The sequence below is a fragment of the Halomonas alkaliantarctica genome, assembly GCF_029854215.1.
GTDB classification, from domain to species: Bacteria; Pseudomonadota; Gammaproteobacteria; order Pseudomonadales; family Halomonadaceae; genus Vreelandella; species Vreelandella alkaliantarctica_A.
This window is the reverse complement of record NZ_CP122961.1, coordinates 804,905-1,035,590: the sequence shown is the minus strand read 5'-3', so window position 1 is coordinate 1,035,590 and position 230,686 is coordinate 804,905. Positions and strand designations below refer to the sequence as shown.

The 230,686-nt window shown below is 54.3% G+C and carries 185 protein-coding genes (1 of these 185 only partly in view); 85 read left to right on the top strand and 100 right to left on the bottom strand.

The window, feature by feature from the left end:
- Window positions 1-71: 71 nt before the first annotated feature.
- Window positions 72-1,706 (bottom strand): L,D-transpeptidase family protein, encoded by a 1,635-nt coding sequence (locus tag QEN58_RS04575; protein ID WP_280105979.1) that lies wholly within the window; start codon window positions 1,704-1,706, stop codon window positions 72-74.
- Window positions 1,707-1,812: 106 nt separating this feature from the next.
- Here QEN58_RS04575 and QEN58_RS04570 point away from each other — a divergent pair, with 106 nt between their 5' ends.
- From QEN58_RS04570 to QEN58_RS04530, 9 genes are all read left to right on the top strand, one after another.
- Entirely contained in the window at window positions 1,813-2,535 is a 723-nt protein-coding gene (locus tag QEN58_RS04570) for a murein L,D-transpeptidase catalytic domain family protein (RefSeq protein ID WP_280105978.1), read from the top strand.
- Between the two features lie 168 nt (window positions 2,536-2,703).
- Window positions 2,704-3,828: a CZB domain-containing protein gene (locus QEN58_RS04565; RefSeq protein WP_280105977.1), complete on the top strand. Its 1,125-nt coding sequence runs from the start codon at window positions 2,704-2,706 to the stop codon at window positions 3,826-3,828.
- A gap of 200 nt (window positions 3,829-4,028) precedes the next feature.
- Complete coding sequence (locus tag QEN58_RS04560; protein ID WP_280105976.1) at window positions 4,029-5,048, top strand: patatin-like phospholipase family protein; 1,020 nt, start codon at window positions 4,029-4,031, stop codon at window positions 5,046-5,048.
- A gap of 361 nt (window positions 5,049-5,409) precedes the next feature.
- On the top strand, window positions 5,410-6,762 hold the full coding sequence (locus QEN58_RS04555) for a NarK family nitrate/nitrite MFS transporter (protein ID WP_280105975.1): 1,353 nt from the start codon (window positions 5,410-5,412) through the stop codon (window positions 6,760-6,762).
- A gap of 141 nt (window positions 6,763-6,903) precedes the next feature.
- Window positions 6,904-8,184: a nitrate regulatory protein gene (locus QEN58_RS04550; protein ID WP_280105974.1), complete on the top strand. Its 1,281-nt coding sequence runs from the start codon at window positions 6,904-6,906 to the stop codon at window positions 8,182-8,184.
- Window positions 8,185-8,310: 126 nt separating this feature from the next.
- The gene (locus QEN58_RS04545) at window positions 8,311-8,997 is read left to right on the top strand and encodes an SDR family oxidoreductase (protein WP_280105973.1); all 687 of its coding nucleotides are present in this window, start codon (window positions 8,311-8,313) and stop codon (window positions 8,995-8,997) included.
- A 136-nt stretch (window positions 8,998-9,133) separates the two neighbouring features.
- Window positions 9,134-10,126, top strand: a complete 993-nt coding sequence (locus tag QEN58_RS04540) for an LLM class flavin-dependent oxidoreductase (protein ID WP_280105972.1) — start codon at window positions 9,134-9,136, stop codon at window positions 10,124-10,126.
- Between the two features lie 23 nt (window positions 10,127-10,149).
- Window positions 10,150-10,644 (top strand): GNAT family N-acetyltransferase, encoded by a 495-nt coding sequence (locus QEN58_RS04535; RefSeq protein ID WP_280105971.1) that lies wholly within the window; start codon window positions 10,150-10,152, stop codon window positions 10,642-10,644.
- A gap of 222 nt (window positions 10,645-10,866) precedes the next feature.
- Window positions 10,867-12,522, top strand: coding sequence for a sensor domain-containing diguanylate cyclase (locus QEN58_RS04530; RefSeq protein ID WP_280105970.1), 1,656 nt, complete (start codon window positions 10,867-10,869; stop codon window positions 12,520-12,522).
- A 36-nt stretch (window positions 12,523-12,558) separates the two neighbouring features.
- On the opposite strand, the gene QEN58_RS04525 is transcribed toward QEN58_RS04530, so the two are convergent.
- Both QEN58_RS04525 and QEN58_RS04520 read right to left on the bottom strand, forming a co-directional pair.
- The gene (locus QEN58_RS04525) at window positions 12,559-13,113 is read right to left on the bottom strand and encodes a DUF1415 domain-containing protein (RefSeq protein WP_280105969.1); all 555 of its coding nucleotides are present in this window, start codon (window positions 13,111-13,113) and stop codon (window positions 12,559-12,561) included.
- Between the two features lie 88 nt (window positions 13,114-13,201).
- Window positions 13,202-13,879: a GntR family transcriptional regulator gene (locus QEN58_RS04520; RefSeq protein WP_280105968.1), complete on the bottom strand. Its 678-nt coding sequence runs from the start codon at window positions 13,877-13,879 to the stop codon at window positions 13,202-13,204.
- Between the two features lie 180 nt (window positions 13,880-14,059).
- Here QEN58_RS04520 and QEN58_RS04515 point away from each other — a divergent pair, with 180 nt between their 5' ends.
- From QEN58_RS04515 to QEN58_RS04475, 9 genes are all read left to right on the top strand, one after another.
- Window positions 14,060-14,629 carry a chromate transporter gene (locus QEN58_RS04515; RefSeq protein WP_280105967.1) on the top strand — a complete coding sequence of 190 codons (570 nt, stop codon included), beginning with the start codon at window positions 14,060-14,062 and terminating at the stop codon, window positions 14,627-14,629.
- Window positions 14,626-15,156 (top strand): chromate transporter, encoded by a 531-nt coding sequence (locus QEN58_RS04510; protein WP_280105966.1) that lies wholly within the window; start codon window positions 14,626-14,628, stop codon window positions 15,154-15,156. Before QEN58_RS04515 ends, QEN58_RS04510 begins: the two co-directional genes overlap by 4 nt.
- Window positions 15,157-15,297: 141 nt before the next feature.
- Window positions 15,298-16,278, top strand: a complete 981-nt coding sequence (locus QEN58_RS04505; RefSeq protein WP_280105965.1) for a Bug family tripartite tricarboxylate transporter substrate binding protein — start codon at window positions 15,298-15,300, stop codon at window positions 16,276-16,278.
- A 57-nt stretch (window positions 16,279-16,335) separates the two neighbouring features.
- Window positions 16,336-16,806, top strand: coding sequence for a tripartite tricarboxylate transporter TctB family protein (locus QEN58_RS04500; protein WP_280105964.1), 471 nt, complete (start codon window positions 16,336-16,338; stop codon window positions 16,804-16,806).
- A gap of 13 nt (window positions 16,807-16,819) precedes the next feature.
- Window positions 16,820-18,334 (top strand): tripartite tricarboxylate transporter permease, encoded by a 1,515-nt coding sequence (locus tag QEN58_RS04495; protein ID WP_280105963.1) that lies wholly within the window; start codon window positions 16,820-16,822, stop codon window positions 18,332-18,334.
- 46 nt (window positions 18,335-18,380) lie between these two features.
- The gene (locus QEN58_RS04490; protein ID WP_280105962.1) at window positions 18,381-19,988 is read left to right on the top strand and encodes a gamma-glutamyltransferase family protein; all 1,608 of its coding nucleotides are present in this window, start codon (window positions 18,381-18,383) and stop codon (window positions 19,986-19,988) included.
- A 143-nt stretch (window positions 19,989-20,131) separates the two neighbouring features.
- A complete protein-coding gene (locus QEN58_RS04485; RefSeq protein WP_280105961.1) occupies window positions 20,132-21,985 on the top strand; it encodes an ABC transporter ATP-binding protein in 1,854 nt (617 codons plus the stop codon).
- 166 nt (window positions 21,986-22,151) lie between these two features.
- Window positions 22,152-23,822 carry a methyl-accepting chemotaxis protein gene (locus tag QEN58_RS04480; protein ID WP_280105960.1) on the top strand — a complete coding sequence of 557 codons (1,671 nt, stop codon included), beginning with the start codon at window positions 22,152-22,154 and terminating at the stop codon, window positions 23,820-23,822.
- Window positions 23,823-23,965: 143 nt separating this feature from the next.
- Entirely contained in the window at window positions 23,966-25,174 is a 1,209-nt protein-coding gene (locus tag QEN58_RS04475) for an EAL domain-containing protein (RefSeq protein WP_280105959.1), read from the top strand.
- Here QEN58_RS04475 and QEN58_RS04470 read toward each other — a convergent pair.
- Both QEN58_RS04470 and QEN58_RS04465 read right to left on the bottom strand, forming a co-directional pair.
- Window positions 25,138-27,375, bottom strand: a complete 2,238-nt coding sequence (locus QEN58_RS04470; protein WP_280105958.1) for a response regulator — start codon at window positions 27,373-27,375, stop codon at window positions 25,138-25,140. The two genes, QEN58_RS04475 and QEN58_RS04470, sit on opposite strands and share 37 nt — an antisense overlap.
- Window positions 27,376-27,393: 18 nt before the next feature.
- Entirely contained in the window at window positions 27,394-27,909 is a 516-nt protein-coding gene (locus QEN58_RS04465; RefSeq protein ID WP_280105957.1) for a putative pterin-binding protein, read from the bottom strand.
- A gap of 169 nt (window positions 27,910-28,078) precedes the next feature.
- Between QEN58_RS04465 and QEN58_RS04460 the strand changes: the two genes are divergently transcribed.
- Both QEN58_RS04460 and QEN58_RS04455 read left to right on the top strand, forming a co-directional pair.
- Complete coding sequence (locus QEN58_RS04460; RefSeq protein ID WP_280105956.1) at window positions 28,079-28,792, top strand: response regulator transcription factor; 714 nt, start codon at window positions 28,079-28,081, stop codon at window positions 28,790-28,792.
- Between the two features lie 303 nt (window positions 28,793-29,095).
- Window positions 29,096-29,344 (top strand): hypothetical protein, encoded by a 249-nt coding sequence (locus tag QEN58_RS04455; protein WP_280105955.1) that lies wholly within the window; start codon window positions 29,096-29,098, stop codon window positions 29,342-29,344.
- A 107-nt stretch (window positions 29,345-29,451) separates the two neighbouring features.
- Here the strand turns inward: QEN58_RS04455 and arfA are convergent, their stop codons facing one another.
- The 5 genes from arfA to QEN58_RS04430 all read right to left on the bottom strand — a co-directional run bounded on the left by arfA (window position 29,452) and on the right by QEN58_RS04430 (window position 36,016).
- Window positions 29,452-29,625, bottom strand: coding sequence for an alternative ribosome rescue factor ArfA (arfA, locus tag QEN58_RS04450; RefSeq protein WP_280105954.1), 174 nt, complete (start codon window positions 29,623-29,625; stop codon window positions 29,452-29,454).
- Window positions 29,626-29,751: 126 nt separating this feature from the next.
- A complete protein-coding gene (dkgB, locus tag QEN58_RS04445; RefSeq protein WP_280105953.1) occupies window positions 29,752-30,570 on the bottom strand; it encodes a 2,5-didehydrogluconate reductase DkgB in 819 nt (272 codons plus the stop codon).
- A gap of 93 nt (window positions 30,571-30,663) precedes the next feature.
- A complete protein-coding gene (locus QEN58_RS04440) occupies window positions 30,664-32,379 on the bottom strand; it encodes a bifunctional protein-serine/threonine kinase/phosphatase (protein ID WP_280105952.1) in 1,716 nt (571 codons plus the stop codon).
- A 3-nt stretch (window positions 32,380-32,382) separates the two neighbouring features.
- On the bottom strand, window positions 32,383-33,279 hold the full coding sequence (cobA, locus tag QEN58_RS04435) for a uroporphyrinogen-III C-methyltransferase (RefSeq protein ID WP_280105951.1): 897 nt from the start codon (window positions 33,277-33,279) through the stop codon (window positions 32,383-32,385).
- Window positions 33,239-36,016, bottom strand: a complete 2,778-nt coding sequence (locus QEN58_RS04430; protein ID WP_280105950.1) for a nitrate reductase — start codon at window positions 36,014-36,016, stop codon at window positions 33,239-33,241. The genes cobA and QEN58_RS04430 overlap by 41 nt, the downstream gene beginning before the upstream one ends.
- A gap of 764 nt (window positions 36,017-36,780) precedes the next feature.
- On the opposite strand from QEN58_RS04430, the gene QEN58_RS04425 reads away from it, so the two are divergent.
- Genes QEN58_RS04425 through nirD form a run of 3 tightly spaced genes read left to right on the top strand, consistent with a single transcriptional unit; the run spans window position 36,781 to window position 41,053 of the window.
- A complete protein-coding gene (locus QEN58_RS04425; protein WP_280105949.1) occupies window positions 36,781-38,097 on the top strand; it encodes an NAD(P)/FAD-dependent oxidoreductase in 1,317 nt (438 codons plus the stop codon).
- The gene (gene nirB, locus QEN58_RS04420) at window positions 38,098-40,620 is read left to right on the top strand and encodes a nitrite reductase large subunit NirB (RefSeq protein WP_280105948.1); all 2,523 of its coding nucleotides are present in this window, start codon (window positions 38,098-38,100) and stop codon (window positions 40,618-40,620) included.
- A 31-nt stretch (window positions 40,621-40,651) separates the two neighbouring features.
- On the top strand, window positions 40,652-41,053 hold the full coding sequence (gene nirD, locus QEN58_RS04415; RefSeq protein ID WP_280105947.1) for a nitrite reductase small subunit NirD: 402 nt from the start codon (window positions 40,652-40,654) through the stop codon (window positions 41,051-41,053).
- Window positions 41,054-41,142: 89 nt separating this feature from the next.
- Here the strand turns inward: nirD and QEN58_RS04410 are convergent, their stop codons facing one another.
- Entirely contained in the window at window positions 41,143-41,979 is an 837-nt protein-coding gene (locus QEN58_RS04410) for an alpha/beta fold hydrolase (RefSeq protein ID WP_280105946.1), read from the bottom strand.
- A 168-nt stretch (window positions 41,980-42,147) separates the two neighbouring features.
- On the opposite strand from QEN58_RS04410, the gene QEN58_RS04405 reads away from it, so the two are divergent.
- On the top strand, window positions 42,148-43,080 hold the full coding sequence (locus QEN58_RS04405) for a cation diffusion facilitator family transporter (protein WP_280105945.1): 933 nt from the start codon (window positions 42,148-42,150) through the stop codon (window positions 43,078-43,080).
- 14 nt (window positions 43,081-43,094) lie between these two features.
- Here QEN58_RS04405 and QEN58_RS04400 read toward each other — a convergent pair whose 3' ends face one another.
- On the bottom strand, window positions 43,095-44,264 hold the full coding sequence (locus QEN58_RS04400) for an MFS transporter (RefSeq protein ID WP_280105944.1): 1,170 nt from the start codon (window positions 44,262-44,264) through the stop codon (window positions 43,095-43,097).
- Window positions 44,265-44,401: 137 nt separating this feature from the next.
- Between QEN58_RS04400 and QEN58_RS04395 the strand changes: the two genes are divergently transcribed.
- The gene (locus tag QEN58_RS04395) at window positions 44,402-45,790 is read left to right on the top strand and encodes an aminotransferase-like domain-containing protein (RefSeq protein ID WP_280105943.1); all 1,389 of its coding nucleotides are present in this window, start codon (window positions 44,402-44,404) and stop codon (window positions 45,788-45,790) included.
- A gap of 4 nt (window positions 45,791-45,794) precedes the next feature.
- Here the strand turns inward: QEN58_RS04395 and QEN58_RS04390 are convergent, their stop codons facing one another.
- The 3 genes from QEN58_RS04390 to QEN58_RS04380 all read right to left on the bottom strand — a co-directional run bounded on the left by QEN58_RS04390 (window position 45,795) and on the right by QEN58_RS04380 (window position 49,853).
- Window positions 45,795-47,300 carry an alanine/glycine:cation symporter family protein gene (locus QEN58_RS04390; RefSeq protein ID WP_280105942.1) on the bottom strand — a complete coding sequence of 502 codons (1,506 nt, stop codon included), beginning with the start codon at window positions 47,298-47,300 and terminating at the stop codon, window positions 45,795-45,797.
- 195 nt (window positions 47,301-47,495) lie between these two features.
- A complete protein-coding gene (locus QEN58_RS04385; protein WP_280105941.1) occupies window positions 47,496-49,070 on the bottom strand; it encodes an aldehyde dehydrogenase (NADP(+)) in 1,575 nt (524 codons plus the stop codon).
- A gap of 27 nt (window positions 49,071-49,097) precedes the next feature.
- On the bottom strand, window positions 49,098-49,853 hold the full coding sequence (locus QEN58_RS04380) for a FadR/GntR family transcriptional regulator (RefSeq protein WP_280105940.1): 756 nt from the start codon (window positions 49,851-49,853) through the stop codon (window positions 49,098-49,100).
- Window positions 49,854-50,253: 400 nt separating this feature from the next.
- Between QEN58_RS04380 and QEN58_RS04375 the strand changes: the two genes are divergently transcribed.
- Window positions 50,254-50,571, top strand: coding sequence for an NIPSNAP family protein (locus QEN58_RS04375; protein WP_280105939.1), 318 nt, complete (start codon window positions 50,254-50,256; stop codon window positions 50,569-50,571).
- Between the two features lie 21 nt (window positions 50,572-50,592).
- On the opposite strand, the gene QEN58_RS04370 is transcribed toward QEN58_RS04375, so the two are convergent.
- The 18 genes from QEN58_RS04370 to QEN58_RS04285 all read right to left on the bottom strand — a co-directional run bounded on the left by QEN58_RS04370 (window position 50,593) and on the right by QEN58_RS04285 (window position 72,269).
- Entirely contained in the window at window positions 50,593-52,278 is a 1,686-nt protein-coding gene (locus tag QEN58_RS04370; RefSeq protein ID WP_280105938.1) for a thiamine pyrophosphate-binding protein, read from the bottom strand.
- 93 nt (window positions 52,279-52,371) lie between these two features.
- Window positions 52,372-53,889 carry a tripartite tricarboxylate transporter permease gene (locus tag QEN58_RS04365; RefSeq protein ID WP_280105937.1) on the bottom strand — a complete coding sequence of 506 codons (1,518 nt, stop codon included), beginning with the start codon at window positions 53,887-53,889 and terminating at the stop codon, window positions 52,372-52,374.
- Complete coding sequence (locus QEN58_RS04360; protein ID WP_280105936.1) at window positions 53,889-54,326, bottom strand: tripartite tricarboxylate transporter TctB family protein; 438 nt, start codon at window positions 54,324-54,326, stop codon at window positions 53,889-53,891. The genes QEN58_RS04365 and QEN58_RS04360 overlap by 1 nt, the downstream gene beginning before the upstream one ends.
- 102 nt (window positions 54,327-54,428) lie before the next feature.
- Window positions 54,429-55,412, bottom strand: coding sequence for a Bug family tripartite tricarboxylate transporter substrate binding protein (locus QEN58_RS04355; RefSeq protein ID WP_280105935.1), 984 nt, complete (start codon window positions 55,410-55,412; stop codon window positions 54,429-54,431).
- 207 nt (window positions 55,413-55,619) lie between these two features.
- A complete protein-coding gene (locus tag QEN58_RS04350) occupies window positions 55,620-56,945 on the bottom strand; it encodes an enolase C-terminal domain-like protein (protein WP_341870834.1) in 1,326 nt (441 codons plus the stop codon).
- 52 nt (window positions 56,946-56,997) lie between these two features.
- Complete coding sequence (gene garD, locus QEN58_RS04345) at window positions 56,998-58,560, bottom strand: galactarate dehydratase (RefSeq protein WP_280105933.1); 1,563 nt, start codon at window positions 58,558-58,560, stop codon at window positions 56,998-57,000.
- The gene (locus QEN58_RS04340; protein ID WP_280105932.1) at window positions 58,547-60,103 is read right to left on the bottom strand and encodes a tripartite tricarboxylate transporter permease; all 1,557 of its coding nucleotides are present in this window, start codon (window positions 60,101-60,103) and stop codon (window positions 58,547-58,549) included. Before QEN58_RS04340 ends, garD begins: the two co-directional genes overlap by 14 nt.
- A gap of 17 nt (window positions 60,104-60,120) precedes the next feature.
- Window positions 60,121-60,564 (bottom strand): tripartite tricarboxylate transporter, encoded by a 444-nt coding sequence (locus QEN58_RS04335; protein WP_280105931.1) that lies wholly within the window; start codon window positions 60,562-60,564, stop codon window positions 60,121-60,123.
- Between the two features lie 104 nt (window positions 60,565-60,668).
- Window positions 60,669-61,724 carry an ABC transporter substrate-binding protein gene (locus QEN58_RS04330; RefSeq protein WP_280105930.1) on the bottom strand — a complete coding sequence of 352 codons (1,056 nt, stop codon included), beginning with the start codon at window positions 61,722-61,724 and terminating at the stop codon, window positions 60,669-60,671.
- Window positions 61,725-61,796: 72 nt separating this feature from the next.
- Window positions 61,797-62,714, bottom strand: coding sequence for a 5-dehydro-4-deoxyglucarate dehydratase (gene kdgD, locus QEN58_RS04325; RefSeq protein WP_280105929.1), 918 nt, complete (start codon window positions 62,712-62,714; stop codon window positions 61,797-61,799).
- Window positions 62,715-62,905: 191 nt separating this feature from the next.
- Entirely contained in the window at window positions 62,906-63,916 is a 1,011-nt protein-coding gene (gene yiaK, locus QEN58_RS04320) for a 3-dehydro-L-gulonate 2-dehydrogenase (RefSeq protein ID WP_280105928.1), read from the bottom strand.
- Window positions 63,917-63,997: 81 nt separating this feature from the next.
- Window positions 63,998-65,506, bottom strand: coding sequence for a tripartite tricarboxylate transporter permease (locus QEN58_RS04315; RefSeq protein ID WP_280105927.1), 1,509 nt, complete (start codon window positions 65,504-65,506; stop codon window positions 63,998-64,000).
- 15 nt (window positions 65,507-65,521) lie between these two features.
- Window positions 65,522-66,037 (bottom strand): tripartite tricarboxylate transporter TctB family protein, encoded by a 516-nt coding sequence (locus QEN58_RS04310; protein WP_280105926.1) that lies wholly within the window; start codon window positions 66,035-66,037, stop codon window positions 65,522-65,524.
- A gap of 19 nt (window positions 66,038-66,056) precedes the next feature.
- Complete coding sequence (locus tag QEN58_RS04305; RefSeq protein WP_280105925.1) at window positions 66,057-67,001, bottom strand: Bug family tripartite tricarboxylate transporter substrate binding protein; 945 nt, start codon at window positions 66,999-67,001, stop codon at window positions 66,057-66,059.
- A gap of 36 nt (window positions 67,002-67,037) precedes the next feature.
- Entirely contained in the window at window positions 67,038-68,378 is a 1,341-nt protein-coding gene (locus QEN58_RS04300; protein WP_280105924.1) for an enolase C-terminal domain-like protein, read from the bottom strand.
- 364 nt (window positions 68,379-68,742) lie between these two features.
- The gene (locus QEN58_RS04295; protein ID WP_280105923.1) at window positions 68,743-69,504 is read right to left on the bottom strand and encodes a metallophosphoesterase; all 762 of its coding nucleotides are present in this window, start codon (window positions 69,502-69,504) and stop codon (window positions 68,743-68,745) included.
- A 917-nt stretch (window positions 69,505-70,421) separates the two neighbouring features.
- Window positions 70,422-70,973 carry a spermidine N1-acetyltransferase gene (gene speG / locus QEN58_RS04290; RefSeq protein ID WP_280105922.1) on the bottom strand — a complete coding sequence of 184 codons (552 nt, stop codon included), beginning with the start codon at window positions 70,971-70,973 and terminating at the stop codon, window positions 70,422-70,424.
- Window positions 70,974-71,048: 75 nt separating this feature from the next.
- Window positions 71,049-72,269: an NAD(P)/FAD-dependent oxidoreductase gene (locus QEN58_RS04285; protein WP_280105921.1), complete on the bottom strand. Its 1,221-nt coding sequence runs from the start codon at window positions 72,267-72,269 to the stop codon at window positions 71,049-71,051.
- 128 nt (window positions 72,270-72,397) lie between these two features.
- On the opposite strand from QEN58_RS04285, the gene ltaE reads away from it, so the two are divergent.
- Complete coding sequence (gene ltaE / locus QEN58_RS04280; protein ID WP_280105920.1) at window positions 72,398-73,405, top strand: low-specificity L-threonine aldolase; 1,008 nt, start codon at window positions 72,398-72,400, stop codon at window positions 73,403-73,405.
- A gap of 12 nt (window positions 73,406-73,417) precedes the next feature.
- Here ltaE and QEN58_RS04275 read toward each other — a convergent pair whose 3' ends face one another.
- Window positions 73,418-74,032 carry a LysE/ArgO family amino acid transporter gene (locus QEN58_RS04275; RefSeq protein WP_280105919.1) on the bottom strand — a complete coding sequence of 205 codons (615 nt, stop codon included), beginning with the start codon at window positions 74,030-74,032 and terminating at the stop codon, window positions 73,418-73,420.
- Between the two features lie 676 nt (window positions 74,033-74,708).
- Between QEN58_RS04275 and gad the strand changes: the two genes are divergently transcribed.
- Together gad and QEN58_RS04265 are read left to right on the top strand one after the other, a co-directional pair.
- On the top strand, window positions 74,709-76,091 hold the full coding sequence (gad, locus tag QEN58_RS04270) for a glutamate decarboxylase (RefSeq protein ID WP_280105918.1): 1,383 nt from the start codon (window positions 74,709-74,711) through the stop codon (window positions 76,089-76,091).
- Window positions 76,084-77,982, top strand: coding sequence for an aspartate:alanine exchanger family transporter (locus QEN58_RS04265; RefSeq protein WP_280105917.1), 1,899 nt, complete (start codon window positions 76,084-76,086; stop codon window positions 77,980-77,982). The genes gad and QEN58_RS04265 overlap by 8 nt, the downstream gene beginning before the upstream one ends.
- A 335-nt stretch (window positions 77,983-78,317) precedes the next feature.
- Here the strand turns inward: QEN58_RS04265 and fhuB are convergent, their stop codons facing one another.
- On the bottom strand, window positions 78,318-80,318 hold the full coding sequence (gene fhuB, locus QEN58_RS04260; RefSeq protein ID WP_280105916.1) for a Fe(3+)-hydroxamate ABC transporter permease FhuB: 2,001 nt from the start codon (window positions 80,316-80,318) through the stop codon (window positions 78,318-78,320).
- A 186-nt stretch (window positions 80,319-80,504) separates the two neighbouring features.
- Between fhuB and QEN58_RS04255 the strand changes: the two genes are divergently transcribed.
- On the top strand, window positions 80,505-81,449 hold the full coding sequence (locus QEN58_RS04255) for a siderophore-interacting protein (protein WP_280105915.1): 945 nt from the start codon (window positions 80,505-80,507) through the stop codon (window positions 81,447-81,449).
- On the top strand, window positions 81,442-82,065 hold the full coding sequence (locus QEN58_RS04250; protein ID WP_425270305.1) for a cytochrome b: 624 nt from the start codon (window positions 81,442-81,444) through the stop codon (window positions 82,063-82,065). Before QEN58_RS04255 ends, QEN58_RS04250 begins: the two co-directional genes overlap by 8 nt.
- On the opposite strand, the gene QEN58_RS04245 is transcribed toward QEN58_RS04250, so the two are convergent.
- Window positions 82,051-83,697 (bottom strand): cyclic peptide export ABC transporter, encoded by a 1,647-nt coding sequence (locus QEN58_RS04245; protein WP_280105914.1) that lies wholly within the window; start codon window positions 83,695-83,697, stop codon window positions 82,051-82,053. The genes QEN58_RS04250 and QEN58_RS04245 overlap by 15 nt on opposite strands.
- A 166-nt stretch (window positions 83,698-83,863) precedes the next feature.
- On the opposite strand from QEN58_RS04245, the gene QEN58_RS04240 reads away from it, so the two are divergent.
- The 4 genes from QEN58_RS04240 to QEN58_RS04225 all read left to right on the top strand — a co-directional run bounded on the left by QEN58_RS04240 (window position 83,864) and on the right by QEN58_RS04225 (window position 88,159).
- Complete coding sequence (locus QEN58_RS04240) at window positions 83,864-85,156, top strand: lysine N(6)-hydroxylase/L-ornithine N(5)-oxygenase family protein (RefSeq protein WP_280105913.1); 1,293 nt, start codon at window positions 83,864-83,866, stop codon at window positions 85,154-85,156.
- A 174-nt stretch (window positions 85,157-85,330) separates the two neighbouring features.
- Window positions 85,331-86,176 (top strand): formyltransferase family protein, encoded by an 846-nt coding sequence (locus QEN58_RS04235; protein ID WP_280105912.1) that lies wholly within the window; start codon window positions 85,331-85,333, stop codon window positions 86,174-86,176.
- Between the two features lie 239 nt (window positions 86,177-86,415).
- Entirely contained in the window at window positions 86,416-87,168 is a 753-nt protein-coding gene (locus tag QEN58_RS04230; protein ID WP_280105911.1) for a TonB-dependent siderophore receptor, read from the top strand.
- A gap of 43 nt (window positions 87,169-87,211) precedes the next feature.
- On the top strand, window positions 87,212-88,159 hold the full coding sequence (locus tag QEN58_RS04225) for an ABC transporter substrate-binding protein (RefSeq protein ID WP_280105910.1): 948 nt from the start codon (window positions 87,212-87,214) through the stop codon (window positions 88,157-88,159).
- Between the two features lie 46 nt (window positions 88,160-88,205).
- On the opposite strand, the gene QEN58_RS04220 is transcribed toward QEN58_RS04225, so the two are convergent.
- The 10 genes from QEN58_RS04220 to QEN58_RS04175 all read right to left on the bottom strand — a co-directional run bounded on the left by QEN58_RS04220 (window position 88,206) and on the right by QEN58_RS04175 (window position 118,283).
- On the bottom strand, window positions 88,206-90,380 hold the full coding sequence (locus QEN58_RS04220) for a TonB-dependent siderophore receptor (protein WP_280105909.1): 2,175 nt from the start codon (window positions 90,378-90,380) through the stop codon (window positions 88,206-88,208).
- A 260-nt stretch (window positions 90,381-90,640) separates the two neighbouring features.
- Window positions 90,641-98,008, bottom strand: coding sequence for a non-ribosomal peptide synthetase (locus QEN58_RS04215; protein ID WP_280105908.1), 7,368 nt, complete (start codon window positions 98,006-98,008; stop codon window positions 90,641-90,643).
- Entirely contained in the window at window positions 98,005-104,577 is a 6,573-nt protein-coding gene (locus QEN58_RS04210) for a non-ribosomal peptide synthetase (RefSeq protein WP_280105907.1), read from the bottom strand. Before QEN58_RS04210 ends, QEN58_RS04215 begins: the two co-directional genes overlap by 4 nt.
- A 1-nt stretch (window position 104,578) precedes the next feature.
- A complete protein-coding gene (locus tag QEN58_RS04205) occupies window positions 104,579-114,445 on the bottom strand; it encodes a non-ribosomal peptide synthetase (protein WP_280105906.1) in 9,867 nt (3,288 codons plus the stop codon).
- Window positions 114,446-114,514: 69 nt separating this feature from the next.
- Complete coding sequence (locus tag QEN58_RS04200) at window positions 114,515-115,516, bottom strand: TauD/TfdA family dioxygenase (RefSeq protein WP_280105905.1); 1,002 nt, start codon at window positions 115,514-115,516, stop codon at window positions 114,515-114,517.
- Window positions 115,517-115,547: 31 nt separating this feature from the next.
- Complete coding sequence (locus tag QEN58_RS04195) at window positions 115,548-116,219, bottom strand: 4'-phosphopantetheinyl transferase family protein (protein ID WP_280105904.1); 672 nt, start codon at window positions 116,217-116,219, stop codon at window positions 115,548-115,550.
- Entirely contained in the window at window positions 116,197-116,937 is a 741-nt protein-coding gene (locus QEN58_RS04190; RefSeq protein ID WP_280105903.1) for a thioesterase II family protein, read from the bottom strand. Before QEN58_RS04190 ends, QEN58_RS04195 begins: the two co-directional genes overlap by 23 nt.
- Window positions 116,927-117,172, bottom strand: a complete 246-nt coding sequence (locus tag QEN58_RS04185; RefSeq protein WP_280105902.1) for an MbtH family protein — start codon at window positions 117,170-117,172, stop codon at window positions 116,927-116,929. The genes QEN58_RS04190 and QEN58_RS04185 overlap by 11 nt, the downstream gene beginning before the upstream one ends.
- Before the next feature lie 253 nt (window positions 117,173-117,425).
- A complete protein-coding gene (locus QEN58_RS04180; protein WP_280105901.1) occupies window positions 117,426-117,632 on the bottom strand; it encodes a FecR/PupR family sigma factor regulator in 207 nt (68 codons plus the stop codon).
- Between the two features lie 123 nt (window positions 117,633-117,755).
- On the bottom strand, window positions 117,756-118,283 hold the full coding sequence (locus QEN58_RS04175) for an RNA polymerase factor sigma-70 (protein WP_280105900.1): 528 nt from the start codon (window positions 118,281-118,283) through the stop codon (window positions 117,756-117,758).
- A 321-nt stretch (window positions 118,284-118,604) separates the two neighbouring features.
- Here QEN58_RS04175 and QEN58_RS04170 point away from each other — a divergent pair, with 321 nt between their 5' ends.
- Together QEN58_RS04170 and fhuF are read left to right on the top strand one after the other, a co-directional pair.
- Window positions 118,605-119,372 (top strand): ATP-binding cassette domain-containing protein, encoded by a 768-nt coding sequence (locus tag QEN58_RS04170; protein ID WP_280105899.1) that lies wholly within the window; start codon window positions 118,605-118,607, stop codon window positions 119,370-119,372.
- A gap of 149 nt (window positions 119,373-119,521) precedes the next feature.
- Entirely contained in the window at window positions 119,522-120,310 is a 789-nt protein-coding gene (fhuF, locus tag QEN58_RS04165) for a siderophore-iron reductase FhuF (RefSeq protein WP_280105898.1), read from the top strand.
- A gap of 5 nt (window positions 120,311-120,315) precedes the next feature.
- Here fhuF and QEN58_RS04160 read toward each other — a convergent pair whose 3' ends face one another.
- The 5 genes from QEN58_RS04160 to QEN58_RS04140 form a co-directional block, all read right to left on the bottom strand.
- Window positions 120,316-121,968, bottom strand: a complete 1,653-nt coding sequence (locus QEN58_RS04160; protein ID WP_280105897.1) for a multidrug ABC transporter permease/ATP-binding protein — start codon at window positions 121,966-121,968, stop codon at window positions 120,316-120,318.
- 83 nt (window positions 121,969-122,051) lie between these two features.
- Window positions 122,052-123,140, bottom strand: coding sequence for a DUF1513 domain-containing protein (locus tag QEN58_RS04155; protein WP_280105896.1), 1,089 nt, complete (start codon window positions 123,138-123,140; stop codon window positions 122,052-122,054).
- A gap of 3 nt (window positions 123,141-123,143) precedes the next feature.
- Window positions 123,144-124,169 carry an imelysin family protein gene (locus QEN58_RS04150; RefSeq protein ID WP_280105895.1) on the bottom strand — a complete coding sequence of 342 codons (1,026 nt, stop codon included), beginning with the start codon at window positions 124,167-124,169 and terminating at the stop codon, window positions 123,144-123,146.
- A gap of 23 nt (window positions 124,170-124,192) precedes the next feature.
- Window positions 124,193-125,659 carry a di-heme oxidoreductase family protein gene (locus QEN58_RS04145; RefSeq protein WP_280105894.1) on the bottom strand — a complete coding sequence of 489 codons (1,467 nt, stop codon included), beginning with the start codon at window positions 125,657-125,659 and terminating at the stop codon, window positions 124,193-124,195.
- A 108-nt stretch (window positions 125,660-125,767) separates the two neighbouring features.
- Window positions 125,768-127,063 (bottom strand): imelysin family protein, encoded by a 1,296-nt coding sequence (locus tag QEN58_RS04140; RefSeq protein WP_280105893.1) that lies wholly within the window; start codon window positions 127,061-127,063, stop codon window positions 125,768-125,770.
- Between the two features lie 207 nt (window positions 127,064-127,270).
- Between QEN58_RS04140 and QEN58_RS04135 the strand changes: the two genes are divergently transcribed.
- Both QEN58_RS04135 and QEN58_RS04130 read left to right on the top strand, forming a co-directional pair.
- Window positions 127,271-128,137, top strand: a complete 867-nt coding sequence (locus QEN58_RS04135; RefSeq protein WP_280105892.1) for a LysR family transcriptional regulator ArgP — start codon at window positions 127,271-127,273, stop codon at window positions 128,135-128,137.
- A 205-nt stretch (window positions 128,138-128,342) separates the two neighbouring features.
- Window positions 128,343-130,148 carry a sensor domain-containing diguanylate cyclase gene (locus QEN58_RS04130; protein ID WP_280105891.1) on the top strand — a complete coding sequence of 602 codons (1,806 nt, stop codon included), beginning with the start codon at window positions 128,343-128,345 and terminating at the stop codon, window positions 130,146-130,148.
- A gap of 22 nt (window positions 130,149-130,170) precedes the next feature.
- Here QEN58_RS04130 and QEN58_RS04125 read toward each other — a convergent pair whose 3' ends face one another.
- A complete protein-coding gene (locus QEN58_RS04125) occupies window positions 130,171-130,728 on the bottom strand; it encodes a cytochrome b (protein ID WP_280105890.1) in 558 nt (185 codons plus the stop codon).
- 129 nt (window positions 130,729-130,857) lie between these two features.
- Window positions 130,858-131,730, bottom strand: coding sequence for a LysR substrate-binding domain-containing protein (locus QEN58_RS04120; RefSeq protein ID WP_280105889.1), 873 nt, complete (start codon window positions 131,728-131,730; stop codon window positions 130,858-130,860).
- Between the two features lie 101 nt (window positions 131,731-131,831).
- Between QEN58_RS04120 and QEN58_RS04115 the strand changes: the two genes are divergently transcribed.
- Entirely contained in the window at window positions 131,832-132,710 is an 879-nt protein-coding gene (locus QEN58_RS04115) for a DMT family transporter (protein WP_280105888.1), read from the top strand.
- A 111-nt stretch (window positions 132,711-132,821) separates the two neighbouring features.
- On the opposite strand, the gene QEN58_RS04110 is transcribed toward QEN58_RS04115, so the two are convergent.
- The gene (locus QEN58_RS04110) at window positions 132,822-134,267 is read right to left on the bottom strand and encodes a hypothetical protein (RefSeq protein ID WP_280105887.1); all 1,446 of its coding nucleotides are present in this window, start codon (window positions 134,265-134,267) and stop codon (window positions 132,822-132,824) included.
- Window positions 134,268-134,591: 324 nt separating this feature from the next.
- On the opposite strand from QEN58_RS04110, the gene QEN58_RS04105 reads away from it, so the two are divergent.
- The 3 genes from QEN58_RS04105 (at window position 134,592) to QEN58_RS04095 (ending at window position 139,020) form a co-directional block, all read left to right on the top strand.
- Window positions 134,592-134,972 carry a septal ring lytic transglycosylase RlpA family protein gene (locus QEN58_RS04105; protein ID WP_280105886.1) on the top strand — a complete coding sequence of 127 codons (381 nt, stop codon included), beginning with the start codon at window positions 134,592-134,594 and terminating at the stop codon, window positions 134,970-134,972.
- Between the two features lie 230 nt (window positions 134,973-135,202).
- Window positions 135,203-136,201, top strand: coding sequence for an NADP-dependent oxidoreductase (locus QEN58_RS04100; RefSeq protein ID WP_280105885.1), 999 nt, complete (start codon window positions 135,203-135,205; stop codon window positions 136,199-136,201).
- 272 nt (window positions 136,202-136,473) lie between these two features.
- Window positions 136,474-139,020: a glucose/quinate/shikimate family membrane-bound PQQ-dependent dehydrogenase gene (locus QEN58_RS04095; RefSeq protein ID WP_280105884.1), complete on the top strand. Its 2,547-nt coding sequence runs from the start codon at window positions 136,474-136,476 to the stop codon at window positions 139,018-139,020.
- 87 nt (window positions 139,021-139,107) lie between these two features.
- On the opposite strand, the gene QEN58_RS04090 is transcribed toward QEN58_RS04095, so the two are convergent.
- Window positions 139,108-141,114 (bottom strand): TonB-dependent receptor family protein, encoded by a 2,007-nt coding sequence (locus QEN58_RS04090; protein WP_280106894.1) that lies wholly within the window; start codon window positions 141,112-141,114, stop codon window positions 139,108-139,110.
- 208 nt (window positions 141,115-141,322) lie between these two features.
- On the opposite strand from QEN58_RS04090, the gene QEN58_RS04085 reads away from it, so the two are divergent.
- Window positions 141,323-141,496, top strand: coding sequence for a YqaE/Pmp3 family membrane protein (locus QEN58_RS04085; protein WP_035538925.1), 174 nt, complete (start codon window positions 141,323-141,325; stop codon window positions 141,494-141,496).
- A gap of 115 nt (window positions 141,497-141,611) precedes the next feature.
- Here QEN58_RS04085 and QEN58_RS04080 read toward each other — a convergent pair whose 3' ends face one another.
- The gene (locus QEN58_RS04080) at window positions 141,612-142,103 is read right to left on the bottom strand and encodes a nucleoside deaminase (RefSeq protein ID WP_280105883.1); all 492 of its coding nucleotides are present in this window, start codon (window positions 142,101-142,103) and stop codon (window positions 141,612-141,614) included.
- 35 nt (window positions 142,104-142,138) lie between these two features.
- Complete coding sequence (locus tag QEN58_RS04075) at window positions 142,139-143,398, bottom strand: dicarboxylate/amino acid:cation symporter (protein ID WP_280105882.1); 1,260 nt, start codon at window positions 143,396-143,398, stop codon at window positions 142,139-142,141.
- 541 nt (window positions 143,399-143,939) lie between these two features.
- Between QEN58_RS04075 and QEN58_RS04070 the strand changes: the two genes are divergently transcribed.
- The 4 genes from QEN58_RS04070 to QEN58_RS04055 all read left to right on the top strand — a co-directional run bounded on the left by QEN58_RS04070 (window position 143,940) and on the right by QEN58_RS04055 (window position 145,628).
- Entirely contained in the window at window positions 143,940-144,296 is a 357-nt protein-coding gene (locus QEN58_RS04070) for an Atu4866 domain-containing protein (RefSeq protein ID WP_280105881.1), read from the top strand.
- A 112-nt stretch (window positions 144,297-144,408) separates the two neighbouring features.
- Window positions 144,409-144,897: a DUF6438 domain-containing protein gene (locus QEN58_RS04065; RefSeq protein WP_280105880.1), complete on the top strand. Its 489-nt coding sequence runs from the start codon at window positions 144,409-144,411 to the stop codon at window positions 144,895-144,897.
- Window positions 144,898-144,950: 53 nt separating this feature from the next.
- Window positions 144,951-145,166: a TIGR02450 family Trp-rich protein gene (locus tag QEN58_RS04060; protein ID WP_280105879.1), complete on the top strand. Its 216-nt coding sequence runs from the start codon at window positions 144,951-144,953 to the stop codon at window positions 145,164-145,166.
- 255 nt (window positions 145,167-145,421) lie between these two features.
- Complete coding sequence (locus tag QEN58_RS04055) at window positions 145,422-145,628, top strand: cold-shock protein (protein WP_007111402.1); 207 nt, start codon at window positions 145,422-145,424, stop codon at window positions 145,626-145,628.
- 130 nt (window positions 145,629-145,758) lie between these two features.
- Here the strand turns inward: QEN58_RS04055 and QEN58_RS04050 are convergent, their stop codons facing one another.
- From QEN58_RS04050 to QEN58_RS04040, 3 genes are read right to left on the bottom strand one after another with little or no spacing between them, the layout of a single operon-like run.
- Window positions 145,759-146,625, bottom strand: a complete 867-nt coding sequence (locus tag QEN58_RS04050) for a putative RNA methyltransferase (protein WP_280105878.1) — start codon at window positions 146,623-146,625, stop codon at window positions 145,759-145,761.
- Between the two features lie 36 nt (window positions 146,626-146,661).
- Window positions 146,662-146,799, bottom strand: a complete 138-nt coding sequence (locus QEN58_RS04045) for an EamA family transporter (RefSeq protein WP_280105877.1) — start codon at window positions 146,797-146,799, stop codon at window positions 146,662-146,664.
- An 11-nt stretch (window positions 146,800-146,810) separates the two neighbouring features.
- Complete coding sequence (locus QEN58_RS04040) at window positions 146,811-147,566, bottom strand: helix-turn-helix domain-containing protein (protein ID WP_280105876.1); 756 nt, start codon at window positions 147,564-147,566, stop codon at window positions 146,811-146,813.
- 158 nt (window positions 147,567-147,724) lie between these two features.
- Between QEN58_RS04040 and QEN58_RS04035 the strand changes: the two genes are divergently transcribed.
- Window positions 147,725-151,198: an acyl-[ACP]--phospholipid O-acyltransferase gene (locus QEN58_RS04035; protein WP_280105875.1), complete on the top strand. Its 3,474-nt coding sequence runs from the start codon at window positions 147,725-147,727 to the stop codon at window positions 151,196-151,198.
- A gap of 76 nt (window positions 151,199-151,274) precedes the next feature.
- Here the strand turns inward: QEN58_RS04035 and QEN58_RS04030 are convergent, their stop codons facing one another.
- The 3 genes from QEN58_RS04030 to QEN58_RS04020 all read right to left on the bottom strand — a co-directional run bounded on the left by QEN58_RS04030 (window position 151,275) and on the right by QEN58_RS04020 (window position 155,024).
- Window positions 151,275-152,030 (bottom strand): alpha/beta hydrolase family protein, encoded by a 756-nt coding sequence (locus QEN58_RS04030; protein ID WP_280105874.1) that lies wholly within the window; start codon window positions 152,028-152,030, stop codon window positions 151,275-151,277.
- Window positions 152,031-152,109: 79 nt separating this feature from the next.
- Window positions 152,110-153,837, bottom strand: coding sequence for a mechanosensitive ion channel family protein (locus QEN58_RS04025; RefSeq protein WP_280106893.1), 1,728 nt, complete (start codon window positions 153,835-153,837; stop codon window positions 152,110-152,112).
- A 212-nt stretch (window positions 153,838-154,049) separates the two neighbouring features.
- Window positions 154,050-155,024 carry an AraC family transcriptional regulator gene (locus QEN58_RS04020; protein ID WP_280105873.1) on the bottom strand — a complete coding sequence of 325 codons (975 nt, stop codon included), beginning with the start codon at window positions 155,022-155,024 and terminating at the stop codon, window positions 154,050-154,052.
- 169 nt (window positions 155,025-155,193) lie between these two features.
- On the opposite strand from QEN58_RS04020, the gene QEN58_RS04015 reads away from it, so the two are divergent.
- Window positions 155,194-156,531 carry a tetratricopeptide repeat protein gene (locus QEN58_RS04015; protein ID WP_280105872.1) on the top strand — a complete coding sequence of 446 codons (1,338 nt, stop codon included), beginning with the start codon at window positions 155,194-155,196 and terminating at the stop codon, window positions 156,529-156,531.
- A gap of 71 nt (window positions 156,532-156,602) precedes the next feature.
- On the opposite strand, the gene QEN58_RS04010 is transcribed toward QEN58_RS04015, so the two are convergent.
- From QEN58_RS04010 to QEN58_RS03995, 4 genes are read right to left on the bottom strand one after another with little or no spacing between them, the layout of a single operon-like run.
- Complete coding sequence (locus QEN58_RS04010) at window positions 156,603-157,118, bottom strand: GDYXXLXY domain-containing protein (RefSeq protein ID WP_280105871.1); 516 nt, start codon at window positions 157,116-157,118, stop codon at window positions 156,603-156,605.
- Complete coding sequence (locus QEN58_RS04005) at window positions 157,108-158,190, bottom strand: DUF4401 domain-containing protein (protein ID WP_280105870.1); 1,083 nt, start codon at window positions 158,188-158,190, stop codon at window positions 157,108-157,110. Before QEN58_RS04005 ends, QEN58_RS04010 begins: the two co-directional genes overlap by 11 nt.
- On the bottom strand, window positions 158,187-159,158 hold the full coding sequence (locus tag QEN58_RS04000) for a DUF2157 domain-containing protein (RefSeq protein WP_280105869.1): 972 nt from the start codon (window positions 159,156-159,158) through the stop codon (window positions 158,187-158,189). The genes QEN58_RS04005 and QEN58_RS04000 overlap by 4 nt, the downstream gene beginning before the upstream one ends.
- Before the next feature lie 57 nt (window positions 159,159-159,215).
- Window positions 159,216-160,871 carry an FMN-binding glutamate synthase family protein gene (locus QEN58_RS03995; RefSeq protein ID WP_280105868.1) on the bottom strand — a complete coding sequence of 552 codons (1,656 nt, stop codon included), beginning with the start codon at window positions 160,869-160,871 and terminating at the stop codon, window positions 159,216-159,218.
- Window positions 160,872-161,046: 175 nt separating this feature from the next.
- Between QEN58_RS03995 and msrP the strand changes: the two genes are divergently transcribed.
- From msrP to QEN58_RS03980, 3 genes are all read left to right on the top strand, one after another.
- Entirely contained in the window at window positions 161,047-162,063 is a 1,017-nt protein-coding gene (msrP, locus tag QEN58_RS03990) for a protein-methionine-sulfoxide reductase catalytic subunit MsrP (RefSeq protein ID WP_280105867.1), read from the top strand.
- Window positions 162,063-162,680, top strand: a complete 618-nt coding sequence (gene msrQ, locus QEN58_RS03985; protein WP_280105866.1) for a protein-methionine-sulfoxide reductase heme-binding subunit MsrQ — start codon at window positions 162,063-162,065, stop codon at window positions 162,678-162,680. The genes msrP and msrQ overlap by 1 nt, the downstream gene beginning before the upstream one ends.
- Before the next feature lie 151 nt (window positions 162,681-162,831).
- Entirely contained in the window at window positions 162,832-164,577 is a 1,746-nt protein-coding gene (locus QEN58_RS03980) for a S8/S53 family peptidase (protein WP_280105865.1), read from the top strand.
- Window positions 164,578-164,652: 75 nt separating this feature from the next.
- Here QEN58_RS03980 and QEN58_RS03975 read toward each other — a convergent pair whose 3' ends face one another.
- The gene (locus QEN58_RS03975; protein WP_280105864.1) at window positions 164,653-165,231 is read right to left on the bottom strand and encodes an NAD(P)H-dependent oxidoreductase; all 579 of its coding nucleotides are present in this window, start codon (window positions 165,229-165,231) and stop codon (window positions 164,653-164,655) included.
- A gap of 196 nt (window positions 165,232-165,427) precedes the next feature.
- Between QEN58_RS03975 and QEN58_RS03970 the strand changes: the two genes are divergently transcribed.
- Window positions 165,428-166,330: a LysR substrate-binding domain-containing protein gene (locus tag QEN58_RS03970; RefSeq protein WP_280105863.1), complete on the top strand. Its 903-nt coding sequence runs from the start codon at window positions 165,428-165,430 to the stop codon at window positions 166,328-166,330.
- A 9-nt stretch (window positions 166,331-166,339) separates the two neighbouring features.
- Here the strand turns inward: QEN58_RS03970 and QEN58_RS03965 are convergent, their stop codons facing one another.
- Window positions 166,340-166,963, bottom strand: a complete 624-nt coding sequence (locus QEN58_RS03965; RefSeq protein WP_280105862.1) for a LysE family translocator — start codon at window positions 166,961-166,963, stop codon at window positions 166,340-166,342.
- A 118-nt stretch (window positions 166,964-167,081) separates the two neighbouring features.
- Here QEN58_RS03965 and QEN58_RS03960 point away from each other — a divergent pair, with 118 nt between their 5' ends.
- Complete coding sequence (locus QEN58_RS03960) at window positions 167,082-167,264, top strand: hypothetical protein (RefSeq protein WP_280105861.1); 183 nt, start codon at window positions 167,082-167,084, stop codon at window positions 167,262-167,264.
- 66 nt (window positions 167,265-167,330) lie between these two features.
- Here the strand turns inward: QEN58_RS03960 and QEN58_RS03955 are convergent, their stop codons facing one another.
- Window positions 167,331-167,990 carry an NADPH-dependent F420 reductase gene (locus QEN58_RS03955; protein WP_280105860.1) on the bottom strand — a complete coding sequence of 220 codons (660 nt, stop codon included), beginning with the start codon at window positions 167,988-167,990 and terminating at the stop codon, window positions 167,331-167,333.
- 100 nt (window positions 167,991-168,090) lie between these two features.
- On the opposite strand from QEN58_RS03955, the gene QEN58_RS03950 reads away from it, so the two are divergent.
- Window positions 168,091-168,984: a LysR family transcriptional regulator gene (locus tag QEN58_RS03950; RefSeq protein WP_280105859.1), complete on the top strand. Its 894-nt coding sequence runs from the start codon at window positions 168,091-168,093 to the stop codon at window positions 168,982-168,984.
- A gap of 9 nt (window positions 168,985-168,993) precedes the next feature.
- Here QEN58_RS03950 and QEN58_RS03945 read toward each other — a convergent pair whose 3' ends face one another.
- On the bottom strand, window positions 168,994-169,848 hold the full coding sequence (locus QEN58_RS03945; RefSeq protein ID WP_280105858.1) for a helix-turn-helix transcriptional regulator: 855 nt from the start codon (window positions 169,846-169,848) through the stop codon (window positions 168,994-168,996).
- A gap of 144 nt (window positions 169,849-169,992) precedes the next feature.
- Between QEN58_RS03945 and QEN58_RS03940 the strand changes: the two genes are divergently transcribed.
- On the top strand, window positions 169,993-171,183 hold the full coding sequence (locus QEN58_RS03940; RefSeq protein ID WP_280105857.1) for an MFS transporter: 1,191 nt from the start codon (window positions 169,993-169,995) through the stop codon (window positions 171,181-171,183).
- Between the two features lie 32 nt (window positions 171,184-171,215).
- On the opposite strand, the gene QEN58_RS03935 is transcribed toward QEN58_RS03940, so the two are convergent.
- From QEN58_RS03935 to QEN58_RS03925, 3 genes are all read right to left on the bottom strand, one after another.
- The gene (locus tag QEN58_RS03935; protein WP_280105856.1) at window positions 171,216-171,953 is read right to left on the bottom strand and encodes a YoaK family protein; all 738 of its coding nucleotides are present in this window, start codon (window positions 171,951-171,953) and stop codon (window positions 171,216-171,218) included.
- Window positions 171,954-172,063: 110 nt separating this feature from the next.
- The gene (locus QEN58_RS03930) at window positions 172,064-172,525 is read right to left on the bottom strand and encodes an FAD-dependent oxidoreductase (protein WP_280105855.1); all 462 of its coding nucleotides are present in this window, start codon (window positions 172,523-172,525) and stop codon (window positions 172,064-172,066) included.
- Window positions 172,526-172,723: 198 nt separating this feature from the next.
- Window positions 172,724-173,173 carry an Rrf2 family transcriptional regulator gene (locus QEN58_RS03925; RefSeq protein WP_280105854.1) on the bottom strand — a complete coding sequence of 150 codons (450 nt, stop codon included), beginning with the start codon at window positions 173,171-173,173 and terminating at the stop codon, window positions 172,724-172,726.
- A 280-nt stretch (window positions 173,174-173,453) separates the two neighbouring features.
- On the opposite strand from QEN58_RS03925, the gene QEN58_RS03920 reads away from it, so the two are divergent.
- From QEN58_RS03920 to QEN58_RS03910, 3 genes are read left to right on the top strand one after another with little or no spacing between them, the layout of a single operon-like run.
- On the top strand, window positions 173,454-173,672 hold the full coding sequence (locus QEN58_RS03920; RefSeq protein ID WP_230804691.1) for a DUF1656 domain-containing protein: 219 nt from the start codon (window positions 173,454-173,456) through the stop codon (window positions 173,670-173,672).
- A 24-nt stretch (window positions 173,673-173,696) separates the two neighbouring features.
- Complete coding sequence (locus QEN58_RS03915) at window positions 173,697-174,581, top strand: HlyD family secretion protein (RefSeq protein ID WP_280105853.1); 885 nt, start codon at window positions 173,697-173,699, stop codon at window positions 174,579-174,581.
- Between the two features lie 3 nt (window positions 174,582-174,584).
- Window positions 174,585-176,660 carry an FUSC family protein gene (locus tag QEN58_RS03910; protein ID WP_280105852.1) on the top strand — a complete coding sequence of 692 codons (2,076 nt, stop codon included), beginning with the start codon at window positions 174,585-174,587 and terminating at the stop codon, window positions 176,658-176,660.
- Window positions 176,661-176,738: 78 nt separating this feature from the next.
- Here QEN58_RS03910 and QEN58_RS03905 read toward each other — a convergent pair whose 3' ends face one another.
- The gene (locus QEN58_RS03905) at window positions 176,739-177,671 is read right to left on the bottom strand and encodes an AraC family transcriptional regulator (RefSeq protein WP_280105851.1); all 933 of its coding nucleotides are present in this window, start codon (window positions 177,669-177,671) and stop codon (window positions 176,739-176,741) included.
- A 170-nt stretch (window positions 177,672-177,841) separates the two neighbouring features.
- Here QEN58_RS03905 and QEN58_RS03900 point away from each other — a divergent pair, with 170 nt between their 5' ends.
- Window positions 177,842-178,585 (top strand): SDR family oxidoreductase, encoded by a 744-nt coding sequence (locus tag QEN58_RS03900; protein WP_280105850.1) that lies wholly within the window; start codon window positions 177,842-177,844, stop codon window positions 178,583-178,585.
- Window positions 178,586-178,684: 99 nt separating this feature from the next.
- On the opposite strand, the gene QEN58_RS03895 is transcribed toward QEN58_RS03900, so the two are convergent.
- Both QEN58_RS03895 and QEN58_RS03890 read right to left on the bottom strand, forming a co-directional pair.
- Complete coding sequence (locus QEN58_RS03895; protein ID WP_280105849.1) at window positions 178,685-181,744, bottom strand: efflux RND transporter permease subunit; 3,060 nt, start codon at window positions 181,742-181,744, stop codon at window positions 178,685-178,687.
- Window positions 181,741-182,862, bottom strand: a complete 1,122-nt coding sequence (locus tag QEN58_RS03890) for an efflux RND transporter periplasmic adaptor subunit (protein WP_280105848.1) — start codon at window positions 182,860-182,862, stop codon at window positions 181,741-181,743. The genes QEN58_RS03895 and QEN58_RS03890 overlap by 4 nt, the downstream gene beginning before the upstream one ends.
- 257 nt (window positions 182,863-183,119) lie before the next feature.
- On the opposite strand from QEN58_RS03890, the gene QEN58_RS03885 reads away from it, so the two are divergent.
- The 8 genes from QEN58_RS03885 to QEN58_RS03850 all read left to right on the top strand — a co-directional run bounded on the left by QEN58_RS03885 (window position 183,120) and on the right by QEN58_RS03850 (window position 189,397).
- Window positions 183,120-183,890, top strand: a complete 771-nt coding sequence (locus tag QEN58_RS03885) for a MipA/OmpV family protein (RefSeq protein WP_280105847.1) — start codon at window positions 183,120-183,122, stop codon at window positions 183,888-183,890.
- Window positions 183,890-184,576 (top strand): response regulator, encoded by a 687-nt coding sequence (locus QEN58_RS03880; protein WP_280105846.1) that lies wholly within the window; start codon window positions 183,890-183,892, stop codon window positions 184,574-184,576. Before QEN58_RS03885 ends, QEN58_RS03880 begins: the two co-directional genes overlap by 1 nt.
- Window positions 184,545-185,939 carry an ATP-binding protein gene (locus QEN58_RS03875; protein WP_280105845.1) on the top strand — a complete coding sequence of 465 codons (1,395 nt, stop codon included), beginning with the start codon at window positions 184,545-184,547 and terminating at the stop codon, window positions 185,937-185,939. The genes QEN58_RS03880 and QEN58_RS03875 overlap by 32 nt, the downstream gene beginning before the upstream one ends.
- A gap of 88 nt (window positions 185,940-186,027) precedes the next feature.
- On the top strand, window positions 186,028-186,453 hold the full coding sequence (locus QEN58_RS03870; protein ID WP_280105844.1) for a Rid family hydrolase: 426 nt from the start codon (window positions 186,028-186,030) through the stop codon (window positions 186,451-186,453).
- A 224-nt stretch (window positions 186,454-186,677) separates the two neighbouring features.
- Window positions 186,678-187,106 carry a DUF2231 domain-containing protein gene (locus tag QEN58_RS03865; protein ID WP_280105843.1) on the top strand — a complete coding sequence of 143 codons (429 nt, stop codon included), beginning with the start codon at window positions 186,678-186,680 and terminating at the stop codon, window positions 187,104-187,106.
- Window positions 187,103-188,395, top strand: a complete 1,293-nt coding sequence (locus QEN58_RS03860; protein WP_280105842.1) for a PQQ-dependent sugar dehydrogenase — start codon at window positions 187,103-187,105, stop codon at window positions 188,393-188,395. Before QEN58_RS03865 ends, QEN58_RS03860 begins: the two co-directional genes overlap by 4 nt.
- 80 nt (window positions 188,396-188,475) lie before the next feature.
- The gene (locus QEN58_RS03855) at window positions 188,476-189,021 is read left to right on the top strand and encodes a hypothetical protein (protein ID WP_280105841.1); all 546 of its coding nucleotides are present in this window, start codon (window positions 188,476-188,478) and stop codon (window positions 189,019-189,021) included.
- A gap of 79 nt (window positions 189,022-189,100) precedes the next feature.
- Window positions 189,101-189,397 (top strand): DUF1330 domain-containing protein, encoded by a 297-nt coding sequence (locus QEN58_RS03850; RefSeq protein ID WP_280105840.1) that lies wholly within the window; start codon window positions 189,101-189,103, stop codon window positions 189,395-189,397.
- Between the two features lie 111 nt (window positions 189,398-189,508).
- On the opposite strand, the gene QEN58_RS03845 is transcribed toward QEN58_RS03850, so the two are convergent.
- Window positions 189,509-191,635 carry a TonB-dependent siderophore receptor gene (locus QEN58_RS03845; RefSeq protein WP_280105839.1) on the bottom strand — a complete coding sequence of 709 codons (2,127 nt, stop codon included), beginning with the start codon at window positions 191,633-191,635 and terminating at the stop codon, window positions 189,509-189,511.
- Window positions 191,636-191,898: 263 nt separating this feature from the next.
- Here QEN58_RS03845 and QEN58_RS03840 point away from each other — a divergent pair, with 263 nt between their 5' ends.
- From QEN58_RS03840 to QEN58_RS03825, 4 genes are read left to right on the top strand one after another with little or no spacing between them, the layout of a single operon-like run.
- A complete protein-coding gene (locus QEN58_RS03840; RefSeq protein WP_280105838.1) occupies window positions 191,899-192,894 on the top strand; it encodes an iron-siderophore ABC transporter substrate-binding protein in 996 nt (331 codons plus the stop codon).
- A complete protein-coding gene (locus QEN58_RS03835; protein WP_280105837.1) occupies window positions 192,851-193,942 on the top strand; it encodes a FecCD family ABC transporter permease in 1,092 nt (363 codons plus the stop codon). The genes QEN58_RS03840 and QEN58_RS03835 overlap by 44 nt, the downstream gene beginning before the upstream one ends.
- Complete coding sequence (locus QEN58_RS03830; protein WP_280105836.1) at window positions 193,939-194,982, top strand: FecCD family ABC transporter permease; 1,044 nt, start codon at window positions 193,939-193,941, stop codon at window positions 194,980-194,982. Before QEN58_RS03835 ends, QEN58_RS03830 begins: the two co-directional genes overlap by 4 nt.
- Window positions 194,979-195,785 (top strand): ABC transporter ATP-binding protein, encoded by an 807-nt coding sequence (locus tag QEN58_RS03825; RefSeq protein ID WP_280105835.1) that lies wholly within the window; start codon window positions 194,979-194,981, stop codon window positions 195,783-195,785. Before QEN58_RS03830 ends, QEN58_RS03825 begins: the two co-directional genes overlap by 4 nt.
- Window positions 195,786-195,875: 90 nt before the next feature.
- Here QEN58_RS03825 and QEN58_RS03820 read toward each other — a convergent pair whose 3' ends face one another.
- Genes QEN58_RS03820 through QEN58_RS03810 form a run of 3 tightly spaced genes read right to left on the bottom strand, consistent with a single transcriptional unit; the run spans window position 195,876 to window position 201,681 of the window.
- Entirely contained in the window at window positions 195,876-198,869 is a 2,994-nt protein-coding gene (locus tag QEN58_RS03820; protein WP_280105834.1) for a type III restriction-modification system endonuclease, read from the bottom strand.
- Complete coding sequence (locus QEN58_RS03815; protein WP_280105833.1) at window positions 198,866-199,738, bottom strand: hypothetical protein; 873 nt, start codon at window positions 199,736-199,738, stop codon at window positions 198,866-198,868. Before QEN58_RS03815 ends, QEN58_RS03820 begins: the two co-directional genes overlap by 4 nt.
- Before the next feature lie 56 nt (window positions 199,739-199,794).
- Window positions 199,795-201,681: a site-specific DNA-methyltransferase gene (locus QEN58_RS03810; protein WP_280105832.1), complete on the bottom strand. Its 1,887-nt coding sequence runs from the start codon at window positions 201,679-201,681 to the stop codon at window positions 199,795-199,797.
- Window positions 201,682-202,103: 422 nt separating this feature from the next.
- Between QEN58_RS03810 and QEN58_RS03805 the strand changes: the two genes are divergently transcribed.
- Together QEN58_RS03805 and hxpB are read left to right on the top strand one after the other, a co-directional pair.
- Window positions 202,104-202,613: a cupin gene (locus QEN58_RS03805; protein ID WP_280105831.1), complete on the top strand. Its 510-nt coding sequence runs from the start codon at window positions 202,104-202,106 to the stop codon at window positions 202,611-202,613.
- Window positions 202,614-202,924: 311 nt separating this feature from the next.
- Window positions 202,925-203,581, top strand: coding sequence for a hexitol phosphatase HxpB (hxpB, locus tag QEN58_RS03800; RefSeq protein ID WP_280105830.1), 657 nt, complete (start codon window positions 202,925-202,927; stop codon window positions 203,579-203,581).
- A 531-nt stretch (window positions 203,582-204,112) separates the two neighbouring features.
- On the opposite strand, the gene QEN58_RS03795 is transcribed toward hxpB, so the two are convergent.
- Both QEN58_RS03795 and QEN58_RS03790 read right to left on the bottom strand, forming a co-directional pair.
- Window positions 204,113-205,477 carry a YfcC family protein gene (locus tag QEN58_RS03795; RefSeq protein ID WP_280105829.1) on the bottom strand — a complete coding sequence of 455 codons (1,365 nt, stop codon included), beginning with the start codon at window positions 205,475-205,477 and terminating at the stop codon, window positions 204,113-204,115.
- Between the two features lie 100 nt (window positions 205,478-205,577).
- Window positions 205,578-206,702, bottom strand: a complete 1,125-nt coding sequence (locus QEN58_RS03790) for a M20 family metallopeptidase (RefSeq protein ID WP_280105828.1) — start codon at window positions 206,700-206,702, stop codon at window positions 205,578-205,580.
- Between the two features lie 172 nt (window positions 206,703-206,874).
- On the opposite strand from QEN58_RS03790, the gene QEN58_RS03785 reads away from it, so the two are divergent.
- Window positions 206,875-207,897, top strand: a complete 1,023-nt coding sequence (locus QEN58_RS03785) for a LysR family transcriptional regulator (RefSeq protein ID WP_280105827.1) — start codon at window positions 206,875-206,877, stop codon at window positions 207,895-207,897.
- On the opposite strand, the gene QEN58_RS03780 is transcribed toward QEN58_RS03785, so the two are convergent.
- The 5 genes from QEN58_RS03780 to QEN58_RS03760 all read right to left on the bottom strand — a co-directional run bounded on the left by QEN58_RS03780 (window position 207,824) and on the right by QEN58_RS03760 (window position 213,066).
- On the bottom strand, window positions 207,824-208,156 hold the full coding sequence (locus tag QEN58_RS03780) for a hypothetical protein (RefSeq protein WP_280105826.1): 333 nt from the start codon (window positions 208,154-208,156) through the stop codon (window positions 207,824-207,826). The two genes, QEN58_RS03785 and QEN58_RS03780, sit on opposite strands and share 74 nt — an antisense overlap.
- A 151-nt stretch (window positions 208,157-208,307) precedes the next feature.
- Complete coding sequence (locus tag QEN58_RS03775; RefSeq protein ID WP_280105825.1) at window positions 208,308-208,616, bottom strand: MFS transporter; 309 nt, start codon at window positions 208,614-208,616, stop codon at window positions 208,308-208,310.
- Window positions 208,617-208,763, bottom strand: a complete 147-nt coding sequence (locus QEN58_RS03770; RefSeq protein WP_280105824.1) for a hypothetical protein — start codon at window positions 208,761-208,763, stop codon at window positions 208,617-208,619.
- A gap of 4 nt (window positions 208,764-208,767) precedes the next feature.
- On the bottom strand, window positions 208,768-211,887 hold the full coding sequence (locus tag QEN58_RS03765; protein ID WP_280105823.1) for a multidrug efflux RND transporter permease subunit: 3,120 nt from the start codon (window positions 211,885-211,887) through the stop codon (window positions 208,768-208,770).
- Window positions 211,888-211,905: 18 nt separating this feature from the next.
- On the bottom strand, window positions 211,906-213,066 hold the full coding sequence (locus tag QEN58_RS03760) for an efflux RND transporter periplasmic adaptor subunit (protein ID WP_280105822.1): 1,161 nt from the start codon (window positions 213,064-213,066) through the stop codon (window positions 211,906-211,908).
- Between the two features lie 168 nt (window positions 213,067-213,234).
- Between QEN58_RS03760 and QEN58_RS03755 the strand changes: the two genes are divergently transcribed.
- Both QEN58_RS03755 and QEN58_RS03750 read left to right on the top strand, forming a co-directional pair.
- On the top strand, window positions 213,235-213,969 hold the full coding sequence (locus tag QEN58_RS03755) for a response regulator (RefSeq protein WP_280105821.1): 735 nt from the start codon (window positions 213,235-213,237) through the stop codon (window positions 213,967-213,969).
- Complete coding sequence (locus tag QEN58_RS03750; RefSeq protein ID WP_280105820.1) at window positions 213,966-215,045, top strand: ATP-binding protein; 1,080 nt, start codon at window positions 213,966-213,968, stop codon at window positions 215,043-215,045. The genes QEN58_RS03755 and QEN58_RS03750 overlap by 4 nt, the downstream gene beginning before the upstream one ends.
- A gap of 97 nt (window positions 215,046-215,142) precedes the next feature.
- Here QEN58_RS03750 and QEN58_RS03745 read toward each other — a convergent pair whose 3' ends face one another.
- A complete protein-coding gene (locus QEN58_RS03745) occupies window positions 215,143-216,171 on the bottom strand; it encodes a zinc-dependent alcohol dehydrogenase family protein (protein ID WP_280105819.1) in 1,029 nt (342 codons plus the stop codon).
- A 117-nt stretch (window positions 216,172-216,288) separates the two neighbouring features.
- Here QEN58_RS03745 and QEN58_RS03740 point away from each other — a divergent pair, with 117 nt between their 5' ends.
- From QEN58_RS03740 to QEN58_RS03730, 3 genes are all read left to right on the top strand, one after another.
- Window positions 216,289-217,206 carry a LysR family transcriptional regulator gene (locus QEN58_RS03740; RefSeq protein ID WP_280105818.1) on the top strand — a complete coding sequence of 306 codons (918 nt, stop codon included), beginning with the start codon at window positions 216,289-216,291 and terminating at the stop codon, window positions 217,204-217,206.
- 17 nt (window positions 217,207-217,223) lie between these two features.
- Window positions 217,224-217,388: a hypothetical protein gene (locus QEN58_RS03735; protein ID WP_280106968.1), complete on the top strand. Its 165-nt coding sequence runs from the start codon at window positions 217,224-217,226 to the stop codon at window positions 217,386-217,388.
- Window positions 217,389-217,637: 249 nt separating this feature from the next.
- A complete protein-coding gene (locus QEN58_RS03730; RefSeq protein WP_280105817.1) occupies window positions 217,638-218,180 on the top strand; it encodes an AraC family transcriptional regulator in 543 nt (180 codons plus the stop codon).
- A 276-nt stretch (window positions 218,181-218,456) separates the two neighbouring features.
- Here the strand turns inward: QEN58_RS03730 and QEN58_RS03725 are convergent, their stop codons facing one another.
- The 6 genes from QEN58_RS03725 to QEN58_RS03700 all read right to left on the bottom strand — a co-directional run bounded on the left by QEN58_RS03725 (window position 218,457) and on the right by QEN58_RS03700 (window position 222,909).
- The gene (locus tag QEN58_RS03725; protein WP_280105816.1) at window positions 218,457-220,580 is read right to left on the bottom strand and encodes a membrane-bound PQQ-dependent dehydrogenase, glucose/quinate/shikimate family; all 2,124 of its coding nucleotides are present in this window, start codon (window positions 220,578-220,580) and stop codon (window positions 218,457-218,459) included.
- An 11-nt stretch (window positions 220,581-220,591) separates the two neighbouring features.
- Window positions 220,592-220,969 (bottom strand): glucose dehydrogenase, encoded by a 378-nt coding sequence (locus tag QEN58_RS03720; RefSeq protein WP_280105815.1) that lies wholly within the window; start codon window positions 220,967-220,969, stop codon window positions 220,592-220,594.
- Window positions 220,970-221,136: 167 nt separating this feature from the next.
- Complete coding sequence (locus QEN58_RS03715) at window positions 221,137-221,322, bottom strand: hypothetical protein (protein ID WP_280105814.1); 186 nt, start codon at window positions 221,320-221,322, stop codon at window positions 221,137-221,139.
- A gap of 160 nt (window positions 221,323-221,482) precedes the next feature.
- Window positions 221,483-222,388, bottom strand: coding sequence for a DUF808 domain-containing protein (locus tag QEN58_RS03710; protein WP_280105813.1), 906 nt, complete (start codon window positions 222,386-222,388; stop codon window positions 221,483-221,485).
- Between the two features lie 10 nt (window positions 222,389-222,398).
- Window positions 222,399-222,584, bottom strand: coding sequence for a hypothetical protein (locus tag QEN58_RS03705; RefSeq protein ID WP_280105812.1), 186 nt, complete (start codon window positions 222,582-222,584; stop codon window positions 222,399-222,401).
- Entirely contained in the window at window positions 222,574-222,909 is a 336-nt protein-coding gene (locus tag QEN58_RS03700; protein WP_280105811.1) for a type IV toxin-antitoxin system AbiEi family antitoxin domain-containing protein, read from the bottom strand. The genes QEN58_RS03705 and QEN58_RS03700 overlap by 11 nt, the downstream gene beginning before the upstream one ends.
- A 329-nt stretch (window positions 222,910-223,238) precedes the next feature.
- Here QEN58_RS03700 and QEN58_RS03695 point away from each other — a divergent pair, with 329 nt between their 5' ends.
- Window positions 223,239-223,613, top strand: coding sequence for a GFA family protein (locus tag QEN58_RS03695; RefSeq protein ID WP_280105810.1), 375 nt, complete (start codon window positions 223,239-223,241; stop codon window positions 223,611-223,613).
- A 395-nt stretch (window positions 223,614-224,008) separates the two neighbouring features.
- On the top strand, window positions 224,009-224,317 hold the full coding sequence (locus QEN58_RS03690) for a hypothetical protein (RefSeq protein WP_280105809.1): 309 nt from the start codon (window positions 224,009-224,011) through the stop codon (window positions 224,315-224,317).
- A gap of 172 nt (window positions 224,318-224,489) precedes the next feature.
- Here the strand turns inward: QEN58_RS03690 and QEN58_RS03685 are convergent, their stop codons facing one another.
- Window positions 224,490-225,395 (bottom strand): LysR substrate-binding domain-containing protein, encoded by a 906-nt coding sequence (locus QEN58_RS03685; protein ID WP_280105808.1) that lies wholly within the window; start codon window positions 225,393-225,395, stop codon window positions 224,490-224,492.
- Between the two features lie 93 nt (window positions 225,396-225,488).
- Between QEN58_RS03685 and QEN58_RS03680 the strand changes: the two genes are divergently transcribed.
- Window positions 225,489-226,409 carry a DMT family transporter gene (locus QEN58_RS03680; protein ID WP_280105807.1) on the top strand — a complete coding sequence of 307 codons (921 nt, stop codon included), beginning with the start codon at window positions 225,489-225,491 and terminating at the stop codon, window positions 226,407-226,409.
- 155 nt (window positions 226,410-226,564) lie between these two features.
- Here QEN58_RS03680 and QEN58_RS03675 read toward each other — a convergent pair whose 3' ends face one another.
- Entirely contained in the window at window positions 226,565-227,656 is a 1,092-nt protein-coding gene (locus QEN58_RS03675) for a hypothetical protein (protein WP_280105806.1), read from the bottom strand.
- A gap of 272 nt (window positions 227,657-227,928) precedes the next feature.
- The gene (locus QEN58_RS03670; protein WP_280105805.1) at window positions 227,929-229,140 is read right to left on the bottom strand and encodes an MFS transporter; all 1,212 of its coding nucleotides are present in this window, start codon (window positions 229,138-229,140) and stop codon (window positions 227,929-227,931) included.
- 156 nt (window positions 229,141-229,296) lie between these two features.
- Here QEN58_RS03670 and QEN58_RS03665 point away from each other — a divergent pair, with 156 nt between their 5' ends.
- Window positions 229,297-230,184 (top strand): LysR family transcriptional regulator, encoded by an 888-nt coding sequence (locus QEN58_RS03665; protein ID WP_280105804.1) that lies wholly within the window; start codon window positions 229,297-229,299, stop codon window positions 230,182-230,184.
- Window positions 230,185-230,227: 43 nt separating this feature from the next.
- On the opposite strand, the gene QEN58_RS03660 is transcribed toward QEN58_RS03665, so the two are convergent.
- On the bottom strand, window positions 230,228-230,446 hold the full coding sequence (locus QEN58_RS03660; protein WP_280105803.1) for a hypothetical protein: 219 nt from the start codon (window positions 230,444-230,446) through the stop codon (window positions 230,228-230,230).
- A gap of 192 nt (window positions 230,447-230,638) precedes the next feature.
- Window positions 230,639-230,686, bottom strand: partial view of a DUF6883 domain-containing protein gene (locus tag QEN58_RS03655; RefSeq protein ID WP_280105802.1) — the 3' end only. 1,509 nt of this gene lie beyond the right edge of the window; only the last 48 of its 1,557 coding nucleotides appear in the window; the start codon falls outside the window, past its right edge; its stop codon occupies window positions 230,639-230,641.

Here is a 230,686-nt window from a genome sequence, read left to right as displayed (position 1 = left end):
CAATTCGCTGTTTAATGCAAAACACCGCCATTTTTGGCGGTGTTTTGCGTTGGCTTGCGCTATCTCAATACCTAGACCGAAAGCCGCAATGCAGCCAGTAACGTTGCATCACGACGGTAGATATCAGGCCTAAACTCCACTTCACCATCGGCATTCGGCCATGCAGTTAAATAATGCAGCGCAATGGGAATGCGCTGGGATAAACTCACATTATGATCACTCCCACCCTTTAACAGCGAACTCATTTGATAACGACTGCCAGTATCTTGCAGCAGCATTTGCGCTAGCTCAGCAACACCTTCAACCCGAATACAGCCTGAACTGAGTGCACGCTGATCGCGCTGGAATAAACCCCGTGCGGGAGTGTCATGCAAATAGATCATGTCATCGTTGGGAAACCGTACCACAACGCGACCTAGCGGATTACCCGCCCCCGCCACTTGGCGCAACATAACGCTGCCAGGGCGCTGCCAGTCGATCTCTTCTGCAGCAAGCGGTTCGCCCATGGGGCTAATCACCTGGATATTTTTACGCACCAAGTAGTCGATATCGGCAAGCACCTGGGGCAACACATCCTCACGCATAATCGTTGGCGGGATTGTCCAGGAGGGGTTGATGGTTAAATGGCTGATCGTAGAGTGAATAATCGGCGTCTCACGAGTCGGCCTCCCTACCACCACACGGGCATCCCAGTGCTGGCCGTTCGGGCGTACGTAGTGCATCCGGTAGCCTGCAATGTCGACCCATACCCGTGGCTCAGCAGACTGCATCGGACGGATCCACCGAGCGCGCTCTAAATTGACACGCAACTGATCGATTCTAGACGCCACAGAGGTGTTCAACGCCAGGCGAGTTTGTTCGCCCACCACGCCATCTTCCTGCAGCAAATGGAGGCGCTGAAAACGCCTCACTGCAGCTTCTAGCGATGCATCAAAGGTGCGCCGATTAGACGCCGCCTGCACACCAATCATTGGATAAGCACTGCTATCAGCCACCTGCAAATCAGCCTCTCCCCACAGCGCTAGACGTTGACGCAACACGCTGACATCGTCGGCCTCATCGCCTGGGCGAAGCGACTCATCCCGCGCCGCTAGGTAGGGCACGCTACCTAAATTAGCCAACTGATAATGCTGCTTCAGGGCGTTGCGCAACTGCTGATATTCAACTGATGAGGGTCGGGCCAACGCGATAGCGTTATCAAGCGTACGGTTATCGACAGCATGCACAACGCGTAACAGTGAGTAGCGTCGCTCTGGGCGTTGCGCATCCCACTGGGGTTCGACATCACGCGGATTTACCTTGCCGCGCTCTACATGATCCAGCGCCAGCAGCAGCGACAGAGTCGCTTTAATATCAAACGATGCCTGGGCGACTTGATCGCTTGCCTGGCTGCGCTGAAAATCATCAATCAGCGTGTCAGCGTGGTAATCTTCGGGTGCCAAGCCGTCGGTTTCCAAGCTATTGAGTGCAGCGACCAATGACTCAACAGTGCTCGCCGACTGCCAGGCGGGTTGACCATCGCGCAGTTGATAAAACTCAGCAACGGGTAGCCGCTGCGCTTCCACGCTGCTTAATTGCTGGGCTAGTGCCTGTTGTAACGGCTCTGAGTCCGCATGCGCATAGCTAGTGCTTAAAGGGCTGTGGGTAAGCGTGAGACATAGAGCGACCCCTATCGCCCATTGTCTTAGTGGCTGTATCTCGTTCATCGCCCTCTCCTTGCGTTACTATAGTCTTTCACATCGCCGACCCTGTTTTTTTATATTAGTTGGCTAATCTTCATAATGACTGATATTGCTCGTAGGATCGAATTTTATGGCTCTTCGTTTAAATGTTGCCACGTTATTATTTTCGCTACCTCTTACATTATTTACATTACCGCTACACGCCGCCAGTTTCTTCGCCCAAGTAGATTCAACGCCCCCACGTGGCGTACTGCCGTTACACCATCAGTTGCAGCAGCTCGCCCCCCAGGCCTCACCCGATGCGCTGCGTTTAGCCGCTCAAGCGCTTAACTGCGCCGAACCCAATGCCGAGCGCCTGGCGGTGATCGATTACTCCTTGCCGTCTACCGAGCCACGCCTGTGGGTATTTGATTTGCGCCAGCATAAACTGCTCTTCGAAGAGCTTGTCTCTCACGGACAAGGTTCCGGCGACGCCCAAGCAGAAACGTTTTCCAATACCCCCGATAGCCATCAATCCAGTATTGGCCTGTTTCGCACTCTGAACAGCTACTATGGGCGCAACGGCTATTCACTGCGCCTGGAGGGCCTTGAACCCAACGTCAACGACTTGGCGTTTGAGCGCGCTATTGTTATCCACGGCGCTGACTATGTAAGCGACGCCTTTATCACCCAAACGGGAAGACTCGGACGCAGTCATGGCTGTCCGGCGGTAAGTGAAGACGTGACTTATCCGCTGATCGACAGCCTAAAAGAGGATCAGTATGTCTTCGCTTATTATCCCGATGCCGAGTGGCTTGCCACCTCAGCATTTCTAGGCTGCACAGCGGAGGCCGCACAGCTTGCCCGGCGCTAATGTCGGGACTTTTAGTCACGGTGAGCGTTAACAATCTCAGTCTCGCAGCTAGTCAGCGGCTCAATTTCGTCATTTACGGCAACTAAATCAGGCGCACGGTGGAACCTTCTGCAATACTTTGTGACAAATTGACACAAGGTATTGCTATCTGCCGTAGGTGCCTCTGCCATGTTCACCTTTATGCACCCTTTTCAAAAAATTCGCCGCCTGGAACAGGAAATCGCCGATTTACGCGTTCAGCTTGAATCTGCTACGCCTTCCCTAAGTTGCCGCTTGTTAAACCAGATGAAACCGGCGCAATCTATCGGCATGTTACAGGCGAGGGGGGCAGATATGCTCGCTGCGCTAAATATCGGCATTCAGGAATACGCCGACCAGCTTGCCGGTGAGCGCTCCACATTAACCGAAACGGCTAATTTAATCGCCGCAGCTGAACAAGCCGTCAATACCCTTGATCAGCGTTGCCTCGACACAGAGCATGTCGAAGCGTTGCCCCCGTTAGTGCTAGCCAAAACCTTACATGCCCTAAACCAATTGCAGGTCGCCCTCTCGCGGAATGCGGGCCATGCCCAAGCGTTAGCGGTTAGCACGGCGCTTGAAACAGCCCATAGCCAAGGCCTACTTGGCAGTGCTGAAACCTCTAGCCAGCAGTCTCCAGGGCTGGCAGCCATTGCCGATGATGTGCACCGCTTAGCGCTAAATATGCATCAATTTAGCCACCAGCTCAGCTTGCTGATGGATCAGGTTAATAGCCAAGTAAGAGAGCACTCCCAAGCCGTGGTGAAAAAGCGTTTGGCCGACGATGAGATCGCCCATGCGGCGCAAACAGCTAAGCAGGCATTGCATCAACTTACTGATCAAACCCTGCACATGCACAAAGTGATTCATCACAGCGCTACTGCGGCATTTTTACACTCTGCTAAGCTTGATCATGCGGTGTGGAAATGCCGGCTTTATAAGCAGCTACTATCTGCCAACACAGATACCCCGTTAGAAGACCATCACCAATGTCGTTTAGGCCGCTGGCATCAGCACGGTGAAGGCTACCAGCGCTACGTTTGCACCGAGGCTTATCGAGCGCTGGCAGCACCGCACCGCCGCATGCACGAAAGCGGCGCTGAAGCGCTTAAATTTGCCCGCTTGGGCGACCGCAATGGGCAACTGGCCGCCTTAGGCGTGATGGAAGAAGCCAGCCAGCAGCTTGCCCTTCAACTGGACAACCTCATGGAACACGCCATATTCGAGGCGCCATACTCACCTAGCCAACACTCACCGCTAGCGGGGGCTCCTTAGAAGCCCCCTAGAAAAAGACAACTACCCGCCTCTGTGTTTATGCCAACCTATTTATTGAAGCCAACCTGTGAGTTAGCCAGCACTTTGAGTGCTTATCGTGGGGCCGCCCGCTAAATAGCCTTTCGTCTTCTTTAGCTGCCTATGCCATGCTGTTTTCACTGTAATCACACTCCTTATCAGTGAGCAACGGGAACAAGCATATGACAAAGGTCAAAAAGCTAGACCTCGCGTTACAAGGCGGCGGCGCTCACGGGGCTTATACCTGGGGCGTCATTGACCGCCTTTTGGCAGATGATCGCATTGAAATTGAGGGTATCAGCGGCACCAGCGCCGGGGCGATGAATGGCGTGGTGATGGCCGATGCGCTTACAAGAGGCGATAAAGAGACCGCGCGGCAAGCGCTACACGATTTTTGGCAGGCGGTGAGCCGTGCAGGTATGGCAAGCCCCATCCGCCGCTCCCCTATGGATATATTGACCGGCAACTGGAGCCTGGATCATTCACCCGGTTTTATTGCGTTGGATCTGTTAAGCCGGGTGGCCTCTCCCTATCAACTCAACCCGCTCAACATTAATCCATTACGCGATATAGTCGCCGAACACATTGATTTCGATAGAGTGAGAAATTGCCAGCAGCTCAAGCTGTTTGTGGCGGCCACTAACGTACGCACGGGCAAACAGCGCGTGTTTCATCGTGAAGAGATGAGCGTTGACGCTGTGATGGCCTCTGCCTGCTTACCTTTTATGTTCCAAGCGGTAGAGATCGACGGCGAAGCGTATTGGGATGGCGGCTATATGGGTAATCCGGTGCTGTTCCCGCTTATGGAGGAGTGCAGCGCGCGGGATATTCTACTAATACAAATTAACCCTATCAGCCGCAGTGAGGTTCCCACCACGGCGTCGGCCATTATGAACCGCCTTAACGAGATCACCTTTAACTCAGCACTGATTAAAGAGATACGCATGATCGCGTTGCTTAAGCACGCGCTGGACGAGCAAGACATTGAAAACTGCTACCAACAGGCTTTGTTCCACCGCATCAGCGGTGAACAGGCGCTAGAAGAGCTCTCTGTCTCCAGCAAATCCAATTCCGAGTGGGCTTTTCTATGCCATTTGTTTGAACAGGGCCAAGCGTCCGCTGAACGCTGGTTAAGCGAACACTTTGATGCCATCGGCAATTACTCCACTCTTGATATAGATGCCGTCTACTTACATGAATAGGTCTACTTACATGAATAATTAGCTATATGAACAACCCGGGCATTAAGCCCTGCTAGCACCAAGATGCCGCAAAACTGGCTATGCATGCCCAATCATGCAGCATAGTCCTCTCCTCTCATTGCTCACATGCACAGCAAAAATAAACTAAGAAACTGATTTTTAGTAACAAATAACCAACTGGCAAACTACCTGCATTACTCCTATCAGTGGTGGTAGGCGTGGACCAGGCCCAACTGGGTACGAGTGCGTCGAACCTGACCTTCAACGATGAAGGCATGTTCTCGTCAATTGTTTGCGTAACGCGCTAACTCGCTTGCGTTGCGTAGCAACCAACTCGTTTTATGCCCCGTGAGGCCATCCCATGGACATACGCAACAAAGCCAACCGTATACGGTTATTTAACTTCTCGACCCCACAGATGCGCGCTTTCCACTTTTCATGGTTCGCGTTTCATATCTGCTTTTTCGGCTGGTTCGGCATCGCCCCTCTTATGGCGATTGTTCGTGAAGACCTCTCCCTGACGCAAACACAAATCGGCAACACGATTATCGCATCAGTAGCGATCACGGTGATTGTGCGTCTTGCGATTGGCGTATTGTGCGATCGTATCGGTCCGCGTAAAACCTATACCGGGCTACTGTTGCTGGGCGCTATACCGGTGATGGGCATTGGCTTGGCCGATAGCTTTGAAACCTTTCTATTGGCGCGCTTAGCCATTGGAGCCATTGGCGCCTCCTTCGTTATTACCCAGTACCATACATCTATGATGTTCGCCCCCAATGTGGTCGGCACCGCCAATGCTACTAGCGCAGGCTGGGGCAACTTGGGCGGCGGTACGACGCAAATTCTAATGCCGCTGATCTTCTCGGGCATGCTGATGTTGGGCGTTAACGAGGCCTTCGGCTGGCGCTTAGCGATGATGGTGCCTGGCGTAGTGATGTTCTTTACCGGTATTGGCTACTGGTTCTTCACCCAGGATGCACCCAACGGCAATTTCAGCGATCTGCGCGCACGCGGCGAACTGCCTGAAGCGTCAGGCGAAAATGGTGCGGCACAAAGCTTTCTAGCCGCCGCCAAGGATATTCGTGTTTGGGCGCTATTTGTTGTTTACGGCCTTTGCTTTGGCGTAGAACTAACGATCAACAATATTGCCGCTATCTACTTCTTCGATAAGTTTGATCTTACCCTGGCTATGGCGGGTCTGATTGCGGGTCTCTTTGGCTTGATGAATATTTTTGCGCGTACCCTGGGGGGTGTTTTCTCGGATCTTTTCGCCAAGCAAGGGGGCTTGAAAGGACGCGTTCGCTGGCTGTTTATTGCCTTGGTTTGCGAAGGCATTGCGCTGGTGGCGTTCTCGCAGATGCACGTATTGAGCCTCGCGATTGGCATCATGCTCGTGTTCAGCCTGTTTGTACAAATGGCGGAAGGTGCTACCTACGGTGTTGTCCCGTTTATCAACAAAAAGGCGCTAGGTGCCGTCGCGGGCATTGTCGGCGCTGGCGGTAACGTGGGGGCGGTAGGCGCAGCGTTTTTGTTCCGCAGCGAAAGCCTGACCTATCAGCAAGGCCTGTTCTATTTAGGCCTTACCGTGCTAGTTCTAGCCTCCTGTGTGTTGCTGGTACGCTTTAGCGATGCTACCGAAGCTGAAGAGGCCAAAGCGTATAGCGATGCAGTAGGTGATGACGTAGGCGCAGGCGCTCTGTCGTTACGCTAAGCGCTTTCCAGTACACTTTTACACTCATACGTAAACTCATACTCCCATACGTTCCTATCCACTCCCATATGCCTCCTCTGGGTATGGGAGAAAAGTATGGGAGTGTTTACATTTAGGCGGCGAGTCACCAAGGAAATTTCTATGTCTTCAGCGCAGCAACTGCTCTTAACCGCCATCCGTTGCGATATCGACAACCTTACCCACCTTGCGACCACCGCCGATATTGTTGGCGACATTAGCCGCTTTATTCATATGCTCCAGCGTGAACGAGGCGCCTCGACGATTTACCTGGTTTCCCAGGGACAGCGCTTCAAAACACGCCGCGACACCTACCGGCAGCACAGCCAACAGGCTGAAATATTAATGCGCCATCGGCTGGAAGCACTCAGCGAAGAGGCCCGCCCTCAAGCCGCTGCGCGTTTACTGCGCCGGATCGCCGCCGTTTGGTATGCGCTTGACGAACTTGGCGAACTTCGCGAAGCCATTGATACCTTCGCCATCACGCCCGATGCCGCGACCCAGGCATTTAACCAGTTGACCAGTGGCCTTCTGGCCATTGTGTTTGAGGCCGCCGACACCTCTATTGACCCCGATATTACCCGCACGTTAGTGGCGATTTTTCACTTGATGCAGGGCAAAGAGCTGGCTGGCCAGGAACGCGCCTGTGGCGCCTTTGGTTTTACCCATGGCCACTTCGATGAGCCCCACCGCGCCCTGCTCAACCAGCTAATGACGGATCAACAGCGCTGCTTCGACACCTTTGTAGAGTTTGCGACACCCGAAGCGCAGCAGGCATGGCAAAAGGAGCTTTCACCACGCACGCTGTCGGGTATTTGCCACCTGCGCGATATCGCCTGCCAGCGCTCGTCGGCAACGCAGTCACCGCAAAAAGAGACACCGGATACGCTGGGTGAAACCTGGTACGAACTGACCACCCTGCGTATCGACTCAATGAAAAGGGTTGAAGATGCGCTGATCTCACAGCTGTGCGTGCTTTGCCACCGCAAAATCGCCCAGGCAGAGGACGCTTTAGAAAAAACCAAGGCGGAGCCCTGTCGCCCTGCGCCCGCCCCTTGCGAACAGCTTCTGGCCTTGAACGGTGCGCAACCATTAGGTGACCTGACGGCCAACGCCCTCACCTCGCCATTAGGCCGCTCGCTGATTGAACTCACTCAAGCCCAGGCCAGCCGCTTACAGGGGCTTAGCGATGAACTCGAAAATACCCGCAAAGCGCTACGTGAACGAAAACTGATCGAACGCGCCAAGGGCTTGATCATGGCTCACCAGGAGATGAGTGAAGAAGAGGCCTACCGCTTTCTGCGCAAAACCTCGATGGATCAAAGCAAAAGTATGGCGGATATGGCCCAAGCTATTCTCGATCTCTCCGCGATGTTAAAGCGTAAAGATGATATTAAAACGTAAAGCAGTTGGACTCACCCGTAACGGTAAATTAGCCAAGCCGTAGCGGGCTGGTTAGACAATTATTTGCAGGATGCTGCCTCCTTAGCCATGCTAAAAGCTTACTTGATCAAGCAAGGAGCGCAACACATGCAAACCGGCGTGCTATTAATTACCGGCGCATCTAGCGGCATCGGTGCAGCCACTGCCCGAGCAGCAGCACGCGAAGGCTATAAGTTAGTACTCGCTGCACGTTCTAACGACAAGCTCACCGCACTGGCGCACGAGTTGGGACCTGAAAACGTGCTGACCTGCGAGCTGGACGTGACCGATATGGAGCAGCAGAAAGCCATGGTTGAGCAGGCGCTGGAAACCTTCGGCCGCTTGGATGGCGTCTTTGCCAATGCTGGTCGTGGCGGCTCCCCCGGCGGCTTTAGCGAGGCTGACCATGACGCATGGCGTGAGATGATCCTGACCAATATCTATGGCGTGGGCCTCACCATTCAGGCCTGCTTGCCCGCCCTTAAACGAAGCAAAGGCCATGTGCTGTTAACCGGCTCAGCAGCGGGCCGTACGACGATCCCTGGGTCAATGTATAGCGCGACCAAGTGGGCGGTCACAGGGATTGGCTACAACCTACGTGAAGAGTTACGCGGCACCGGCATGCGTGTGACGCTAATTGAACCTGGAATGGTCGACACACCCTTTTTTGATGAACCGCCAACGCATGCCTTAGAAGACCGCGATATTGCCAATGCGGTGATTTATGCGCTTGCGCAGCCTGCCCACGTAGATGTGAATGAAATTCTTATTCGCCCCACTCCGCCACTTGAGTAAGGCTTAACATTACCCCAGTACACACCTAAGCAGGTAACACCTTGCAATTCATCTGCACTGGCCGCATAACGTGTAATTACCAAGCGCGCTAAGTAATTTTTCACTCTACGCGCCCATGCTTTTTTGCAGGTGACCCATGAGCCAACTCGCTTCCACGGCACTTTCCGTTCTCGACCTGGCGCCTATTCGCCAGGGCGGCAGTGCCGCAGAGACCTTTAATGATAGCGTCGCGCTGGCGCAATTAACCGAGCGTCTCGGCTATACCCGCTACTGGCTAGCCGAGCACCATAACATTGCGGGCATTGCCAGCGCGGCAACCGCTGTTCTAATTGGCCACATCGCCGGGCAGACCTCTACCATCCGCGTGGGAAGCGGTGGGATTATGTTACCTAACCATCCACCGCTGGTGATTGCCGAACAGTTCGGCACCCTGGAAACGCTTTACCCTGGCCGCATTGACCTCGGCCTAGGCCGCGCACCAGGCTCAGATGGCGCCACCATGCAGGCAATGCGTCGCAACGCCCATGCAGGGGTCGATGATTTTCCGCAACTACTTAACGAGCTGCGCAGCTACTTAGCCGAGGCAGAGCCTCAGCAGCGTGTCAAAGCGGTTCCGGGCCAAGGCACCCATGTGCCTATCTGGTTGCTGGGTTCCAGCGGCTACAGCGCTCAGCTGGCGGCAAAACTTGGCTTGCCGTTTGCGTTTGCCGCGCAGTTTGCACCGGGCTATTTATTCGAGGCCCTGCGCTTATATCGTGACAATTTCCGCCCCTCGGAACACCTTGATAAGCCCCACGCCATGGTTGGATTACCCGTGATGGCCGCAGAGAGCGATGCGATGGCCCACTACCTGGCCACGACAGCGCAGCAGAAGTTTTTAAACCTTATTCGCGGCAAGCCGACTCAGTCACAACCGCCGGTTGAGCAGCTCGATTGGTCGCCGATGGAACAGGCCCAAGTCAGCCAATTTTTAGGCGCGGCGATTATTGGCGGACCAGAGACGGTAAAAGCGGAGCTTGAAGAGTTCCAAGCACGCACTGGCGCCGATGAGCTTATGATTAATAGCGATTTTTATAATCATGCAGACCGGCTACGCAGCTACGAAATTGTGGCAGAGGTCGCCCGATAAGCCCTTAGCTGCACAGGATACTTATGACCATACTCGCTTTCTCTCCGATGACGGATGACGATTTTGCTGTCTTTTGGCCCACCTTCCAAGCCATTGTCTCAGCACAAGAGACCTATGCGTTTGACCCCGATATCAGCTTTGAAGCTGCCCGCCAGCTATGGTGTAAAGCGCCTAACGCCAGCATGGTTACTAAAGATGAAAATGGTCAGGTGCTGGGCGCTTACTACCTGAAAGCCAATGCGGCAGGCCCTGGAGACCATATATGTAACTGTGGTTATATGGTGAGCCCTGCCGCACGAGGTAAAGGCGTAGCGCGTGCCATGTGCGAGCACTCCCAACAGCAAGCACGTGAACTTGGGTTCTTAGCCATGCAGTACAACGCCGTGGTGGCCACCAATGAAGTGGCCGTCGCGTTATGGCAGAAGCTGGGATTTAGCATTGTGGGAACCGTTCCTAACGCTTACCGTCATGCGCGCCTGGGTTTTGTCGATACTTATGTGATGTATAAAGCACTTTAACAGCGACTCATTCTTACCCATCTAAAAATTGCCCAGCGCCACGCCAGATTGGGAAGAGTTTTAGCTCATACTTTTGGGCCAGCAAGGCTGGCCCTCCTTGCGTTGAACTTCCGCTTCAATTACTCAAAATTAACAGCCAGTTAAATGCAAAAGCCTTCAGAATAAGGTACTTTTCTCATCTAATGACAATTAAGTCACTCCCCCGCTCGGTGAAGGCTAATTATGTCTGTTCATGCCTGGTTGTTCTCACGCTTCTCGCTGCGCTCGCGCTTTATCGCTTTGATTGCTGCGCTGGTGTTTGCCACGACCCTGCTACTTGGCTGGGTGGCGTCGCGAGAATCAGCACAGCAAATGGAAGCCAACATTGGTAATGCAGCCTCAGAAGCAGCCTATCAAATGGTGGACAAGCTGGATCGCAGCATGGACGCACGTATTAAAGAGGTAAAGCTACTGCTAAGTATGCAGGCGCTTACTAATGACACGAGCACTAGCGTTCTACGGGAACAGTTAGAGCACTTGCAAGACAACCACAACGTTGTGTCGTGGATTGGCCTTACCGACCCAGAAGGGACTGTTCAAGCCGCTACTGGAGGCGTTTTAGAAGGCGTTTCAATAGCACAACGCCCGGTATTTATTGAAGGACGCGAGGCGCTCTGGGTAGGCGATGTCCACGAGGCAGTGCTACTTGCACAACTATTGCCTAACGCCAGCGGCGAAGAGCTTAAGTTTGTTGATATTGCGACCCCAGTGCATGACCGCAACGAGGAATTACAGGGCGTTCTAGCGGTACATCTGAGCTGGGAGTGGGCCGAATATATTCAGCAATCCATGTTTTCACCCGCGAAGCAAAGACAAGATAACGAGATACTGCTGCTTTCCGCCAATGGCACCGTGCTGTTAGGGCCAGAAGCGCTGATGGGAAAATCGTTAGACAGCCTTGAACACATACCTAACCCTACCAATACATCGCCACAATGGGCCATTGAAACCTGGCCAAATGGCGAACAGTTTGTCACCGGCTATGCACGCAGCAACGGCTTTGAGGACTTCTCTGGGTTGGGGTGGATAGCGGTTACCCGTAACCCCATCGCGTCTGCCTTCGCCCCCGTGGAGCAGCTTCAGGCAGCCATTATGGGCATAGGCATACTACTGGCGCTGATCTTTGCAATGATTGGTTGGATAATTGCATCGCGCATGGTGGCTCCTCTCACCCGCTTAGCCCGTGCTGCCGATCAAATACAGGATGGCGAACACGCCGAACGTATTCCTGAGGAAAGTGGCTCTCCAGAAATGAAACGCCTATCCACCTCTATGCGTAACATGGTCAGTCGGCTATGGGATCAGCGTCAAACGATCAACCGTTTGGAGGGGTTAGCCAATACCGACCCACTAACGGGTCTACCCAATCGCGCGTTTCTTAACCAATACCTGCAGCTCGCCATTCCAGAAGCTGAAAGGAACAAACAGAGCATGGCGGTGATGTACATCGATCTGGACGGCTTTAAACAGGTTAACGATGAACTGGGCCACCATGCGGGGGATCTGTTGCTCATTGAGATCACTCAGCGCCTGAAAAACGCCCTGCGCAGTGGTGATGTAGTGGCGCGACTTGGTGGCGACGAGTTCGTAATGGTGCTTAAAACCAAACAAGAACACCTGGAAATGCTTACACATGAGGTTAGTAGGCGTTTACTTACTGCCATCGCCCAACCGATTTTATTACCCGAGAATAAACGCGCCCACGTGGGCTGTAGTTTGGGCGCCGCTTGGTGGCCACAGCACGGCCTACACATTGATGCCGTGCTAAAACTGGCGGATAGTGCCCTGTATGCGGCTAAAAGCAAAGGTAAACACCAGCTAGTGATTCACAGGCCTTAGCGGTTAATTTCAACCCCCAGCCATTCAGCGCAAACCCTAATCATTCACGTCAAAACAGTCTTGCAGCTGTTGCTCAGCGACGGCACTGCCCATTGCCGTTAACTTAGCGATATTGCGCTCGGGGATAGCGTCAGTATCGCCGTAAAACTCAATCGCCTTTTCGACGCTCTCTTCGCGCAGCAGATGCACCATGGCGTAGGGAGAGCGATTGGTATAGTTAGAGGCGTCGCCGGGCTCGGTACCGTCGAAGCAGTAATCGGGATGAAAGGTGGCGAGCTGATAGATCCCTTCATAGCCTTGATCGACAAGAATGCTTTCAGCAAGCTCAACAAAATCCAGGTAGTGATCAAAACTTTTGAAAAGCGTGGGGAATACCAGCAGCGTCGTTTCTGTTTCCGGATGCTCATCCAGCCACTGTACTTCGACCATCAACTCCTCAAGCGCCACTTCGATTTTCTTGGAGCGCACTACCTCAACACGAATGGTTTCACGCGCTAACTCCCGTTGAGCGAATGGGCAAATATCATGCGCTACAATGAAAGTACGCACCCATTTTAGCGTTTGCGCAACTATTTGGTTATCTGTGTGCATAGCACCCTCTTTACTTATCTGGTCGGCGATGAACGACACTCTATGCGCGGCAGTTTACCAACTGTTGGTTGCTAATGTTTGCTGCAAACTACACATGGTCTTGATAACGCTTCAGGGCGACTTCATAAGATTTGTGAATGTGGTCGTCCATTAATTCGCGCGCTACTTTAGCATCCCTCTGCAGTGCCAGCTCCACGAGTTGATGATGCTGTTCATCCAGCTCTTGACGAATCGTCGGCATTTTTGGCCCCAAGCGACGGTAGCGATCAAACTGGTCATGCAACTGCTCAATGAAACGTAGGAGCCAGACTGAACCACACGGCGCCACCAACGTACGGTGAAACTGGGTATGCAGATGCTCCCACTCCTCACCTTTATCCAGGCTAATATCAGCTCGCTTCAAGCGGTGCGCGGCTGCCAATAAATCGGCCTCCCAAAGCGAGTCACCGTTAGCAATAGCCCGCTCTAACGCCATCCCCTCCATCTCCAAGCGCATCTGAAAAATATCATCCAGCTCATCCCGTGACAGCTTCGGCACGCGAAAACCGCGCTGATTCTCCTGCACTAGCAACCCATAAGCAGCCAATCTATTGAGTGCTTCACGTAGCGGGCTCAATCCAACTTGGTAGCGATCCTTTAGCGCATTGATAGCAAGCTTTTCACCGGCAACAAAACGCCCACCCACCAAATCTTTACGTAAATGATCAAATACGCGACTTGATGCAGTTCCTGCTGGCGTTGCAGACGTAGGTAAAGAATTATTCATAACGATGTCCTTTTAATCATCTCAGCTCCCGATGCCCATTCTATTTTTTGCGGTTGACGCCGGATCAAGCACTACCTATATTCTATTTTAGACAAGATAATCGATTTTTTAACCTACAAACGATAAATAAGGTCTGGATATGCTTTTGATCTCCTCGTTGGCTCTGCGGGATTCGCGTCCATGAACCCACCCGCCGCCTCCTGGCAACTCTTCTGGGCTTTTTTCCGCGTCGGCATCTTTGGCTTCGGCGGAGGTCCCGCGATGATTCCCTTAGTGCGCGCCGAGGTCGTCACCCGCCACCATTGGTTAACCGACGAAGAGTTTGCAGACGTCTTGGCGATTGGCAATACCTTACCCGGTCCCATTGCCACCAAAATGCCCGGTTATATTGGCTACCGTGTAGCCGGTATAACCGGCTGTATCGCCGCCGTCACTGCCATTATCGTCCCAATGATTGTGGCAATGATTGTCATGTTAAGCATTTTCAGCCTATACCGCGATGTGGCATGGATTCGCGGTATGGGCCAAGCAGTAGTGCCCGTCGTCATGGTGATGATGGCGCAGCTCACCTGGGACTTTTTTGATAAATCACAAGCTGCCCTTGGCTGGCTGGTCAGTATTGCCATGGCCATCATTGCCGCCGGACTGATCTATTGGCTTGGCATTCACCCTGGCTGGGTGATTGGCGCCATTCTAATTGCCGCTCTCCTGCGTCCTGCCGGTAAGAAAAAAGCAGAGGGGACGGTATGATTTATTGGGATCTCTTCTTAGCCTTTTTTATCCCCAACATTATTGGCTACGGCGGTGGCCCCGCCATTATTCCACTGATTGAGGCCGAAGTAGTTGGCCGTTACGGTTGGATGACCGCTCAAACGTTCGCTGAAACCCTCGCCTTGGGCAACGCGCTGCCTAGCCCTATCGCCACCAAAATGGCGGGCTATGTGGGCTATGAAGTTGCTGGTATTGGCGGCGCCTTCATCGCCGTGGCCGCTACGGTTATTCCAACGTTGCTTTTGATGCTTGGCGCACTAGGGCTGTTGTATCGTCATCGCGATTCGCCCCGGGTTAAGCGCATGAGCCAATGGGTTCGCCCGGTCATTGCCATGATGATGGCTTGGCTAACGTTGGGATTTCTGCTCGAAGGCCTCAACACTAACGGCGCGCTCCATACTGCGATTATTGGGATAGTCGCGGCTATCGCACTGATTCGCTTCAACACGCACCCTGCGTTTGTGGTCATGGGCGCTCTGATTTATGGAGGGCTCTTTCTCGGCTAACACTCACTAACACACGATCTCGTAGATAGACGGTTGTGTGGTGACAACAAGAACCCGATAACGGGACCACGCGCTCACCACGCCGCTTCCATTAGAGCGGCATCCCACAACACCAAACTCAATCTATAAAGGTGTACAAGAATGACGCGTTCAACATTTACTCTAAGCACTACCCTTGCCGCCATCGGACTTGCGTCTAGTATGGCAATCGCATCCACCGCGCAGGCTGATTATCCTGAGCAGGATATCCGTTTGATCATTCCTTATGGTCCGGGCGGAGCAACCGACATTCTGTTCCGACTCATTTCCCAAGAGGCTGAAAAGACGCTGGGTGAATCCATTGTTCCCGTCAATATGGCGGGTGCAGGGGCGACCCTAGGTTCGCGCAATGTGAAAGACGCGGATCCCGATGGCTACACGCTGCTTGGCAGCCACGACACCATTGCGCTTTCGAAGCTGGCCGGTACCGTCGATTATTCATTTGATGCCTTTGAACCCATCGCACTTCTCACCCAGACCATCAATATTCCGACTACGCACGCCAATCACCCCGTCCAGAGCGCAGACGAAATCGCTGACTATGTAAGCGAGCACCCCGGACAAGTACGCTTTAGCATGATCCCTAGCTCTACCGACCATTTCTTCTGGGCACAGTTTTTCCAGGAGGCAGGTATCGATATGGCTGATGTACGCCTAGTAGGTTACCCAGATACCGGCCAACAGGTGTCCGCGCTGTTGGCGGAAGAAATTGATTTCGCGATGTTCAACCTGCCTTCGGGCGGTGCGTTCTTTGAAGATGGTTCCTTCCGTCCACTCGGTATTGCCCACCCAGAGCGCCTAGACAGCATGCCGGACGTGCCTACCCTGCGCGAGCAAGGCATCGAAATGGATCACTCCACCAGCCGTGGCATTTTCGCACCCAAGGGTACTCCACAGGAAGTCCTCGACACCATCGCTGATGCATACGGGCAAGCGCTAGAAAATGAAGAAGTAAGCAGCCGCATCGAGAATGAATTCGGCTCTGTCGTGCGCTTCCTGGCCGGTGATGATTATCAAGCGTTCTTGGATGAAAACGAAGCTGCGCTAAGCGCTGCTGCCGAAAACATCGATTTCCAGAACTAAGAACTCACCCTCTAGCCCACGTAGGTGCGTGGGCTAGAGTTACCGGAGGCATCGCTAATGCTAACGCTAACTAAAGACCGCGCCTTGGCGCTGGCGCTGCTCTTGATTGTGGCTGTCATGTGGAGGGAATCAGGCAGTATTGCCCCACCCACCAGTTGGCAGCCCTATGGGTCAGCGCTGTTCCCACGCATTTTATTGGTAGTGATCGGCGTTTTTTCACTGTTAATTCTGGTGCGTTCCTTATTGGTAAAAGTACCTGAACGGGCTGGCGCAAAGCAGCTCATTCATGAGTGGTTTCAAAGCCGGCGCACCATCCTCGCTCTGTTTCTACTGTTTGGACTGTATGCCGCATTACTTCCTGTGGTGGGTTATATCGCAGCCACCATAGGCTTCTTAGTCGCTTCTCTTGCGCTACTAATGGGTATCAATACGCGACGTAAATGGATGATAAATCTCACCCTTAGCTGCACCTTAGCTATCGTGATATTTGTCGTTTTTCGCTATGGCCTGAATGTTTGGCTGCCTTAACCTGGAGTAAATAATGACTAACTTTTTTCTCCAAGCGCTCGCTGAGGTCGGCACGCCATCAGTCTTGGGCCTAATTACTATTGGCGTACTGTTTGGGATTATAGGCGGCAGTATCCCCGGCTTTACCGTCACCATGGCCATTTTGGTGGTCTTCCCTTTTACATTTGCAATGGATCCGGTAAGTGGTGTCTCACTGATGGTCGGTGTGTTTGTAGGGGGCTACTCAGGCGGCATTGTGTCTGGCGTCATGTTAGGGATACCTGGCACCCCTTCCTCTATTACTACCGTTTATGACGGCTACCCGATGGCACAGAAAGGCGAACCTGGCCGTGCCTTGGGCATTGGCGTCGCTTCATCTTTTTTAGGCACCCTCATTAGCGTAGCGGTATTGGTATTCTTCGGCCCGTTAATTGCCAACTTCAGCATGAACTTCCGGCCTTGGGAGATCACTGCGTTAATCGTTTTCGCGCTGACGCTTGTCGCAGGACTTTCCAGCGGCGCTCTACTCAAAGGCTTGATGGCCGCTGCTTTGGGGCTTTTGATTACTACCGTTGGCTATGACCGCAACAGTAATCTGCGCTTTGACTTTGACCTTCCGGCAATGGGTTCTGGGTTCGAAATTCTGCCTGTGATGATCGGCATATTTGCCTTCTCCCAACTGCTTGGCAATATCGAAAAGCTTAAGGACGAGAAAAGCGAAGCCAAGAAAATCGATACCAATGTCACCATCCCCTACGGCCAGATACTCAAGGATATGGCAGGGCAAAAGCTCAACACGCTGCGCTCCTCTCTCATTGGCAGCTTGGTGGGTGCGCTACCGGGCACCGGTGGTACCGTCGCGAACTTCTTGAGTTACGATCAGGCTAAAAAATTCTCCCGTCGACCTGAAGAGTTCGGCACCGGCATCCCTAGCGGCATCGTAGCGTCTGAAGCCTCTAACAGTGCAGTGGCAGGCGGCGCGTTTGTTCCCACACTGGCACTGGGAATACCCGGCGATTTGCCCATGGCAATCATGATGGGCGTACTGATTCTGCACGGCATCACGCCGGGCCCAATGATGTTTGAACAAAACCCGGTATTAGTCGGCGCTATTTATGCCAGCCTGCTCATTGGCGCGGTGGTCATGGTGTTATGCAACCTGCTGCTCGTGCGTTGGTTTGCCAAAATATCGTTAATCCCACAGCAAATTCTCGTCCCAGTCGTATTGATGCTGTGTGCGATTGGCGCCTATGCCCTGAATAACAACCTGTTCGACATTTGGGTGCTATTCATCTTCGGAATCATTGGTTACCTGCTTTGGAAGGCGGAAGTCCCGTTGACGCCGCTAATACTGGGTGTGGTGCTTGGCGACAATCTTGAACGCCAGCTATTCCGTGCTCTTGAGCTTAATGAAAGCTGGATGACCTTTTTAACTCGGCCACTCTCAGCACTTTTCCTCGCGTTAGCCGTCGCTTCCATTCTGTTTTCGCTCTATCAGGATCGAAAGATTCAGCGTTTAAAGAATGCCGCTTCACGCGAAAACATTTGATTTACAAATAATGTAGATCGACAACACTGCTTAAAAGGAAACTGGTATGCATCAAAGTGCGCTTTTTTATCCCAGCGCCTCGCGCCGGATGGCAACGTTCGGCAAACGTGGCATGGTTGCTACTTCACAGCCTTTGGCAGCGCAAGTAGGTATTAGCATACTGCAGCAAGGCGGGAATGCGATTGATGCCGCGATTGCTGCCGCCGCTGCATTAACCGTGGTTGAACCCACGTCGAATGGGATCGGCAGCGACGCCTTTGCCATTGTCTGGGTCGATGGCAAACTGCATGGCCTTAATGCCAGCGGCCCTGCCCCGCAAGCAGCGACCATTGAAGCGCTGAAAGCACTTGGCCACGACACTGTACCAAACCACGGCATGCTGCCTGTCACGGTACCCGGTGCTCCTGCAGCATGGGCGGCACTGTCTGAGCGTTTTGGCAAGCTGCCGTTTGCAGAGTTGCTAGCCCCTGCCATTACGCTGGCAGAAGAAGGCTTCCCCGTTTCTCCCGTTATTCATCAAATGTGGAAGGAAGCCTTCACCAGCTATTCGGCCTATACCGAGGCTTCTTTCAAACCTTGGTTTGATACATTTGCCCCCGAAGGTCGAGCACCGGAAGCTGGTGAACTGTGGCGCTCGGAAGGCCATGCGAAAAGCCTAAAAGCGATTGCCGACACCCATGCCAAGGCATTTTATGAGGGCGAACTGGCGGAGGCTATCGACGCCTTTTCCCGCGAACACGGCGGCCTATTACGCAAAGAAGACCTGGCGGCTTACCAGCCGGAGTGGGTCGACCCGATTAGCGTGCGCTATAAAGGCCATGATATTTGGGAAATCCCTCCCAACGGCAGTGGAATGATCGTACTTCAAGCGCTGGGTATGCTAGAGCACTTAGGCGAAGAAGGGCGCGATCCGGTGGAAACGCTACACCGTCGTATTGAAGCCACCAAACTGGCCTATGTCGATGGCTTCGCACATGTAACCGACCTGGATGCTATGCGCCCCACCATTGATCAGATGCTGGCCGACGACTATTTGAAATCGCGGGCTGCACTGATTGACGAACAGGCGGTTGACCCAGTACACGGCAACCCGATTCAGGGCGGCACGGTATATCTGGCAACGGCTGACAGCGATGGCAATATGGTGTCACTGATTCAAAGTAACTTTAAAGGCTTTGGCTCGGGCATGGTCGTTCCCGGCACTGGCATCAGCCTGCAAAACCGTGGTTGGTCGTTCTCACTCGACCCGCAGCACCCTAATGCTTTGGCGCCCGGCAAACGTACCTATCACACCATCATCCCCGGCTTTATCACCAAAGATAACCAAGCCGTTGGGCCGTTTGGCGTGATGGGCGGCTATATGCAGCCCCAGGGCCATGTGCAGGTGGTAACGGCGATGCTAGAAGATCAGCTTAACCCCCAAGCGGCTCTCGATATGCCGCGCTGGAAATGGACCAAAGGTAAAACCATCGAAGTCGAAGCCGACTTCCCTAATCACTTAGCGCTTGCGCTGGCCCGCCGAGGCCACGACATTGTCAAAGTAGCCGATTCCATCAGCTTTGGCCGTGGGCAAATCATTCTGCGTGACCCTGAAACGGGCGTACTGCAAGGCGGCACCGAGCCGCGCACCGACGGGGCAGTGCTTCCCTGGTAAATTGTTGCCCTGAATAGGATCTATATATGTAATTTTCTCTCCGCCGCGTTGCCGTTGAAGGCAACCGGCGGCTGAGCTGGCTATCCACGCTTAACCACCGCATCATGGCACTCCCTTTTTGCTAGATGCTTGCCTGTCCAACTATGTCACCACCACCTTCACCCTCTGAATCTACCTCCTCACCGGTAAGCGGCTTTTTTGGCGTCTTCCGATACAGTCGGCGCGCGCTTGGCTTGGTGTGGGAAACCTCTCGATGGATGATGCTTGGCCTAGCACTGTGTACGTTGGTAGCGGGGGTGCTTCCCGCCGTCGCAGCCTGGGTAGGCCAATTGATTGTGGATGGCGTGGTCAGTGCCATGGACGCTCATCAAGCCGCGTCAAACCCCAACCTGTTGACGTCTATTACCCCGGTACTGAAGCTAGTGGCTATTGAGGCGCTGATCATTGGATTAATCGCGTTGGCCCAGCGCGGCCTTTCAGCCCAGCAGTCGCTGCTAAGAGCGCTATTGGGTCAGAAGGTCAACGTCATGATTCTGGAAAAGGCGGGCACGCTGTCCCTTAGCCAATTCGAAGATTCAGAGCTCTACGACCAGCTCACCCGGGCGCGCCGTGAAGCGTCTACACGCCCACTTGCGCTGGTCAACAAAACCTTTGGGCTGCTGCAAAACGCCATCTCTCTCGGTAGCTTTGGCGTACTGCTGGTGCAGTTCTCTCCTTGGGCCCTCCTGATCCTGGTCGCTGGCGCTCTGCCAGTCTTTGTATCGGAGGCCAAATTCTCGGGCGATGCTTTTCGCCTGTTCCGATGGCGCTCGCCACAAACTCGCATGCAGATTTATTTAGAGACGGTACTCGCTCGGGAAGACAGCATTAAAGAGGTCAAGCTCTTTGGTCTTGAAGGGCTATTTCTTAAGCGCTACCGCGATATTTTCACCCAGCTGTTTGCAGAAGATCGTCGTTTAACCCTTCGCCGGGAAAGCTGGGGGTTTCTGCTCGGTTTGCTCGGCACCCTAACGTTTTATTTAGCCTATGGCTGGGTAGTGATCGAAACAATTGCCGGGGCGCTCACGCTGGGTCAAATGACCATGTATTTGATGGTCTTCAAACAGGGCCAGGCGGCGCTCTCCGCCAGCCTTACCGCCATTAGCGGCATGTACGAAGATAACCTTTATCTATCCAATCTTTATGAGTACCTGGAGCAACCGGTTGAGGCCGAAAGCGGCACGCTAACCCAGGGTGCACTGCCTGGGGATGGGCTACGCTTTGAGAACGTTAGCTTCTCCTACCCTGGCGGCGCTGCTGTTCTACACGATATTTCGCTGCATCTCTCCCCTGGGCAAAGCTTGGCTTTGGTGGGTGAAAACGGCTCTGGCAAGACCACCCTAATCAAACTGTTAACGCGGCTCTACCAGCCTACTCAGGGCCGAATTCTGTTAGACGGTAGCGACCTACGTGACTGGAGCGCTCAAGCACTGCGTGAGCGCACCGGCGTTATCTTTCAGGACTTTGTGCGCTATCAGTTGCAGGTGGGTGAAAACCTTGGCGTTGGCGATACTCATGCCTTTAACGACCAAGAAAGATGGCAGAACGCCGCTCGTCACGGTATGGCGGATGAGTTTATTACCCGCATGACTAGCGGCTACAAAACCCAGCTGGGGCGTTGGTTTAAAAATGGCCAGGAACTCTCCGGCGGCCAATGGCAAAAAATCGCCCTTTCCAGAGCGTACATGCGCGAAAATGCGGATATCATCGTGCTGGATGAACCCACTGCCGCCATGGATGCCGCTGCAGAAGCCGAAATATTCACCCGCTTTCGCGAGCATAGCCGCGACAAGATGGCCATCCTGATCTCCCACCGTTTTTCCACAGTACGCAGTGCTGATCTTATTCTTGTGATCGACCAGGGACATATCATTGAGCGCGGTACCCACGAAGAACTGCTGGCGGTTGGAGGCCACTATGCGAAGCTGTTTCAACTACAGGCGGCAGGCTATAAATAGCCATCTAAATATAAACAATTCTTATTACAAATAATCATTAACTTGTTACTCAACTAATTAAAATCTGGAACGTGAACAAACGTCACAAGCGTTACAAAGTTGTCGCCCCTGCTAATACTTTAAAGGTATGGTTCCTTCATTGTTTTACACTACAGGAGTGGACGATATGAACCGCCTTCATCAGATAAAAGTTAAGTATGCTCTTGCCTTTATAAGCGTTGCGTTAGCACTACTGGCTATTGTGATAGCCGATGCGCTGCTCGTTAACAAGGTAAAGGATCGCTTAGACACGTTTATTAAAAATTATATTCCTGCTAGCTCAACAGTACTCAATGCAGATAGAGACCTGTACCAAGCTCGGGTTGCAGAGATCGAGTACCTGTTAGCAGACCCAGACACAGAGCGCGCATCGGAGCTAATCGCCGAATTCGAAGAGAATTCGCAACAGGCTTACGATCGCATGCAGCGCTATGCCGAATATATGCAGAACTACCCAGAATTAACCACGCAACTAGCCAACTTTGAAATGCTGTATAGCGATTGGCAAGAAGAGGCAACGCGTGTATTTGAGTTGCATCAAAGCGGCAATAGCGCTGCAGCATTCACGATTCTATCCGGCTCATCACTCGCTAATTTTAGTGCACTACGTGATGTATATGATGTGTCAGGAGTGAATGTTGAGACGGCCATTTATCAAGCAGAAGCAGCGGTAGTTAATAGAATTCAAGTGCAACAAACATCCACTATTATAATTTCATTAGTTATCTTTATTGCAGCCACACTAATTGCGCTACTAGGACCGCTAATGATGTCGCGAGCTATCCGCCAAATCAGCGGTCGTATTAAAGAGATTACCGAAGGCGATGGCGATTTAACCGCGCGGATTGAGAACAATCGACGCGATGAAATTGGTGAATTGGCACAACAGTTCAATGCCTTCATTAAACGTATCGACGATACACTTCAGTCAGTTAGCAGCAGTACAGTGAGCCTTCAGCATGCCTCAAGTGAAATTGCTAAAGGCAGTCAAGAACTTGCAGCACGCACCGAGCAAGCCGCTGCGAACTTACAGCAAACGTCTGCGTCGATGGAGCAAATCGCGGCAGTGGTCAGCAACGCCTCTGACTCAGCCCAGCAGGCTGATCAACTGGCACTTTCAACCCGCGATCTTGCTCAACAGGGTTTGCACTCCATGCACAGTGTTGAGCAGACCATGGATACAATTAACGACTCTTCCTCTGAAATCAGCAACATCGTTAGCCTAATTGATAGCATCGCTTTCCAAACCAATATCCTGGCGCTGAATGCGTCGGTAGAAGCTGCACGAGCAGGGGAGCATGGCCGAGGCTTTGCGGTGGTCGCGCAAGAGGTACGGATATTGGCCAGCCGCTCCAGTGATGCCTCTAAAAACATCGCCACTTTGATCAATACCTCCTTAAGCCGTACAAAGGCAGGCGTTGACCAGGTGAAACAAACCGGCGTAACCATGCAGGAGATGGTAAAAAGCATTGAACGTGTGGCCGGCGTGATTGCCGAAATTAGCGCCGGTGCGAAAGAGCAGAGTGTGGGCATCGGGCAAGTCAACGATGCAGTCAACGAGCTGGATAGCATGACCCAACACAACGCCTCCATGGTGGAAGAGTCCAGCGCTGCGGCGGCGGAGCTAAGAGAGCAAGCCGACCGATTGGGTGCACTAGTAGGAGCCTTCAAGCTCAGCAATGCTAACGAGCAACCAACTCTTGGCCAAGCAGCACTTGCCCCCGCAGCTAATAAGCCCTTGCCTGCGACTCCACGTAGACTAGCGACTCCCCAGCAACCTGAGTGGGAGTCGTTCTAAGCAACCTCCCTTAGTTTTCTATGCTTCCTTGGGCTTACGCTGAGTCCAAGGAAGTGTTGTTACCAGCTTATATAATGATTATTCATCTCAACAAGCGCTTTGTCTAACCACAGACGCTCATCGTAATCATCAAAGGTACACGTATGCTGTCTGATGCTTTAATTATTGACGATGATTGTAACGTCCAACTCTTGGTCAGAATGCTATTACGCCAGCACGGTTACCAGGTGATGACGGCAAGCAGTTTTGGCGAACTGGTGCGCCAACCTGACCTGCTCAATGTCGAGCTGATATTGCTTGATATCGGGCTAGGTGAGTTTACGAGTCTTGATATTCTGGAATATCTGTATGATTTACGCTTAAACGCTTCAATTTTATTAATTAGCAGTTGTACGGAAGAAACTGCTGCGCATGCTCTTGCAGCAGGTGAAGCAAAAGGCTTGAAAATGTTAGGTTTCCTATCTAAATCCAATCTCCTCACCGGCCTAACGACATTCCTTAGGCCATTAAAAAAAGCGCCCAAAGCGCCTAGGGGCGATGAATTGGCGAAGGCCATACGTGAACAACAGCTATTTCTAGCTTTTCAACCCCAAATAAACCTCCAGCAAGGCACCCAACACGGTCAGGTTATTGGCGTTGAAGCGCTGGTTCGCTGGCAAGACCCTCAACGCGGCGTGCTATACCCCGACAGCTTTATCCCTCTAGCAGAGCAAAACGGCCTGATGCTTCCACTCACATGGTCCGTTATTGAGCTTGCCCTCAAGCAGCAAGCCCAATGGCTATCACAAGGATGGGACTTAAATGTTTCGATTAATATACCGGCGGCCTTTATTCAAGCAGAAGGTGTACTCGAAGCATTTGATCAACTCACCCAAGAGCATCATGCTGTTCTTAGCAAGATTACCCTGGAATTAACTGAAACGGCGGGGGTTGAGTGTTTGGGTTACGCTTGTTACGTACTTAAAGCGTTGCGACAACGGGGCTGTACATTGGCGTTAGATGATTTTGGTACCGGTCACTCCTCTCTGACACAGCTCTACCGGTTGCCTTTCAGCGAGCTCAAAATTGACCGCAGCTTTGTCTCACTGATCGATCGGGACAAGGAAGCATTGGTGATAACAGAGTCGATTATCGACTTAGGCAAACGCCTAGGGCTGACTGTAGTCGCCGAAGGCATCGAAACGCAGGCGCAGTTCACCCAACTTGTTGAAGCTGGGTGCGCGGTTGGACAAGGCTACTGTATTGCTCACCCGTTAACCGCCGATGCTTTCAACACCTGGATGCACGAATACTCACCTTCCGCACCAACAATCCATCAAACGAGCATACTCTCTTGCTCCAAAGCCAGCTGAGTAATGGCCTCAAGAGCAACTAAACGCTCCAGATAGACCGTCAATTCGCTAAGTGGGGCTTTTAGCGCTGCTTGCTCCAATTGGCTTGCTTGCTCAGCAATCGCGGCACAGCCTAGAGAAGAAGCGGCGCCCTTTAGTGAATGGGCTTCTTGACACAAGGCTTGTCGATTCTCTAGCTGCCAGTAGGTATTCAGGCGAGCGATACGCTCACCAAGCCGCGTTAAAAAGGTGGTCAGCAGCGTATCCAATGCCTTGGGCTCAAATGTGCTTTGCAGTTCTTCGCAGATACGCTGATCGAGCACTTGAACTGCCCCAACGCTATCGCCCAGCGATTCAGGTTTTTTAGTAGGAGCAATAGCGTGAATGCTGACAAAATCAATACTGTCGTCGTTTAAAAGATAGCGGCAGACCACCTGATGTAACTCATCGCGTGTAAAAGGCTTATGAATCATATCGTCCATGCCACTTTGCATGCAGCGCTTACGATGCTCTGGCATCACATTGGCGGTCATTGCCACGATGGGCAGCTTAGGCAGTTGATGCACAGCTTCATAATCGCGCCAGCGTTGCGTGGTTTCCGTGCCATCCAGCTTAGGCATCTGCATATCCATTAACACCAAATCAAAACGACCATGCTCAGCTTTCAACTGCTCAAGCGCTTCCTGGCCGTTATCTGCAACCGTCACTTGCTGGCCAAGGCGCTCAAGCATAACGCGAGCCACCGTTTGATTTAGCGGATTATCTTCTACCACCAAAATATGATGGGGGGCCATTGCTGGCGGGTGTTCACCGCTTTGATAAATGGCCAAAGGTTCGGTTTCCGGTAGGCTGACGGTGAACCAGAACCGACTACCTAGCCCCAGTTGGCTGTTAACACCTATTTCACCCTGCATGGCATCGACCAAGCGTTTACAAATTGCGAGCCCAAGACCTGTGCCTTCGTGACGACGCGCCATTGAGGTATCCACTTGCGAGAAAGCCGAGAAGAGCTGCCCTTGATCCGCTTCCGCAATACCACAGCCAGTATCATGCACCTCCACTAAAATATTATCGTCCCCAAGAAGCTTTACCTGGCACTTAACGAATCCCTCTTCCGTGAACTTCAAGGCATTATTGATTAAGTTCATCATGACTTGGCGTAGACGCGCGATGTCTCCCAACACATATCGAGGCAGTGCCGGATCGATCGTGTAACTAAAGGCGACCTTTGCCTTCGGTTCGCGGAGGGTATAGCTTTCACAAAGCTGGTCGATGCACTGATGGAGATCAAACGGCTGAACATCCAGATCAAGGCGCCCAGATTCGATTTTAGTGTAATCAAGAATATCGTTAATTACAGCTCTCAGACTCTCAGCACTGCGCTTAAGGGCGGCTAGATAAGTCTTCGCACTTGTTGTTTTCACTTCCTCGCTTAACAAATCCGCCATGCCCACTACGCCATTTAACGGTGTACGAATTTCATGACTCATCACCGCCATAAACTCTGATTTTGCTAGGCTCGCCTTCTCTGCTCGTTTGGCTACCTCATTTAGCTCTTGGCCCTTGGTTTCTAACGCCTGGGCCTTACTATAGCTGGAGCGCCCTTCTATAATCAGCGCGCGAACCAGCATACCGCCTGAAAACATTAACAAGACGATAAGCAACAGCACCAACCCGTAGAGACGCGTTAATGCGCGGTGTTCCTCACTATGCATCTGGGAAACATGGGCGTTAGTTTCGTTCAAAATATTACCGGTAAGTTGCTGTAGCTCAGCCGTTTGTTGCAGGAGAGTAGCCGTTAATTCGCTATTTAACTGAGCAGAGTCGTTCCATACCGCTTCGAGTAGGATTTCCATTTCTAAAATGTGGGTTTGAGTTTGTTGAAAGATCGTCCCAACAGCCTCAAGTCTCGCCACGATTTTTCCGATTTCACCTTGAAAAAAAAGTGACTGTCGGCTGAAGAGAATTTCAAAACGCATCAATACGTCATCAACCGTAGCTTTCCCAGCACCCGTTTCGAACAGTGAGAGGCGCAATTCGCGCACCTCTCGATCAAACTGATACCCGGCCCATAACAAGTTTTCGAGCAGGCGATTCTCCAGCACGTGTTGACGGCTATAAATAATCCCGCCAGTGGTTAGCGCTGAAAGAAAAAAAAGGATCGCTGAGAATGTAGCGACCCTGGTGCTGCGGGAAAAATAGAACTTCAATAAGGCCAGCATGGCAATTGTCCGATTATTTTATTCGACATCGATGCGTGCCACCTGCCACACAGAGCGCGAAAATACCTCTTCGTTTAGCAGATCAGGGTGCTGGTCAAAAGGGTAAATGACAAACAGCGGCCCCTGATCGCGAATTCGCAGCGCTTTACCGTTTGCAGTCATGGCAAGAATGACATCGTAATTCTCAAAATCACTGATGGGCACTGTCGCTGCGTACTCATTCAACGCTACCACACGAATATCATCCCCCTCGGCATCGACGGCTTCCAAAATAGTTCGCACCAAGGGGCCAGAGAAGCCAATCACGCCGTCGTGCCAGGGCGTACGGGTAATCGTTTCGTGCTGCCCTAAACTTTCTAACATCGCTTTATCAAAATGGGCTTCGTCACCCACATTAGTCTGCCCCACCTTTCCACTCACTACCAATATTACCGGGCCTGCAGGTACTTCCAAGGCAATAGCCTGGGACGACAGCAAGGCAATACCTATCGCGACGATGCCCTGCCTGACTTGAAGAAACAAAGAACGACGCATCAAGCTGCACCTCAGTATTAGCGATTGATAGTGCAATGAGTATATATCGGCCGTCTGCGGATAAACTGTGAACCTTTGTGTCAACGCATCATCATCAACTAAACTTAACGTATGAGTTTGCCGCTTCTACGCGTGTGACGTTTATAAAACGATAATATGGGAAACCACCATGCATATTGGCGTACTTGAAGATGACCTCGACCAACAAACCTTTATTGAACAATGCCTACTAACGGCAGAACACCAGGTTTCGCTGTTTAGCCGCTCCAGCGAGCTTCGCCGGGCAACGCAGCAGCAAACATTTGACCTGCTGATTATCGATTGGCGCCTTCCTGACAGCGATGGCATGGATGTTGTTGCCCACTTGCGCAACCATGAGAGTTGGCAAGGCCCAATTCTGTTTATTACCGCCAGCCAGGGTGAAGACGACGTTGTCAAAGCTCTCGAACAGGGTGCCGACGACTTTCTCGCCAAGCCTCTCCGCCCCAGTGAACTACTTGCCAGAGTGAGTGCGTTAGGCAGACGCTCTGGGTATGCAACGTCCCGTCCAGCACCTGCTTGCCCCGAAACATTTACCCTGCATACCGAGGAGCACTATATCAGCGTCGAGGGCAACGCCATTGATTTAACAGAGCGGGAGTATCGGTTAGCCACTCTCTTCTTCTCAAAAATTGGTGAGCTCATTACCCGTGCGCACTTACTAGAGCTGGTGTGGGGTATCAAAGGAGATGTATCGACGCGTACCGTGGACACCCACGTTAGCCGCCTACGCCGTAAGCTAGAGTTGGATGGTCGTCATGGCCTGCGACTACGCAGCGTTTATCAGTCAGGGTATCGCATGGAGCCTTGCCACACTTCCCACTTACAACAAGTCGCCGAATAGGTTGACGCTCATATAAGCATGGGTTAAAAGATAAGAGCTGCTTTGAAAAGGCAGCTGTTTGATTAACGAGATGTTCTTACAGTAAGAATTTCAGAGACCTCATCATGCACTGGCAAAGCTCCGCGACCCGAATGAATAAGCTGCACCGCATTATTAATAATGCGGTATCGGCTTATTGTTGTCGCGTGCCAGAGTTATAGAGAGAAATTGGCCGCGGCAAGTGTCGCGGCAAAGTGTTTTATCGTTCTTTGATACTCCCTGATCGCGATGTTGCCCGGCCTCCTAACCCAGGAGATCGACCCCATGGCAATTGAAACCATTACTCGCAAGTTACTCAACGCTTTAAAGCACTCACGCACCCAGCGGCGCTTTTACGAAGACCCGCGCTTTCATGACCCGCACCTGTTAAAAGATATCGGCTTACGCTGGGAGCAAGGCCAGTTGGTGTCTATTCATGGCGTAGAGGAACCAAGTCAGCGCAACCAACGCCATCAGGCTGAAACCCGCGACGCCTACGAAAAATGTCCACATTGCGGGAGTAGTTTGGCATAGCCAACGCCCCGGTCACAGGAAGTGGCCGGGGCGTTTTATTAATTGAAGTCAGGCTGTAGAACGCAATGACAGAGCTATAGCCAAGCCGTCGAACACAAAAACGTGTTTCAAGCGGCTTGGCTATAGCCCTGCTTATTTACGAAGTTAGCTTCTTGCTTGGTGATACGCCCTTTACGAGAGTAGCTGCCTTTACCTTTTTTCGGGGTTTGCTGCTGCATTTTAAACATCGGCGTTCGCAGCTGCGCTTTTAACGCGTTGTCTTTTATCTTGCGCTGTTTCATCGTTTTCTCCGTTCTTTTTTAAAGATGCCTGCCTGGGCAGGCATCCACTACGACACATACTATCAATTGAAGTTCATCTATTAGCGTTCATCGCTTAGCGTTTCAAGCCCTGCTTATTAGTCCCCCTTACTCATCCCAGTGGGGAGCAAAGTCGGGGTTAGCAATACGCTCCTGACGATCCAACATGGCAATCTCAGCCATATCACTGTCGTTTAGCATGATATCAAAGGCGGCAATGTTGCTTTGAATATTACGCGCTTTGGTCGATGAAGGAATCGTAATCATATTGCGCTGTTCAACCCAAGCAAGGGTAATTTGCGCAGGCGTGGCGTTATGTGCGTCGGCAATCTGCTTCAGAGTCGGGTCGTCCATAACCTTACCCACGGCCAGCGGCATAAATGCCGTTACTTGAATACCCTGGTGCTCGCAGTGCTCAGCTAGCTTACGGTTCTGCAGGAAGGGATGAACCTCGATCTGATTGGTCAGAATTTCACCTTTACCCAGGATACTAACCGCCTCGTCAACCTGGTTGCAGGTAAAGTTAGAAATACCGATGTGGCACGCTTTACCTTCCGCTTTGACTTCCTTTAGAGCTGTCAAATAATCGGACATGGGCACTTCATTCTCTGGCGATGGCCAGTGAATCAACAACAGGTCGACGTATCCTGTGCCCAGTTTCTGGAGACTTTCGTCTACGCTGGCCTTGAGCCTTGCGGGCTCAAGGTTGTCAAACCAAACTTTGGTGGTGAGGAAAATATCGCTGCGGTGCACGTCACTGTCACGAATAGCCTCGCCGACGTCCGCTTCGTTGCCATAAAACTGCGCCGTATCGATGTGCCGATACCCCGCTTCAAGCGCCGCATGAATGCTCTGCTTGAGCGTATCGCCTTCCAGGCGAAAGGTGCCGAAACCGGGGTTAGGCATTACATCTTGCATCATTAACATCCTTTTCTATTGATAGCGTGTTAACTAACATGGGGTGGAGTGCGCCCCACTTCAACCCCACTGTTTATTGCTCTTTGTTCAACAGTAGTGCTATCAACGCAATAACAGAGCGATAACCACTACCGCTAACACTAGCGACACTCCCTTCCAGAACAGCACCGGGTCGCGCTCTAGTAGCGGTAATTGAGCACGTTTCAGCATTTCTTGACTGGGCGTGCGTAGCTCGAAAATAAACTCCGAAAGAGCCGGAAAACGTTTGTGGGGATTGGGATGAAGTGCCTTTTGGAGCACCCCATCTACCCAGGCAGGCAGTTCACGGTTCTCGCTAAGCGCCGATTGGTAGGCAAGCTTATGCTGCGCTGCCCGAGTGCGGGTTTTGGCCACCTCGGTGCCATAGGGCAACGTGCCGGTTAGCATCTGGTAGGTGATCACCGCCAGCGAGTACTGATCCGAACGGGGCGTGCCACCTTCACCCAGAAAATATTCCGGCGCGGTGTACTGGGCGGTGCCTAGAATATCGTCGCTAGCCGCATTGACCTCTTCGGCAATGCCCGCCACCTTGGCAGCGCCAAAATCAATCAGCTTTACCGTGCCGTGGCTATCGATCATGACGTTGTCGGGGCGCAAATCTTGATGCAGCATTTCCAGGCGATGAAAGGCGCGCAGCCCTTTAGCAATCTGCTCGACGATGGGGCGTACGCTAGCTAATTCAGCGTTGGGGTGGTCGTGCATCCATTGGGTCAGGGTTTGCCCTTCTATATACGCCAGCACGGTATAAAGATAGTGGCGCGGGCGCTCTTGGGCGGGGGCTTTAAGCACGTGTTGATTATCGATACGCCGTGCAATCCACTCTTCGCGCACAAATCGCTCGATACTCGCGGGATCTTGGCTTAACTCGGTTGAGAGAGTTTTTAATGCCACCTTCTCGCCACTCGCTACCTCTTCCGCGAGGTAAACATGGCTGCGACTGCTGGCATGAAGTTGACGCACAATACGGTAGTCGTCCAGCTCACTCCCTGGGCGCAGTTCAGACGGTGATGGCAGCGTGCTCAGCGCCGCGTAGAGTTCATTAGCGTGGCGCTCAGGCAGGGTGTCAATGCGCACAATTTGCACGGTGAGGTTATCGTCGCTGCCATTATCGATAGCTGCGGCGACTAGCGCCTCAGCCGCCGCGTCAAGATCGCCCCAATTAGCATGAATCAGCGCGGCCATTTCGGCGCCGGTTAGCCACTCATAAACACCGTCGGTAGTGAGTACAAACACATCGCCCACGCTCAGCGATACCGAGGAATAATCCAGCTCCAGGTGCTGGCTGGCCCCCATGGCGCGGCTTAAATGACTGACTTCCCGGGATGCCCAGAAGCGGTGATCCTCGGTCAGTGGCTCCAGCGTATTGCTGGCGAGCAGATAGATACGACTATCGCCAACGTGAAACAGGTGCGCAGTGGTGGATTTAATCACCATCGCGCTCAGGGTACACACATAGCCGCGATCCAGGTTGTAGCGGTACTGGCTTTGCCGGGTTTGGGCGTAAAGCCATGCATTGGTGGCCTGCAGAACCCGCTGGGCCGAGGTTTTAACGGCCCAGGTGGCCGGGGTGGCGAAGTAGTCTGTCAAAAAACCACCCACCGCCGCCTCGCTCGCCTCGCGGCTTACCTCGCTGCTGCTAATCCCATCTGCCAACGCGACCGCAATGCCTTTGGTGGTGCGCAAGGGTTCGCTGGGTAGATAAGCGCCATAAAAATCCTGATTGCTGGGCTTGCGCCCTTTATCAGAGTGCTGGCCGAGCGAAATGGTCAACGCTGCCATCGGTTAGCGAGCGCTTTCGTGACAGTGAGACGCAGTGGATAAGGCAGCGGGCGACGTGGCGACTCTTTGCACGACGCTGCCCACCACAATTAAGCAAGGTGACGGTAAGGGTGTTGCAGCGAGTTTTTCGGGCATATCCGCAAGCGACCCCACCAGCGACTGCTGATCACTTTGACTGGCGTTAGCCACCAGCATGATTGGCCACTCATCCGGCAGGCCTGCCTGGCGCAGGCCGTGGCAAATTGCACTCACTTTTGAAAGCCCCATATAAAACACCAGGGTTTCATCCTTACGCGCCAGCGACGCCCAATCCGGCGTACCGTCTTCGCGGCAGAGCTGGGCAGTCACAAAGCGCAACTGCTGCGCATGACCACGATCAGTGAGCGGAATACCCATACAAGCAGCAGCGGCTGAGGCCGCGGTAATCCCTGGCACAATGGCAGCAGGGATCTCGGCGGCAGCCAGGGCGTCCAGCTCTTCGCCCATCCGCGCGAATACCGCCGGATCACCGCCCTTCAGACGCACCACCGATTTACCTTCGCGGGCGAGTTTTACCATCAGCTCGCCGATCTCAGCTTGCGGTACGCTGTGATGGCCGCGGGCTTTGCCTACGTAGTAGCGCTCGCTGCCGCTAGGAATCAGCGCCAGCACGTCATCACCTACCAAGCGGTCATACACCACGGCTTCCGCCTGCATAAGTAAGCGTGCAGCCTTGAGGGTTAACAGCTCCGCATCGCCGCTGCCTGCGCCGACCAAGTAAACCTGCCCGGCGCGGCACTCGCCACGCAGTGGGAAACGTATGTCTGCAGCCTGCTGAACCAACGGCGTTAGCGCGCGATGCGATAACCGCGTAAAGGCGTTAAACCACTTCTGTAGCAAGGGGTTGCTTAGTGTGGGCATTGGGCCGCTCCTCTTCAATAAGTGATTTCAATTCGGGAATACAGCTACCGCACTGGGTGCCGCAGGCGAGTCTGGCGCCCAACGCTTCTACGCTGGTGTCGCCCTCACGGATCGCATTGACGATGGTGGTTTGGCCCACCTGATGACAACTGCACACCACCGGGCCGGTATCCGCAGCGCCATCGTCACAGCCGGCTAATAGGCGGCGGCGATGGGTATCGCTCAGCGCCGCCTCGTTAAAACGTGCTTCCAGCCACGCCAACCCTGGCAACTCTTTGGGCGGGCCGACCATCAACCACCAGCGCAACTGATCGTTCTCCACGCAGGCGGCGCGCAGCCGTCCGTTAGTGGGGTCTTGGCTGATGACCGATACGTCGCCGGGCAGCCACGTTTTCAGCTGCGCCAACCAGTCATTAACAGACTGCGTATTGGCAAGCTGCCAGCGCTGGCAGCCGCGCATGGGAATAAGTGTCCAGTAGGCGCTGGTGCACCAAGGTGTTGATTCCGTTGCCCCATCGGCGACCAATAGGGTGGCCTGCCAATCAGTAGCAAGCGGCGCCAGCGCCACGGCGCCGTGCTTCGATTCCGGCTGCCCAGAGAGCGGATCGGTAATGCTGTCGATCAGCGCGCTGCTTCTCGCCTGTCGGGTGAAGCAGTCAGTCCAGTGGATAGGCACAAAGACCTCACCGCGGCGCTGGGCATTGGAGACCCGCACCCGGGCACGAAATTCGCCTTTCGCGGCGGTTAACACCGCTAGCCCTTGATCGGTTACACCGGCGGTGTGGGCATCCTCTGGGTGCACATCCATAAAGGGTTCGGCGCGGTGATTCATTAACCGCGGTGAGCGCGCAGTGCGGGTCATGGTGTGCCATTGATCACGAATCCGGCCGGTGTTCAAACGCAGCGGGTAGGCGGCACTCAGCGCCTGTTCAGGCCCTTGGGGATGTATCGCCAGCAGCTTGGCGCGGCCATTTGGGGTGGCAAACTCGCCATCTTCAAACAGCCGAGCAGTGCCATGGGGTGCGGCCTTTGTGACCGGCCATTGAATGGGTGCTAAGGCGTCATAGCCATCCCGGCCCAGGCCCACCAAACCCGATATATCAAACAACCGCTGCGGGCTGCCGGGCACCGTGATGTTATCAAAGCCGTTTTCAAGTCCGTTTTCAAACCCAGAGAGGCGAGCGTGCTCGTCGAAAATCTCCCAGGGGTGCGTGTAGTTAAACGCCTCGGCAAACCCCAACCGTTTCGCCACTTCGCACATTATCCACCAGTCGTGGCGGGCCTCACCGGGGGGTGGCAGCATGCCCCGCTGGCGAGAAATACGCCGTTCGGAATTAGTCACGGTGCCATCTTTTTCCGACCACCCCGAGGCAGGCAGCACAATGTCGGCATAAGGCAGCAGGTCGGTATGGGCAGCGCACTCGGAAACAATCACCAGCGGACATTTTTCCAGCGCAGCACGCACCCGCGCAGCATCTGGCAGACTAATCGCGGGGTTGGTGGCCATCACCCACAACGCTTTTATTTCGCCACGCTCGATAGCTTCAAATAGCTCCACTGCTTTATAACCGGGCCCTTCCGGCAGGATTGGTGTAAGGCTGTCGGTAGCCCAGAAGCGGCTGACCAGATCGAGAGCGCCTGGGGTGTGGTAATCCATATGCGCGGCTAGCTGGTTGGCTAACCCCCCCACTTCGCGGCCACCCATGGCGTTGGGCTGGCCAGTAATCGAGAACGGCCCCGCCCCCGGCAAGCCGATTTTGCCGCCAGCCAAATGGCAGTTAATAATCGCGTTGCATTTATCGGTGCCGCTGGCAGACTGGTTAACGCCCTGGGAGTAGAGGGTGACCACATGCAACTGACTGGCGAACCAGTAATAAAAGGTTTCCAGGCGCTCGGGGTCGACATCGCAGGCCGCCGCTACCTCCGCCACCGAACCCGCGGTTTGCTGGGCCGCCGCCAGGGCATCGTCAAACCCTTCAGTGTGGCGCTCAAGGTAAAGGGTATCGAGCTTGCGGCGCTGCGCCATCCACGCCAGCAGGCCGTTAAACAGAGAAGCATCGCTGCCTGGCTTAATCCCCAGGTAGAGGTCGGCGATTTCGCAGCTATCGGTGACCCGCGGGTCGATCACCACCAAGCGCATCAGCGGATTGCGCTCTTTAGCCACTTTAATGCGCTGATAGAGCACCGGGTGGTTCCAAGCCAGGTTGGAACCCACCAGCACGATCAGCTCCGCCTCTTCCAAATCCTCGTAGTTACACGGCACCGCATCCGCACCGAAGGCACGCTTGTACCCGGCCACCGCTGAGGCCATGCAGAGCCGCGAATTGGTATCTAAATGGGGCGTGCTCAAAAAGCCTTTAAACAGCTTATTGGCGACATAATAGTCTTCGGTAAGCAGCTGGCCGGAAAGGTACGCTGCAACTGTATCATTGCCATGTTCAGTGCGTAGGGCGTTTAAACGCTCGGCAGTAGTGCTTAGCGCGATGTCCCAGGAGACCTCAACACCATCTACGCGAGGGTGAGTCAGCCGCCCTTGATGTCCCAAGGTTTCGTGTAGCGCAGAACCTTTGACACACAGCCGCCCGTAGTTCGCCGGATGCTCGCGGTCGCCCTCGACAGCGCTCAGCGTGCCCGCTTCAACGGTTGCCGTCACGCCACAGCCAACGCCACAGTACGGGCATGTGGTTTTGGCTTGCTGCGTCGTTTTGGTCTGCTGCCCTGCTTTTGCCCCACGCATAACTACTCCTCGGGTCTTACCTGAACGCCGTATATACGTATATAAATACCGGGCATAAAAAAACGCCCAGTCCCTTTCTCTAATGCTCTATATAAACGCATTGAGAGAAGAGGGCTGGACGTCGTTGCCACAGCGCACCTTCATCGGTGCATTACTCTTTACAATAATCTCTTCAAACAAATGAAGATTTTCTAACAGCTACACATTCGGCTACTTGTTTTTCTAACGGCTTTGGAGTTATTCGCTGCCATCGCCAAGCAATGAGCGCTTATCCCTTGTTAACTAACTTGTTGTCCAGATAGCTGCAAAAGGCAAGCCTAAAACCCACCCTTTTAAAACTTACTCTTTATAAACAGATATTTGAAAATAAAGTGATGCCGACTCAACGCTCTTTTTAGACTTGTTTTAGCACCTGCTACTCGCTAAATGGTGTGTGAAAGTGCACGCCGCCATCCTTTTCGCACCATCACTGTGCAGCCTATCCTAAGAGTCGTGTTATCGCTTCTCCATCACCCATATCTAAGCAACTGAAGTTACTTAAAAAAATATGTTAAACGGCCAATTGGCTAGCTCTTTGCTTATTACAGAGTAAGGTTTTTAATCAGCTGACAGCCAATGGCGGTTGTCGCGCGTTTAAAAAGACGCTATCGGGCAACGACGCCCCTGTTACGCACGCTTTTGCGATTGTTCGCAAAGAGGTGCGAAACAGGGGCGTTTTTTTTGTTTGGTGCTCAAGCAGCCGCAAAGACACAGAGGAGCCACCCATGGAAACCACTTCCCGGTGCTCGCCCAACGACCATCTGGTGATCATTGGCAATGGTATGGCAAGCCACCGCCTGATTGAGGCGTTGGTAAAACAGCCCATACGCCCACAGCGCATCACGGTAGTGGGCGCAGAGCCAACTCCCGCCTATAACCGTATTCTGCTTTCGCCACTGTTGGCCGGTGAGATGCAGCAGGAGGCGCTTACGCTGCGCGACACCACGTGGTACGCCGAACAGGGCATCAACCTGATACTCGGTGAAAAGGTCAAGACGCTTGACCGCGCAAGCCAAACGTTGACCACCGATAGCGGCCGATCGCTTGATTACGACCATGTAGTCATCGCCACCGGCTCACGCCCAGCGCTGCCCGATGTTCCGGGTATTGAGCTTGAGGGCGTACACGGCTTTCGCGACCTGCAAGATGCCGAAGCACTTGAGGCCATTGCTCAGCGCGGCGGCGATGCTGTCGTGATTGGTGGCGGCCTACTCGGTCTTGAAGCGGCCGAAGGGCTGCGTAAGCGTGGCAACGGTATCAACGTTTGCGTGCTCCAGCGCAGCGAGCAGCTGATGAATCGCCAATTGGATACGACCGCTGCGCACTTGCTCAAAGACTCCCTAACGCAACGCGGCTTGAACATCATCACCGGTGCCCAGCTAGAACGGCTAGAAAGCGACGCACAGGGCCGGGTCGCCAAGGTGCATCTTGCCGATGGCCGCCAGTTGAACGCCTCCAGCGTGATCGTTGCCGCGGGCATTACCCCTAATGCGGAACTTGGCTGCCATGCAGATCTGCGCACGGATCGAGCGATTGTGGTGGACGAATGGCTCACCACCAGCGACCCGGCGATCTCAGCGCTGGGAGAGTGCTGCCAGTTTGAGGGCACCACTTATGGCTTGGTGGAACCGATCTGGCGCCAGGTAGAGGTGCTTGCCGCAACGCTGTGCGGCGCGGCCACCCAAGGCTACGCAGATGCCCCCAGCGCCACCAAACTCAAAATCAGTGGCGTAGCGCTCTATGCCTTTGGCCCCACCGAGGCCAGCGCCGAGCATGATGTATTGAATTACCACGACCTTGAGCGCGGCGACTACCGCCGCCTGCTCTTACGCAACGGCCAGATTGAAGGGGCAGTGCTCTACGGCGACACCAGCCAGGGCCCCTGGTACTTCGAGCAAGCGCTCGCGGGTACCGATCTCAACCCTTACCGCCAAGCCTTACTCTTTGGTGGTGCTGATGTCGAGGTGCTACGCGAAGCGGTATCTCCAGTTACTCCTGACTCTTCAAAACACTCTTCTCATACAACGTCGGAGGCGGCTTAAATGTCTACCCAACAACAGCTTATTATTATTGGTAACGGCATGGTCGGCCACCACCTGGTCGAGCAGCTCGTCGATAACGGCGCCCTTGAGCGCTATCAGGTCACCGTGTTTGGCGAAGAGCGCCACCGCGCCTATGACCGGGTACACCTATCTGAATACTTCAGCGGTCGCGACGCCGATTCGCTAGCCCTTTGCGAAGCAGATTACTACGCCGTTAGCGGTGTGGAACTGCGCACAAGCGAAGCCGTGATTGAGATCGACCGCGATCAGCAAGAAGTAATCACCGATCAAGGGCGATACCCCTACGACCGCTTGGTGCTGGCCACCGGCTCCTTCCCCTTTGTACCGCCGATTCCCGGCAACGACCGGGAAGGGTGTTTGGTCTATCGCACCCTGGACGATTTAGACGATATCCGCGCTGCCGCCGAAAACGCCACCACCGGTGTGGTGGTGGGTGGCGGCCTGCTGGGTTTGGAAGCGGCTAATGCTTTGCGCGGTTTAAATCTCGATACGGCGGTGGTGGAATTTGCCTCACGTCTAATGCCCATGCAGGTGGATAACGAAGGCGGCGAGCTACTGCGCGAAAAAATCGAAGCGCTGGGCGTACAGGTACTTCTAGAACGGGCCACCCAGCGTATTGAGGATGGCAAGGCGAGCCGCCACCGCATGGTCTTCCAAGACGACAAGGTGCTGGAAACCGACCTAATCGTGTTCTCCGCTGGCATTCGTCCCCGCGACCAGTTGGCCCGGGACTGCGGCCTGGAGATTGGTGAACGCGGCGGCGTGGTAGTGGATAACCAGTGCCTGACCAGCGACCCGGCTATTTTAGCGATTGGCGAAGTGGCATTGTGGAATCAGAGTATTTTTGGCTTGGTGGCCCCCGGTTACCAAATGGCCAAAGCGGCGTTCTCGACGTTGACCGGCGGTGACACTCAGTTTGGCGGCGCCGACATGAGCACCAAGCTTAAGCTAATGGGTGTTGACGTAGGCTCAATTGGTGATGCCCATGGTAATCAGAACCCCGGCGCGCGGATGTTCCGCTATCTGGATCCCATCAAGCAGGAGTATCGCAAGCTGGTGGTTTCCAGCGATGGTAAAAAGCTGCTCGGCGCGATGCTGGTGGGCGACAACAGCGTTTATGACACGCTGCTACAGTACTACTCAAACCGTATTGAGCTCCCCGATGAACCCGCTTCGCTGATCCTGCCCCAAAGCAGCGGCGCAGCTCCCACCCTCGGCCCTGGAGCGCTACCGGAAACCGCCACCATCTGCTCTTGCCATAACGTCGCCAAAGGCGACATTTGCGCCACTATTGACGCTGGCGCGGTAGATCTAGGCGGTGTCAAAGCGGCCACCAAAGCCAGCACCGGCTGCGGCGGCTGCACAGCGCTGCTCAAAAGCGTGGTTGACCACGAACTTGAAGCCCGCGGTGTCGAAGTCGATAAATCGATTTGCGAGCACTTCGCCCATACCCGCCAGGAGCTTTACGATATTGTGCGCGTCGAGGGCATCAAAACCTTTACTGACTTGATCGAAAAACACGGCAACGCCGACACTCACCGCCTGGGTTGCGACATCTGCAAACCCGCCGTGGCGTCCATTCTGGCCTCCTGCTTCAATGAGCCGATCACCGACGCGGCGCATATCCCCCTGCAGGACACCAACGACACCTTTATGGCCAACATGCAGAAAAACGGCACCTACTCCGTGGTGCCGCGTGTTGCCGGTGGCGAAATTACTCCAGACAAACTGATCGTACTGGGCGAAGTGGCCAAAAAATACAGCCTCTACTCCAAGGTCACTGGCGGCCAGCGTATCGACCTGTTCGGCGCACGCCTGGAAGACCTGCCGGATATCTGGGGAGAGCTGATTGCTGCAGGCTTCGAGACCGGTCACGCTTACGGTAAATCGCTGCGCACGGTGAAATCCTGCGTGGGCAGCACCTGGTGTCGCTACGGCGTTCAGGACAGCGTCGGCATGGCGATTCAGTTAGAGAACCGCTACAAGGGTCTGCGCTCGCCCCACAAGATCAAGTTTGGCGTTTCCGGCTGCACCCGCGAGTGCGCCGAAGCCCAGAGCAAAGACATCGGCATTATTGCCACCGAAAACGGCTGGAACCTCTACGTTTGCGGTAACGGCGGCATGCGCCCCCGCCACGCCGAACTGTTTGCCACCGACCTGGACGACGAGCAGCTCTACCGCACCATTGACCGCTTCTTGATGTTCTACGTGCGCACCGCCGATCGCTTGCAGCGCACATCGGTATGGCGTGAAAACCTCGACGGCGGCCTGGAGTACCTCAAAGAGGTGATTCTGGAAGACAGCTTAGGCATCAACGACGAGTTGGAGCGCCAGATGCAAACTGTGGTGGATACCTACCAGTGTGAATGGGCCGACGCCATCAGCGACCCAGAGAAACTCAAGCGCTTCCGCAGCTTCGTCAACGATGACCGCCCGGATCCGTCAATCATCATGACTTCCGAGCGCGGCCAGCCAAGGCCTGCCCAGACAACTTCTCACTGACGCTTTTGAATAGCTATAAAAGAGGCACCCAATGACCGCAACGGCACTGAAAAAAGAGATGGATATGGCGGATGTTCCAAACAGTAAGGCGTGGCAAAAAGTCTGTACAAAAGCAGATCTAGTCGCGTTCTCCGGCGTCGCCGCCTGGCTGGAAACCGCCGAAGGCCCCGCCCAGGTCGCTATTTTCTACTTGCCCGGGCTGCGAGGAAAGGGCGATGAGCTCTATGCTCTCGATCATCATGACCCCTTTTCAAATGCTAACGTGATCGCTCGAGGCATCGTTGGCGACCTTAAAGGTGCGGCTGTCGTCGCCTCGCCTATCTACAAGCAGCACTTCCGCCTTGAAGACGGCCAGTGTTTAGAGGATGAGGACGTTAAGCTACGTACCTGGAAGGTGGAATTTAAGGGTGATGAGGTGTGGGTTGAGGGGTAACCACATTAATGAGCCTTGATAAATCGACAACGCCGCCATTAGGGCGGCGTTGTTGTTCGCAGCCGTTACCTTCAAACTACCCTCAAACGTTATTCATTCAAAAAGCTAATCAGCGCCTGGTTAAACTCATCAGGATGGGTAGCATTGAGACCATGGGGCCCGCCCTTGATCACTTGCGTTTGCGCATTGGGCAGTAGCTCCTGAGCCCGCTTACCGCTGACTTCAAAGGGCACGATGCCATCTGCATCACCGTGGAGGACTAGCGTGGGGATATCGATGCTAGGTAGATCTTCACGGAAATCGGTATAGCTAAACGCCTTGATGCAGTCGTAGGTCGCCTGGGGTGACGCAAAGGCGGCAATATCGCGATGATACTGGCGGTTCGGCTCACTGACTAAGTCGCTACGCTCGCCTGCGGTAAAAAAGCTTTTGGTAAACTCTTCCAGGAAGGCAATGCGGTCGTCTTTTACGCCCTCAAGGAACTGGTTGATGGTGTCATCATCAAGACCACCGTCGGGATTATCATCGGCTTTATACAGGTAAGGGGGTACTGCCGCGGCAAAAACAGCTTTTTTAACACGACTTGTGCCGTAGCTGGAGACGTAGCGCGCCACTTCACCGCCGCCCATGGAAAAGCCCACCAGGGTAGCATCGTGCAAATCCAGCGCCTCGATCAGTTTCTTGAGGTCTGACGCTAGGGTGTCGTAGTCGTAGCCGCCATCGGCCTGGGTTGACCCGCCAAAGCCCCGACGATCATAGGTAATCACCTTGTATCCCGCCTCGACTAACGCTGGCACCTGCTTTTCCCACGAGCGGCCACTCAGCGGCCAACCGTGGATCAGCACCACGGGCTTGCCCGCTCCGCGCACTTCGTAATAAAGCTCAACCGGCGTGCCCTGTTCCGTTCCTACGCTTAACATTGGCATCGTCTCACCCTCCTGTTTGGCTTAACGTGAATCAAACAAACGCCTCATTAGGTTAGTAGAACTTATGATGCTTTCCAAAAGTGCGTAATGAGCCGGCATGCGATAATTCGCTAACAAAGTTGCTATGCTTATTGGCTATTTTGACTATGTATACCGGAAGAAACCTTTGTGAAGACAGAATCGAGTACTTTAGCGTTTTCAGCCTTTATGGCGCTGCTGATTGGTTGTGCAGGCATCGTAGCTACACTCGCCTCCAACTCCCAAGCGATCCTGTTGGATGGGCTTTTCAATCTGATCTATTTCAGCGTTGCCCTGGTGACCATCAAAGTGAGCAAGTTAGCCAGCCGCCCCGATAGCGAATCTTATCCGTTCGGCTATAGCTATTTTGAGTCGCTGGTGAACCTGTGCAAAGGGCTGCTTATTTTAGGCGTGTCTATTTTTGCCTTGGTCGATGCCATTGCCGCCCTTCTCACCGGCGGCCGTGAGATCGCGGCGGGCTTGGCGGTGCTGTACGCGCTATTCGCCACCGCGGCTTGTTCACTCACCGCCTGGGTGATGCACCGCAGCCAGCGCCACGTAAGCAGCCCACTGGTAGCGGCAGACAAACTCAACTGGTTAGTCAACAGCGTCATTTCTGCCGCTGTACTCGCCGCCTTCTGCCTGGTGATGCTGTTTGAGCGCCTAGGCTGGCAGGCGATTCTGCCCTACGTGGATTCAGTGTTGGTCATTGCTGTGGTGGTGCTATGTTTGGGCGTGCCGGTGCGGATGGCCTCCCAAGCATTGAAGGAGCTGCTCAACAAAACTCCAGAAGAAGTTATCGCGGTGCCCGTTCGCCAAGCCGTGGCGAGTGCCCTGGCAGATATCGACACCCAAGAAGTGCGCGTGCGCATGGTTCGCCCTGGGCGCCTGCTGTATGTGATGGTGCATGTGGTACTGCCAGAAGCATCCGACATTTCGGTCACCAGCCAGGATTTACTCAGGGCACGCGTCGATGACGAGGTGCGCCGCTACTATTCTCCCGTGGTATGTGACGTAGTGTTTACCACCAATACACGCTGGGCCGCGCCCTCCTGTGGGCTCTTGGTAGAGAAGCAACCATAGATCGGTTGTCAAAATTACCGAGCCTTGCGCAATAGAACTAACGTGGCGATCACGCCAAACAGCAGCGCAAGGCCAAATAGCGCTAACGCCAAGGTATGCCCTACCGCATCAATGAGTACCCCAGTAGTGATCACCGGAATACTGAAGCCCAGATAGGCCATCAAAAAATAGCCCGCGCTGGCTTGGGTGGCTTGTTGGCTAGCCGAGGTATCCGCAATCGCCAACACGCCGCTTAATCCCCCCAGGTAGATAAACCCATAGCAGGCGCTGCTGGCAGCCACCGTGCCCAGTAACACCGCCACAAGATTGCCGTGAACAGCGCCCCAGGCGATCAACCCATAAGCAATCGGCAAAATCACCAGCCCCAGTTGGGTAGCGCTGCGCGGCGCAAGCCTTCTCGCCCAAGGCTGAAACAGCACCCCGCAGCTGCAGATACCGAAGGTGGCGAAGCCACTCCAGGCGGACAAACCGTGTTGGCTCAATGCCGAGGGCAGAATCGCAATCACTAGCCCCACCAACGCCCAGGCCAACAAAATCGCCAACCCATAGGAGATAGTTCCTTGGGGATAGCTGGGCAAACGCAGCATAGGACGTTTAGTGGCGCTCGGTGCACGATCTTTAAGTGTTTTGACTCCCACCAGCGCCAGCGAAGCGGTAGCCAAATAAATCCACAGGCTGGGTGGCGATACGCTTGGTGTGTGGAAAACAAACAGGCTCGTCACCGCGGCCCCTAACCCAAACCCGAGCGCGGTACTGGCCGTTACGTAGTTAGTCGCCACACGGGTATCCTGCCCCCCCAACAACATCTGCATATAAGCGGGAGCCACCGCAGACGTTAACCCCGTACTAATACCCAGCAGAAAGCGAGCAACACCCAGCGCCAGCAAACCGGGCGCTATCAGGGTGATCCCGGTCGCCAAGAGGCATAACAGCAGTGCAGTCATTATTAATGGCTTGCGTCCTACCCGATCGGCCAAGCCATTTAACCCCAGCAACACCGGTATAATGCCCACCACATAGCAGGCAAAGGCAATGCTGGTGGCACCAACGCCCAAACCATCCCGCGCCGCCAGCGCATCGTAAAGTGGAGCCTGTAAATTAACCGCCGTGGTAATCGTACATAGCGCAAAGGCCAAGCAGGCAGCGCTTCGTCTATTGACCGCGTGATTAATCGAGTAGCTCATGGCGAAATCCTGAAGATGTAAGTCATTGAGCTACTAAGCTCGCACGCTTACCGTCCAGCGGTAAGGTACACTTAACCTCCACTTTCCAGACACTGTTCCGCCTTTTTAGTGAACAGTTGAAAGCCATAGGGCACGTTATGAAACTAGAGGTTAATCGGAACGCCACAACGCCCATCGCTCAGCAGCTCGAAGCAGGCATTCGCGCTTGGATTGCCGGGCACGGTGCGGGCGGTGGTCGTCGCTTACCCTCTATTCGTCGCTTAGCCGCCACCCACCACATCAGCCGTAATGCGGTGATTGAAGCCTACGAACGGCTTGTGGCTTCTGGCTTAGTGCGCTCACGACCCGGTTTAGGTTTTTATGTGGCGGATAGCGCAGCAGCACTGGTATCACAATCAGCAGCTTCGAGCGGATTAGAAGAGGTCACCAACGGGCTATGGGGGCTTTTCAGTGCCAATGAGCACACGCTCAAGCTGGGCTGCGGCTGGCTGCCCAGTGATTGGCGCGAAGGCGATGACCTCACTCACGCCATCCGCCAAGTGGCACGTAAAAGCCGTTCGGGAATTTTCGAGTACAGTACCCCGCAAGGGCCGCAGGATTTACGCGATTTAATCCAGGAACGCCTACGCCCACTGGCGATTACTGCGGACGCCCAGCAGATTGTGATGACCGGTGGCGGCAGCCATTCGCTGGATTTATTGGTGCGGATGCTGCTTGAGCCCGGCGATGTGGTGTTTGTGGAATCACCGGGCTATTACAATCTGTTCGGCCTGCTGCACTTACAGCGAATCCGCGTGATTGGCGTGCCGCGATTAGCCGATGGGCCTGATATTGAGCGCTTGGAGGCGTTGTTGGCCGAGCACCGCCCAAAGCTGTTCTACATCAACAGCGTTTTTCACAACCCCACGGGCAGCACGCTCACCCCAGCGGTGGCTCACCGAGTGTTACAGCTTGCCGAACAACACGATTTTCAGATTATTGAAGACGATATCTACGCGGATTTTCAGCACACTCCCACCACTCGCTTGGCAGCGCTAGACAGTTTAAGTCGGGTGTTCTACCTAGGCAGCTTTTCGAAAAGCCTCTCCTCTTCGCTACGGGTAGGCTTTGTCGCCGCCCCCATGGATTGGGTGCAGCGCTTTGTAGATATCAAGATGTTGACCAGCATCTCCGCTTCACGGTTCGCCGAGCAGGTAATCACTACCATGCTGCAAAACGGCAGCTACCGAAAACTTACCGAACGGCTGCGCACCAAGCTCGCCAATCAAATGGCATTGGCGCTAACGATGCTGAAAAATGCCGGTTGGGAGGTGTATACCCATCCGGCTGGTGGGATGTTTGTTTGGGCAAAACCACCGGCAGCCATTCCGCCCGAAACTCTGAGCGAGTTGAGTAACCGGTGGGAAATCACGCTATCGCCAGGGCATCTGTTTTTCGCCGATCATCAACCAACGCCCTGGCTCCGGCTCAACGTTGCCTATATGCAGGATCCCAGGGCGAAGGCGTTTATTGAAGCAGCCAGTTAACCCCCTACTCCTCTTTTGCTTCTGTTTCTTTTGCTTCTTTCACCGGCCACACATCCGCATCCACCAGCTCGGGGCGTTTAAGAATGGCCGGGTCAAATATCGGCTCTTTGATACCGTCACGGCGCTGGCGCTCATAATCTTTCAGCACGGCTACGGCAATTGGCCCCATGATCAAAATGGCGAATAAGTTGGTGGTTGCCATTAGCCCCATGGCCAGGTCAGCAAAGTCCCAGACTACGCTCAGTTCAGCGACGGAACCCAGCAGCACCATAGCGATGATAATCACCTTGAATACGCTGACCGCTTTCTTGGCGTGGCGGCGGAACAGGAATTCGATATTCACCGATGAGAACGAGAAGTTGGCCAAAATGGAGGTGAACGCAAAAAACAGAATCGCCAAGGCGATAAAGATTTCCCCAAAGCCGCCTAAGTGGTCAACCATGGCATCCTGAGTAAGCTGAATGCCTTCGATGCTGTCTCCCGGAGACTCCGACATCAGCCGTTCGTAAACGCCGGAGAGCAGAATCACCACCGCCGTGCAGCTACAAATCACAATGGTATCGACGAACACACCGAATGACTGCACCAGCCCTTGGGCCGCCGGGTGTTTGACCGTCGCTTGGGCCGCCGCGTTAGGCGTTGAACCCATGCCCGCCTCGTTGGAAAACAGGCCGCGCTTGACGCCATTTTCCATCGCCGCTTTAATCGCATAGCCGGCAGCACCACCCACCGCAGGGCCAAGGCCAAAGGCACTCATCACAATCAGCGAGAGCATATCGGGGACGGCAGAAAGGTTATTTACCAGGATCCATAGCGCGACTAGTAAATAAGCAATCGCCATTGCCGGGACAATCTTCTCGGCGGTGCGCGCCACCGATTTGAGGCCGCCATAAATAACCACGCCCGCCAAGATGGCAATCACCACCCCGGTGAGCCAGTTGGGTATGCCGAAGGCGCCGTTCATACCTTGCGCGATGGTATTGGATTGGGCGGCGTTAAACGCTAAGCCGTAAGCAATGATCAGAAACACCGCAAACAGCGCACCGAGCCAGCGCCACCCCAGGCAGCGTTCGATGTAGTAGGCTGGCCCACCACGAAATACGCCATCCTCGTTGCGATGCTTATAGACCTGGGCCAGGGTCGATTCGATAAACGCCGTGGCAAAACCAAGCAATGCTGTGACCCACATCCAAAAAATTGCTCCCGGCCCACCAATCCACAGTGCCAGCGCCACCCCAGCTAAATTACCGGTGCCGACCCTTGCCGCCATGGAGGTGGCAAACGCCTGAAAGCCGCTAATGCCATCCCCGGCACCGCGAGCGCTGAACGTCACATAGGCCATATGCCTGAACAGACGAAACTGCATACCCCGAGTCATAATGGTAAACAGCAGGCCAGCGCCTAGCAGCAGATAAACAAGAATGTAGCTCCAAATAAAGTTACTGACCGGCATCATGATGGTATAGAGACCATCGCGCAGCGGGGCAATAAGTACTTCGAGGGTCTCCATGGGCATGCTCTCCAATTAGTTGCTTGTGTACACGTGAGTATTTGCCCTGACCCGACGTGCTAAGTTGGCCCAGTAAGTGTTAGAACCATGCCGATTAGTCTAGACAGTTTTTGAATCAGCCCTCAAGCGAAGCGCATAAAAAAGCGGCCCGAAGGCCGCTAAAGAATACAATTATTTAGCACAACAACCCATTAATTAAAGTTCGCGCTTACCGTCGACTAACCGCGATACCTTCAGCGGGTTACCCTCTTTAAGCGCATCGGGCAACAAGCCTTCAGGCAGGGACTGGTAACAAACCGGCCGTAAGAAGCGGTGAATAGCTGCCGAACCGACTGAGGTGGTGCGGGAATCAGACGTTGCCGGGAACGGTCCGCCGTGCACCATGGCGTGACAAACCTCAACACCGGTGGGCCAACCATTGGCGAGAATACGGCCTGCTTTACGCTCTAGGATGGGTAGCAGTGCTTTAGCGGCATCCAGGTCGGCGTCGTCCATATGCAACGTAGCGGTGAGCTGCCCCTCAAGCTGTTCAGCAACACGTTTTACTTCCGCCGCATCGTCGCACTCAACAACCAGCGAGGTGGCGCCGAACACTTCCGCCTGCAGCGCTTCTGATGCGAGGAAATCGCTTGCGGAGGCAGCAAACAGGCCTGTCTGGCACTGATAGTCACTACCGGTTTGGCCACGGGCGATTTCACGCACCTTGTCGGCACTGCTAAGGCTGGCTACGCCCTCTTGATAAGCGCGGTGAATACCCGGCGTCAGCATTGTCTGCGCACCGCTGTTTTCCACTGCAACACGCGCGGCCTCGATGAAGGCGTCCAGCTCCGGGCCTTTTACGGCGATTACTAGACCGGGGTTGGTGCAGAACTGGCCCGCGCCCATATTGAGCGAACCGACAAAAGCCTCGCCCAAGTCTTTACCGCGCGCTTTTAGCGCTGCCGGTAGCAAGAAGACGGGGTTAATGCTGCTCATCTCAGCGTAAACGGGTATCGGCTGAGGCCGCGCTTGGGCCGTTTTCATTAGCGCCATACCGCCGCTGCGCGAGCCGGTGAAACCAACGGCTTGAATACGCGGATCATCGACCAGCGCCTGGCCGATTTCGTTACCAGCACCAAACAACAGTGAGAAAACGCCTTCCGGTAAGTTGCAGGCTTTCACGGCTTTTTGGATCGCCTGTCCTACCAACTCTGAGGTGCCTGGGTGCGCTGAGTGGCCTTTAACCACTACCGGGCAGCCAGCTGCTAAGGCCGAAGCGGTATCGCCCCCAGCGACTGAGAACGCCAAAGGAAAGTTGCTGGCGCCGAATACAGCAACAGGCCCCAGGGCGATATGGCGCTGACGCAGATCGGCACGGGGCAGCGGCTGGCGATCCGGCATGGCTGGGTCAATGCGAACATCGAGCCACTCACCGGCACGTACGACTGAAGCGAACAACCGCAGTTGCCCGCAAGTTCTGCCCCGCTCGCCCTCAATACGTGCTTGAGGCAGGCCCGTTTCAGCCATGGCGCGCTCAATAAGCTCACTGCCGATGGCTTCTATTTCACTGGCGATGGTTTCCAAAAACGTAGCGCGCTCTTCGAGCGATGTTTCGCGGTAGACGCCGTAGGCGGTTTCAGCCAGCTCACAGGCTTGCTCAACATGTGCCCTGCTGCCCCCGACATAGGTAGGTTCAAGCTTTTCGCCTGTAGCGGGGTTAACCGCTTGGATCTTGGCTTGGGTACCGGTTACTGCTTGTTGACCGATCAGCATTTCGCCTCGAATCGTCATAGGTCGCTCCTTATATTGTCAGTGATTTCACTGGTCTCGATACTGGGCGTAAGTGTTGCGAGCCCGGTTAAGGTGCTGAAACATTGTTTCGCGGGCAGCCTGCGCATCGCGGGAAAGAATAGCTTCGAGAATATAGCTGTGCTCTTCCTGAACTCGCTCTAAATAGCGTTCAGAAGAGATCGGGTTAATATCAATACTCAGCAGCTTTGCACGGGGAATCACGCTCTGGCTCCACTGCTTGTAAAAAGATTGGAAAAAGGGATTTTTGGTCGCCGTGGCAATCGCAAAGTGAAAAAGATAATCCTCTTCGCGAGCTTGAGTTTTTGCAGTATATGCATTGCTAAAGGCAATGTGCTGCGCCTCGAGTCGCTGTCGATCTTCATCGTCATAGCGTAAAGCAGCCAGTTCAGCCGCCGCTGGCTCTAAGGTTAGCCGCAGTTCCAGCAGGTGCAAGATATCTTCTACGGTAGTGGGGTTTATGCGCTCTGCAGGCCGCGCCTCTACCGTAGAAGAGCGCAGCACAGAGGTGCCTACGCCACGCCGGGTCTCTACCAGACCTAGGGATTTAAGATGCGTAATCGCCTCGCGAATCACCGTGCGGCTAACGCCAAAGGAGTCACAAAGGCTGTTCTCAGTGGGCAGTTTCTCCCCCACGGCGACTTTTCCCTGGGTGATCAAAGCTTCCAACTGGTCGGCCACGTGAACGGACAAGCTTCCTTGCTGCGTCACTTTGCTTACTTGAAGCGGTTTTAGGGGAGAAGCCTTTGCGCTAGGTTTGGCCATGAAAGCAATCCTTCAATAATGTCCAAGTTGTATTATATCGTACAACCTAGATCTCATAAGTACCATTAAACGTTATATGAGTGAATGTTCCTCCTCGCTCATGAGAAGAAGGCGCTATACCATACCATCTTGCAACCGTTGCTTTTGCGGTTGAATAAGCATCCTGTTACGGCTCACCAGCGAGCTCACAAACAGAACCCTACAACATGTCATCAATAACGATACTCCCTATCTTTCGATGAAGAAATTTATTATGGCCTGAATCATTGAGCAAACTTCCAGGGCAGCATTTTTTTATTGCAATGCTGTATGATGTAATACAGCATCAAAAGCCAGCTTTTGTTAACTAATTAATCACGACGCTAATAAATCCAAGCTATTACATCCAAGGAGTATCAACATGCTGTATGACCACCGTACTTATACCTGCATTCCTGGCACGCTGAAGAAGCAAATGGCGCTCTATGAAGAGCACGGCTGGCCAATTCAGAAACGCCACCTAGGTGAACCACTGCTTTATGGACCGGTTGAGACCGGCAATGTGAATTCGTATGTGCATATCTGGGTGTTCAAGGACGCAGCTGACCGTAGCCAACGGCGCGCGGCCATGCAGAGCGATCCGGAGTGGGCCGCCTATCTCAAGAAAAGCGGTGAGGCGGGTTATCTCATCAGTCAGGAGAATAAGATTGTCGTCCCCGCCCCCTTCTTTAAAGACTGACCTCTTAATTAATGGGTCTCTTCATGAACTGGCTTTCGCTGAACGTAGTGCCGTAACGGTGGTGCGCGTCGAAATCCGCTCCGGGTCGGTGACGAGTTCGATCACGGCCGGGCGGCCCGAGGCCATGGCCCGCTCTAATGCGGGCTTGAAACTGCCCGTATCGCTGACGCGCTCGAAATGCGCGCCCAGCCCTTCTGCCAGTTGACCGAAGTCTGGATTCACCAGGTCGGTTCCCGAGACGCGGTTGGGATGTTCACGCTCCTGATGCATGCGAATCGTGCCGTAAGTACCGTTATTGAATAGCAGCACGATGGGCCGCCCGCCATGCTGAACGGCGGTGGCGATCTCAACACCGCTCATCATAAAGCCACCATCGCCAACAAATGCCAGCACACACTTATCAGGCTCGCGTAAAGAAGCCGCCACGGCGGCAGGAACCGAATACCCCATCGCACCGCAGGTGGAGCCAATAATCCGGCCAGGCCGCTGGTAGGCCAAAAAGCGCTGCGCCCACCCGGTGTGATTCCCGGCGTCCAGAGTAACGATACAATCCTTGGGCAAGCTATCGCGCAATTCATTCATCGCCGTGCCCATATCGAGCGGGTAATCGTGCGGTGGGGGGAGCGTATCGGCTAGGTACTCATCACGAAGCGTTTTGCACCAATCACTCCAGCGGCTGCGCTGCCCCCAATCGTGAGTTGCTAACGCGGCGGCCAGCTTACCTGGTGCCGAAACAACACCCAGCGTCGGACTATACACACGGCCTATCTCATCCGGGTCGATATGCACGTGTATCAGTGTCTGGCTGGGGTTCGGGGACGTCAGCGTGGTGTAGGTTCGGGTGGTCATCTCGCCGAGCCGGGCGCCTATCACCAAGAGCAGGTCTGCTTCGGCCAAACGCTTAATAAGTGAGGGCACCACGGCAGTACCAAAATCGCCCACATAGCATTCTGAGGCATTATCCAGAATATCCTGGCGCCGAAAGGAACAGGCTACCGGAATGCCGTTGGCTTCGGCGAAGGTGCGTATTTGTGCACAGGCTTCATCCGTCCAGCCTGAACCCCCTACCAACATCATGGGGCGCTCGGCTCGCGCCACCATGGCAGCTATTTTCTCAACTTCTTCTGCGGCAACACTGGGCCGCGACGGTGTATAGGGTGCAGCATCTTCGACTTCTACGATATCGGTCAGCATGTCTTCGGGAAGTGCCAGCACTACCGGGCCAGGTCGGCCTGAGGTGGCGACCCGAAAGGCGCGCGCCATGTATTCGGGAATTCGGCGAGCATCCTCGATCTGCGCAACCCACTTGGCTATACCGCCGAACATTACCCGGTAGTCAATCTCCTGAAACGCCTCTCGATCCATAGAGCCACGGTCGACCTGACCGACTAACAGAATCATGGGCGTCGAATCCTGTTGGGCAATATGCACACCAATAGCGGCATGGCAGGCCCCTGGCCCCCGTGTCACCAAGCAAATACCGGGGCGCCCCGTCAGCTTTCCATAGGCCTCGGCCATATTCGCCGCTCCGGCCTCATGGCGCGCATTGTAGAGCGTGAAATGTTCACGCTGATCATAAAGGGCATCAAGCACCTCCAGGTAGCTCTCCCCAGGTACGCAATAGCCACTATCAGCGCCGTGTATGAGGAGTTGGTCAACCAGCACTTTCCCCCCAGTACGCGGTAATGGGTGAGTTTTTGTTGTCATGTTGACATCCTAATAGCAGAGAAGAACGCCTCCAGCGCCTTGTGATGAGCAATACTGGAGGCGCAGATCAAGTAACAGAAACCAATCTTGTTGCTAGGGAATGGCGTCAAGCTTCGGCTTCTTGCGCAGAATCAGATAGGCGAAAACGACGGTTAACGCTATAAACGCCAGACTGTCCAGACTCGTTAGAAAGACGATCGGGTTACCGTCATTGAACGACAAGGAACGCCTCAAGTACTGCTCTAGGTCCGGCCCGAGGATAAAGCCCAACAGCATAGCCACTACCGAGTAGTTATGTTTGCGTAGGAAGAAAGCCAGCACACCAAAGATCAACGCTAGAAACATCTGGAAAGTCGAGTAAGTGGCTACGTAGCTTCCAACGAGCGCTACGACGGCAATAGAGCTGTAGAGAAGACCACGCGGGATCGAGACAATCTTGATGAAATAAGGCCCAAGCAGATATAGCGTCAACGGGATAAGGATCAAGGCGCTGACAAATAGAGAGGCAAACATGGGTGCGATAAGGTCGGCCTGCTGCTCGAGCAGACGAGGGCCAGGCTGCAAGCCGTTGATCACCAATACACCGAGCACGATTGCAGTCGTCGGATCACCCGGAATGCCGAACATCAACATCGGCACGAAGGCACCACCGCACATAGAGTTATTAGCCGATTCAGCAGCTGCTATGCCTTCACGACTGCCATGGCCATACTCCTCGGGTTTCTTCGAGCTGCGTTTAGCATCAGCATAGGCAACAAAGGCGGCCATCGATCCACCCGCACCCGGCAGAATACCAATGGAATAGCCAATGAACGCGCTCTTAACATAAGCAAAGAATCCGATCTCGCGGATTTCAGACCAGGGCGGAATGAAGTCGCGGCGACGAATTTTTAAATCTTTCGCTCGCTTAAGAGTGCCTTCAAGTGAGAGGTTCCAGTTCTGCGCCTGCACCAGCAACTCACTCACCGCAAACGCCCCGATTACCACGGGCATTAAACCAATACCTTCGACCAGCAGTTCGGTTCCAAATTCAAAGCGCGGAATCGGCTGAAGCACATCGATGCCCACTGTCGCCAGCATAATACCCAGCGTAGTAGCGACAATACCTTTAGCGATGGCGCCCTTATCGACAATGATGATGACCACCAGAGCGAAGAGAACAAGGGAGAATTTCCCAGGCGTGCGGATCAACAACGCCAACTCACCCGCAATCGGCATAAATGCCATCAGCAATAACGCGCCAATAGAGCCACCGATCATCGAACCCAGCGCCGCGTGGCCTAGCGCATTGGCGCCGTGCCCTTTTAACATCAGGGCGTTGCCTTCCACGGCAGTCATCATTGAGGAGGGTGCGCCGGGAATATTGATGGTCGTGGCCGTTATGCTCCCCGAATACATCCCTGCCATGAAAATTGACGCACACATGACCAGTGCAGGAACCACGTCAATCGTGTAAGTAATGGGCAATAGCAGCGCAATAGCCAGCACGGAGGTAAGACCCGGCATCGCACCGAAAAATGTGCCAATTAAGAAACCAGCAATCATGAAGCCAAGCACTTCCCAACTCAGCAATGCTTCAAAACCACCCAGGAAACTGACAAAGGTATCCATCAGAATCCTCCCAACATGGGGGGTAGCCGCACCCCGAAAATACCGGCAAACAATCCATAAAAGAGCGCTGTAACGGCGATGACATACATTACAAAGAAGACCGGCCGCTTCCTCTCAAAATCAAAAATAAGAAACAGGGCTGCCGCAAAACACAATGTGGCAGGCACGTAACCCAAGGGACGAAAGACCGCAATATAAATAGCCGTCGCCAATACCACCATCATTGGCCGCAGGAAAGAGCCGGTAGCGGTTACCTCAGACTCTTTTCGCCACTCCCCCACCATCACCACAATAAGCGCCACATACATGATGATCGCCATTAGGATGGGCATGAAACGGGGCCCCACAATGGTGTCACCACCAAACTGAGAGCGTATGCTTAAGGCTTCCGCCAGATAGATCGTGGTCAATACCAGCAAGAAAGCTGGAAACAGCATTGCCGATCTTCTGAAGCGTTCGACGTTGTTCATTGACTCAAAATCCTCTTATTGAGCTAGCCGTGGCACCGGCTACCGATGCCACGCTCTTTGAGCTGCGAGTTACTTGGACATCACGCCTGCTTCAACCAGCGCATCCATTTCGCTGAACAGTGACTCGGCCGTTTCATCAGCCCAAGTAGTCACCTCACCGGTACCCAGCCAGTTCGGCGTTACCCCGACGTTGGCAACCCACTCTTGAAACTCTTCGCTGTCGTATGCCGTTTTGTAAGCGCTTTCCAGTACGTTAATAACGTCTTCCGGGGTGTCTACTGGGGCGGCGAAGACAATAAAGCTGCCAATTTGGAGGTCGATCCCCTCGTCAGCTGTGGTGGGAACATCGGGATACGTCGGGTTTTGCGTATCAGAAAACTCAACGAGACCGCGCACGGTGCCATCTTCCAGGAGATTGGAAAAATCGCCCAGACTGGTGAGAGCCACATCGACCTCATCGGACAGAATGGCTTCTTTTTGTGGGGCGGCACCACCGGGATAAGAGACGATCCGGAACTCCGTGCCCGTCAACTCCTGAAGCTGTAGGATCGCCAGATGGACACGCCCGCCCAGATTCTGAATGGCAACGCGAATTTCGCCGGGATCAGCCTTAGCCGCCTCGATAAGGTCATGAATCGTTTGATAGTCGGAATTGGCGTCAACGACGATTGCATCAGGTTCGCTTGTTACCCGTGCAATCAGCTTCAACTTATCGATATCGTAACTGGGCAGCATGGCCTGCCAGGGCACTGTTACCAGGCTGTCGTAGGTTAACGCGCCAATGGTATAGCCGTCGGGGCGGGCACTCATAAGCTGGCCAATACCGGTGGCGCTAACCCCCCCCTCGATGTTTTCTGCATACATGGAAACATCAAGGCTATCTTCAGCAATGCTGGTCAGCTTACGAACGATGCCATCGGTACCACCACCAGCTCCCCAAGGCACAATTACGCGAATATCGCGCTCTGGGTAATCAGCGAGCACCGCTCCAGACAGCGAGGTTAGGGCGATAACACTGGCCAGCGTCATGATGGATTTCTTATTTTTGTACATTGTGTGTACTCCTTGGTTTAAAACCTATCGGCAAACTTGGCTACATATATGTCATACATCATACAACTTGAAACTTAGAGTGTTCTTGCCGGTACTACAATAGAGAGATGTAAAAACTAGACCAAAGTCGAGCACCGAATCACTTGGCCTTATCTCCCAATCGTTAATACCGTCAGGCTTAACCGGTAAGGATTGAGAGAGAACGCTCTAGCGAACGAGTGCAGGTCGCTTCGCATCAAACTCCCAACCAGGAATCAGGAACTGCATAGCCATAGCGTCATTTCGCTGCGTGGTATCAAGCGACTTATAGAGATTGTGTGCCTCCATGAGTTTCTCTTCATCCAACTCAACGCCTAACCCAGGCATAGTGGGCACTTTGAGTTTGCCATCGCGGATAAGCAAAGGATTTTTGGTGATTCGCTGCCCATCTTGCCAGATCCAGTGAGTATCGATTGCCGTGATGTCGCCCGGGCACGCAGCGGCAACGTGGGTCATCATGGCAAGCGAAATATCGAAGTGGTTATTGCTGTGGGAGCCCCAGGTCATGCCCCATTCGTTGCAAAGCTCACCCACTTTTACCGCACCTTGCATGGTCCAGAAGTGACAGTCAGCCAAAGGTATATCAACGGAAGTGAGCTGGACGGCGTACTGCAGCTGTTTAAAATCCGTCGCAATCATATTGGTAGCCGTAGGCAGGCCGGTGCGCTTCTTAAATTCGGCCATGGTCTCACGCCCGGAGTAGCCCTCTTCCTGGCCACATGGGTCTTCGGCGTAGCTGAGCAGATGTTTGATCGGCTCCAATACTCGCACCGCTTCATCAAGCGTCCAGGCCCCGTTAGGGTCAAGCGTTAGTCGCGCCTCTGGGAACGCTTCATGTAGCGCGCGAATGCAATCGGCCTCCTCATTCCCACGTAATACACCACCCTTTAGCTTGAAGTCTTTAAACCCATATCGCTCATAGGCGGCTTTGGCTAAACTCGCCACGGCCTCGGGTGTCAGCGCCCCTTGGTAGCGTATTTCGTCCCAGGTGTCCTGAGGGTTCTGCGCTTGAGGATATGGTAGGTCTGTCTTGCCAGGGTCACCCAATAAAAACAGATAGCCCAATGCCTCTACTTCATCACGCTGACGACCATACTGGCCGAGCAGGTCAACTACGGGTAGTTGCAGTGCCTGCCCAAAGAGGTCTAATAGGGCGGATTCAATCCCAGTGATCACATGCACCGCTACGCGCAAATCAAACGTCTGAGGGCCCCGCTCTTCGCGTCCATTCTGCGCCAATTGCAGCCGAACCTGATTAAGGGTGTGCTTAATATTATTGATCGGAGAGCCTTCTACCAGCGCGCGGCACTGCTCCAATCCCCCAAGAATACCGCTGCTGGAAGGAATCTCACCGACGCCTTGATTGCCCGCATCATCTTCAAGGATAACGACACAGCGAATAAACCAGGGTGCATGACCGCCGCTGAGATTTAGCAAGAAGCCGTCATAGCCAGCGACTGGAACCACTTTCATTGATTTAATCTTTGGAAACATAGGTCGTAAGCCTCTCTTATTATTGCCCCAAGTTGAAAAATTATTTATGGAATCAAGTCACTGGCGCAGGATTAAACAACACCAAATCGTTATGAATCCCTAGACGATCAGCGGCGGCCTGTTGACGGCCGCTGGCCACCTCAAGAATGAGATGAAAAAGCTCCCAGCCCACCTCTTCAATGCTGGCATCGCCTGTGGCAATGCGCCCCGCATCCAGATCGATTATGTCGTGCCAACGTTTGCCCAGCGTGGAGTTAGAGGAGACCTTGAGTACAGGCACCATGGCCAGGCCATATGGCGTGCCACGCCCCGTGGTAAACACCTGCAAGTTCATACCCGCTGCTAGTTGCAGTGTGCCGCAGATAAAATCGCTGGCCGGGGTGGCAGCGAAGGTCAGCCCTTTTCGGCGCAGCCGCTCACCGGGGCCAATAACATCCACAATGGGTGAGTTGCCCGACTTAATTACCGACCCCAACGCCTTCTCAACCACATTGCTGAGCCCGCCTTTCTTGTTGCCTGGGGAGGGGTTAGCACTGCGATCCGCCTGCCCTTGAGACAGGTAGTCGTCGTACCAGGCCATCTGCTCGATCAACGCCCTGCCCACCTGCTCATCAATTGTCCTGGGCGTCAGCAGATGGATGGCGTCACGCACCTCGGTAACTTCTGAGAACATCACGCTGCCACCCGCACGCACGATCAAGTCGGTCGCAAAGCCTACCGCAGGGTTAGCCGTTACTCCGGAAAAAGCATCGCTGCCGCCACACTGCATACCGACGACCAGCTCGGACGCTGGGCAGGTTTCGCGTTGACGTCGATTGAGTCGTTCTAAGTGGCGTTCGGCCATGGCCAGGATACCCTCGACCATTTCGCCAAAGCCCTGGAAGGAGTAATCCTGAAGGCTCAGCACATTGGCATTGGGGTCTGCTGCTTCGGTGTTTTCGTAAATTCTCACTGGCCGATCAGAAAGCAGAGTGGAAGGTTGCAACTTCTCGCAGCCCAAGCCGATGATCATTATCTCGTTGCCGAAATTAGGGTTCAGGGCAATATTTTTAAGCGTCCGAATCGGCACAATAGCTGAGGGCGCATTGATCGCGACACCGCACCCGTAAGCATGATTGAGCCCCACTACATCGTCGACATTAGGAAAGCGTGGCAGCAGTTCGCGCTTGATCCGCTGCACCACGAAATCAACGGTACCGGCGACGCATTGCACGCTGGTGGTGATACCCAGCACGTTTTTGGTACCCACACTGCCATCCGGATTGCGGAAGCCTTCAAAGGTGTACCCTTCCAGAGGCACCATTGCAGGCACCTCGCGCGAGGCCAACGACAATTCATCGAGAGCAGGCGCGGTAGGAAGGCGCACATTCGTCTCATTCACGTGACTGCCACAGGCAATGGCCGCCAGCGCTGTACCGATGACCTCGCCATAGCGAACGACTTGGTCACCCTCGGCCAGTTCAGTCAATGCCACCTTGTGGCCCTGAGGGATAGCCATCGTAGTGGTGATGCCACCCTCAATAACGGTGCTTTCAGCAAGTCCCCCCTGCTCGACCACAATGGCGACATTATCGTTGGGGTGTACGCGAATAATGCGAGTATTAGTTTGTGTCATGACCCTTTCCTGAGGCGGTGTGTGTGCTGCCAGTTACCTGGGTCAGTTCCATTTTTTGTCTGGCGCGGGAATTAAAGCCCATCACGATCGCGAACATTAACGAGGCAATAATCAATCCCCACAGCACCATGGCAATGGGGCTTTTGGTGAAAAAGATCGAGTAAGTACCGAACGATTCCAGGCTCTTGACGAAGTAGACCTCGGCTTGCCCCCCCAAGATGAAGCCAATAATGAGCGGGGCGACCTCCAGGCCAATCTTCTGCACCAGATAGCCTAAAATGCCGAAAATAAGCAGCGTCCAGACGTCGAACATAATCCCGTAGTTGATGGCATAAGCACCCACTACACACATCATCACAATGATGGGAAAAAGAATATGCTTCGGCACCATCACCACTTTGGCGATGTACTTAATGGCATAAAACATTAAGAAGAACATCACGATGTTGGCAAAGACCAATGCAGTCATCATGACGTACCAAGTCTCGGGATTTTCTGGGATGAATAGCGGCCCCACCTGGATGCCCTGCAGCGTGAACGCACCAATCAGAACAGCGGTGGTTGAGTCACCAGGAATACCCAGCGATAGCAATGGAATCAGTGCACCACCGGTCAACGCATTGTTGGCTGACTCCGAGGCGATAAGACCCTGGGGCGCCCCTTTGCCCATTTGTGACGAATCTCGCGTCAAGTTTTTCTCTTGGGTATAAGCCAGCACAGAGGCTGCACTACCACCGACCCCAGGTAGCATGCCCACAAAGGTACCGATGAAGGACGAACGCACCAGGTTAGTCAGGCGGCCCTTAAAGACCGAAAGTGAAAAGCCTCCTCCTTTACTGATTTTGATGCGTTCGCTGACCAACCCGCTCTTCGCTCCCTTTTCCGCCTCGAGCAGAATCGTGGAAATACCAAAGACACCGATCAGCACCGGCAATAGCGAAAACCCTTCAAATAAGTAGGGCTCCATGAAATCGAACATCAAACGGGTCTTGCCATTACCGCCATCCGAGATGCTGTAGTCCCCGATCAAGCTCAGCCAGATGCCGATAACGCCACTAAAGATGCCAACCAGCATGCTGGTAGAGAGCGAAGCAATGACACTCAGCGCCAACAAAATGATCAAAAATTTCTCCACGTAGGAGAACTTGATCGAGAAATCTGCCAACAGCGGCGCAAACAAGAAAAGTATTGCGGCGCTGATAAGCCCCCCGATGACAGAAGCGATGACACATATCTTCAGCGCTTTCTCACCCTCACCCTTTTGAGCCATAGGGTAGCCATCAAAGGTGGTAGTGATTGAAGACGGCGTGCCGGGAATATTGAGAAGCACCGCCGGAACCATGCCGCCTGAGATCCCCCCCACATAGAGGCCGAGCAAGAGCGCTAGGCCATGGTGCAACCCAAGCGCATAGGTCAGCGGCAGGCAAACAGCCACCGCCATGGTAGCGGTCATACCGGGTATAGCGCCGAAGATGATGCCGACCAGGGCACCAAGTCCAGCGAGTAAAAAAAACGTTATATCGAGAAGGGAGAGAAATTCCATGGTGGCACTCGCTTCGGTCACGGTAAGGTGATGGTGAACAGCTTGGCGAGAACGAACCAGGCCAGACTAGGAGCAACGATGGCATTGACCACCACAATGGTAAGGGCCTTTTTTGACCAGTCATGCAAATAGAGCAGTGACATGAGGAGCACGAAAGCCATCGAAACCATTAGGAAGCCGTAGCCCGTGTAGGGGAACATGTCACCCACCACTGCCATAAAATAAAAATACGCCACGATTAAGACGAGGGTTCCGAAGAAACGGAAGTTATCCCTAGCCTCACCAACAATGGGCAGTGTGCGCTCTCCTCGTTTCACTGCTGCCATAAAGGGAGCTACCTTTGTCATTAAAATTAAGACAAAGAGTCCCGCCATGATCCAGTGAATAATCCTCGGAAAAAACAGGTGGGAGGTCTCGAAATCGATTGAGACACTGAGCAGACTTGACAGACCTGATTCCATAACGGCTCCGGGCAAAAGCAACAGGGTATCCTGCTTACCATTGTTCTATAGCGGCTCACGCAGAGGTGAGGCACCCGCCGCCCACGCAGCGAGTGCCATACCCTTTACTGGATGTTGCTAATGATTTCTTCGTAGCGGGCCATTTTATCGGCGAGATACTCAGAGGCTTCATCAGAGGGCTTGAAGTTGGGGATGAAGAAGGCGTTCTTTTGAATTTCCTGTATTTCTCCCTCTGCGTAGATCTCCGCTAGCGCCTCATCGATTTGCTCAACAATCGCCGGGTCCATGTCTTTGTTGTAGAGGAAGAAGAACTCTTTATCGAACGTGAAGCTCTCGTCGTCTCCCATGGTGACATGCACGTTCGGTTCTACATACTCAAGCAACTGCTCACGAGACGTCTGCCCAAGCCCCTCTTCCGGCGCTTGTTCAATGGTATCTTGACGCGCCGTCAACCAGACAAAGCGCATCGCTTTTTGATCATCTTCAGGCAAGCGTGTGTACTGCTCGTTGGCCTGCACGGAGCCGTTAATCACGTCGGCTTGACCGTCAAACAGTTGCTGATTTTTGTCGGATTGAGACCCTGTATTAACAGCGACTAGGTTATCTTCCTGCCCGGGATGCTCAATAGCGATGGCATTTTTCAGGGCACTAAACCCAATCTCAGAGACGCCGCCCGGCTGGATCGCCACGCGTACGGTCTCGCCATTGCCTACTGCAGCGATGACGTCGTCAAGAGTTTCGTAAGGCGAGTTTTTCGGCACCAGATAGGCATTGCCAGGGTTGATAGCAAGGGTCGGCCCAACGGTATATTTATCGAAAATATCGTCATAGCCCTCAACCCCATACAGATGGCCAAGATAGGACTGATCGTGGAAGATCATCAGGGTATTGCCGCGCGAGTCCCGGTCGAGGGTGCGAAAAGCAGAACTTGCGCCCACGGCATCCACCTTCATGTTTAGATCCAGCTTTTCAGCTAATTGATCCACGACAATGGCAGAGTTTTGATAAGTGTCGCCACCGGTGGACGTTGAGCCGATGACCACGCGAATATTACCGCGCAACGGGCCATCCTGGGCCATTGCCACACCAGAGCTGATGTTCAACGTTGCCATCAGCGCTGCGGATCCGACACTTGTCATTATTTTTTTAGTGATGATCATACATTCACCTCTTTCGCTCGTTGTTAAATTGTTATGGCTTATTGAGTGGTGAGTGGCGTACTACTCAGTCATTTATGACGACTTAACACGATCAATCAGCTTTTTAAGCGCTTGGCACTCCTCCTCGGTTGGCATTACAAGTGGCGCACGAACACTCCCCGCAGGACGGCCAACAATGTCAGCGCCTGCTTTGATCAGGCTAACGGCGTAGCCAGCCTTACGATCCCTGAGATCCACGAAAGGAATAAAAAAGTCGTTAGTGATCTGTTTAACAGCCTCTTTATTTCCTTTACGCAACTCCTTATAGAATTTCACCGCCATTTCCGGCACGAAATTGAACACGGCCGAAGAGTAGGTATTCACACCAATGGATACATAGGCCTCGGCAAAAATTTCAGCTGTGGGCACACCGCCGATATAGACCAACCGGTCTCCGACGGTTTTGACGATTTTGTTGAGCGCCTGAATATCGCCTTTGCCATCTTTTAGCCCCACCAAGTTAGGACACTGGTCGGCGAGCTGCTGAACAGAATGAGCATTCAAGATGCCATTACCGCGGTTGTAATAAATCACGTTGACGGACGTGGCATCACAAATCTGGCGGGCATACTCCACCAAGCCATCCTGCGGACACTCGGTAAGGTATGGCGGCATCAGTAGAATTCCGTCAGCGCCCGCTTCTTCGGCCGCTTGTGCAAAGGCCGTGCCGGCTTCAACACTTAATCCAGCGCTGGCAATGACGGGTAAGCGACCGTCAATTACTTCGACAGCGACGCGAACAATCTTGCGATACTCATCAAGTGACAAGTTAAAAAACTCCCCCGTGCCACCCGCGACGAAGACCGCCGAAATCTCGTGGCTGATGAACCACTCAAGTCGCTTGCGATAGCTCGCTTCATCGAAACGACCTTGACTATCGAAATCGGTAATCGGAAACGATAGCAAACCATCGCCGATGGCTGTTGTTACTTCTTGTCTTGAAAACGTCACTTTGCGCCCTCTTTAAAATGTATTGACCACTGAATAAGCAGACATCACGAGTTAGCCAACAACCTTATGTCATACATCATACAACCTAAAATATAAGTATCCTCCTAGCGGGGTGCAAGCAGAACTATCATAATTTAAACCAAAGTAGCAGCCATGCCCTGTAAACCTGTTGAGGATTAAAACGCCTTTAACTAACCACCCGCCAGCTCGCAAACAGAGCGCCATAGCATGTCATCGATAACAATCAACCTCTCTCCATATCGCTGTTCAGCGGTCGACTCACCTGGCCAGCGCACTTTGCGCCCCGGCTCGGCAGGCGTTGTGGCGCCAAGATGAGACTGAATGCCTTCGACAATGCTATCGCAAGCCTCGCGGCCACCGAGTTGCTCAGGGTCAAACACCATATACACTTGGCTGCAACCGCCACCACTGCCGCGCTGAACCTTGTCAATGGCATGGCTAGGACGCCCTTGGGCAAGCAGTGCTGCCAACGCATCCAGTAAGATCGACAACCCAGAGCCTTTCCAGTACCCGGTCGGCAGCAAGCGACGCGTCGCAGCGATCGCCGCAGGATCACGGCTCAATTCTCCACGCGCATCAAAACCGCCGTCAACGGGCAAATACTCGCCCTTCAGCTGAGTCGTCTGTAGCTTCCCATAGGAAAACTGAGACATCGCCATATCGAGCACCAGAGGCCCAGAGTTATGCGGTACGGCCATCACCAACGGATTATTGCCAATCGATTGGGAAGCACCGCCCCAGGCAGGCATGCACGACTCGGTATTGGTCCACATGATCGTAGCGAACCCCTGCTCAACCGCATGCCAGCCATAGCTTCCGCCGCGCATCCAGTGGGTTGTATCACGTAACGCAACCAGCCCCATACCATGCTCACGCGCCAACGCCATGGCACGCTCTGTGGCATGAAGTGCATTGACAACACCTATTCCAAAACCTCCATCAAGCACCTCAATCGCGCCCAATCGCTGGACAAGGCTAGGCTTAGCGTCGATATCGACCCAGCCTTTCCCGACATACTCAATGAAACGCGGAACCCGCCCGATACCATGCGAATGCACGCCGTCGCGGGTACTTTCAGCATGGATTTGCGCGCAGGTCTCAGCATCAGCGGGCTTTAACCCCGCCTTCAATAGTGATTTTTCAATCGTACTGCGCAACGTCTCAAAATCGATGTTAGCCATCACTTACCCCCCACCATTAAAAAAGCCCACTCCACGAGTGGGCTTCAACACCCCAGCCGCCTCGAATGGCGGCTGTGGACTTCAAGCAGCGCCAGACGCCACGTCTTGTTGACGAGTACGGTAGTTCTGCCACAGTGTCAGCGCCAGCAACCCTAAGGCGATGACTAAAAAGGTAACGCTGATGGGGCGGGTGAAAAACGGCGACCAATCTCCACCGAAGGTCTGCAGCCCCCGTCTCAAGTTAGATTCCGCTATAGGCCCCAGAATTAAACCCAGTATTACCGGAGCAGTTCCAAAGCCATATCGGTTGAGAAAATAGCCGAGCAATCCAAAAGCCAGCATTATGTAGAGGTTAAACACATCCCCATCAACTCCGTAAACACCGATAAAACAGAAAACAATGATAGCCGAAATCAACTGTTTTCTTGGCACTAGCAGTACTCGAACAAACAGCTTGATACCTAAACACATGATGATAAGCATGAAGAAGTTAGCGACTAAGTACGCTAAAAATATCCCGTAAATGATGCCGCTCTGGCTTTCGAATAGCATCGGTCCTGGCGTAACGCCTTGAATCATTAAACCACCCAATAGAACAGCCGTCGCGGCCTCGCCAGGGATGCCCAATGCAAGCGTAGGAATTAACGCCCCACCTAACAAAGCATTGTTCGCGCTCTCAACCGAAACAATGCCAGCACTATGCCCCTTACCAAACTTTTCAGGTGTTTTAGAAAAACGACGTGCTTGGTCGTAGGCTACCAACGAGGCAATACTGCCTCCCGCGCCAGGCACTGGGCCTACAACAGAGCCGGACACGATACCAACAAGAAGAGCGCGCCAATTGCGCAACGTTTCCACAAACCGTGGACGTGCAATATCGACTTTGTGAGCACTGTTCTGAAGTTTACTTGAGGGATCATATTCAAAGGCATCTTTCAGCACTTGTGAGACAGCGAATAACCCAATCAGCGCCGGTAAGAGGTTAATGCCGGTCAATAAAGAAAGCTGTCCAAACGTAAAGCGGTCGACCCCCGCAATAGGATCTGTACCAATCGTAGAGCAAAAGAAACCTATCAGGCCTGCAATCAAACCTTTAAGGAGGGACTTGCCTGCAACGGAAGCAATAATGACGAGCCCGAAAATGCTCAGCGAAAAATACTCCGCAGCACCAAATCGCAATGCAAACTCAGCGATGGGTGGTGCGAGAAGACTTAACACCACCATACTAGCTACACCGCCAAAGAAAGAGGCAACGATTGCCAGCCCCAGGGCTCTCCCCGCCTCCCCCTTTTGAGCCATTGGAAAGCCATCGAACGTAGTCGCGACCGAGGATGGAGTGCCAGGAATATTCAACAATATGGCGGGTATCGAGCCACTGGCACCAGCACCACACAGGGTACCAAGCAGCATGCCTATACCCATCACAGGTGGCATTCCAAAGGTTACCGGCAGCAATAGCGCTATCGCCATGGCCGATGTTAGGCCAGGCAATACTCCCATGATAATGCCTAAAAAAGTCCCGCCAGCAATCGCCAATAATGTACCCAACTGGAAGACCAACCCCAAACCATCAATATAACCCGTTAGCATCTCACTTCTCCTTCCTCAATCCGGCAGGGGGATATTGAATAGTTCGGTAAATACATAATAAATAACCAATGATAAAGCGAACGCAAAAACTGTATACGCTGCTAGGTTTCGAAGTTTTCGTTTATTGCTTAACTTTTGAAATTCACCGCTAGTTATGACAAGAAAAACAACATTTAAAAAACAGAATATTGTTGTGCTTGCGATATACCCCAGCCGCTCGAAAAAGTTGATATAAACAATAATCAAAGCCACGATGGTCAGCCATTGCAAAATGCCTTTCTTCGGAGCAGTGGCATTAAGGGCTGTCGCGCCTTCCTGCACTCGCCTTGCAACAAGCCATTCATAAGAATCGCGTATTAAGCAGGGCACGGCACACACAAAAATCAAGCCAGAAATCAACTTTGGGAAAGAAGCGGGGGAAAGCCCCCCCGCCATGCTGACTGCTGGCAGCGTAGTGGCCATATAAAACCCAATTGCCGATACCACCACAAGAAACAGATCAAAGATCGGTTTACCTATATCCTTTGCCATCAGTCACTAACTCCTTATTTTATTCAGCAGCTAAGTCGCCAGCACTTTCTTTCATCACTTCAGCAGATTCAGCGATAAACGCCTCTAGCTCATCCCCATACAGCGGCACAATATCTAACCCCAGGTTCGAAGCGGTCTCTTCGAAGGAGCCTTCTTCTACAATTTCTTTAATAGCGTTAACCCACGCTTCCTTAGCCTCTTCCGGCAGGCCATCAGGTCCCGCTATGCCGCGCCATACTGTCAGCGACAGAGCGTAGCCTTCCTCTTGAAAAGTAGGGACATCAGGCAGAGACTCGCTACGCTCTGCGTAGGACATACCCAAAGCTTTCAGACGACCTGATTCTAGCGCTGAGCGAAGTTCCGCCCCACCTAGCACCACGGCATCAATGTGCCCTCCCATTGCAGCGGAGATGGTCTCAGAACCGCCGGGGTAGGGAATGAAATTGAAATCGACTTCAGCGGTATCAGCAAAGGCTACCGCCGCGATGTGAGCCGATGACCCTACCCCAGAAACCCCCACTTGAACCGAAGTGCCTGCCCTCGCAGCCTCAACCATAGCGTCCAGGTCAGCGTATTCGCTGTCTTCACCGACGGCGATGACGTAGGGCTCTTCAAGAATCTTGGCGATAAAATCAAAATCTTCGTAGGTAAAATCAACATTACCCAACGCTTCCAAGGTCAGTAATGCATTACTGGCGGCAGCTAAGGTATAGCCATCCGCATCTGAAGCTTGAGCGCGCGTCAGCCCAACTGCTCCGCCGCCACCCGAGATATTGCGAATGACCAAATTGGTATCAAGTTTTTCTTCTAGAAGCGGCTGTAGTGCGCGAACGAAAGTGTCGTTACCGCCACCGGCTGAGAAGGGCACGATCATATCGATGTTTTTCTCAGGATATTCAGCAAATGCAACAGCACTTGTCATCATTGCTGTTGCTACAGATAAGCTTAGCGCTAACTTTTTCATTGTAATGTCCTTCTTTGTCACGTTTAGGGTGTTCACTCAGCGCACTAACGCTGGCTTTTTCGGATCACACTTCCAGTCATCTATCAAATACTGCATGGCCATCGCATCATCCCGAGCACCCGCAGGCAGCGAAAGATAGAGCTTATTAGCCTCCTCTATGGCCTTCATGTCGATGTCGACCCCAAGCCCCGGCGCATCTGTGACGGCCACTTTGCCACCCACAATCTCAGGCGGATTTCGCGTCAAACGGGCATCACCCTCCTGCCATATCCAGTGGGTATCAAGCGCGGTTGTGCGTCCCACGGCGGCAGCCCCCACCTGGGCGAACATGGCAAGAGAAATATCGAAGTGGTTGTTGGAGTGAGAACCCCAGGTCATACCATGATCCTGGCAGAGCTGGGAGACACGTACGGCACCGGAAAGCGTCCAGAAATGCGGGTCGGCTAATGGAATATCGACCGAACGCAACATTAATGCGTGGGCCATTTCTCGCCAGTTGGTGGCCACCATGTTGGTAGCGACGGGTAAGCCAGTGGCGTGGCGAAACTCAGCTAAAATCTCACGGCCCGAGAATCCTTGTTCCGCGCCACAAGGATCCTCGGCGTAGGCGATCACACCGTGAAGGTCCTTGCACAGCCGGATCGCCTCTTCGAGCGACCAGGCACCATTAGGATCAATGGTCGTGCGCGCCTCTGGGAATGCATTGTGCAGCGCCGTGACGGCCTCGATTTCTTGCTCGCCAGCTAGAGCCCCACCTTTTAACTTAAAGTCTTTAAAGCCGTATCGATCTTGCACCGCATGAGCTAGCTCAACAATATGTTGAGGCGTCATGGCCGCCTCGTCACGCAAACGGTACCAGTCGTGATCTAAGCCCCCGGTGCCACGGCGGTAATCCAACGGCGTAGAATACCCATCACCGATAAAGAACAAGTATCCCAGCACGTCAACGCTGTCACGTTGCTTGCCGTTGCCTAGCAGCTCTGCCACTGGTACTCCCAGAAACTTACCCATCAAATCGAGTAACGCCGCTTCAAGCGCGGCAACTGCATTGATGCGTAGCTCGAATGTCCAGGATCCTTTGCCGAAATCCTCAAAATCGGCACTCCGTCCGGCATTGTGCAACGACGCAACCATGGAGCGCATTTTTCCAATTGTTTGCCCAATCACCCGCTCTCGCGACTGCTCTAGAGATGTCTGAATCGTCTCACCACCAGGGGCTTCGCCAACCCCCACATTGCCGTGACTATCTTTGAGGATAACGAGGTTGCGCGTAAAATAAGGAGAGTGAGCTCCACCGATATTGAGTAACATGCTATCGCGCCCTGCCACGGGAATGACCTGCATATCGGTTATCGTGGGCGTATCGTGGCTCGACATAAATAATTCTCCATTAGGCGGTGATAGCGTGCTGACCCGCATTCCACTCATTGCCGCATTAAAATAACGAAGCGGACAACCATAGCCTTTGCTGGTCAATCAAAGACTTTTAAAAGACATTGAATATCAATCGACTACAGATACCGCACGACACTTTTCTATAAAACCCACTCTTCGTTGCTAGGTATAGGCAATCCAATTACTCAACCCCATATGTCATACATCATACAAGCAAGAAGATAAGTAGCATGGCTTGCAGACGCAAGCTGCTATAGTGAAAATTAAACCAAAGTAGCACTTACCTGCATGGCTGAAAGTGATTAATCAACACCCTAACAAAAACATTAAGTCACTTAATTTTATTTTATATTTCAATCATATAGTCTGTCTTAAACAACTCTGGCGTAAACTCATCAGGGTATCCACCGGGGTTGGCAATAATCCGCGTGCCGTTGCGCAGAATATCCACGGGCTCATGGACATGCCCATGCACCCATACATTCATCCTGCCCATTAAATGAGGCAAGTGTGAGGCAAAGGCGGGCGATAACGCGTCGCCCAGGTATTGGTCAGGAATACAGTCGTGTAGCGGGGCATGGTGGCTAACCACCACCTTGGGGCCATCAAATGGCTGGGACAGCTCATTTTCAAGCCAGGCAAGTGCTTCAGCGTGCACCTGCTGACTTGCCTGTGGTGTGAACGTTACCCCAGGCGATGTTTGGACGATTTTAAAATCCGGCATATAACGCAGCGCCTTCGACTCAGTATCGGCGGGGTTTTGGGTCGGGTCACCAGCGTACAGCGCAAAGTCAGTCCAAAGCGTAGTGCCGTAAAAACGTACGCCATTGAGGGTCACGGCACGATTATCCAGCAGTTCAATGTCGAGCCGCTCGGCTTCGAGCGCCAGCTCATCACGTAGCAGTGGCATGCAGGTACCGTAGAATTCATGGTTGCCTGGCACATAGATAATCGGCATATCCGGGAAGCGGCGACGCGCCCAGCCAAGGCCCTCACACTTACGGTGTATATCACCCGCCAGAACCACTACATCGGCATCTTTCTCTGGCAGCTCGCGGTTCCCGTCAAAAAACTCCAGATGCAGATCAGACAAAATACGCAGACGCATACAACTCCCCATAGAGACATTACTAAAACGCAATCTAATCAAAACCCGGCGCAACCTCAAACCCAGGCAAGGAGCGTTCAACGCTTCAGAAAATCACTTTTGACCAGAGGCACTACCTCATCCATACAGCTGGTTAATGCCAATTGTGCGCTGCCCCCGCCCTCAATCCGAGGTTTCTCAACACAATTATGCTGCACTGCAACAAAAATAGACTATAATGACGATGTAGTCCCAATAGGAGGACCGCATAATGACTTTTTTAACAACTCCCCCTGCACGCGATAATGAAGTTCTAGAATTCTGGAGCTTGACTGCCCAGTGGCATCGTGCCGCAGTCGAAGCGCTGAACGCCTATTTAGGTTAATTCAGGTGCTTTTGTACCCTAAAGACCACAAACGAAACACCAAAGCCGGAATAAGTTCCGGCTTTTTTTCTTATAAAATCCTTTTCCATTCAATGGCGTAATAGTAACAGCTCTCAATATGTAATCTTATGCTTACACAAAGTAGCGAATCACCTACATCGTTAGTACTAGCTATGGCCGTCGAAAGCTCTTAATATCCCACAACAGCTAAATTGCTGCTTAGCACAACACAGGCTGTGTACAACATGAGCTTTTACAATATAAGTTTTTAAAATTTAAGCTTTTACAACATTAGCATTTCCAATCAGTTTCTCAAGGAATACCCTGATCCTGTTATCCCCTGACCCCCTGAAAGAGGAGTAGATGCCATGCAACAATTAGTTACCCCAACTCAAGCGTCAGAAGTAGATGTTATGGAAGTATGGGCGCAGCGTGCCCGCCAGCAGCGTGCGGCACTTGACGCTATCAAGGCTTACCTGGGTTAAGTATCTAGCCGACCTGGTTTCTGCCTATCCAACGCCTCATCCCACCGAGGCGTTTTTTTTAGGGAGTTTTACAACCAGTTGGTTTCGGGGTCTTCGGCAGTGTTTAGCTGGCCAAGATAGGTATTCTGCAAGATATACATCCGCTTTACATCGCGGTACTTGCCATTGATAAAGAACTCCTGCACCAAGTGCCCCTCTTCAATAAAGCCACTCTCCTCATAAAGATGAATCGCTTTGACATTTTCTACCGCCACAATGAGATATACCTTGTGCAGGTTTAGAATGGTGAACGAGTAGTGCAGCGCTTGACGGATTAAGGAGCGGGCAAATCCTTTGCCCTGATGCTCTGGGGTAATAATGATTTGAAACTCGCCGCTGCGATGGATGTAGTCGATCTCAATCAGCTCTACCAGACCAATCGCATTACCATGGCTATCTTCAGCGACAAAGCGCCGTTCGGCGTTGTCATGGATATGCTTATTATACAGCTCCTCCAGCTCATCAAATGACTCGTAAGGCTCTTCAAACCAGTACGACATAATGCTCTGGTTATTATTTAGCTCATGAACAAAGCGCAGGTCGTTACGCTCCAGTGCACGCAAAAAAAGTGTGTGGCCCATTGCCCGCTATCCTTATGAATATCCGTTAAGAATACCCGTTTTAAACTTGCTCGTTACTCGGTTTTTGCATTTAGGTTAGGACATTATGGCCAGGCGTCTAAATGAAAATAGCTCCGCCAAGGGGTGTTCTCTACCCTCAATAAACGCTCGCAGCAGTTTGGCACCTATCATGCTATAGCTGATCCCGTTGCCGCCGTAGGCCATAGCAAAATGAACGCGTGGGCCCAGAGCGTCATGGGGGCCGAAAAAAGGTAGGCCGTCGTCGGTTTCAGCAAAGGTGCCGCCCCAAGAAAAGGTAGGGTTGATATCGAGCTTAGGCCATAGCGCTTCTATTTTAGCTGCCAGCCCTTTTGCCTTTTCCTCTACCCGCGCGTCGCGGCGTTTGGGAATATCTTCGTCGTCATCGTCGCCACCCACGAGCAGGCGGCCATCACAGGTAGTGCGCATATAGAGATAGGGGCGCGCCGATTCCCACATCATGGTGTGGCATAACTTACCCAAAGCCTCTGGTGGCAGGGGGTCGGTGATTAGCGCGTAGCTACTGCGATTAATAGCCACTTTTTCTGGCAACCAAGACTGCGACTCATACCCCGCCGCCATAACAACATTCTGGCAACGCAACTTGGCACCATTGACTAGCGTGAGCGTGACGCCTTGATCATCCGACGCCATCGCCTCCATTTGCGTGCGGTCATATACTTCTCCCCCGCGCTCGACCACCTGGGAGAACAGCTGATACGCCATACGATAGGGGTCAATACTGGCAGCAAGCTGGGTAAGAATAGCGCCAGGTGCCTCAAAACCGTACTCCGCCAAAATGACCTCGCGCTCAAGCCATTCGGCTTCAAAACCGTGTTTTTGGCGCAGTGCTAGCTCCTCTTTAAGAGGCGCCACATCCTCTTCGTTACTGGCGTAGTAAAGGCTTTGCTGACGTTCAAAATCCACATCACCCATGCCTGCTGCTAAAGCTTCAAGCTCACCAATGGCATCTGCACAAGCGCGGTAAGCGAGAACTGCATCAGCCTCATCGTAGCGCTCGGCTAACTCTGTCATATGCGTATCAATTTCGTACTGCAACAAAGCCGTGCTGGCGGCTGAGCTTCCCCAGCCCACATCCCGCCGTTCAAGCACTACCACATGGTGGCCATTGCGGCTTAGCTCATCAGCAATCAACGCACCTGTAATCCCGCCGCCAATCACCACCACCTCGCATTGGTGATCACGAGTCAATTGAGGAAAGGTTTTCAATAGGCCATTTTTGACCGCCCAAAAGGGATAACCACTTTTCAGATCCATCTGTTTTCCTTTGCTTGAGAGTCTTGCAGTATGCTGTTAACCATAGATGGTTACAGACAACTTGCTCGTTAAAGCGTCCCTAAGTGGCTGCCCTTGTTAGTTGAATTCAGCCTTAAAAAGGAGTTTCCATGATTGATTTACGCAGTGACACGGTGACCCGCCCCTCCTCCGCCATGAAAGATGCCATGATGGCCGCGCCGGTTGGCGATGACGTGTGGGGCGATGACCCAACGGTGAACGCGTTCCAAGCGAACCTTGCGGAGCAGACAGGCAAAGAGGCGGCGTTACTGTTTCCTAGCGGTACACAAAGCAACCTAGTGGCACTCATGGCCCACTGCGAACGAGGCGATGAGTACATTGTTGGGCAGTCAGCCCACACTTACCGTTATGAAGGCGGTGGTGCAGCGGTGTTAGGCAGTATCCAGCCACAGCCCATTGAGAACGCCGCTGATGGCACGCTGCCGCTGGAAAAAATCATCACCTCGATAAAAGCCGATGATTTTCATTTTGCACGTACTAAGTTGCTGGCATTGGAAAACACCATCGGCGGCAAAGTGCTGCCCACGGACTACGTATTAAAAGCTACCGAACTGGCACGCGAACATGGGTTGGCAGCACACTTAGACGGCGCGCGACTGTTTAATGCAGCGGTAGCCACGGATACCTCAATCAAACAACTGTGCCTGCCGTTTGATAGCGTTTCACTATGCTTCTCAAAAGGGCTGGGCACCCCCATCGGCTCGGCACTGGTGGGATCGCAAGCATTGATTGACCGGGCACGGCGCTGGCGAAAAGTGGTGGGTGGTGGCATGCGCCAATCAGGGATTATCGCCGCCGCCTGCCAGTATGCTCTAGATAATCACGTGGAGGACTTAGCTGACGACCACCGCCGTGCAACACGCTTGGCGGAAGGCTTGGCAAAGCTGCCAGGGGTCGCGATCACCGCACAGGCAACCAATATGGTGTTCGCCCACTTCCCCGACGAACATGTAAAACCTCTAGCCACCTGGCTAAAAGAGCACGGCATTTTGATCGAGCTGCTTTACGCCACGCGCTTCGTTACCCATCGCGATGTTAATGACGCGGATATCGAAAAAGTAATTGCGGTGATGGAGGCCTACTTTAGTCGCCATTAGCCAGTAAGCGGCTTAGCTAAGAGATGACGCCCCCAAGGCAAGATTCACGGCGATGCCCGCCATCATCAAGCCAATCAGGCCATCGATAATGCGCCATGCGATGGGTTTTGAAAGCCAAGGTGACAGCGCGGCACCACCCCAGGCCAATAGGCTAAACCAGAGTATGGAAGCAGTAGATGCCCCCGCCACAAAAACTCCGGCACTCTCTTGCTGGGCACCAATGGTGGGTATCAGTAGCAGCGTATCCAGATATACCTGGGGGTTGAGCACGGTGACGGCAAGGGTAGCGAAAATCACTTTGGTTAAGCTGCGCGCTTTGCCGGCTTCAGCGCTTAACCCTTGCCGCCCGCTAAAGGCTCTAAACAGCGCCTGAGCCGCTAGCCAGCTCAAAAACACTACGCCCACCCAGCGCATTGCCTCCAATGCGTTGGGCATTGTTAGCAGAAAAGCACTTACCCCAAACATACCCGCCGTGAGCAGGATAATATCCGCACTCATGCATAACCCTGCCGACCACCAGTGGTACTCACGACGAATAGCCAGCCCCAAAATGTAGGCGTTCTGCGCCCCAATCGCCATGATAATCCCGCCGCACACTACTAAGCCCGTTAAGTAGCTTTCCCACATTGCCTAGCTCCCAGTGCCAGAATAAGTACCGTGTTAAACAATCATGGCACCAAGGTAACGGGCAAAATAGATAACTAAAAATCATCCTGCTAATGGGGTATTAGTTTTTCTTATTATGCAGCCGTTTATTAAGGCAGGAAAACGCACAGCGAATCAGTGCTTAGGAGCCCCCATGACCGATACTATTGATACTTACTGAAGCATCATCTAACCAGTAATGCCATAACCTCACTTTAACAAGGCTGAATCAAAGTAAGCCGGATGGAGCAAAACGTTTCCCCTCTAGCTGGGCTGGAATGCCACTGGAATAATAATGCGATGCTCCCCCAATCGTTAGTAGAGTCTACCCAGGCATTCTCCGATAGCTCGCTGACAGCTCCTCGACATGCATTATCGCTTGATATATGCGGTGAAAATATCAGCAGAATTAGCTTAATTAAACTAAACTAATATTGCTGCTTTCCCTGGCGGATTATCAAGTTCCCGCCTCTGGCCTTAGCGAGCCAATTTTGCCGTGAGGCTATCAGCCAGCCCTCTCACCAGCCTGCCACTGGATGGAAAAAGAGCTTTTGGGCACTAGTAGGGAAAGCGATTGGATATGGATTGACTATCCAATAGGCGAATCATGGCTCAGTCGCAACCCCACTATCGTACCTACGCCATAAGGAAATTTAGCATGCCCATTCATCACGTTAATTTAGATGACCAATCGAGCTTACGAGATGTTTATGCAACCAACACTTCAGAAAGGAGCCTACCTAAATTTCGGATACCAGAGCAGCGTACTGAACCCCATGCAGCATACTCGCTGGTGAGAGATGAGCTTTTGTTGGATGGCAATGCTCGACAAAACCTCGCCACGTTCTGCACCACATGGGTGGATGATGAAGTTAAACAATTGATGACGGATGCCGTCGACAAAAACATGATCGACAAGGATGAGTATCCTCAAACAGCGGAGATCGAGAACCGCTGCGTACATATCCTCGCAGACCTCTGGCACGCCCAGAAATCATGGGAAACAGTTGGGTGCTCTACAACGGGTTCAAGCGAAGCAGCAATGCTGGGCGGCCTGGCATTAAAGTGGAAGTGGCGCCAGCGCAGGGAAGCAGAAGGTAAAGACACCAGCAAGCCGAACATCGTGACTGGACCTGTGCAAATCTGCTGGAAAAAATTCGCGCGGTATTTCGATGTTGAAATCAGGGAAGTTCCCCTTGAAGGAGAAGCTCTTGGCCTGCAGCCAGAGGATCTTCGAAAGTATTGCGATGAGAATACCATCGGTGTCGTTGCTACGCTCGGCGTTACGTTCACGGGTATCTATGAACCGGTTGAGGCTTTGGCCTGTGAGTTGGATGCGTTAGAGCGCGATCTAGGATTAGATATCCCCATTCATGTCGATGCTGCATCCGGTGGTTTTATTGCTCCCTTTATACAACGTGACTTGGTGTGGGATTTTCAAATTGAGCGGGTTCGATCTATTAATGCATCAGGACATAAGTATGGGCTAGCCCCCTTAGGTGTGGGTTGGATTATTTGGGCATCGAAGGAAGACCTGCCCGAAGACCTGATCTTCTACGTTGACTATCTCGGCGGTAACATGCCGACCTTCGCGCTCAACTTTTCCCGTCCAGGCGGTGAGATCATCGCTCAATACTACAATTTCTTGCGCCTCGGCCGCGATGGCTACACCGCCGTTCAGCAAGCCTGCGCCGATACGGCGCGGTGGTTAGGCGCTAAACTAGCCAACATTGGGCCCTTCGAAATGGTGTATAACGGGCATGGCGGTTTACCTGCTGTCGCCTACAAGCTAACTGACGCTGACCATGGTTTTACCCTTTATGATCTTTCAGAACGATTACGAATGCGTGGTTGGCAGATAGCCTCCTACCCGCTGCCATCAAACCGGCAAGAAACCGTCGTTCAACGCATTCTGATCCGACACGGTGTCAGTCGTGATCTGGCGCACCTTCTTCTTGATGACATAAAGCGCGCGATTAGTCATCTATCGCAGAACCCTGTGCCACATTCGACCGCAAAACCGGGGTTCCATCATGGTTGAGAGGAAAAAATGCACTAAAGCGGTCAATACATCCTTCGTTTTCAGTGCTTGTTTACCATTAATATTTGTCACAGGGCCTGCAGCGGCCCAACGTGATGCGCCCTCCGAGGGGGGGCGCGTGATCGGGCAGGTGTTCGACAGAGTAGAACCCGTTGTTGAAACTGGCCTTCACGGTTTTTTTCAGCTCTTAGGCAATCAGCCAATCGCGTTCATTCTCCTTGTGCTAACTCTTGGCACGCTGATCGGAAAGTTGAATGTAAAAGGAGTTTCGCTCGGTTCTACTGCAGGCACCTTGCTTGTTGGGGTGGTGCTCTCGATGATCGCCGAGGCCGCTTATGGAATAACCTATTCCATCCCTGGAATTTTATCCTCATTCATGCTTTTGCTTTTCATGTACGCCCTTGGCCTGAAAGTTGGGCCGCAGTTTTTTTCAGGGCTACGCAAAGGCGGGCTCGCCTTTATTGGCATAGGTATTATCGTTTGGGCTTTGAATTGGATCATTTGCTATGTCGGCGCATCGTGGGCAGGGCTGGCACCAGGCTATGCCACGGGGCTGATTTCGGGCAGCTATACTATTACGGCGATTCTCGGGGTAGGCCAAGGAGCGTTAGCTAGCGGCGCCTATACTCCCCCGTCGGGGATGACCATTGAAGAAATTGGGGCCAACATGGCCGCAGCCTATGCCATTAGCTATGTGCTATCGAGTATCGGCATCATCTTGTTGATCCGCTATCTTCCTCGTATTTTCGGTCGTGATGCGAAGGCCGACGCAATACTGGCTGAGGCCGATTATAGTGGTGGTGCTACGCATCCAGTACCTGGGGCGCCTGGGGCGTTAACCATAGGCTTTTCTCCCTATGATCTACGCGCCTTTGTTGTCACCCACGACAGCCTAATCGGTCGTAACCTATCACAGCTGACCAGTGAGTTTCCCCAGGTTCCAATCTTACGTGTCGTGCGGGACGGGGCGGTTTTGGCGCTTTCTGACGAGACTGTTCTTGCTAGGGACGATATCGTGACCGTACGTGCGAATGTACACGACCTAATCCTCAAGGAAGGCGAGTTGATCGGCCCAGAGTCAGATAACCCACTTGCTCGTAACGTGCCTTTGGAGGTTGCAGATATCCATGTGGGCTCGCATGCGGTCTCCGGTAAGACTCTCAAAGAACTAGCCAGCCATGGGACAGGGGGCATTGAGGTACAGGCACTATTTCGGGCAGGTAACGAAATCCCACTTGGGCCTAAAAGCATGGTTACGTTTGGCGACGTACTTCGTTTGACAGGGCCTGACATCGCACTCAAGGCAGCGGCAAAACAACTTGGCGGCCACGCCATCCTGCCCACCATGAAATCCGAAGTACTTTATCTGGCATTAGCCATGCTGGTAGGTTATCTAGTCGGCATTGTCACTGTAAATATTTCTGGTATTCCTTTTTCGCTAGGTACCTCAGCAGGGTGCATTCTTGCGGGTGTCGGTGTTAGCTATTTCCGAAGCAGGAACCCGGAGTTTGGGGGACCTGTCCATGAGGGAGCGCGTAGCTTTCTACAGGACTTTGGACTGAATGCATTTGTTGCCGTTCTCTCCGCCAATGTCGGGCCAAAAGTCATTACGGCGTTGGGGGGCGACACAATCTTATGGTTGGCATTGATTGGTACCATGGGGGCGCTACTGCCGCCACTAATTGCTTTTTGGGTAGGCATTAAATTTTTCGGTCTCAACTCGATTATCGCCGATGGCGCGACTACCGGTGGGCGCAATAGCACACCTGGACTGAACGCCATTATTGAAGAATCGGGAAGTTCGGTGGCCGCTGTTCCCTACCCTGTGAGCTACGCCCTGACGACCGTTCTAGCGCTAATAGGGGGTTACTTATCAATGATTTTATCCTAGCCGATCAGTCACGCAAACAGACAGAACGGTAGGAGGCCAGTTTAAAATGTCCTCTTGTCGCTAATTTTAAAATCCTTATTCACACCCCCAGGCCAGCCCATCGCGGCTGGCCGCTTCACGCTTCTCACCGACGAAAAATCCGCGTATAGACGATCCCGTATGTCGCGCAGTTTCGCCATGCGCCCATCAACCTGGACGACCAAAGCATACCAACCAACACCGTCACGAGCGCGATAACGCCCGGTATAGCAAGCGAGAACTAGGTCAAGTAAAGCGGGACACCTAACGTCACTCCCCAGTATCTTGTTTTCTGTCGCTGTTAAAGGTGCTAGTGATTACAACCGCCGCAGCCCCCACATAAAGTAAGCCCCGCCAATCAGTGAAGCGACCAGACCCGCCGGAATTTCATAGGGGAAAATAATCTGACGACCCACCCAGTCCGCCAGCACCATCAATAGCATGCCGATCAACGCACCACCCAGCAGATGCTGACCCGCCCGAGAGAAGCCGACCAAGCGCGCCATATGCGGCGCCAGCAGGCCGATAAACGACAGCGGCCCCACCACTAAGGTGGCGCAGGCGGTTAGCAGCGCCACCAGTAGCAGCAACGCCAAACGGGCACGGTTGAGCGTTACTCCAAGCGCCTTGGCCGTCGGCGCGCCTAACGGCAAAATATCCAGCCAGCGAGTAAAGGGCAGCGTGACAAGCGCCAGCACGGCGGCAATGCCCCCGACCACCACCGCATTGGTGATATCCACGTAGTAGGTGGAGCCCGCCAGCCAGGCAATCACCTGCTGGCCACGCGGGTCGCCGCCTGCCAGCATTACGCTGCGCACCGCATCAAACAGCGCGCTGATCGCCACCCCGGTGAGCAGCAAACGCTCGGGGAGATAACCGCTCTTGCGGTTGATACCCACCAACACCAGCAGCGTCGCGAAAGCACCCAGGGTACCCACACCAATCAGCATCATATTGGTGGGCGCAGGCAGCAGGAAAATCCCCAGAATCAGCGCAATGGCACAGCCACCGCTGATACCCAGCACTTCAGGGCTGGCCATGGGATTGGCAGAAAGCCGCTGGAGTATCGTCCCGGCAATCGCCAACATCAATCCGCTGGCGGCGGCCGCCATCACCCGGGGCATGCGCCACTGCATCACATTCCAGTTATCCGGCGACAGCAAGTACCAGCCATCAACCCCCTGTCCAACGAGCAGCCCAAGCAGCGTGGCGCCCAGTAGCGCAAGGATTAAACCGGTAGCCAAACGGGAAGGCGCAGGATGACGATGGGCGAAAACACCCGCTCCTTTCGGCGGCTGGTCGCCCTGGAGTTTCAGGCGCGGAATCAGCCACATTAACAGCGGCGCCCCCAGGGCACCGGTAATCGCCCCGGTAGGAATAAAGGCCGCCACCATGCCACCGAACTGCTGCAACAGCAGATCAGTGGTAGCCAAGAGCACCGCCCCTAATAGCGTCGACCAGATTAGCCGCGGCCCTAAACGGCGCGCACCGGCCATGCGCACGATATTGGGCGCTGCCAAGCCGATAAAACCGATGATGCCTACCACGCTGACAATGCTGCCGGTAATAAACACCGCCAACCCCATGCCCGCAAAGCGCAGATAGGTCAGCGAGACTCCCAGGCTCTTGGCGCTGGCATCATCCAACTCCAGCACCGCCAAGGGGCGCAGCAAAAACCATGCAGCTACGCAGCTAATCGCCAGCCGAGGCCAAAGGATGGCAACGCCGTCCCAGCCGTTTTGCGCCAGAGAGCCCGCGCCCCAAATCAGTAGCCCCGAAAGCGCCTCGTGGTTGAACAGCAGCAGTGCCGTGGAGAGTGCCCCCAGGTACAGATTGACCACCAGGCCCGCCAGCACCACCACGATCGGCGCCAGCCCACGCCGCCAGGAGAGCAGGAAAACTAGCCCAACCGCCAGCGCACCACCCAACAAGGCGACCCATTCGCGCCCGGCGACAAGCAGTCCCGGCGCCAGCAAGGTGGCGGTCATCAGCGCCAGATTAGCGCCCGATGCCACCCCCAGGGTGGTGGGCGAGGCCAACGGGTTGCGCAGCACCTGCTGCATCAGCACGCCTGCCAACCCCAAGCCGCCACCAGCGAGTAGCGCGATCGAAAGGCGCGGCCACCAAGCGTAGTAAAGCAGCAGCTCGTCAACGTTCTCAAAAGAAGGGGCCACTAATGCCTGCAGGCCCAGCGCGAAACCGCCCTGGCCCTCTAGCCCCACCCAAAACAGCACCACCATCGGCAGACTAAGTAATAGGCAGGCTTTAGCGGGCGACATTCCCCCCATTCTTTGGGCAAATTGCGTAGCGCCTAGCATAGCGAGCACCCTTTTGTGATAACCGGAAAGTTCACTAAAAGAGACGTGATAGGCAGCAGCGTCATTTTCTTAGCCTTACTATTTAAAGAAACGAGTTTATGGAAATTAGCGATTGAATAATTAACAATGATTCTAAATGATAACGATTAGCACTACAATTGACTCCTTATATAAAGGAGACATCATATGGCAGCCAAACCGAGCTACCGGCTTTTCGATATCACCCTCGCCCGGCGCACCCAAGTCAGCCCCTCATTAGTCAGGTTCACCTTTACTGGCCCAGATGTTGGTCAAATGGATACCTACGCCCCGGATCAGCGCATCAAGCTGTTCTTCCCCGAAGGCGGTGGCAGTCTTGACCCGCTGTTTGAGATTGCCAAGCTGGAAGAGCACGACTGGTACGGCGCCTACCGCGCACTGCCGGATGCCCAGCGCCCCGCTGCGCGCACCTACACTATTCGCGCCCTGCGCCAGGAGCAGGCCGAGGTGGACGTTGAGTTTGTACTCCACGGCGACAATGGCCCCGCCTCACGCTGGGCAATGCACGCCCGCCCGGGTGACAGGCTAGCCATGACAGCTCCCGACGCCAGTGCGGAAGGCCCAAAGCTGGGCTACGAGTGGAAGCCACCCCAAGGCGTACAGCGTATTCTGATCATCGCCGATGAAACCGCCCTCCCCGCCGCCGCCGGTATTTTGGAATCCCTTAATGACCTGCCGCTCAAACCCAAAGTCGAAGCGCTGCTCGAAGTGCCTCGCGGTGACGACGTTCAGCCGCTGCCCCAGGCCGCCAAACTGCGCTGGCTGGCCCGTGACGCTGAGCCCGCATGCCAACACGGTGAGCTGCTGATGAGAGCGCTGCGTGATATCGATTTGCATAGGGAGATTCAAACGCTAGGCGGCATGCCTGCTAATACCACTACCAGCGCCACGACCAACGAAGAAAGCAACGATGAGGACGGCCCGCTCTGGGAACCCGCCACCCTGGACGACAACGCGCCCTTCTACGCCTGGATCGCCGCTGAAACCAAGGTCGCCATGAAGCTGCGTCGCTATCTGGTCAACGAGTGCGGTCTACCCAAGCAGTACGTAACCAGCATGGGCTACTGGCGACTGGGCAAGGCCAATGGTTAAGGGAACGGTAAACAACACGTCGTTAAACAGTAGACACACAAGCAAGCCAGCTCAAACGCCTATTGGTTGGCGAGACAGCTCCAACTGCTATGGGCGAGTCAGCCGTGCGCTTCACTGGTTGACCGCAGCGCTAGTCACGCTGCAATTTACCGTGTTGCTGGCTTGGCGGGGAATGGGCGAAAACGCTATCACGCTGTTCTTGGCGAGCATCGGGCCTCACGGCTCATTAGGATTTATGATTCTGATCGTGACGCTGGTTCGCCTTGGCTGGGCATGGATAAATCGCAAACAACGCCCGCCCCACACGCCAGGGCTAGGTGGGCGCTTGGCGCGCTTTGTCCATATCACCTTTTATGGGCTACTAATGTGGTTGCCCGCTTTCGCTATTTTGCGCCAGTACGGCCGCGGCGGGGCGCTACGCTTTTATGGCATGGAGCTGCTACCCGAAGCGGAACGCGAGATCACTTGGATGATCGCCCCCGCCGAGCTTCTTCACGGCCCGCTCTCATGGCTGCTAGGTGGATTAGTCATAGGCCACATCGCAATAGGGCTGGTTCACCGCTTCTGGCTTAAAGACCGGGTACTGGCGCGCATGGTGGGTTCAAGTGGCCGGTGAGGGTTCCGCCAGCGGCTCTTCGGCAATCTCTGACTCAGCAGTCAACAGCTTGCCACTCTCTAGCCGCACCAATCGATCTGCGAGGTGGAAATAGCTGTCATCGTGGGTGATGACCAGCACCGCTTTGCCCATGCGTTTTAGCTCGGGCAACACCTCGCAGTAAAACACCTCTTTGAATAATGGATCCTGATCCGCCGCCCACTCATCAAACACCAAGAAGGGCCGATCCTCAAGGTAGGCAACCACCAGCGCCAGACGCTTACGCTGGCCCTGGGAGAGTGCTTGGGTGGTAAACGCACCGTTTTCAACTCGCACCTTGTGTTGCAGATGCAACTTGGCCACCAGGCGGTTGCCCTCTTCGTCAAGATCTTCCCGCGGCGCTTCCAACAGGCGCTCGAAGAGGTGGAAGTCTGAGAACACCACCGAGAAGAGCTGCCGGTAGGCATCCCAGCCATCCGCTTCGACCCGCTCGCCATTGAGCAATACCTCACCACCTTCCGGCGGGTAAAGTCCCACCACTACTTTGGCCAGCGTGGTCTTACCGCTACCGTTGCCCCCCACCAGAAACACCACTTCCCCCGGCGTAAAGCTCAGATTAATCGGCCCCAGCTCAAAGAAGTCATCGCTCTGCTCGTGGTAGTACTGATGGGTGACGTCGCGCAACTCAAGACGCTGCAAATCAGACACCCGAGGTGACGCTTGCCTCTCCTGCCCCTGGGGCATCTCTCGTGTGATGTCATCAATTCGACTAGCGGCTACCCGTGCCATATTGATCCGTGGAATATTGATCAGCAGGCCTTCAAGGGGCGTCACCATAAACACAAACACCAGGGCAAAACCGGTCATTACCTGGGTTTGGTTAGGCCCATCGCCCGCCAACACGAACAACACCAGACCGATAAAGGCGTACATCAGGAACTGCCCCCAACTGGTCGAGATCACGAACAGCGACATGCCATAGGTACGCAGCCGCCGCACGCCTTCAACCGACTCCCCCAGTATCTGATCCATAAAGACCCGGCTCTTGCGCTGGTGCAGGCGCAGCTCTTTTGCTCCATCGGTTAGCGCGCGGAAATGTCCAAACAGACGATCCTGCTCTGACGAGGCATCCTGGAGGTAGTGGATAGCGCGTAAGTGCACAAGGTGGTAACCGACAGCACCCAACCCAATCACCCCAAGTGCAAACAAAAACACCTGCCATGAAAGCATTGCCAGATAGCCCAAGCACCCCACCACGATGACCGTATTGGTCAAAATCACCGGCAAGCTAACGAACAGTACCGCCACGTTGTTGCTGTGCTCGGTGAGTGCCGACTGGATCCTCGCACTGCCCACACGCTCGAACTGAGCAAAGGGGGTCTCGGCCACGCACTGGGCGACAAAACTGCGCAACTCGGCCAGAGCACGCTGCCCCAGCCGCTCAAACAGCGCCGTCGACACCATCCGACAGACCATTAGGGCCACAGCAATCCCCGCGAAGCCCCAAGCCGCATTGGCACGACTGGCGGCATCGCTGTTTAACGCCGCGTTGATTTGGGCAATCAGCAGCACGCTGAAAAGCCCCGAGAGAATACTGGCCAGCGCAGCAGCGGTCATCAACCCGCGGGTTCGACGAATTAGATAGGGAAGCACATTCACCTCATTGGAAAGCAGTACCTACCCATACAGACGAACCACCGCTGCGAAAAGTTAAACACCTTTTTTGTAAACATGCCTCATTCTCATTCGTCTTTAGATAAAGAAGTCAGTACGCCGCCCTTCGGTGTTTTTTATTGACACATCAGCCACGAGGACTCTTATGCATATTCACGACTTGATCGGCATCGGCTTCGGCCCCTCCAATATTGCCCTGGCCATTGCGCTCGACGAACAGCGCCAGGCAGGGCAAGCGAAGGATGCCTTGTTTATTGAGCGTCAGCCCTGCTTTGCTTGGCACCCGCATATGCTGCTGGACAATGTCCATATGCAGATTTCTTTCCTCAAAGATCTGGTCACGCCGCGTAACCCAGGGAGCCGTTTCAGTTTCCTCAATTATCTTCACAGCAAAGGCCGCCTGCAGGACTTTATCAACCTGCAGACCTTCTTCCCCAGCCGCCACGAGTTCAATGACTACCTAAGCTGGACTGCCAGCCATTTTGAACACCAGTGCACCTATGGGGAGGATGTGTTTGAAGTGCTGCCCGAAACTGACAACGACGAGGTCGCCTATCTCCGCGTGCGTTCACGGGATGAGAGTGGCGCGGTGCAGGAAAGGCTCACCCGTTCATTGGTAATTAGCGTGGGCGGTGCGCCCAATGTTCCTGAATGCTTCGCCGGGCTAAAAGACGACCCACGGGTCTTCCACTCCAGCCACTATCTGAGAGAGCTGGCGAAGCAAGACGCCCCCAAACGCATCGCCGTAATCGGTGCGGGCCAGAGCGCCGCTGAGATATTCCTGGATCTGCACGGCCGCGAAGGCATCCAGGTGGATCTCATTAGCCGGGCGTGGGCCTTTAAACCCTCCGACGATAGCCCCTTCGTCAACGAGATTTTCAATCCCGAATACACCGACTACGTGTTCAACAACCCCATCGGCCAGCGGGAAGCACTGCTGCAGGAGTATAAAAGCACCAACTACTCAGCCCCTGATTTGGCGTTGATTCAGGAGATTTACGATGTGTTCTATCAGCAAAAAGTAACTGGCCAGACCCGCCACCGCTTCCGCCGCCGCCATGAGGTTATTGGTAGTCAAGCAGGCCCCGAAGGTATTGAGCTAAATGTTCGCGATTTAGAGAGTGGCCATACAGAGTCCACTCGCTACGACGCCGTTGTGTTAGCCACCGGCTATGTACGCGACACCCATAAACAGCTACTGGCCCCCGTAGCGGACTACCTGCCTGACTTTGCCGTCAACCGCCACTATCAGCTCTACACCAAGCCCGAGTTCAAACCAGCTATTTTCCTGCAAGGCAGCTGCGAGCCCACCCATGGTTTAAGCGATACCCTGCTGTCGATTTTGGCGGCACGAACAAGCGAGATATGCGATGCATTAGATCATGCAGCAGCTTTTTATGCCCCTTCACCCTGCAAGGAGGCAGCTACTACACCTTAGTTTTCACCAACTCACTTTCATAAATCGTACCAGTGGTCAGGCCACCTCTTGGCCACTGGACGTAGCAACTAGATGCCGTTCTTCAATACATTCTCGGTTAGAGCACAGGCGTTGAAGCAGCATGGCTGATGCACCTTAAGGCCACCATCTACTATTAAAAAGCATGGGTAAAACATGTCTAAATTAAAACTAGCTTATATCCTGTCACTGAGAAATGCTGCAGCCGATAAAGCTGGGCAATACATTGAGTATAAGGGGGAGAAACAGTACATGATGTCCCCTCTTGAGTATCTGGTGACATCTCTCAACGAGACTCCGCTAGGCGATGCCTACTCTCTGGAGACTGTGATTTATGATGACGATGAAGGCTCAATAAAAGACCAAGAGAAGCTCAAAGACTATGGTTTCTGTCGTCAACTAGGAAAGCCATGGATCTTGCCACAAGAACTCTTTGTGAAGGGATGCCACATTGACGATCTTTTCTGCTCTATACCATCCACTTACCGACGCTTACCAACCGACTCGCCCGATAGACTCCCTGCGAAATCGACTTTCGAAAAAAGCTTGCTAGAAAAGTTAGTGGCAGTCGGAGCAGATGTCGTCGTCCTTGATGGCCTATTAGTCATTCTAGACGAGCTCATCCGCCCCCAGAGCCCTTTTTATCGCAAGATCGTCAATATCCATCCTGGGCTTACGCGCCAAGACTCTCCATATCAAAGACGGGGTGCCTCTGCAACATTTGATGCACTATACGCGGCTCAAGGAAAAAAAGTTATCAACTGGCAGACAATGGAGACCGAAAGCGTTCCTGCTATCAACAAGACTGGCGCCTCACTCCATTATGTAGACAGTGGAATTGATTCTGGCGAAGTCATCTACGACCTATTGGAAACTCATATCGACCCAGATGACTCCATCATTGAATTACGGTGGAGAAACTTTAATAAAAGCCTATTTCCCGCGCTTCACGAGGGGCTGGAAGCTCTAAAAAACGACATCAAGGCTTCCTCAACGTGCTGAATTAATTGAATAGCCGCAGCACTAAATCAGACAACGACACTTCGTGCTCCCTTACCTGTGAGCACGAAGTCATCGCACCATAATCTTAAGCCAATCCTCAATTTTGGTTTGAATTCAGGATTACCCCCTTTCGGATGCTCACACGAAGTTGACATCAAGTTGCAAATACTCATAATAAAAACAATAACAATTAGCATTTACAAAAAAATCAGAATGAATCTAATGCAAGGAGAACATTCGTGAACCAACCTTCTTTCTGCAAACGGTGGCTAACCACAGCTATTGCTGTTGCTGCCTGTAGTGCCCCAACGGCTGTGCTTGCTCAGGATGCTGAACAACGTACCTCGTCAGGTAGTGGATCTTATACCGAGCTACCTACACTGCAAGTGACAGAAAGCCGTATCTATGAAGAAGCCACAGGGCCAGTGCAAGGGATTGCAGCAACCCGAAGCGCAACAGGGACTAAGACCGATATACCGATTATTGAAACACCCCAATCTATCTCGGTAGTGGGAAGCGAGGAATTTCGCAACTATGGAGCCCAAAATTTCACCGGTGCTCTGGGTTACACAGCCGGAATTACTAGCACCTTTGCCGGAGCTATCGATACTACTAATGACTCTCTGATGGTTCGCGGTTTTCCCGTCTACGAAAACTATCGCGATGGAAGCAAATTTCAAGCTAATACTTCCGACGGCCAACAGGAGCTCTATGGCCTCGAACGAATAGAGGTACTGAGAGGCGCTTCTTCGGTTCTCTATGGCGTGTCCTCTCCTGGTGGTGTGGTTAACGCTATTAGTAAACGTCCCACCAATGAGCCTTTGCGCGAAGTTAACGTCCAAGCAGGCAGCTATGATCGGCGCCAAATCTCTGCAGACTTCTCCGATGCCCTTGATGAGGATGGGGTCTGGAGCTACCGACTCACTATGCTGCACCGTGACAGCAATACCTTCATCGACCATGTGCCCGATGATCGTAATTTGGGCATTTAATATTCATTACGAAGCTGTTCATCCACTCAACACAGGCGTGATCGTGGAATATCAAAATGGTACTTTTTGTCGTTACGTACGCCGTAAAGCCACTGCATTATCGGGTACTCTGCTAATCAGTTTATTGATGAGTTCCGCTTCAGTGGCGGGAAATGAAAACGATGAAGCGCCATTAGCGACATTTGATTTCGCCATTGCAGAGACTCTCAGCGCGATTGGTCACCCTCCCAGGTTTTTAGCAGGTTTAAAGGGTTACGAAACCTACTCGCGCCAGGAGGGCGTCATCCCCCTGGCGACTAATCTTGGTTCCCGTTTTCTTCCTAATTATGAGCTTCTAGCAAGCCACCCTCCCCAGCATATTCTGATTTCTCCGCCCGCCCATGCCAGCTTACTGCCGAGGCTAAGAAAAATTACTGATGTTATTGAGTATCCGCTTTATAACTATGCCGATGGTGATGGCAACCATAGCGACTGGGAAACGATTGAAGCGTTGACTCGTCAGTTGGGTACCCTCGTCGATGACGCTGCCGCATCTGAGCAGTACATTGAGCAAACCAACCGTTACTTTGACGACTTAAAAAGCCAGCTTAGCAGCATCGACGAACCTGTCTTAATGGTACGCCTCGTGGATGAGCGCCATGCCCGTGTGTATGGCAAAGGAAGCGTGGAAGGCATGGTATTCAATCGCCTTGGCCTTCAGAACGCCTGGCAAGGCGACCTAGGCCAGTGGGGTATGACGACCGTTAGCGCGACACCTCTATTTAGCATCGACGCTAAAATGATATTCCTTGAAAGCCCCTATGACCCTCCAGGGGGGCAACGTCAACTACTCGCTGATGGCCAGTGGCGGCACTTACCCATCGTGAAAGAAGGCAACTATCTTATTATTTCTACCAACTACTGGTCTTGGGGAGGGCTACCTGCCGCACGGCATTTTGCCGACAGTCTTGCCAGCCATCTAATTGAAAGCGCCGCACCGCCAGCAAGATAGGCGATGCGGCGCGAGCGATTAAAACACTTCGTTCAGTCTCTATGCGCTACCACTTGTAGGACACGGTACCCAGAACGGTGCGTTCGGCCCCCCAATAGCAACGCCCTCCGTTGTTACAGCGAGCAACATATTCGCGATCAAAGAGGTTCTTGGCGTTGAGCTTAGCACTCCAGTTATTGCCGAAATCATAACCGATTGCCGCATCGACTAGCGTCTCGCTACCTACCTCGAGTGTGCCATAATCAAGACTCTCTGGCGGATAGGAGTAGGATTTGCCCAAGTAACGGACACCGAGACCCGTTTGCAGGCCGTTCAGCGCCCCTTGACGGAAGGTGTAATTAGCCCAGACAGAAGCCTGATGGCGCGGAATGCCGGTAATTTGCTCATCTTCTAAACGCGAACCGGCATCTTCGACAATCCTGGCATCGATATAACTATAGGCAGCAGTAAGGCTCAGACTTTCGTTAATATCGCTCTTAACCTCTACTTCTAAACCCTGAGATTGTGTCTCACCAATCTGGCGATAGTCACCGGAGCTGCCGTCGTAGCTAACGTCATCTTGCTTAGTGATGTCATAAGCAGAAACCGTCACCTGGGTGTTCCAGCCTTCAGGCTCATACTTCACTCCTAGCTCTACCTGGTCGCCAGTGATGGGGTTGAAGTTATCTTCAGTGTTCAACTGAACCGGTACGAAAGTAGTAGAGTAGCTAACGTAAGGAGAGACGCCGTTAGCAAACTGATACATCAATCCGGTTTGCCAACTGAACGCTTCGTCGGAGCGCTGAGTATCGTCATTGGCTGCGGTATAATCATCGTATTCACTATCTGCCCAGTCGTAACGACCGCCCACCAATGCAATCAATCCGCCGACTTTGCCCTGCCATTGAGCATAAGTTCCGGCCAAATTTTGCTTTAGATCGCCATCACTAGAGAGACTTGAGGTTTGCGGCTCGCTGCTATACTGAGGGTCAAAAATATCAATAAGATAGAATTCACCACTGGCGATGTCACTAGCATACTGGCTCTGTACGAATGACGTCCTATCGAAGCTGGCGCCGAACAGCAGAGTGTTGTCGAGTGCTCCGGTGGTCACGTTGCCGACCACTTGGTTATCAATAGAGTAGATTCTAGACTCATTGGCCCGGTCAAGATTATAGGCGCCAATATTAGAGCCGTAACCTGCATCAACGAACTGCAACCAAGTTTCCTGCCGATCTACCAGAGATCGTGTATACCGCCCGTTTTGGCGAAACGTCCACTCATTATCAAAGCGGTGCTCGTATTCGTAACCCAATGTCCAGAATTCTCGGTCAAAACCATCCCAGTCGGGGTGCCCCAAGTTGGTATCGGTAGCCAATTTACCGCCTGGATTGTCAAGCAGTGTGCCCGACGCCGGCAGCCCCAATTGCATCTCGGTGCTGTCCTTTTGATATTGGCCCAGCAGTGTCAGGGTGTCCCTGTCACTAAGGTCGATGGCCAAAGAAGGGGCAAAGTAGATTCTGTCATCCCCCATGCTATCGATTTGCGTGTCGGCATCGCGAACCAAGGACACCATTCGACCACGGACGCTGCCATCTTCATTCAGAGCGCCCGATACATCAAAGGAAAACTGCCTGCGATCATGGGTTCCATAGCTAAGATTGACCTCTCTCTGACGTTCATAAGTAGGGCGTTTACTGACCAAGTTCACTATTCCACCGGGCACATTTTCTCCGTACAGAATCGAAGTCGGCCCCTTGAGCACTTCGACCCTCTCTAGACCATAAGGCTCTGCAGATGTGGCGTAGGCATTGGACTGAACACGTAGGCCATCACGATAGATGCCATAACCATAATCACGCTGGTTCATGCCACGAATGTAGAAAATATCGCCAGCCAGCCCCTCGCCGCCAGGGGAGCTGTACCTGTTAACCCCTGGTACGTACTCCAGAATATCTTCCAGCGTTTGTGCGCCCTGATCCTCAATCTGATTCCTCGTTACCACCGAAATGGAGCGTGGTGTCTCGGACAGTGGGGTATCTGTTTTGGTTGCCGTTAGGCTACGTTCCGCCTGATAGCCCACATCCGGGCCCTGCGCCCCTACCCTTTCTGCGGTTACCGTTAGGCTCTCCAATTGCGAGATCGATTCTTCCTCCTGAGCTGCTGAATAAACTGGCACCGCAACCAATGTGGCAACCAACAACCCGCTCTGACAGGACAGCGAGTATTTTCCCTTGAACATACAACCTTACCCCTTTTAGAAGTTTGTGAAACTTACGGTAAAGCAAATTATTATGATTATTATTTGCATCTTATAGTAAAAACTTGCCCTCCCTCAAGCTCCCTTCGCCACCTTCTGTTATCGAACTCTGAGAAAAATCTCTCGAACCAATAAATACCGGCGTTTCTAGCTACTTGCGCGACCCCAAGCAGGTCGTTGGTAATGCCTGTAGTTCATTTTTTCTTAAACCGGGTATTGCAGAGCACATCAAAAATGTATCTTCAAAATAGCGCCTGCATTGCTTCGTCAAAATATCGTTTAGTACTTATTCGTATCCGCTTTACTACCTGAGAAATCAGATCCTCATCCCCAATGATTGAGAAGTGGTCATGAGGAGTCTCAATTGAGGTTCTCGGGATTCGCTTTAACTGGTTCGCTAGCGCCTGACGCTCTTTCCAATCTCTTCCCGTCGCCCACCAGCAATCCACTTCACAAATCACCGCTGGCAAGGCATCAAGCTGTAGTGAAAGATGCTTCAAGTGCCGAGCCACGCAGAATATTCGAGCAAGCTCCTCGCTACCCAGTGCTGCGTAACCCTCACGACCATATGCATCGAAGGACGCCATTAACCTCGACAACTTAATAGCAACCTCTTCCTCACTCTCTTCTTCGTTGCTCTCCTCATTACCATTGAGCTCTTCAAGCGAAACACCTGGCAGTATCACTGATGCAAAGTTTACAAAATCTCGCTGCCAGCTATCCTCGCGGTGCAGTTCACCGCCAGGTATATAGGGATCTATCAAAGCCAGTTGACTCACATCTTGCCCCAGCCCTTCAAGTCGAGCCGCGATCAGTGCTGCCAATGCTCCACCAAGAGACCATCCCAATAGCCGATAAGGCCCCACTGGTTGTATGAGACGTATCGTCTCCACATAGTTATCAGCCATTGTTTCAAGTGAGGTATCTCGATGCTGTGGGTCGGTCAACATTCGGCAAGGTAGGCCGTAAACCGTACATACTTCCTGCAAGCGTCGGGCTAACGGCTGATAGTCAAAAACCGTTCCCATTACGGCATGAATGCAGAACAGCGGCGCCTGACTGCGACACTCGCCATTGAGCATCACAGCCCCTTTTGGCAGCGCCCCAGGTTTATTCCTTACTCCCAGCAGATCAGCGATAGTCGGCTTCTGCATTAGGTCGAACAGTTTAAACTCAGGCCGCGGCAACTCTAGAGCCTGTACATGGCTCATTACTTGTAGACTCAACAGAGAGTCTCCACCCAGCTCGAAGAAATTGTCGGTCTCGCCGACCCGCTCAACACCCAGTACTTCTTGCCATATCTCAGCAAGCTGTTGGGCTTCTGGTGTAGAGGGCGTCACATACTCGCGTTTTTCCTCAAAATTAGGTTCAGGCAGTGCTTTGCGATCTACCTTGCCGTTGGCATTCAGCGGCAGTGTATCGAGGATGACCACGACGCCCGGTACCATATAGTCTGGCAGTCGTTGCCCCAGCGCTTCTCGCAGTGAGCTGGTATCGAGTTCACTGTCGGCTTGGGGAACCACATACGCCACCAGCCTCGAGCCACTAAAACTTTCTTGTGCCACCACTACCGCCTCGCGAACCTCCGGCTGAGAGAGCAGTTCAGCTTCGATCTCGCCAAGTTCGATCCGCAGGCCACGAATTTTCACCTGTTGATCGAGGCGGCCCAGGTACTCGAGCTGGCCATCCTCCCGCCAGCGCACCAGATCGCCCGTACGGTAGAGGCGTTCACCCTCTTTGAACGGGTCAGCGATAAAACGCTCCGCCGTGAGATCACTACGGTTAAGGTATCCCCGCGCCAAACTCACCCCACCCAGGTATAACTCTCCTGCTACGCCCTGTGGTACTAGATTCAATTCACCATCCAATACGTAGGTACGGGTGCCACTGATAGGCCTCCCAATGGGTATCTGGCGTTGAGCATCTTCACGACACCACCAATGAGTGACATGAATGGTGGTTTCGGTAGGGCCATAGAGATCGTGAAGGCTGGCGCCATCAAGGCACTCGGCTACGTCCTGTTGTAACGTAGCTGGAACGGCCTCTCCACCGCACATAATATGCTTGAGCCGCGTCTTGGCCTTAACATCGGGATAGGCCAGGAAGGCCTTGAGCATTGAGGGCACAAAGTTGAGTGTGGTGACGCCGTGCTGCTGAATCAGCTCAATAATGCGCTCTGGATCGCGATGGTCGCCTGGCTGGGCGATCACCAAACGTGCCCCAACACTCAGCGGCCAAAAAATCTCCCATACCGAGACGTCGAACCCGAACGGCGCCTTATGCAGTACAGCATCGGTGTGGGTAAGCTGGTAGGTCTCCTGCATCCAGACCATGCAGTTGGTTAAGGCATCATGGCGGATGGCGGCGCCTTTAGGCTTCCCAGTTGAGCCCGAGGTGTAGATAACGTAGGCGAGATGTTCACCGTGCAACGCCACACCCGGGTTGGACGATGCATGGTGATCAACGTCTAACTGATCCAGCTCGATGACGCTAAGGTTTTCAACTACCGGCAACGTATCGTGAAGATGTTGTTGGATCAGTAGCAGCTCAATGCCACTATCTTCAGCAATATAAGCCAACCGCTCAGAGGGGTAATCCGCATCCAGCGGCACATAAGCGCCCCCCGCCTTGAGAATAGCCAGTAGCCCCACCACCATCTCAAGGGAGCGCTCCATACCGATGCCCACCCGAGTCTCGGGTTTTACGCCCAACCCAATCAGATAATGGGCTAGGCGGTTGGCACGGGTATTGAGTTCGGCGTAGCTAAGATGCTGGTCTTCAAAGATGAGGGCCGTGGCTTCTGGAGTTGACGCTGCTTGGTGCTCAATCAATTGATAAATAGGTGGAGCATCAGGGTGCTGATCTGGGTTCTCTCCCCATTCACTCAACAGTTGCAGTTCGTTTTTTCCTAGCAGACTAATCTCACTTAGTGATTGCTGTGATGCAGTTTGCAGGCTTGCAGCGATACCAGCTACGGCCAAACGCATGTATTCACACAGCCGCTTAGCGCCGATTACATGATTCACTTGCCCCACCAGTCGAAAACCTTCTCCCAGATCATCTACCGACATTCCAATGGGGTAGTTAGTACGCTCCTGCCCCCCCAGAGACTCCATGCCTTTCCATACATTAGTGGGTCTACTTTCTGTCAGGGGTGTGCTATAGCGATAGTTCAGCAAGCTTGTAAATAGTGGCATTCCCCTGGGCAGCCCACTGCAGCGCTGTGCTAGACCGAGACTGGCATGCTCGTGGTGCAACAACGCACTAAGGGCGCTGTGAGTCTGCCACAAGCACTTATCAACGGTTTTAGACCCTATTTTGATGCGCACAGGCAAGGTGTTGATAAACATCCCCAATGCCCGCTCAACCCCTTCAGTGCCCTGCATACGGCCGAACAAAACAGTGCCAAATACCACGTCGTCCCGCCCGGTAGTTTTGCTTAGCACCAAGGCCCAGGCCAAGTGGAACAGGCTTGCCGTACTGACACCATGGTACTGCGCCTGCTGCCGTACCTGTTGAGCCAACTCTGGCTCTAGCGGCAGCTGCATTTCTTCGATATCGCTACCGTCGCCGCGTACATCCAGCAGCCCGAAGGGTGCTGTAGGTTCCTTTATGCCGCCCAATCGCTCGCGGAAGAAGGCTTCATGCTCTTCTGAGCTTACTCCCAGATGCGCCTGTGCCACGAAGTTGCGAAATGGGATCGGCTTGGGCAGTTCGTCATCGTGGCCTTGCTGGATCAGGGCAATTTCTTCCACCAGTAGCTCAAGGGTGGTGTGATCCATGACTAGATGGTGGCTAGGTAACTGTAGCAACCAGTGCCCCTGCTCAGCATCGTATGCAGCCAGCGCCCGAATCATAGGTGCTTGGCGTACATCGAGGCGATGGTGCTCAGGATTCACCTGGATGTATAACCATTCGGCCACACCGTCGGTGGCCGCATCTGGCGCGGTCGGCCATTCGATATCCAGCATGGCATGTCGATACACCACCTGCACCGGTTCGCGGAGTCCTTCCCAAAGCACAGCAGTACGCAGGATGTCATGGCGGGCAATTAGTTTATTGAAACAGACAATGAATGCTTCCAACCGCTCCTGGCAATCAAAGCCAAGTAAGTGTTGAGTTACATAGGCATCTCCTTCCTGCTGTAGCCGATGATGAAAAAGGATGCCCTCCTGCAACGGTGCCAGTGGGTAGATATCCTGAATATTGCTAGCACCGCCGGGCACTGCCGCTTCAATCTCACGAAGCTCTTCAGCATTAAGCTCTATCAGTGTCAGCATATCAGGCTGGAGAGCCTGACAATCGTGTGGGATCCGGTTAGGAGGAATGATGAGTTCCTGCTGCTCTGGCTTCTGTGCAATCGCCTCGGCAAAGGCTGCCAGTTCTGGGTGTTGGAACAGGGTTCGTACCTGTGCTGTCAGCCCCCGGTGCCGCATTCGCTCCAGCACTTTTAGAGCCAACAGCGAATGACCACCCAGCTCAAAGAAGTTGTCGTGACGGCCGACTCGCTCAACGCCCAATACTTCTGACCAGACTTCCGCTAACGCCTCTTCCACCTCGCCTTGAGGCAGCTCGTACTGCGAGCCACTGGTCGACTCCGGCTCGGGCAGGGCCTTGCGGTCTACCTTGCCGTTGGCATTCAACGGCAAGGTATCGAGGATGACCACGACGCCCGGTACCATATAGTCTGGCAGTCGTTGCCCCAGCGCTTCTCGCAGTGAGCTGGTATCGAGTTCACTGTCGGCTTGGGGAACCACATACGCCACCAGCCTCGAGCCACTATAACTTTCTTGTGCCACCACTACCGCCTCGCGAACCTCCGGCTGAGAGAGCAGTTCAGCTTCGATCTCGCCAAGCTCGATACGCAGGCCGCGGATCTTCACTTGATGATCGAGCCGGCCCAGGTACTCGAGCTGGCCATCCTCCCGCCAGCGCACCAGGTCGCCGGTGCGGTAGAGGCGTTCGCCTTGCATAAATGGATCGGTGATAAAGCGTTCTGCGGTCAGATCAGGGCGGTGCAGATAGCCCCGCGCCAAGCCCACGCCACCAAGATAGAGTTCGCCAGCGACCCCGGGAGGCGCCAAGTTGAGATCGCCGTCCAGTACGTAGGTGCGGATACCGGTGATCGGTTGGCCAATCGCTACCTGATTGCGCCCATCGTCTTGGCACGTCCAGTGGGTAACATCAATCGCCGCTTCGGTGGGGCCGTAGAGGTTATAGAGCGCCGTATGAGGCAAGCGAGCAAATATCTGATTCTGCAGCTCCGCCGGCAGCGCTTCGCCGCTGCATACCAGTCGCATCAGACTGGTACAGGTTTTTACCTCACCATGAGCCAGGAAGGCCTGCAGCATCGACGGCACGAAGTGCAGCGTGGTAATCTTATGAGTGCGTATTAATTCGACCAACAGCGTCGGCTCACGATGGGCACCTGGTGGCGCCATCACCAGTTGTGCCCCCTGCATCAGCGGCCAGAAGAACTCCCACACCGAGACGTCGAAGCTGAACGGCGTCTTCTGCAGCACCGCATCGTCGGACGTTAGACCGTAGACCTTCTGCATCCACTGTAGGCGATTGATCAGCGCTTGGTGGCGGTTGGCTGCGCCCTTGGGCCGCCCGGTGGAGCCTGAGGTGTAGATCACATAAGCAAGATTTTCGCCGTGCAGGGCCACGTTCGGATTGGTCGGCGCATGGTGAGCAATATTCAACTGATCCAACTCAATGACGTTCAGCCCATCGGCCACCGGCAGCGTATCGCGAAGATGCTGCTGGGTAAGCAGAAGCTCGATGCCGCTGTCCTTGACCATATAGGCCAGTCGCTCGGCAGGGTAATCCGGATCCAACGGCACGTAGGCGCCCCCCGCCTTGAGGATCGCCAGCAGCCCCACCACCATCTCGATGGAGCGCTCAACAGCGATACCCACCCGCGTCTCAGGTTTTACGCCTAGGCCGATCAGGTAGTGGGCCAAGCGATTAGCTCGGATGTTAAGTTCGGTGTAGCTAAGTGACTGCTCTTCAAATACTAGTGCCGTGGTCTCTGGGGTTGCAGCAGCCTGCAGCTCGATCAGGTGGTGAACAGATGATGCGTCGGGATACCGTTGAGAGCTTTCCCCCCACTCCTGTAATTGACGTTGTTCGCCTTTATCTAGCAATTCAATATCGCCCAGCGCACACTCCGGCATCTCTACCAGCGCCTGTAGCATAGCCGTATAGTGCTGCGCTAGACGCTCAATGGTAATTGAATCGAACAACTCTTTTGCATAAACAAAACTTGCCTTCAGGAAATCATCCGCGCGCTCAACCACATCCAGCGTCAGCTCGAACTGCGCCTCGCCCTTATCTAGTGGCCAACTGCTTAGGTTCAGTCCTGGCAGAGTCGGCAACTCGCCATGATCCTGCCACTGGTGGTTGAACATCACCTGGAATAGCGGCGTCTGGCTCAGATTACGATCCGGCTGCAGCGCCTCCACTAACTGTTCAAAAGGAAGATCCTGATGCTCTTGCGCGCCCAGCGCCGCACGTTTTCCCTGCTCCAGCGCCTTAGCCAAGCTCAGGCGACCATTCAACGGGTTACGGAGTACTTGCGTATTAACGAAGAAGCCCACCACGCCTTGGGTTTCCGTGCGGTGGCGGTTGGCGATCGGAACTCCGACCCGGATATCTTCTTCTCCCGTATAGCGATATAGCAGTGACTGGAAACCTGTCAGTAGCGTCATAAACAGGGTGGCGCCCTTCGCCTGGGCCTGCTGACGCAATTTGCTCACTACCGAGGCAGGAAGCACTATTGCGTGGCGTGCAGCGTGATAGTGGCCATCGTTACGGCGTGGGCGGTCGGTCGGCAGTTGCAATATCGGGTGTTCATCTCCCAGCTCCGCCTGCCAATAGGCCAGTTGACGCTCCTTTTCACCCGCCTCCATCCACTGACGCTGCCATAGTGCATAATCGGCATATTGAATCGGCAAAGCGGGTGGCTGCCAGGCTCCTCCTGTAACTCGAGCGGAGTAGTCCGCAGCAAACTCATCGATGATCAACTGCATCGACCAGCCATCGGAGATGATGTGGTGCATTACCACCACCAAAAGGTGCTTCTCTTCTGCTAAACGTAGTAGCCCTACACGCAACAGCGGCCCCTGTTCCAGATCGAAAGGGTCATTACAAAGCCGATCAATCTGATCTTCTAATACTGCTTTGCGCTCATCCTTCGGCATATGGTTTAGCTCAACTTCGCACCATGCAAAGTTGTTCTCGGCCTGAACCACTTGCATCATCTCTCCCTCGCCGTCGTCACGGAACACCGTGCGCAATGCCTCATGACGAGAAATCAAGGCGGTGAAGCTACCCCACAGTGCTTCAGTATCCAGCGCCCCCTCAAGGGACAGAGCACCACTAATATGGTAAGCGCTGCTCTGGGGATCCAAGCGCCACAGGAACCACTGGCGAAGTTGGGCATAAGAGGGTGAGCAAATTGTCTGTTGTGATACAGGGCGCCTAAGAATAGGAAATTGGCCAATGCCCAATCCTTGAGTACGAATCTTGTCGTAAACCACACGGCGCTGCTCACTAGGCAATCCGGCAAAGCGCTCCGCAATACGACGGGTATCGATATTACTCATTGAACGGTATCCATGCTGTCGATGAAGGAATCAATGTCAGAGAGCGACTGCTCTAAGGAGTGCCCGTGGTTTAACCCGACAATACATTCTGCTAAAGCGTGTAGAAGCGGATTCTTGAATACTTCAGATATATGAAGCTCAACCTGCATATCAGCTTGAACATGTGCCACCATCTGCACAGCAAGCAGAGAATGCCCCCCTAACTCGAAGAAGTTGTCGTGACGCCCTACTCGCTTGACACCCAGCACCTCGCTCCAAATCGTCGCCAGCGCCTCTTCCGTTTCACCTTGAGGCGGTTCGCACTGCAAACCACTGGTCAACTCCGGCTCGGGCAGGGCCTTGCGGTCGACTTTGCCGTTGGCATTCAGCGGCAGAGCATCGAGCGTGACCATGACGCCCGGCACCATATAATCTGGTAGTCGTTGCCCCAGTGCTTCGCGTAGTGAGGTGCTATTGAGTTCACTGTCAGCTTCGGAAACCACATAGGCCACCAGCCTGGAACCATAGGGACCTTCTTGAGCGACCACCACCGCTTCCCGAACCTCCGGCTGAGAGAGCAGTTCGGCTTCGATCTCGCCAAGCTCAATGCGCAGGCCGCGAATCTTCACCTGGTGATCAAGACGCCCCAGGTACTCAAGCTGGCCATCCTCCCGCCAGCGCACCAAGTCGCCGGTGCGGTAGAGACGTTCCCCTGCTGCGAACGGATCAGCGATAAAGCGCTCCGACGTTAGATCACTGCGATTGAGATAGCCACGGGCCAGGCTTACCCCGCCGAGATAGAGTTCGCCAGCGACTCCTGGCGGTGCCAAGTTAAGATCACCATCCAAGACGTAGGTGCGGGTACCACTAATGGATCGCCCAATGGGAATCTGGCGGTGAGCGTCATCACGACACCACCAGTGAGTGACATGAATAGTAGTTTCGGTGGGGCCATACAGATCATGCAGGTGGGCACCATCAAGACATTCAGCCACATCTTGCTGTAGCGTCGCTGGAACGGCCTCACCACCGCACATAATATGCTTGAGCCGCGTCTTGGTTTTAACATCGGGATAGGCCAGAAAGGCCTTGAGCATTGAGGGCACAAAATTGAGCGTGGTGACTCCGTGCCGCTGAATCAGCTCAATGATGCGTGCGGGATCCCGGTGGTCACCCGGCTGGGCGATTACCAAACGGGCCCCAACACTCAGCGGCCAGAAAATCTCCCATACCGACACGTCGAACCCGAATGGCGCCTTGTGCAGTACGGCATCGGTATCGGTGAGCTGGTAGGTCTCCTGCATCCAGACCATGCAGTTGGTCAAGGCATCATGGCGGATGGCAGCGCCCTTGGGCCGCCCGGTGGAACCCGAGGTGTAAATCACGTAGGCGAGGTGCTCGCCATGCAGCGCCACCGCTGGATTGGTAGCAGCGTGATGTGCCACGTCCAGCCGATCCAATTCGATAACGCTGAGTCCATCCGCTACCGGCAATGACTCGTGCAAGTGGCGCTGGGTCAGCAGCAGTTCAATGCCACTATCTTCGGCGATGAAGGCCAGCCGCTCTGAAGGATACTCGGGATCCAGTGGCACATAGGCGCCCCCCGCCTTGAGAGTAGCCAGCAGCCCCACCACCATTTCGATGGAGCGTTCTATGGCGATACCCACCCGGGTCTCGGGCTTTACGCCTAGTTCGATCAGATAGTGGGCCAATTGGTTGGCACGGGTATTGAGTTCGGCGTAGCTGAGTGACTGATCTTCAAATACTAATGCAGTAGCCTCGGGCGTTACCTCGGTATGGCGCTCGATCAAATGATGGACTGGCTGAGTATTGGGATGCTGGTATGAATTCACTCCCCACTTGCTTAGCAACCGCCGTTCTTCTTCTCCTAGAAGGCTGATCTCACTTATCGCTTGCTGCGGTGTATGCTGCAGGCTTGCCACGATGCCCGCTACAGCGGCTTCCATGTAATCACATAACCTTTGTGCACCAATCGTGCGGCTCACCTGCCCTACTAACTGAAAGCCCTCCCCCTGGTCATCCACTGACATGCCAATAGGGTAGTTAGTACGTTCCTGGACACCCAATGTCTCCATACCCTCCCAGGTATGGATTGGATTTTTCTCTTGTTGGGGAACGCTATAACGATAGTTCAACAGGCTCGAGAATAGAGGAGCTCCACCGGGTAACCCACTGCATCGCTGCGCCAGTCCGAGGCTGGCATGTTCGTGATGCATTAGCTCAGAAAGAGTATCGTGGGTGTGGCGTAGACACTTATCAACACTCTGGGAACCTGTTTTGACACACACTGGAAGCGTATTGATAAACATCCCCAGAGCTCGCTCGGAACCTTCGATGCCTTGCATGCGGCCGAAAAGTACGGTGCCGAACACGACGTCGTCCCGTCCGGTGGTTTTACTCAGCACCAGCGCCCAGGCCAGATGGAACAGGCTGGCCGTGCTGACACCATGGCGCTGTGCCTGTTGCCGAACTTGCTGGGCTAGCTCCGCTGGCAAAGGAAGGCGAACTTCCTCTATATCGCTGCCATCGCCACGAACGTCTAACAGGCCGAAGGGCGCGGTCGGTTCTTCAATATCGCCCAACCGCTCACGGAAAAAGGTTTCATGCTCTTCCTGGCTTACCCCTAGTCGGGTCTGGGCAACGAAATTGCGGAATGGAAGGGGTTGAGGTAGCTCATCTCCGCGGCCTTGCTGGATCAAGGCAATCTCTTCTACCAGTCGTTCGAGGGTGATGTGATCCATGACTAGATGGTGGCTAGGTAACTGTAGCAACCATCGCCCATGCCCGGCATCGTATGCAGCTACCGCCCGCAGCATCGGTGCGTGGCGCACATCAAGGCGATGATGATCCGGATCCACCTCAGCATTCAATTGTTCAGCGACACTAAGCGAAGAAGCATAATCAAAGTCTAACCATTCAAGCTCAAGCTCAGCATGGCGACATACCACCTGCACCGGCTCTCGTAATCCTTCCCAAAGCACGGCGGTACGCAGGATATCGTGGCGGGTAACCAGCTGGTTAAAACCGGCAGTAAAGGCTTCCAGCTGCTCTCGGCTGTCGAAGCCAAGCAAGTGTTGGGTCACATAGGCATCGCCCTCTTCCTGAAGCCGATGGTGGAAAAGAATGCCCTCCTGTAGCGGTGCCAAGGGATAGATATCCTGAATATTGCGGGCGCCGCCGGGCACTGCCGCTTCGATGGCGCTGATTTCTTCACCATTGAGTTCGATCAAAGGCAGCATCTCGGGCTGGATTGCCGAGCAGCCATCTGGAATCCGGTTGGGCGGAATGCTGATTTCCTGCCGCTCTGATGCCTGAGTTAATGCCTTGGCAAAGGCCGTCAGTTCAGGGGATTGGAACAGCGTGCGTACCTGCGCCGTCAAGCCCCATTGCCGCATTTTCTCCAGCACTTTCAGGGCTAGCAAGGAATGACCACCCAGTTCAAAAAAGTTGTCGTGACGGCCAATCCGCTCCACGCCAAATATTTCGGACCAGATTTTTGCGAGAACGACTTCTACCTCGCCCTGCGGAGGTTCGTACCGCTGGCTTCCGGCCAAATCCGGTGCGGGCAGCGCCTTGCGGTCTACCTTACCGTTGGCATTCAGCGGCAGTGCATCGAGCGTGACCACGGCTCCCGGCACCATATAGTCTGGCAGATGTTGGCTCAACTGCTCGCGTATTGAGGTGGCGTCAAGTTCAATGCCTGCCTGAGGAACCACATAAGCCACCAGCCTCGAACCACTAGCTCCATCTTGGGAGACCACCACCGCCTCGCGAAGCGCCAGTTGCAATAGCAACTGCGCTTGAACTTCCCCCAACTCCACCCGATAACCGCGGATTTTAACTTGATCATCCATACGGCTAAGGAATTCCAAGCTACCATCTGGCAATTGCCGCACACTATCACCGGTGCGATATAAACGTTCTCCTTCACTAAAGGGGTCAGCTACAAATCGTTCCGCCGTCATATCAAGACGCCCCAAATAACCGCGGGCCAACCCCACCCCCCCTAGATAAAGTTCACCGTTCACTCCTTGAGGCACAAGGTTCATCCAAGGGTCAAGTACCCGAATTTGCATGTTACGCAAGGGGGCGCCAATCGGTAGCGTAGATGCTCGCTGATCAGCACTTTCATATCTTTGTGTCAATGCTCCGACAGTTGTCTCAGTGGGGCCATAATGGTTAACAATTTGACAAGATGGATTTAGGTCTGAGATCCATTTAACCAGAGACCAATCGCTTACCTCCCCCCCAAGAACTAAACACCTTCTCGGCAATGTATTTAATGGACTCTTTACACTCATTAGTGCGCGCAAATGGCTAGGCACTATTTTGAGGACATCAATCTCATGATCATGCATGTATCTAGTAAAAGCGTCTGGATCAAGCGTGCTATCAGATGAAATCAAATGAAGAGTTTGCCCCTTGTACAAGGCGCCGAATAGCATGGTATGGCCTAAATCCGCGGCTATTGTCGACACCATTGCAAAACGACGAGCATCATCAGATAACGCTAAAACCTCCAGCACCCCTTCAACGTAATTGCTCAGAGCGCCATGCGTGATCCCAACCCCCTTAGGTCTTCCAGTAGAGCCTGAGGTGTAAATCACGTAGGCTAGATGTTCGCTGTGCAGTACCACTTCCGGATTGGTAGAGGCATGGTGTGCCACATCTAATCGATCCAGCTCAATAATGCTCACTCCATCAGTTACCGGCAGCGTCTCACGTATGTGTTGCTGTGTGACCAACATCGTTATGCCGCTGTCTTCGACCATATAATCCAGCCGCTCGGCGGGATAATCCGGATCCAGCGGCACATAAGTGCCACCCGCCTTGAGAATAGCCAGTAATCCCGCCACCATCTCAACTGAGCGCTCCATAGCGATGCCTACTCGGGTTTCAGGTTTTACACCTAAATCAATCAGATAGTTCGCCAAGCGATTGGCGCGGGTATTGAGTTCGGCGTAGCTGAGTGACTGATCTTCGAATACTAGCGCTGTGATATCGGAGGCTGCCGCTGCTTGGCGTTCAATTAGATGATGAATAGCTAGAATATCGGGGTATCGTTGAGTGTTGCCTGCCCATTTCTTCAATTGATGCTGTTCATTCTTATCAAGTAGTTCGATATCACTCAACGCACGTTCTGGCATCTCTGCCAGCGCCTTTAAAAAAACGACATAATGCCGCGCCAGTCGTCCAATGGTGATGGAATCAAACAGCTCTTCAGCATAAATAAAACTTGCCTTCAGGTAACCATCATTACACTCCTCCACATTTAGCGTCAGCTCGAACTTTGCCTCTTTCTTTTCTAGTGGCCTGGTACTCAACTCCAATCCTGGTAGTGTCTTCAGCGCACTATGATCCTGCTGCTGATAATTGAACATCACTTGAAATAGTGGTGTGTGACTCAGGCTGCGCTCCGGCTGCAGCGCTTCTACTAACTGCTCAAAAGGCAGATCTTGATGTTCTTGAGCACCAAGCGCCGCACGTTTTGCCTGCTCTAGCGCTTCGGCCAAACTCAGGCGACCATTTAACTGATTGCACATCACCTGAGTATTGACGAAAAGCCCTACCACTCCTTGAGTTTCTGTACGATGCCGATTGGCGATTGGCACGCCTATACGAATATTTTCCTGCCCAGTATATCGATACAACAACACCTGTAAGCCCGTCAGTAGCGTCATAAACAGGGTAGCTCCCTGAGTCTGAACTCGTTGACGCAATCCTCTCACTAACGGTTCTGGAAGTACCATGTGGTGGCGTGCAGTGTGATAATATCCATCGTTGCGACGCGGGCGATCAGTCGGCAGTTGCAGCACTGGGTGTTCGTCACCTAGTTCCGCCTTCCAGTAGGCGAGTTGACACTCTTTCTCACCCGCGTCCATCCATTGACGCTGCCAGAGTGCATAATCAGCGTACTGAATCGGCAAGGCTGGCGGCTGCCACGTCTCACCCATTACCCGAGCGGAGTAGTCCGCAGCAAACTCATCGATGATCAACTGTATCGACCAGCCATCGGAGACAATGTGGTGCATTACTACCACCAACAGCTGCTCTTCTTCAGCTAAACGCAATAGTCCCACCCGCAATAGTGGCCCTTGCTCCAGATCGAAAGGGTCATTGCAAAGCCGCGTAACCTGACTCTCTATTGCCGCTTCTCGCTCACCCTTCGGCACATGGCTCAGGTCAATATCAGACAATGCGAAGTTATTTTCAGCCTGCACCACTTGCACTGCCTCGCTTTCACCATCGTCACGGAACACCGTGTGCAATGCCTCATGGCGTGCTACTAAAGCCGCGAAGCTCCCCCGCAATGCTTCAGAGTCAAGAGTTCCCTTAAGGGTCACGGCACCCGTGATATGGTAGGCGCTGCTTTGGGGATCCATGCGCCACAGAAACCACTGGCGTAGTTGGGCGTAGGAGAGTGTTCTGCTCTCTTGGTTCTTAGACCTAACGATTGGCAACTGCGAAAAGTCGATCCCCTGTTGTCTTAATGCCTCAAGAAATACGCTCTGCTTGTCTCGTGGCAGGTGTGCGAAGCGCTCAGCAATCGTGTGTTTATTGAGTTCCATATCAGCTCTCCATACCGTCTAATAGCGCTGCCATCTTTTCGAGTTGAGCGCTCTCGCTCTCTTTCGCACCTCCCCTGCTTTCCTGAATGGGCTCACCCATAGAGGCCAATGTAGCGTGTTCGAAATAGCTGCGGAGAGGGAGACGTATATCGAAATGTTCTTCCACTTTAGATTGCACTTTAAGAGCCAACAGCGAATGCCCCCCTAACTCGAAGAAGTTGTCGTGACGCCCTACCCGCTCGACACCCAGCACCTCGCTCCAAATCGCCGCTAGCGTCTCTTCCGTCTCACCTTGGGGTGGCTCATATTGCGCGCTACTGGCGAAGTCGGGCTCGGGCAATGCTTTGCGATCCACCTTGCCGTTGGGCGTTAGTGGTAAGGCATTGAGCATTACCACTAAACTTGGCACCATATAGTCGGGCAATACCTGCCCTAGACGCTCGCGTAGCTCGGCCGTATCGATCAGTTCATGTGGCTGGGCGACGGCATAAGCCACTAACCTGGCGCCTCCTGGCCCTTTCTGGGCCACCACTACCGCTTCTCGTATAACATCGAATTCCACCAACCGAGATGCTATCTCTCCCAGCTCAATGCGCTGGCCCCGTATCTTGACCTGCTGATCGGTGCGTCCGATGTATTCAAGCACGCCATCGGTGCGATAGCGGGCAAGATCGCCTGTCCGGTAAAGCCGCTCTCCAGGCACATCGGAAAACGGGTTGGGCACGAAGCGCTCCGCCGTCAGCTGCGGCTGGTTCAGGTAACCCCGCCCAACACCAACACCGGCGACATATAGCTCGCCACTCACCCCCGTTAGTAGTGGGTTCAGCTGGTTGTCGAGAACGATTAGCTGAGTGTTATCGGCCGGCTTACCGATCGGCACCACGGCTACGTATTCGTCATCGTCGCTACGCAGTAAGTGCAGGGATACGTCATCGGCACATTCAGCAGGGCCATAGGCATTGACCAGGGGAATCGACGGATAGCGCTCAAACCATTGGCGCACTAGCTCGGAGGTGGAGGCTTCCCCCGTGGGCAGCAGCCAGCGCAGTGCTGGCAGGTCGACTGAGGCAGTATTCAACATTCCCTGGATCACTGCAGGTACGCTTTGCAGTACCGTAACGCCGTTGTCGCGCACATAAAGGAGCAATGCACTGGGGTCGCGTGCAATCTCATCAGGCACGATCTCGATGCTGGCGCCACATAACAGTCCCGCCAATGTTTGCCAGACGGAGATATCGAAACTCAGCGCTGCGGTCTGGGCAATGACATCGCTGGCCGACAGATCCAGGTAGGGAACCTTACTCAACTGGTTATTGAGCATGCCACGATGGCTAACGACGACACCCTTGGGTTCACCGGTCGAACCAGAGGTATAGATGATGTAGGCGGCCTGATCAGGGTGAGCCGTTACAGCGGCATCCCCCTCTAGTGCTTCCGCCGTGACCAGATCCTCGAACACGAGCATCCGCGGCGGGTTGGGCATGGATTCAAGCACAGCTTCGAGATGCGGTATTTGCTCAGCAGTGGCAACCAGAACCGATGCATGGCTGGACGCCAGCATATCGACGATACGCTGATCAGGAAGTCGGGGATCCAGCGCTAGATACGCACCGCCAGCCTTGAACGTACCCAGAATCATGCTTGGCAACGCTAGGCCGCGCTCGGCATGCAGGGCGACGACATTATCCTTCTTCACCCCTGCTTGCCGCAGTGCTTGGGCAATGCGATTGGAGGTGTCCTCTAGCTGATCATAAGTGAGTGTGTCTCCCTGATGGCGAACGGCAGCTTGGCGTGGATGCTGTCGTACCTGCTCACGGAACAGGTCGATATAACCTCGCTCAAAGGGATAAGTAACCGACTGCCCTCTACATTGCGCCCGCTGTGTCTTCATCTCGTTAACAGGCAATACGTCCAATTCATGATAGGGAGCATCAGGCCTGTCAATAATGTGCAAGAGAATTTGACGGAAGCCTGAGAGCAGCCTCTCGACTTCGGAATCGTCAAACTTTCGGGCGTCGTAGGAGAGCTGCAGCATCAATTGCTCGCCAGGCACCACCACTACGGTCAAGGGGTAATTGGTGTGGGTGCGGTTGCCCTTGATAGACACATGAAGATCATGGATTTTCTCCGTTATGCTGGCATCTATCGGCGCATTTTCGAATACAAAGAGGCTATCGAATAGACTGCGTCCTTGTGACTGCTCTCCCAACGATTGAATTTCGACTAACGGTAGATGCTCGTATTGACGCATCTCCAGGTTTTTCGCCAATAGCCCATGCAGCCAATCAAGGACAGATGTTTGCGGCGAAGGGGCTGACACACGCAGAGGGATTGTGTTGATAAACAGCCCCATCGTCTCCTGTATGCCCTCCAGTTCTAGCGGGCGCCCAGCCACTGTCACGCCGAATAGGATGTCATCCACCTGGGAAAGCCGCCCTAACAGCAGTGCCCATGCCCCTTGTACGATCGTATTGACAGTCAATTGATGCTGTCGGGCAACGTTCTGTAGCTCTGCACTCTCATCGTGGGAGAGCGAGGAGAATACATCAGCCACCGTGGCAACACTGTCGTGCGAACCGTGCGGCTTAAGATAAGGAATCGGCGTTATCTCATCGAAACCTTCAAGCTCATGTTGCCAATAGTTGCGTAGCACACTGGCATCCTGCTGCTGCAACCAAGCGATAAAATCACGATACGGCCTTGGTTGCGTCAACTCGTGACTCGTCCCGAGACGATAGGCATCGTAATAGTGGAAAAAATCGCTGAGCAACAGGGAGCGGCACCAGGCATCCATCAGAATATGGTGGAAACTCTGTACGACGTAGAACAGGTTCTCCGCCAGTTGAATAAGGCGTACCTTTAGCAATGGTGGTCGTTCCAGGTCGAAGCCATCATCAAGCTCCTGACGCAATAACACCGCCAAGCGCCGATCGGCCTCATCCTCGTCAATACCGCGCCAATCGATATATTCCACGGGTGAAGGAATTTGCCGATATACTACCTGCAACTGTATCTCTTCGGTTTGCCATACGAACCCTGTACGTAGAACCTCATACCGTTCGCCAACTCGCTGCCAGGCTTTCTCGAAAGCATTGACGTCGATAGGCGAAGCAAACCGGTAGCGATCCTGCATCATGTACATACCAGCGCCTGGATTGAGCAGGGTATGCAATAGCAGCCCTTGCTGCATCGGCGCCAACGGGTAGATGTCCTCAACATTGGCGACATCCAATCGCAAGCCGTCAAGCTGCCCTTGACTCAGCCCCGCCAACGGGAAGTCCGAAGGCGTTGCGCCACGAACGCCGCTATCACAGTGATCAAGGAGTGACTCCAGTTGCGCTTGGAAGCTTGCTTGCAAGGCATGTATCGCTGCATCGCTGTGAATCTCACGACTGAAATTCCAGCCGAAGCGCAGTTGGCCATCTTGAACCCAGGCCACCACCTCAATCCAGGTACGGCGCTTGCTTTGGGGCGCGCGAGCCTGCCCTGCATTCTCTTTAGCGAGCCGCCAGGCCCCATCGCCCTGTAGGGAGCGATCCAACTGGCCTAGATAATTGAAGGTGACCTGGGGGTAGGCACCACCGACCAGCGCGGGCTCTTCTTTCAAATAGCGCAGCACGCCGTAGCCGAGCCCTTTTTCAGGCACTTGGCGAAGTTGCTCTTTGATGGCTTTTAGGCTTGAACCCGATCCACCATTACTTGGGGTCAGGCGAACCGGGTAGAGCGAGGTGAACCAACCTACGCTGCGACTGAGATCGACACCGTCGAACAGATCTTCGCGACCATGGCCTTCCAGTTCGATTAGTACACTGTCTCGCTCCGCCCATTGGCACAGGGCGCTCGATAGTGCAGCGAGGAGCAGGTCATCCACCTGGGTGCGGTAGGCTTTATGCGCCGGCCCCAGCAGTTGCGTGGTCGCTTCGGTAGGCAAGCTGCCAACGAGCGATGCGGTATCGGCGACGGTGTTGCTGCCATGGGGATTATGTGCAGGCAGGCTAGGCTCTGGCTCTTTGACAAGGCTCTCCCAATAGGAGCATTGCTCAGCCAAAGCCTCCGATTTGGCATAGTCGGCCAGGGCACTCGCCCACTCATCTAACGAGGAGGTTGCTGGTGGCAGATCAATTGCCTTTCCTGCATTTAACTGCGTGTAGGCCGTTTGCAGGTCATCGAGAATCACGCGCCACGAGACGCCGTCTACCACTAGGTGGTGAGCCACTAGCAGCAATCGCCCGCCGCGCTCGCCTCCCAGTGCCATCCAGATGGCTCGGAACGGCCGCTCCAGGCTTAGGCTGTGTTGCGCAGCATCGGCGGCCTGGGTGATGGCCTGCGCCGGATCCGCATGGTCACTCAGATCCAGGTGTTTGAAGAGGTCATCGGCTAGCTTGCCATAAGCTTGTTGCCAGCTATCGCCAACGCGCTCAAAGCGCAGCCGCAAGGCACCATGGTGATCGACCACTGCCTCAATGGCACGCCGTAGCAGCGCGGCATCTACATCACTGGCCGCTTCCAGCATCAACGACTGATTCCAGTGGTGTGGCTCGGCAAAGCTCTGCTCGAAGAACCAGCGCTGTACCGGCAGCAGCGCAAAGGAAGCAGTCTTATTGGGCGCAGCCGCTTGTTTAGGAGCGGTAGCAGCCAAGGGTGTGGCCATCGCCGCCACTGCGGCAATGGTCTGCCCTTCCATCAACTGCTTGGGCGTTACCTTGTAGCCACGCTTGCGCGAGCGTGCGACGATCTGCAAGCTGAGGATGGAGTCACCACCCAACTCAAAGAAGTTGTCGTTACGCCCCACCTGCTCGCAGCCGATCACGTCAGCCCAGACCTCTGCCAACGTCTCTTCTGCTTCTCCCTGGGGCGCTTCAAAGGTTTTACCACTACCGGCTTGCACTGGCTCGGGCAGCGCCTTGCGATCTAACTTGCCATTGGCGGTTAGCGGTAAGGCATCCAGCCGTACCAGGGCACTGGGCACCATATAGTCCGGCACGCGCTCGCCAAGCTGCGCGAGTAACACAGCATCATCGACGTCGCTCCCGGCTGCTATAACCACGTAGGCGAACAGTTGCGCGCGGCCTTCCTCGTTTTCCCGCGCGACCACTTCGGCCTCCGCGATGCACGGTTGATCGCGCAGCAGGGTAGCGATTTCGCTCGGTTCAACCCGATAGCCGCGAATTTTGACCTGATCATCCACACGGCCAAGGAACTCCAGGCTACCATCGGCCAGTTGGCGCACACGATCACCGCTGCGATAGAGCCGCTCCCCCGAATGAAAGGGGCTGGCAACGAAACGTTCCGCCGTTTGCCCCAGCCGCTGTAGATAGCCTTGAGCCAGCCCAGGGCCACCCAGGTAGAGCTCACCGGCAACACCCTTCGGCACAGGATTAAGCCAGGGATCGAGCACATAGGCCCGAGCATTGGCCAGCGGTGTGCCGATAGGCAGTGTGCTGGCACCATGATCGGCCATGTCGGCTTGCTGGGTGAGAATACCTACCGTGGTTTCCGTCGGGCCGTAGTGATTAAGCACTTGGCAGGTTGGCTTAAACTCGGCGAGACGCGCCAGTAGCGCCCAGTCGGTAGCTTCGCCACCCAGAATCAAGCGCTCTTGCGGAAGTACATCCGCTGGGCTTGCGGCACTCAGCAGCGCCCGCAGGTGGCTGGGCACAATCTTGAGCACGTCCACCTGCTGTTCACGCATATAAGCCGCAAAAGCATCCGGGTCAAAGGCGCACTCGTGGGAAATAAGGTGCAAGGTGCGGCCGGTGCACAAGGCACCAAACAGCACCGTATGCCCCAGATCCGCCGCCACCGTCGACACCATCGCCATGTTGCGGGCACCTTCTGGTAGCGCCAGCGCCTCCAGAACACCCTGTACGTAATTGGCCAGAGCACCGTGACTAACCGCCACCCCTTTAGGCTTGCCCGTGGAACCAGAGGTATAGATCACATAGGCGGTCTGCTGGGGATGAATGACAGGCAGTTCGTGCTCTACGGCAGCCGGAATATCGTCGATAAACGCCAGCGCCATTACCGGAACGTCATCACTCCAGCCGCAAGGCGTGCTGCTCAGTAGTAAGCGAGCGCCACTGTCAGCCAATTGATAGGCCAAGCGGTCGCTCGGCAGTTGTGGATCAAGCGGTACGAAAGCCCCGCCCGCTTTGAGTACGGCGAGAATGCCGAGCACGTACTCGCACGAACGCTCAGCGTGAATGGCAACACGCACCTCGGAACCAACGCCTTTTGCGATTAGTGCCTGTGCCAGACTCTGGGCTTGGGCATCCAGGCTGGCATAGGTATAACGGTACTGCCCATCGTTTACGGCTAACTCATCAGCATGAGCTGCTACCACTTTCGACAGCAGGGTGGGTATAGCCTGAGTGAGAATCTCGCTTTGGTTGCCTTCCAGCACGGAGATAGGCTCAGGTAGCGGCAGCATCGCAGTGTGAGACCGCGGATCAGCTACGACCTGCTCGGCCAGGAACCGGAATGCCTGGCAGAAACGCTCGATCGTGGTGGCATCAAATAGCTCTGCGGAGTAAGCGAATAGACCTGCTATTCCCTCGAGCTCATCGCAAAAATCGAGACTCAGGTCGAAGTGAGCAATACCCGTGAATACCTGCTCGGCTTGAATGGCCAGGCCAGCCACGTGACGCTCCGCCTGCCACATTTCCTGCTGAGTACACTTCACCTGAAATAGCGGATGTACCCCCGGTTGCCGTTCGAGCTGTAGCGCCTCCACCACTTGATCGAAGGGGACATCCTGGTGCAGCTGGGCATCGACCAGGGTAGCGTTCACCTCATCTAACAAACGGTCGAAATTTCCAGTGGGATCAATCTGAGTGCGCAACACAACGACATTGATAAGGTACCCAATTAAGCCCTGAAGCTCGGCTTTATGCCGATTGGCAATCGGCGCCCCTACCTTGATATCTGTCTCACCGCTAAAGCGATACAACGTCTGCTTCAATAGCGCCAAGATCACGGCGTAGAGTGAAACGTTTCTTTCACGGGCTAGGCTACGTAGCTGCTCGCTCAACTCACCGGGAAGCGTAAAGCGCAGCTGGCCTTCGCTCGGTGCGGACATCGCTTGGCGTGGGCGATCCAAGGGCAACGCTAGCGGGGGATGATCCCCCGAGAGGCGTTCACACCAGTGAGCAAGTTGGCCCTGCCGCTCACTATTATGTCTCTCACTACGATGCTGCTGACGCTGCTGCCAAACCGCATAATCTGCGAACTGTATGGGCAGTGGTGCAAGCTTGGCTTCTTGCTGAGTGCACGCGCGCTCATAAAGTGCGCACAAATCATCAATGAGCACCTGTACTGACCATCCATCGCCAGCAATGTGGTGCTGCACGACAGCTAACACATGATGCTCCGTGGACAAGCGGTAGAGGGCGACGGTTAAGGGAGGTGCCTGATCCAGGTCAAAAGGCTGCCGGGCCAGTTTAATGAGTGCGTCATGCAGTGCCTGCTCCCGTTCAACCACGTTATCACTGGGCATCTCGTTACAGATCAGCTCAGGATGCCAATCCTGCGCTAGCCGCTGAACAGGTTCTCCCGCCTCATTCAAGGGGTAGTAAGTACGCAAAATGTCATGGCGCTGCACGAGATTCTCCAGCGCTGCATTGAGCGCTGTTGGTTCCAACACCCCCTTGAGATGCAGTGCCCCTGCCATATTGTAACCCGCGCTCTGGGGATCAAGTTGCCACGTCAGCCATAGGCTGCGCTGTCCTTCCGACAGCGGTATGTCGCCTTGGCGCTGCTCATCTTCAAGACGGGGGATGGCCATCCCTCGTTGATCCGGTGATGCCGCCAAACGTGCTTCGATAGCGTTAGCCATGGCAGACAAGCGCGGTTGCTCGAACAGCGAGTGCAGAGATAGCTCGACGCCCCAGTGATCACTGATGGCGGCGGCTAGGCGCACCGCCGCCAGAGAATTACCCCCGCTGGCGAAGAAGTGGGCATCTTTTCCCAACGGCTTTTTCTTGCCGTCCCCCAGCACCTGGTGCCAGAGCTTCGCCAACGCCTGCTCCGTTTCGCTCCCTGCTTCCGCAGTGGATTGCGATGACTTTCCTCCGCCCTCAGCGTCACCACCGCTGACAAAACGCCCAAAGGCGTGAATGGCGTAGGCATCCAGGCTACCCGCCTCCCAGTCTTGGCGGCAGGTGCTGCGCTGCAATTTACCGCTGGAGGTTTTGGGAAGACCGCCTGGGTTAAGCAGTAGCACTACCGAAAGCGGCTCATGGCACGCGCTTCCCACCGTCTCGCTTAGCGCTTCGACCAGCTTCTCGGCGGGCACTAGCTTCTGTATGCCGCGGGAGACTTCTGCCGCAACGCCGATTCCTTCAGCGCCTTCCGACGTGGTCACGGCAAAGGCCGCCACGCGCCCTTTGCGTACTGCTTCCACCTCGGCTTCGATAGCGCTCTCGATATCCTGTGGGTAGACGTTATGGCCGCGCAGAATGATCAGGTCCTTAATACGCCCGGCGATATACAGCTGCCCTTCGTGCAGAAAGCCTAGATCGCCAGTGCGCAGCCAGCGATCATCGCGGGCGTCGTGGTTCTGTGCATCAGCATCATCGGTGCGCTGCCAACTGACCCCATCGCGGGTAACAAAGGCTTGCGCTGTTGCTTCTGGGTTCTGCCAATACCCGTGCGCCACGCTGGGCCCATTGACCCAGATCTCGCCGACTTCACCACTGGGCAGCGAGTGAAGCCCCTCAGGATCGACAATATCGATAGCGTGACCGGGTTCCGGTGTACCACAGCCCACCAGAGTGTTGCCTTCAACCGCTGAGGCAGCCTTCCCCTCGGCCAGCGACTGTTGAGAAAAAGCCGTGCCCACCACGCCTGTACCGCGCGAATTACAGCTAACCAATAGCGTCGCTTCGGCCAAGCCATAACAGGGTGCTGCGGTGTCAGCGGCAAAGCCCGCTGGGCGGAAGCGTTCGATAAAGCCAGTGAGGGTATCGTGGCGTACCGGCTCGGCGCCTGAGAATGCGACCCGCCAGCTAGATAAGTCGAGCGCCTCAAGCTGCTCGTCGCGGATACGCTCAAGACACAGCCGATAGGCAAAATCGGGGCCACCGCTAATGGTGCCCCGGTGGCGGGAGATCGCTTCCAGCCAGCGTACCGGCCGCTGTAAAAAGAAGGTGGGGCTCATCAATACCGCAGGGATACCGCGATAGATGGGCTGCAGCAGGCCACCGATCAGCCCCATGTCGTGGTAAAGCGGCAGCCAACTGACGAAAACATCGTCGGCACCAATCGAGAAGCCCGATTCGATAGCGCGCTCGTTGGCCATTAGGTTGCCATGGCTCACCATCACCCCTTTGGGCGTGGCTGTGGAACCAGAGGTGTACTGTAAAAAGGCGATATCATCACGCTTTGGGCGATGCTCGACCCAGTGTTCAGCGCGGCTCTCATCTACGCCATCCACAGGTATCAGTTCGGCGCTGCCGAAGCCTTCGCTTGCAGATGCGACCACATCGATAATCGTTGTAGAGGTGAGCACACAGGCGGCCTGAGAGTCGGCGGCAATCGCCAGCAGGCGAGCAAGGTGCTGCTGCTTGGCTGACTCCGGTGGAAAGACGGGCACGGCAATCACCCCGGCATACAGGCAGGCGAAGAACGCCACCACGTAGTGCTCGTCGTTATCCAGCAGAATCAAGGCACGCTCACCCGCCGGGAACCGCTGCTGGAGCTCGCTGGCCAGGGCGCGGGAACGCCGTTCCAGGGTGGCGTAGTCAAGGGTGATCTCACCTTGAGCGTTCACTACAATCAGCGCCCTGTCGCTGGGCCTTTCCCGGGCCAGAAGACTTAAATGCTCAACGAAGCTGTGGTTAGCAACATTATGGGACGGGTGGCTGTTCATTGTCTGAGCGTGCCTTATATTCATATGCGTACCTGCTGGAACTCCTGGCCGTGAGATGAGGCGTTATGTTTAGTCGTTGGAGAGGTTGCCGTGACCTTCCGCCATGGCCACGACGACCTTGCGCGGCCCTTTGAACGGCGTACGCGCATGAGCGACCAGCATGTTGTCGAGCATCAGCACATCGCCCGCTTGCCAGGGGAACATCACCGTTTCGTCGGCCAGGACGCCGCGGATCTCATCGAAGATGGCATCGTCGATGGGGCTACCATCGGCAAAGAAGACGTTGCGCGGCATGTCTTCGGGGTCTAGCAGCTCTTCCAGCGACTCTCGTACCTCTGGCTGCAGGTTGGAGACATGGAAAAGATGGCCTTGGTTGAACCACACCTGCTCACCGGTGACCGGATGGGTCTCTATGCTTTGGCATAACTGGGTAGTACGCAGGTCGCCATCGGGCTTCCACTCACAGCGAATACCCGCGCGCTGGCAGAATGCCTCCACTTCAGCGCGGTCTTCGGTGTTAAACACCTTTTGCCAAGGCATATCGAAATCGCCGTAGTTGCGTACGTAGAGAATGCCGGGGGCAAAGCGCTCTCGGATCTCTACCGGCATACGGCGGTAAATGGCGCGACTATCGGCAATCGGCGTCTCTCCGCCCTCAGGGGAAGCGGTGACACAGTGAAACCAGATTTTCATCGGCCACTCACGGGTGTAAGCCTGCTCGTTGTGGAGGGGGATATGTTGATGGGCAGGGTATTCGGTGGAGGTATAAATGCCCGAGGAAACCGCTGAGCGTGGCGTAGAAGCGAACTCGTAACTCAGCAGCGGATGGCCAAAGGCGGCGGCAAACTGCTGAAAATCGTCAACGGAGGGAACATCGAAACCTCTTAGCAGCACCCCACCGACTCTAGTCACTAGTGACTCAATATCCGCACGCAAATCACCGAAGGCTTCCAGCAGCGGCTGCCCTGGGTAGGCGGGGGAAATCATAATGGGCAGCTCTGAATCAGCAGGCCCCTGACGTTGGGATATGACGTTGGTTGGTTGCGTTAGTGTTGCGCTTTGGCTGTCCATTACTGATCTCCTAAAAAGTCGTTGAGTAGCGTTAGCTCTGGATATAGCCCAGGGCAGCGGCATAGCCACTCGGCGCTGGCAGCGGCCATGCCTGCAGAGGTGATGACACGGGAAGCGAGTGCTTAAGGTGATAGGCGCCTGGCGGCCCTAAAGAGGAAGTGATCGAGAGCGCCTGCAAATGATCAGCGATGCCCAGCCCCAAGGCTTTAAGCACCGCCTCTTTAACCACCCAGCGCTCCATAAAGGGCATTGCGAAGCCATCGCGTGCGTGGCCGAGCTGCTCACTCAGCGATAGCACCAGCCCGTGCAGCGGCGCCAGTTCGTCCTCGGATCGACGACGCTCAATATCGACCCCCACCGCGCCGCCGGGAGCAAGCGCGATCAGGGCGACATGGCCAGAGTGGGAGACATTGAAAGCAGGCCCATCAGCGTTTTCCAACGCTGGTTTGCCGTAAGCGTTCTGAGTGAACACCAACTTTTCTGGCGCTATACCGGTGTGCGCGGATAGCAGTCGCCGCAGGGCAGCGCGTGTCGCCACGGCGCGCACGACATCGGCGTGATGGCGAAGCCGCTGGACGCGCTGCCACTCGGCTCGACTCAGCAGACGATCATCGTCGTCGGCTACCGGGGCATTCAGATCGAGCGCTAAGCGCCATACCTCAAGCCCCTCGGGCACCCCTTCAGCTAACCGCAGGCGCTGCATGGGGCACCTCCTCAAGCCGTCGGGCCAGTGCCCGCTTTAAGGTATCCAGCACTTGCGGTTGCTGCTGGCGAATAAAGAAGTGCCCCCCTTCGAACCAGTCTAAAGAGAACACCCCGCCGGCTTCCCGCTGCCACGCTTCCAGACGCTCTTGCTCGATATCGTCTTCACGCCCGGCGAGTACCTGTAGGGGGTAAGCAAGCGGTGACCCGCCGCGATAGCGGAAACTGCGGCAGAGGCGATAGTCCGCCATCAAGATATCGAGGGTAAGGCGCAGCAGCTCAGGGTTTTCGAAGACTTCCTCTGGGGTGCCGCCCTGTTGGCGCAGATCCGCGATTAAGGCCTTATCGTTATCAAGCCCCGCTAAACGCTCTGAGTCGCGCATTGAGGGTGCCGCACTGCCTGAGGCGAATAGCATCCGTGGCTGAGGGCGCCCCACATCGCGCAAGCGAGCTGCCATGCCGTAGGCCAACAACGCCCCCATGCTGTGACCGAACAGGACAAAGTCTCCACGCATCCGCGTTGCTTGCTCTTCGCACAGGCGCACGACCTGGGTCTCGAAGTCATCGATGAGCGACTCACCCAGGCGTTCACCACGCCCAGGCAGCTCGACGGGATATACCTCGATCCAGGCGGGCAACTGACGCTTCCAGCGCAAATACATAGTGGCGCTAGCCCCGGCACAGGGCAGGCAGAGCAGCCTTAAACGCTTAACCTGCATCCACCTGCTCCGCCTCGCTTTTGGCCTGAGCATCCATCCACTGGCGTAGCGACAATGGCCGCATATCGGTCCAGGTTTTTTCGACGTAGCCGAGGCAGGTTGGCTTATCACCGAGCACACCGGTATCGGTCCAGCCAGCGGGAATCGCTTTCCACTCGGGCCAGAGGGAGTACTGCTCTTCGTGGTTGACTAATACGCGGAAGACACCATCTTCACGATCAAAACAGCTTGTCATGGAACTAACCTCACCGTTACCTAAGAAATGAGAAATAAAACGCAATTGCTTCTCATTACCTAATGACGAGTGAGGTGTCAGAAAATTTAATGCTGGGGAAGAAAATAGAAAAAATAAGGAGAGGGGCCGCTAGGGCGTCGGCATAGCATTACCCTTGCCAGGCTAAAAACTGCACCAGTGGAAAACAGCTTTTGCTCGCGACCATTGAGCTAGCCTGAAAATCGAAGAAGGAGGTTAAAAAATCAGTGGCTGATCAGCTGCGCTCATCACCACTTGGAATCATCCCCGTTAGCAGCCATAGCTGTTCGGCTTCACGAAATACACGGCGGTGCTGAGAAGAAGCCGCTAACCACGCATGGAGCGATTCGCGGTCAGCATCGCTCAATGTCTCTTCATGCTCGCGCATCAGCCAGTCTAGCGCCGTTTGCCAAACGGCATCATCGCCGCTGTCGTTATCCATCGTTACTGTCAAACCTCGCTATTGCGGCCTGCTGAATATCTGTCTCGGGAAGCGTGTAATATTATCAACGCTATTTGCTGACAGTGTAACAAAGCGGCAACAAAGAAGGGACGGAACGTGGGCTTACCGATTAGGCAACGTCTGACCATGCAGTGACTGGCGGCAATGAGTCAGTGCATCGCGAATCATAAAGTTAACTGACGTGGTAGAAACACCTAGCTGTAACGCCACTTCCCGCTGGGTATGGTTTCCCGAACGATAAAGTTCAAAGGCGCGTCGCGTACGCTCTGGCAGTTCGTTCAACGATTCGACCACCTGGGCCAATGCCTGGCGATCAATGGCAATCACCTCAGGTGAGTGTGACGCACAAGAGGCGTTATCCCCCTCCTCTGCTTTTGCAAACAGCGCTGACTCAAACGCGGAACGGCGGCAGCGGTCAATGGCGAGATTGCGCACCACCCGTGACACGTAGGATATGGGCTGTTTTATCTCAAAAAGCGTGGTTGCTTCCGAAATTTTTAGATAGGCGTCCTGCACGACATCATCGGCTTGATCAGCATTGCCCAAGACTCTTGCAGCGACACAACAGAGCCGGGGCCGCTGATTAACGAAGATGTCTTCTAACTCAGCGCTCCAGGTCTGGGTATCCACAGCTCGGCCTCCTGCCTTGATTAACACCACGGAATAAATGGCAATAATTATTATTTGCGTTAAGCCAAGGTAAGTCAACCGGTGAAAACTAACCCACTTTTTATAACGATATGCTTGTTGATTTATCTCAATAGCGAAATGTCAAAAGCAAGCCTTTCAAGCACAAATTAATCAGCGTTATATAAATTAAAATTAGCAAAACTATTTCAATACTGTGCTTGCCATCTAAAGTATAAAATCTTTTACTTTTTTTGTTAAAAATGAGAACCATTAGCACTAGAATGGAGGCATTATCATTAACCCTATCGCCAGGAGTCATTCATGTTCGAGGTCAAAGGCGCTACCTTTGAAATCAATGGCAAGCCGATTTTAAATCCCATTGACCACAGCTTTCATGAGGGCAAGGTTTACGGTCTGATTGGCCATAACGGCTCAGGCAAGTCGACGCTGATCAAGCTAATGGCCCAGCAGCAGCCGGTAAGCCAAGGTGAAATTCACTTTGATCAGCGCCCTCTGAGTGACTGGGGAAATCGCGAGTTCGCCCGTCAGGTGGCTTACCTGCCCCAGCATTTACCCAGTGCAGAAAGTCTTACCGGGCGTGAGCTAGTCGCCTTTGGACGCTACCCCTGGCATGGGCTGCTGGGGCGCCACACCCAAAAAGATAAAGATGCTGTAGAGCGTGCCATTGCGTTAACCCACACCGAAGCCTTTGCCGACCGCTTGGTCGATACGCTCTCTGGTGGTGAACGCCAAAGGGTATGGCTGGCGATGCTACTCGCCCAGGGCAGCCGCTTCCTGCTGCTGGATGAGCCTCTAGCGGCGTTGGATATTGCCCACCAAATTGAAGTGCTGGCGCTGATTCGCAAGCTCTGCGATGAGCTAAATCTTGGTGTCATTATCGTACTCCACGATATCAACATGGCCTCGCGTTACTGCGATGAGCTAATGGCGCTGCACAGCGGTCGCTTGTTGGCCCATGGCAGTCCGGATAATTTGATGTGCGGCAGCACCTTAGAGGCTATTTATGGCTTACCGATGCAGGTCATGAAGCACCCCAATGGAGAGCACAATATCGCCGTGGCGCAATAACGCTATTCTCCAAGGCCTGACACTTTTAAAAGCACTCATTCGCAATCAAATACTTCAACTGATACGCATTATCGATTAAGCTGAATGCCATATTTTCCTTGTGTGCTGTGTCAAAACCTTGTGTTAAAGCCCTGTGATGGAGCCCCGCGATGCCCTCTGCTCTGCGCCAGCCACAACTGTTCGAGCCTTCGTTAGCTTCCTGCTACACCGGACCGTTGGCGAACTTTACGCCGCCGTTAATAGGTGGAACGCCACCGCTGGAAGCCTTCAAAACAGCCCGTTGGCGGAATGCCGATTGGCTCAGGGAGGATCTCTCCCGTTTCGTAGAAGAGTACCCAGGCGGAGACCAGCGGGCAGTGGTATCGATCTGGTCGAAATGGCACTTAAGTGCGCTAACCGTTCCCACGCTGACAGCCAACCTGCTGCTTAATCGTGACCTGCCGGTGGGGCTGGACGACATGCAGGTTATCTTTAACGATAAGGGCGCCACCTCGCGGCTGTGGTTGCCCCACGAAGGCACGCCGATAACCACTCAAGATCCGTTTGAGCGTTTTGCTACCCTGATTGAGCAGCACTGGGCACCGTTGATTGAGCAATTAGCGGCTATCTCCGGCGCTGCACAGCGGGTGTTCTGGAGCAATGCCGGTGGCTACCTGGACTTTTACGTCAACGCACTAGGCGAGCACCCGCTTGCTAATCGGCAGGCGTTTGAGGCCGCCAAGGCGTTGCTGGAAGCCCGCAACCTGCCCAACGGCAAGCGCAACCCGCTGTTTCAGCCGGTGCGTTACTTTACGCCCAAGGGTAATGAGGAAGTTAAGCGGGTACGCAAGCTTTGCTGCCTGCGCTATTTACTGGATGAGTTTGATACCTGCGGCACCTGCCCGCTAGAGGGCTGCGACCTGGAAGCGCGAAAGCGCGCCAAACAGGCCGCCCGTTAAAGCGGTTAGATATTAATTTGCGCAACAGCATCTTCGCTTGCCCGCGCACGCTGCTCGCCTTTCAGCTCGCTTAGCTGTCCCTTCGACATCTCCAGCAACCGATCAGCGTGGACGAAGTAGCTGTCGTCATGGCTGATAGCAAACACGGTTTTACCCATGGCTTTCAAGTGCGGTAACAGCTCGCGGTAGAACAGCCGGCGGAACTGGGGGTCTTGATCCGCCGCCCACTCGTCGAGGAGCAAAATATCGCGTTTTTCGGCAATCGCTAGTAGCAGTGCCAGACGCTTACGCTGCCCCTGGGAGAGCTGGGTGTTGATGACACGATCACCCTCCCACTGCAATTTATGCTGCATCTGCAGTCGCTCAAGCCAGGTATCAACGACCAGCGGGTCAGCAGGCAGGCCTTCAGGGCCCATGGTCTGATCAAACTGATGGAAATCGGTAAACACGCTGGCAAAGCGAGCGCGAAACGCTTCCCACTGAGCAGCAGTGACCACCTGCCCGTCAATCTTAATAGTGCCGCTTTGCGGGCGGTATAACCCCGAGAGCAGCCTTGCCAGAGTCGACTTACCGCTGCCGTTGCCGCCGATCAGAAACACCTGCTCACCGCGCTCTAGGGTCATATTAAGAGGCCCCACCTGGAAGCCCTCGCCCTGGGCAGTGTCCGGGTAGTGGTAGGTGACGTCCTCAAGCTCAAGACGCTGCCAATCGGCCAGGGTATCGTCGACGGCAAAGCTTGGCTGGTACTCGGCGAGCTCCAAGCTGCTCAATTTATCAAAGGCCACTTGAGCGCTGATCAAAGTCGGCCAAGCGCCTACCGCCTGGATCAGCGGCGTGCGCAGAAACAGCAGCGTCAGCGCAAAGGTGGAGGCCACCGTGGTATTCGCCCAGCCCAACCCATTAGAGAGGAAAAACACCACCCCGATGGCGCCCAACATCATAATGTTCGACCAGTTGTTAGCGCTTAAGTGGTAGGTATCGGCGCGAATAATGTGGTGACGGTAGTCGCGGGCATTGGCGGTATAGCGCTCATCATAAAAGCGCCGGGCACGGTCGCGGTTTAGCGCCAGCTCTTTGCGCCCTTCAATGGCCGCCTGGAAATCTTTATACAGACTGTCTTCGCTTTCACGCACGAGGCGAAAATGGCGATACACCCGCGACACAAGCACCCAACCCACGCCCATGGTGAACGCGATCCACAGCACCGTGATCACCACCATTTGCGGCGAGAGCCATGCCAAATAGGCCACCGAGGCGAGCGTTAGCACCACGCCCTGAATTAGCTCCGGCAGACGCACAAAGCCAATAGTGATGTTACGCACATCGCTGGACAAACTGGCCAGCAAGGTAGCGTTACCCAACTGCTCCAAGCGCTCAATATCGGTGTCGAGAATCCGCTTCACCAGCCGCGAGCGTAGATCAAACACAAAGTGGTGCCCCAGCACCGTCAGCGCAAGTTGCGTACTGAGTGTGACCGCCAGTAGCACCGCCAGCAGGCCGAGAAATTGCGGCAGCGCCGCCATACTGCCCACTTCGATAAGCCGCTGATTGATGAACGCAATCACTCCGACCCCTAAACCAGCGCTCAATAGGCTCAAAGCAATGGCGCCTAAAAAGGGCCAGCGGTAGTGATGAAATACTAAGCGCAGCAGTTCCATGAGGCTCCTTGCCTTCCTGTAAAGAGCGCTGAAGTCTACCAGCAGCGACACTCACCAAGAAGGCACCATTCAATTCCTAGCGACTATGTCAGATGATTATCCCAGCGAAGGTCCAGGCTAGCGAGCAGCTCCGGCGTTGCCGAACCAGACGTTACTCGGTAGAGCCCACCCTGGCCGGAGGAGACCAGAAAGCCACCGTTGCCGTCGCAGCGGGCGCCTGCAGCATCGGGTAGCTCCAAGCTGGCAACAAGGTTGCCTTGCGCGGCATCCAGCAACAGCACTTGGTTGCCGCGGGGAGCGGTAACCAACACATAGGCCGAGATACGGCTAAACGCGACGCTGGCGGTGTAGTGTTTCAGGCTGGCGGTTACCTCCTCGGCCAGCACTATTTCTGAGAAGTGCCCGGTAGCATCCAGACGGCAGATCAGCGGGTGGGTTTCCCACTCTGGGCCTTCAAACTGGTAGCCAGCGATCACTGTACCGTCCTCCGCTACATCCAGATGACGGCAGCTAAGCTGGTGGTGCGAAGGCGTGTGGCGGGCCATTATCTCGCCGTTGTGGCGATCCATGAGCACCAGCGCCGGTGCCATGGTGTCCAGGTTGAGCTTTACCCGACCGTAGTCAGGATGGGTCTGAATGCCGCCCAGGCCGATGACCAGAGTGTCGCCATCCGGCATCAGCCGAAGCTCATGGGGGCCAATACCGTCCAGCGGCATATCGCGCACATGGGCGTAGTTGCTGTTAGCGTCGTATACCCGAACCAGCCCGGCGCTGTCCTCCAGGCGATTAGCGGTGACATACAGGTAGCGCCCGTTCAGGTCGAACACGCCATGCCCGTAAAAGTGATAACCCTCCCCGGCCGCAATGGAATGGACTAATTGACGGCTGTCGCCATCGATCACATGCATCCGCGTGCCAGGGCGACGAGCAAAAAGTACCGCTTGGCGTGAATCTGGCCGTAAACAGCCGCCGTGGCAGCGCTCGGGCACCTCGATCATAAAGCGGGTCTGACCATCCAGCGCTACCCCGGCGATGTAATGCCCTCCACTGGGGTCGTCCACTGCGCTGAACAGCCAAGCGGCTTCCTCCCGCGCGGGCAGTGCCCAGCTCAACGGGGTCAGCATCATAGCGACGCTGCCCAATCCTGCTTTAAGTACCTGCCGTCGATGCATGGCTCAATCCCCATCGCTGGAGTTAAAACCGCGGACCAAGCCGAGTTCGCCAGCGATCTCGTTACCCAGCAGATGGCGTAGCTGGCTGACGTCGAGGTAGAGCGACTGCAAACCACGAAATGCCTCTTCGTCTTCAAGGGAGGGCACCAAGCCCGTCGGCTGTTCGCTAGCCTGAGCGAGCGTCTTATCCAACTGGTCACGAAACGCCTCGGCGAGCGGCAGCGCATCGGCCTCGCGCAACAGTGCGGTGAGCCCCGGTAAGAAGCCTGTGCGTAGGCCCTCCAAGCTACTCTCTACCAATCGAACCGTTTGCCCGCTTCGCCAGGCTTCCGCCAAGTAGCCGTTGGCGGGTGCGCCTTTGAGACCCATCGGTTCGCCGAGCCGTTTATCTTCGAGTATTTCGAGGGCCTGAATGGCACTCGCCAGCGTGGTCTCTGTGTAATCAACCGTATCAAGATAATGCTCACCAAATGCCTGCCAGTCACGATGTAGAGCACTCGTGGTATCTGCAAGATGTGTGGTGATGGCTTGCATCAGCGAGCAGGCCCTAGGATCGCTCTGGGCCTGCTCGTCCATGGCGTCGTCATAAAGCAAGTATTCAAGGGCGGGAAAGCCTTGGATCGCCACGCTGTCATTGGCAATATCTTGGGCATCCGGGGCTTCGTCTGCCTTCAACCAGCCGCGCACCTTGCTACCCACCAGATTTTTGCGGTCCGGCCAGAACTGCAGCTGCCAGCCTCGGCTGTTCTGCTCAATGGGGCCAAACTGGATAAAGCGCACCGCCTGCCAGGCTTGATAGGCGCTCAGCCAGTCATTTTCCAGGCGCAGCCTGAGCGCCTCATCAGAGCCCTGACAAAAGCGCGCGGCAGTGGTTTCCAAACGCTCAGAGGCAGTGTTCAATTCGGCATACTGCAATTCCACCGCGCCATGCCACATTTCCCGGGGCGTGGGAGTGTCCGTGCCAAAGGAGAGCGGCGCGGCCAGTAATGTACAGGCCAACAAACTCAATCGGCGAAGGGAAGCGATCACATTAACTCCTTAAAAGCAAAGACTTACAGAGACTCTAGGAAACGGATAAGCTCCGCTCGCTGATCAGCAGGCAATGCTCGATAGCCCTGGGTAGCGCTTTCTGCCTCGCCACCGTGCCAAAGTATCGCCTCTTCCAGGGTACGAGCGCGACCATCGTGGAGAAAGCCAGCCCGAGGATTCACCGTTTGCGCCAAGCCGATACCCCATAGGGGCGGCGTGCGCCATTCGCGGCCATCGGCCTGGAACTCGCTGCGGTGATCGGCCAGGGCCTCGCCCAGGTCATGAAGCAGCAGATCACTATAGGGCCATATTTCCTGTCCAGCCAGCGCTGGACGGGCGGCGTTCGCGTCGGTGCGATGGCGCGGCGTATGGCAGCTCGCGCAGCCCAGCGCGTTAAATCTCTCAGCGCCCTGCTTCACCGCCGGGTCATCCATATGGCGGCGCATCGGCACCGCAAGGCTAGAGGCGTAAAAGGTAACGAAGTCGGCCACGTCATCGCTGACTTCAGGCGTGCCACCGTTGGGAAAAGCATCGCAACCCTGGCTCTCCATACAATCGGTATGTGGCACCAAGCTGGAGGTCAACCCCATATCCCCAGCGAAAGCGTGCAGGCCTTGTTGCTCGATGCTGGGCTCGCCCGCTTTCCAGCCGAAGCGCCCCATGACCGTAGTACCACTGCGCGCATCCCAAACGCGGTTGGCGCGACCGGAAATACCGTCACCATCGGTGTCGTCAGGGTCGGCGGCCGCCATCAGGTCGGCTTCGGGGATCGCTTCAAGCAGGCCCAAGCCGATCATGGGCGGCGCCAGCCGCGGTGAGGTTTGCAGCGACTCGGGCAGCTCTCCGTAGGCGGGCTCGGCAATCGAGTAGATCGGCTCCTGCAAGGTGACGCTGGAGCCATCGGTGACGCTCACTTCCCGAGGGCGGTACTCAATCACTAGTTTGGCTTCGGGCTTGGCACCGCTAATTGCCGCGGTTTGTAGTTGCAAGCCGTAGTTAGGTACCGGAAGCGCGCCCCGCTGCTCCAGTGTTTCTGAATCCGCTTGGCTAGCGGGTAGCGAGAGGCGCAAAAACAGCGCGATGGGATTTTCGTCGCCAGTGGGTGGGTGCCCCCGACCATCTTTGAGGTGGCAACCCTGGCAGCTATTGGTATTGAGCAGTGGCCCCAGGCCATCCCGGGCCTCGGTGCTGGCGGGCGCCGCCACCCAAGGGTTGCGAAAGAAGCTGTTGCCAACGCTGAAATCCAGCCGCTTGGTCATCGACATATTCCCCAGCGGCAGCGAATAGGCGTTGTGGTCAAACTGCTCCACCGAGCCATTCCCGCCACTCATGGGTGAGGTCTGTATAGGCGTCAACTGAATGGGGTCATCTTGGGTAGATGATTCGGCTGCCTGCAAGGGCGCCGCCAGGAGAAACAGTAAGCAACTGCTTTGGGCTAAGGTGCTGGGCACCCACTTGGCTAGGACGATAAACCGGGGTAAGCGGTACATGGTAATACCTTGAGAAGGGTGATACTGAATACAAAGCCATTCAACAAAAACCAACAGAGCCGCGCGATAGCAACACTATCGGCGGCTCATAGTAGACGCTAGCCCCGTCTAGAACCGGTGACCGGCATCATCAGGCTGCAGGGAAGTCACGCCGAGTTCTCCTGCGGCTTGTTCGATAGACCCAGTTTGTGCCACCAGGGTAAGAATCGCTTCGTTGATCAATTCACTGCCCTGCTCGTTACCCGGCGCAATCATCATATCGAATGCCATCGGCGAATTCTCGGCCTCTGCCGCCTGCTTGATAGCGTCAAGGCGAGCCATTGTGGCTTCGAGCTGTTGAGCAAGTGTATCGGCCAGCTCGCTATCTTTCTCAGCTAATAACGCCTTCAGTGAAGGCCCCTCTACCACGCTGCCATCAAGGCGCTGATAGCTGCCGGTGTAAATATTCTGAACACCCTGGCCGTTGTAGTAGTGGGAGTTGTGGGTATTGTCACTAAAGCAGTCGTGCTCATCCTCAAAAGAGTTGGCTTCAAGGGCGACTTTTAGGCGCTCACCGGCCAGCTCGCCCAGGGAGAGCGAGCCCATACCGAACAGCATGCGGCGCAGGCCTTCCTGATCGCTTTCCGCCATCAGTTCCTGGCGATAGTTACCCTCGGTTTCCGGCGCCCACTGGGCCACCATCCACTCAAGGTCGTCAACGAGCAGGTCGGAGACTGCATCCAGATAGCTACGGCGGCGATCACAGTTGCCATGGGTGCAGTCGTCGCCAGTTTGGTAATCACTCACCGGTCGTTCGCCGTTGCCTAGCTCAAAACCATGCAGATCCTGCCCCCAGAGCAGAAATTCTATAGCGTGGTAGCCGCTGGCGACGTTAGCCTCCGAGCCTCCAATTTCATTCAGCTCGGCGAGGAGTTCTGGAGTAATCTCGCTAACGTCGAGAGTTTCGCCGCCGACGGTAATTTGCTCATTGGCAATGATATTTGCGGTGGCGCCTTCATTACCCAGCTCATGCTGGTAGTCATCGCCTTCGACATAATCAATCATGCCTTCATCCAGGGGCCAGGCATTTAGCTGACCTTCCCAGTTATCCACCACCGCATTACCGAAACGAAATACTTCGCTCTGCTGATAAGGCACCCGCGCCTGCAGCCAGGCTTGCTTGGCTGCGCTCAGGGTGTCGTCCGTGGGATTGGCGAGCAATTCGTCGATGCGCTCGTTTAATATCTGGGCAGCATTCAGTGCATCGGCGTAATTGGCATGAGCCAAGTCAGCGTAGTGGTGCACCACTGCGTCAGCGCTAACGGTGACGTCTGCAGCAGTGTCGTCTGCAACAGCGGTAAAAGGCATCAACGCGCTAAGCGCAACGATGCCAGCAAGAGGGCGACGGAGCATGATGGCGGGCATTACAGTGTCCTTTAGGCTGTGGCGTAACAGAAATTACTCACATAAAGTGCTAGGCAACCGCTGTGGATTGGGTGCTCTAGCCATCAATGAAATGTAATTCATTAGCCTATGAGATTCAATCCTATTTAATCCCAAATAAAGGACGTTACTCCGTTTAGTCGTCATTTTTTTGCTTTATGTCACTTTTTGCTGCCTTGGAACACCGCCATGTTGGATTACAAATTGCTTCACGCTTTAGCGACCGTAGTGGAATGCGACGGCTTTGAGCGCGCAGGCGATGTACTGGGGCTTTCGCAGTCGGCTGTCTCCCAGCGCATCAAAGCGCTGGAAGTGCGCCTTGGCCAGCCAGTGCTTATACGCCACCCTCACCTAGCCCCCACTCCTGCCGGCCAACGGCTATTGACCCACTACCAGCAAGTACAGCTATTAGAGCGCGACCTGCGCGGCTCCCTACCCACGCTGGATGACCAGGCACCGCGCCTGCGTATCGCCATCAATGCAGATAGTTTGGTCACCTGGTGGGCCGAGGCTATCGCGACTATCTGCCAGCAGGAGGGTGTGCTGCTGGATCTGGTGATTGAAGACCAGGATGTCGGGCTCAAGCGCTTGCGTGATGGTGATGTAGCGGCATGCCTGTGCGCTACACCGCAGCCAATTGCCGGGGCACGTTGTGTCGCACTGGGAGAAATGCGCTACCACCCGTTGGCGGCACCGGCGTATATCGAGCGCTACTTTCCAGAAGGCCCTTCGGAGGAGAGCTTTCAGCGTGCGCCAGCCATCGTATTCGGCCCGCACGATCAATTGCAGCATCGCTTCCTTGCTCAGTGCGATTACCACGGCCACTTTCCTTACCACCTCTGCCCCTCTTCAGAAGGCTTTGTGCGCTTAGCCGCAGCAGGGATCGGGTACGGCATGATGCCGCAACTACAGGTTGAAGAATTAATAGCCAGTGGCCAACTGGCTAGCGTTGCTCCCGGCCATTTTTTGACAGTGCCTCTCTATTGGCATTTTTGGCGCCACAGCGGCCAAATAATCCAACAGCTTACGAAACATTTAAGCAAAGTTCTGACTTAAGCATGAGGGTTTTAAACGCAATTTTTTGCCAAAGCCGACTACACTCAAGAGGCTTATCGTAGGCACAGGGAAATTTGAGTTGCTTTCGTGCGGAGTGGCATGCAAGCCAGAATGAGCGCTACGTCTACGAACTAGCGGCCCCCGGCGGGTAAGGGAACCCTGGGAACAGTGATCGGGGTAAAAAAACCAAAAAAAGCGATACCCTATGCATGCACGACGTTTATTAGCGGGTGTTTACACCGGCGTCATGTTGCTGCTTGCGGTTTATTGTACGCCGTGGGCCCAGGCAAACACTCTTCTATCTGCATCGCCAAGCCAGGCGAGTTATTCATTTGCGCCTTATAGCGAGTTCTGGCTAGCCGACGAACAGTCTTTAACGATTAACGATTTACTCAACCAACAGGATAAATTTCAGCAAACGCACCAAGCCGAAGATTTAAATTTCGGCTACACCCGAGGTGACGTATGGCTGCGAACCAAGGTGAGCAATGATTCGCAGGAACCCCAGCGGTGGATGGTAGCATTTGAATACCCGTTCCTGGATTACGTTACTCTTTACACGCTTCGCCAACAGCGTCTTGATGTGCAGCAAAGCGGCAGTGCAGTACCCGTTGAACAGCGTGCGCTCGCTCACCGTCAGGCGGTTTTTCCGCTTGAGCTGGCCGCCCACGAAACCGTCACGCTATATACTCACGTGGCGGCCTCGGGCAGCAAGATGCTGAGCTATAACTTATTAACTCCAGAGGCATTTTATACCCAGAATGATCGCCATAATTTTTGGCTGGCCACTTACTTTGGCATGCTGTTGGCGATGGGCTTATATAATTTACTGCTATTTTTTGGCTTCAAAGAGCGCGTATTCCTTCACTACTCGCTATTTGTCGCTGGCTTTGGGCTTGCCATCCTGGCGTTTAACGGCATTGGCACGCTCATGTTTTGGAGCTTTTTGGGTGAAAACACGTCCCGCTTAGTGGCGCTTGGTTTCACCTTTGCATCTACTATGGCCACGCTGTTTGCGCAGAGTTTTCTTAACACAGAGACTTACTGCCCACGCTGGCATCAAGTATTAAACACCTTCCGCAATTACTGTTGGCTGGCCGTCATTGCCTCGTTAGTGCTGCCCATTCCTACTGCCCTTCACATAATGGATGTGACGGGTTTTATGGCGGCTTTACTGCTCCTGATATGCGGCTGCTACTGCAGTTTGCGACGCATACCCAGCGCTCGACTATTCGTGTTTGCGTGGTCGATATTCCTACTAGGTGCAGGTGTCTTTTCGCTGCGCAACCTGGGCATACTGCCGGCTAATTTTATTACCCTACATGGCATTCAAATTGGCTCTGCGCTAGAAATGTTACTGCTCTCGTTTGCGCTGGCATCACGGTTCAACAAACTTAAAAGGCAGAAAGAACGGGCTCAAGCCGATATGTTAACTGCGCTTAAAAAGCAGGAAGCCGTACTGGAACAAAAAGTCGCCGCCCGCACTAAAGCGCTGGAGCATTTAGCCAACTGCGATATGCTGACCGGTTTATTAAATCGCCACGGCTTAGCGCGCTGCGCAGCAGAAGCTCTGGAGCGTAATCGTGAATATGGCCAGCGTCTAGCGTTACTAATGCTCGACCTTGACCGCTTCAAACCTATTAACGACTGCTACGGCCATGAGGCAGGAGATTTTGTATTACAACAAATAGCTAAACGTATCGCCCACCTGGCGCGTACGTGTGACCACTGCGCTCGCTTTGGCGGCGATGAGTTCATTATCATCATGGAAAATATCGAACCCGAAGATACCCTGGAGAATATACAGACCCGTATCGACGAGGCCATTCGCTCACCGATCAAACTCCCCTGCGGCGAGCGAGTCAGTGTTAGCGTGAGCATCGGGGTAAGCACTGCACAGGGTGCAGATGACGCCACCCTTGCGAGCTTACTGCGAGAAGCCGATAGCCATATGTACGCTGTCAAATTTCGCCAAGCAGCAGAGTGCTATCGCTACGGCTCGGCGAGCTAGTCTTTTGCTGATTTATTGGCCGTTACTCAAACAGACTCATCCGTTTCATAACGTTATCGCGTTTGATTTTCCAATGGAATATAGCGCCAGCAACGTGCAGTACCAGCAAGCCTAAAATGACCCACCCCAGGCGCCCATGCCACATAAAGAGTTGTTCAGACAGCTGCTCACGCTCGCCAATCAAGCCTGGCAAATGCCAATGGAAAAACTCAACTGGAAATCCGCCGCTTGCAGTGGCGGCCCAACCCAGTAAGGGCATAATCACCAGCGCTATGTAGAGCAAATGGTGGACACTAGTGCTAACAATCCGCTCAAAGGCATTTAAGGGCGGTTCATGGTCAGGCACCAAAAAGGCCAGGCGGGTAATAATACGTAGTGTCATTAACAACAGGATCAGCACACCCAACGTCTTGTGGCTGGTATACAGCAAGTTCGTGAGCATATTGCCGACTAAAGCGACAGTGCGCTCGTAACCCAAAAAACCTAACGTTAAACCGCTGGCCAAGGAGAGCAACACCGCCCCAGCCACCAGCCAGTGCAGCACCCGATGCGGGTAAATATAGCGATCCAGTTCGTGCATGTAGTGCTCCTAACAACCCATTCATTTGTTTTTCATTCTAGTCAGTAACGCGCCATTACGCTGATTAAAGCATTTCATGACCATCAACGGTAAGCATTACTTAGGCTCTACTTGGATTAAAAAGCCACTTTATGGTGCTTGTTCGGGCGCTGCTAGCTGCTCGCGTATTAGCTCAGCTAAACGGCGCGCAGGTTCCGAAGGTCGATGAGGCGCGCGGTGAAGCGCCAATTCAATCATCGGCAACGCAGGCATCCCGCTGCTCTCGTCCAGCGGCCTCAGCGCGGGCGTTAGCATGCTGCGAGTCACCACCACAATGGCCAATCCAGCGGTAACAATCGGCGCCAGTCCGGCCATGGACTGGCTGGTATAGGCCACACGCCAGCTGCGTCCGGCTGATTGCAAAGCCTGCTCGGCTACTTCACGGAATACGTCTGCCCCCGGTGAATAGAGTGCCAGTGGAAGCGGGTCACTTAGCAGAGGCTGCTGGTTCATGCCGACCGCCCACAACAGCGGTTCCCGACGAATTACATCCCCGCCCGGCGAGTTACGCTGCCGAGTCACCAGGGCGAGATCCAATGCTTTGGCCTTAACCTGCTCAACGAGATGGGCACTGGTGCCACAGATAACCTTGAGCCCCACGGCGGGGTAGAGCTGATGAAAGTAGGCGAATACCGAAGGCAGCAGCGAGGCGTAATCTTCAGGAATACCGAGGATCAGATCCCCGGTTACCTGTCGCGCCTGCATATCGCTCCATGCTTCATCGTTAAGCGCTAATAGTCGCCGGGCATGATTAAGTAAGCGTTCCCCTTCTGAGGTAAAGCGTATTCGTCGCCCTTCCCGCTCATGCAGCGTGAGCGATAGCTGCGCCTCTAATCGCTGCAGTTGCATGCTCACGGTGGACTGGGTGTACGCCAACCGTTTAGCGGCTGCGGTTACACTGCCGGTGTCCGCAATTGCCACCAGGGTACGCAACAGGGTTAGGTCTAACGTAGGCGCACGCATATATCACCAGGCTTGATGAAACCGATCACAAAAGATCGATATTGTGATGCTTTGATGATGAGTATGCTGCTCGGCATATGCTCAAATCAAGGAGATCTCCTATGCATCCCGTTCACTCCCCCGCGTTATTCCCACGTTGGTACAGTGTTGGTGCGGCGCTGGTGGCCGTGATGCTTTGGAGTGCGGCACCGCTGCTGGCTGAACTTGCCAAAGCGTCACCGCCCCTGCAGCTTACCGCCGTGACTCTGTTAGCGGGATCACTGGCGACGCTACCGTTAAGCCGCCGCGTAAACGTCGCTGCCTGCGGCGCGGGTTGGCAACTCAGCGTTTGGGTGGGTATCCCACTGCTCATCTTTGGCGCCGTCAGTACCTATTTTATTGGCATGCGGCTAGCCCCCGCCGCCGAAGCGGCGCTCATTACCTATACCTGGCCCGTGCTGTTCGTGCTGCTCAGCCAATGGAGCCGTTTTGGCCGCCTGCGCATCGCGGGGGTAGTCGGCGCCCTTATAGCGTTTTCAGGTGCGGCACTGCTGCTGGTACCTCAAGCCATCAGCGTGGGGCTGGGGGGCGCCACCACGGGCTACGCGCTAGCACTGCTGGCTGCCTGCTGCTGGGCGATCTATTCATGGTTAAGCCAAGCGGCGCCGGTGGCTTTAACGCCGCTACTGCCGCGGCTACTGCTCATTGCCTGCGCTATTGCCGTGATCGCCAGCTTACTACTGGAAGGCACTATCGCCCTCCCCAGCGGTGAAGCGTTACTCGCGGGCATCTCACTGGGTTTAGGGCCTTACGGAGTAGCCATGGTGGCGTGGGATAAAGCATTGCGCTGGGGGCACACGAGCCTTGTGGGCAGCTTGGCGTATGGCGTGCCGATTCTGGCTGCCCTACTGCTGGTATTGGCAGGTATGAGCGTGCTCGACTGGCGTTTACCCGCCGCGGCAGTGCTGGTGGTAGTAGGTTGCCTCAAAGCTGGCCGTTAATACGCATTACAAAGCCTCTATTTCGAAGAGCCGATCAACAAACACAAACCAAACGTAAACGCCCTTGCCGCTGACAGCGACAAGGGCGTTATTATCGATTGGCACTAACAATTAAAGTTCTGGAGCAATATCCGTCGGTTCCATGTTAAAGCTTAGTTCGAACATACCACTACCGGTAGCGCTAAAGCCGCGTGCGCTTACCGTGTAAGTGCCTGGCAGCAACGGCTCTTGAAGCCGTGAGTCGGTACCGCCTGCGCCGTCGTCATCGCTGGCGACAAAACCTTGGCCACTGATCTCGATATAGGTATCAAAATCGTCGGAGCGCATTTCCAATGTCACTAACGAGCTCTCTTCTACTTCCAACTGATACGTCAGCGGTTCACCGCTATACCAACCGTTGAGCGCTTCACCCGGGACAAGTGTGCCTTCATTACGAAGCTCCACATCTGGCATATCACGCGGTTCCATGGAGAGCGTAAACATGCCGCTGCCCTCGCCATAGGCAGTGCGTGCCGTTAACTGATACTCACCGGGGGCGAGAAAGTCAGCGATGCTCGCATCCAGGTTACCAGCGCTGTCATCATCTTCGCGGTAGTAACCGTTAGGCCCCTCAAGCACTAAGTAGGAATCGACATCGCTGGAGCGCATATCAATTTGGTACATGCCGGCTTCGTCTACCTCTACTTGGTAGCTAAGCTCCTGACCGCTGAACCAGCCGTTGAGGGAGTCATCGGGAGTGAGCGCCCCATCGTTGCGTAGCTCACCATCACCCGGTAATTCATGAGGCTCTACTGAAAGCGTATAAACGCCATTGCCGTCATCGTAGGCACTGCGTGCAGTAAGAGTGTACTCACCGGGCTCGAGGAAATCGGCAATGCGCGCGTCTAAATCACCGGCACTGTCGTCGTCTTCACGAGCGTAACCATTCGGCCCTTCAATCTCTAAGTAAGCGTCGAAGTCGTCAGAACGCATTTCCAGTTGATAGAGGCCCGCCTCTTCTATGTTCAAGGTAATTTCACGGGCATCCCCTTGCAGCCAGCTGTCGATTGGCTCACCCACAGCCACAGTGTCGGCATCCGTCAATTCCACAGTGCGACTAACAACGGTAAACGGGCCATAGCTATGGGCGTCAGCACCGCTTACCACCACTACATAATCACCACTCTCCTCAATACGGTGACGAACGATGGCCGCATTATCGAGCAGTTGTAGTTCATCATCATAAAGCGCCACCACACCTTGTAAGGCTCCGTTGAGAGAAATCTCAACAATCTCATCTTCTTCCAGTGTGATTGCATAGCGCATAAAGCGGCTACCGTCGTTACCGTTCAGTTCGCTGGCTGAGGTTATTTCGCCACGCAGGCGCTCATCAAGCGTGAGCTTTTCAAGGCCAACGATAGCCTCGGCAACAGTCGATTGATCAGTTGTCTCTGCGCTTTCGGCAGACGTTTCATCAACGGTTTGCCCCGGCAAGGTAATAATTTGAGCGGAGAGAAAGCCTACGGCTGCACCACCGACCGCCACTAATACAAACGCAAACGAAGAAGATTTAGCCATGAATGGTTCCTTGTTGAGTCGCGATGACAATTATTAAGTAAATAAGCATTCATGATTATAAGGTGCTTACTCAATTAAAGTGAGCGTTTCATGAAAAACGCTGCATTGCACAAAACGCTTTCTCTATTCATTTCATGCCTGGGCCGATAAGTCACTGAAACCCAAGGCCACATCAGTAGAGATTAAAAATTCTTGAAATTGAACCTATTTGCATCGATCTTCTCAAAGGTTGCTGACTCGATGCTACAAGGGTAGTATCGACAAGCCTATCAGGCACCTCAACAAGAGTGCGATATTCGCAACACGCAAAACCGAGGTACTCCTATGGGAGCCCAAAAACGACTGATCCGAACGATTTGTTTGGCAGTGATAGTAGTCAGCAGCGCTGCCAATAGTGCTTTTGCACACGAAACAGAAACACAGCAAGGCGTCGCCTCCTTTTACAGTGACCGCTTCCAAGGAGCGACCACTGCCAGTGGAGAGGCATTTGACCAACAAGCATTGACCGCCGCACACCCAAGTTTGCCGTTTGGCACCAAGGTGCTGGTGACACGCCCTGACACGGGGCAAGCAGTAGAAGTACTGATCAATGACCGCGGCCCTTTCATTCAAGGACGCATTATTGATTTATCTAAACGCGCGGCAGCGAAGCTTGGCATGATCCGCCGCGGTACAGCTCCAGTGATGGTAACGCTGTTGGATTAACGGATAACACATCCTTGATTGTTGTGTGATACCCCTTAGCCTAATCAATGCGACAGCACACAAAGCACACCATTAGTACAAGACAGCCAACAGACAGGGCGGCCAGCAATGGACCGCCCTGTTTCTTTTTGTGCCTAGCGCTCAATATATTAACGAACTTGCAAGCAGGCTAATGGTCTCTATGCTGCAAGGAGTTCGACACACGCTCAGTATTCGCAGGAGGCACATCAATGCAGTCACAATTTTATACGCTTACCGATTACCCCAACGGCCTGCCCGACCGTGCGCTGTTCAAGCTGGAAACACAAACCCTACCCGACCTAGCCGAGGGTGAAGTACGCATTCGTAATCACTGGCTTTCCGTCGACCCTTACATGCGTGGTCGCATGAGCGGCATTCGTACTTATGTGGAACCGTTTGAACTCGGCAAGCCGATGGAAGGCGGCGCCATTGGCGAGGTGATTGAGTCCAATGATTCAAGCTTAAAAGTGGGCACCAAAGTCAGCCATATGGGCGGGTGGCGGGATATTGCCCAACTGCCTGCACAAGGCGTCACGCCGTTGCCCGATATCGATGTTCCCGAGCAGGCCTATCTGGGTGTGCTGGGCATGCCAGGCATGACCGCCTGGACTGGCCTCAACGTGATTGCCGAATGCAAGCCGGGTGACAATGTGTTGGTTAGCGCGGCCAGCGGTGCGGTTGGCTCTCTAGCGGTACAACTCGCTAAAGCAAAGGGCTGCCATGTGGTCGGTATTGCCGGCGCTGCGCATAAGCTGGCCTGGCTTGAGTCACTGGGCGTTGAACCGGTTAGCTATCGCGACCGCACTGCACAGGAGTTAAGCGACGCCATTAAACTCGCCAGCCCCAACGGCATTGATGTGTATTATGAAAACGTCGGCGGCATCTGCCTAGAAGCGGCATTGAGCCAGCTAAATGAAGGCGCGCGGATAGCGGTATGCGGCATGATCGACAGCTACAATGCCAAAGAGCCCACCCCCGGCCCGAGCAATCTCGCTCAGCTGGTAGTGCGCAAAGCCAAGATGCAGGGCTTTATTGTGGCTGACCACTGGTCTAGCTATCCCTACTTCCTGAACGAAGTGGCCCCCCAAGTAGCGGAAGGCAAGCTGGTTTACAAAGAAACCGTGAAAGAGGGTCTGGAGAGCACACCCGACGCGTTCCTTGCCCTGTTTGACGGCGGAAACACCGGTAAAATGCTGGTCAAGCTATAACGCTTACTGACTGCCTCACCCTACCGCCCCTTCCCTCCTACCGAGATGAAGATGTTCAGAGGTGGGGTGCCCGCCGCAGAAAAATCATCAAATCGTTAGACCAATAGCGAATTGATTATTAAAATCATTCATTATAACGATGTGCTCTAACCCATCGGCGACGCCGATGGGTTAGAGCGCGTTGCTGTTTCGTCGCTTGGCACTTATTGCTTGAATTTAGGGCTTAAGCGCCATGCATTAACGTATTAAGTACGTTTCACCAGGGGCATCTCATGGAAGAAAGCACGCGCGATCATGGTAAATGGCCAGCGATAACCGTTGGCCTGCTACTACTTATTATTGGCTTGGCGCTGGCCGTTGGAGGCGGCAAGCTGCTTAGCGTGGGCGGCAGCGCCTACTACTTAATGGCCGGGCTTAGCATTATTGCTTGCGGCATTTTATTTGTCCTGCGTAAAGGCGCCGCACTATGGCTCTACGCACTCATCCTTTTTGCTACCTTAGTGTGGGCGCTGTGGGAAGTAGGCCTTGATTGGTGGCAACTAGTCCCGCGTGTCGCCATCCTCTGCTTAATCGGTATTTTGCTGCTCCTGCCCTGGTGGCGTAAGCCGCTGCACTCTAAAGGCGGCAGCCTGGCGCTTGTTGGCAGCATTGCTGCCGCTACGATCGTGGCCATTGCCAGCCAGTTTAACGACCCCGGCACTATCGAAGGATCGCTGGCAAACAACAGCCAATCGACGGCCGATAGCGTTAACCCTGCCCAAGTGGCAGGCGATGATTGGCCTGCTTATGGCGGCACCAATGCGGGCACCCACTACTCCTCACTCGATCAGATCACCCCGAACAACATTGGCGAGCTTGAAGAGGTATGGCGCATCCAAACCGGTGATGAGGCGGGCCCCAATGCGCCCCCGGAGATCACCAATCAGAATACCCCGCTAAAAGTGAATGACAGCCTGTATATCTGCACGTCGCATAGCCGGGCAATGGCGCTATCCCCTGAAACCGGCGAAACCCTGTGGGCGTTTGACCCTGAAATCAGCACCATGGGTGCAGATGACTTCTCTGGCTGGGCGCACATGACCTGCCGTGGCCTCGCCTATTACGATGCGGCCAGCTACTCAGGTACTGACAGCACACCTGATAACGAAACGGCTAACAGTGACGCTGCGCCGAGTAGTGCGACAGCGCTCTCTTTCGATATCTTCGATGACAACGATATTTTTAGCCTGGATCTCTCCTTCTTGTCACTGCTGTTTGGTGTTGAAGAAGAAAATGGCGCCCCGCAGCTACCCATGCTCAGTGAGACCGATGTCATGTGCCCACGCAGGCTCTACCTGCCCACGGCGGATGCACGCTTGATTGCGCTAAATGCGGATACGGGTGAGCGGTGTGCCAGTTTTGGTAATAACGGCGAAATTGATCTTATCAACAATATTGGCGATTTCTCACCGGGCGGTTACTACTCCACCTCCCCTGCGACGGTGACCGAAGATTTGGTCATACTGGGCGGACACGTCACCGATAACAGCTCCATCGACGAACCCTCCGGCGTGATTCGTGCCTTTGATGTGCATACCGGCGAGCTGGTATGGAACTGGGATAGCGGCAACCCTGACGACACCGACCCGTTACCCGAAGGGGAAACCTACACCCGCGGCTCCCCTAACGTATGGGCACCGATCAGCGTTGATGAAGAGCTGGGTATGGCTTACCTGCCCATGGGTAACGCCACGCCTGACCAGTATGGCGCTGACCGCACTGAGAATGATGAAGCTTACAGCGCGGGCTTAGTGGCCCTTAACCTGGACGATGGTCAGGTTGAGTGGGTTTACCAATTTGTTCACCACGACCTGTGGGATATGGACAGCCCCGCACAGCCGGTGCTGATTGATCTGGTTACAAGTGATGGCACCCAGCCCGCAGTTATTCAGCCGACCAAGCAGGGCAGCCTGTATGTACTGAACAGGGAAACCGGCGAGCCGATTGTGCCCATTGAAGAGGTGCCTGCACCGCAGGGCGCCGTGGAAGGCGACTGGACGGCCGAGACGCAGCCGCGTTCAGCGCTTAACCTACTGCCACCGCCGCTCAACGAACGCGACATGTGGGGCGCCTCACCGTTTGACCAGATGATGTGCCGCATTCAATTCAACTCTTTGCGCTACGAAGGCCAGTACACACCGCCTTCGCTGGAAGGCAGCATTGTTTATCCGGGTAATGTCGGCGTAATGAACTGGGGCGGAGTGGCCGTTGATCCTGAGCGCCAAGCGCTGTTTACCGGCGCTAAATACTTGGCGTTTGTTTCGACATTAATTCCGCGTGATGAAGTAGAAGAAGGCCAAGGCTCTGCCAGCGAACAGGGCTTGCAAGCCAATGCAGGCGCACCCTATGCCGTCGAACTTGGCCCGCTACTTTCAGTGCTCGGCCTGCCCTGCCAAGCGCCCTCCTGGGGCGGTGTGGCCGGTATCGATCTGCAAAGTAACGAGGTAGTGTGGAAACACCGCAATGGCACCACCCGCGACAGCATGCCCTTCGGCCTGCCGATTGGCTTGAACGTCGGTGTTCCGGCGCTGGGCGGCCCGCTGACTACTGCGGGGGGTGTATCGTTCTTGAGCGGCACCCTGGATCAATATCTGCGTGGTTACGACATCACCACGGGCGAGGAGCTGTATAAAGCGCGCCTGCCTGCAGGAGGCCAGGCCACGCCGATGACCTATACCGGCGAAGACGGTCGTCAGTATGTGGTCGTCACGGCGGGTGGCCACGGCACCTTCGGCACTAAGATGGGCGATTACGTGATTGGCTACGCGCTACCGGAGTAACCGGTTAGCGAAGCTAGTAACCAAACGGGCGGCCTCAGTGATAATAAATGAGCGCCGCCCGTTTTTTATTTACTCCCGCATTTCGACTTAGAAGCGTACTTCTAAACCGCCATAAACACTGCGCCCAGGCGCCGGTTCGTAGAAACGTCCAAAGGTGCCGTTCAAGCGCACGTTGGCATAGTGCTCTTCATCTAAAAGATTGCGCACGCCCACATACGCATTCAGTCGCGTATTGCTTCCCAACTGCCAATCGTCCCCTACCCGCAGGTTCACCAGCCAGTAGCTATCGACCTCAGTCTCGTTGGCGTTGTCCGCCACCATATCGCCTACGTACTGGGTTTCCAGCGTGGCAAAACGTTCATCCAATCCCTGCCAAGTTAGCTGATTGACCCAAGTTTGCTCGGGTAGACCAGGAATGCGATTCCCGCCAAAGCTGTCAGTGGGTGTAGCAAATTGATCAAACTCATAGCTGGCTAGCGTAAGGGCGCTATCCAACCGCCATTGGTCGGCCAACTGCCAACCCAGCGCCAGCTCGATGCCGTCCCGGTCGGTGTCGCCGGCGTTTTGGTAGAAGGTACGGCCGCCGTCGTCATAAGGCACCAGTTCATCGCGCACGCGCACCGAAAACAGCACCAGATCGTAATCCATGGCCAACGGTTCAACGTAGCCCCGCAGCCCCACTTCACGGTTCCAGGCTTTTTGCGGCGACACCGACGGGTTAAAACCGCCGCCAGCCGGATTGGCAAACTCGGAGAACGTTGGGGTTTCAAAGGCCGTACCGGTATTGATATAGGCCTGGTGCTGGGGGCGATAACGATAGCTTAAGCCTGCCGAACCGCTCCACTCATTGAAGGTTTGCTCACCGCTCTGGTCGCCATCGTCCTGATAGCGATCGTCTACTTCTAGCTCTACTCGGTCAAAGCGAGCGCCCAGCGAGAGTGTTACCTGCTCTGTCAGTGCTAAATCGCCCTGGGCAAATACCCCAGCGGAGGTTGCCGTCTGGGTCTCTTCGGCCAACTGCTCGCCAACAACACCTTGGCCATTTACAGCATTACGAAAGCGATCGTCGTCCTGGCGAGCCACATCAACGCCGGAGATGTAGCTTAGCGGCAGGCTACCCAGGCTGATCTCATGGTGATACTCGGCACTCGCGCCCAGGTAATCACGCTGGTAACCGATGCGGCTATCGCCCACATAGGGCAACTGCTGCTCAAAATCGCGCTGCGAAACAAAGCCTTTCAGGTAGAGCTCGCCAGGGCCTGCGGACAGATCTTCGTACTGTAAGCCCAGAAGCTGTTGGTCTACATTCTGCCCTGCGTCCAATGCCAATGAGTTCGGCGCCGCTTGATCACGGCCACTAGCCACCTCACCCGCGTTCAGCGCGCCCGGATCTTCAGAGCGAGGGTTGTCGAGCAGGTTGATAATCGCAGTTAACGCCCGGTCACTGCCCAATTCGCGGCGCAGTTTGGCATTCAAGAGGTACTTCTCTGTCGAGCTCTGCTCCCGGTAGCCATCTACATTGAGCGCCGAGAAGCTCACATGGTGAGACCAATCCCCTTGAGCCCCGCCTGTTTGCACGACCGCCTTACGGTAGCCATCGCTTCCCACCTCGGTGCGCACGCTAGAGCCTGGATTATCGCGCCCATCGGCGGTGGTGATATCAATCACCCCACCCGCCGCGTTGCCGTACAACACAGAAGAAGGCCCGCGGATAACTTCGATGCGCTCAGCGCTGTCCAGGTCAATGGCATCCAGCTGTGCTTGGCCGTCGGGCAGCGTATAAGGAATGCCATCCACCATCACGGTAATACCACGCACCCCAAACGGCGCACGAGCGCCAAAACCACGAATAGAGATACGCTGGCCTTGGGCAAAATTGTCGCGGTTCTGCAGGAACATCCCCGGCACGCGAACCAGCGCTTCATCCAGCCGCGTACGCTGTTGCCCCTGGGCAATGGCGTCGCGGTCGAGCGTTGTTACCGCAGCGGGTGTGGCGTAAAGCTCTCGCGAAAGGCGTGGCGCTGTCACTTCCAGCGTGGCCAGAGTGTTGTCGGCTGTCGGGCCTTCTTGCGCCCAGCTCTGGCCAGCGCCCAGACAACTTAATAAGCAAAAAGACGTGGTGGTTATTTTCAGGGGCAGTTTGAACACGGGGTCCCTCCCAAATAGCGTAGAGCGGAAATAAATGGCGGAATTGAACGATTGTCTACTCGGCTAGTCGTAGAGGATTCGCCAAGGCATGGATAAATAGATTGATCATGCCTACACTTGCACAAGTTACACCAATGAAAGCAAAGGAGGCTTCATGGCGTTTACCGCGACTGATCCAATTAAGATGATTTTTGCCGTTATACTTCCCCCACTCGGGGTTTTCTTTGAGGTCGGTTTTAAAGGGCATTTCTGGCTGAACATTATTTTAACGCTATTTGGCTTCATACCAGGCATTATTCACGCGTTTTATGTGATCTTGAAACACTAGATTTTAATAGCCAGGTTTTAGTAGCTAGGTCTTGATAAATGGATTTAATAGCTAGTTTTCAATAGCTGGTTATAGCGCATACGACGCCGCCTAATCTAACGCTTAGGCGGCTTTTTTATGTCTTAAAAGTAGGGCTGGCATGGCGCCGTTTATGCAATGCGTGAACGCGTTCATCCAGCTCTGCTATTGGGCCTTCTACCTCGAGCCCTGGCACAACCTGTTGAATAGGCAGGGTCGCCACTGGCGACGGGGCCACGCCCAAGTCCGCTAGCCAGCGGCCCAACTGTTCAGACGAACTGACGTAGACAATTCGCCCAAGCCCTACCCAGCCGTGGGCAGCGGCGCACATGGGGCAGTGCTCACCTGACGTATAAACGGTCGCCTTTGATCGCGCCGCTGGTGTCATATTCTGAGCAGCCCAGCGTGCCAGGAAGAACTCTGGGTGCTGAGTAGCATCACCCCCGGCTATTCGGTTACGGTCCTCTGCCAACACGTCACCTTCTGCACTTACCAGCACGCTGCCAAAGGGTTCATCACCCGCGTCAAGGGCCTCTTCGGCTAGCTCAACGGCACGTATTAAGTAAGCGAGCTCTCGATTATCCACCATGGGCTCTCCTTATCGTCGTCATTGGCCTACTGCATTTACCCCTTTACCGTTGCGGCTTCTTCGACAAACGCTTCTTGCAACTCCTCTCCTTCACTACGGGCTATCACGGAGGTGCCTACCAAGTCGCCTGTCACGTTCAGCGCCGTACACCCCATTCCCACCAGTGCATCAATCGCGGTGAGTAGCGCGACGGTTTCAATCGGCAGGCCCACTTGGGTAAATACGGTGGCAATCATTATGATACCGGCCCCCGGCACCCCTGCCGTGCCCACCGACACTAGCGTGCCGATCAACACTATTTGCACCATGCTAATGAAATCCAGCGGTGCGCCAATCACATTCGCCGCAAAGACCGCCGAAATGGCAATACGAATCGCCGCGCCATCCATATTTAACGTAGCGCCTAATGGCAGACTGAAGCCATAGATGCTTTTGGGAATTCCTAAGCGGTGGGCAGCATTAACCGTCAACGGTAACGTACCCGAGCTACTTTGGGTGGCAAATGCCGTGGCCATCGGCGTACGGGCCTCGCGGAAAAAGGTGCGTAGCTTCACGCCAAACAGCCGCATGATGGCGCAATAAATCAGCAGTTGGGTTGCCAGAGCGATATACAGTACGACCACCATATCGCCCAATGAGAGCAGCGTTTCCAAACCCTGCTGACTCACCGTTTCGGCAACAATCGCAAACACGCCGATGGGCACGTAGTGCAATACCCCCGACATCACTTTTAGTGTGACCTCATTTAGCGATTCAATCACCCCATAAAGACGTTCACCCATGGCATGCTGGCGTTCCGATTGGCGCATTTTTAGCAGCGCGATGCCAAACACCAGCGCCGTAAAAATAATGCCAAGCATATTAAGTTCGGCAAACGCACCGATAATATTATCCGGCACTATATTCAGCAGCGTATCGACAACGCCTGGATTCTCAGGCACCGAGAAACTGGCGCTCTCATCCAACGTCATACCGCTACCGGGGCTAAACAAGGTGGCAACCGCTAAGCCCACCATGATCGCCAGCGCCGAAGAGCTAAGGTAATAACCAAACACCTTAGCGCCTACGCGGCTAGCGCTTCCCTCCCTGGACTGATTAACCCCGACAATAAGCGTAAACAGCACAATCGGGACAATCAGAAAAGTGAGCAGCCGAAGCAACAAATCGCCTAACGGCGCCAACCAAAGCGCTACCGACTCTCCGCCCGCCAGCCCGACCACAATGCCCAGCACCAGCGCGATGGTGACGCGTAAAATCAACGATGCCTGACAATAGGCCTTCCATATGCTTGTCATTTAAGTCCCTACGGTTCGATTTAAATCTTACGTTGCTATCTGGGTAGTGTGGCACAGCCTTATCAGTCTGACTTCATGCGACTAACTTCCGACACCAAAAGGTGACCATGAACGAAATCCCCTTACATCGCGAACGTATCCTGCCTTTTTCTACACACGGCAGGATTAGGCAAGCATGCAATAGGATCCACTCTATTGGTTTTTGCTGCCGCTCGTTAATCTTCTCCAGGTAGTAATAAATAAGAGGATTATTAAATGACAGCTGCAATTAACGCTTCAATAACGAGCCACTCATCAATGACTCATCCTTCAAAAGTTGTCTTATTGACCGGTGCTAGCAGCGGTATCGGTGAAGCCACAACGCTTTGACTAGCGGGTCAAGGCCTCCGCCTCGTGGCCGGCGCACGTCCATGTGATTAACCAACCAGGCGAAGGGGCGATACCAGCAACATCGTCGTGCGGCCCACCACTAGCCTATAACACCGCATACGCCACACTAGAGCGACTTGTCGTGTGTGGCGGTTAGAACGAGTGATTTCACATGCGAGACACTAAGCTTCCCATTTACTGGAAACGCGATCTGGTCGTCGCTGGCATTGTCACTATTATGCCAGCACTGACGACGGCAAAAACCTACCCTGACACAGGAAAAAACGCCATGGCAGACCACCCCTACATTGGTATGTGGGTAACCGAAGATGGCCTAGTTCGACATGAGCTTTTAGCCAATAATCGTTACGATGAGGCTCGGGGCGAACGCCAAAGCGTTTACCAAGGACGCTATCGAGTAACGGATAATTACATCGAATACTGGGATGACACCGGCTTCACCGCCGATGGGGAATTCATCGATGATGTGCTCTATCACGGTGGCATGGTGCTATATCGCCAAGAGTAAGCTGTCAAAGCCTAATACCTGATTCAATCATTACGGTATTTCTGACCCTAATGAAGCTCTTTGCAAATAACCTATCAAGTCAGATTATCTTTACAAGAAAAGGAGTTTTCGCATGCGTTTTCCTATCACCTGCTTAACGGTATCCACATTGGCGCTAATTACAGCGGGTTGCGCCCAGAATCCCGCCACGAACAGCGAAAACAGCCTAGCTGAAATCCGTTATGAAGTAGGCCCTTGCTACGGCACTTGCCCTGTCTATAGCGTTGCGGTTGAGGCGGATGGTACAACCCGCTACATAGGTGAACGTCACACTGCCGTGGAAGGTGAGCGCACCCAACCAGGCAATACGATTGTTTTCCGTTCGCTGCAAGAGCGACTAGCTACAATGCAACCCGACATGGGAACAACGCAGCAAACCCTTGATTGTGAACCTCGTGCCACCGACCTGCCTAACTATACAGTGACGTGGGTTAATAAAGATGGCGCGCATGCGGTGCTTGAACACGATACTGGCTGCCATTCTGAAAATGGTCGCGAACGAACTGAGATCCTAAGAAGCCTCAATGCAGAGCTTGGCATTGAAAATTGGGTACAACAGTAAGCGCCTAATCACTTATGCCAGCTAACACGCGATATCTTTGCCAAGGAGCGTCAATGCATAAGATTAATCCGAGCAAGCTACACCACAGCAAATGGACGGCTGCCCAGCCAAGCAATAAAGAGAAGCACTTTATGGTTACCCAGCTGCTGCGCGATGAAGAAGAGAACGTAGTAGAGGTCGTACTTGAGGCTATTTACTCTCATCGCGAGTTCGTTGTGCCGTGGGAAAGCTTAAAAGATGACAGCGTATGGAAAGTGGGCTGGCAATAGAGACTATTGTGTGAGCGCAAAGGTAAGATAATCAACAAAGGCTTTGACATGCGCAACACTTCATGACACTGTAGCGTCAGTTGGTTAGCAAGCAAGCATGGTTTCAGAAGTGTACGAAAAAGATTTAGAAATGTACGAGATAGACGTGTACGAGATCTTTCGGCAAGCCTGTAATTGTATTCCTTGTTTTATCCGCTATTAATCTGGGTGATACCAGGAACTTTACTAAGCGCTTTGCGCGAGAGGATTTTTACTATGTCTACTGGCACAGTTAAGTGGTTCAACGATACTAAAGGCTTCGGTTTCATTGCTCCTTCTGACGGCGGCGATGACCTGTTTGCCCATTTCTCTGAAATTCAAGCAGACGGCTTCAAAACCCTGCAAGAAGGCGCTAACGTTTCTTTTGACGTTACCCAGGGTAAGAAAGGCCTTCAGGCTTCAAACATCAAGCAAATTTCCTAAGCCTAAGTCTTTTAAGATATAGCGCTTTAGAATTTGCTCGAACCTTTCGAGGTTCGGACGACAAAGCCCGCTTATGCGGGCTTTGTTACGTTTAGAGATATTACATTTAGCAGATTCTTTACTGAGCGGGCTAGGTACGCAGCCACTGCTCTACCCGAACATCTACAGTCACTTCCAGCTTATCAAGTGCCGCTGCACGAGCACGTCCTTCAGCACTGGCGCGGTAAAGATGCGGCGTCATCGCCAACAGATCGGCAATTTCATCCCTTCCGTTTAGTGCAAGCGGGTAGCTTACTCTCTCGCTGCTATGGTGAGTAAAGCCTTCCGGCACCTCTGCTTCACTCGAACGCTCTGCTTTTAACGTAGGATAGATAACCTCCCGCAGTTCCCTCAAATGATTGGGCCCCGACTCGACCTGTAGTAGTACGCCTCCGGTTTTAAGCACACGTGCAAACTCGCTAACCACCGGAAAACCAAACATACACAGCACGCTATCCAACGTTCTCGTCTGCACCGGCAAGTGCGCATTACTACCCACGACCCAGCTGCTTAGCGGTGCCTGTTTAGCATCCTGTTTTGCTGCGGCCAATACTGCCCATTTAGAGATATCCAGCCCCATTAGCGAAAGTGACTGCGCGTTAGTCGCCGCATCAGCCAATTGGCGAAGGTAGTAACCTTCACCGCTGCCCGCATCCAGGCAGCTAAACGGCAGCATATCGTCCTTTTTAACCTCCGCATGGCTCAAAACTGCACGACTGATAAAGTCCGCAATGGGCTGGTAGTGTCCCGCCTCAAGAAAACGCTGGCGAGCAGCCACCATCACCTTACTATCGCCCGGGTCATGGGAGCGCTTTTGCTGCACCGGCAGTAGGTTAATGTACCCCTGTTTAGCAATATCAAAACTGTGCCCGTCAGGGCAGCTCCAAGCGCTATCCGACCAACTGAGTGGTTTTCCATCTAGCGGGCACGCCAGTGCTTGAAAAGGGGTAATGCTCATATCGGTGTCTTCGCAAAGGTAGATGGGTGCATGCGTTTAGCGAGTCACCAGAATGATGCCAACTAAAATAACGCCACCGCCGATTACAAAATTAATGCTCAGCGGCTCATTGAGCAGCAGTGTACCAAACAGAATACCGAAAAGCGGCGCAGCGAAAGAAATGGTTCGCCTCATCCTTACTTAATTTAATCTACCTTATTGTTTAATCCTTCGCGCTTGTAGCCTTGGAAAAGCCCATACTGCCACTGCCGTACCGCCAGCACAGAGGTCGTGCCAAACCGCTGATGAATGGGCAACCCGCTCTCTCGTTCGCATAGCGCATGAAACTCTTTCGCCAGGCGCTGCATGGTCTGCTGCCACTCAGCGTTACCTGCCGGGGATAACAGGCCATTGAGCACGATCAGCTTTTCGCTGTCGCTATCGAAACGTGAGCGGAAAAATTCGTTGGCGATATGCTGCTGAAAGAAACGCTGTATAGGCCCATCTGCGCGCCAGCGGAAATTGGCAGCAACCCGTCGCCGGATCCGGTTATCGGGAAGTAAATCAATGAGCTTAAGCCGTTCAAGCTTGAGTAGCTGGCGGGTACATTCCGGTTCACTTAATTGATACTGGTGATGGATTTCGTCGAAGCTATAGCCATTGATGACGCAGACAGCCACCAGAAACAGCTCCCAGTCATCCACAATGCTCTGCTCTTGAGCATGGGTTAGCTCCTGCAAACGCTGCTCGTCAGCTTGCATGGTCTGCACGAGCTCGGCGAATTCGAGATTCAACTGGTCACAGATACACTCTAGCCGCGATAGCGTAAAGTGCTTCTCAGCGAATAGGCGCTTCACAGAGGCCTCGCTCAGCGCCAACCACTGAGCGACATCGGCATAGGTTTTACCCTGAGCGCGAAGCTGGCGTTTTAGCGTTTCAATCAGCGAATCGGCTTGGGACATAGGAATCTCTTAAACGGCATGAAAAGGCATTACACAAAAAGTAGCAAATAATGATACCAAATAGCACCCATGACACAACTTTGTGCAAATGAGTTGCAACCCGCAAGCCTCACAGAGAAAGTGCTACGACTTCCAGGGATTAAGAAGGCTAAACAACGATGCATCGACTACTGCACTTGAAGGGCGCTTGGCCCTATTTGATCGCTATTTTTCTCAATGCCTTTGTGGATCTAGGCCACAAGATCGTCATTCAGAACACGATCTTCAAAAGCTACGATGGCGAAGCACAGGTCGTACTTACCGCGCTGGTGAATGGGTTAATTTTACTGCCGTTTATCTTGCTGTTTAGCCCGGCGGGCCACGTGGCGGATAGCTACCCGAAGGTACGTATTCTGCGCACATCGGCATGGGCCGCCGTCGCTGTATCACTGGGTATCACCGCCGCCTACTACCAAGGCTGGTTTTGGCTGGCATTTTCCATGACGCTGCTGCTGGCGATTCAATCGGCCTTTTACTCACCGGCCAAATACGGCTTGGTCAAAGGGCTGTTCGGCAAGCCGCGTTTGGCGGAAGCCAACGGGCTGATCCAGGCCATTACGATTGGCGCTATTCTAGCGGGCACCGTGGCGTTTACAGCGCTATTTGAAACCTGGGTGTCACCGGACGATCAAACCCCAGCGCAGCTGTTGCGCCAAATAGCCCCTCTGGGCTGGCTGCTTGTGCTCAATAGTGCCCTCCAAGTGGTGGCGCTTTACCGCCTTCCGCTTGATAACACCACTCGGTCAGACACACCACTGACCTGGCAGCGCTACATCAAGGGCGCCGCCCTGAAAGACAACCTGCGGATTATCGCTCGTCAGCCTGTCATCAGGCTCTCCATTATCGGCCTTGCCACCTTTTGGTCAGTGGGCCAAGTGCTGTTGGCGGCTTTTCCCGCTTATGCCAAAGACGCCCTGAGTATCGATAACACTTTAGTGCTCCAGGGTATTCTCGCCGCTAGTGGTATCGGGATTGCACTGGGCTCCATGCTGGCCAGCAAGCTTTCACATAACCGCATAGAAACGGGCTTGATTCCGGTCGGAGCTGTTGGGGTGGCCGTGGGCTTATGGTGCTTGCCGCTGTTAACCACGCCTGTTGGCCAAGCGCTGAACTTTGTGTTTATCGGCATGATGGGAGGACTGTTTATCGTGCCGCTTAACGCGCTGATTCAGTTCCACGCTGCTGACAACGAGCTAGGCACCGTGCTGGCCGCCAATAACTGGATTCAAAACATCGCCATGCTGGGCTTTTTGGTGCTCACGGCGCTGTTCGCACTGGCGGGTGTAGATAGCCACTATCTGCTGCTACTCATCGCCACGGTGGCAATGGTCGGCGGTGGCTATACCATTGTTAAGCTGCCGCAGAGTTTGGTGCGCTTTCTGTTGAGCTTCTTGCTGACACGCCGCTACCGCGTAGACGTTCATGGCTTGCAGAACCTGCCCGCCCAGGGCGGCGTACTGCTATTGGGCAACCATATCAGCTGGGTGGATTGGGCCATGGTACAGATCGCCAGCCCTCGCCCTGTCCGCTTTGTCATGCTCAGATCGGTATACCAGCGCTGGTACCTACGCTGGTTCTTTAAAGCCCTGGGCTGTATTCCCATTGAGCGCGGTAGCGGTGCTGAAAAAGCCTTGGCCGATGTCGCTGAACAGCTCAACGCGGGTGAGGTGGTATGCCTGTTTCCTGAAGGGGCGATAAGCCGCACTGGTCAACTAGGCGAATTCCGTCGTGGTTACGAGCGCGCCTGTGACATGGCGAATCCAGATGTCAAAATTGTGCCTTTCTACCTGCGTGGCCTATGGGGCAGCCAGTTCTCCCGCTCTTCGAGCAAAATTAAAGAGCTGCGCAATGCGCCATTACACCGCTCGGTAGTGGTCGCCTTTGGCAAACCGCTGCCCAAGGATACCTCTGCCGATGTGCTTAAACGGCGTATTTTTGAGCAGGCTACCCGCTCTTGGCAGCGGGCCATGGGCGAACTACCCACCCTGCCTAACGCCTGGATTCAAAGCGTTAAACGCCGCCCTAACGACCTTGCCCTGGCCGATACGCTGGGCCGCCCACTTAACGCAAGCCAAGCGCTCACCGCTAGTTTGCTGATGGCTAAACGCATTCGCAAGCTCAACCCAGGGCAAAACGTTGGCCTGCTGCTACCCACTAGCAGCGCCGGGGTTATCGCCAATATGGCCACGCTGCTAGCGGGTAAAACGGTGGTGAATCTTAATTACACCGCCGACCATGAAGCGCTGACCTCTGCCCTTTCCCAGGCGGAAATCGCTACTGTCTTCACCTCACAGCGCTTTGTGAAGAAGCTCGAGCAGCGCGGGCTCGACGTTAGCCAATTGCTTCGCGAGAAGCAGGTGGTCTTTTTAGAAGACCTGCAAACCACGATTGGCCATGTTGAACGCTTGAGCACCTGGCTTGCGGTGAGAGTATTGCCAACATGGCTGCTACAGCGATGCCTCTGCCACGGCCACGATGCCGATGCCACCGCCGCCATCTTGTTCTCAAGCGGAAGCGAAGGCGAGCCCAAAGGCGTGATGCTCAGCCACCGCAACCTGATGGCCAATATCAAGCAGACCTCCGACGTGCTTAACACCCAGAGTAATGACGTTGTAATGGGCTCACTACCGCTGTTCCACGCCTTTGGCCTTACGGTCACCCAACTGCTACCGCTAATTGAAGGGCTACCGCTGGTGTGCCATGCCGATCCCACCGATGCCCCCGGCATTGCGGGCGCTATTGCCAAGCACAAAGCCACTATTATGTTCGGCACCTCCAGCTTTTTAAGGCTGTTTGTGCGCAGCTCAAAAGTGCATCCGTTAATGCTGGAAAGCTTGAGGGTGGTGGTTGCCGGGGCTGAGAAGCTCGACGAAAACGTGCGCGAAAGCTTTGCACTGAAATTCCACAAGCCTGTGTATGAAGGCTACGGCGCCACGGAAATCGCTCCAGTCGCGTCGGTGAATCTGCCCGACGCCATGGGCGTTCACTATCACCAGGTGCAGCGAGGCAGCAAAGTAGGCACCGTCGGTATGCCGCTGCCCGGCACCAGCTTCAAGATCGTCGACCCTGATAGCTTTGAAGAGCTACCTACCGGCGAGGCGGGCATGATATTGATTAGCGGCCCACAAATTATGCAAGGCTATCTCAACGACCCTGACCGCACGGCCAAGGCGCTCCACGTGATCGATGGCCACCACTGGTACATAACGGGGGATAAAGGCTTTATCGATGAGGACGGCTTCTTAACTCTGATTGACCGCTATGCCCGCTTCGCGAAAATCGGCGGAGAGATGATCAGCCTGAGCGCCGTTGAGGCCGCGGTAAAAGCGGCTTTGGAGGATACAGACATATCGCTGATGGCGGTGAGCATTCCCGACAGCCGCAAAGGCGAGCGCATTGTGCTGCTTGCAGAAACAGCGCTGGACGCCAAAACCGTTAAGGCCACTATGCTTGCCAGCGGTACGCCCCCCATGATGATCCCCAGCCACTGGTTGACGGTGGAGACTATTCCCCATCTCGGCTCTGGAAAAGCAGATTTTGCAGGGGCGAAACGCTTGGCTCAGGCACTGATAGCGGAGGGACTGAAGCCTTAAAAGGTGATCCCTTCAGCTGCCAAGATGGGCTTTTGGGATGGGAAAATGATGAACCATTATCCTATGAAGTCGGGACTTACAGGTGTTTTGAAAAGAAATCCAGGAGCAGCTCGTAGTGCTGATTCTGCCCAGAGCTACTGGGTATATGGTCCTCACCCTCGTAGTAATGCACTTCCGGCGAGCGGCCATGCTCGCACAGGCGTTGCTCTAGGCGCTTGGTCATTTCCACCGACCACATTCGGTCTTGGGTGCCATGGGAAAGCAGTAGCGGCCCCGGGTAGCGTTCGATCTCTATCAGCGTGGTAGGCAGCAAGCCATCGTGACTATCACACCATGTCCAGGCGCGTTTACTGGCGTCCCAAGCTTGCCAGCCTGGATCCCCTGCATCGCGAAAACTAAGTGCATCAAAGGCGCCGCACACAACGTCTGGCGGGCTGTGCACGGCGATAGCATCAGGTGCGCCTTCGAGCTTATCTCTTGCCATTAGGGAGGCAAGCAATAGCGCATGCTCGGCGCCGCGTGAAATTCCATAAAGTCCTACTCGCTCATCAGCAAACTGGAATTCCCTAAGGGCTTTCAATGCTTCCACACTGCGATCCAGTGGGTAATCGATAATATGCCCCGCGCTCCATGCATTACCGCCGCTTGAGTAGCCATAAGGGAACGCCAAGAAGCCATGGGCGGCAAATAGCATCGCGTCCCGATGGCTCCAGCCCGCCCATGCGCCTTCAGAACCATGCAGTAACATGATGGCTGGAAAAGGGCCATCGCCCGAAGGGCCATAAGTAATGCCCCAACCGGGTAGTAAACGCTGCACGATATTTAAAGGCATCTCAAAACACTCCCTGACTTCTTTGGCAGTCTATCTACCATATCCGCAAAAGCGTTATCTACCGTTGCATAACCACTCTCTACTCCGACGGCTTGTCCTCAACACTATCCACTGCCCCCGCGCTTTTACCTTGCGCCCCGCGGGCGATGTCGCTGTGACTGATCACCACAATCTCTCTTGGCCACCACTCTGGATGGTTATCACGGATAAATGCCAACAACTGCTCGCGCACGTTCATCTCCGCTGTCCAACCTGCCAAAGGGTCTGACGTCATAAGGTAACAGGTGACGGTTTGCGCCGTTCCTGTTTGTGCCGTTACGTAACACAGCAGCTTATGGTGTTCGATAATGCTGTCTTCTTCTTTGGCGATTTCGAGGAACTTGTCTCTTAACAGCCCTATATCGGCACTGAGGTGAAGCGTCAGCGTCAATGACCGATACATTTTGGTGCTCTTCACCGACAAATTATCGAAAGGCTTAGAGGTAAAATAGGTAACAGGCACGATCAAACGCCGCTCGTCCCATGACCGCAGACGGATAAAGGTATAAAAGATGCCTTCTACATAACACCACTCACCTTCAAAGATCACCAGATCGCCAATGCGAATGGGCTTGGCTAATGACAACTGAAATGAGGAGAGAATATTACCAAGTACCGTTTGACCAGCCACACCTACTAATACGGCCAATACGCTGGCTGAAGCCAGAATGGATAAGCCTAGCGTTTCGAAAAGCTGAACCTGACCCAGTATGTAGATTGAGACGCCGGTCACGGTGATCAGAATAATGAGTCGACGCAACGCGTAGAGCGAAGTCAGCAGCCTGCGCTCATCCCTGGGCTTAGTGTCATCTATCTCGCCCACGATTCGCCGCGTTAAACGCAGCATAATGGTATCTACCAAGCGCAACGCAATGGTGCCGACACCCCAGGCCAAAACGCTGATTAACAACACACGGAGGGTGGTGGTGGCAACCGCCGAAAACGACACTACATAGTCCAACATCATTTGGGTGACCATGGACATCGCAATCAGCGCTACTGGCATACCAATTTGACTGGCAAAAATGCTCGACATTCCAGAAGGCAGCCATTTCGACATCAACCCAATGAAGCGGTGAACTCCCCATCCGACAAGGCCGACAACTATCAAGAAGAGCGGAATCGCAATCCACTCCCAAATCCTCAGAATGCCAAAGGGCGCCTGGAGGCGCGCGGGAATATAGCTTTCCACCATCGAGGGGCCGTATTGCTCATACAGAACCGGAATATACGAGACGCTGATCGGCATGATTAGCCAAACGGGGTCTTGATCCGCTACGCGATAGCGGCCCAGGCGAATATCATAGGTTTCTCCATCAGCCTGTAGAGACGACACCTCGATATTTCGACGCGTCTTACCAACGCGAGGGTTTTGGCCCGTGGGGTCTTCAATGAGCCCATCTTCCCGGCCCGGCAGATCAGAAACGCTAAGCCATTCGCCGCGCTGAAAAATCTCCGCCAACTGCCGGGCCAGTTCACGCCCCTGCTCACGCTGATCACCCTCTGAAAATTCGGTAAGGTTGAGCATATGGGCAGCGGCTTCATACTCCCCCTCATCTGTCAGTTGCAGAAAGCTCCTGATCGACTCCCGCGGTGTTACCCGGTTCGCTTCTTCAGGGGGTTCACCAAGCCCCGTATTTAACGCATCGACGGTAAACCATCGTTCGTTGTCGCTCTCTCCTCCTTGAGTTTGTGCCGCGCATAGGCTGGAAAAGGTCAGCGCCATCACCAACAACCCCCATGCGAGCCACGAGCCGTTTGCTTTCATAAATGCCTTATTCATTGAAGTGGGCCAGTTTGCGTCCGCCTGACGACCAGCATTGAGCACTGGATCATCCATGTCAGCGGTTTGATAGATACAGATTACCTTGCTTGATGAGACAAGGCGACGGGTAGCGATGCACTCTCCTGGCCATTCGCTCATCACCTAGCTTGTGGGAACTGGTTACTAGAACCGGACTGGAGGTTAGAGCATACGGTTCAGTCATCGGGTTCATGCAGTGCGCGCTGTTCTCGTCGCCAAGCCGCGGGTGGCGATCCAAATGCACGCTTGAACGCTTTGTTAAAAGCGGTTTCCGACTCATACCCCGCTTCCAACGCGATACGTGAGATAGGGGCCACAGATTCGCTAAGGCGCCGCGCGGCGAGCTGCATGCGTAGCCTGGCCAGATAGCGCATCGGCGGCATACCTACCAAATCAGTGAAACGCTCAGCAAAGGCAGAGCGCGAGAGTCCCACTTGGCGCGCCAGCACTTGCGTTGTCCAGTGACGCTCGGGAGAGTCATGCAATTGGGCCAGCGCTCGACTGACGAAGGGGTCGCCCAATCCGCCAGCCCAAGCACGCTGCTCAGGCGGCAGGCGAGTGAGATAGCGCTGTGCAGCTTCGATAAACAGCAATTCAGCAAGCCTTGCTAGCAACGTCGGTGTACCCACCGACCCTGCAACTAACTCAGAGGCAGCAAAACGGAAGGAGCTTTCGATCCAGGCCCTGGCCGCGCCCTCCACCACATCCAGCGTCATCACTCGGGGCAGTACGCCAATCAGTGCGTCGCAAGGTGTCTCGCTATTCATAAAACCGCACTGCACACGGGTGGTTTCACCGCCACCACCGTAGACGATCCGCGCCAATCCGCCTGCACTTGTGGGCTCCAGCAGATGATCGATGCTGATTGGCCGGATGCCTAATTCACTGGAGAGAAGATGTGGGTCGTTGCGCGGCAGTAGCACTATATGCCCCGCCGACACCTCTAACGGCGTCTCCTGCCCCACTTGCAACAGCAACCGTCCGGCACTGACATAGTGGTAAGCGAGAATGCCCTGCGGCACTCGGGTGAAAGGCCGATAATCCTCTGGAGTAACCTGCGCCGCCACGCACCAGGGTGCAGAGAACTCCGCATCAAGAAAGATGCCACCGTTAAAGCGAATCATGCGCAGCACATCGAGTGCAGCATCCATGGGTCTGTGTCTCTATCGCGGCGGATCGGACAACAACGCAGGCGCCTCGACCATTAACGTCTACCGTACCTCATCGTAGTCTAGCAGCTTGGTAAGCGGGCGGGCCGCCGCCAGGTGGCAAAAGATTGTCACCGCCAATAATCACAACGACAAACTGGAGATACCTACTATGCTGACCGACCGCCAAGGCAACGCTCTGCCCGGCGCCACTTCTGAAACACAGGAGCTTTACCACCGCGCTATCGACGCCTTCAATGTCTACCGCGGCGACCCCGTCACCCCACTGGATCAAGCTATTGAAGCCGCCCCCAACTTCACTATGGCACGCATCGCGAGGGCCTATCTGTTTGCTCTGGCCACCGAACCCGCCGCCGCAACCGCGGCCAAAGCCGACCTGGCCGCTATTAACGGTGCACGCTTGAATGATCGGGAGGCTTCCCATGTCGCCATCCTAACGCAGTTGCTTGCCGGTGAATGGAGCGCCGCGGGGATCGCCCTGGATTACCATAACCTGCGCTACCCATATGATCTGCTGGCCCTGCAGGCCGGTCACCTGGTCGACTTCTACCGCGCTAACGCCCGCAACCTGCGTGACCGCCTCGCTCGCGTGCTGCCAAAATGGTCGCCCGATATCCCAGGCCATTCAATCGCCATGGGCATGTACTCTTTCGGGCTGGAGGAGACTGGCGACTACTCCCGCGCCGAGCAAGTCGGCCGGCAAGCGCTGGATCTACAACCACTCGACTGCTGGGCGCACCACGCCGTAGCCCACGTCATGGAGATGCAGGGCCGTGCCCAGGACGGCATAGGCTGGATGGCCACGCGCGAGCCTTACTGGTCGGGTGACGACAATCTGTTCAAGGTGCATAACTGGTGGCACCTCGCCCTCTGCCATCTCGACCTCGGGCAGACCAGAGAAGTGTTAGATCTCTACGACGGCCCAATCCGTCAAGAGCGCAGCATCGTGGTGCTGGATATGATCGACGCCTCGGCGCTGCTATGGCGACTAGCCCTCACCGGTCAAGACGTCGGTGGGCGTTGGCAGGAACTGGCGGCCGCCTGGGATCAGCACGCGGACGGCCAGCTCTACCCTTTCAACGATTGGCATGCGGTGATGGCCTACCTGGGTGCTGGTCGCGACGACCAAGTGGAAGCACTGGTGACGACGCTACGCAATACCGGCCACAGCTCCGAAACAGCGAACTGGGCTCGACGCATCGGCCTGCCCCTGGCAGAAGGATTTGTAGCCTTCTGGCGCGGCCACTACACCGCTGCAGCCGAGCGCCTACACTCGGTACGTTATATTGCTAACGCCTTCGGCGGTAGTCACGCCCAGCGCGACATTATCGACTGGACGCTGACCGAGGCCGCCATACGGGGAGGCAATCGCGAGCTCGCTGAAGGTATGGCCAACGAACGCTTGGCACTCAAGCCACATAGCCCCATTAACCGGGACTTCCTGCGCCGGGCCACTGCAACAGCCGAGGCAGAGCGCCAGATCGCCTGACGCGAGAAAGAGGGTGCTCCCGAACCACGCAGTCGGGAGCACCCACCGCTACTTGATCAGCCCATAACCTGCTACGGGCTAAGATCTTTAAGGGTTTCATCGTGCAGGGACACCAGTAAGGGCTCTCCTTGTGAGTTAATGCGGAATTGACCATACAACGCTGACTCATAACGCTCGCCGTGGCCTTCCTGAAAGAAGAACGCATCGGTGGCGAAGCGTACCTGAGCATTGCGCAGGCGATAGCGTAGCCGCCTCTCTTCATCACCAAGGGCAGTGCCATTATCTAGCCGCTGAAAGTGGGCGATATGTTGATCATCCAGGCGCACCACCACATATCCGTTGCTTGCTTGCTGAACTTCATCCTGCTGAAAAAGCGCGCTTTGAATTTGGTTACTTAGCGCAAAGTTTAGCGCCATATAGTCGCCCTGCATCAATGAGCGTGGATCGACCGGCGCCAGCTCCAAGTAGACAATTTCTCCCTCGGCTAGGTGACGCTCTTTCTGCCAAATTGCCCAGTTCACCACCGCCAGCACAACGAATGTAGCTAACACGATGATCCAGCGGTTTCGCTTGCGGTCATTCTTCATCGGCAACGCCTTTTGTTGTTGGCTTGAGCGATGCAAGCCACTTCCTCAACGCCCAGCGTAGCGCCAGCAGTACGCCACCTAAGATCAGCAGCGTTAGCGCCTTTGTTAATAGCGTCGCATCCAGCCAGTAGTAATAGCTGCCAACCCCCATCAATAGCGAAAACACCCCAAGCCCCATCACTAGCCGATGACTCATTGCGAAACCTAACAGTAAGACCATCAAGCCCTGGCCTACTCCCGGCGCATAAAATGAGATCAGCAGCAGCCCGATAGGACTTAGATATAAACCCCAATGGATTTTAGGATGAGGAAGGGTATAGAAGAGCAGCAGCACTAGAGAGAGCGCGACTAACACGGCATTTAGCCAAGGCCCTGACCATGCAAAAACGTTAGTGTTCTGTGCGTCAAACCAGAAGGCGAACGACTGGCCGATATGCGCAACCCCTTGCATCACCAGCAGACCTATCAGTAAGCCATAGCTCCATGCGTGTACGTCTCGAATACGCCCAGGCCAGCGAAATTCGTTTAACCAGAGCATCGTTAGCGCCAGCATCACTATCCCACTCACCACTGGCGCCATAGCGTTCACTGCCAACGCCATATAGAGCGCCAAGCTGGCGGAAAACGCTGAAAACGTACGGTGAACCAGGCTCGGCATTACCACCGCCAGTACGCTCTGCAAGGCCAGCAGCGACCACCCTAGCAGTGACCAAAATGGATACGCAGATTCACTCCAAAAGGCTACCGCTGCCCAAGCAATGAGCAGCTGCCCGGCTAAGCTAACCGCCAGCGCCAAGTGTTCGAGCACATCACTGCGAGCTTTGCGAAATAGCCCATAAGCCGCGCCAATCATCACTAGCCCCGAGCCCAACGACGCCGCGGGACTCTCCGCCACAAATACTACGCCCATGGCAATAAAGCCGAGCAAAAATAGCGCCGCCAACCAGCCGGAAAATGCCTGCAGCGCGCGCACAAACCAGGGCGTTTGCAACTGCGCAGGGGTGATAGGTTCGTTTAACGTAATGCCCGCTTGAGTCAGCCTGGCTTTAAAGTCATTAACGTTGTTCGTCACTGGGCAAGCTCCCGATGTAGCCGCTTTAGCCATACCACTGCCCCGGCGCCCATCGCCAGCACCGCGATAGAGATCAGCATCAGGCTTCCCTCCTGCCAATCGCCCTCCCACAGCAAAACTCTGGCAAGTAGCAGCGTGGTCACCGTTATCGATGAGACACAGCCGCCCGCGATCATAAACAGGTCAGGCCACCAGTAGCGATAAACGCCATACAGCGCCGCCAACCAGAATAGATAAACCGCCAGCACTGGCGACCCTACGAGGCCTACATCAACTAGCAACGTCATCATTAACAGCGTCACCGGCACCCCGCTGCCCACCGCCAGCAAGCGCACCGCCCACTGCCGAGGCCAGCCCCAGTAACGGGCACCCCATTCCCAGGTTGCCAATGCCAGGGTGTTGAGTAAAAACAGCCCCCACAGCGCAGCGTCGCTACTGGTCAACACACCAAATGGCCCGCCCCAGGTATGAAAATAGAGCCCAATAGCCAGATTCAGTAACCCCAACCACAATACCCAAAGCAGCTCAAAACGCGCCACCCAGACCCAGGGGAGCGTCATTACCGCCCAGCTAAAAAACAGCTGCCAAGGGTCGGCACCCGTCTGGTATACCTGCCCGAACAGCGCCAACAGCACGCCCACCAATAAAGTGGCCGACGTTAGCGCCACACGCTGCACCATCTGGCTGGTCATGGGCCAAATGGCGACACCTACCGCCAGCATCATCGCTGCTTGCATCACGACAAAGCGCAGCCAACGACTCATTTCGGCCCAGTTGTAGGCAATGAAAAACAGCACCGCGAAGGCCAGCGCCAGCCCACCTAGCCACAGCAGCAGGCGATCAATAAACAGGGCCCAAGCGCGAGGCGAAGGGCGCAATCCAGAAGATTGCACTGCACGCGTCACCTGTTCAGGCGGTATCGCGCCCTGCTCTATCAGTGATATCAGTTCACGGCGAGTAGATGCCATAGGGTTCCTTGCTTAACGGCAAAATGGAAACAAAGTCATCGATGCCAAGCGCCACAGTCACTCCAACTTAGTAAAGCGCAGTCGAGCAACCTGTGCAGGCGGCAGGAAGGAGTCGGCTCGGGCATTTTCCCAATAGTGCTTAAATACCGTGTGCTCGCATTTTGCATTGAGCAGCTCATTGGGCTTCAAAAAAGCAAATATCTGATCATAGGACTGAATTTCGCTTTCCGAGACACGCCGGACAATGTGCTCGGGGCCCAACTCACTCGGGTGGCTAAGCCCTGCGGCCCCCAGCATTTCCGCCAGTGCTTTTAACGTATTGCGATGAAAGTGGTAGACCCGCGCGGTTTTATCGGCAACATCCAAATGACGGCTGCGGTTGGGGTCTTGTGTCGCTACGCCGCTGGGGCACTTGTCGGAGTGGCAGTTAAGCGCCTGAATACACCCCAATGAAAACATAAAGCCCCTGGCCGAATTGCACCAGTCGGCCCCTAGCGCCATGGTTCGGGCAATGTGAAAGCCGGACATGATCTTGCCCGCCGCACCAATACGAATTTCCTCGCGCAACCCAGCCCCCACCAGGGTGTTATGAACCAGCGTAACGGCTTCTGTTAAAGGCACCCCCATACGATTGATAAACTCCAGTGGCGCCGCGCCGGTTCCTCCTTCACCACCGTCTACCACTATAAAATCAGGTCGCTCGCCAGTTTCCAGCATCGCCTTAACGATCGCAAACCACTCCCAAGGGTGACCAATCGCCAGCTTGAAGCCAACCGGTTTACCACCAGAAAGCGAGCGTAGGCGAGCAATAAAGGCCATCAACTCCAGCGGCGTCGAGAAAGCCGAATGGGCGGCAGGAGAAATAACATCCTGCCCCATGGGCACTTCTCGCGCTTCGGCAATTTCGGCCGTTACCTTAGCGGCAGGCAATATACCACCATGGCCCGGCTTAGCGCCCTGGGAAAGCTTAATCTCGATCATCTTTACCTGATCGTCACTGGCGTTGGCAGCAAAGCGCTCTTCATTAAATGAGCCATCATCGTTACGGCAGCCAAAGTAACCGGAACCTATTTCCCAGACCAAATCCCCCCCGTGCCTGCGATGGTAACGGGAGATCGATCCCTCCCCGGTGTCGTGATAAAAAGCGCCCTTACACGCGCCCGCATTGAGAGCCTCAATGGCATTACCCGAAAGCGAACCGAAACTCATGGCCGAAATATTCAACACGCTGGCCAGGTAGGGTTGTTTACAGCGGCTACCGCCCACGCGAACACGAAAATCACTGTTTTCAATCGCGCAAGGGAGCAGTGAGTGGTTGATCCATTCATGCCCCGGCTGATACATATCCAGCAGGGAGCCAAAGGGCTTTTTATCGCTCTCATTTTTAGCACGCTGGTACACCACGGCGCGCTGCTCGCGGGAAAAGGGGCGTTCGTCAAGATCCGACTGGATGAAGTACTGGCGTATTTCCGGCCCGATTGACTCTAGAACATAGCGAAAGTGGGCCAGCACTGGGTAGTTACGGCTCACCGTTCGCCGTGTTTGGCTTAGGTCATAAAGCCCCAGCCCAGCGAGCATGCCAAAGACCGCCACGCCCCACAGCCATGTTAATGAGAAAAATACCCCCACCAGCGAAATCAACAGCAGAACCACGCAGGCAACAAAGACGGCATTACGTAGAGGAATACGGGTTAACCCCCGGGCTTCGATCATCTAAAAACGAACTCCTAATCAACAGTTCATCAAAGGGGCGACCAAGCTACCCCGACCAGTTCAATTTAAAACGTAAGGGTTTTGTGTAAGGTTTGGCGAACTTTCGACACCCATTAATATCGAATGCTGCATTCACCGCGTATGCTACCCATAAAGGCCATAGTGGAGACACCCAATGCTAATAAAGATTGCTAAACCGAGTGATTTACACGAATCCGATGTCACGCCGGAATCTATCTACCTATCAAGGCGGCGCTTTATGGGCGGTATGGCAGGCCTGGGCGCTGGTCTCGCGCTATCCGGCCACGTCCAAGCTAACGCCGACTACTCCGACGTGCCCGATGGCGATGCGCCAGCGTGGTTAAAGGAAAAAATCAGCGAAACCCAATGGCGAGCCGTCACCCCCAGCAACCCTGACAACGATAAAATTGCCCCCTTTGACGACGCCAGTGGCTACAACAACTTTTTCGAGTTCGGCACCGACAAGGGCGACCCTGCCCGCCATGCAGGCAGCCTGCAAACCGAACCCTGGAGCGTGGTGGTCGATGGCGAAGTCAATAACGGTGGCCGCTTTGCCCTGGAAGACTTCGCCAAGCCTTCGCAGTTCGAAGAGCGTATTTACCGTCTGCGTTGCGTTGAAGCATGGTCAATGGTGATCCCCTGGCTGGGTATTCCGCTGGCCGACATCATCAAACGTGCCGACCCCACCAGCAAAGCCAAATATGTCCGTTTTGAAACCCTGGTAGATCCAGAGCAAATGCGCGGGCAGCGCTCCTCGTTTTCGATCATTGATTGGCCCTACGTGGAAGGCCTGCGCCTGGACGAAGCCATGCACCCGCTCACGATACTCGCTATGGGCATGTATGGCCGGGAGTTGCCCAACCAAAACGGCGCTCCCCTACGGTTAGTCGTGCCCTGGAAGTACGGCTTTAAAAGCATCAAGTCGATTGTGCGTATCTCACTGACAGAAGAGCAGCCGGTTAACTCCTGGCAGCAGATCGCCGCTGATGAGTACGGCTTTTATGCCAACGTTAATCCAGAGGTTGACCACCCTCGCTGGAGCCAAGCCACCGAGCGGCGGCTGCCCAACAGCCTGTTCAGCCCCAACACCATCGACACCTTGATGTTTAACGGCTACGCCGATGAAGTCGCCGAACTCTATGCGGGTATGGATTTAAAGGAAAATTACTAATGGCCAGCCCACGTATATGGTTAGCATGGCGCGTGGGCGTGTTCCTGGCCGCGCTAGCGCCGCTGCTGTTCTGGAGTTGGCAGGTAGCCAATAACGCCGCCGGGCCCGAACCGGGGCGTTACCTGCTATTGAATATCGGCATCGGCGGACTGTGGTTGCTGCTGCTCACGCTCAGCCTTACCCCACTGACCAAGCTCACCCGCTGGAAAGGCTTTGCGCTGATCCGCCGCCAGCTGGGCCTCTGGACGCTCGCCTATGCCACCCTGCATATGCTCAGCTATGCGCTGTTTATTCTCGGGCTTAACTGGGCACTGCTGGGTAGCGAGATCGTCAAACGCCCGTATATTATCGTCGGTATGATCGCGCTGATCGGCCTTGCAGTGCTGGGGGCGACGTCTAACAAATGGTCGATGCGCCGCCTAGGCAAACGTTGGAAACCATTGCACAAATTTTCCTACGTCATTTTAGGTCTGGTACTGCTGCACTTCTTCTGGGTAGTGCGCGCCGATATGCAAGAGTGGGCCATGTATGCCGCTATTGCAGCGCTTATTATGGCAACCCGCCTTCCGCCAGTCGCCCGTACACTGCCTAAACTTCGTTATCGTTATAGCCGTTAAAACATACCTTAGCCCCCTTCGCACCGAACGGGTTCATGTTCTGTTCAGCTAATACGTTTATGCTATGTACGGTCAATTGGATACTGTGTGGGGTCGTAATATGCCAGAAACGTTTTTTGGCGCTGGTCGGTTGTGTTGGGGGCTGGCATTAATGTTAAGCGGATCTGTCGCGGTTGCGGAGCCCTCTGTAAACGATGAACCGCCTTTGCGCGTCGAACAACTGCAGCGCTGCGGCAATCTGCTTCAGATGGATACCCAAGAATTCTGCCTGTATGTCAGCGGGCTTGATAGCAACGACTTTCAGGTGAAGTTGAACGGTACGCCGCTTCCAGCAGAAGACCTCACCTACCATGATGATCGGGTGCGAGTACGTATCAATAAGGCTGACGCAGAAAGCGGACCATTGTGGTTTGAGCAGAATAACCAGTCCAGCAATCCGGTCTGGATCAGCCTCAAGGGCAGTCATGTGGTGGCGGCCACAGACCGGGAAGTGGCTAAGAACATGGATGACATCACCACCTACGTGGACCTAGTCAGCCTGATTATTGAAGAGAGCCACGACGGCGCTCAAGAAGCCCAGCGTTTAGCAGCGAAGTACGACGCTGAGGTAGTCGGCATGATTCCGCCACTCAATACCTATCAGTTGCGTTTGCCCGCCAAAAACCTAAATGAGCGCGATGCGTTAGTACTCAGGCTTGGCAACGAAGTCAGCGTGGATGCTGTAGTGATCGAAGAGTCGGGAGCAGAAGAGAGTATTGAGCGCGAAACAACGACGCCACCCGATGCGGAAGATGACCAGGAATGGGCAGCCAACCGCTTTCTGGATGCGGTTAATTATTATCAACGACGTCTATCCTCTCAGGGCCATGTCGAGGATATCGAGACACAGCCAATCCGCATTGGGGTCATCGAACGGGAAGTGGATTTCGACGCACCCGATTTTGCTGACTACCTGGGCGAATGCCGCGCCGATGCACATAGAACCTGCGTTTATGCCCGCGATGCCGCCAAACCTGACGGGCATGGTACGACGGTGACCGGCGTGTTTGCTGCAGCCTGGAATGAAGGGGGCAACAGCGGTTTTTTGCGTGGATTGGACGATGTAGGCCCGGGCTTCGACGTGATTGTGGATCGCAACTCGGATGCAGGCATTACGGCCAATATCGCCGCCTCGGTCAATCTGGTGGAAGACGGCGTACGCGTACTCAACTGGAGCTGGGGCATTCATCGCGTCGGCGCAATCGACATTAACGGGGAAGAGATCGACTCGTTGGTACGCTCCGGTATCGCCATGAGCGGTTATGAGGAACTGCTTGAAGAGTTCTTTCTGTGGCTACGCGAGGAGCACCCAGATGTGGTGGTCGTCAACTCAGCGGGCAACGCGTCTTCCTTTTCAGGCAGTGACGAGTATCGGCTCCCTTCCTCTTTCGTAACCGACCAGCTGTTCGTAGTGGGCGGGCATGAGCGCAGTGATGAAGACGTGCAGGTTGACGATCCCCGCTACGTGGTCAAACGTAACGCTTCCAATATCGATATGCGGGTGGATATCACCGCCGCTGCCTGTGTGCGAGGCTCTTCACTCGTAGAAGGTGAGCAAGGCGAGGCGCATTGCGGCACTTCCTACGCGACGCCATTGGTAGCAAGCCTGTTAGCCGCGATGATGTCGATTGAACCTGAGCTGACACCCGCGCAGCTCCGCATGCTACTGCGGCGTAGCGCCATGACCATTGGTGAAGAGTACGATTTCGAGCCGACAGACGCGGATGATTTGACCGCCCCGATATTACCTTCCGAGCGGGCCAATGAACTGAATCACCCGGATATCGGTCTTTCCGCCCGGCTGGACATGTACAAGGCGCTGGATCTGACGGTGCAAAGCTTGGATAGGGATCGCTAGGTCAGACAAACCAACCAAGCAAAGCCCACTTCGCGAGGTGGGCTTATCCGAATCAACTACGTTAAGCCAAACCCTTTAGCCAAGCACTTTGCGAAGATGGGCACGATAAGCCGCTTTATCACGATCGACATCCGGCATCTTCATCACATCGTTGGCGATAAAGGTCGGCAATGCCTCTAGGCCGATAAACTCCTGCGATTTGTGGAATGGGAAATAAACACCGTCCACACCACGCCCTTCAAAGAAATTGTCCGGCTCGTCGAAGGCTTCCAAAGGAGCATTCCAGGTCAGCGACAGCATGTAGCGGCGCCCTTGCAGCAAGCCGCCACTGCCATACTGTTTAGTGGGGTCTTGTCGCGAGCGGCCATCGCTGGCGTAGAGTGAACCGTGGCCTTCTGTGAACACCTCATCGATATAGCGCTTAACGATCCAGGGCGTTCCCATCCACCAACCCGGCATCTGGTAAACAATGGTGTCTGCCCATAGGTAGTTCTGCACTTCCGTCTCAAGAGTGTAGCCTTGATCAACCACCGTCTCGCGCACCTCATACTCCATTTCCTGCAACGTACTTACTGCCACGCCATGCAGGGTATTATTGAGCTCACCGCCAGAGTGGGCAAACGCCTTGCCACCGTTAATCAATAGAATCTTCATCTAACGCTTTCTCCCAAAGAGCTTGAACATCAAAGCTCAACGACTAGGCTTGATGTTGATGGTGCGTATTGTGGGAGTAATGGCGCGAAAAAAGAAGCAACATACCAGCAAGACTCTTTTGATTTAAAATCAACAATACCAAGCACTCAATAAGCACTATATAGAAGGCCAACAGCAGCGCTATGAAAAGCAATTTATGAAAAGCACTCTTGAAGAACAAAAAGCATTTGTGACAGTCGTGGATAGCGGCTCTATCACCGGTGCCGCTGAGCGGCTTGGCATGACCGTTTCCGGGGTTAGCCGTACGCTTAACCGTCTGGAGCAAAAACTTGGCGCCACGCTATTACGTCGCACAACGCGCCGCTTGGAACTTACCGAAGAGGGCGAAACGTTTCTTAACCACTGCCGCCATATTCTGGCTGCCGTTGAAGAAGCCGAAGAGGCAATGCTGGATCGTCACAACCAGCCCCAAGGCAGACTGCGAGTTAACGCCGCCCCCAGTTTTATGCAGTTCGTGATTGTGCCGGTGATTAGTGAATTCCGCTCTCGATACCCAGGTATCACACTGGAGCTCGATACCCACGACCGCTTTGTCGATCTACTGGAGCAGCGGGTAGATCTAGCTATCCGCATAGGCAAATTGGAAGATTCATCGCTACACGCCCGCCTCCTTGGCTATAGCCCGCTGCGCCTTCTGGCCAGCCGCGCCTACCTTGAACGCCACGGCACGCCCGGAAGCACCAGCGATCTTCAAGATCACAGCTTGCTAGGCTTCAGCCAGCTTGATCATCTCAACCGTTGGCCACTGTGCCGCGCCGATGGCCAACCTTTACATATCACCCCAACGCTGGCGGCTTCCAGCGGAAGTACGCTAATTGAGCTGGCCATTGCAGGAGAAGGCATCGTTTGCCTTGCCGACTTTATGACCATCACTCCCCGTTACAACGGCACACTGGTGGATGTATTACCCGACTGCATAGAAATACAGACCCAAGCTGTGAACGCCGTTTACTACCGCCAAACCACGCTTTCCCAGCGCACCCGGCTGTTTATGGAGTTTTTAGCTGAACAACTGCCGGGGCGGTATTTGCAAGGGTGAAGGGCGAGCTTACTCTACCCCATTGCGTGCCAATAGAGCTCCAGCACCAAGCATTAATCCACCGGTCACCCGATCCCACCATTGGCGAATATTTGGCTTGCGCAATGTGTCTGCGACTCGTTGCATTAGCCAGACAACACCCCACCACCAAAGAACACCAATAACCACATCGATTACACCGAGGATCAAAATCTGACGCACGACATCAGCGGTTGGATCCATGAATTGAGGTAACACGCTAAGAAAAAAGACAATAGCCTTGGGGTTGAGCACATTGGTCAGAAAACCACTCACGAAGGCTCGGCGATGGCCTGTGCAAGCGTCTTCGCATTGAAGTTCGTCTTGTACAATTTGATGTTGTTCGCTTTTACGCAGCACGCTAATACCTAGCCATATCAGATACGCCGCGCCTACCCAGCGTATCACTATAAAAAATTCTGCAGATTGCGCAGCGATGGCTGAAAGCCCCATAGCCGCCGTTAACATGTGCAAGCAAAGACCACTCTGGGCACCCAGAGCAGCGGTGAAACCTAGCTGTTTATGCTGCACGGCATAGCGGCTCACTAACAAAAAGTCTGGCCCGGGAATTAGATAGGCCAGTAGTACCACAGCGATAAACCCCACCAACTCCATACAACCCTCATATTTTTATCTAGCATGCGAGAGATTAAGCATGGTTTAGAAAATACAATGCTGCCATTAAATCTCTATGGCCATTCACTTCTTTAGATTTGCAGAAACGGAACTATAGATGGGGTTTCTGGCAGCTTTCAGTGTAAATCAGCCCAATAATCACCCATTAAAAATGGCTGGCGCCTCAGAATCGCTTCCCTTGACAAGCCACCCACTAATAGAGGGCGCGGGCGGCGGAGAAGGTGTTCTTAGCCGTCCCAAAGATATGCTGGTCAAGGTATTTATTGAACCACAAAACTAAGTCATGAACTTTTCATCTCCAATCTTTGGATTTCAATACAAAGCCAATTTGATCTTCATTTACCTTTTACAGACGCCATGATCCTTCCGGCATATCAATGTCAGGTTGAGCCTCATCAAGCGCCTGACGCAACCCTTCCCGATCAAACGGTATACAGTAAGCGGGTTTGGCGCGCTCAAAACGCCAGCTTTCCGCCAGCGACCCGGCATCGACTGCTTCGAAGCCGAACTGTCGCACCAATCTTGCGACTAGCTCCTTGGCCGCCTCGTCATCTCCCGCTATTGGTAGAGCGCGCCGGTTTCCCGAAGGCAGCGTCTGCCCGCCCTTCTCCAGATCGGTGGCCAGGATCGCGTTGAATGCCTTCACGAGATTTGAGCCTGTTAAATGCTGCGCCAGCAGTCCACTCGTCGTCGCCCGGCGCTCATCCAGTTCCGGGATAGCTCCATCCCGATCTGGATAGTAGTTATTGGCGTCCAACACGATTTTGTCGTGTAGCGACTCAACTGGAAGATTCGCGTATTGATGAAAGGGAATGGCGATCAGGATAATGTCGCCGAAGCCGATGGCCTCATGCACGGTACCGATCTGTGCGCCAATTTTCGGCGGGATGCTGCTGAGTGTCTGCGGCCCTCGCGAGTTACTGATCATAACGTCATGGCCTGCCGCAATAGCCTGGCGTGCAAACGCTCGTCCGATAAATCCCGCACCAATCACCCCGATCTGCATATCTTTCTCCCGACCGTTTTAAGATAACCTGTACTTTATTCTGCTACCAATGCGTGATAAATATCATTTGAGTGACTTAACTATCTTCTGGGAGTTGATAATGCTGGATCGGCTAACGAGCATGGCTATTTTTGTGCGGGCTGCCGATCTTGGCTCCTTCACGGCCGCCGCCGCAGAATTCGGCCTATCAACGCAGATGGTTTCCAAACACATTATGGCCCTGGAGCAGCAGCTTGGGTCGCGGCTATTGCACCGCACCACACGCAAACAGAGCCTGACCGAAATCGGATACCTCTATCACGAACGATGTCAGGCCATCCTCGCGGACGTCGAGGCGGCCGAAACGCTAACCAAGCAGGCACGGGCTGCCCCCCGGGGTCGCCTCAGAATCAACGCGCCCGTCACGTTTGGCAGTCAAAGACTGGTTCCACTGGTTACCCGCTACCTTCGCGAGTACCCAGAGGTGGAGGTCGATCTCACATTGTCGGACCGCTTGGTCGACCCTATCGAGGAAGGTTACGAAGCTGTCATTCGCCTTGGGCCAATCAACGACAGCACCACACTGGTGGCACGTCCGCTTGCCCCCTATCAGCTCATCGCCTGTGCCTCACCGGCCTATTTATCTGAACACGGTGAGCCTGAGACACCTGCGGACCTGGTCAAGCATGAGTGCCTGGGCTTCGCCTATTGGTTCGGCACTTTGGGCAGAAAGTGGCGCTTCAGTCGCGACAACTGCAATTTCGATGCTTCCGTGAACGGGCGGCTACAAATCAATGACTGGAAGGGGCTGCTTCGCGCAGCACTGGAGGGGTTCGGCATTACATTGGGCTACGAATCCGCACTGACTGAGGAGCTATCTGCCGGGCGGCTGGTGCGCATATTGCCAGACTATGAGGGGCCATCAAGACCCATGCACTTGCTCTACGCAGCCGATCAACGCATGACGCCGAAGCTACGCCATTTCATAGACGACGTTGTGGCCACGTTCGCTTAACTTCCACCGTTACCTCGCGCCTTTGTCGTCACTCACCCAGCGGGTAAAAGCAGCGACCTGAGGATCCGCCTCCTTTACGGCATAATAAACCAACCGTAAGTGGCGCTCTTCATCAACGGTTAACGTCGTGTGCTCGAACGCTACCTCGCCCAATTCCTCAAGGTGAAGATGACGTACTCCCTGGCAAGGGGCGTTAACCTCCTGGGTTTTCCACAACTGGTTAAACTCCGGCGATACCTTGGTTAACTCTTCGACAAGCTCATCAATGGTGGGATCTTGCGCCGCTCGTGCAAAGTCGCGCCGAAAGCTTGATAGCATTTGGCTGACTTGCGCTTCCCAGGGTGATAACAGCTGACGCATACCTGGGTCGGTAAATAACAACCACAGCATATTGCGGCGCTCGGGTACATGGTAAGAAAAGTTGAACAGCTTATCAGCCGCCCCGTTCCACGCCAGCACATCCCAGCGCAAGTTCAGGATATACGCAGGTCGTGTAGGCAGGTCGTCCATCAACGTTTGAACCAGCGGCGGCACGCTGCACCAGGTTTTGCCTAGCTCTGAGGGTAAGCGCTGATGGGTAAGCAAGAATAGATGTCGGCGCTCAGCCGCATCCAGCTTCAGCGCTTGGGATAGGTTGTCCAGAAACGTGGCCGATACGCTGATATCGCGGCCCTGCTCCAACCAGGTATACCAAGTCAGCCCCACGCCTGCTAAAGCGGCGACTTCTTCACGCCTTAACCCCGGCGTACGCCTTCGGCGGCCACGCGGCAGCCCTACCTCTTCTGGGTCGATTTTCTCTCGGTGCATGCGTAGAAACGCAGCCAAGTCTGCCCGCGTTCGAGTCAGCGGCCGTGGAACGGTCATTTTATCACCTTGAATAACGTATCACTTTTAGTAATAGCATAAGCAGTTAAATTGTACCCCCTTTAAAGCCTCTCCAGAATAGCTCTCCGCTGGCCAAAACAGCGCTGGCGAATTCTCTTCTAATGCTTATGTCTGGAGTGCGTTATGGCTGACCAATCTCGTTTATCGGTATATCTCGTGGCACTAGGTGCGTTTGCACTTGGGATGGCCTCTTATGTCACTGCGGGGCTAATCCCTCTGATCGAAGGTACCTTTAGTGTCTCTTCGGCCACGGCTGCTCAGTTAGTAACGGCATTCACCTTAGCCTATGGCCTAGGTTCGCCTGTCGTCGTTGCTCTTCTGCCCGGAAAGCACCAGCGCATGGGCTTACTACTAGCGTTAGCTGTCTTTATTGTGGCCAATATCGCCAGCGCTCTGGCCACCAGTTTTATATCCCTCGCGATATGGCGAGCGGTCGCTGGCGTTGGTGCGGGGGTTTACCTTGCCATGGGAATTGCCGCCTCAGCCGCCATAACCGCGGAGACCCACCGCGGTAAAGCGATTGCGATTATTATGGGTGGCATGGCAAGCGGCACGGTACTGGGGGTGCCTATCAGCCTGTTGCTGGCGGAACGTTTCGGCTGGGAGTCCGCGATGTGGCTTATTTCAGCCCTTGGGTTAATCGCCTACGTGGGGCTCCAGGTAAAACTACCGGCGCTTCCATCCGCGCCAACGCTTTCACTTGTTCGCAAACTCGCTATTTTGCGAAGCCCTCATGCCATGGCCATACTGGCGGTTTCTTTATTGGGCGCCGTTGCCAGTTTGGGGATGTATACGTTTATCGCCCCGTTTATGGCGGCAACCGAGTCAGGCGCTGTTCAGTCGATTACCGGCTATTTGTGGGTATGGGGGATTGGGGGCGTCGTGGGCAGTTTTCTGATTGGGCCTCTGGTGGACAGGTTTATCGGCCCCGTGATAACTCTCGCAATCATGCTGCTACTTTTGATAGCACTTATCTCGTTGCCCTTGGCAGCGTCGATTCATCCTCTGCTGACGTTACTGCCTATTGCGCTTTGGGGCGCTGTGGGCTGGGCGCTTCAAGTGCCACAAAACAACGAGCTGGTTCGTACACGTCAAGCCCATGGCGACGGTCATTTGGCGATCGCACTCAATGAATCAGCGCTCTATCTAGGCAGTGCGATAGGCGCAGCATTAGGGGGCGTTTTGCTGGCCTTCAACCTTCCCGTGTCGACATTAGCAATCGGCGCGGGGGCCATGGCCGCAGCAGCGGCATTTGTGCAGTTGGCGCTAGTGGCTCACGCCCGGTATAACATGCCTTCAAACATGGCCGGGTGATGCAGCGGCCTATGCGGCCCGCGTATTGGCTGCTATGAACTTCTGGCCTCCACCCACTTACTTGCGGTACGCACTGTTATAACAATCGCGCTCAAGGGAACAACAATTAAAATGCCCCCCAGCCCCAGCATCGCCTTGAAACCAAACCAATCAAACAGCGCTACACCGACGATACACCCAGTCAGAAATGAACAAATCGTCGTCAAATGAGTATAGAGCTGCTTTCGGCAAGAGCGGCGGTCGGTCGCCTCACCGCGTGCCACCAAGGATGATAAAAACGAGCCTAATGCGATACCAGCATCCGTCAGTGTGCCGGTCACGTGAGTCGATCTCACCCTTCCATTCGAGAGTTGCGTTGAAGTCGCGTTGTGTACTCCCATCAAGAAGCCAAGAGTGACCAACACTTCGGCGTTGAAGCGGGTCGAGTAAAACAGCAGTTCAAACATAGACACAGCAGTCAATGCCACGCCTTCCGCCAAGAGAATCAGGCAGAAGATTGTTCTGATCTTCTGACCGATGACCACGGCAACGCGTGCGACCATACTGCCTATCACGAATGCCAGCAGTAGGGCTGCCAGAAACAACAAACCACTGGTATCCGAGTGGGCCACTTCGGTCGACATTTGTGAGGCGTTACCACTCATATGAGAGGGAAGAAAACCGAAGGCGCTCAACGCCATGGCATTGAGAATACCAGCAGCCGTCGCTAGCACCAGTGCCAGGCAGCGGTCTTCGGTATGGGAGCGAGCTTTCTTCTTTTTGATCAGCAAGCACTTTCTCCTACAAGTCAGCAGTAGGCAGTACGACACTAATACTAAAGCATAGTTCTAATACCACTAATTGAGATCGGTCTAACGTATGATGCTCCTCGGCCTAGGCATTAAATACCAAACATCAGCGTTCTATGGGTAGAAAGCCCCGCCATGGCACCGTCGGCAACAGCAAACGTGACCGAGCCCGCAGCGCGAGCAATATCACCACAGGCGAATACCCCCTTAATTGAAGTAGCTTGCAGCACATCGGTTTTAACAATGCTGCCCATGGGAGATTCCTCAATCTCACAGCCCAACTGCGCTACCAGCGGGCCAAGGTGAATACGAGGAGCGACAAATAAGCCCATCAATGGAAACACCCGACCATCCTGCATTAGCAGCTCAATTCCACCCCCCGTTTGGGAGACTAGTCGTGCCGCGGTGCCATATTCGATATGGGTACCGCGCGCCTTAAGCTGAGCCAGTTGGTCGGCACTGGGTTCAAAGGCCTCGTTAAGAAACAGCGTGGTTTCGCCCCAGTCGGGCAGCATCAAGCCATGGTGCATCGCAAGTTCTGAGGTTGCCAACACGCCGATCCCCTCTTTGCCCAGCTCATAGCCGTGGCAGTACGGGCAGTGGAAAACACGTTTGCCCCACAGTTCAGCAAGCCCAGGGTGAAAAAAAACATATCATGTATCTTTTATTGACACATTAAAAGATACGCAGAGGTCAATGGCTATGTTGGGCATGCTAATTAACGTTATTCGGGTAGGTGGTGAAGCATTGTATTAAGGTGTCGGCAGTTGGTAGCCTTTGCGCGTCGCAATATCGTCAAACTGAGTGGCAAGCTCTGCCAGCGTTACCGCTCCCAAGCGGGCGATTAGTAGCGCTTCCGCTTCACGCATGGCATCAAAAAGCGCTGCATTCACTACCTGTTCTACCGCGCAGTCCGGGTTATCACGGTCGGTGCCAATGGCGAAAATGCGCGGCCCGCCCACGGCGTTGTGTATGTCCAACAGCGTTACGCTGTGCAAATCACAGGCGATGCGCCAGCCACCATTATGCCCCTTCTCAGACGTTACATAGCCCGCCTTACGAAGGCCCGCCATAGTCCGCCGCACCACAGCACCATTGGTGCCCAGCATGGCACCAATCTGTTCAGAAGTAATCGGTTGGGGTTCCCGCGCGATGTGCAGCAGCACATGCAGCATACGAGAGAGGCGGCTATCTGTTCTCACAGGCAACAGTCAACTATTCAGAGGGTAAACAAAGGAATCAGAGGATAAATAAAGGAAAACAACGAAATTGCACTTTAGCACACTCCCGAGCGGGGCTGGGAATGAACCCAACCAGGGCCACCGCACACGAATCTACACCTCGTTCGCCGTTATAAGGCAAACTATGCTATCGCTCTTTATACTGGTGGCTGACTCACTGGCAGGGGATAAATACCTGGCACGTCGCTAGCCTCGTTTGGCGCCTCCTCTTTTCGTTACTTCCAGGCCACTTAAGGATGTTATGGGTCTTCAAGAAATCGCTGTCGGTGGCATCTACTTAAGCCCTCTGTTGATCTACGCGTTGATCGGCTTTGTTGCTACTCTGACCATTCGCTCGCTACTGCACTGGGTGGTCGGCGAGTACGCGCTCTGGTACGAGGCGTGGTTCGACATTTCATTATTTGTCATCCTAACCGCTGCCACCACTTTCATTTTTACTGTTTTGCTTCAAAGCCCTTAAGACAGCCCCTTAAGAGAATCGCCGATGCGCCCTTCGCTCCGTATTTTGCTCACCCTTGTTATTGTCGCCATTGCCGTTGCCGCCGGTGCATGGTTATGGCGCTACTATCTCTATACCCCCTGGACGCGCGACGCTCGGGTTCATGCGGAAGTGGTGACGGTTGCCCCCGATGTCTCCGGCTGGGTACGCACGCTTGAAGTGGCGGATACTGATTATGTCGCCCAAGGCGACACGCTGTTTGCGATCGATAACACGCGTTACCAAGCAGCGGTGGACAGCGCCCAGGCCACGGTTGACCATCGTCAGGCAACCCTGGAGCTAAACCGCGCCGAGGAGAGTCGACGTAATCAGTTGAGCAACAATCGTGCAATTAGCGCAGAAAACCAGCAAATTGCCCAGATCAACTCGCGCATTGCCGCCGCCGATTTACAGCAGGCTCAGGCGGAACTGGCCAGCGCCCAGCTTGATTTAGCGCGCACCCAAATAACCGCGCCGGTAAGCGGCCATATTCTCAATGTCCATCTTACCGCTGGCACATACACTCATCGCGGCACGCCGGTGATGGCGCTGATCGCTGATAACTCTTTCTATGTCGTAGGCTACTTCGAAGAGACCAAAATGACGTCAATCGATGTGGGCGATCCAGTGGATGTGATTCTGATGAACGGCGACACTCATCTGGAGGGCCGGGTGGCGGGTATTGGTCGAGGTATTGCCGATAGCAACACAACCCTTAACCAGCAGCTGCTACCGCAAGTGGAGCCCACCTTTAGCTGGGTGCGCCTGGCGCAGCGTATTCCGGTGCGCATTTCATTAGCAGACGTTCCGGATGACACCCTGCTGAGCGTCGGCATGACAGCAACCGTGCGTGTCCGCCCTGCCGAAAACGCTGCCGAGCAGTCTGAGTAACCCATGTCGCCGTTTGTTAGCACCTACCTGACGCCCAACGCTACGGCAGTCAAGTTTGCGATCAAGACCACCCTGGCGATGATGCTCGCGCTCTATATCGCGCTTATGTTCGACTTGGAGCGCCCCTACTGGGCGCTGATCTCGGCGGCATTTCTTCAGATTCGCCCCATGAGTGGCATGGTCGTCGAGAAAGGCATCTGCCAACTTGGCGGCACCTTGATAGGTGCCGTGGCGGGTATCGCGATCATGGCACTCTTTGCGCAGGCCCGCGTACCTGCCCTTATCGTGCTTACCGCTTGGATTATGCTCTGCACTTACGTGGGCTCGCTGTGGCGTAATAACTACACCTACGGCTGTCTGATGGCCTCCGTAACGGCCATGCTGATTGTGGTCATCTCCAGCGGCAGCACGCCCGCCGGAATCTTCGATATCGCCGTGGCGCGCCTTACCGAACTGGGGCTGGGCGCCATATGTGCCATGCTGGTCAGCTCGCTGCTCTGGCCATCCCATGTGGGCGCCCATCTTGCCACTCAGGCCGACAACGTGATCAACGAAGCCTTCGAGCATGCCGCCCTGCGCTTAGAAGCCAGCGACGATATCCCGGCGATGCAGAAAGCGCTGCGCAGTAGCCTCGTGCCGTTAACCCTGCTGGAAACTGACAGCCAGGCCGCCCGCTTTGAAGGCCCGGTAGGCCCCGGCCGAGTTCGGGCAGCCCATGTACTCACCCGCCGAACTCTACGCTTTTTCGCCAATCTGCAAGCGCTGCACCAACTGATGCACGACCACGCGGACCGTCTAGCCCCCCAAAGTATCGAACTCGCGGGCGAGGTCGCAAAAGGCTTTCGCGATGCTGAACACGTCAAAGGGGTCGTTGAGGCCAGAAAAGCCCTTCAGTCGCTACGCCACCGGGTTCATGAAAGCGAGGAAGAGAGCCGCTTAGCCCCTCTTGATCGGCGTCTGCGATTGGGGCTACGTGAATCAATCGGCCATGCCATGATCATGCTCGATGCCCGGGAGGCGATTGCCTCGCCGGAGCGCCATAAACTGCGTTCGTCACCGCTGGCCTGGCACCGCGACCGCCTCGCCGCTGGCATTAACGCCATTCGCTCAGGGCTAGTTTTTTCGCTACTGGCGATTTTCTGGATTGTCACCGCCTGGCAGAGCGCCATGATCGCAATGATGCTGGGCACCCTGTTTTCCGCCTTTTTCGCCAGCCGCGATAATCCCCTTGCCATCACCATGATGTTTTATAAGGGCATGCTAGCGGCGATTCCCAGTGCTTTTCTATTCGGCCATGTGCTGCTCTCCCAGGCCAGTGGTTTTCCGATGCTAGCGATGCTGTTTGGCACGCCACTGTTTTTGGGTCTGCTAGGGGCCACCAACCCAGCCACCATGGGCTACTGCCTAGCTTTTACCATCTTCAATATTCTGTTGACCATGCCCGGTAACGGTATGGATTTCTCGTTCGACAGCTTTGCCAACCGAGTGGTGGCCGTGGTGATTGGACTAAGTTGCGTAGTAATGGGCTTTCGTTTACTGCCGGGGCTGGGCACCCGACTTCGGCGACGGCGTTTAATCAATGCGATCTCCAGCGATATTCATGCGCTAAGCCAGCGCTCGATTCGCGACGCCGAAACCCGTTTCAGCGGCCACATGGCGGATCGGTTACTTCAACTGGCCCAGCACGACGACATGCTGCCTGAGGATCAGCGCCACCTATTTATTCTGGGTTTGACCGGGCTGGATGTGGGCACCGCTACGCTACGCCTGCGTGATCGGCTCGATGACGCACCTCACCCGCGCATACGCGAGGCGCACCGCCATCTGCTAGGTACACTAGCTAGCGGGTTTGAAGAGAGCGCCAACGGGAGGCCCCCTCAAGGGATTCGTGAAGCAGGTAAACAGCTGGACGAAACGATTATGGCCTATGGCGATGTACCCGCCGACCGCCGCGTACTATTGGAGGGTTTGATTGAACGGCTCGAACTGGCCCTAGAGCGCCTGGCGCGCATCATGGCGAATCAGCCAACGCATCCCCCCTCGCCTCTCAAACGTCTATCCCCCGTCGATCAATCGTAGGCGCATACTGCGCCATCAACGCCATGACCCAATCGATAAAGATCATCGCGAGACTCCCTGAGTAACAAGCAGTATGGCTCAGGCACCTAGTCGTTGCGACGCTGCTGCGTGGCTGCTGGCAGCCTCGCTGGATTTTTGAAAGCGCAGCGCATCACGCTTTGGCGGCAACTGGAAAAGGCGACCGTATTCGCGAGTGAACTGAGAAACACTTTCGTACCCCACCTCGAAGGCAGCATGGCTCGCGGAACACCCTTCATCGAGCATCAGGCGGCGCGCTTCGATCAAGCGCAGTCGCTGCTGGTATTGCCCCGGCGTAAGCGACGTCATGTGTTTGAAATGCTTATGAAACGAGCTGAGGCTCATGCCTGCCTGTGTCGCCAGTTGCTCTACCGGCACGCGCGATGTGTACTCGGCTCTCAGAATAGCAATGGCGGCGGCAAGGCGGCTCGCGTAGCTATCCGGATCTGCAATATCCCGCAAAGCGTTGCCATGAGGGCCCGATAGCAACCAATAGTGCAACTCCTGCATGATACCCGGGCGTAGAAGTGGTAGAGAGTCGGGCCGATCCAGCAGTTTCATCAGTCGTGATACGCAGTCAATCACCTCCGCTTCGGTGTCTTCCGCAAATAGTGTCTGCATCTCGGATGGCCGTTGTGGCGGCGACGTCCCTAGGTGAGTGGCAAGCTCACGCATGATGATCATATCCAGTTCGACCGCGACCGCCAGATAGGGCTCGCTCGGTTTTGCTTGGACTATTCGCCCGACGACAGGCATATCTGCGCTCACAATCGCAGATTCCCCCGCCGATATCACTCTGTCCTGATGACCGACCATCATCCGCTTAGACCCTTGTAGCACTAAGCAAACCAGAGGCTTATATATCGATTGCAAGTCACCCGCGGGGATTTCTACGCACATCATACTAAGCCCCGGCACACGGGATAACACCAAGCCATCGCTATTAGCATGTAGCGTGGCATACGTCTGCACCGCTTGTATGAGTGGGTTCATCTACTTTCCTCCAGCCAGCATCTCGACTCAAAGTTAGCATGACCGAACAGGCGTTTCTCCACACCTGCAGGATCAAGCAAGTTTTGCGCAGGTGTTGGCAAGCCCCGCCGCCACCGAATTGTTAAAAAGTGAGTGGCATTAAGTCCTAAAAACAGACGGAGAGTGAAACAATGAAAACATCAGGAAATACTATCCTTATCACCGGTGGCGGCTCCGGCATTGGTCGTGAACTTGCGTTACGCTTCAATGCACTTGGCAACACCGTCATCGTCGCCGGAAGGCGCATGGAAACACTAGAGAAAACCATTACTGGCCAGCAAAATATGCACACGATGGTTCTCGATGTCGAGGATCCAGAAGACATCGCCGCTTTTGCGAAGCGCGTCGTCGCTGAGCACCCCAACCTCAACGTGCTGATCAACAATGCGGGCATCATGCGCAGCGAAGATTTATCCAGTCCCAGTAGCCTGATTGACGCCGAACAGACGGTCGTCACCAACCTCCTAGGGCCGCTCCGATTGACCAATGCACTGATCAACCATTTAGTAAGCCAGCCAGACGCGGTAATTGTGAACGTCTCCTCCGGCCTTGCATTCGTCCCGAAAAGTAGCACACCCACCTATTGCGCCACCAAGGCAGCCATCCACTCCTATACGATATCGATGCGCGAACAGCTCAAAGGCAAAGTCGAGCTCATCGAGCTGGCGCCTCCCGCCGTGCAGACGGAACTGACACCCGGCCAGTCGACTCGCGAAGGCTATATGCCGCTTGATGACTTTATCGACGAAGTCATGACGTTGTTCCACGAAAAACCCACGCCCAAGGAAATACTGGTGGAAAACGTCAACTTCCTGCGCTGGGCTGAGCGCGATGGGCACTTCGATCAGGCGGTGGAGACGCTTAGCAAAATGTAAGTTCATACGTGGCTCCTAGTGAAAGGGTAGATCCATGCCAGCATTCACGATTAACGGGCGTACCATAGAACTCAACGTCTAGTGTAAGCGCTATCATTGTCATGCTTGCCTAATCTCCTGATATGGCTGTCGCTTCCAGCAAAAGCGCAGCCATATCACAAAATCATCGATACCGCTGTAAACAACAGGAATCACCAACAGGCTCAAAAACGTCGACGTGATCAACCCACCAATGACCACGAAGGCCATGGGGGCCCGGAAACTGGGATCGCCAGCCCAGCCTAAGGCGATCGGCATCATGCCCGCCCCCATGGCAATGGTGGTCATCACGATAGGCCGAACACGTTTTTTGCAGGCATCAACGATGGCGTCCACACGTTCCAACCCATGCACCCGACGGGCGATAATGATGTAGTCCACCAGCAGGATTGAGTTCTTGGTGGCGATGCCCATCAGCATGATCAATCCGATCATGGCGGGCAGCGACACGGGCGTCTGCGTGAGGAACAGCGCCAGGAAAGCACCGGGTACGGAGAGCACCAGCGCCACCAGAATAGTGACCGGCTGCATGAAATCCTTGAGCAGCAGCACCAGCAACATATAGATACACAGCACGCCGGTCAGCATGGCAATCCCGAAGCTTGAGGCAAGCTCCGCCATTTCCTCTGCATCGCCTTCTGCTGTCTGAAACACGCCGCGTGGCAACTGACGTAAACTGGGCAGTGCCTGCACGGCCTGCTCGATTTCTCCCAAAGGCTGCCCTTGCAGGCTCACCTCGAAATTGACGTTGCGCATACGGTCATGCCGGGTGATTTCCGAAGGACCGCTGCTCCACTCAACGTTAGCCACGCTCTCCAGCGGCACTGGTCCGTTCGCACCAGGCACGGGTAGCCGTTTAAGGGTCGCCATATCCTCCCGAGCGGCATCCGCCAGCCGAACCATCACCGGCACCTGACGCGAGCTGAAGTTCAACTTAGGAAGGTCCTCGGCGTTATCGCCCACTGTCGCGATGCGCAGCGTATCGGCGATGGCCTGAGCCGAGACCCCAAGGTCGGCGGCGCGGGCAAAATCAGGGCGTACAATGAGTTCAGGCCTGACCAAGCTGGCCGTCGAACTCACCGCGCCGATGCCGGGAATGGTGCGCATCTCCCGCTCGACTTGGCGGGCATGCAGTTCAAGCACCCGGCTATCCTCACCGGCGAGCACCAACTCATAGCCATCCCCCTCGTCACCTACGCGAGTTCGCACGCCGGGAAGCGTGGCGAGTGCCACCCGCAACTGCTGCTCTATGTCTTGCTGCGTAACGCCCGCGCGGGTTGCGCGATCCGCCAAACCAATGGTCAGTTCCACCGAGGTCACACCAGAGTCACTGCTGCCGGAGTTCTCACCGATGGCCGCAAAAACGCTGACGACGTGCCGTTGCGTCACCAGTCGTGAGCGTGCCTGCTCGGCAAGCGCCTCCGCTTCAGACAAGGTGCTACCGGGCGGCAAGGTGAGCGTCGCCTGCGTCTGGGAATTATCATCGGGGGGTATGAAGGTCCCCGGCAGGGTCGAGGCCAACCAGATACCGCCTGCAAAGCAGGCCGCCGCCGCGATGAGCGTTGTCTTACGGTGGCGCAGGCACCAACGGGCGACGACCAGATAGACGCTAATCCACGTTGGATCGCGCGAGGGATGTTGGGGTTTGCGCAGCAGATACGCAGCCAGCATGGGCGTTAGCAGGCGCGCCACCAGCAGAGAAAACAGCACCGCTACCGAGGCCGTCCAACCGAACTGAACGAAGAATTGCCCGACGGTGCCGCTCATAAAGGCCGTGGGCAGAAAAACGGCAATCAATGTAAAGGTGGTGGCGACGACGGCCAGGCCAATTTCCGCCGCCGCGTCCATGGCGGCCTGGCGCGGGGGCTTGCCCATTAGCAGGTGCCGTTCGATATTCTCAATCTCGACAATGGCATCGTCCACCAGCACCCCGATCACCAGCGAGAGCGCCAGCAAGGTCACCACATTGAGCGAGAAGCCCATCAGGTGCATGAAAGCGAAGGTGGGGATGATCGACAGCGGCAACGTAACCGCCGCAATCAGTGTGGCCCGCCAATTGCGCAGGAAACAGAACACCACCAGCACCGCCAGCGCCATGCCCTCGAATAGCATGTGCAAGGAGCCTTGATAGTTATCCAGCACCGGCCCAAAAAAATTGAAGGCTTCTTCGACCTCGACATGGGGATATTGCAGTTGCAGCTCAGCGAGTGCAAACTGCACGCCCTCGGCCACATCCACCTCGCCGTACCCCTCGGCACGGGTCATCTCGACGCCGACGACGGGCGCGCCATCAAGCAATGCCATCGAGCGCCGCTCGGCCACGGTATCGGTGACCGTCGCCACCTCATCAAGACGAATACGGCGGCCATCGCTGAGTGCCAGCTCCATCCTCGCCAGCTCGGCTGCGGATTCAGCGTTGGCGATGATTCGCACGGCCTGTTCGGCACCGCCGACATCTACACGCCCACCGGGCGCCTCCAAATGCGCCTGGCGCAGCTGGCGTGAGATATCCAGCGCTGTCGTGTTCATCGCCAGCAGGCGATCCGGATCCAATGCCACGCGGACTTCGCGATCGACCCCGCCGATACGCCGAACCGAACCAACACCGGCCACCGCCAATACGGCCTTGGTCATTTTGTCATCGACGAACCAGGAGAGTGCCTCATCGTCTAGAACGGAGGAGGTCACCGCGTAGCGTACAATCGGCTCACTGGAAAACTCACCTTTCCGAATCACTGGGTCGCGCAGGTCGGCGGGTAGCTCCGAGCGGATGCGAGCAACAGCGTCGCGCACGTCCTCAATAGCCTCTTGTAAGGACTTTTCCAACCTGAATTCGATAGCAATGTCGGCATTGCCATCCGTCAACGTTGTAGAGATGTTTTTGACGCCGGAGACGGTAGCGATGGCGTCCTCGATCTTGCGGGCAACCTCGTTCTCCATTAAGGCAGGGGCCGCTCCCGGCAATGAGGCGGAGACCTCCACGAGGGGCAGTTGCACATCAGGTAAATCCTGAATAAACAAGCCTCGGAAGGAGATGAGCCCCCAGAAGGTCAATAGGATGAAGAGCAGAACAACCGGAATAGGATTGCGAATCGCCCAGGATGAGGTATTGAGCGTCATACCCCCTCCTCGGCGTCGGTCTCAATCACCCGCACCTGGTCACCGTTGCCAAGAAAAGCACCGCCCGAGGCGACCACTTGGGCATCGGGTTCAAGCCCGGCGCGAATTTCGATTCGATCCTCCGTGTGCTGGCCCAAGGCAACTTTAAGCTCCGTTATTTGGCCTTCACCGCTGACGCGATGAACGTAGCCAAAGCCATCACGGATCTGCACCGCGGAGCGTGGTAGCGTCAACACTTGGCGGGTGCCCAATTCAAATTCACCCTGGGCAAACATTCCCGCCCGGGCAACGTCGCTTAACGGTAGGTCGACATAAACCAGGCCATTGCGGGTAGCGGTGTCCACTAGCGGCGCGATGGTGCGCAAACGCCCGTCGAGTTCGTAGCCGCCTGACAGGGTGATCGTGGCAGGCTGGCCAGGTCGCAGCTTATTCAGCTCCGATGCGGCGACCTCGGCCCGCCACTCCAGCCGACCGTGGCGCGTCAATCGGAACAGTTCCTGATCGGCGCCGGTAACATCGCCAACAGTGGCCGTGCGTGAGGTAATCAAACCGTCGTCCGGGGCGACTACCTGCGTCTGAGCCAAGCGTAGTGCTTGGGCTTCATTCTGCGCTTGCGCAACGCCTAGCCGCGCACGGGCGGTAAGTTCGGCGGTTTCGTATTGCTGGATCTGCTGCTCTGAAAGCGAGCCGGTGGTTTTCAAACGTCGGGCACGCTGGGCATTGGCATTCGCTTCCGCAAGCGTTGCTTCGGCTTCCGCCACGGCGGCTCGGCTCCTCGCCAGCTCTGCGCGCACCGTGGTGTCGTTATAAACGGCCAGCACCTGCCCTTCCGTGACCTCATCACCCACGTCTACCTTGACGTCTACCAGCCGCAGGCCACCGATTTCGGTACCGATAATGATCTCCTGCCACGCAGCAATATCACCATTGGCCGCAATCGTGGTCGGAAGCGTCTGAGGTTCTAATGTCGTCACGTTGACGGATAGTGAGGGCTGCGCCGTCGGTTCGGCGACGGCATCACTCTCCGACGACAACGCCTGCATACATGCCAGCGCGGCAGCGCTAGCGATCACGGCAATCGTAATGCCGAGATACATCTTTCCGGTTGGAGGTGACATGATTCAGGCCTGTTTCAAATTGTTCAGTTCGTTGATGAAAAACGACATCAAGCATTTCTGTTGAACAACTATCGGCCTGCCTTCCTTTCTCATTTCTTACTGAGGTAACGTTTTAAATAAATCCGGCACCAGTAAGAAACGCGTAAGATAGCGCTCCTGATGATGGCACTTTCATACCACTCTGACTTTCACATCATGCTAGGAGTACACCTATGGGTCCTCGTCAATCGCTAGTACTGAACAGCCGCCTCACCACTATGAGATTGGTGACAGCTGCATTTATAAGTGGTCTTGTTATTGCATCTCCGTTGGCGTACGCCGACGAAGAGAGTTCAGACGAAACCACTTGGGGATTGGGCGTAGGCGCAATAAGCGAACAGGATCCTTATGCTGGTATCGATAGGGAAAACACCCTCTTCCCCTTGCTCCAGGTCGAAAACCGGTACATTAGTGTTTTCGGTCCAGAAATCGAATTCAAACTGCCGAGTCTTGTCATCAGCGACTCCCAACAACTCAATTTCGGTATCGTCGCCCAGTATGATGGTAGCGGTTACGAGGAAGGCGATGCCCCGATTCTCAACGACATGAGTGAGCGCAAGGGCGGCTTCTGGGCAGGGGCAAAGATGGAGTGGAACACCAACTTCGTTGATGTAGGCGCCGAATGGCTCACCGACGTCTCCGGCAACAGTGACGGGCAGCGCTTCGATCTTGGCCTGGAGAGAACGTGGCAAATCGGCGAACATATAATGCTAACCCCTCACGTGGGGGCATCCTGGCAGGACGACAAGAACGTCGATTACTACTTCGGCGTTCGTGATAGTGAGGTTCGCTTCGATCGCCCTGCCTATTCAGGGGAATCGGCTGTCAATATCGAGGCGGGGGTGCGCGGCATGTACCTGTTTGACCAGCATCACTCTGTGCTGATAGGTGTTGAGGTCACGAGCTTGGCTGACGAAATCAAAGATAGTCCGCTGGTAGATCGCTCGACCCAAAACGCCGTGTTAGTTGGCTATCTTTATACATTCTGATGAGCCGTATACTACTGATCGAGGATCACGACCGACTAGCTCATTTAATGTGCAAAGGGTTAGCGGCCGCAGGCATCGCCGTTGATGTGGTTGATCGCATCGATTCGGCTTGGGCTGCTGTCCAGCAGATGCCCTATCAGGCGCTGATACTCGATCGTGGCTTACCGGATGGCGATGGGCTGCTATTGCTCAAGAAATTACGCAACGCGGGCCTTAGCGTCCCCTGCCTGGTGTTAACAGCGCGCGATGCGCTGCATGACCGGGTAGAAGGACTCGAAGCCGGCGCCGACGACTACCTGCCCAAGCCGTTTGCCATGGACGAAATGGTGGCACGGGTTAGGGCCTTGCTGCGTCGCCCTGCGGAGTTCCACCCCATCGACCCCAGTCATGGTGATCTGAGACTACATATTGAAAGCGGCATTCTGTTCAACGGCGACAAGAGCATTACCCTCGCCCCGGCGGAGCTGCACATCATGCAGTCGCTGTTATACAAGCACGATGAGGTCGTTCGCCGCAGCGCGCTGGAAGCAGCGGCATGGGGGCTTAGTGAGGCGGTGACACCGAACGCCCTGGATGTGGCCCTACACCGTTTACGCCGCAAGCTGCTTGCCATTGGCTCGCGCCAGCGGATCGCTAACGTAAGAGGAATGGGGTATGCGCTTCGTCAAGCGGATGACGCTAAATAGCCTGAGGCTGAAAGTGCTGTTGGCCTATGTGGCGGGCATGGTGCTAAGTATCACCCTATTGGTAATTGCCGCAGCAGCGATGCTTCAGAGCGATCTACTGGCTCGTATGGACCTGGCCGACGCGGCGGAGGGGATGGTAGATAATATCCAGTTCGACAGTAGTGGTCAGCCCGTCGGTTTCGACGCCAGTATGAAAGACCGCGCTTGGCTATTCGAAGGCCCACAACGCGAGACGGCGTATCGGATTCTGGATGATGCAGGGAACGTGACGGTGGTCTCGAGTGCCGAAGAAACTTTCTGGCCAGCCAAGGGAGAGGTTCAGCGTTTGGCGCGTGGCAACTTTACCTTTGAGTATGATGACAGAACTTTCTACAGTGCTACGCAGCCCTTTGAGCATGGTGGAAGAACGTGGTATCTGCAGTTCGTCGCCAGTGCAAGATTCTTTGATGTCCTCTATCTGGTTGCCTTTCCACTGGTGGTAGCAGGCGTACTGGTGTTTGGCTTTGTCATGTTCGCCGCCTTCGGTTTATGCGCCTACATTACCTTGCGCTTCACCCTCAAGCCGCTGCGCGATGTTTCCAAATCGGCGGCGGCTATCTCACCGCGCTCTATAGACGCCCGGCTCGATACGGACGCCGTGCCTGTGGAAATTGCCCCGCTGGTAGATAGCTTCAATCACGCTCTGGAACGCCTTGAGCGGGGTTATCGCCTGCAGCAGGAATTTCTCGGCCATGCAGCCCATGAGTTAAAAACGCCACTGGCGCTGATCCGCGGGCAGGTTGAGTTGCTTGAGGTGGGGCGAAGTGGCCGCAAGGCATTATTGAGCGATGTCGAGTACATGACGCGGCAGGTACAACAACTGCTACTTCTGGCCGAAGCGAGCGAGGCGCACAACTACCAGTTTAGTGTTGCTCGAATGCACGACATCGCCCACGAAGCTTCCACCTACTTGCAACGCATGGCGGAGTCCGCCGACGTGCATTTAACGGTACTCGCCGCCGACGACAAGGTGACATGGGTGGCTGATCGCGGGGCATGCTTCACCCTGCTCAAGAATTTGCTGGAGAACGCCATCCAGCATGCTCCCGCTCAGACCGTCGTCAGCATAGAGATCCAAAGCAATACCATAACCGTGCGTGACCGGGGGCCTGGCGTCGATTCGACAAACCTCCCCCTATTGTTCACACGATTCTGGCGCGGCGCCCATCGGCGCGACCATGGCGCCGGTTTAGGATTGGCCATCTGCCAGGAGATTGCCATGGCACACGACTGGGTGCTGACCGCCCACAACGCCCACCCCGGATTGATCATGACGCTATGCAGCGAAAACGATACCCGTAGCCCGCAAAAACAGTATCAGTGAATACACGATGTGTGAGCATAGCCCGAAGGGCATAACGCACAATTGATCGAGGGATAGGTCTAGTAAAGAACTTACCAACGAGGTTGTCATGCAAATTTTAAGACGTAAGCCCCTTAATCCATCCAATCTGCCCGATACCTTGGCCGAAGGCCACAGTCAGGCCGTGTTGGTTCAGGGGGGCTCCCGGGTGCTGATGTCCAATCAGGTAGGCGTCGATGCAGAAGGCCGTTTGGCGGGCCCCGAACTTCCCGAGCAGACCCAGGCAGCACTCGATAACATCGAACGGTTACTAACGGCACTCGGTGGCGATCTCTTGCGGGTGGTGATGCTGAGAATCTACCTGGCCGAATCCGCACGCTACGACCAGCAAGTAGTGATGGAGGCGCTGAAGCAGCGTTTCCCCATTGCCCCGCCAGCTGCTACTTGGTTGATTGTGTACGGCCTTGCCGAACCGGAATGGCTAATCGCTATCGAGGCCGAGGCAGTGCTGCCGGGATACGTCTCCGATAGCTAAGGGTAAGCTGACTGACAGACGGTATAAAATCCAATAACACTATTCACTCGTAACAATATTCCTGCTCTCTTTTTCCAGCCACAGGCTTGCCTCGCTTTGGGCAAGCTTTTGATCATCAACTACACTTTTCTAACGAAAATGGTGGCGTTGTCTGGGCTGGCTGGGCGCATGCATCCCGCCAGCTAAGATAAATCAATTAGCTTGAACAGCATAAGGAGTTTGCCGTGAAAGCCTCTAATGAGCACACTTATCCTCGCAGGTTACATCCGCTTCACACCGTACTACTTGCCGGAACTCTTCCTCTCTTTCTTGGCACCGTGATGTGCGATTACGCCTACTCAACGAGCTACCATATTCAGTGGGCTACTTTTGCCTCATGGCTCAACTTAGGTGGGCTTGTTTTTACAGGCCTGGCGTTTTTATGCTCGATTGTTGGCTTCTTTCGTACGCCTGAGCGCAACCTGGCTCTGATGATTTATCCAGCACTTCTACTACTTACCTGGATACTTGCCTTGGTCAATGCGTTGGCACATGCGCGGGATGCCTGGGCCATGATGCCAGCTGGTTTTGCTCTTTCGATCGTCGTTGTATTGCTGGCAGGTACGGCCACCTGGGTCGGCTTTTCTCGCCTTGGCACGGGTGTTAAATCATGAAACTTACTAGCCTCTATGCTGCGCCCCTATCGGCTCTGCTGATAATCAGTAGCGCCAGTGCCCAAGACGTACAACAGTATGGCCCTAATCCTGACCTTCCTGAACCGCAGCGCGGGCTTTTGCCCGACATGACGATACCTGAACCCGCAGAGTGGGGCGACCAAACGCCCACTGTGCCCGAGGGCTACTCGATTACCGCCATTGCCACCGATCTTCAGATCCCGCGGCAAACGCTGGTATTGCCTAACGGCGATATTTTGGTGGCCGAAGGGAGCGGCGGCAATGCCCCCAAGTTGAAGCCAAAAGACTTCATTGCTGGGTATATCAAAAGCCAGGGCACCACCAGTGTTGAGAGCGGTAATCGCTTAACCCTGCTGCGCGATGAAAATGGCGATGGTAATTATGAGCAGTCGGTGTTTGCGGAAGACCTCAACGCCCCCTACGGGCTGGCACTGGTTGATAACAATCTTTATGTGGCCAACCAAGATGCCGTCGTCCGTTTTGACTACGAGGAAGGCCAAACCGAAGCCAGCGGGCCACCGGAAGAACTGACCAAGCTACCCGCTGAAATCAATCACCACTGGACGAAAGCGATGACCGCTAGCGCCGATGGTGAGTTCTTATACGTGGGTATTGGCTCCAACAGTAACATCACCGAGCGCGGCATGGCTGCTGAGGTCAATCGCGCTGAGGTCTGGGAAATCGATGCCGAAACCGGCCTGCATCGGCCTTATGCCACTGGCCTGCGCAACCCGACGGCTCTGACCATTCAGCCCGACACGGACCAACTTTGGGCCGTGGTCAATGAGCGTGACGAGTTAGGCCCAGACTTGGTGCCCGACTACCTAACGACGGTTCAGGAAGGCGGTTTCTACGGCTGGCCCTACAGTTACTGGGGTCAGCACGTCGACCCACGCGTTCGCCCGCAGAATCCTGACAAGGTGGAATCGGCGATTTCGCCCGACTATGGCCTGGGTTCGCACGTAGCACCTTTAGGGCTCGCCTTTTCCATTCCTGAAATGGGCGATGAATTCGCGGAAGGCGTGTTTATCGGCGAACACGGCAGTTGGAACCGCGCCGACCCCGTTGGCTATAAGGTCGTATTTGTGCCTTTCAGCAACGGCAGCCCTTCCGGCGACCCTATCGACTTCGTTTCTGGTTTTCTTACTGGAGATAGTCAAACCCGCGGCCGTCCGGTCGGCGTCACCATCGACCCCGAAGGCGCCCTTATCATCGCCGATGATCTAACGAACGCTATTTGGCGCGTCACCTATGATGGTGACGAATAAGCCACTTAAACCAACAGTGTGAAAGTGGCGGCAGCCGCATAGACCGCCGCCTTTTCCGTTTGATCTAAAAAGGACCTTATATGATCGAGTCACTGGAAGAACTCGAAGCCATCAAGCAATCGTGCCGCTCGATGGTTACGAAGAGCTCTGGCCTTTCCGCTGGCACCGCCATCATTCCCATCCCAGGCGTGAACATCGGTTCCGATGTCGCTATATTGCTGCGATTAATCCCGAAGATTAACGAGCAATTTGGCTTATCGCCGGAACAGATCGAGAGCCTGGATGCAGAGACCCGTCTGTTCGTAATGGCCTCCATCTCAACGACCGGCAGCAAGATGGCGGGCAAATATATCACCCGTAAATTGATTACGGTGATGTTCAAAAAGATGGCTGGGAGAATCTCGGCAAAAAGTGCGTCGAAGTATGTACCCTTCCTGGGCAGCGCCATTGCGGGCGGCATCAGCTTTGCCACCATGAAATACATGGGCAACAGCCATATCGACGACTGTTATGAGATCGTCCTGGCAACGCTCGAGAACGAGCAGCTTGAGCCCGTCGCCTTGATAGGGCCAACGCCGAAACCGATGCCACCTTTAACTACCGATATGGCCAGTAAAGCGGAATAGCAGCTTTGCTAATAGGGCTACGCTGTGGGGCGGTGATATGCTCTAGCGGATTGCTTAATGATGACATCAGGAGAAATGAATGCCCGCTTATGTCGTACTGACTCGCGAACACACCCACGACGCCGAGGAAATGGAGCGCTACGGCGAGAAGGCAAAAGCCGCCCGTGAAGGCCACGACCCACAGCCACTGGCTTTTTATGGCGATTTTGAAGTACTGGAAGGTAGCGCAATGGAAGGAGCGGTCATTCTACGCTTCCCCGATATGGCCGCTGCACGCGCCTGGTATGAAAGCCCCGCCTACCAGGAAGCTCGCAAGCACCGCTTCCAGGGTGCCGACTACCGCGTCTTTATCGTTGACGGTGTTCAAGAAGCGTAAAGCGCAAAAACCCCCGCCTTTGAAAGCGGGGGTTTGCGTTGGCTGCCTAGACGGCCCAATACATCGGCTAGCCTCCCCGACCAGTACCGCCTAGGAATGGGTGATCGGGCATCACCAGCGATAGCTCACTTTAGCGCTGATTTCGCGCCCCGGATTATAGTAGTCGGCCGTGCCGGAACCGACCACGTGCTGCTCGTCGAGTAAGTTGCTGACGTTGACGGCCAAATCGGCGTCTTGGGTAAGCTGGTAGCTGAAGGCCGCATCGAAGAGCGTTGCTGCATCGCTTTTGGACGTATTGGCGGTATCAAAGTAGTAAGAACCGACGTAGCGGGCGCCAAGGCCAACACTCATATCCTGACTTGGCAAGGTATAGTAGCCCCACAACGACGCCGTATGTTTGGGTGCCGCGGTGAACTCGTTACCCTCTCTGGCGGCGTTACTGTCGCGTACCACTTCCGACTCCATATAGGAGTAACCACCGGCCACGCTAAAGCTATCGGTCAACTCTGCTTTCGCTTCCAGATCAAGGCCCCGTACACGGGACTCACCCACGGTCTCCCGCTCGATAACGCCATTGTCCTGTACAACCGAGATGGTGACGTCATCCCTGGTTAGGTCATAGATGGCCGCCGAAAACAGCGCATTCGTGCCAAAGGGGGAATATTTCGCACCAATTTCGTACTGCTCGCCCCGTTCGGGATCGACGCCAATCGTGGGTGGTGCAACCGACTCCACCATGCTGACATAGGTGGAAATTTCGTCGGTGACCCGATAGGTCAGCGCACCGCGAAGTGAGGTCTCTGAGAAGTCATCGGAATCGGTAACGCCTGCCATGTTGGTGCTTGAGACATCCATCGAGTCGTTGCGCACACCCGCTGTCACAATAAATCGGTCATAGAAGGACAAATTCTGTGTCAGGAAGACCGACTCGGTGGTGAAGTCCTGCTTGTTGCCGCTATAGACGTTCAAGCTACTCGGTGCACCGCTAAAGACGGGGGTTGCGATATCAATGGAGGTCGCATCGCCGTAAAACGAACTGTCTTCAGTGGAAGCATCGCGGTACTCGACACCCACGAGCGTGCTGCTATCGACCTGATCAAAGCGGGCGTCGTATTGCAGGATAGCGTTGCCGATCAACTCCTGAGCTTCGTTGTCGGTACCAAAATAGTCGCGATCCACCACGCTGCCAACTCGTGCCGCAGAGTCAGTGATATAAACGTAACCGAAGTCATCAGTCAGGTCGCTGTAGCGCAGATTACCCCGCAGTGTCAGCCCGTTGTTGAAATCATGGGTGAGCTGTCCGGTAAGGCTGGTACGCTCAACATCGTGATAATTAAAACCAGGCTCGCCATAGAAGTTGCTGCGGTCGTACTCCCGGTCGAGCGGATAACCACCGCTATTGGGAGTATCGTCACGCTTCAGGTAATCGAAGATAACGCTTGCTGAAGTGTACTCCGTCGGCTCCCAGGCCAATCCTCCCATCAAGAAACCATTGTTGTCTTTGGAGTGATCGTATTCGCGGTCGCTGTCCCGGATGGTGCCGGTAAAGCGGTAGGCCACTGTCTCGTCAGCGTTCAGCGTGTCACCCACATCAACACCGGCCTCTTTGGCGTCGAATGAACCGTATGAGAGATAGCCCTCGCCAAACCGCTCAAAGCGTGGCCGCTTGCTTACGAAGTTGACCGAACCACCGGGATCCGCCGGGCCAAACAGCGTCGAGTTGGCACCGCGCAACACTTCAACGCGCTCATAAGCATAAGGCTCTTCACGCACACCGCGCATTGAGCCTAGCGTCAGCCCGTCGCGGTAAGTGGTCGCCTGAAATCCGCGAATTTTAAAATAGTCGTTACGATCATCAGTGCCGTAATAATCGGTGAGGACACCTGGCGTATATTGCAGCACTTCTTCGGTGGTAGAGGCGTTGCGCTGCTCGATCTCTTGCTCGGTAATGACTGACACAGAGGCCGGCGTATCGAGAATACTGGTGGCTACCTTACCACCTACCCAAAGCTCCTGAGCCACGATCGAGTTGGCATCATCATCCGCGTAGGCCTGGGCATTGACGATAATGGGTGCTAGGCGATAGCCCTCATTATTGTCACTGCCTTCGCCTGACTCCTGCGCGTTCCCAAGCATGGGAAGTGTGACCAGCGTCGTACCGCACAGAAGGGCAGTCGTCGTCTGTTGCCACCGCAAGCGGCTTGCGTTAAGCCGGACGGTGCCTTTGCTATCTGTCATGTTGAAGATCCCTTGAAATGAATAAACCTGCCTTGCTCGCCTTGTGTTTTTCTTTTGAAAGGCCGCAAGAGTATCCGGAGCTAGCATCACCGATTCAATAGTGCTAATGTTAATCATAATCATTTATTTTAAAAAGAAAAGCAACACGCCATGCCGTATGGAGCCACTTGCCTCCTCTGACTGAAACGGCGGGCTTAACGCTCGGCGGGGCATCTTTTTTAAACACCTAAGCTTTTTAAACACCTAAGCCTGCGGAGGAAGCGATGGCATCGCTCCATCAACGTTCAGCCACCTGCATGGCGCTTCTCGCCATGTGCAGCCTTAGCGCAGTAACCGTTAGCGCGCAGACCTATCCCCTTGAAATCGATCACGCACTGGGCACCACGGTACTTTCCGAAAAGCCCGAACGGGTAGCCACCGTGGCCTGGGCCAATCATGAAGTGCCGCTGGCGCTTGGCGTGGTACCGGTCGGCTTTGCCGCTGCCAACTTTGGCGACGACAACGGCAACGGGCTATTGCCTTGGGTAGAAACCCGGCTTGAAGAACTGGATGCCACGCCCCCTGACCTATTCGATGAAGGCGACGGGATCGATTTTGAAGCCGTGGCCGCCAGCCAACCGGATGTGATTCTGGCCGCCTACTCGGGGCTTAGTCAGGCGGACTACACCACCCTGAGCCAGATTGCCCCGGTGGTGGCCTACCCCGAAGGCCCGTGGGCGACCGACTGGCGCGATATGATCCAACTGAACAGCCAAGGCATGGGCATGGCCGAGGAAGGTCAGGCGCTCATTGAGCAGCTTGAGGCACACATTGCCGACACCGCCGCCAGCCATCCGGACCTTGCGGGCAAAACCGCCATGTTCGTTACCCACCTAGACCCCACCAACCTGGGGAGCATCTCGTTCTACACCGACAACGACGCGCGGGTACGCTTTTTCCACGACCTTGGTCTGTCATCGCCGGAGGTGGTAAGGCAGAACTCTACCCTCGGAAAATTCGCTGGCGAGATCAGCTCTGAACTGATCGACGAGCTCAACGATGTGGATATTCTCGTCACTTACGGCGGCCAGCCGCTCATCGAGCAGCTCAACGCCCACCCGCTCACTTCCCGGCTGCCGGTGGTAGAAAACGGCGCCATTGTCACCCTCGGCAATACCCCGCTGGGCACGGCCGCCAACCCTACCCCCATGTCGATTTCATGGTTGCTGGAAGATTATGCAGACCTACTCTCAGAAGCCGCACGCAAGTCACACGAGTAGCGGCGTAGCGCTTGGCTCAGATGTTAATCGCTCAGCGATTGTACGCCTCAAACATCACGCCACCCGCCGGTTTGCGGGCGGCGTGTTGCTGCTTGCCCTACTCGGCCTTGCGGCCATGCTCTCTGTGGCTTTTGGCGCCCGTGAAGTGGGCTGGTCGGAAATCTTCGCCGCACTAAGTGGCCAAGTAGAAACCATTGGCGATGCCGCCGTGGCCAGCCGCCTGCCGCGTACGTTGCTTGCCATGCTGGCCGGAGCCGCCCTAGGCGTTTCCGGTGGCGTCATGCAGGGCCTGACCCGCAACCCGCTGGCCGACCCCGGCCTGCTGGGTGTTAATGCTGGAGCGGCGCTGGCAGTGGTGATTGGCATTGCCTGGTTCGGTATCGATGAGACGACCAGCTACATCTGGACAGCCATTGCTGGCGCCGGTATCGCAGCCTGTGCGGTTTACGCAATCGCCAGCCTCGGCCAGGGCGGCGCCACGCCGCTCAGGCTGGCACTGGCTGGGGCGGCAATCACCGCCGCGCTTAGCTCGCTGACGACCGCCGTGGTATTACCGCGTGGCGATATCGGTGGGCTGGTGCAATCCTGGTTAGTCGGCGGCGTGGGCGGCGCGACATACGTTCAACTTCTCCCCATACTGCCTTTTCTGGCGATGGGGCTTGTCATTACTCTGCTCGCCGCGCGCAAACTCAATATGCTAGCACTGGGCGATGACACCGCCGCCGGGCTAGGTGAAAAGGTGGCGGTAGCCCGAGCCATGTCAGCCATCGGTGCGGTGCTTCTATGCGGGCCGATCACCGCTGTGTGCGGCCCGATCGGTTTTGTAGGATTGGTAGTGCCCCACGCCTGCCGCCTGCTAGCTGGCGGCGATTACCGTTGGCTGCTGCCTTTCTCTGCCCTCGGGGGTGCCGTGCTACTAACCTTTTCAGACATAGCTGGGCGACTGATCGCTCACCCTTCAGAATTGGACGTAGGCATCGTGACTGCCTTTATCGGCGCGCCAGTGTTTATCTGGATTGTGCGCAACCGCACAGTAGGTTCGCTATGAACCAGCCCCTGCTCAACGCGGCTAGCCACTTTGGCCAAATACTCAGGGCGAACGCGAAGCGCCGCTTTCGTATACTCACAGTACTAACTGCCTGCCTGCTCGCGGGTGTGGCGTTAACCCTGATGCTGGGGCAGTCATTCACCCCGCTTACCACAGTGCTACGTGTACTTGGCGGAGCCGAGGTGCCTGGGGTTGGCTTCACCGTGCGCGAATTACGCCTGCCAAGGGCAGTGGTTTCAGTGCTAGTGGGCGCTTGCTTCGGCTTGGGCGGCATCGCCTTTCAAACCATGCTACGCAACCCGCTGGCAAGCCCGGACATCATTGGTATCAGCACCGGTGCGAGTACGGGGGCGGTGTTTGCCATTGTGGTGCTCTCGCTGAGTGGCCCCGCGATTTCAGTGGTGGCGATTGCATCGGGATTGGGTGTAGCGCTGTTGATCTATACGCTCTCCTGGCGGCAGGGAGTGACCGGCGGGCGGCTTATCCTGATCGGCATTGGCTTGGCCGCAATGCTGCAAAGCGTGACCGCCTACCTGCTGATGCGCGCGCCAAGCTGGACGCTGCAAGAAGCCCTGCGCTGGCTCACCGGCAGCGTGAATGGCGTTCAGCTTGGCCAGGCACTGCCACTATTGATTGGTTTACTGCTGTTCGGCGGGCTGCTATTAAGCCGCCGTCGCGACCTCGAAACCTTGCGCATGGGCGATGATGTTGCCGCAGGGCTAGGCGTTGGATTGGCTGCTACGCGCATTATCGTCGGGGTGTCAGCCGTTGCGCTGGTCGCCTTCGCGACCGCCGTTTCCGGCCCGGTAGCATTTGTGGCGTTTCTTTCTGGCCCCATTGCGGCGCGCCTGATGGGCCGCAGCGGCTCGCTGTTAATGCCTTCTGCGCTGGTCGGCGCCCTACTGGTGCTGTTAGGCGATTATGCGGGCCAGTTTCTATTACCCGCCCGCTATCCGGTGGGTATCGTGACCGGTGTATTAGGCGCGCCCTATCTTGTTTATCTGCTTATCCGCGACAAAAAAACCAAAGGCACCCTATGAACGCTTCCTCACTTCTCGCCCACGGCCTGGTGGCAGGCTATGGGGAACGCAGCATACTCGATAACGTTAGCCTAACGGTGCCCGCTGGCCACACCACCGCCATTGTGGGCGCCAACGCCTGCGGAAAATCGACGCTTTTGCGCGTGCTTTCGCGGCTATTAACGCCCGAGCAAGGCAGCGTATTACTGGATGGCAACGCCATTCATCAACTACCCACTCGGCGCCTGGCGCAGCAGTTAGGCTTCCTGCCGCAGTCCCCCATCGCGCCGGAAGGTATTACCGTACTTGAGCTGGTTAGCCGTGGTCGCCACCCGCACCAGGGGCTGTTCAAGCGTTGGAGCGCAGCCGATGAGACCGCCGTTACCGGCGCCCTGGCCGCCACCCATATGAGTGAGTTGGCCGAACGCCACGTCGATGAACTTTCCGGCGGGCAGCGCCAGCGGGTGTGGATCGCCATGGCACTTGCCCAGCAAACCGACGTGCTGCTGCTTGATGAGCCCACCACCTTTCTGGATATCAATCACCAGGTCGACGTGCTTGACCTTTTAACCGACCTCAACCAGCAGCGTGGCACCACCATTGTCATGGTACTCCATGAACTCAATCTGGCCGCCCGCTACGCCGACAATCTGTTGGCCATGGCCAACGGGAAAGTCTACGCGGCAGGCCCACCCGAGAAGATTCTGACTGAGCAGATGGTGCACGACGTGTTTGGCCTGGAAAGCCGTGTCATCGAAGACCCCGTCACCGGCAAACCGATGATGATACCGCTCGGACGGTATGGGGCTCGCTCAATACCATAGATGGTTAATATCCAACCCAGCGCTTGTGGAGCAAAACCGGCACCGACAACACAAAAAGCTAACGACTTCACCGCGATGAAATCGCTACTACTACGTCGTTTTAAGCACATCCTCTAACGATGTAGCCACGAGATAACGGGCAGGGTTTTCACTTTCCTCTAACGCTGAAAAGTGCGCCATACCACACTTTATTTTGGCGTTTTCGTTACTTCGGCGGTCATCACCGAAAAGGCTGTTCTTGGTCTCCACAACAAAATAGAGCCGCTGCTCGCCTCCTTTGTCGAACACAATCGCCCAATCAGGATTGTATGACCCCAATGGAGTGGGCACTTTAAACCAGCTGGGTAACTTAGTATAAAGCTCCACGCCGTCATTTTTCTCTAATGAGTCGGCGAAGTCCCTTTCGGTGTTCGAATCAAATATGACGTGCTCATGAATAGACCGTTGAGTATCCAGTAGCATGTTGCGTAGATAGCCGGTCAGCTCATCCTTAGCGAACAGCTCTTGGGCGTAGAAGTGTTCCTCGCCTAATTTGTGGTATTTAATGCCATCGACTAACGCTAAGCGCTTGCAGCGATTGATAATTTCGCCAGCCTGTTCAATAAATTGCTGGGGGTTGCACTTGAAATCATCCAGGCGACCGCTTTTGGTCAGAATAGTGACGATACTCCGACGCGTTAGATGAGTACGGTCCTGCAGTTCGGTCAATAAGTCCGGCAGCTCAATGTCAGATTCATTAAGCACAACCGTACTGGCGCCGTCCTTTTCCGTCGCCTGTACGCCGCCTTTTCCAATCGCAATATCAACCTTGCGCCACTGTAGCCGTGCTTTCGAAATGGCCGGAGCGGCCTTTAAAGCATCGATGCAGTCATCCAGCAATTGGGCATTGTCGAACTGCACCCGATAGGTCGTTTGGTACTTGATACGGTCCCACAGTGCCTTGAACTCATCTGATAGATAAACGGCTTTGCCCGCCTTGTCTTTACGCAGCGGCACCGGCTTGCGCTCGTCGGCATTTTTTACTTCCAGCCGCCCAGAGACCTTACGTAGCACCTCGATAATCTGGTCGCGATGCGCCGTGTTAAACGTTGCTGGCAATTCCAAAGTGCCATTTTTCAAAACCTGCTTCAGTGACTCCTGTACAACGCCGTTGGCGTCGATGTACCCCGCCGTCATTAAGTACTCCCACAGCTTTTTAGACTGCTCTAAGCCTAATGCGGAGAGAGTTTCATCGGCAGACGTAACGGTAATACCGGCGAACTGGTGTTGCTCCAGCACACCGAAGCGGATGCCCGTTTCGGCCTCAATTTCACTTTGCAGGTTTTCAGCAAACTGTTCATAAGACTCCGTGGCGATGACGGTGAGGCGGTTAATGTCGAAGCCATGAACACGCTCACCCTCCTGGTTCACACACAGCCTTAAGCCCCTGCCAATAGACTGACGCCGCTCACGCTCAGAGCCCATTTCCCGCAAGGTACAAATCTGGAAAACGTTGGGGCTGTCCCAACCTTCCTTAAGCGCTGAGTGGGAGAAAATGAACTTGAGTGGTGTCGCGAAGGAAAGCAGCTTCTCTTTATCTTTCATAATTAGGTTGTATGCCCGCTCCGCATTCTCACGGCCGCTGGCATTGTTTTCCGCGGTATCTAACCACCCCCCTTTTCTATCGACGGAGAAGTAACCGTCATGCGCTTCTTCAGCGGCGTACCCCCAGTCCACGTCGTTGAAGAGGCTTTGGTAGGCGGGTAGCTTAGCCGCTCGCCGATACTCTTCCTCGAAAATACGCGCATAGGCGCCTTTCACAGGATTGCCCTCGGCATCATATTGGCGGTAAAGCTCTACCGAATCGATGAAGAAAAGGGACAAGACTTTAATCCCCTGCGGCCGCAGCACCTTTTCCTTATCAAGATGTTCGCGAATAGTGCGACGTATCATCTCTCGCTGCACGGCCAGCCGATCCACGTCACCATGGGCCTGCCCCAATTGAAGGAACTCTTCACCGCCGGGGTAACGCAGCTCCAAAAACTCTGCCCCCTTGGATGTATTGATCTCACCCACGCGAAAGTCAGCATAGATATCACGCTTCGCAAGAGGCTGTAGTTCGTCTCCGTCACTCACCGTCACCTCTTGGCGCTTAACCCCCGTAGCGGTTTTTACACTTAGCTCGACCTTGGCAGTGATGTTGCCGCGCTTATTACTCACCGATACCAGTCGCACAAAGGCTCTGTTATGAGCATCTTCAACCGTGGCGGCCGCCACTTCGATTTGCTTAACCAGCTTGCGCTCATAAGCATCAAGCGCATCAAGGCGATACACCATATGGTGCTTGTCTACATGGGTAGCCGAATAGCGCAGCGTGCAGAGTGGATTCATGGCATCCAACGCCATTCTACCAGCGCCTTTTAGGCCACCATCCACGCTCTGAGGCTCGTCCACAATGACGATGGGCTGGGCAGCCTTTATGAGATCAATGGGCTTCTCGCCGCCCGTTTTCTCGCTTTGCTTATAGAGGTTGTTGATGTCCTTCTTATTGATGGCCCCCACCGTGGCCACCATTATCTGTATGGTGGAGCTGGTCGCGAAGTTACGCACCTGGCCCAATTTTTTAGCGTCATATAAGAAGAAATCCACCGGCGTACCGGCATAAATCCCATTAAAGTGCTCTTTAGTGATCTCCAGCGATTTATAAACACCTTCTTTAATGGCGATTGAAGGGACCACGATGACAAATTTGGTGAAGCCGTAGCGCTTATTTAGCTCGAAAATTGTGCGCAGGTAGACGTAGGTTTTACCTGTGCCCGTCTCCATCTCGACGGTAAAGTCGCCCGAGGTCAGCATGCTGGAAGGCGCGAGGCCGTTGCGCAATTGCACCTCGCGCAGATTTTCTAACAGCTGGTCGTCCAGTAACGTTAGTTGATTGCCAAGGCCTAAATCGGTTTCTGCCATACCCAGCGCCAACTGGCGTTCTGGCTGCTTCATCGAAACCGTGAATTCGGTGCGGCACACTTCTTGTCCACGGAATAAATCACAAACGGCTTCAATGGCCTGCATCTGGTAGTCGAGATTCGGATCAAAATTCAGTTTCATATCTGTATGCCCAGCCATTGAACGACTTGTTTGGAAATAGCGTCGGGATGCATGCCATTAGTATTTATATTTCCCGAGTCATGGCGAATATCAACGGAATCATCATTCAGCCGACCTATTTCTTGCAGCCGTATTACTGGCTCTCTCGTCGAAAAATACAACATAACCAGCGGCGTAGGGAATTGGTTCACACATTCATAATGTGTCCTTAGCGCCTCAAGGCGCTTATATTTCCGACCATCGCGGCTAGGGTAATACCGGTTTATAAGATGGTTATCTAATGCATCCCCAATCGTATGTTTCTTAAACTCTATAATAAATCGAACCTGATTCTGATCATCCACCACGACCCCATCAGCGTCGCCGGGAAATGCTGCATCGGAGCCAGAAAGAAAGCACTCAACGGCGCTTGTTCCAAATGTCAGGCCCTTCTTTCCCACATTTACAGGACCGCCAGAATGCCTCTGTATCGCCGTTTTGAGATTGCTAACTGAATACTTCCCTATTCCTAAACCGGTATTTTCTGCTCTTCTTATTACCCATACGGGCGTTTGCTCAGTAATAACAGACACGGGAATGTCTGGAAGTAAAATGGCTGATAAATCATGCCTATAGTTCGAACAAACTCTTTCAAGATCCTCAAAAAAGCGCCAATCTTCACTTTGATTAAACAGCCTCAAGAGATCGCTTTTCGGCCCTTCAACCATTTCGCTCTCGTGCTCAAATCGCACCTGACGCGTCATCCACACCCTATTGGCTAAGCGTGGCGGCGACTGCATCCAGTCAACGAAAAAGTGAAAGCTCAACAAGCGCCAACCAGCGGGTAGCGAGGGTGCAATCCAATCACTCGGATCAGGTCCACGGCTCACAGAGCTCCTGTCTGCGCATGATGCTTGCTGAAGAGGCGTAATGAACATATTAACGCCTATAAGCTGCGCAAATTTTTAATGCCAGACTGCTGCAGAATGGCTGACATATTCAACTTGGCAACATCATCGGCAAAAGCCTCATCAAGAAACACACAGGTAACTTCTGCAGCTGATGCGTGCTCTTGGTACCACTGAACGATTCCCGAAGCCAACGCTTCTACATCGGACGTTGGAATCGAACGTGCGAAGCAAGCTATTAATGTGCCACCTCTAATTGAATAAACGTGATGGCCAGCAATAGTGCGAGACTCGATAGGTACACAAATATCGTGTCCTAATTTTAATAACAGTTCGCAAAGAATATCTTCTTCACTACGCTCATCGACCAGATGGTTGACGTTCTCTAGAAGAGATTGCTCTAGATTGGCAGGCTGGGGATTCCAAGCGCGTACGTTGGATGTGCTCAAACCGAGAACACGAAAACCAAGATCGCCGGCATATTCCGGCTGATTTTCACTGATCCGACTAATCGACCGACGAATCCGCTCAGCGGTTATTTCAGCGATATTTTCCAGCTTTAGCGCTTCATCGTGATTAATATTGCCTAAAGGTTCGGGGAGCTGAACACAAATGAAACGCCTATTCCCTTGGTCTTGAGCATTTGCGTCGAGAACGGCATGCGCCGTTGTGCCTGAGCCAGCGAAAAAATCTAGCACGATGTGCTCTTTATCAGGGCTTGTTGCCAGATTAATCATTCGCTGCACGAGCCTGACCGGTTTGGGGTTATCAAAAATACCGCCAAGGCCCAAGGCTTTAAGATCACTATTGGCCTCATGATTGTGGCCAACTTCTTGGTAGGGCCACAATGTAACGGGAGTAACCCCTTGCTTTACTTCACTTAAGAATGATTTTTTTTGAGGCGTCTGGTCACCCTTCTCACCAAACCAGATCTCATTGGATTCATCCATTTGCCGCATTGATGCATCATTGAACCGCCGATAGGTGCCTTTAGGGGGCGCCCATACGACTCCATTATTAAAGGTGTAAGGTTTGGTATTAGTGCCGCTTTTGGCGTGGAGCGGCGTGGCCTTCCAAGGCCCCTTAAAGTGGTCATCGGGATTTTTATAGGCGCGAATCTGATCCGCATTGCGCTCTTGCCCGTTAAACTTCACTAGGCTTTTATTTTTACCGTAGACCAGAATATGGTCATGATTGTCTGAAAACCACTTGGCATCGTTGGAACGTGTGTATTTTTTTTGCCATACAACGTTGGCAATGAAATTTTCCTCACCGAATATTTCGTCACTCACTTTACGAAGATTGGCCACCTCGCCATCATCAATGGACATAAAAATCACGCCATCTTCGCAAAGTAAGTTACGGGCTAACTTCAGTCGTGGATAGATCATATTTAGCCAATCTGTATGAAACCGACCGCTAGTTTCAAAATTGCTGCTGATCTTCTCCCCGCCGTCTATCTGGCCAGTCATTTTAAGATAGTTTTTAATATTATCCTGGAAGTTATCCGGATAAACGAAGTCCTTTCCCGTGTTATAAGGAGGATCGATATAGATAAGCTTTACTTTCCCGGCGTAACTCTTTTGCAGCTGTTTGAGCACTTCAAGATTGTCACCCTCGATCATCAAATTCCGGGTAGTTTCCCAATCGAGACTTTTTTGCTTGAAGGGGCGCAGCGTTCCCAGGCTAGGCGTTAAGGCTAGTTGACGCGCACTACGCTTGCCATGCCAGTTGAGCCCGTATTTTTCATCGGCATCAGTGATAGCGCCATCGCCCACCAGTGACTTAAGTACGTCGACGTTGACGGATACACCACCGGGACCCTCGGTGACCAATTCAGGAAATAATGTTTTCAGTTGCTCAATATTTTGAGCGACCAGGTCGGCTGACTGGGCTTCCGAATCGGCTGCTGCTATTTTTTCCATACGTCCTTCTATCTCTATTATGTTCGTACTTTTAAAAGTTACTCGCTTGACAATAGCTCACGTGAACAGCTTGATAAAAACATAACTCAAAACGTCTTCGGGCTATTTAATTAGGCGCCTTTAACGTTTATATCGGCTGAAAATTACCCAGACCTGCGATCAGCACGGCACTTCTAAAAAGCGTGACCATATCACTGTTATTCTCCTAGGGAACGATGAGCTTTCCAAGGGTTAATTACCTTCACGTTGGCAGCCTCAAATGGCACCGTATCGCGGGATACCCAGCATGCTAGCCCTGTGATACGGCAATGTAGCCATCCGGCACGCAAAACCGGGCAAAGGCTGAAATATGAAAAAAGCGCTGCTAGGCTCACTCTAGTGTTCGCAAAATCCACCGCTCAGCTCAGCCGTAGGAGATCATTGTGCAGATCCCACAGCCTGAAACGCTCTATTTTGACAGCGATGAAACGAACGGCTTTCCCAACTCACCACTGCCGGTGATGATTTACCGCCAAGTTCTCGACATCAGCGAAGCAGAAAAACGGGCCGAAGCATTTGAAGCCATGTTCAAACGCCACGGCTGGCCCCCTGCATGGCGCTACCACCTATATGACTTTGACCACTTTCACTCCACTGCCCATGAAGCACTGGGCATCTTCCGCGGGCAAGCCAGGGCACGGCTGGGTGGCCCTAACGGCCAGGAGCTGATGCTTTACGCAGGCGATGTGCTGGTGCTACCCGCAGGGGTTGGGCATGCCAGCGTCCAAGCAGACAACGATTTCTGCATGGTCGGCGCCTACCCACCTGGCCAAGAACCAGAGATAGAGCGCGGCGACCCCGCACAGCTAGCGGCCGCGCAATCGCGGGTGGCTGCGGTGGTTTTACCAGAGAACGCCCCGGTAGGCGGTTCACTGGCAGGGCTATGGGGGTAAGCTCGTAGAAGATGAAAAGCATGCAGCAATATAATGGGAGCAATGCTAATAGCGATTAGCATTGCTATGGCGTATCTTGCCCAAGCGATCCGAAGCGGTAAAAAGCTATCACCTAGTAGCTTTGCGATACCATCCACAACCGGAACGATAAAGGGCGCTGTTGCCATAAGTCCTCTTCCAAATGCGGCCGTCCGTCCCCTCACTATTTTCGGATATGGCATGATTGAAGGTGCAGTGCCCGTCTCGGTAGTTTCTTGGATTACAGGAGGTCACGCAGGTTGACCCGCTTTCCATCATAGGAGCTGGATAAAATGACCTCAACGGCTGTGATTTTTGATATGGACGGTCTTTTGATCGATTCCGAGCCTTTCTGGGCGAAAGCAGAGAAAATGGTGTTTACATCCGTAGGCGTTGAATTATCAGACTCATTGTGCAGAGAAACCGCTGCAATGACGACCCGGGAGGTTACCGAATTCTGGTATCGGCGTTTTCCGTGGAGGCACAGATCCATCAACGATGTCGAAAACGATGTCATTGACTGCGTAGACGAATTGATAAGAAAACATGGCGAGCCCATGCCAGGTGCCCAGCAGATAGTGAGCTACTTTTACAGTAGAAACTGCAGGATCGGTTTATCGACGAACTCACCCTACCGATTGATCAATACTGTTCTGAAAAAGCTCGATATTGCCCAGTATTTCCATGGAATTTCGTCATCAGAACATGTGGAGCGCGGCAAGCCTGACCCCTCTGTCTATCTCTCTACGTTGCAAAAGCTAGGAGTTCATCCGGAGCATTGCATTGCTTTTGAAGACTCTTCATCAGGAGTTAGGGCAGCCAAGGCGGCAGGAATCAAGACTATTGCCGTGCCACCGGCACACGACTTTGATAAGCCAGACTACTCCTTGGCAGACAGTAAATGGCGCTCCTTATGGGAGTTCTCCGAGAAAGCCTTTTATTTGACGTAGCCTTATTCAGCCGGGAGTGACCAGCCTGATCGCTTCATGTTTCAGAAGCTCGCATTGATCCTAAGCAGCGGGCGAAGCATACGAAGAGCGAAGCAGCTTCAGCGAAATCGCTGGAAGTTTGGAAAGGCCAAATTTCTCACCAGAACACTGACCTTCTTCGGCTAGAACGTGATTGGAACCAGCCTGCACCTCGACATGGGCGCCTGGGTGCATACGGGAGTATGCTGACCGGGGCGATTCAGTAACACTAAAAATAAGCGCTACGTCGCAGTGCTTATTTTTAAGATTAGTTAAAAAATTCTTGCCTTGTTTTAATTTCTGGAACAGAAATTTCTAAAATCATATTGCTAGCTCCTAAGTTAACTCCTTCAGGAAGCTACCAGCGCCCTAATGTGAGGTTAAAATACTATGTAAATGTCATTCGATATTTTATAAATATCATTGGCTGGGGGCCAAGCCACTCAACTTGAGTGGCTTGGCTGTTTATTTCCAATGTATTGCAATACTGACAGAGCGTATTCCTGCGTCTGATTAGAACGGCCCATAATTAATCAGTACGGCGATAACCACGAAGGCTGTTCCCACGAGTGTCCAGAGGCATACCAGCGGAAAGGCGAAGCGTACCCAGTTACTCCACGGCACGCCGCCTACGGCGAGCACAGACATCAACACACCCGATGTCGGGGTAATAATATTGGTAATCCCGTCGCCAAGTTTGAAGGCAATCACCGCTGTTTGCCGAGTAATATCAAGCATATCGGCAAGCGGCGTCAGAATAGGCATCACTACCGCGGCCTGGCCACTACCGGAAGGCACCAGAAAGTTGAAAAAGAGGTTGAACACAAAGACAGCAAGCGCACCCAACATGGAAGGTAACGTACTCAAGGGCACAAAGATTGAATTCACTACCGTATCGAGGATCATCCCCTCGGCCATTAACACCGTAATACCTTTGGCGATGCCAATAATAAAGGCTCCATAAAGCATACCTTGGGCCCCTTTCATGAACATCTGCACAAACTCATTAGGCGAGAAACGAGCGAGTGCTGCGCTGCCTATACCATTGATCATAAAGATGGCTGAAAGCTCATTCACGCCCCACCCCAATCGTAGAGAGCCATAAATAAACACCGCCAAGCAGGCAACAAAGAAGCTTAAAACGACCAAGTGTCGACGCGTAAACGTTAAGTTTTCATCATCTGATCCAACGGCTTCCGTGCTAAAGGGCTGGCCTCCCATCAAACTGCGGGTCGGATCGTTACTAATGCGTTTGATATAACGACACACATACGCAATCGTCACGGCCAATAGCACGAAAAATAGCGCTACCCTAAGCGGCGCGCCTGAAAATAGCGGCAGTCCTGCTATGGATTGAGCAATCCCCAGCGTAATAGGATCGAAAACAGCCGCCGCTGATCCCGAAAAATAGCCAAGATAGACAATAGCGATCCCCGCGATCGCATCTAATTGGAGCGCTCGAGCCAATACGATACCCAGCGGAATAAAGGCAATAACGGCATTCGATCCAACACCAATGGCTGATACCACACCAAATACAAAAGACACCACAATCGCGAGCAGATATTTACGCCCACGGGCTTTATCAACCAGGCTTTTAATACCGGCATTAATCGCACCAGTAGACTCCACCACGGTAATCGCGCCGCCCATTACCAGCACCAAGGCGATTAGGTTTGCAGAGCTGATAAAACCGTTCTGAATCGAAAGGAAAATGTCGAAAAAATTAAGGCCGCTAGACTCCACAAGATGAAAACTGCCAGGAATAACCGTCGGCCGCCCCTCGGTGGTTCGCTCAAACTGGCCCGAGGGGATAAAGAAACTTAATAGCCAAGCCACTAGTAATAACCCAAACAGAATCACAAAGGCATCGGGCATGGCCATTCTTTGTATTGATCTAGTTTTCACGTTGATATTTCCTGAATATTTATTCATATAGTTATTTATTTAACACACTGAAAAACAACTGAATGGCGTATCACACCTGCCGTATTAACGCCGCCAGGATTGCCGCACGCGGTACAATTGAGGCTATTTCAATGTGCTCATACTCCGCGTGGGGGGCAGCGCCAGTTGCACCCAGCCCATCCAGGGTGGGAATACCTTTGGCTGCAGCGAAATTGCCGTCGCTTCCTCCGCCTACCGCGGCTTCCGTAAGTTCAATGCCGAGTGCACTGGCCGCGTGTTGGGCAAGCTCAAACAGACGAGCCGTAGCATGTGTACGCTCCATCGGCGGGCGCGTCATGTCACCGCTAACAGTTAGCGTTACGCTGGGATGAAAGGGGGTACTTTGATAAATGGCATTGTAGAGTCGCTCGGCTTCTTCCAGCGTCGTAACCCGAACATCAATACCTAACTCGGCTTTCTCCGGCACGACATTAAGCGGGCCACCGCCGCTAACCATCCCGACATTCACTGTGGTTCCAAGGCGGGGGTCGGCCAGGCTATGTAAGTACTGAATCTGGTGGGACAACTCCTCAATCGCGCTCACCCCTTCTTCAGGGTTATTGCCCGCATGAGCGGCTTTACCCGATATATGCATATAAAAGCGTCCCGAGCCTTTACGTGCCGTTTTCAAAGCGCTGCCATTCGCCGTGGCAGGTTCAACCACCAGCACCACATCGCTAGCCATCGACTCCGTCTCAATTCGTTGTCGCGACGAAGGGCTACCTAACTCCTCGTCACTGGTACATAGAAAACGAATGCGTGCATTGGGAAGCGCATCAAGTTCAACGAGTGCTTTGACAGCCCAAATGGCTTGAACAATACCGGCTTTCATATCCAGAATACCGGGACCGTAAAACTTGTCCGTCTCACGGCGGATAGCGAGCCGACCGATATCCCAAACCGTATCGAAATGCCCCAAAATAAGAATTTGACGATTTCCTTCTCCTAGCGTGAAGCCAAGATGATCGCCCTTTTCAGTTTGTGGGAACGTTTCCGCCTGACATTGGAGCCGTTCTTGAAATAACTGGCGCAACAATTGACCACAGGCGTCTACCGCGGCTTTATCATGGGATGGCGATTCAGCACGTACTAACGCTTCAATATCATCGAGAATAGAACGCTGATGCTCTTGCAGATAAGCGTGAAGGGTATTCATATAGCCTCTCAAGTAAGAATGACAGCCTCTAAACAGCAGCAACCCAAAACAGCGTTGTGCTATTAAGCGCACGGTCAGTATGTGAGGGGCGTAACAAGGAAAGAATAAGAAGCGCGCAGCCGAATCGTTGCGCTCAAAGCAACGGTTAAGAAGCCGGTGAAGGATAGAGAGAATGGTGCAACAACGCATAGACCAGGGTATTACCGAACATCGACTGGCTTACCTTTACGAGGTTGCTCTCCAAGGGGGGATTAGAGCGGCTGCCGAGTCAATCGGCGTCAACCCTTCGGCCATCAGCCGTCAAATAGCACTGCTTGAGCGCCACCTACAAATTCCCTTGCTCGAAAAACAGGGCAGGAACGTCGCAGTGACCCAGGCGGGAAAGCTACTGATCGAGCACCACCGAGAAATGCTGTATCGGCGGCATCAGTTAGCCGAGACACTGCAGGACATGCGCCACCTGCGTCGAGGCAGCGTCAGCCTTCGGGTCGGGCAGGGTATGATCAGTGAATTTGTGGAAGGGCCTCTCCAGCAGTTCAGCGCAGATTACCCTGATGTGTTTGTGGATATTCACTCTGGCAACATGAGTGAAACAATCAACATGATGCTGCGGGGCAAAGTGGACATGGCAATCAGCTTTGGTCCAATAGGCGACCCTCCGGTCATGGTTCGTAGTTTTAACCGCGGCCCGATTTGCGCCATAGTGCCGCCACATCATGATTTGGCAAGCCTTGAAACCATTACGCTTGAAACCCTAGCCCCCCAACGATTGATCTTTATGGCAGAACAGTTCGGCATTCAACAGTACATCAATGAAATGTTCAGTAGCCATCACCTAGCCCCCCTGCCCGCTTACCAATGCAATCATTTTTCAACGGCTATTGCGCTCGTAATAGCCGGGCTAGGGATTGCCTTCATGACGCAGCAATCGGCCCGTCCGTTGGTCGAGCGTGGGGATATCGCGGCGATCCCAGTCGAACATCCTTTATCACATACCGCTACCTGCCATCTTATCCGCAGCCAAGGAAAAAGGTTCTCTCCTGCCGCTGAACATCTATGGAAAGTACTTGCGAGCTCAATGCAATCACAGTCTGCCGGGGGGTGCCACAGTCCGACCACCATCACGCATTCGTCCCTGCCTTGCCTGGGTGACGACCCAGCATCAGAAATACCACCACCGACAGCAACGCGATGAGAGTCGCAGCAGTTGTTAACAGAATCGAGTGCGTGGTGGAGAACGCTGCCTTCGCGGCTCTGATAAGAGCATCCGCCTGGTGGGTTGCCAGCCCTTGTGCCACAACGATGCTGTCGCTGATCGAACGCGCAGCCTGCGAACCGAGGGCTGGCGTCAAAGATGACGGCAGCTCGATGGTGTTGGCGTATACGCTGGCCATGAAAACCCCGAACAGGGCGATGCCAAGCCCACTGCCCAATTCGTAGCCGGTAGCTTCCAAAGAGCCTGCAGCTCTCCTTTACTGGCGTCCACTGCCCCCATAATGGCAATTGAAGAAGCCGTCAGACCGATGCTCAATGTAAGCCCCAGCACGGCCAAAGCGGTTGGCACTGTCCCGTCAGGTGCGTGAAAATCAGTATGTGCCAGATAGGCTAAAGCAACTGCCGCGATCGCCAGCCCCATAAGCCAAGCGCCATCGCACGCTCTCGCTCGTCTTCAAAGGTTTTGCGGATGACGCCGAGAACACAGGGCATGATCATCGATCCGCCAATGGCGAGCAGGACTCGAGCCCCAATCAACATGGCGGGTGTCGTCGAGAATGCCGCCAGGAGTGACGCCACCCCGAACACGAAGAGCCCCGTTAGCAGCACACGACGGGTGCCGACTCGGTCAGCCAGCGTGCCCATCGGCACCAGCAGGCCCGCCATCAGCAACGGATAAATATCGATGATCCACAGCACCTAAGTCCCCGTGGCACCCAGCGCTGGCGTCAGTACCGATACCGCGACGTGCAGAATTGTCATGTCGATGACAACAGGCAGGAATGCCAGCATGACGGCAAACAGCACCAGCCAACGCGGCGGGATAGCAGAAAGCATTAGACCCATGGCATTAAAGTGCCTTGTCGTTGCGGGCTCGCCAGCTATTCACCCGCTCCTGAAGGCTCATCACGAAAACGAAGAACACCGGAACGAAGAGAATCACCAGCAGCGTTCCGCTCACCATGCCACCGAACACCCCCGTGCCTATCGCATGCTGGGTGTTGGCGCTGGCGCCAAACGCGACCATCAACGGCACCACCCCCAAACCGAAAGCGAGTGAGGTCATAAGAATCGGGCGCAGTCGCAGGCTGGCGGCTTCCACTGCGGCTTCCCTCAGCCCCTTACCTTGCTCACGCAGTTGTTTGGCAAACTCTACGATCAGGATCGCGTTTTTCGCCGACAAGCCGATCACGGTGACCATACCGACTTTGAAGAACACATCGTTAGGCAGGTCACGCAGCAACATGGCAGCCACCGCACCCAGCAATCCCAACGGGACAACCAGGATAACCGACAGCGGAATGGTCCAGCTCTCGTAGAGCGCGGCTAACACCAGAAACACCGCCAGGATGGATAGCCCAACCAGCATGGGGGCCTGGGAAGCGGACTGGCGCTCCTGCAGGGACTGCCCCGTCCAGGCCACGGCGAAGCCAGGTGGAAGCTGCTGCGCCAGACGCTCCATTTCAGCCATCGCGTCACCCGTGGAAGCCCCGTTCGCCGCACTGCCGGAAATGCTGGTGGCGGGATAGCCCAGGTAGCGCACCATTTGTAGCGGTGTTTCGTCCCATACCGGGGTAACCACCTCTGACAGCGACACCATGCCTCCACGGCTATTACGCACGTGGAGCTTGAGCACGTCGTCAACCTGCATACGCGCCGACGCATCCGCTTGCATAATCACTTGCTGCATCCGTCCCTCATTCGGGAAATCGTTGATGTAGGACGACCCCATCGCGGTCGACAGGATATCGCTAATGTTGGCAAACGACACCCCGAGCGCTTCGGCCTTTTGGCGATCAATATCAAGACGAATGCTCGCCCCGGCAGGAAGGCCGTCGGAATAGACGTCGCTGACTACCTTGCTCTGCGTCGCCAGTTCTAGCAGCGTCGCCTCGGCGGCCTGGAGAGCATCCGCCCCCTGGTTGCGCCGATCCTGCAAGAACATCGTAAAGCCGGACTTAGTGCCCAACTCATCAATGGCCGGCGGCAACATACTCATCACCGTCCCCTCGTTCAGTTGGCTCATGGCTTCCTGAGCCCCTTCCGCTTCACTCGCCGCCGTGGCGCCGTCGCGCTGCCCCCACTCCTTTAGCGTGGTGAACGTCAGTGCCGTATTCGCGCCGGACCCCGAGAATCCAAAGCCCAAAATAGACATATTGCCGTTCACTGCAGGGCGCGCCATGACGTACGACTCATAAGCTTTGACGACATCCAAGGTACGCTCGGTGGTCGCATTGGCGGGTAGCTGAATACTGGTCATGAAATAGCCTTGATCCTCCTCCGGCAGAAAAGCCGAAGGCAACTGGCGGAAAGCGAACACCAACACGCCTGCGATGACCACAAACACCAGCATGAACCGACCGCTGCGAGCGACCAGCTTCCCCACACGCGATTCGTAACGGACGGTCATCCGTTTAAGCGCCCGGTTGAACCCGCCGAAGAAGCCGCCTTTGTCGTGGTGACCCGGGTTAATGGGTTTGAGAAGGGTGGCGCATAGCGCCGGTGTCAGCGTCAACGCCAGAAACGCCGAGAACAGAATCGAGACCACCATCGCCAGCGCGAATTGCTGGTAGATCACACCGACCGAGCCCCCCGCGAAGGCCATAGGGATAAACACCACCGTTAAAACCAGGGTAATGCCCACCACCGCGCCCGTGATTTCCTTCATCGCCTTGATGGTGGCATCCTTTGGCGACAATCCCTCTTTGGCCATGATCCGCTCAACGTTCTCGACCACCACGATAGCGTCGTCGACGATGATGCCAATCGCCAACACCATGCCGAACATCGTCAGCACGTTGACTGAGAAACCTGCCAGCAGCATCACCGTGAAGGTGCCCAGCAACGCAATCGGCGCGACCAGTGCGGGAATCAGCGTGTAACGAATATTCTGTAAAAACAGCAACATCACCAGGAAGACCAGCACCATCGCTTCAATAAGCGTATGGATGACTTTCTCGATAGACACCTTAACGAACGGGGCCGTATTAAAAGGGATCGAGGAACTCATGCCCGCAGGTAGTGCCTGGTTTAACTCAGCCAAACGCGCCTGCACACTCTCCGCCGTGCGGACAGCATTGGCGCCGGGGGCCAACTGTATTGCCGCTGCTGTCGCGGGCTGACCATCTTCACGGTTGGAGAAACCGTAGGATTGGGCACCCAATTCAACCCGCGCCACGTCACCCAACACCACGCTGGAGCCGTCGACATCAGCGCGAAGTACGATAGCGGCAAACTCTTCCGGTGTGCTCAACTGCCCTTGTGCGGTCAATAGCGAGGAGACCTTTTGGCCTGGCAAGGACGGAGACGCGCCGATGCTACCCGGCACAATCGGTGCATTCTGCTCCGCGATCGCGGTTGAAAGATCATTCACCGACAAGCCGAAAGCGATCAGCTTTTCAGGGTCTATCCAGATCCGCATGGCCTGCTCAGCACCGAACAACTGCACACGACCGACACCGTCAATGCGGCGTAGCTCCTCGACGATATTGCGCGCCATATAATCGTTCAGGGCGATCTCATCAAAGCGCCCATCCTCAGAATTCAGACCCACGATCATCAGAAAACTGGAGGACGCTGACTCTACGCTCAGCCCATCCTGACGAACCGCCTGGGGTAACCGGGGTTCGACGGCCTTAAGCCTATTCTGCACATCCACTTGGGCCAGTTCAGGGTTTGTCCCCGGCTTGAAGGTGGCGGTGACAGAGGCCGAGCCCGACGCATCGGCGGACGACTCGAAGTAGAGCAGGTTCTTGACGCTGGACAGCTCTCGTTCGATGAGACTGAGCACGGCATCGTTCATGGTTTGCGGTGTGGCGCCGGGATACGTAGCGGTGATGGTCACCGAAGGCGGTGCCACTGAGGGATAATGCGCTACCGGCAACTGCGGAATAGCGATCACGCCCAGCAGGATGATAAAGAGCGCGACCACCCATGCGAAGACAGGGCGATGGATAAAGAACTGAGGCATTGCTGAAACTCCTGACGCTTAGTAAGAAGAAGCCACTGAAGCTTCAAGAGGCGATGACCTATGCCAATCAGTCGCGCTAACGGCGGCACCATCAGCCAAGCGCTCGATACCCTCGACGACTACCTTCTGCCCCTGTGTTAATCCTGCCTGCACTCGATAGCTGCCCTCCACGACTTCGCCCAACTGCACCGCCACCATAGTCACCTGTTCCTGAGCGTCAACAACCCAAACATAAGGCTTACCACCAATGCGCACCACGGACTGTTGCGGCACCGTCAATGCCTTGTCATAGCGGGCATAGGGCACGCGGGCACGCACAAACATCCCGGGCAGCAGGCGTCGATTGGGGTTGTCCACGAGTACTCGCAACAACAGATCACCCGTGCTGACGTCCACATTGATGCCCGAAAAAAGAAGGTGGCCGGTGACATCGTAGGGTGTGCCGTTGCTGCCGAGGATCGTGACCGGTAAGCCGCTATCGAGGGAGGGTTGTGCCGCTATTGCGTCTTGAAGCGATTCAAGCGCGGAAGCCGAGCGTCGAACATCGACATAGACCTGATCGATCTGCTGAACACGGGCCATGGGCGTGCTATCGCTACTGCTGACAAGCGCCCCTTCCGTTACCAACGCCTGATCAATTCGGCCAGCAATAGGCGACGCCACCGTGGAGAATTCCAAGTCAAGGCGGCGGCGCGACAGCGTGGCACGCGCTTGGGCCACCTCAGCGGCGGCTTGCTGACTGTTGGAGACCGCGTCGTCATACGCTTGGCGGCTTACCGACTGCCCCCTGACCAGCGACTCCAACCGAGCCGACTGCGAACGGGCATGCGCAAGCTCGGCTTCGGCCTTCTGCAACGCCGCTTCTGCCGTTTCCACCTCCGCGCGAAACGGCGCTGGGTTGATGTCGAATAGTGGCTGCCCCGCACTCACGTCGGTTCCTTGTTCGAAAAGGCGGCGTTGGACAATCCCGCTCACCTGCGGATGAATTTCCGCCACTTGAAAAGGCACGACCCGGGCGGGCAGGTCGTCGGTCAGCTCCAATTTAACGGGCTCCATGGTTACCACAGACACTCGGGCAGGAGGCGGAGCGACGGCTTCTTGCTCAACAGGCCCGCAAGCGGTGAGCACGCTTAGCAGCAAGGCACAGAGGCAACCGTTGTAAATATATCGGATCTTCATGCATCGTCCCTTCAGGCATAGTCCTGCAAACACAGTTTTTGCAGACATAGGCAAACCGTTGCCTACTCTTAAAATTGAAGGGGACTATATCGCTGTAGCGTGGTATTCCTGTCGACGGTATGTGTAGATATGATGGAGAACACAATTAATGTTTCATTAGGCGCTTTCATGTCCATGAGTCATCCGTCACCAAGCTCTTCTGCTGGCTTGCAAGCACTGGTTCTCATCGCCGAAGACGAACCTGAGATCGCAGATATTCTCCAGGCTTATCTGAAACGAGCGGGTCTCCGAACCCTCCACGCAGAAGATGGACGCAAGGCATTAGACATGCATTTGTCGATGAAACCCGATCTCGTCTTACTTGATGTAAAGATGCCTAAAATGGATGGTTGGCAGGTGCTGTCAGAAGTTCGCCACCGTGGTGAGACGCCCGTCATCATGTTGACCGCGATGGATCAGGATATCGATAAACTGATGGGGTTGCGTTTTGGTGCCGACGATTATGTCGTTAAGCCGTTTAATCCTGCCGAGGTTGTCGCACGCATTCAGGCAGTATTAAGACGCACCATGGCGGATGCTAGCCATCAATCCCATGTCCTTCGGGTACCGCCCTTTGAGATCGACCTGGAACAACATGAAGCCGTCGTCCAGGTGAGTGGAGACTTGCACAGCCTTGCGTTGACGCTCACCGAATTCAGATTGTTGACGCACCTTGCACGCGCGCCCAAAAAAGTGTGCACCCGTGCAGAGTTGTTAGCCACCTGCCTACCCGAGGGGGAGGCGCTTGAGCGTACTGTCGACAGCCATATCAGCAAGCTGCGTAAAAAACTGGAAGACGTCAATGTGAAAGGTATGCCCGTAGGCATACGCGGCGTTGGGTACCGGCTGTGGGGGGCAGAATGAAGCTCATTGGGCTAAGCCGCACAATCGCGCTAACCATGGCAGCGATGGCGTTTGGGATAACACTGCTAGTCGTGGTGACCTCTTATATTTTCTATTTCATTACCTTCCATTTTTGGCAGGGATCGATTAACGAACCCAACATGTTCCCGTCAGGTCTAGAGTGGGCTTGGCTCGTTAGCACTACGTTGGTTGGGCTGGCGTTCGCCGTGATAGTGGGCATTCACTTGGCACGTCGCATTCTGGTGCCCCTAAACTCTGTAACAGAAAGCATGCGTCGCGTCGCCCAAGGCGACCTGGACGCACGCGCTACTACCGGTGATCGCTCGCTAGGCGAGGCCGCCGTATTAGCAAACGACTTCAATGCCCTGGCAGACCAATTACAGCGAATGTCCAAGGAAATGACGTTCTGGAATGCGGCTATTGCCCATGAGCTGCGTACGCCCGTCACTATTTTGCGCGGACGCCTGCAAGGCTTGGCAGAAGGCGTATTCCCACCCGAAAAACCCCAGTTTCAAAGCCTGCTTACCCAAATCGACGGCATGGCACAACTGATTGAAGACCTTCGCGCCGTAAGCTTGGCTGAAAGTGGTCATCTGAACCTTGAGATCAAGCAGTGTGATCTTTCGACTGAAATTGAATCCGTCGTAGAATTTTGTAGACATACTCTGAATGCATCAAATCATTATCCAACCCTTGATCTGCAGTCTGGCACAGCGTACTGCGACCCCTTCCGTATTCGTCAGGCATTGCTTGCGCTGCTGGAAAACGCTCGCCAGCATGCATCGCCAGGATCAATCATCATCCAAACGCGCCAGAATGACGGGTGGTGTGTTTTGCGTGTTATCGACGCTGGCCCAGGCATACCGCAGGAAGATGCCGCTCATATTTTCACGGCATTCCGCCATGCGCGGGACGCTGACAGTGGTATGCCAGGAAACAAGCGAGGAAGTGGCCTAGGCTTGGCGGTAGTCGCGGCAATTGCAAGAGCCCACCGTGGCGAGGCCAGATGCTACCCCTCTGATGAAGGTGGCTCGTGTTTTGAATTGCGCTGGCCAACGCCATCACAAAATTCTTAATTGCCATAGTTTAATTGTATATTTTAATTGCATCGCTTAATTGCATAGCGGGTGATTGCTGCATGGTTGGCGGTGAGCACCTACCACCGCACTGATCTCAATCATCATGCACGTCGATCACGATCTTTCCAAATGGCCTGCTATCCAGATGATCCAGTGCCTGAGGCAGCTCGGCGAGGGAATAACGTGCATCAATGACCGGCTCAAGCCGAGCTTGATCTACCGCCCGCACGAAGCGTTCCAGCGCTCGTCGACTGCCCGTGCCAATACCGTGGATCGTGACATCCTTTAGCATCAAAGGCATGGCCGGAGATGCGATATCGAATCCTGCCAATGCCCCGATCTGGCATACGTGCCCACCGACGGCGGCCAGTTGGACGGAAACGCCGAGATTATCGCCACCGACCACGTCAAGCACGTGATCCACGCCCTCATCTTCAGTCAGCGCGTACACGGCTTCCATCCAGTCGTCGCGGGAACGATCCACCCAGTGATCAGCCCCCAGCTCCAGCACTCGCTCGCCTTTCGACGGTTGTGTGGCAACGATCACCTCTGCCCCGCTCATCTTTGCAATGAGCAAACCGAATAGCGCCACCCCGCCGGTTCCCGGAATCAGCACCCGATCGCCAGCTTTGACACCGGCTCTCTCGACGAGCGCGAACCAGGCGGTGAGACCAGCGCAGGGCAATGTACTTGCCTGGACATCATTCAGAGAGCGCGGCGCATGAACCACCCATGCAGCGGGCATGGCAACGTATTCGCTCAGAACGCCAGGATAGAAACCTCCCAAGGTGCGGTAAGCCGGTGTTCGCGCGTTACCAGGCCGACGCCCATCGATCCAGTCAGGTGTGAACACAGAGATGACACGATCTCCTTCGACAAACCCATTCACTTGCTCCCCCAGTTCGACGATGGTGCCAGCCATGTCGGAACCGGGAGTGAAGGGGTAAGTCAGCGTCAGTCCTCTGCCACTTTCGATTACCATCTTATCGCGGTAGTTGAGCGAGACGGCCGCCACCCTGACCAGCACCTCACCCGCCGCGGGACGCGGCTTCTCCCGGGTGGCCATTGTCAGTCTTCCACGACCGATCGCGTCCATCTCCCAGCGCTTTATCTCTTTCATCATGTTGGCTCCCTCGAGTCGTGCCGACGGCTGTCGACAGCGTGGTGAAACTATCCCATGACGGCGCGTGTACTATAATACGCACCAATCAGCACGCAGTGATGAATGAGAGGCATCAATATGAATGGAAAGGAGATTGCCGAGCTCATCGCGTTCATGGAGGTTGCCAGATCGCAGAGCTTCCGCCGTGCTGCGTTACAGCTGGGAATGTCGCCATCGGCAGTGAGTCACACCATACGCTCGCTGGAGACGCGCCTGGGCGTACGAGTCTTGAGTCGTACCACCCGTAGTGTATCGCTCACACAGGCGGGCGAACGTCTGCTCCAGCGTGTGGAGCCAGCCATCATCGACATCCGGCAGGCCGTTGATGAATCGGCAGCGTTTCAGGCCTCACCACAAGGCACGATCAGGATCAATTTGCCGCGCATCGCAGCCCAGCTAGTGCTAGTGCCACGGCTTCATGCCTTCCTGGAGCACTATCCTGATATCAATGTCGATCTCGTCATCGACGACACGCTGACCGATATCGTCTCGCAAGGCTTCGACGCGGGCATTCGCTCGGGCAAGCGCTTGCAGCAGGATATGGTCGCCAGACAATTGACACCGGCCCTTAACATGGCCGTAGTAGGTGCACCAAGCTACTTTGCTCGGCGCCCGCCACCGGAAGTGCCGGCCGACCTTCACGACCACATCTGCATCAACTACCGCTGGAGCGCCTCGAATGCCTTGTACGCTTGGACCTTTCAGGAAGATGAGAGATGTTTTGATCTACAGGTGCGCCACGCATTAACCATCAATGACACCAGCCTGATAACCGCGGCGGCTTTGGAAGGCACCGGGCTCGCCTATTTGCCCGAGAATCACCTTCAAGCCTATTTTGACAGCGGTGAGTTGGTGCGAGTCCTGTCCTCATGGATGCCTTCGATCCCAGGGTTCTATCTCTACTATCCTCACCGTGAGCACATGCCCAGCGCGTTGAGAGCCTTCGTAGACTTCATGACGGGGCCGGTGAATCAGAGACTTTCACGCTCCCTTTAGTGGCGGAGGAAGCAGACATGGGGATGGAAAACATCCGTGAGCATGGGAAGGGTGACCAGAAATCTTTCGAGCGGTTTCACAAAGGTAGAACCTTTGATAATTTCAGCGCTTTACATTATTTAGACGTGCTGACCACCGTTGATATGTATCTCTGCACCATTGATGTAGGAAGCCTCGCCTGAGCAGAGAAATAGAACGGCACCAGCCACCTCCTCTGGACTTCCCATACGATGCATTGGAATTTGGCTCGCGACAATCGCATGCAAACCTAGCTCGCCTAACCGGTCACGCACCTCGTTAGCCAGTTTGTTGTAGCCTTTTGGAGAGGAAAGATCCGATTGGATATGATTTTCCAGGCCTCCATTCCTTGGACAGTCATTAGTGAACGGTACCCTTGAGACAGTGAGAACTCGCCAGCCGACGTGATGGAGGTGAACACGGATAACGGCACCTGGATGGTGCCGCCCTATAGCGGCGTCTGGCTACCGGCGGGCAAACGGCACCAAGTGCGCATGAACGGGGTGAGCACCCGAAGCCTGTATATCGAGCCTCTCGTCGCGCCACGTACTTCGCCCAACTGCGAGGTGCTAGTCGTGATGCCTCTCCTGCATCACCTGCTGCTGGCTTCCGCCCACATCCCCGCAATCTATAAGGAAGACGGCCGCGACGGTGCCCTGGCTCAACTACTTCTATACGAACTGAAACAGGCTCAAGCCCTGCCACTGTTTGCGCCCCTGCCCCATGACCTTCCACTTGCCAGCCTGTGCAGGACGTTTCTCGGCCAACCGAGCATTCACACCCTTCCCGAAGAGTGGGCACGGCAGCTACATTGCAGTCAGCGCACCTTCAATCGCCTTTTCCGTCAGCAGACGGGCCTCTCCTTTGGCGTATGGCGCCAGCAGCACTGCCGCTTTCTCCAGCATGTTTCGCAAGGTGCTTGGCCAAGCACCCAGCGCTTTCGTTCGGGCAGTTAATCGGCAGCAGGAAGAGTAAAAAGCAGTTGGTTCAGGCGTTAGATCAAATGAGCGGGACGGCGATGAAGCAGGTGCACAGTTCCCAGAGATACATGAGCCGATTGGCCCATCTATTCAGATCACATTATGAGCCGAATAAGGTTTATATTCGGCTCATGGGTATTCAGAAGGCTTGTTAGGACGCTTGTCTTTCTTGTCAGACCTTCCCAACTTCCTATTGATTACTTTTGAAAATAGCTGAGCCAGTCGAAAACTGGCTCAGCCAAGACAGCGATCTTAATTCTCGTCTTCTGGTAGCGCGTAGGCGATTACATAATCGCCTATCGGTGTTTCCATAAAGTGATGCCCGCCGGCCCCGATAACTACGTATTGGCGACCATCGGCCTCATAGGTGATGGGATTGGCCTGCCCACCGGCCGGCAGCACGTCATCCCAAAGCACCTCACCGGTTTCCGTGTCGATGGCGCGAATCAGATCGTCGGTGGCGGCAGCGATGAATATCAGTCCGCTGGCCGTCAGCAGAGGACCACCGTTGTTGGGTGTGCCGATTTTGAAAGGCATATATGAAGGTATCCCGAAGGGGCCATTCTTGCGTGCCGTGCCCAATGGCTCGTCCCAGAGCGTTTCACCGCTCGCCAGATCGATGGCGCGAATGCCGCCATAAGGAGGCGCGGTGCAGGGCATGCCGGTAACCGGCGCTCGCCAGCCGGCATTGACGTCGATCGCGTAAGGCGCGCCTACTTGTGGATCGCCGGCCCCTTCGGCGGGCCCATCCGACTCGCTATCGGTGTTGTCACCTCCTGCGTAGATGGGTTGAAGATTACGCTCCTCGGCTTCTTCACGAGGGATGAGACGGTTGTAGTTGGGAATGTCATTGTAATTGGCAATGATGATGCCGCGCTCGGCGTCCACCGCTGCACTACCCCAGTCGTTGCCGCCATTGTATCCGGGGTACTGAATGAAGCGCTGACCCACGGTCGGCGGCGTGTACATGCCTTTATAGGAGGCTCGGCGGAATTGAATACGACACCACAGCTGGTCGATGGGCGTCATTCCCCACATGTCCTTCTCTTCTAGGTTCGGAAAAGCGAGGGAGTGATAGCCTGAACTAGGCTGTGTGGGCGAGAGGTTATCGGGCTCAACACCGCCAGTGGGCGCCTCAACCTCTTCCACGGGGAATAGCGATTCGCCGGTTTCACGGTTGAGCACGTAAATGTCGCCCTGTTTGGAGGGCAGAATGATCGCCGGCACCGTGCTGCCGTCATCTTGGGGGAAATCGACCAGAGTCGGTTGCGAACCAAGATCATAGTCCCAGACATCGTAATGGACGGTCTGGAAGTGCCAGACCGGATCGCCGGTGTTGACGTCGATGGCGACGAGCGAGGTCGAGAATTCGTGTTCTTCCTCGCTGCGGTTCCCGCCCCAGTAGTCGACCGAGGAGTTGCCCATCGGCAGGTAGACATAGCCCAACGCCTCATCGGAGGAAGCAGTGGTCCACATGTTGGGCGTGCCTCGGGTATAGGTTTCGCCATCGGGTGGTAGGCCATCCAAGTTGGGGTTGCCCATATCCCACGCCCACTCCAGTTCGCCGGTAACGGCATCGTAGCCACGAATGACGCCGGAGGGTGCGTCCTCCGCTTGCCCGTCCTTAACCTGGGCACCGGTCACCAGCACGCCCTGGGCGACGACCGGTGGCGCGGTGACGGCGTACCAACCGGGAACCTTCTCGCCGATGCCTGCCCATAGATCTACCGTACCGCCGTCACCAAACGCCTGGCACAGCTCGCCCGTTTGCGCATCGACGGCAATCAACCGGGCATCCAACGTCCCCTCAATGATGCGGGTTGCGCAGGCCTGATCATCATCGGCATCCGGAACTTCGTAATAGGTTACACCGCGGCAGCTGGCGCTATAGGGAATGGCACCTGTATCGACCTGGGGATCATGGCGCCACTGCTCCTCGCCGGTCCGTGCATCAAGGGAGATCATTACGTTCATGGCCGAGCAGAGATACAGATTATCGCCAACCTTGAGCGGTGTAGTTTCAGGCGCGTATTTGCCCTGTCCGTCTTCTTCCGGCATATCGCCTGTGCGATAGGTCCAGGCAACTTCCAACTGGCTAACATTGTCGGGCGTGATTTCATCCAGCGGCGAATGACGTGAGGCCCCGCTCTCTCTTCCCCAGGCGGCCCAATCGCCGGGCGCTGGGTCATCGCTGGGCTGTGGCGTCGCCGAGAAGGTCGGTGCCTGAACCGCCTGGCTCTCGCCGACATCAATTTGGGACTCGCTTGAGGTGAGCTCCTCTGGGGCGTCAGTTTCACCCTCGGTATTCTGGGCAACGGCATGCGTCGCCAGTGACAGGCTGACGACATAGGCCAACACTCGCGGTGACGTAAACATGGCAGCGCTCCTCATGTAGCGGCTTGTCGACTAGTGACTTGGCGGCGTTTAAGAGTGGGCATCAGCGCCAAGACGATGACACCCAGGACGATGTAACCGAATACCCGGGGCAGCAGCTCCCATGGCGACAAGCCAACCTCCCATAAGGCCCAAATCAGCGTGCCTAACAGAACCAAGAAATAGACCCAGACTCCCGTGAGCGAATCCCTGGCCATTAAGCCACCTGAAATGATCAATCCCAGACCGGCAATGAGGTAATACCAGGAGCCGCCCAGCGTCACCAGCCAGATCCCGCCAGCGGCAAGAATCAGACCGAGGATAATCAGAATGATGGCGAACACGAGCAGAAACCAACCGCCTACACTCCGAGATGCGTTATCAGTAGCCAAACCAAGTACCTCCGTTGTTCGTGGTTTATTACTATCAAGAGCGCTTGGCAAACCCGCTTGCAATGCCTTTATAAAATGAAGCGCCGCCTTACTTAATCTAAGTAGACTTTATGGAAACTGTAAAGGATCACTTGTTTAACTTATGTACTAAATCCGGTCACTCTCTTTCAGTTGGGAGTGGCCTCACCAGATATCCAGGCAGGCGCCTTTGTACCGACGACATAGATGTCGTAGCGCATAATATGCTGCGTGGAGCGCAGGCAGGTTTTCCAATCGATGGTGGCCGACTTTGTTACGTTCGGCGCGGGGCGTTGGAAGATACCGTGGCGTTCAAGCCATGCGGTATCAACCATGAACCCCGTAGGTATGGCGTAACTAATCTCTTTAGTATTGCTACTTTATGTGAACTCATAGTTCACTCATTAGCACTTTACTAAAAGGTCAGCCACGCGCTCTTTGAAAAATTAAATATGGTGTACTTTGAGTTAACAAAATAACTGATTCTTAAAGATTTCAGGTATTTTGCGCTTTCTTAACGGGAACAAGGTGCACCACCCCCACCACCACCGAGCCCACCAAAAAGCCAATCACTGCCGAGCACAGCGTATTGAAGCTCCAGCCCAGCGTGCTGCCCATGGCACCGGTGGCCTCACTAATGCCAAGCTCGATGTGGTGTACCCACTCATAGGGCGCGTTGAACCAACCCGTTCCATCGGCACCCAGATTGACCATCAGGATATGCCCACCCACCCAGAGCATGGCGACGGTGCCCACGACCGAGATGGTTGCTAGTACCTTGGGCATGGCCGTGACCAGACCACGGCCCAGTTTCTTTATTCCCGAACTCTCCCGCTGGGCGAGCTTCAGGCCGAGGTCATCCATTCTGACTAACAGCGCCACTACGCCGTACACCAGGATAGTGATGACAAACGCGACCACCACAAGACTCACCATCTGCGACCAGAACCCTTGATGGGAAACAGTAGAAAGCGCGATTACCATGATTTCAGCAGACAGGATCAGGTCGGTGCGAATGGCGCCACTGACGATCTGTTTCTCCGCTTCCGGTCCCTTCTCTACCGCAGGCTTGTCGTCCTCATGCTTGCCAGAGAGCTTGTGCCAGACCTTCTCCGCGCCCTCAAAGGCCAGGTAGGTGCCCCCCACCATCAGGATGATCGGCAATAGCATGGGCAAAAAGTAATTCAGCAGCAGTGCTGCCGGCAGGATAAAAATCAGCTTGTTTCGGATCGACCCCAGCGCAATCTTCTTCAAAATCGCCAGTTCACGCTCTGCTGTTACCCCCTGCAAATATTGTGGGGTCACTGCCGTATCATCCACCACCACCCCGGCCGCCTTCGCCGTCGCACGCCCTGCGGCGGCACTCACATCGTCCAGTGATGCTGCGGACAACTTCGCCAATGCGGCAATGTCATCCAATAATCCTATCAAGCCGCCTATGGCCATGGGTGTTTCCTCCGTGAATAAAAGTTGCTGATAGTAAAGCACATAGCGGCTGGGGCGTGCCGCCCTTTAGCGCGAATACATCTTCCTTGGCGACATCCGGAAGAATATGCACAAGAAGTGCGACCTGTGCTTTATAGGTTTCACGTGCCATCGTTGGTCTCCGCCCTTACAAATTCTTCAGGCACCATAATGCGATAGCGCGGATGTATCTTGCCTCCTTTTACCAGTGCACTGTCGCCACTGCCAAGATTGAATTCTGCTGGGTCGAGGCACTTACGCCAGGGGTGTTCGTGGCGATCTGCAAAGACAAAAACCAGCCGCTTTATCTTGATCTTCTTACAACTCTGCAGCAGAGCTGACAGTAGTTTCGGGCGCAGCGTTGTCAGGCTCTCAAACAACATATCGATATTGTGAAAACTCTCATGATCGGGCAGCTCGTCCATAGCTTCCATGATTGCCCTCTCGGGTGCCGACATCTTGAGCGCCCAGTCCCATGGCAGCGTGTCTTCGGCATTGTTTAACTAAAGAATCTTCCATAAGGCTCTTTAATATCGTCAAATTTTGTGTACTTTTAGTTCACAAAGCACCTATCTTTTAAAGACCCACAGGGAGGCGATTTCCCAGCTTAATATCCGCGCCTGCTTGTAACCGAGATACAAACTAATTCCGGGCCCTAAGGCAAATCCGCCTCCTGCAACAGCTAGATTTATGTCGGTTTGCGGGCATCAAATACCAACGATACAGCAGCAAGACAAAACCAAAAGTGCCACCTACTTTGAATGTATGAGTCTTCTGGAGATTGGCAATGGAGCAACTAACAGGTGGCTGTCTCTGCGGTAAGATCCGAATCGTGGCCAATGGCGAGCCACTCCGGGTAGGTATTTGCCACTGTATGGATTGCCGCAAGCATCACGGGGCGCTTTTCTATGCGGCTGCCGATTACCCCAAGCAAGCTGTCATTATCGAAGGCGAACCGCACAGTTATCAGGGGCGCTACTTCTGTTCGGTATGCGGTTCGTCGGTTTTTTCGGTAAGCGAGGACGAAATCGAAATACACCTGGGCACCCTTGATTCACCCAACCAACTGAAACCGTCGTATGAGCTTTGGAACATTCGCCGCGAACATTGGCTACCGCCATTTCCAAACGTGGAGCGATACGAACGAGACCGGGAAGTTTGAGCAGGTTCAAGGGCTGCCGCTTAGGTCAGAAGGCAATCGATCAGCGCTTATCTTCAGTGCGCAACTTAGCCACTTCACCTAACGCCAAGCCTGTCGCTTCAGCAATCTGCTCATCACTCAACACCCCACGCAGCCAACCCAATAGCGCTTCGCTGCCTGCGCGTTGAGACGCGCCCTGGCGTGTGTATAGGGCGATAGAATCGTGCTGGGGCGATTGATGTCCGGAATCAGTGAACCACTACATAAAGCAGTTTAGTGTCGTAAGGTTGGCGCGGATCCTTGTGTAAACCAACTACTCGCCAACCAATGAAATGGGCTGGGCAAAAAGTTATTATCCAGCTAAATAATTTTTCTGACGCCCTCATGCACGTTTATATCCTCTAACTGGACACGCTATGCATAACCTATGGATTCCCGTCGTCGCCATTTTAGCCGTTGCGGGCCTGATATTCGGTAGTCAGGCCTACTCTGAGGCCAAGCGTGATGGCCACATCGCCGCGACTATATCGGAACAACTCGGCAGCCAGGCAAAGGCTGAGATTTCCAACTTGAAGCGAGTCAACAAGGGCTATGGAGTGTGCGGAGACTATGCGCTTTCAAACGCCGAGTCCGGCCACTTCTACTACAACGACGCCACCAATCACCTAGCGTTGGGCACCGATGACCCGCTGTATCACGACAACTGCGAGGGCGTCTCTAACTAACGCCTTAGGCTTTGTATGAAAAGTCGGCCTGCAAAGGTCAAGCAAGGCAAAAAACGGCGAAAAGACGGATCGAACTCGATCGCGAGTTTACGTGACGTAAATGAGTACGTTGAGCCGATGGTTAACCCCGTAGGGTCGAGCGCAGCCAGTTATCAGACAGAGCTCAGCGTCATTAATTACTCAACACCTCATGCAGCCAGCCCAATAACGCTTCGCTGCCTGGTCGTTGAGGCGCGCCCTGGCGTGTGTAGAGGGCGATGGCATCGTGCTGGGGCAGGCTCTCTGCCACCGGGCGGATCAGCTCGCCATTTTCAATTAAGCGTTGCGTTGTGCGCCGCCACCCCAGTGCAATGCCGTGCCCCGCGACAGCCGCTTGCAGTAGCAGTGGATAGCTATCGAACACAGCACTCTCCGCTGATGTGTGTTCAAAGTGCCCCATGGCACGAAACCATTCATCCCACTCCAGCCAATCCGCCGGTTCCGCATGGTGGTGAAGTAGCCGCTGGTTCAGCAACGCATTGAGACTCAACGGCGTGTTGCCCCCTTCCAAATAAGCTGGGCTGCAGACCGGAAATATCTCATCCTCGGCGGTAAACACCAATCGATGGCTCCCGCTGGGTCGTCCGTTGGTTTGCAGCGCAATGTCGAAGCTGCCACTAAATTCGGTAATCGGCCTTGTCGAGGTCGCCAGCTGTATCTCAATGTCAGGATAACGACGATTGAAGTCAGCCAGCTGTGGCATCAGCCAATAGAACGCTTCGCATAACTGGCAGAACAACACGACGCGCTTATCATTTGGGTCGCCGCGCAGCGCCTGAGCACCCGTGGCGATACTTTCCAGCGCCTGGGAGACCGTACGGCCAAACTCACGCCCCTCCCGGGTAAGAAACACACGGCGATGACGGCGCTCGAAAAGCATCACGCCTAGGTCTTCCTCCAGTGCACGAATCTGTCGGCTGATAGCCGCCTGGGTCAGGTGGAGCTCATCGGCCGCGCGCGAAAAGCTTTCCAGCCTGGCGGCAGCCTCAAAGGGGCGCAGCGTCGCCAGTGGTGGAAGAGACTTGATGAAGTTATCCATAATCTGAGCTCATGCATGGTGACGCAGAAGTCGTTTGAAGCACTGCTTGCGGCAGCGGCATTCTAGAACGGAATTCATCTCTGGAACGCTGCAATGAAGGCCACCGCTGAACCACAAGATAATATCCTACAGGGCATAAGCCTTATCGTGGGGGCTGTCTTTCTGCTGGCGTTGACCGACGCCCTGGTTAAGTATCTAAGTGCCAGTATGTCGCTATGGCAACTCTATGTCATCGCCTCAACACTCTCGCTGCCGATACTCTTTGGATTGATCATTGGCCATTCAGGCCCCCACCCCAAGGTAAAATCACGCCGCTGGGTGGCGATAAGAAGCCTGCTTCTGTTGCTGATGTGGATAACCTACTACGCAGCACTGCCGCTGATTCCGCTTTCGGTGGCGGCGGTCGCCATCTACACAACGCCGCTGTTTATTGCCGTGCTGGCTGCTTTTGGGGCGGGCGAGCATCTTTCACGCCAGGCGTGGCTGGGCATCCTCTGCGGTTTCCTGGGCGTGGTGGTGGTGTTGCGCCCTGGCGGCGACACTTTCACACCTGCCACACTGCTACCCGTGCTTGCCGCCCTCTTTTATGCGCTAGCCATGCTGGTCACTCGCCACCACTGCCAAAGAGAGCACCCCTTACTTCTCACCCTGGGATTAAATCTAGCCTTCCTGGCAGCAGGCACTCTCTTCAGCGTGCTGGTGGCAATCAACAGCACAGCAACGATCGCCGAACACGCGCCGTTCCTGTTCGCCGGTTGGCAACCGCTAGACGCCAAAGCGTTAGTGCTCGTGGGCGCCTACGCCCTACTGCTGATCATTGTGAATACCGGGGTGGCAAGGGCTTATCAAATTGCCCCTTCGGCGTTGATCGGCACCTTTGATTACGCCTACCTCATCTTTGCCAGCCTTTGGGGCTACTTGCTCTTCAGCGAAGTGCCCGATGCCATGACCTGGCTGGGTATGGGCATGATCTTAATCGCGGGAGTGATGGTGTTTCGGCAAAGGCGGGTCTGACGCCTATCTTATTGGCGAAGTGGCCACCTCAATAGTTGCTCAACCACGCAGCACCGAATAGCGCGAGCCGCGTCTGACACCGTGCGGCTTGTAAAAGCAGCCTTTTACCATCAGCTCTCAAAATTCTGCGCTGCAGTGGCTCTACTCCAGCTCATTCAAGAGTCACACTCCATAACCTTAGCCACGCTGGCAGATGGGACTAAAGCAATTTCCTTCGACACGCCGTTCTGCCAAGGTCGAGTATAAAAGATATCTCTAGTAGCCATCGGAATCCTTAGATCAACGCTTTTTAAGCGGTCATCTTCGCTGCGCAACTCAGGCAGAACTTTAGATTCCTCAGTCCAAATGAACACTGTGCAACCACGACCACCTGTCGCTGAGCTCGACATAGCATACCCAACAAATACCTGGTTTAAGGGTGGCATGGTACAAACTACCAGAATAACAATTCCGGCAATGCCGCCCGCACGTATAATAGGCTTAGGCTTACGAGAGACGTCCCATATGCTCCACACAATCGCCATCTGGAATATAGATAACAGCAACATAGAAATTATCAGAAACCCCAATATACCTATTAATCCGGCGCTTACTTTTGACTCAACAATTGCACCTAGATTAATCATGACGAGCGTCTGAAAGGTGCCATATGCAATAAAGCCACCCCACTTTTCTTTAGCATGAGCTTTCCAAACGAGAGGCAACATCTGACGTACAGACAGGGCCAAAGAAAAAGAAAATGAAAGAGTAGCGGTAACGAAAACTCCCAGATACCACAGCCAATTCAAGGATTCAGGCCAATACAAAAGTGATATGACAATAATCGCAGGAACGGTTAGCCCCAAGCACCAACATATAGTCAAGCGCCCTCGCACCTTATGTTCGTTATTAGAATAGCTACTCCCACTCTGAAGCATTTCCTCTAAAAGACTACGACTTAGCGCCTTGCTTCGACTCAGCAATATCATTGCTGGCAGTGCAGCTGAGCATGTTAAAATGAATACGGCATATGCGATGAGGATAAAAAGGGCCGGAAGCCCGTTAATAACATCGGGAGAAGTGATACTGAGTGGAATCGCTTCTCCTACCAGATAACCATGCATTGCAATAACAGAGAGAGCCAGAGTGCCAATTCCCAACAAAGCCCAATAGCTCATCACAAAATCTGCTGCTCTCCGAACCTCTACTGTCCAATCAGCTCCCTGGTTCTGTAACATACTCGGATTGTGCTCAATATTATTATCCATCGCTCTCAATCACTCCAATTCAACATATAAGCATTACACCCAGTAGGTATGTTTTCCCGTAATTAGCATTGAAGCATTATCAACAAGAGTCAGCCCGCATCCAATCAAAGCCGTTACGATGCTCTGCAATTTATTGATGTTTCAATTCCTGCACTCATCTCATTTAATGCGAAATGGCACCAAGATTCCATTCTTTAGATTGCAGTTCTGAACTTACAAGCTGCAAGGACAGTTATGAATAGCTCTAGCCATCGACAATTCTTGCTATACTACTAGCGTTTTGAAGCCGGAAAACCATGTAGGCGTGCCGACCATACAACTAACAGGGTTACTACAAGTAGGACAAGCAGCGCGGGTGGGAATGAAACGACACCAAAACGATCCAGCAATATACCACCAACGATTCCTCCACCTGCGATAGCCAAGTTCCAGGCTGTAACTAGCATGGACTGCGCAACGTCTGCTGCTTCTCCAGCTGTTTTGGCGAGAGCTGTTTGAAACAAAGTAGCAGCTCCGCCGAATGAGATTCCCCATGCACCGACTGCAACATACACTGCGATTGGCACATCGCCAGCCACTCCAAGCACCAGCGCTGCCAATCCGAATATAAAAGTACTAGCTAAAGTCAGTATGCGAAGATACCGGTCAATAAATACACCAATGACCCAGATGCCGATCAGAGCAGAAATACCAAAGACAAGTAGAACCAGATCAGTTCGTTCGGCCAAATTAGCATTAGCCAAAAAAGGTGCGATATAAGTGTAAAGAATGTTATGCGCTAGCACGAAAACAAGGACTACGAACAATACAGGACGAATACCAGGCATAGTGAATACCTGTCTCAGCGTGAATCTTTTACCCGCAGACTGGCCTGCAAAATCAGGTACTTTTACACGAACCCAAACGATTAGCACTAACGCCATAACACTCATGATTCCGAAGCAAGCACGCCAACCTACCAGCGTCCCGAGAAACGTACCCGCCGGGACACCCAAAGATAGGGCCAATGGTGTGCCCACCATTGCAATCGCGATGGCACGCCCTTTTAGATGTTCAGGAACCATTCGAGCGGCATAGCCTGCCAAGAGCGCCCACAACAGCCCTGCCGCTACGCCAGCAAGGAAGCGGGCAACCATGGTCAAAATGTAACTCGTTGAGATTGTGGTGACCGTATTGGCGATAGCAAAACCTACGATAGCGGCCAGCAGTAAGGGACGGCGCCGAATCCCCTGGGTAGCAGCCACCAACGGAATGGCGGCAACAAGGGAGCCGATGGCATAGATGGTAACAAGCTGGCCAGCAAGTGAGTCTGAAACCCCTAGCCCCGCTCCGATCTGAGGCAACAGACCAGCTGGCAAAGCCTCGGTTAGTATTGTGACGAACCCCGCTAATGCAAGTGCTAGTAATGCCGTAACCGGAAGACGATCCGATTGAGCTGTTTTACTGCACTCCATATTTAAGTTGCTTGTTTCTGATGTGCTCATAATCATTGAACCCGCTAAAAGCGAAGGTATCTTGCTATTAATTAGCGTTTCCCTTTCGCATGTGAGAGTAGATGATTACTTTAAGTATATTGAAAAAAGAGGACAATAACGCTAGAGTTCAAAACATATCGGACAAAAATTCCTAAATGGTGAAATATGGACGCTCTAAGTGGAATTGACTACTTCGTACAAGCGGCAGAGACTCGAAGCTTTTCAGAGGCTGGTCGCAATCTTGGTGTATCTTCATCTGCAGTTGGCAAAAGCGTAGCTCGATTAGAAGCCCGCTTGGGAGTCCGTTTGCTTCATCGAAGTACCCGCAGCATCACACTGACTGCAGAGGGAAGATTATTTCTTGAGCGATGCCGTCGTATATTGTGTGAAGTCGAAGCAGCAGAACTCGAGTTATCAGAGATCCATAAGGAACCCAAAGGTAAACTTCATGTAAGTCTACCGCTGGTGGGCAGTTTGGTTATGCCAGTGCTTACTTCATTTATGCATCAATACCCGTTAATTGAGTTAGATGTCGACTTTTCGGATCGAATGGTGGATGTCGTTGAAGAAGGGTTCGATGCTGTTATCCGCACCGGTGAGCCAACAGACTCAAGACTAATGTCTAGATCTCTTGGAACATATCGCTTGTTGCTTGTCGCTTCACCGGACTACATATCCAAGTATGGTAAGCCTGAGACCCCTGCCGAGCTGAGCGATCATGCTTGCTTGCAGCATAAATTTCCCAGCACAGGTAAATACGAGTCTTGGCCGTTAGTTCGAACTAATACAGAATCAGAATCCATGATACATGCAGCTATGGTATGTAATACTTCTGAAGCTCTGCTTGATGTGGCAATATCTGGTTTAGGAATCGCCTGCTTACCTGACTTTATGGTGCGAGAAACCATAAACAGGGGGGAGCTAACTACCTTATTGGATGACTATATTGAGCATCAAGGAGCGTTTCGTATGTTGTGGCCTACCAGCAAATATATGGCCCCTAAACTACGTTTATTCATTGATTTTATGGCTGAAGAACTATTTAAGTATTAACAAAATCGGCCTTTTCTTAAAAGGCTATAAAAAAATATTGCATTTACTCTTTTAACATCTGATAGCAGCATTCGCGCCTAACAAAGTCAATACGATTACTACTCAGGTTCATTAGCTCAAACCATTTTTCGCTTTGTCCAAGCCATTGTTCAATATCTGGTTGTGTCGGCTGTCCTAAATCAGAGCTATAGAGTACTCTTGGCACACTTTTAAGCACCATTAAAAAATCTTCCCATGCCTGGTAGCCAAGCAAATAAGTCAAGGCTGTCTGCTCAGCATAGACCATCGGTGCTTGCGATAGATTAAGTAGTACTTCAGCTACAAAATTTTATTAAAACTTTACAATCAAAGTAGTCACTTCTTTAAGTGAGATTAAGCCGCATAACATCGACTATTTACGACAGACCGTCTCTTTAGCCATAGTTACACAGGCAAATGAGATCAAGAAAATCAGTCAAGTGTAGTATATCTCTGAACGGCAAACGATGCTATTCCGGCGCAG

Coding starts and splice junctions, on each gene's coding strand:
- ltaE (WP_280105920.1), top strand. CDS start 72,398: ATGATTGATTTACGCAGTGACACGGTGACCCGCCCCTCCTCCGCCATG.
- QEN58_RS03770 (WP_280105824.1), bottom strand. CDS start 208,763: ATGGGTCTAATGCTTTCTGCTATCCCGCCGCGTTGGCTGGTGCTGTTT.
- QEN58_RS04075 (WP_280105882.1), bottom strand. CDS start 143,398: ATGACAAGCATATGGAAGGCCTATTGTCAGGCATCGTTGATTTTACGC.
- QEN58_RS04130 (WP_280105891.1), top strand. CDS start 128,343: ATGCATGCACGACGTTTATTAGCGGGTGTTTACACCGGCGTCATGTTG.
- hxpB (WP_280105830.1), top strand. CDS start 202,925: ATGACCTCAACGGCTGTGATTTTTGATATGGACGGTCTTTTGATCGAT.
- QEN58_RS04350 (WP_341870834.1), bottom strand. CDS start 56,945: ATGTTTCCAAAGATTAAATCAATGAAAGTGGTTCCAGTCGCTGGCTAT.
- QEN58_RS04070 (WP_280105881.1), top strand. CDS start 143,940: ATGCGAGACACTAAGCTTCCCATTTACTGGAAACGCGATCTGGTCGTC.
- QEN58_RS03980 (WP_280105865.1), top strand. CDS start 162,832: ATGTTAAGCGGATCTGTCGCGGTTGCGGAGCCCTCTGTAAACGATGAA.
- QEN58_RS04185 (WP_280105902.1), bottom strand. CDS start 117,172: ATGACAAGCTGTTTTGATCGTGAAGATGGTGTCTTCCGCGTATTAGTC.
- QEN58_RS03765 (WP_280105823.1), bottom strand. CDS start 211,887: ATGCCTCAGTTCTTTATCCATCGCCCTGTCTTCGCATGGGTGGTCGCG.
- QEN58_RS04040 (WP_280105876.1), bottom strand. CDS start 147,566: ATGTCCCAAGCCGATTCGCTGATTGAAACGCTAAAACGCCAGCTTCGC.
- QEN58_RS03845 (WP_280105839.1), bottom strand. CDS start 191,635: ATGACAGATAGCAAAGGCACCGTCCGGCTTAACGCAAGCCGCTTGCGG.
- QEN58_RS04575 (WP_280105979.1), bottom strand. CDS start 1,706: ATGAACGAGATACAGCCACTAAGACAATGGGCGATAGGGGTCGCTCTA.
- QEN58_RS04565 (WP_280105977.1), top strand. CDS start 2,704: ATGTTCACCTTTATGCACCCTTTTCAAAAAATTCGCCGCCTGGAACAG.
- QEN58_RS04375 (WP_280105939.1), top strand. CDS start 50,254: ATGCTGTATGACCACCGTACTTATACCTGCATTCCTGGCACGCTGAAG.
- yiaK (WP_280105928.1), bottom strand. CDS start 63,916: ATGGCTAACATCGATTTTGAGACGTTGCGCAGTACGATTGAAAAATCA.
- QEN58_RS03915 (WP_280105853.1), top strand. CDS start 173,697: ATGCGCCCTTCGCTCCGTATTTTGCTCACCCTTGTTATTGTCGCCATT.
- QEN58_RS04195 (WP_280105904.1), bottom strand. CDS start 116,219: ATGCAGCGCCTGCGGTTAGCTGAAGGGGTGCCCGAGGGGCTTGAGGTA.
- QEN58_RS04085 (WP_035538925.1), top strand. CDS start 141,323: ATGGCGTTTACCGCGACTGATCCAATTAAGATGATTTTTGCCGTTATA.
- QEN58_RS04455 (WP_280105955.1), top strand. CDS start 29,096: ATGGCAATTGAAACCATTACTCGCAAGTTACTCAACGCTTTAAAGCAC.
- QEN58_RS04295 (WP_280105923.1), bottom strand. CDS start 69,504: ATGCGTCTGCGTATTTTGTCTGATCTGCATCTGGAGTTTTTTGACGGG.
- QEN58_RS03840 (WP_280105838.1), top strand. CDS start 191,899: ATGGCATCGCTCCATCAACGTTCAGCCACCTGCATGGCGCTTCTCGCC.
- QEN58_RS04045 (WP_280105877.1), bottom strand. CDS start 146,799: ATGAGGCGAACCATTTCTTTCGCTGCGCCGCTTTTCGGTATTCTGTTT.
- QEN58_RS04050 (WP_280105878.1), bottom strand. CDS start 146,625: ATGAGCATTACCCCTTTTCAAGCACTGGCGTGCCCGCTAGATGGAAAA.
- QEN58_RS03890 (WP_280105848.1), bottom strand. CDS start 182,862: ATGTCACCTCCAACCGGAAAGATGTATCTCGGCATTACGATTGCCGTG.
- QEN58_RS04395 (WP_280105943.1), top strand. CDS start 44,402: ATGAAACTAGAGGTTAATCGGAACGCCACAACGCCCATCGCTCAGCAG.
- QEN58_RS04115 (WP_280105888.1), top strand. CDS start 131,832: ATGCATCCCGTTCACTCCCCCGCGTTATTCCCACGTTGGTACAGTGTT.
- QEN58_RS04080 (WP_280105883.1), bottom strand. CDS start 142,103: ATGGTGGATAATCGAGAGCTCGCTTACTTAATACGTGCCGTTGAGCTA.
- QEN58_RS03920 (WP_230804691.1), top strand. CDS start 173,454: ATGGGTCTTCAAGAAATCGCTGTCGGTGGCATCTACTTAAGCCCTCTG.
- QEN58_RS04125 (WP_280105890.1), bottom strand. CDS start 130,728: ATGCACGAACTGGATCGCTATATTTACCCGCATCGGGTGCTGCACTGG.
- QEN58_RS04300 (WP_280105924.1), bottom strand. CDS start 68,378: ATGTCGAGCCACGATACGCCCACGATAACCGATATGCAGGTCATTCCC.
- QEN58_RS04555 (WP_280105975.1), top strand. CDS start 5,410: ATGGACATACGCAACAAAGCCAACCGTATACGGTTATTTAACTTCTCG.
- QEN58_RS04170 (WP_280105899.1), top strand. CDS start 118,605: ATGTTCGAGGTCAAAGGCGCTACCTTTGAAATCAATGGCAAGCCGATT.
- QEN58_RS04410 (WP_280105946.1), bottom strand. CDS start 41,979: ATGCCAATGTTAAGCGTAGGAACGGAACAGGGCACGCCGGTTGAGCTT.
- QEN58_RS03750 (WP_280105820.1), top strand. CDS start 213,966: ATGAAGCTCATTGGGCTAAGCCGCACAATCGCGCTAACCATGGCAGCG.
- QEN58_RS04505 (WP_280105965.1), top strand. CDS start 15,298: ATGACGCGTTCAACATTTACTCTAAGCACTACCCTTGCCGCCATCGGA.
- QEN58_RS03695 (WP_280105810.1), top strand. CDS start 223,239: ATGGAGCAACTAACAGGTGGCTGTCTCTGCGGTAAGATCCGAATCGTG.
- gad (WP_280105918.1), top strand. CDS start 74,709: ATGCCCATTCATCACGTTAATTTAGATGACCAATCGAGCTTACGAGAT.
- QEN58_RS03975 (WP_280105864.1), bottom strand. CDS start 165,231: ATGAAGATTCTATTGATTAACGGTGGCAAGGCGTTTGCCCACTCTGGC.
- QEN58_RS04095 (WP_280105884.1), top strand. CDS start 136,474: ATGGAAGAAAGCACGCGCGATCATGGTAAATGGCCAGCGATAACCGTT.
- QEN58_RS03970 (WP_280105863.1), top strand. CDS start 165,428: ATGAAAAGCACTCTTGAAGAACAAAAAGCATTTGTGACAGTCGTGGAT.
- QEN58_RS04020 (WP_280105873.1), bottom strand. CDS start 155,024: ATGGATGCTGCACTCGATGTGCTGCGCATGATTCGCTTTAACGGTGGC.
- QEN58_RS04310 (WP_280105926.1), bottom strand. CDS start 66,037: ATGGCAAAGGATATAGGTAAACCGATCTTTGATCTGTTTCTTGTGGTG.
- QEN58_RS04480 (WP_280105960.1), top strand. CDS start 22,152: ATGAACCGCCTTCATCAGATAAAAGTTAAGTATGCTCTTGCCTTTATA.
- QEN58_RS04135 (WP_280105892.1), top strand. CDS start 127,271: ATGTTGGATTACAAATTGCTTCACGCTTTAGCGACCGTAGTGGAATGC.
- QEN58_RS04180 (WP_280105901.1), bottom strand. CDS start 117,632: ATGGATAACGACAGCGGCGATGATGCCGTTTGGCAAACGGCGCTAGAC.
- QEN58_RS03960 (WP_280105861.1), top strand. CDS start 167,082: ATGGGGTTTCTGGCAGCTTTCAGTGTAAATCAGCCCAATAATCACCCA.
- QEN58_RS04370 (WP_280105938.1), bottom strand. CDS start 52,278: ATGACAACAAAAACTCACCCATTACCGCGTACTGGGGGGAAAGTGCTG.
- QEN58_RS03825 (WP_280105835.1), top strand. CDS start 194,979: ATGAACGCTTCCTCACTTCTCGCCCACGGCCTGGTGGCAGGCTATGGG.
- QEN58_RS04010 (WP_280105871.1), bottom strand. CDS start 157,118: ATGAAGAATGACCGCAAGCGAAACCGCTGGATCATCGTGTTAGCTACA.
- QEN58_RS04275 (WP_280105919.1), bottom strand. CDS start 74,032: ATGTGGGAAAGCTACTTAACGGGCTTAGTAGTGTGCGGCGGGATTATC.
- fhuF (WP_280105898.1), top strand. CDS start 119,522: ATGCCCTCTGCTCTGCGCCAGCCACAACTGTTCGAGCCTTCGTTAGCT.
- QEN58_RS04470 (WP_280105958.1), bottom strand. CDS start 27,375: ATGCTGGCCTTATTGAAGTTCTATTTTTCCCGCAGCACCAGGGTCGCT.
- QEN58_RS03820 (WP_280105834.1), bottom strand. CDS start 198,869: ATGAAACTGAATTTTGATCCGAATCTCGACTACCAGATGCAGGCCATT.
- QEN58_RS04465 (WP_280105957.1), bottom strand. CDS start 27,909: ATGCGTCGTTCTTTGTTTCTTCAAGTCAGGCAGGGCATCGTCGCGATA.
- QEN58_RS04525 (WP_280105969.1), bottom strand. CDS start 13,113: ATGCACACAGATAACCAAATAGTTGCGCAAACGCTAAAATGGGTGCGT.
- QEN58_RS03740 (WP_280105818.1), top strand. CDS start 216,289: ATGAATGGAAAGGAGATTGCCGAGCTCATCGCGTTCATGGAGGTTGCC.
- cobA (WP_280105951.1), bottom strand. CDS start 33,279: ATGCCCACACTAAGCAACCCCTTGCTACAGAAGTGGTTTAACGCCTTT.
- speG (WP_280105922.1), bottom strand. CDS start 70,973: ATGGGCCACACACTTTTTTTGCGTGCACTGGAGCGTAACGACCTGCGC.
- QEN58_RS03955 (WP_280105860.1), bottom strand. CDS start 167,990: ATGCAGATCGGGGTGATTGGTGCGGGATTTATCGGACGAGCGTTTGCA.
- QEN58_RS04030 (WP_280105874.1), bottom strand. CDS start 152,030: ATGCCTTTAAATATCGTGCAGCGTTTACTACCCGGTTGGGGCATTACT.
- QEN58_RS03885 (WP_280105847.1), top strand. CDS start 183,120: ATGAGATTGGTGACAGCTGCATTTATAAGTGGTCTTGTTATTGCATCT.
- QEN58_RS03735 (WP_280106968.1), top strand. CDS start 217,224: ATGGGGATGGAAAACATCCGTGAGCATGGGAAGGGTGACCAGAAATCT.
- QEN58_RS04155 (WP_280105896.1), bottom strand. CDS start 123,140: ATGCATCGACGGCAGGTACTTAAAGCAGGATTGGGCAGCGTCGCTATG.
- QEN58_RS03670 (WP_280105805.1), bottom strand. CDS start 229,140: ATGAGCACATCAGAAACAAGCAACTTAAATATGGAGTGCAGTAAAACA.
- QEN58_RS03810 (WP_280105832.1), bottom strand. CDS start 201,681: ATGGAAAAAATAGCAGCAGCCGATTCGGAAGCCCAGTCAGCCGACCTG.
- nirD (WP_280105947.1), top strand. CDS start 40,652: ATGACCGCAACGGCACTGAAAAAAGAGATGGATATGGCGGATGTTCCA.
- QEN58_RS03835 (WP_280105837.1), top strand. CDS start 192,851: ATGCAGACCTACTCTCAGAAGCCGCACGCAAGTCACACGAGTAGCGGC.
- QEN58_RS04205 (WP_280105906.1), bottom strand. CDS start 114,445: ATGAACAGCCACCCGTCCCATAATGTTGCTAACCACAGCTTCGTTGAG.
- QEN58_RS03945 (WP_280105858.1), bottom strand. CDS start 169,848: ATGACCGTTCCACGGCCGCTGACTCGAACGCGGGCAGACTTGGCTGCG.
- QEN58_RS04235 (WP_280105912.1), top strand. CDS start 85,331: ATGTCTAAATTAAAACTAGCTTATATCCTGTCACTGAGAAATGCTGCA.
- QEN58_RS04015 (WP_280105872.1), top strand. CDS start 155,194: ATGCTGACCGACCGCCAAGGCAACGCTCTGCCCGGCGCCACTTCTGAA.
- QEN58_RS04215 (WP_280105908.1), bottom strand. CDS start 98,008: ATGAGTAATATCGATACCCGTCGTATTGCGGAGCGCTTTGCCGGATTG.
- QEN58_RS04330 (WP_280105930.1), bottom strand. CDS start 61,724: ATGATCATCACTAAAAAAATAATGACAAGTGTCGGATCCGCAGCGCTG.
- QEN58_RS04335 (WP_280105931.1), bottom strand. CDS start 60,564: ATGGAATCAGGTCTGTCAAGTCTGCTCAGTGTCTCAATCGATTTCGAG.
- arfA (WP_280105954.1), bottom strand. CDS start 29,625: ATGAAACAGCGCAAGATAAAAGACAACGCGTTAAAAGCGCAGCTGCGA.
- QEN58_RS04025 (WP_280106893.1), bottom strand. CDS start 153,837: ATGAAAGCAAACGGCTCGTGGCTCGCATGGGGGTTGTTGGTGATGGCG.
- QEN58_RS03795 (WP_280105829.1), bottom strand. CDS start 205,477: ATGCCCGATGCCTTTGTGATTCTGTTTGGGTTATTACTAGTGGCTTGG.
- QEN58_RS04360 (WP_280105936.1), bottom strand. CDS start 54,326: ATGCTGTTTCCAGCTTTCTTGCTGGTATTGACCACGATCTATCTGGCG.
- QEN58_RS03875 (WP_280105845.1), top strand. CDS start 184,545: ATGCGCTTCGTCAAGCGGATGACGCTAAATAGCCTGAGGCTGAAAGTG.
- QEN58_RS04105 (WP_280105886.1), top strand. CDS start 134,592: ATGGGAGCCCAAAAACGACTGATCCGAACGATTTGTTTGGCAGTGATA.
- nirB (WP_280105948.1), top strand. CDS start 38,098: ATGTCTACCCAACAACAGCTTATTATTATTGGTAACGGCATGGTCGGC.
- QEN58_RS03850 (WP_280105840.1), top strand. CDS start 189,101: ATGCCCGCTTATGTCGTACTGACTCGCGAACACACCCACGACGCCGAG.
- QEN58_RS03715 (WP_280105814.1), bottom strand. CDS start 221,322: ATGGTTGATACCGCATGGCTTGAACGCCACGGTATCTTCCAACGCCCC.
- QEN58_RS03700 (WP_280105811.1), bottom strand. CDS start 222,909: ATGTCGGCACCCGAGAGGGCAATCATGGAAGCTATGGACGAGCTGCCC.
- QEN58_RS04545 (WP_280105973.1), top strand. CDS start 8,311: ATGCAAACCGGCGTGCTATTAATTACCGGCGCATCTAGCGGCATCGGT.
- QEN58_RS04485 (WP_280105961.1), top strand. CDS start 20,132: ATGTCACCACCACCTTCACCCTCTGAATCTACCTCCTCACCGGTAAGC.
- QEN58_RS04035 (WP_280105875.1), top strand. CDS start 147,725: ATGCATCGACTACTGCACTTGAAGGGCGCTTGGCCCTATTTGATCGCT.
- QEN58_RS04305 (WP_280105925.1), bottom strand. CDS start 67,001: ATGAAAAAGTTAGCGCTAAGCTTATCTGTAGCAACAGCAATGATGACA.
- QEN58_RS04400 (WP_280105944.1), bottom strand. CDS start 44,264: ATGAGCTACTCGATTAATCACGCGGTCAATAGACGAAGCGCTGCCTGC.
- QEN58_RS04265 (WP_280105917.1), top strand. CDS start 76,084: ATGGTTGAGAGGAAAAAATGCACTAAAGCGGTCAATACATCCTTCGTT.
- QEN58_RS03855 (WP_280105841.1), top strand. CDS start 188,476: ATGATCGAGTCACTGGAAGAACTCGAAGCCATCAAGCAATCGTGCCGC.
- QEN58_RS04220 (WP_280105909.1), bottom strand. CDS start 90,380: ATGTTCAAGGGAAAATACTCGCTGTCCTGTCAGAGCGGGTTGTTGGTT.
- QEN58_RS03910 (WP_280105852.1), top strand. CDS start 174,585: ATGTCGCCGTTTGTTAGCACCTACCTGACGCCCAACGCTACGGCAGTC.
- msrP (WP_280105867.1), top strand. CDS start 161,047: ATGCTAATAAAGATTGCTAAACCGAGTGATTTACACGAATCCGATGTC.
- QEN58_RS03905 (WP_280105851.1), bottom strand. CDS start 177,671: ATGAACCCACTCATACAAGCGGTGCAGACGTATGCCACGCTACATGCT.
- QEN58_RS03675 (WP_280105806.1), bottom strand. CDS start 227,656: ATGGATAATAATATTGAGCACAATCCGAGTATGTTACAGAACCAGGGA.
- QEN58_RS04210 (WP_280105907.1), bottom strand. CDS start 104,577: ATGGAACTCAATAAACACACGATTGCTGAGCGCTTCGCACACCTGCCA.
- fhuB (WP_280105916.1), bottom strand. CDS start 80,318: ATGCTAGGCGCTACGCAATTTGCCCAAAGAATGGGGGGAATGTCGCCC.
- QEN58_RS04340 (WP_280105932.1), bottom strand. CDS start 60,103: ATGGAATTTCTCTCCCTTCTCGATATAACGTTTTTTTTACTCGCTGGA.
- QEN58_RS03830 (WP_280105836.1), top strand. CDS start 193,939: ATGAACCAGCCCCTGCTCAACGCGGCTAGCCACTTTGGCCAAATACTC.
- QEN58_RS03900 (WP_280105850.1), top strand. CDS start 177,842: ATGAAAACATCAGGAAATACTATCCTTATCACCGGTGGCGGCTCCGGC.
- QEN58_RS04460 (WP_280105956.1), top strand. CDS start 28,079: ATGCATATTGGCGTACTTGAAGATGACCTCGACCAACAAACCTTTATT.
- QEN58_RS04110 (WP_280105887.1), bottom strand. CDS start 134,267: ATGGCTAAATCTTCTTCGTTTGCGTTTGTATTAGTGGCGGTCGGTGGT.
- QEN58_RS04430 (WP_280105950.1), bottom strand. CDS start 36,016: ATGCGTGGGGCAAAAGCAGGGCAGCAGACCAAAACGACGCAGCAAGCC.
- QEN58_RS04100 (WP_280105885.1), top strand. CDS start 135,203: ATGCAGTCACAATTTTATACGCTTACCGATTACCCCAACGGCCTGCCC.
- QEN58_RS04385 (WP_280105941.1), bottom strand. CDS start 49,070: ATGACGATTCGAGGCGAAATGCTGATCGGTCAACAAGCAGTAACCGGT.
- QEN58_RS03950 (WP_280105859.1), top strand. CDS start 168,091: ATGCTGGATCGGCTAACGAGCATGGCTATTTTTGTGCGGGCTGCCGAT.
- QEN58_RS03860 (WP_280105842.1), top strand. CDS start 187,103: ATGAAACTTACTAGCCTCTATGCTGCGCCCCTATCGGCTCTGCTGATA.
- QEN58_RS04255 (WP_280105915.1), top strand. CDS start 80,505: ATGGCAGCCAAACCGAGCTACCGGCTTTTCGATATCACCCTCGCCCGG.
- QEN58_RS04500 (WP_280105964.1), top strand. CDS start 16,336: ATGCTAACGCTAACTAAAGACCGCGCCTTGGCGCTGGCGCTGCTCTTG.
- QEN58_RS04425 (WP_280105949.1), top strand. CDS start 36,781: ATGGAAACCACTTCCCGGTGCTCGCCCAACGACCATCTGGTGATCATT.
- QEN58_RS04315 (WP_280105927.1), bottom strand. CDS start 65,506: ATGCTAACGGGTTATATTGATGGTTTGGGGTTGGTCTTCCAGTTGGGT.
- QEN58_RS04145 (WP_280105894.1), bottom strand. CDS start 125,659: ATGTACCGCTTACCCCGGTTTATCGTCCTAGCCAAGTGGGTGCCCAGC.
- QEN58_RS04355 (WP_280105935.1), bottom strand. CDS start 55,412: ATGTACAAAAATAAGAAATCCATCATGACGCTGGCCAGTGTTATCGCC.
- QEN58_RS04510 (WP_280105966.1), top strand. CDS start 14,626: ATGATTTATTGGGATCTCTTCTTAGCCTTTTTTATCCCCAACATTATT.
- QEN58_RS04560 (WP_280105976.1), top strand. CDS start 4,029: ATGACAAAGGTCAAAAAGCTAGACCTCGCGTTACAAGGCGGCGGCGCT.
- QEN58_RS04000 (WP_280105869.1), bottom strand. CDS start 159,158: ATGGCATCTACTCGCCGTGAACTGATATCACTGATAGAGCAGGGCGCG.
- QEN58_RS04550 (WP_280105974.1), top strand. CDS start 6,904: ATGTCTTCAGCGCAGCAACTGCTCTTAACCGCCATCCGTTGCGATATC.
- QEN58_RS04570 (WP_280105978.1), top strand. CDS start 1,813: ATGGCTCTTCGTTTAAATGTTGCCACGTTATTATTTTCGCTACCTCTT.
- QEN58_RS04535 (WP_280105971.1), top strand. CDS start 10,150: ATGACCATACTCGCTTTCTCTCCGATGACGGATGACGATTTTGCTGTC.
- QEN58_RS04390 (WP_280105942.1), bottom strand. CDS start 47,300: ATGGAGACCCTCGAAGTACTTATTGCCCCGCTGCGCGATGGTCTCTAT.
- QEN58_RS04285 (WP_280105921.1), bottom strand. CDS start 72,269: ATGGATCTGAAAAGTGGTTATCCCTTTTGGGCGGTCAAAAATGGCCTA.
- QEN58_RS04495 (WP_280105963.1), top strand. CDS start 16,820: ATGACTAACTTTTTTCTCCAAGCGCTCGCTGAGGTCGGCACGCCATCA.
- QEN58_RS03965 (WP_280105862.1), bottom strand. CDS start 166,963: ATGGAGTTGGTGGGGTTTATCGCTGTGGTACTACTGGCCTATCTAATT.
- QEN58_RS03785 (WP_280105827.1), top strand. CDS start 206,875: ATGGTGCAACAACGCATAGACCAGGGTATTACCGAACATCGACTGGCT.
- QEN58_RS04055 (WP_007111402.1), top strand. CDS start 145,422: ATGTCTACTGGCACAGTTAAGTGGTTCAACGATACTAAAGGCTTCGGT.
- msrQ (WP_280105866.1), top strand. CDS start 162,063: ATGGCCAGCCCACGTATATGGTTAGCATGGCGCGTGGGCGTGTTCCTG.
- QEN58_RS03895 (WP_280105849.1), bottom strand. CDS start 181,744: ATGACGCTCAATACCTCATCCTGGGCGATTCGCAATCCTATTCCGGTT.
- QEN58_RS04240 (WP_280105913.1), top strand. CDS start 83,864: ATGCATATTCACGACTTGATCGGCATCGGCTTCGGCCCCTCCAATATT.
- QEN58_RS04365 (WP_280105937.1), bottom strand. CDS start 53,889: ATGGATACCTTTGTCAGTTTCCTGGGTGGTTTTGAAGCATTGCTGAGT.
- QEN58_RS03725 (WP_280105816.1), bottom strand. CDS start 220,580: ATGTTTACGTCACCGCGAGTGTTGGCCTATGTCGTCAGCCTGTCACTG.
- QEN58_RS03880 (WP_280105846.1), top strand. CDS start 183,890: ATGAGCCGTATACTACTGATCGAGGATCACGACCGACTAGCTCATTTA.
- dkgB (WP_280105953.1), bottom strand. CDS start 30,570: ATGTTAATGATGCAAGATGTAATGCCTAACCCCGGTTTCGGCACCTTT.
- QEN58_RS04060 (WP_280105879.1), top strand. CDS start 144,951: ATGCATAAGATTAATCCGAGCAAGCTACACCACAGCAAATGGACGGCT.
- QEN58_RS04490 (WP_280105962.1), top strand. CDS start 18,381: ATGCATCAAAGTGCGCTTTTTTATCCCAGCGCCTCGCGCCGGATGGCA.
- QEN58_RS04530 (WP_280105970.1), top strand. CDS start 10,867: ATGTCTGTTCATGCCTGGTTGTTCTCACGCTTCTCGCTGCGCTCGCGC.
- QEN58_RS04250 (WP_425270305.1), top strand. CDS start 81,442: ATGGTTAAGGGAACGGTAAACAACACGTCGTTAAACAGTAGACACACA.
- QEN58_RS03760 (WP_280105822.1), bottom strand. CDS start 213,066: ATGAAGATCCGATATATTTACAACGGTTGCCTCTGTGCCTTGCTGCTA.
- QEN58_RS03745 (WP_280105819.1), bottom strand. CDS start 216,171: ATGATGAAAGAGATAAAGCGCTGGGAGATGGACGCGATCGGTCGTGGA.
- QEN58_RS03790 (WP_280105828.1), bottom strand. CDS start 206,702: ATGAATACCCTTCACGCTTATCTGCAAGAGCATCAGCGTTCTATTCTC.
- QEN58_RS04140 (WP_280105893.1), bottom strand. CDS start 127,063: ATGCCCGCCATCATGCTCCGTCGCCCTCTTGCTGGCATCGTTGCGCTT.
- QEN58_RS04515 (WP_280105967.1), top strand. CDS start 14,060: ATGAACCCACCCGCCGCCTCCTGGCAACTCTTCTGGGCTTTTTTCCGC.
- QEN58_RS04190 (WP_280105903.1), bottom strand. CDS start 116,937: ATGCAGGTTAAGCGTTTAAGGCTGCTCTGCCTGCCCTGTGCCGGGGCT.
- QEN58_RS03940 (WP_280105857.1), top strand. CDS start 169,993: ATGGCTGACCAATCTCGTTTATCGGTATATCTCGTGGCACTAGGTGCG.
- QEN58_RS04380 (WP_280105940.1), bottom strand. CDS start 49,853: ATGGCCAAACCTAGCGCAAAGGCTTCTCCCCTAAAACCGCTTCAAGTA.
- QEN58_RS03705 (WP_280105812.1), bottom strand. CDS start 222,584: ATGGCACGTGAAACCTATAAAGCACAGGTCGCACTTCTTGTGCATATT.
- QEN58_RS04200 (WP_280105905.1), bottom strand. CDS start 115,516: ATGGACAGCCAAAGCGCAACACTAACGCAACCAACCAACGTCATATCC.
- QEN58_RS03680 (WP_280105807.1), top strand. CDS start 225,489: ATGAAGGCCACCGCTGAACCACAAGATAATATCCTACAGGGCATAAGC.
- QEN58_RS03870 (WP_280105844.1), top strand. CDS start 186,028: ATGCAAATTTTAAGACGTAAGCCCCTTAATCCATCCAATCTGCCCGAT.
- QEN58_RS04160 (WP_280105897.1), bottom strand. CDS start 121,968: ATGGAACTGCTGCGCTTAGTATTTCATCACTACCGCTGGCCCTTTTTA.
- garD (WP_280105933.1), bottom strand. CDS start 58,560: ATGACACAAACTAATACTCGCATTATTCGCGTACACCCCAACGATAAT.
- QEN58_RS04540 (WP_280105972.1), top strand. CDS start 9,134: ATGAGCCAACTCGCTTCCACGGCACTTTCCGTTCTCGACCTGGCGCCT.
- QEN58_RS03690 (WP_280105809.1), top strand. CDS start 224,009: ATGCATAACCTATGGATTCCCGTCGTCGCCATTTTAGCCGTTGCGGGC.
- QEN58_RS04520 (WP_280105968.1), bottom strand. CDS start 13,879: ATGAATAATTCTTTACCTACGTCTGCAACGCCAGCAGGAACTGCATCA.
- QEN58_RS04120 (WP_280105889.1), bottom strand. CDS start 131,730: ATGCGTGCGCCTACGTTAGACCTAACCCTGTTGCGTACCCTGGTGGCA.
- QEN58_RS03755 (WP_280105821.1), top strand. CDS start 213,235: ATGTCCATGAGTCATCCGTCACCAAGCTCTTCTGCTGGCTTGCAAGCA.
- QEN58_RS04065 (WP_280105880.1), top strand. CDS start 144,409: ATGCGTTTTCCTATCACCTGCTTAACGGTATCCACATTGGCGCTAATT.
- QEN58_RS04475 (WP_280105959.1), top strand. CDS start 23,966: ATGCTGTCTGATGCTTTAATTATTGACGATGATTGTAACGTCCAACTC.
- QEN58_RS03995 (WP_280105868.1), bottom strand. CDS start 160,871: ATGATCGAAGCCCGGGGGTTAACCCGTATTCCTCTACGTAATGCCGTC.
- QEN58_RS03665 (WP_280105804.1), top strand. CDS start 229,297: ATGGACGCTCTAAGTGGAATTGACTACTTCGTACAAGCGGCAGAGACT.
- QEN58_RS04440 (WP_280105952.1), bottom strand. CDS start 32,379: ATGGCAGCGTTGACCATTTCGCTCGGCCAGCACTCTGATAAAGGGCGC.
- QEN58_RS03685 (WP_280105808.1), bottom strand. CDS start 225,395: ATGGATAACTTCATCAAGTCTCTTCCACCACTGGCGACGCTGCGCCCC.